The sequence below is a fragment of the Enterobacter sp. SES19 genome (genome assembly GCF_011765665.1).
In the GTDB taxonomy this organism is placed as follows: domain Bacteria; phylum Pseudomonadota; class Gammaproteobacteria; order Enterobacterales; family Enterobacteriaceae; genus Enterobacter; species Enterobacter pseudoroggenkampii.
Genome location: NZ_CP050320.1, coordinates 2,173,317 through 2,401,522, shown reverse-complemented (window position 1 = coordinate 2,401,522; position 228,206 = coordinate 2,173,317). Strand labels below are relative to the sequence as shown.

Annotated in this window: 216 protein-coding genes and 1 pseudogene (2 of these 217 cut by a window edge); 103 read left to right on the top strand and 114 right to left on the bottom strand. The window is 55.8% G+C overall.

All coding sequences use genetic code 11. The features are described from left to right. The 4 genes from GXP72_RS11420 to GXP72_RS11405 form a co-directional block, all read right to left on the bottom strand. Nucleotides 1-519, bottom strand: the 5' portion of a protein-coding gene (locus tag GXP72_RS11420) for an alpha/beta hydrolase (RefSeq protein WP_090416942.1). Its footprint begins 477 nt before the window's first position; only the first 519 of its 996 coding nucleotides appear in the window; it begins with the start codon at nucleotides 517-519; the stop codon falls past the left edge of the window. A 145-nt stretch (nucleotides 520-664) separates the two neighbouring features. Then, the gene (locus tag GXP72_RS11415) at nucleotides 665-1,105 is read right to left on the bottom strand and encodes a GNAT family N-acetyltransferase (RefSeq protein ID WP_148769177.1); all 441 of its coding nucleotides are present in this window, start codon (nucleotides 1,103-1,105) and stop codon (nucleotides 665-667) included. Nucleotides 1,106-1,117: 12 nt separating this feature from the next. Continuing rightward, complete coding sequence (locus tag GXP72_RS11410; RefSeq protein WP_208762876.1) at nucleotides 1,118-1,588, bottom strand: GNAT family N-acetyltransferase; 471 nt, start codon at nucleotides 1,586-1,588, stop codon at nucleotides 1,118-1,120. Nucleotides 1,589-1,599: 11 nt separating this feature from the next. Continuing rightward, complete coding sequence (locus GXP72_RS11405; RefSeq protein WP_024908472.1) at nucleotides 1,600-2,187, bottom strand: hypothetical protein; 588 nt, start codon at nucleotides 2,185-2,187, stop codon at nucleotides 1,600-1,602. Between the two features lie 134 nt (nucleotides 2,188-2,321). On the opposite strand from GXP72_RS11405, the gene GXP72_RS11400 reads away from it, so the two are divergent. Further along, nucleotides 2,322-2,870 (top strand): GNAT family N-acetyltransferase, encoded by a 549-nt coding sequence (locus GXP72_RS11400; RefSeq protein ID WP_048991639.1) that lies wholly within the window; start codon nucleotides 2,322-2,324, stop codon nucleotides 2,868-2,870. Here the strand turns inward: GXP72_RS11400 and GXP72_RS11395 are convergent. The 9 genes from GXP72_RS11395 to sad all read right to left on the bottom strand — a co-directional run bounded on the left by GXP72_RS11395 (nucleotide 2,858) and on the right by sad (nucleotide 13,224). Continuing rightward, nucleotides 2,858-3,772: a bestrophin family protein gene (locus GXP72_RS11395; protein WP_148769174.1), complete on the bottom strand. Its 915-nt coding sequence runs from the start codon at nucleotides 3,770-3,772 to the stop codon at nucleotides 2,858-2,860. The genes GXP72_RS11400 and GXP72_RS11395 overlap by 13 nt on opposite strands. Before the next feature lie 199 nt (nucleotides 3,773-3,971). Continuing rightward, nucleotides 3,972-5,423: a tagaturonate reductase gene (locus GXP72_RS11390; protein WP_208762875.1), complete on the bottom strand. Its 1,452-nt coding sequence runs from the start codon at nucleotides 5,421-5,423 to the stop codon at nucleotides 3,972-3,974. A gap of 118 nt (nucleotides 5,424-5,541) precedes the next feature. Beyond that, nucleotides 5,542-6,069, bottom strand: coding sequence for a GNAT family N-acetyltransferase (locus GXP72_RS11385; RefSeq protein WP_208762874.1), 528 nt, complete (start codon nucleotides 6,067-6,069; stop codon nucleotides 5,542-5,544). 82 nt (nucleotides 6,070-6,151) lie between these two features. After that, entirely contained in the window at nucleotides 6,152-7,117 is a 966-nt protein-coding gene (locus GXP72_RS11380) for a sensor domain-containing diguanylate cyclase (protein ID WP_061715145.1), read from the bottom strand. Between the two features lie 119 nt (nucleotides 7,118-7,236). Beyond that, the gene (locus GXP72_RS11375; RefSeq protein WP_208762873.1) at nucleotides 7,237-8,676 is read right to left on the bottom strand and encodes a GGDEF domain-containing protein; all 1,440 of its coding nucleotides are present in this window, start codon (nucleotides 8,674-8,676) and stop codon (nucleotides 7,237-7,239) included. Between the two features lie 113 nt (nucleotides 8,677-8,789). Next, complete coding sequence (locus GXP72_RS11370; RefSeq protein ID WP_032647208.1) at nucleotides 8,790-9,146, bottom strand: DUF4186 domain-containing protein; 357 nt, start codon at nucleotides 9,144-9,146, stop codon at nucleotides 8,790-8,792. Next, nucleotides 9,146-10,072: a glutaminase B gene (gene glsB / locus GXP72_RS11365; RefSeq protein WP_024908464.1), complete on the bottom strand. Its 927-nt coding sequence runs from the start codon at nucleotides 10,070-10,072 to the stop codon at nucleotides 9,146-9,148. Before glsB ends, GXP72_RS11370 begins: the two co-directional genes overlap by 1 nt. A 62-nt stretch (nucleotides 10,073-10,134) precedes the next feature. Continuing rightward, nucleotides 10,135-11,724: a methyl-accepting chemotaxis protein gene (locus tag GXP72_RS11360; RefSeq protein WP_208762872.1), complete on the bottom strand. Its 1,590-nt coding sequence runs from the start codon at nucleotides 11,722-11,724 to the stop codon at nucleotides 10,135-10,137. 111 nt (nucleotides 11,725-11,835) lie between these two features. Then, nucleotides 11,836-13,224 carry a succinate-semialdehyde dehydrogenase gene (gene sad / locus GXP72_RS11355; RefSeq protein WP_208762871.1) on the bottom strand — a complete coding sequence of 463 codons (1,389 nt, stop codon included), beginning with the start codon at nucleotides 13,222-13,224 and terminating at the stop codon, nucleotides 11,836-11,838. Between the two features lie 98 nt (nucleotides 13,225-13,322). Between sad and GXP72_RS11350 the strand changes: the two genes are divergently transcribed. Continuing rightward, nucleotides 13,323-14,201 carry a LysR family transcriptional regulator gene (locus tag GXP72_RS11350; RefSeq protein ID WP_208762870.1) on the top strand — a complete coding sequence of 293 codons (879 nt, stop codon included), beginning with the start codon at nucleotides 13,323-13,325 and terminating at the stop codon, nucleotides 14,199-14,201. Here the strand turns inward: GXP72_RS11350 and GXP72_RS11345 are convergent. The 3 genes from GXP72_RS11345 to GXP72_RS11335 form a co-directional block, all read right to left on the bottom strand. Beyond that, nucleotides 14,155-14,637, bottom strand: coding sequence for a GNAT family N-acetyltransferase (locus tag GXP72_RS11345; RefSeq protein WP_032647199.1), 483 nt, complete (start codon nucleotides 14,635-14,637; stop codon nucleotides 14,155-14,157). The genes GXP72_RS11350 and GXP72_RS11345 overlap by 47 nt on opposite strands. Before the next feature lie 92 nt (nucleotides 14,638-14,729). Beyond that, nucleotides 14,730-15,521, bottom strand: coding sequence for a PhzF family phenazine biosynthesis protein (locus GXP72_RS11340; RefSeq protein ID WP_090416956.1), 792 nt, complete (start codon nucleotides 15,519-15,521; stop codon nucleotides 14,730-14,732). A 27-nt stretch (nucleotides 15,522-15,548) separates the two neighbouring features. After that, a complete protein-coding gene (locus GXP72_RS11335) occupies nucleotides 15,549-16,337 on the bottom strand; it encodes a PhzF family phenazine biosynthesis protein (protein WP_208762869.1) in 789 nt (262 codons plus the stop codon). Nucleotides 16,338-16,514: 177 nt separating this feature from the next. Between GXP72_RS11335 and GXP72_RS11330 the strand changes: the two genes are divergently transcribed. Next, a complete protein-coding gene (locus GXP72_RS11330; RefSeq protein ID WP_061715152.1) occupies nucleotides 16,515-17,711 on the top strand; it encodes a sugar transporter in 1,197 nt (398 codons plus the stop codon). A gap of 84 nt (nucleotides 17,712-17,795) precedes the next feature. On the opposite strand, the gene GXP72_RS11325 is transcribed toward GXP72_RS11330, so the two are convergent. Beyond that, nucleotides 17,796-18,461, bottom strand: a complete 666-nt coding sequence (locus tag GXP72_RS11325; protein WP_024908448.1) for a MarC family NAAT transporter — start codon at nucleotides 18,459-18,461, stop codon at nucleotides 17,796-17,798. Nucleotides 18,462-18,716: 255 nt separating this feature from the next. Between GXP72_RS11325 and marR the strand changes: the two genes are divergently transcribed. Genes marR through marB form a run of 3 tightly spaced genes read left to right on the top strand, consistent with a single transcriptional unit; the run spans nucleotide 18,717 to nucleotide 19,805 of the window. Then, a complete protein-coding gene (marR, locus tag GXP72_RS11320) occupies nucleotides 18,717-19,151 on the top strand; it encodes a multiple antibiotic resistance transcriptional regulator MarR (RefSeq protein ID WP_032647191.1) in 435 nt (144 codons plus the stop codon). Between the two features lie 21 nt (nucleotides 19,152-19,172). Continuing rightward, nucleotides 19,173-19,553 carry an MDR efflux pump AcrAB transcriptional activator MarA gene (gene marA / locus GXP72_RS11315; protein WP_008502237.1) on the top strand — a complete coding sequence of 127 codons (381 nt, stop codon included), beginning with the start codon at nucleotides 19,173-19,175 and terminating at the stop codon, nucleotides 19,551-19,553. A gap of 33 nt (nucleotides 19,554-19,586) precedes the next feature. Further along, a complete protein-coding gene (marB, locus tag GXP72_RS11310; RefSeq protein WP_023335698.1) occupies nucleotides 19,587-19,805 on the top strand; it encodes a multiple antibiotic resistance protein MarB in 219 nt (72 codons plus the stop codon). A 32-nt stretch (nucleotides 19,806-19,837) separates the two neighbouring features. Here marB and eamA read toward each other — a convergent pair whose 3' ends face one another. After that, a complete protein-coding gene (gene eamA / locus GXP72_RS11305) occupies nucleotides 19,838-20,743 on the bottom strand; it encodes an O-acetylserine/cysteine exporter (RefSeq protein ID WP_208762868.1) in 906 nt (301 codons plus the stop codon). Nucleotides 20,744-20,937: 194 nt separating this feature from the next. Between eamA and ydeE the strand changes: the two genes are divergently transcribed. Next, nucleotides 20,938-22,131, top strand: coding sequence for an efflux MFS transporter YdeE (gene ydeE, locus GXP72_RS11300; RefSeq protein WP_024908445.1), 1,194 nt, complete (start codon nucleotides 20,938-20,940; stop codon nucleotides 22,129-22,131). A gap of 46 nt (nucleotides 22,132-22,177) precedes the next feature. Here the strand turns inward: ydeE and zinT are convergent, their stop codons facing one another. The 8 genes from zinT to GXP72_RS11260 form a co-directional block, all read right to left on the bottom strand. Then, nucleotides 22,178-22,819: a metal-binding protein ZinT gene (zinT, locus tag GXP72_RS11295; protein WP_090418182.1), complete on the bottom strand. Its 642-nt coding sequence runs from the start codon at nucleotides 22,817-22,819 to the stop codon at nucleotides 22,178-22,180. 52 nt (nucleotides 22,820-22,871) lie between these two features. Further along, on the bottom strand, nucleotides 22,872-23,570 hold the full coding sequence (urtE, locus tag GXP72_RS11290) for an urea ABC transporter ATP-binding subunit UrtE (protein ID WP_208762867.1): 699 nt from the start codon (nucleotides 23,568-23,570) through the stop codon (nucleotides 22,872-22,874). Nucleotides 23,571-23,579: 9 nt separating this feature from the next. Further along, on the bottom strand, nucleotides 23,580-24,377 hold the full coding sequence (gene urtD, locus GXP72_RS11285; RefSeq protein ID WP_032647183.1) for an urea ABC transporter ATP-binding protein UrtD: 798 nt from the start codon (nucleotides 24,375-24,377) through the stop codon (nucleotides 23,580-23,582). Then, a complete protein-coding gene (gene urtC, locus GXP72_RS11280) occupies nucleotides 24,377-25,450 on the bottom strand; it encodes an urea ABC transporter permease subunit UrtC (RefSeq protein WP_090416968.1) in 1,074 nt (357 codons plus the stop codon). The genes urtD and urtC overlap by 1 nt, the downstream gene beginning before the upstream one ends. Beyond that, nucleotides 25,450-27,024: an urea ABC transporter permease subunit UrtB gene (urtB, locus tag GXP72_RS11275; protein ID WP_090416970.1), complete on the bottom strand. Its 1,575-nt coding sequence runs from the start codon at nucleotides 27,022-27,024 to the stop codon at nucleotides 25,450-25,452. Before urtB ends, urtC begins: the two co-directional genes overlap by 1 nt. 24 nt (nucleotides 27,025-27,048) lie before the next feature. Beyond that, nucleotides 27,049-28,320: an urea ABC transporter substrate-binding protein gene (gene urtA / locus GXP72_RS11270; RefSeq protein WP_090416972.1), complete on the bottom strand. Its 1,272-nt coding sequence runs from the start codon at nucleotides 28,318-28,320 to the stop codon at nucleotides 27,049-27,051. A gap of 203 nt (nucleotides 28,321-28,523) precedes the next feature. Beyond that, nucleotides 28,524-29,627, bottom strand: coding sequence for a cobalamin-independent methionine synthase II family protein (locus GXP72_RS11265; protein ID WP_024908438.1), 1,104 nt, complete (start codon nucleotides 29,625-29,627; stop codon nucleotides 28,524-28,526). A 156-nt stretch (nucleotides 29,628-29,783) separates the two neighbouring features. Continuing rightward, nucleotides 29,784-30,197 carry a rhodanese-like domain-containing protein gene (locus tag GXP72_RS11260; RefSeq protein WP_061715159.1) on the bottom strand — a complete coding sequence of 138 codons (414 nt, stop codon included), beginning with the start codon at nucleotides 30,195-30,197 and terminating at the stop codon, nucleotides 29,784-29,786. Between the two features lie 73 nt (nucleotides 30,198-30,270). On the opposite strand from GXP72_RS11260, the gene ftrA reads away from it, so the two are divergent. Both ftrA and GXP72_RS11250 read left to right on the top strand, forming a co-directional pair. Further along, nucleotides 30,271-31,278 (top strand): transcriptional regulator FtrA, encoded by a 1,008-nt coding sequence (gene ftrA, locus GXP72_RS11255; protein WP_208762866.1) that lies wholly within the window; start codon nucleotides 30,271-30,273, stop codon nucleotides 31,276-31,278. 33 nt (nucleotides 31,279-31,311) lie between these two features. Then, nucleotides 31,312-31,848 (top strand): dihydrofolate reductase family protein, encoded by a 537-nt coding sequence (locus tag GXP72_RS11250; protein ID WP_208762865.1) that lies wholly within the window; start codon nucleotides 31,312-31,314, stop codon nucleotides 31,846-31,848. Between the two features lie 161 nt (nucleotides 31,849-32,009). Here the strand turns inward: GXP72_RS11250 and GXP72_RS11245 are convergent, their stop codons facing one another. After that, the gene (locus GXP72_RS11245) at nucleotides 32,010-32,372 is read right to left on the bottom strand and encodes a hypothetical protein (protein WP_024908434.1); all 363 of its coding nucleotides are present in this window, start codon (nucleotides 32,370-32,372) and stop codon (nucleotides 32,010-32,012) included. Nucleotides 32,373-32,616: 244 nt separating this feature from the next. Between GXP72_RS11245 and GXP72_RS11240 the strand changes: the two genes are divergently transcribed. After that, on the top strand, nucleotides 32,617-32,847 hold the full coding sequence (locus GXP72_RS11240) for a DUF2554 family protein (protein ID WP_024908433.1): 231 nt from the start codon (nucleotides 32,617-32,619) through the stop codon (nucleotides 32,845-32,847). On the opposite strand, the gene GXP72_RS11235 is transcribed toward GXP72_RS11240, so the two are convergent. After that, complete coding sequence (locus GXP72_RS11235; RefSeq protein ID WP_061715162.1) at nucleotides 32,848-34,812, bottom strand: U32 family peptidase; 1,965 nt, start codon at nucleotides 34,810-34,812, stop codon at nucleotides 32,848-32,850. It lies immediately after the preceding gene. Between the two features lie 80 nt (nucleotides 34,813-34,892). Further along, nucleotides 34,893-35,420 (bottom strand): XRE family transcriptional regulator, encoded by a 528-nt coding sequence (locus tag GXP72_RS11230; protein ID WP_048991135.1) that lies wholly within the window; start codon nucleotides 35,418-35,420, stop codon nucleotides 34,893-34,895. A 71-nt stretch (nucleotides 35,421-35,491) separates the two neighbouring features. Between GXP72_RS11230 and GXP72_RS11225 the strand changes: the two genes are divergently transcribed. Then, entirely contained in the window at nucleotides 35,492-36,679 is a 1,188-nt protein-coding gene (locus tag GXP72_RS11225; RefSeq protein WP_280115405.1) for a benzoate/H(+) symporter BenE family transporter, read from the top strand. Here GXP72_RS11225 and GXP72_RS11220 read toward each other — a convergent pair. Beyond that, nucleotides 36,659-37,531 carry a helix-turn-helix domain-containing protein gene (locus GXP72_RS11220; protein ID WP_090416982.1) on the bottom strand — a complete coding sequence of 291 codons (873 nt, stop codon included), beginning with the start codon at nucleotides 37,529-37,531 and terminating at the stop codon, nucleotides 36,659-36,661. The genes GXP72_RS11225 and GXP72_RS11220 overlap by 21 nt on opposite strands. A gap of 172 nt (nucleotides 37,532-37,703) precedes the next feature. Here GXP72_RS11220 and GXP72_RS11215 point away from each other — a divergent pair, with 172 nt between their 5' ends. Then, nucleotides 37,704-38,600 (top strand): EamA family transporter, encoded by an 897-nt coding sequence (locus tag GXP72_RS11215; RefSeq protein WP_090416984.1) that lies wholly within the window; start codon nucleotides 37,704-37,706, stop codon nucleotides 38,598-38,600. Nucleotides 38,601-38,634: 34 nt separating this feature from the next. Here GXP72_RS11215 and GXP72_RS11210 read toward each other — a convergent pair whose 3' ends face one another. Beyond that, entirely contained in the window at nucleotides 38,635-39,309 is a 675-nt protein-coding gene (locus GXP72_RS11210) for a DUF3313 domain-containing protein (protein WP_032647158.1), read from the bottom strand. Nucleotides 39,310-39,444: 135 nt separating this feature from the next. Then, entirely contained in the window at nucleotides 39,445-41,040 is a 1,596-nt protein-coding gene (locus GXP72_RS11205; RefSeq protein WP_061715166.1) for an ABC transporter substrate-binding protein, read from the bottom strand. Nucleotides 41,041-41,151: 111 nt separating this feature from the next. Here GXP72_RS11205 and pepT point away from each other — a divergent pair, with 111 nt between their 5' ends. After that, complete coding sequence (pepT, locus tag GXP72_RS11200) at nucleotides 41,152-42,381, top strand: peptidase T (protein WP_208762863.1); 1,230 nt, start codon at nucleotides 41,152-41,154, stop codon at nucleotides 42,379-42,381. Here pepT and tehB read toward each other — a convergent pair. After that, entirely contained in the window at nucleotides 42,378-42,971 is a 594-nt protein-coding gene (gene tehB, locus GXP72_RS11195) for a tellurite resistance methyltransferase TehB (RefSeq protein ID WP_208762862.1), read from the bottom strand. The genes pepT and tehB overlap by 4 nt on opposite strands. 134 nt (nucleotides 42,972-43,105) lie before the next feature. On the opposite strand from tehB, the gene ydcK reads away from it, so the two are divergent. Further along, nucleotides 43,106-44,086, top strand: coding sequence for a YdcK family protein (gene ydcK, locus GXP72_RS11190; RefSeq protein WP_208762861.1), 981 nt, complete (start codon nucleotides 43,106-43,108; stop codon nucleotides 44,084-44,086). On the opposite strand, the gene rimL is transcribed toward ydcK, so the two are convergent. The 4 genes from rimL to GXP72_RS11170 all read right to left on the bottom strand — a co-directional run bounded on the left by rimL (nucleotide 44,081) and on the right by GXP72_RS11170 (nucleotide 48,567). After that, a complete protein-coding gene (gene rimL, locus GXP72_RS11185; RefSeq protein ID WP_208762860.1) occupies nucleotides 44,081-44,620 on the bottom strand; it encodes a 50S ribosomal protein L7/L12-serine acetyltransferase in 540 nt (179 codons plus the stop codon). The genes ydcK and rimL overlap by 6 nt on opposite strands. Before the next feature lie 95 nt (nucleotides 44,621-44,715). Next, nucleotides 44,716-46,371, bottom strand: coding sequence for a glucan biosynthesis protein (locus GXP72_RS11180; RefSeq protein ID WP_090416997.1), 1,656 nt, complete (start codon nucleotides 46,369-46,371; stop codon nucleotides 44,716-44,718). A 242-nt stretch (nucleotides 46,372-46,613) separates the two neighbouring features. Further along, nucleotides 46,614-47,387: a transporter substrate-binding domain-containing protein gene (locus GXP72_RS11175; protein ID WP_021242531.1), complete on the bottom strand. Its 774-nt coding sequence runs from the start codon at nucleotides 47,385-47,387 to the stop codon at nucleotides 46,614-46,616. A gap of 10 nt (nucleotides 47,388-47,397) precedes the next feature. After that, nucleotides 47,398-48,567, bottom strand: a complete 1,170-nt coding sequence (locus tag GXP72_RS11170) for a pyridoxal phosphate-dependent aminotransferase (RefSeq protein ID WP_208763891.1) — start codon at nucleotides 48,565-48,567, stop codon at nucleotides 47,398-47,400. A 114-nt stretch (nucleotides 48,568-48,681) separates the two neighbouring features. Here GXP72_RS11170 and GXP72_RS11165 point away from each other — a divergent pair, with 114 nt between their 5' ends. Further along, nucleotides 48,682-49,524, top strand: a complete 843-nt coding sequence (locus GXP72_RS11165) for a LysR family transcriptional regulator (protein ID WP_208763890.1) — start codon at nucleotides 48,682-48,684, stop codon at nucleotides 49,522-49,524. On the opposite strand, the gene GXP72_RS11160 is transcribed toward GXP72_RS11165, so the two are convergent. Both GXP72_RS11160 and GXP72_RS11155 read right to left on the bottom strand, forming a co-directional pair. Then, nucleotides 49,511-51,016, bottom strand: coding sequence for a carboxylesterase/lipase family protein (locus GXP72_RS11160; protein WP_208763889.1), 1,506 nt, complete (start codon nucleotides 51,014-51,016; stop codon nucleotides 49,511-49,513). The two genes, GXP72_RS11165 and GXP72_RS11160, sit on opposite strands and share 14 nt — an antisense overlap. Nucleotides 51,017-51,059: 43 nt before the next feature. Continuing rightward, nucleotides 51,060-52,403: a VOC family protein gene (locus tag GXP72_RS11155; RefSeq protein WP_032647139.1), complete on the bottom strand. Its 1,344-nt coding sequence runs from the start codon at nucleotides 52,401-52,403 to the stop codon at nucleotides 51,060-51,062. 519 nt (nucleotides 52,404-52,922) lie between these two features. Between GXP72_RS11155 and GXP72_RS11150 the strand changes: the two genes are divergently transcribed. From GXP72_RS11150 to GXP72_RS11115, 8 genes are all read left to right on the top strand, one after another. Next, nucleotides 52,923-53,108 carry a general stress protein gene (locus GXP72_RS11150; RefSeq protein ID WP_004150795.1) on the top strand — a complete coding sequence of 62 codons (186 nt, stop codon included), beginning with the start codon at nucleotides 52,923-52,925 and terminating at the stop codon, nucleotides 53,106-53,108. A 94-nt stretch (nucleotides 53,109-53,202) separates the two neighbouring features. Next, nucleotides 53,203-53,697, top strand: a complete 495-nt coding sequence (locus GXP72_RS11145; RefSeq protein WP_023311678.1) for a ferritin-like domain-containing protein — start codon at nucleotides 53,203-53,205, stop codon at nucleotides 53,695-53,697. Between the two features lie 23 nt (nucleotides 53,698-53,720). Further along, nucleotides 53,721-53,924, top strand: a complete 204-nt coding sequence (locus GXP72_RS11140) for a hypothetical protein (protein ID WP_013096662.1) — start codon at nucleotides 53,721-53,723, stop codon at nucleotides 53,922-53,924. A 24-nt stretch (nucleotides 53,925-53,948) separates the two neighbouring features. Further along, entirely contained in the window at nucleotides 53,949-54,455 is a 507-nt protein-coding gene (locus tag GXP72_RS11135) for a ferritin-like domain-containing protein (RefSeq protein WP_014883791.1), read from the top strand. A gap of 17 nt (nucleotides 54,456-54,472) precedes the next feature. After that, nucleotides 54,473-55,345 (top strand): manganese catalase family protein, encoded by an 873-nt coding sequence (locus tag GXP72_RS11130; RefSeq protein WP_008502274.1) that lies wholly within the window; start codon nucleotides 54,473-54,475, stop codon nucleotides 55,343-55,345. A 68-nt stretch (nucleotides 55,346-55,413) separates the two neighbouring features. Continuing rightward, a complete protein-coding gene (locus GXP72_RS11125; protein ID WP_208763888.1) occupies nucleotides 55,414-56,817 on the top strand; it encodes a cytochrome ubiquinol oxidase subunit I in 1,404 nt (467 codons plus the stop codon). Continuing rightward, nucleotides 56,817-57,827 (top strand): cytochrome d ubiquinol oxidase subunit II, encoded by a 1,011-nt coding sequence (cydB, locus tag GXP72_RS11120; RefSeq protein ID WP_208763887.1) that lies wholly within the window; start codon nucleotides 56,817-56,819, stop codon nucleotides 57,825-57,827. Before GXP72_RS11125 ends, cydB begins: the two co-directional genes overlap by 1 nt. A gap of 8 nt (nucleotides 57,828-57,835) precedes the next feature. Next, nucleotides 57,836-59,461, top strand: coding sequence for an alpha-amylase family protein (locus GXP72_RS11115; protein ID WP_208763886.1), 1,626 nt, complete (start codon nucleotides 57,836-57,838; stop codon nucleotides 59,459-59,461). Here GXP72_RS11115 and GXP72_RS11110 read toward each other — a convergent pair whose 3' ends face one another. The 4 genes from GXP72_RS11110 to GXP72_RS11095 are packed head-to-tail and all read right to left on the bottom strand — an operon-like array spanning nucleotide 59,462 to nucleotide 61,955. Next, nucleotides 59,462-60,448 carry an SDR family oxidoreductase gene (locus tag GXP72_RS11110; RefSeq protein WP_061715179.1) on the bottom strand — a complete coding sequence of 329 codons (987 nt, stop codon included), beginning with the start codon at nucleotides 60,446-60,448 and terminating at the stop codon, nucleotides 59,462-59,464. 17 nt (nucleotides 60,449-60,465) lie between these two features. Then, nucleotides 60,466-60,984 (bottom strand): 2-oxo-tetronate isomerase, encoded by a 519-nt coding sequence (locus GXP72_RS11105; RefSeq protein WP_061715180.1) that lies wholly within the window; start codon nucleotides 60,982-60,984, stop codon nucleotides 60,466-60,468. Nucleotides 60,985-60,995: 11 nt separating this feature from the next. Further along, nucleotides 60,996-61,442 carry a YetF domain-containing protein gene (locus GXP72_RS11100; RefSeq protein ID WP_023335661.1) on the bottom strand — a complete coding sequence of 149 codons (447 nt, stop codon included), beginning with the start codon at nucleotides 61,440-61,442 and terminating at the stop codon, nucleotides 60,996-60,998. 9 nt (nucleotides 61,443-61,451) lie between these two features. Then, nucleotides 61,452-61,955, bottom strand: coding sequence for a hypothetical protein (locus GXP72_RS11095; RefSeq protein ID WP_032647825.1), 504 nt, complete (start codon nucleotides 61,953-61,955; stop codon nucleotides 61,452-61,454). Nucleotides 61,956-62,093: 138 nt separating this feature from the next. Between GXP72_RS11095 and GXP72_RS11090 the strand changes: the two genes are divergently transcribed. The 4 genes from GXP72_RS11090 to GXP72_RS11075 all read left to right on the top strand — a co-directional run bounded on the left by GXP72_RS11090 (nucleotide 62,094) and on the right by GXP72_RS11075 (nucleotide 67,175). After that, complete coding sequence (locus tag GXP72_RS11090) at nucleotides 62,094-62,483, top strand: YdeI family stress tolerance OB fold protein (protein WP_024908408.1); 390 nt, start codon at nucleotides 62,094-62,096, stop codon at nucleotides 62,481-62,483. A 64-nt stretch (nucleotides 62,484-62,547) separates the two neighbouring features. Further along, entirely contained in the window at nucleotides 62,548-63,432 is an 885-nt protein-coding gene (locus GXP72_RS11085) for an SDR family oxidoreductase (RefSeq protein ID WP_048991107.1), read from the top strand. 181 nt (nucleotides 63,433-63,613) lie between these two features. Continuing rightward, on the top strand, nucleotides 63,614-64,537 hold the full coding sequence (locus GXP72_RS11080) for a LysR substrate-binding domain-containing protein (protein WP_024908406.1): 924 nt from the start codon (nucleotides 63,614-63,616) through the stop codon (nucleotides 64,535-64,537). A gap of 256 nt (nucleotides 64,538-64,793) precedes the next feature. Then, nucleotides 64,794-67,175 carry a glucose/quinate/shikimate family membrane-bound PQQ-dependent dehydrogenase gene (locus GXP72_RS11075; protein WP_208763885.1) on the top strand — a complete coding sequence of 794 codons (2,382 nt, stop codon included), beginning with the start codon at nucleotides 64,794-64,796 and terminating at the stop codon, nucleotides 67,173-67,175. A gap of 91 nt (nucleotides 67,176-67,266) precedes the next feature. Here the strand turns inward: GXP72_RS11075 and GXP72_RS11070 are convergent, their stop codons facing one another. The 3 genes from GXP72_RS11070 to GXP72_RS11060 form a co-directional block, all read right to left on the bottom strand. Beyond that, nucleotides 67,267-68,958 carry a methyl-accepting chemotaxis protein gene (locus GXP72_RS11070; RefSeq protein WP_208763884.1) on the bottom strand — a complete coding sequence of 564 codons (1,692 nt, stop codon included), beginning with the start codon at nucleotides 68,956-68,958 and terminating at the stop codon, nucleotides 67,267-67,269. A gap of 160 nt (nucleotides 68,959-69,118) precedes the next feature. Next, on the bottom strand, nucleotides 69,119-70,237 hold the full coding sequence (locus GXP72_RS11065) for an S-(hydroxymethyl)glutathione dehydrogenase/class III alcohol dehydrogenase (protein WP_021242543.1): 1,119 nt from the start codon (nucleotides 70,235-70,237) through the stop codon (nucleotides 69,119-69,121). 31 nt (nucleotides 70,238-70,268) lie between these two features. Beyond that, nucleotides 70,269-70,544: a metal/formaldehyde-sensitive transcriptional repressor gene (locus GXP72_RS11060; protein ID WP_021242544.1), complete on the bottom strand. Its 276-nt coding sequence runs from the start codon at nucleotides 70,542-70,544 to the stop codon at nucleotides 70,269-70,271. Nucleotides 70,545-70,774: 230 nt separating this feature from the next. On the opposite strand from GXP72_RS11060, the gene GXP72_RS11055 reads away from it, so the two are divergent. The 4 genes from GXP72_RS11055 (at nucleotide 70,775) to GXP72_RS11040 (ending at nucleotide 73,476) form a co-directional block, all read left to right on the top strand. After that, complete coding sequence (locus tag GXP72_RS11055) at nucleotides 70,775-71,143, top strand: NlpC/P60 family protein (protein WP_157189152.1); 369 nt, start codon at nucleotides 70,775-70,777, stop codon at nucleotides 71,141-71,143. Next, the gene (locus tag GXP72_RS11050) at nucleotides 71,143-71,646 is read left to right on the top strand and encodes a YbjP/YqhG family protein (protein ID WP_208763883.1); all 504 of its coding nucleotides are present in this window, start codon (nucleotides 71,143-71,145) and stop codon (nucleotides 71,644-71,646) included. The genes GXP72_RS11055 and GXP72_RS11050 overlap by 1 nt, the downstream gene beginning before the upstream one ends. A 63-nt stretch (nucleotides 71,647-71,709) precedes the next feature. After that, nucleotides 71,710-72,576, top strand: coding sequence for an AraC family transcriptional regulator (locus GXP72_RS11045; protein WP_208763882.1), 867 nt, complete (start codon nucleotides 71,710-71,712; stop codon nucleotides 72,574-72,576). A gap of 309 nt (nucleotides 72,577-72,885) precedes the next feature. Then, the gene (locus tag GXP72_RS11040) at nucleotides 72,886-73,476 is read left to right on the top strand and encodes a LysE family translocator (RefSeq protein ID WP_208763881.1); all 591 of its coding nucleotides are present in this window, start codon (nucleotides 72,886-72,888) and stop codon (nucleotides 73,474-73,476) included. A 5-nt stretch (nucleotides 73,477-73,481) separates the two neighbouring features. Here GXP72_RS11040 and GXP72_RS11035 read toward each other — a convergent pair whose 3' ends face one another. Next, nucleotides 73,482-74,375 carry a LysR family transcriptional regulator gene (locus tag GXP72_RS11035; RefSeq protein WP_208763880.1) on the bottom strand — a complete coding sequence of 298 codons (894 nt, stop codon included), beginning with the start codon at nucleotides 74,373-74,375 and terminating at the stop codon, nucleotides 73,482-73,484. 214 nt (nucleotides 74,376-74,589) lie between these two features. On the opposite strand from GXP72_RS11035, the gene GXP72_RS11030 reads away from it, so the two are divergent. The 6 genes from GXP72_RS11030 to GXP72_RS11005 all read left to right on the top strand — a co-directional run bounded on the left by GXP72_RS11030 (nucleotide 74,590) and on the right by GXP72_RS11005 (nucleotide 78,048). Next, a complete protein-coding gene (locus GXP72_RS11030; RefSeq protein ID WP_208763879.1) occupies nucleotides 74,590-75,396 on the top strand; it encodes a MipA/OmpV family protein in 807 nt (268 codons plus the stop codon). A gap of 10 nt (nucleotides 75,397-75,406) precedes the next feature. Beyond that, nucleotides 75,407-76,522: a serine hydrolase domain-containing protein gene (locus GXP72_RS11025; protein WP_090417034.1), complete on the top strand. Its 1,116-nt coding sequence runs from the start codon at nucleotides 75,407-75,409 to the stop codon at nucleotides 76,520-76,522. Beyond that, nucleotides 76,509-76,856: a hypothetical protein gene (locus GXP72_RS11020; protein WP_090417036.1), complete on the top strand. Its 348-nt coding sequence runs from the start codon at nucleotides 76,509-76,511 to the stop codon at nucleotides 76,854-76,856. Before GXP72_RS11025 ends, GXP72_RS11020 begins: the two co-directional genes overlap by 14 nt. 1 nt (nucleotide 76,857) lies before the next feature. Next, nucleotides 76,858-77,415, top strand: a complete 558-nt coding sequence (locus GXP72_RS11015) for a DUF2975 domain-containing protein (protein ID WP_032645327.1) — start codon at nucleotides 76,858-76,860, stop codon at nucleotides 77,413-77,415. 2 nt (nucleotides 77,416-77,417) lie between these two features. After that, a complete protein-coding gene (locus GXP72_RS11010; protein WP_024908393.1) occupies nucleotides 77,418-77,633 on the top strand; it encodes a helix-turn-helix transcriptional regulator in 216 nt (71 codons plus the stop codon). Nucleotides 77,634-77,775: 142 nt separating this feature from the next. Continuing rightward, nucleotides 77,776-78,048 (top strand): CsbD family protein, encoded by a 273-nt coding sequence (locus tag GXP72_RS11005; RefSeq protein WP_024908392.1) that lies wholly within the window; start codon nucleotides 77,776-77,778, stop codon nucleotides 78,046-78,048. Between the two features lie 29 nt (nucleotides 78,049-78,077). On the opposite strand, the gene GXP72_RS11000 is transcribed toward GXP72_RS11005, so the two are convergent. Then, nucleotides 78,078-79,541: an EAL domain-containing protein gene (locus tag GXP72_RS11000; RefSeq protein ID WP_208763878.1), complete on the bottom strand. Its 1,464-nt coding sequence runs from the start codon at nucleotides 79,539-79,541 to the stop codon at nucleotides 78,078-78,080. Nucleotides 79,542-79,818: 277 nt separating this feature from the next. Here GXP72_RS11000 and GXP72_RS10995 point away from each other — a divergent pair, with 277 nt between their 5' ends. Beyond that, nucleotides 79,819-80,703: a hypothetical protein gene (locus GXP72_RS10995; RefSeq protein ID WP_024908390.1), complete on the top strand. Its 885-nt coding sequence runs from the start codon at nucleotides 79,819-79,821 to the stop codon at nucleotides 80,701-80,703. Nucleotides 80,704-80,738: 35 nt separating this feature from the next. Here the strand turns inward: GXP72_RS10995 and GXP72_RS10990 are convergent, their stop codons facing one another. From GXP72_RS10990 to GXP72_RS10975, 4 genes are all read right to left on the bottom strand, one after another. Beyond that, nucleotides 80,739-81,914: an HlyD family type I secretion periplasmic adaptor subunit gene (locus GXP72_RS10990; RefSeq protein ID WP_208763877.1), complete on the bottom strand. Its 1,176-nt coding sequence runs from the start codon at nucleotides 81,912-81,914 to the stop codon at nucleotides 80,739-80,741. Further along, the gene (locus GXP72_RS10985; protein ID WP_208763876.1) at nucleotides 81,911-84,091 is read right to left on the bottom strand and encodes a type I secretion system permease/ATPase; all 2,181 of its coding nucleotides are present in this window, start codon (nucleotides 84,089-84,091) and stop codon (nucleotides 81,911-81,913) included. The genes GXP72_RS10990 and GXP72_RS10985 overlap by 4 nt, the downstream gene beginning before the upstream one ends. A gap of 72 nt (nucleotides 84,092-84,163) precedes the next feature. Next, complete coding sequence (locus tag GXP72_RS10980; protein ID WP_208763875.1) at nucleotides 84,164-102,169, bottom strand: Ig-like domain-containing protein; 18,006 nt, start codon at nucleotides 102,167-102,169, stop codon at nucleotides 84,164-84,166. A 121-nt stretch (nucleotides 102,170-102,290) separates the two neighbouring features. Beyond that, the gene (locus GXP72_RS10975; RefSeq protein WP_024908386.1) at nucleotides 102,291-103,628 is read right to left on the bottom strand and encodes a TolC family outer membrane protein; all 1,338 of its coding nucleotides are present in this window, start codon (nucleotides 103,626-103,628) and stop codon (nucleotides 102,291-102,293) included. A gap of 739 nt (nucleotides 103,629-104,367) precedes the next feature. Here GXP72_RS10975 and GXP72_RS10970 point away from each other — a divergent pair. Beyond that, nucleotides 104,368-105,111 carry a DeoR/GlpR family DNA-binding transcription regulator gene (locus GXP72_RS10970; protein ID WP_208763874.1) on the top strand — a complete coding sequence of 248 codons (744 nt, stop codon included), beginning with the start codon at nucleotides 104,368-104,370 and terminating at the stop codon, nucleotides 105,109-105,111. A 13-nt stretch (nucleotides 105,112-105,124) separates the two neighbouring features. Beyond that, nucleotides 105,125-106,192: an oxidoreductase gene (locus GXP72_RS10965; protein ID WP_208763873.1), complete on the top strand. Its 1,068-nt coding sequence runs from the start codon at nucleotides 105,125-105,127 to the stop codon at nucleotides 106,190-106,192. 84 nt (nucleotides 106,193-106,276) lie between these two features. Here the strand turns inward: GXP72_RS10965 and cybB are convergent, their stop codons facing one another. Next, on the bottom strand, nucleotides 106,277-106,807 hold the full coding sequence (gene cybB / locus GXP72_RS10960; RefSeq protein WP_032647085.1) for a cytochrome b561: 531 nt from the start codon (nucleotides 106,805-106,807) through the stop codon (nucleotides 106,277-106,279). Between the two features lie 189 nt (nucleotides 106,808-106,996). Here cybB and gap point away from each other — a divergent pair, with 189 nt between their 5' ends. Continuing rightward, nucleotides 106,997-107,998 (top strand): type I glyceraldehyde-3-phosphate dehydrogenase, encoded by a 1,002-nt coding sequence (gene gap, locus GXP72_RS10955; protein WP_208763872.1) that lies wholly within the window; start codon nucleotides 106,997-106,999, stop codon nucleotides 107,996-107,998. A gap of 62 nt (nucleotides 107,999-108,060) precedes the next feature. Here gap and GXP72_RS10950 read toward each other — a convergent pair whose 3' ends face one another. Then, nucleotides 108,061-108,855, bottom strand: a complete 795-nt coding sequence (locus tag GXP72_RS10950; protein WP_090417049.1) for a YdcF family protein — start codon at nucleotides 108,853-108,855, stop codon at nucleotides 108,061-108,063. Nucleotides 108,856-109,182: 327 nt separating this feature from the next. Here GXP72_RS10950 and GXP72_RS10945 point away from each other — a divergent pair, with 327 nt between their 5' ends. The 5 genes from GXP72_RS10945 to GXP72_RS10925 all read left to right on the top strand — a co-directional run bounded on the left by GXP72_RS10945 (nucleotide 109,183) and on the right by GXP72_RS10925 (nucleotide 115,538). Further along, complete coding sequence (locus GXP72_RS10945) at nucleotides 109,183-110,502, top strand: MFS transporter (RefSeq protein WP_090418188.1); 1,320 nt, start codon at nucleotides 109,183-109,185, stop codon at nucleotides 110,500-110,502. Nucleotides 110,503-110,660: 158 nt separating this feature from the next. Next, entirely contained in the window at nucleotides 110,661-112,313 is a 1,653-nt protein-coding gene (locus GXP72_RS10940; RefSeq protein ID WP_045910485.1) for an MFS transporter, read from the top strand. A 22-nt stretch (nucleotides 112,314-112,335) separates the two neighbouring features. Continuing rightward, complete coding sequence (locus GXP72_RS10935) at nucleotides 112,336-113,415, top strand: HlyD family secretion protein (protein ID WP_048223106.1); 1,080 nt, start codon at nucleotides 112,336-112,338, stop codon at nucleotides 113,413-113,415. Then, nucleotides 113,415-114,794, top strand: a complete 1,380-nt coding sequence (locus GXP72_RS10930; RefSeq protein WP_208763871.1) for an efflux transporter outer membrane subunit — start codon at nucleotides 113,415-113,417, stop codon at nucleotides 114,792-114,794. The genes GXP72_RS10935 and GXP72_RS10930 overlap by 1 nt, the downstream gene beginning before the upstream one ends. An 84-nt stretch (nucleotides 114,795-114,878) precedes the next feature. Continuing rightward, nucleotides 114,879-115,538, top strand: coding sequence for an O-methyltransferase (locus GXP72_RS10925; RefSeq protein ID WP_061715210.1), 660 nt, complete (start codon nucleotides 114,879-114,881; stop codon nucleotides 115,536-115,538). Nucleotides 115,539-115,608: 70 nt separating this feature from the next. Here the strand turns inward: GXP72_RS10925 and hrpA are convergent, their stop codons facing one another. Next, the gene (gene hrpA / locus GXP72_RS10920) at nucleotides 115,609-119,511 is read right to left on the bottom strand and encodes an ATP-dependent RNA helicase HrpA (protein WP_061715211.1); all 3,903 of its coding nucleotides are present in this window, start codon (nucleotides 119,509-119,511) and stop codon (nucleotides 115,609-115,611) included. A gap of 205 nt (nucleotides 119,512-119,716) precedes the next feature. On the opposite strand from hrpA, the gene azoR reads away from it, so the two are divergent. Continuing rightward, nucleotides 119,717-120,322: an FMN-dependent NADH-azoreductase gene (azoR, locus tag GXP72_RS10915; RefSeq protein WP_008502313.1), complete on the top strand. Its 606-nt coding sequence runs from the start codon at nucleotides 119,717-119,719 to the stop codon at nucleotides 120,320-120,322. Between the two features lie 89 nt (nucleotides 120,323-120,411). Continuing rightward, nucleotides 120,412-121,098, top strand: a complete 687-nt coding sequence (locus tag GXP72_RS10910) for an RluA family pseudouridine synthase (RefSeq protein WP_048990896.1) — start codon at nucleotides 120,412-120,414, stop codon at nucleotides 121,096-121,098. Between the two features lie 7 nt (nucleotides 121,099-121,105). Here the strand turns inward: GXP72_RS10910 and GXP72_RS10905 are convergent, their stop codons facing one another. Further along, on the bottom strand, nucleotides 121,106-121,645 hold the full coding sequence (locus GXP72_RS10905) for a DUF2058 domain-containing protein (RefSeq protein WP_008502315.1): 540 nt from the start codon (nucleotides 121,643-121,645) through the stop codon (nucleotides 121,106-121,108). A 243-nt stretch (nucleotides 121,646-121,888) separates the two neighbouring features. On the opposite strand from GXP72_RS10905, the gene GXP72_RS10900 reads away from it, so the two are divergent. Both GXP72_RS10900 and GXP72_RS10895 read left to right on the top strand, forming a co-directional pair. After that, a complete protein-coding gene (locus GXP72_RS10900; RefSeq protein WP_048990895.1) occupies nucleotides 121,889-122,863 on the top strand; it encodes a DUF1852 domain-containing protein in 975 nt (324 codons plus the stop codon). A 23-nt stretch (nucleotides 122,864-122,886) separates the two neighbouring features. Continuing rightward, complete coding sequence (locus GXP72_RS10895; RefSeq protein ID WP_208763870.1) at nucleotides 122,887-123,915, top strand: methionine synthase; 1,029 nt, start codon at nucleotides 122,887-122,889, stop codon at nucleotides 123,913-123,915. A gap of 5 nt (nucleotides 123,916-123,920) precedes the next feature. Here GXP72_RS10895 and GXP72_RS10890 read toward each other — a convergent pair whose 3' ends face one another. Next, nucleotides 123,921-124,853 carry a LysR family transcriptional regulator gene (locus GXP72_RS10890; protein WP_208763869.1) on the bottom strand — a complete coding sequence of 311 codons (933 nt, stop codon included), beginning with the start codon at nucleotides 124,851-124,853 and terminating at the stop codon, nucleotides 123,921-123,923. 95 nt (nucleotides 124,854-124,948) lie between these two features. On the opposite strand from GXP72_RS10890, the gene GXP72_RS10885 reads away from it, so the two are divergent. Continuing rightward, on the top strand, nucleotides 124,949-125,383 hold the full coding sequence (locus tag GXP72_RS10885; RefSeq protein ID WP_208763868.1) for a DMT family transporter: 435 nt from the start codon (nucleotides 124,949-124,951) through the stop codon (nucleotides 125,381-125,383). Between the two features lie 3 nt (nucleotides 125,384-125,386). Further along, a complete protein-coding gene (locus tag GXP72_RS10880) occupies nucleotides 125,387-125,845 on the top strand; it encodes a DMT family transporter (RefSeq protein ID WP_024908370.1) in 459 nt (152 codons plus the stop codon). A gap of 424 nt (nucleotides 125,846-126,269) precedes the next feature. Here GXP72_RS10880 and GXP72_RS10875 read toward each other — a convergent pair whose 3' ends face one another. From GXP72_RS10875 to GXP72_RS10840, 8 genes are read right to left on the bottom strand one after another with little or no spacing between them, the layout of a single operon-like run. Next, on the bottom strand, nucleotides 126,270-126,794 hold the full coding sequence (locus tag GXP72_RS10875) for a DUF3833 domain-containing protein (RefSeq protein ID WP_061715215.1): 525 nt from the start codon (nucleotides 126,792-126,794) through the stop codon (nucleotides 126,270-126,272). Then, nucleotides 126,791-127,312, bottom strand: a complete 522-nt coding sequence (locus GXP72_RS10870) for a hypothetical protein (RefSeq protein WP_061715216.1) — start codon at nucleotides 127,310-127,312, stop codon at nucleotides 126,791-126,793. Before GXP72_RS10870 ends, GXP72_RS10875 begins: the two co-directional genes overlap by 4 nt. Further along, nucleotides 127,309-127,794, bottom strand: a complete 486-nt coding sequence (locus GXP72_RS10865) for a DUF2878 domain-containing protein (protein WP_208763867.1) — start codon at nucleotides 127,792-127,794, stop codon at nucleotides 127,309-127,311. Before GXP72_RS10865 ends, GXP72_RS10870 begins: the two co-directional genes overlap by 4 nt. Further along, nucleotides 127,791-129,011: a cyclopropane-fatty-acyl-phospholipid synthase family protein gene (locus GXP72_RS10860; protein ID WP_208763866.1), complete on the bottom strand. Its 1,221-nt coding sequence runs from the start codon at nucleotides 129,009-129,011 to the stop codon at nucleotides 127,791-127,793. Before GXP72_RS10860 ends, GXP72_RS10865 begins: the two co-directional genes overlap by 4 nt. Then, nucleotides 129,008-129,730, bottom strand: coding sequence for a DUF1365 domain-containing protein (locus GXP72_RS10855; protein WP_157189123.1), 723 nt, complete (start codon nucleotides 129,728-129,730; stop codon nucleotides 129,008-129,010). The genes GXP72_RS10860 and GXP72_RS10855 overlap by 4 nt, the downstream gene beginning before the upstream one ends. A gap of 1 nt (nucleotide 129,731) precedes the next feature. Continuing rightward, nucleotides 129,732-130,991 carry an FAD-dependent oxidoreductase gene (locus tag GXP72_RS10850; protein WP_208763865.1) on the bottom strand — a complete coding sequence of 420 codons (1,260 nt, stop codon included), beginning with the start codon at nucleotides 130,989-130,991 and terminating at the stop codon, nucleotides 129,732-129,734. Next, a complete protein-coding gene (locus GXP72_RS10845) occupies nucleotides 130,988-131,707 on the bottom strand; it encodes an SDR family NAD(P)-dependent oxidoreductase (protein ID WP_032647042.1) in 720 nt (239 codons plus the stop codon). The genes GXP72_RS10850 and GXP72_RS10845 overlap by 4 nt, the downstream gene beginning before the upstream one ends. Next, nucleotides 131,704-132,138: a nuclear transport factor 2 family protein gene (locus tag GXP72_RS10840; protein WP_208763864.1), complete on the bottom strand. Its 435-nt coding sequence runs from the start codon at nucleotides 132,136-132,138 to the stop codon at nucleotides 131,704-131,706. The genes GXP72_RS10845 and GXP72_RS10840 overlap by 4 nt, the downstream gene beginning before the upstream one ends. 256 nt (nucleotides 132,139-132,394) lie before the next feature. On the opposite strand from GXP72_RS10840, the gene GXP72_RS10835 reads away from it, so the two are divergent. Then, nucleotides 132,395-132,592 carry a hypothetical protein gene (locus tag GXP72_RS10835; protein WP_024908361.1) on the top strand — a complete coding sequence of 66 codons (198 nt, stop codon included), beginning with the start codon at nucleotides 132,395-132,397 and terminating at the stop codon, nucleotides 132,590-132,592. A gap of 1 nt (nucleotide 132,593) precedes the next feature. Next, entirely contained in the window at nucleotides 132,594-133,376 is a 783-nt protein-coding gene (locus GXP72_RS10830; RefSeq protein ID WP_208763863.1) for a hypothetical protein, read from the top strand. Here the strand turns inward: GXP72_RS10830 and GXP72_RS10825 are convergent. Then, nucleotides 133,357-133,869 (bottom strand): GNAT family N-acetyltransferase, encoded by a 513-nt coding sequence (locus GXP72_RS10825; protein ID WP_208763862.1) that lies wholly within the window; start codon nucleotides 133,867-133,869, stop codon nucleotides 133,357-133,359. The genes GXP72_RS10830 and GXP72_RS10825 overlap by 20 nt on opposite strands. A 239-nt stretch (nucleotides 133,870-134,108) precedes the next feature. Between GXP72_RS10825 and GXP72_RS10820 the strand changes: the two genes are divergently transcribed. After that, nucleotides 134,109-134,651 (top strand): phosphoglycerate mutase family protein, encoded by a 543-nt coding sequence (locus GXP72_RS10820; protein ID WP_090418191.1) that lies wholly within the window; start codon nucleotides 134,109-134,111, stop codon nucleotides 134,649-134,651. Between the two features lie 45 nt (nucleotides 134,652-134,696). Here the strand turns inward: GXP72_RS10820 and GXP72_RS10815 are convergent. The 3 genes and pseudogenes from GXP72_RS10815 to GXP72_RS10805 all read right to left on the bottom strand — a co-directional run bounded on the left by GXP72_RS10815 (nucleotide 134,697) and on the right by GXP72_RS10805 (nucleotide 137,181). Beyond that, nucleotides 134,697-135,527 (bottom strand): annotated as a pseudogene (locus tag GXP72_RS10815) (oxidoreductase). A gap of 116 nt (nucleotides 135,528-135,643) precedes the next feature. Beyond that, a complete protein-coding gene (locus tag GXP72_RS10810) occupies nucleotides 135,644-136,651 on the bottom strand; it encodes an AraC family transcriptional regulator (RefSeq protein ID WP_090417063.1) in 1,008 nt (335 codons plus the stop codon). A gap of 38 nt (nucleotides 136,652-136,689) precedes the next feature. After that, nucleotides 136,690-137,181, bottom strand: a complete 492-nt coding sequence (locus GXP72_RS10805) for an OsmC family protein (protein ID WP_048989728.1) — start codon at nucleotides 137,179-137,181, stop codon at nucleotides 136,690-136,692. Between the two features lie 120 nt (nucleotides 137,182-137,301). On the opposite strand from GXP72_RS10805, the gene GXP72_RS10800 reads away from it, so the two are divergent. Further along, on the top strand, nucleotides 137,302-137,952 hold the full coding sequence (locus GXP72_RS10800; RefSeq protein WP_208763861.1) for a GntR family transcriptional regulator: 651 nt from the start codon (nucleotides 137,302-137,304) through the stop codon (nucleotides 137,950-137,952). On the opposite strand, the gene GXP72_RS10795 is transcribed toward GXP72_RS10800, so the two are convergent. Further along, nucleotides 137,930-138,532 (bottom strand): TetR/AcrR family transcriptional regulator, encoded by a 603-nt coding sequence (locus GXP72_RS10795; protein ID WP_208763860.1) that lies wholly within the window; start codon nucleotides 138,530-138,532, stop codon nucleotides 137,930-137,932. The two genes, GXP72_RS10800 and GXP72_RS10795, sit on opposite strands and share 23 nt — an antisense overlap. Before the next feature lie 103 nt (nucleotides 138,533-138,635). Here GXP72_RS10795 and GXP72_RS10790 point away from each other — a divergent pair, with 103 nt between their 5' ends. Then, the gene (locus tag GXP72_RS10790) at nucleotides 138,636-139,103 is read left to right on the top strand and encodes a nuclear transport factor 2 family protein (RefSeq protein WP_032645324.1); all 468 of its coding nucleotides are present in this window, start codon (nucleotides 138,636-138,638) and stop codon (nucleotides 139,101-139,103) included. A gap of 39 nt (nucleotides 139,104-139,142) precedes the next feature. Here GXP72_RS10790 and GXP72_RS10785 read toward each other — a convergent pair whose 3' ends face one another. The 3 genes from GXP72_RS10785 to GXP72_RS10775 form a co-directional block, all read right to left on the bottom strand. After that, entirely contained in the window at nucleotides 139,143-139,682 is a 540-nt protein-coding gene (locus GXP72_RS10785) for an ester cyclase (protein WP_032647031.1), read from the bottom strand. Nucleotides 139,683-139,746: 64 nt separating this feature from the next. Then, a complete protein-coding gene (locus GXP72_RS10780) occupies nucleotides 139,747-140,466 on the bottom strand; it encodes an SDR family oxidoreductase (RefSeq protein ID WP_090417067.1) in 720 nt (239 codons plus the stop codon). Beyond that, entirely contained in the window at nucleotides 140,463-141,578 is a 1,116-nt protein-coding gene (locus GXP72_RS10775) for an alkene reductase (RefSeq protein ID WP_090417068.1), read from the bottom strand. The genes GXP72_RS10780 and GXP72_RS10775 overlap by 4 nt, the downstream gene beginning before the upstream one ends. Nucleotides 141,579-141,677: 99 nt before the next feature. Here GXP72_RS10775 and GXP72_RS10770 point away from each other — a divergent pair, with 99 nt between their 5' ends. The 3 genes from GXP72_RS10770 (at nucleotide 141,678) to GXP72_RS10760 (ending at nucleotide 143,663) form a co-directional block, all read left to right on the top strand. Further along, on the top strand, nucleotides 141,678-142,589 hold the full coding sequence (locus GXP72_RS10770; RefSeq protein WP_090417070.1) for a LysR family transcriptional regulator: 912 nt from the start codon (nucleotides 141,678-141,680) through the stop codon (nucleotides 142,587-142,589). 57 nt (nucleotides 142,590-142,646) lie between these two features. Then, nucleotides 142,647-143,246 carry an HAD-IB family phosphatase gene (locus GXP72_RS10765; protein WP_032647022.1) on the top strand — a complete coding sequence of 200 codons (600 nt, stop codon included), beginning with the start codon at nucleotides 142,647-142,649 and terminating at the stop codon, nucleotides 143,244-143,246. Nucleotides 143,247-143,348: 102 nt separating this feature from the next. Continuing rightward, nucleotides 143,349-143,663: a PTS cellobiose transporter subunit IIB gene (locus GXP72_RS10760; RefSeq protein WP_024908011.1), complete on the top strand. Its 315-nt coding sequence runs from the start codon at nucleotides 143,349-143,351 to the stop codon at nucleotides 143,661-143,663. A gap of 33 nt (nucleotides 143,664-143,696) precedes the next feature. Here GXP72_RS10760 and GXP72_RS10755 read toward each other — a convergent pair whose 3' ends face one another. Then, nucleotides 143,697-144,065 carry a MerR family transcriptional regulator gene (locus tag GXP72_RS10755; protein WP_024908012.1) on the bottom strand — a complete coding sequence of 123 codons (369 nt, stop codon included), beginning with the start codon at nucleotides 144,063-144,065 and terminating at the stop codon, nucleotides 143,697-143,699. Between the two features lie 96 nt (nucleotides 144,066-144,161). Between GXP72_RS10755 and GXP72_RS10750 the strand changes: the two genes are divergently transcribed. The 7 genes from GXP72_RS10750 to GXP72_RS10720 all read left to right on the top strand — a co-directional run bounded on the left by GXP72_RS10750 (nucleotide 144,162) and on the right by GXP72_RS10720 (nucleotide 152,178). Continuing rightward, the gene (locus GXP72_RS10750; RefSeq protein ID WP_208763859.1) at nucleotides 144,162-144,956 is read left to right on the top strand and encodes an SDR family oxidoreductase; all 795 of its coding nucleotides are present in this window, start codon (nucleotides 144,162-144,164) and stop codon (nucleotides 144,954-144,956) included. Between the two features lie 208 nt (nucleotides 144,957-145,164). Further along, the gene (locus GXP72_RS10745) at nucleotides 145,165-145,779 is read left to right on the top strand and encodes a TetR/AcrR family transcriptional regulator (RefSeq protein ID WP_024908014.1); all 615 of its coding nucleotides are present in this window, start codon (nucleotides 145,165-145,167) and stop codon (nucleotides 145,777-145,779) included. A 74-nt stretch (nucleotides 145,780-145,853) separates the two neighbouring features. After that, complete coding sequence (locus tag GXP72_RS10740) at nucleotides 145,854-146,963, top strand: efflux RND transporter periplasmic adaptor subunit (protein ID WP_208763858.1); 1,110 nt, start codon at nucleotides 145,854-145,856, stop codon at nucleotides 146,961-146,963. Then, nucleotides 146,960-150,049: an efflux RND transporter permease subunit gene (locus GXP72_RS10735; RefSeq protein WP_208763857.1), complete on the top strand. Its 3,090-nt coding sequence runs from the start codon at nucleotides 146,960-146,962 to the stop codon at nucleotides 150,047-150,049. The genes GXP72_RS10740 and GXP72_RS10735 overlap by 4 nt, the downstream gene beginning before the upstream one ends. Before the next feature lie 34 nt (nucleotides 150,050-150,083). Beyond that, nucleotides 150,084-150,677 (top strand): TetR/AcrR family transcriptional regulator, encoded by a 594-nt coding sequence (locus tag GXP72_RS10730; RefSeq protein ID WP_024908017.1) that lies wholly within the window; start codon nucleotides 150,084-150,086, stop codon nucleotides 150,675-150,677. Between the two features lie 74 nt (nucleotides 150,678-150,751). Further along, the gene (locus GXP72_RS10725; protein ID WP_208763856.1) at nucleotides 150,752-151,351 is read left to right on the top strand and encodes an NAD(P)H-dependent oxidoreductase; all 600 of its coding nucleotides are present in this window, start codon (nucleotides 150,752-150,754) and stop codon (nucleotides 151,349-151,351) included. A gap of 284 nt (nucleotides 151,352-151,635) precedes the next feature. Then, nucleotides 151,636-152,178: a cysteine hydrolase family protein gene (locus GXP72_RS10720; RefSeq protein WP_208763855.1), complete on the top strand. Its 543-nt coding sequence runs from the start codon at nucleotides 151,636-151,638 to the stop codon at nucleotides 152,176-152,178. Nucleotides 152,179-152,241: 63 nt separating this feature from the next. Here the strand turns inward: GXP72_RS10720 and GXP72_RS10715 are convergent, their stop codons facing one another. Next, the gene (locus GXP72_RS10715) at nucleotides 152,242-152,718 is read right to left on the bottom strand and encodes a WbuC family cupin fold metalloprotein (protein ID WP_157189111.1); all 477 of its coding nucleotides are present in this window, start codon (nucleotides 152,716-152,718) and stop codon (nucleotides 152,242-152,244) included. Nucleotides 152,719-152,860: 142 nt separating this feature from the next. Continuing rightward, nucleotides 152,861-153,586, bottom strand: a complete 726-nt coding sequence (locus GXP72_RS10710) for a DUF1963 domain-containing protein (RefSeq protein ID WP_244319948.1) — start codon at nucleotides 153,584-153,586, stop codon at nucleotides 152,861-152,863. Between the two features lie 173 nt (nucleotides 153,587-153,759). Between GXP72_RS10710 and GXP72_RS10705 the strand changes: the two genes are divergently transcribed. Then, a complete protein-coding gene (locus tag GXP72_RS10705; protein ID WP_024908022.1) occupies nucleotides 153,760-154,230 on the top strand; it encodes a hypothetical protein in 471 nt (156 codons plus the stop codon). A gap of 47 nt (nucleotides 154,231-154,277) precedes the next feature. On the opposite strand, the gene GXP72_RS10700 is transcribed toward GXP72_RS10705, so the two are convergent. Then, entirely contained in the window at nucleotides 154,278-155,201 is a 924-nt protein-coding gene (locus GXP72_RS10700; RefSeq protein ID WP_208763854.1) for a LysR substrate-binding domain-containing protein, read from the bottom strand. A 24-nt stretch (nucleotides 155,202-155,225) separates the two neighbouring features. Further along, entirely contained in the window at nucleotides 155,226-155,762 is a 537-nt protein-coding gene (locus tag GXP72_RS10695; protein ID WP_048993110.1) for a MarR family transcriptional regulator, read from the bottom strand. 132 nt (nucleotides 155,763-155,894) lie between these two features. Between GXP72_RS10695 and GXP72_RS10690 the strand changes: the two genes are divergently transcribed. The 7 genes from GXP72_RS10690 to GXP72_RS10660 all read left to right on the top strand — a co-directional run bounded on the left by GXP72_RS10690 (nucleotide 155,895) and on the right by GXP72_RS10660 (nucleotide 163,055). Beyond that, a complete protein-coding gene (locus tag GXP72_RS10690) occupies nucleotides 155,895-157,052 on the top strand; it encodes an MFS transporter (protein ID WP_208763853.1) in 1,158 nt (385 codons plus the stop codon). An 82-nt stretch (nucleotides 157,053-157,134) separates the two neighbouring features. Further along, nucleotides 157,135-157,572, top strand: a complete 438-nt coding sequence (locus GXP72_RS10685; RefSeq protein WP_148769415.1) for a VOC family protein — start codon at nucleotides 157,135-157,137, stop codon at nucleotides 157,570-157,572. 652 nt (nucleotides 157,573-158,224) lie between these two features. Next, nucleotides 158,225-159,241 carry a 3-oxoacyl-[acyl-carrier-protein] synthase III C-terminal domain-containing protein gene (locus GXP72_RS10680; protein WP_208763852.1) on the top strand — a complete coding sequence of 339 codons (1,017 nt, stop codon included), beginning with the start codon at nucleotides 158,225-158,227 and terminating at the stop codon, nucleotides 159,239-159,241. A gap of 1 nt (nucleotide 159,242) precedes the next feature. Continuing rightward, the gene (locus tag GXP72_RS10675) at nucleotides 159,243-160,970 is read left to right on the top strand and encodes an HAD-IIIC family phosphatase (protein ID WP_208763851.1); all 1,728 of its coding nucleotides are present in this window, start codon (nucleotides 159,243-159,245) and stop codon (nucleotides 160,968-160,970) included. 1 nt (nucleotide 160,971) lies between these two features. Then, nucleotides 160,972-161,208 carry a hypothetical protein gene (locus tag GXP72_RS10670; protein WP_090417092.1) on the top strand — a complete coding sequence of 79 codons (237 nt, stop codon included), beginning with the start codon at nucleotides 160,972-160,974 and terminating at the stop codon, nucleotides 161,206-161,208. Continuing rightward, the gene (locus GXP72_RS10665; RefSeq protein ID WP_208763850.1) at nucleotides 161,186-161,926 is read left to right on the top strand and encodes a hypothetical protein; all 741 of its coding nucleotides are present in this window, start codon (nucleotides 161,186-161,188) and stop codon (nucleotides 161,924-161,926) included. Before GXP72_RS10670 ends, GXP72_RS10665 begins: the two co-directional genes overlap by 23 nt. Continuing rightward, nucleotides 161,910-163,055, top strand: coding sequence for an alpha/beta hydrolase (locus GXP72_RS10660; RefSeq protein WP_208763849.1), 1,146 nt, complete (start codon nucleotides 161,910-161,912; stop codon nucleotides 163,053-163,055). Before GXP72_RS10665 ends, GXP72_RS10660 begins: the two co-directional genes overlap by 17 nt. Before the next feature lie 317 nt (nucleotides 163,056-163,372). Here GXP72_RS10660 and GXP72_RS10655 read toward each other — a convergent pair whose 3' ends face one another. Further along, complete coding sequence (locus GXP72_RS10655; protein ID WP_090417098.1) at nucleotides 163,373-163,855, bottom strand: glutathione peroxidase; 483 nt, start codon at nucleotides 163,853-163,855, stop codon at nucleotides 163,373-163,375. Between the two features lie 135 nt (nucleotides 163,856-163,990). Here GXP72_RS10655 and GXP72_RS10650 point away from each other — a divergent pair, with 135 nt between their 5' ends. Next, nucleotides 163,991-165,262: a serine hydrolase domain-containing protein gene (locus tag GXP72_RS10650; RefSeq protein WP_208763848.1), complete on the top strand. Its 1,272-nt coding sequence runs from the start codon at nucleotides 163,991-163,993 to the stop codon at nucleotides 165,260-165,262. Here GXP72_RS10650 and paaY read toward each other — a convergent pair. From paaY to paaA, 13 genes are all read right to left on the bottom strand, one after another. Continuing rightward, nucleotides 165,171-165,767 carry a phenylacetic acid degradation protein PaaY gene (gene paaY / locus GXP72_RS10645; protein ID WP_208763847.1) on the bottom strand — a complete coding sequence of 199 codons (597 nt, stop codon included), beginning with the start codon at nucleotides 165,765-165,767 and terminating at the stop codon, nucleotides 165,171-165,173. The two genes, GXP72_RS10650 and paaY, sit on opposite strands and share 92 nt — an antisense overlap. 9 nt (nucleotides 165,768-165,776) lie before the next feature. Continuing rightward, nucleotides 165,777-166,712: a phenylacetic acid degradation operon negative regulatory protein PaaX gene (gene paaX / locus GXP72_RS10640; RefSeq protein ID WP_208763846.1), complete on the bottom strand. Its 936-nt coding sequence runs from the start codon at nucleotides 166,710-166,712 to the stop codon at nucleotides 165,777-165,779. 90 nt (nucleotides 166,713-166,802) lie between these two features. After that, on the bottom strand, nucleotides 166,803-168,119 hold the full coding sequence (paaK, locus tag GXP72_RS10635) for a phenylacetate--CoA ligase PaaK (RefSeq protein WP_024908034.1): 1,317 nt from the start codon (nucleotides 168,117-168,119) through the stop codon (nucleotides 166,803-166,805). Nucleotides 168,120-168,145: 26 nt separating this feature from the next. After that, the gene (gene pcaF / locus GXP72_RS10630) at nucleotides 168,146-169,351 is read right to left on the bottom strand and encodes a 3-oxoadipyl-CoA thiolase (RefSeq protein ID WP_208763845.1); all 1,206 of its coding nucleotides are present in this window, start codon (nucleotides 169,349-169,351) and stop codon (nucleotides 168,146-168,148) included. Continuing rightward, nucleotides 169,344-169,772, bottom strand: coding sequence for a hydroxyphenylacetyl-CoA thioesterase PaaI (gene paaI / locus GXP72_RS10625; protein WP_032651181.1), 429 nt, complete (start codon nucleotides 169,770-169,772; stop codon nucleotides 169,344-169,346). Before paaI ends, pcaF begins: the two co-directional genes overlap by 8 nt. Beyond that, nucleotides 169,762-171,186 (bottom strand): 3-hydroxyacyl-CoA dehydrogenase PaaH, encoded by a 1,425-nt coding sequence (gene paaH, locus GXP72_RS10620; protein ID WP_208763844.1) that lies wholly within the window; start codon nucleotides 171,184-171,186, stop codon nucleotides 169,762-169,764. Before paaH ends, paaI begins: the two co-directional genes overlap by 11 nt. Before the next feature lies 1 nt (nucleotide 171,187). After that, nucleotides 171,188-171,976 carry a 2-(1,2-epoxy-1,2-dihydrophenyl)acetyl-CoA isomerase PaaG gene (gene paaG, locus GXP72_RS10615; protein ID WP_090417101.1) on the bottom strand — a complete coding sequence of 263 codons (789 nt, stop codon included), beginning with the start codon at nucleotides 171,974-171,976 and terminating at the stop codon, nucleotides 171,188-171,190. After that, the gene (gene paaF, locus GXP72_RS10610; RefSeq protein WP_208763843.1) at nucleotides 171,976-172,743 is read right to left on the bottom strand and encodes a 2,3-dehydroadipyl-CoA hydratase PaaF; all 768 of its coding nucleotides are present in this window, start codon (nucleotides 172,741-172,743) and stop codon (nucleotides 171,976-171,978) included. Before paaF ends, paaG begins: the two co-directional genes overlap by 1 nt. Further along, a complete protein-coding gene (paaE, locus tag GXP72_RS10605; protein ID WP_208763842.1) occupies nucleotides 172,740-173,810 on the bottom strand; it encodes a 1,2-phenylacetyl-CoA epoxidase subunit PaaE in 1,071 nt (356 codons plus the stop codon). Before paaE ends, paaF begins: the two co-directional genes overlap by 4 nt. A gap of 7 nt (nucleotides 173,811-173,817) precedes the next feature. Beyond that, nucleotides 173,818-174,315 (bottom strand): 1,2-phenylacetyl-CoA epoxidase subunit PaaD, encoded by a 498-nt coding sequence (paaD, locus tag GXP72_RS10600; RefSeq protein ID WP_024908041.1) that lies wholly within the window; start codon nucleotides 174,313-174,315, stop codon nucleotides 173,818-173,820. 11 nt (nucleotides 174,316-174,326) lie between these two features. Further along, nucleotides 174,327-175,073 carry a 1,2-phenylacetyl-CoA epoxidase subunit PaaC gene (paaC, locus tag GXP72_RS10595; RefSeq protein ID WP_208763841.1) on the bottom strand — a complete coding sequence of 249 codons (747 nt, stop codon included), beginning with the start codon at nucleotides 175,071-175,073 and terminating at the stop codon, nucleotides 174,327-174,329. 8 nt (nucleotides 175,074-175,081) lie between these two features. Continuing rightward, nucleotides 175,082-175,369 carry a 1,2-phenylacetyl-CoA epoxidase subunit PaaB gene (gene paaB / locus GXP72_RS10590; RefSeq protein ID WP_208763840.1) on the bottom strand — a complete coding sequence of 96 codons (288 nt, stop codon included), beginning with the start codon at nucleotides 175,367-175,369 and terminating at the stop codon, nucleotides 175,082-175,084. Nucleotides 175,370-175,380: 11 nt separating this feature from the next. Beyond that, complete coding sequence (gene paaA / locus GXP72_RS10585) at nucleotides 175,381-176,310, bottom strand: 1,2-phenylacetyl-CoA epoxidase subunit PaaA (protein WP_024908043.1); 930 nt, start codon at nucleotides 176,308-176,310, stop codon at nucleotides 175,381-175,383. Between the two features lie 284 nt (nucleotides 176,311-176,594). Here paaA and paaZ point away from each other — a divergent pair, with 284 nt between their 5' ends. The 3 genes from paaZ (at nucleotide 176,595) to GXP72_RS10570 (ending at nucleotide 182,757) form a co-directional block, all read left to right on the top strand. Continuing rightward, entirely contained in the window at nucleotides 176,595-178,637 is a 2,043-nt protein-coding gene (paaZ, locus tag GXP72_RS10580; RefSeq protein WP_208763839.1) for a phenylacetic acid degradation bifunctional protein PaaZ, read from the top strand. Nucleotides 178,638-179,258: 621 nt separating this feature from the next. Next, nucleotides 179,259-181,532, top strand: coding sequence for a primary-amine oxidase (gene tynA / locus GXP72_RS10575; protein ID WP_208763838.1), 2,274 nt, complete (start codon nucleotides 179,259-179,261; stop codon nucleotides 181,530-181,532). Nucleotides 181,533-181,650: 118 nt separating this feature from the next. After that, nucleotides 181,651-182,757, top strand: coding sequence for a GGDEF domain-containing protein (locus GXP72_RS10570; protein ID WP_208763837.1), 1,107 nt, complete (start codon nucleotides 181,651-181,653; stop codon nucleotides 182,755-182,757). Between the two features lie 9 nt (nucleotides 182,758-182,766). On the opposite strand, the gene GXP72_RS10565 is transcribed toward GXP72_RS10570, so the two are convergent. Continuing rightward, complete coding sequence (locus GXP72_RS10565; RefSeq protein WP_208763836.1) at nucleotides 182,767-183,753, bottom strand: helix-turn-helix domain-containing protein; 987 nt, start codon at nucleotides 183,751-183,753, stop codon at nucleotides 182,767-182,769. Nucleotides 183,754-183,916: 163 nt separating this feature from the next. Between GXP72_RS10565 and GXP72_RS10560 the strand changes: the two genes are divergently transcribed. Together GXP72_RS10560 and GXP72_RS10555 are read left to right on the top strand one after the other, a co-directional pair. Then, nucleotides 183,917-184,639: an alpha/beta hydrolase gene (locus tag GXP72_RS10560; RefSeq protein ID WP_244319949.1), complete on the top strand. Its 723-nt coding sequence runs from the start codon at nucleotides 183,917-183,919 to the stop codon at nucleotides 184,637-184,639. Then, the gene (locus GXP72_RS10555; RefSeq protein ID WP_090417119.1) at nucleotides 184,636-185,250 is read left to right on the top strand and encodes an NAD(P)H-dependent oxidoreductase; all 615 of its coding nucleotides are present in this window, start codon (nucleotides 184,636-184,638) and stop codon (nucleotides 185,248-185,250) included. The genes GXP72_RS10560 and GXP72_RS10555 overlap by 4 nt, the downstream gene beginning before the upstream one ends. Before the next feature lie 50 nt (nucleotides 185,251-185,300). On the opposite strand, the gene GXP72_RS10550 is transcribed toward GXP72_RS10555, so the two are convergent. After that, nucleotides 185,301-186,800 (bottom strand): aldehyde dehydrogenase family protein, encoded by a 1,500-nt coding sequence (locus GXP72_RS10550; RefSeq protein WP_208763834.1) that lies wholly within the window; start codon nucleotides 186,798-186,800, stop codon nucleotides 185,301-185,303. A gap of 241 nt (nucleotides 186,801-187,041) precedes the next feature. Between GXP72_RS10550 and feaR the strand changes: the two genes are divergently transcribed. Beyond that, complete coding sequence (gene feaR / locus GXP72_RS10545) at nucleotides 187,042-187,950, top strand: transcriptional regulator FeaR (protein WP_208763833.1); 909 nt, start codon at nucleotides 187,042-187,044, stop codon at nucleotides 187,948-187,950. Here feaR and GXP72_RS10540 read toward each other — a convergent pair whose 3' ends face one another. From GXP72_RS10540 to GXP72_RS10525, 4 genes are all read right to left on the bottom strand, one after another. Further along, nucleotides 187,951-188,268, bottom strand: a complete 318-nt coding sequence (locus GXP72_RS10540) for a YdbL family protein (protein WP_024909488.1) — start codon at nucleotides 188,266-188,268, stop codon at nucleotides 187,951-187,953. A 7-nt stretch (nucleotides 188,269-188,275) separates the two neighbouring features. Beyond that, nucleotides 188,276-188,467, bottom strand: coding sequence for a YnbE family lipoprotein (locus tag GXP72_RS10535; protein WP_032651162.1), 192 nt, complete (start codon nucleotides 188,465-188,467; stop codon nucleotides 188,276-188,278). Then, a complete protein-coding gene (locus GXP72_RS10530) occupies nucleotides 188,464-191,103 on the bottom strand; it encodes a YdbH family protein (RefSeq protein ID WP_208763832.1) in 2,640 nt (879 codons plus the stop codon). The genes GXP72_RS10535 and GXP72_RS10530 overlap by 4 nt, the downstream gene beginning before the upstream one ends. A gap of 127 nt (nucleotides 191,104-191,230) precedes the next feature. Beyond that, on the bottom strand, nucleotides 191,231-191,554 hold the full coding sequence (locus tag GXP72_RS10525) for a hypothetical protein (protein ID WP_208763831.1): 324 nt from the start codon (nucleotides 191,552-191,554) through the stop codon (nucleotides 191,231-191,233). Nucleotides 191,555-191,880: 326 nt separating this feature from the next. Here GXP72_RS10525 and GXP72_RS10520 point away from each other — a divergent pair, with 326 nt between their 5' ends. Next, nucleotides 191,881-192,870 (top strand): 2-hydroxyacid dehydrogenase, encoded by a 990-nt coding sequence (locus tag GXP72_RS10520; RefSeq protein WP_024909491.1) that lies wholly within the window; start codon nucleotides 191,881-191,883, stop codon nucleotides 192,868-192,870. Between the two features lie 19 nt (nucleotides 192,871-192,889). Here the strand turns inward: GXP72_RS10520 and GXP72_RS10515 are convergent, their stop codons facing one another. After that, complete coding sequence (locus GXP72_RS10515; protein WP_208763830.1) at nucleotides 192,890-194,095, bottom strand: MFS transporter; 1,206 nt, start codon at nucleotides 194,093-194,095, stop codon at nucleotides 192,890-192,892. 457 nt (nucleotides 194,096-194,552) lie between these two features. Here GXP72_RS10515 and GXP72_RS10510 point away from each other — a divergent pair, with 457 nt between their 5' ends. Next, entirely contained in the window at nucleotides 194,553-195,224 is a 672-nt protein-coding gene (locus GXP72_RS10510; protein ID WP_024909493.1) for an MgtC family protein, read from the top strand. A 72-nt stretch (nucleotides 195,225-195,296) separates the two neighbouring features. On the opposite strand, the gene GXP72_RS10505 is transcribed toward GXP72_RS10510, so the two are convergent. Beyond that, a complete protein-coding gene (locus GXP72_RS10505; protein ID WP_244319947.1) occupies nucleotides 195,297-195,752 on the bottom strand; it encodes a MarR family winged helix-turn-helix transcriptional regulator in 456 nt (151 codons plus the stop codon). Between the two features lie 68 nt (nucleotides 195,753-195,820). Between GXP72_RS10505 and GXP72_RS10500 the strand changes: the two genes are divergently transcribed. Next, the gene (locus GXP72_RS10500) at nucleotides 195,821-196,111 is read left to right on the top strand and encodes a DUF1330 domain-containing protein (protein ID WP_048989534.1); all 291 of its coding nucleotides are present in this window, start codon (nucleotides 195,821-195,823) and stop codon (nucleotides 196,109-196,111) included. 125 nt (nucleotides 196,112-196,236) lie between these two features. Further along, entirely contained in the window at nucleotides 196,237-196,671 is a 435-nt protein-coding gene (uspF, locus tag GXP72_RS10495) for a universal stress protein UspF (RefSeq protein ID WP_023335555.1), read from the top strand. A gap of 57 nt (nucleotides 196,672-196,728) precedes the next feature. Here the strand turns inward: uspF and GXP72_RS10490 are convergent, their stop codons facing one another. Both GXP72_RS10490 and dcp read right to left on the bottom strand, forming a co-directional pair. Next, entirely contained in the window at nucleotides 196,729-199,311 is a 2,583-nt protein-coding gene (locus tag GXP72_RS10490) for an EAL domain-containing protein (RefSeq protein ID WP_208763829.1), read from the bottom strand. Nucleotides 199,312-199,635: 324 nt separating this feature from the next. After that, nucleotides 199,636-201,669 carry a peptidyl-dipeptidase Dcp gene (dcp, locus tag GXP72_RS10485; protein WP_208763828.1) on the bottom strand — a complete coding sequence of 678 codons (2,034 nt, stop codon included), beginning with the start codon at nucleotides 201,667-201,669 and terminating at the stop codon, nucleotides 199,636-199,638. A gap of 142 nt (nucleotides 201,670-201,811) precedes the next feature. Between dcp and ydfG the strand changes: the two genes are divergently transcribed. Both ydfG and GXP72_RS10475 read left to right on the top strand, forming a co-directional pair. Continuing rightward, nucleotides 201,812-202,558 (top strand): bifunctional NADP-dependent 3-hydroxy acid dehydrogenase/3-hydroxypropionate dehydrogenase YdfG, encoded by a 747-nt coding sequence (gene ydfG / locus GXP72_RS10480; RefSeq protein ID WP_023292548.1) that lies wholly within the window; start codon nucleotides 201,812-201,814, stop codon nucleotides 202,556-202,558. A 91-nt stretch (nucleotides 202,559-202,649) separates the two neighbouring features. After that, a complete protein-coding gene (locus tag GXP72_RS10475; RefSeq protein WP_090417139.1) occupies nucleotides 202,650-203,336 on the top strand; it encodes a GntR family transcriptional regulator in 687 nt (228 codons plus the stop codon). Between the two features lie 33 nt (nucleotides 203,337-203,369). On the opposite strand, the gene GXP72_RS10470 is transcribed toward GXP72_RS10475, so the two are convergent. Next, a complete protein-coding gene (locus GXP72_RS10470; RefSeq protein ID WP_208763827.1) occupies nucleotides 203,370-203,801 on the bottom strand; it encodes a universal stress protein in 432 nt (143 codons plus the stop codon). Nucleotides 203,802-204,088: 287 nt separating this feature from the next. Between GXP72_RS10470 and ydfZ the strand changes: the two genes are divergently transcribed. Continuing rightward, nucleotides 204,089-204,292 carry a putative selenium delivery protein YdfZ gene (ydfZ, locus tag GXP72_RS10465; protein ID WP_014883679.1) on the top strand — a complete coding sequence of 68 codons (204 nt, stop codon included), beginning with the start codon at nucleotides 204,089-204,091 and terminating at the stop codon, nucleotides 204,290-204,292. 43 nt (nucleotides 204,293-204,335) lie between these two features. On the opposite strand, the gene GXP72_RS10460 is transcribed toward ydfZ, so the two are convergent. The 5 genes from GXP72_RS10460 to GXP72_RS10440 form a co-directional block, all read right to left on the bottom strand. Then, nucleotides 204,336-205,799, bottom strand: coding sequence for a mannitol dehydrogenase family protein (locus tag GXP72_RS10460; RefSeq protein ID WP_208763826.1), 1,464 nt, complete (start codon nucleotides 205,797-205,799; stop codon nucleotides 204,336-204,338). 219 nt (nucleotides 205,800-206,018) lie between these two features. Continuing rightward, entirely contained in the window at nucleotides 206,019-207,386 is a 1,368-nt protein-coding gene (locus GXP72_RS10455) for an MFS transporter (RefSeq protein WP_208763825.1), read from the bottom strand. Between the two features lie 73 nt (nucleotides 207,387-207,459). Beyond that, on the bottom strand, nucleotides 207,460-208,479 hold the full coding sequence (locus GXP72_RS10450) for a Zn-dependent oxidoreductase (RefSeq protein ID WP_208763824.1): 1,020 nt from the start codon (nucleotides 208,477-208,479) through the stop codon (nucleotides 207,460-207,462). Between the two features lie 12 nt (nucleotides 208,480-208,491). Beyond that, nucleotides 208,492-209,706, bottom strand: a complete 1,215-nt coding sequence (manD, locus tag GXP72_RS10445; protein ID WP_023292552.1) for a D-mannonate dehydratase ManD — start codon at nucleotides 209,704-209,706, stop codon at nucleotides 208,492-208,494. Between the two features lie 111 nt (nucleotides 209,707-209,817). Further along, complete coding sequence (locus GXP72_RS10440) at nucleotides 209,818-210,144, bottom strand: YnfA family protein (protein WP_048989542.1); 327 nt, start codon at nucleotides 210,142-210,144, stop codon at nucleotides 209,818-209,820. Between the two features lie 152 nt (nucleotides 210,145-210,296). Between GXP72_RS10440 and GXP72_RS10435 the strand changes: the two genes are divergently transcribed. Beyond that, nucleotides 210,297-210,635, top strand: coding sequence for a DUF1283 family protein (locus GXP72_RS10435; protein ID WP_028017573.1), 339 nt, complete (start codon nucleotides 210,297-210,299; stop codon nucleotides 210,633-210,635). Next, nucleotides 210,635-211,195, top strand: a complete 561-nt coding sequence (gene speG / locus GXP72_RS10430; RefSeq protein ID WP_024909098.1) for a spermidine N1-acetyltransferase — start codon at nucleotides 210,635-210,637, stop codon at nucleotides 211,193-211,195. Before GXP72_RS10435 ends, speG begins: the two co-directional genes overlap by 1 nt. A 17-nt stretch (nucleotides 211,196-211,212) precedes the next feature. On the opposite strand, the gene GXP72_RS10425 is transcribed toward speG, so the two are convergent. Next, nucleotides 211,213-211,923, bottom strand: coding sequence for a YnfC family lipoprotein (locus GXP72_RS10425; RefSeq protein WP_048989545.1), 711 nt, complete (start codon nucleotides 211,921-211,923; stop codon nucleotides 211,213-211,215). Nucleotides 211,924-212,027: 104 nt separating this feature from the next. Between GXP72_RS10425 and GXP72_RS10420 the strand changes: the two genes are divergently transcribed. The 5 genes from GXP72_RS10420 (at nucleotide 212,028) to GXP72_RS22620 (ending at nucleotide 216,774) form a co-directional block, all read left to right on the top strand. Continuing rightward, nucleotides 212,028-212,297, top strand: a complete 270-nt coding sequence (locus GXP72_RS10420) for a DUF1161 domain-containing protein (protein ID WP_024909100.1) — start codon at nucleotides 212,028-212,030, stop codon at nucleotides 212,295-212,297. A 131-nt stretch (nucleotides 212,298-212,428) separates the two neighbouring features. After that, on the top strand, nucleotides 212,429-214,867 hold the full coding sequence (gene ynfE / locus GXP72_RS10415; protein ID WP_061715343.1) for a selenate/tellurate reductase subunit YnfE: 2,439 nt from the start codon (nucleotides 212,429-212,431) through the stop codon (nucleotides 214,865-214,867). A 93-nt stretch (nucleotides 214,868-214,960) separates the two neighbouring features. Continuing rightward, nucleotides 214,961-215,575 (top strand): Tat proofreading chaperone DmsD, encoded by a 615-nt coding sequence (gene dmsD / locus GXP72_RS10410; RefSeq protein WP_032651140.1) that lies wholly within the window; start codon nucleotides 214,961-214,963, stop codon nucleotides 215,573-215,575. 156 nt (nucleotides 215,576-215,731) lie between these two features. Next, entirely contained in the window at nucleotides 215,732-216,301 is a 570-nt protein-coding gene (locus GXP72_RS10405; RefSeq protein WP_073961563.1) for a hypothetical protein, read from the top strand. 248 nt (nucleotides 216,302-216,549) lie between these two features. Further along, on the top strand, nucleotides 216,550-216,774 hold the full coding sequence (locus tag GXP72_RS22620) for a hypothetical protein (RefSeq protein WP_024909104.1): 225 nt from the start codon (nucleotides 216,550-216,552) through the stop codon (nucleotides 216,772-216,774). Between the two features lie 134 nt (nucleotides 216,775-216,908). Here the strand turns inward: GXP72_RS22620 and GXP72_RS10400 are convergent, their stop codons facing one another. Further along, a complete protein-coding gene (locus tag GXP72_RS10400; RefSeq protein WP_024909105.1) occupies nucleotides 216,909-218,630 on the bottom strand; it encodes a SulP family inorganic anion transporter in 1,722 nt (573 codons plus the stop codon). Nucleotides 218,631-218,928: 298 nt separating this feature from the next. Here GXP72_RS10400 and GXP72_RS10395 point away from each other — a divergent pair, with 298 nt between their 5' ends. Together GXP72_RS10395 and GXP72_RS10390 are read left to right on the top strand one after the other, a co-directional pair. Continuing rightward, complete coding sequence (locus tag GXP72_RS10395; protein ID WP_090417150.1) at nucleotides 218,929-219,330, top strand: cell envelope integrity TolA C-terminal domain-containing protein; 402 nt, start codon at nucleotides 218,929-218,931, stop codon at nucleotides 219,328-219,330. 360 nt (nucleotides 219,331-219,690) lie between these two features. Continuing rightward, the gene (locus GXP72_RS10390) at nucleotides 219,691-220,074 is read left to right on the top strand and encodes an Insecticidal toxin complex protein tccz (RefSeq protein ID WP_208763823.1); all 384 of its coding nucleotides are present in this window, start codon (nucleotides 219,691-219,693) and stop codon (nucleotides 220,072-220,074) included. 146 nt (nucleotides 220,075-220,220) lie between these two features. Here GXP72_RS10390 and GXP72_RS10385 read toward each other — a convergent pair whose 3' ends face one another. Both GXP72_RS10385 and GXP72_RS10380 read right to left on the bottom strand, forming a co-directional pair. Then, the gene (locus GXP72_RS10385) at nucleotides 220,221-220,508 is read right to left on the bottom strand and encodes a hypothetical protein (protein ID WP_061715346.1); all 288 of its coding nucleotides are present in this window, start codon (nucleotides 220,506-220,508) and stop codon (nucleotides 220,221-220,223) included. Nucleotides 220,509-220,748: 240 nt separating this feature from the next. Next, complete coding sequence (locus GXP72_RS10380; RefSeq protein ID WP_048989552.1) at nucleotides 220,749-221,609, bottom strand: LysR family transcriptional regulator; 861 nt, start codon at nucleotides 221,607-221,609, stop codon at nucleotides 220,749-220,751. Nucleotides 221,610-221,784: 175 nt separating this feature from the next. On the opposite strand from GXP72_RS10380, the gene GXP72_RS10375 reads away from it, so the two are divergent. Together GXP72_RS10375 and GXP72_RS10370 are read left to right on the top strand one after the other, a co-directional pair. Further along, on the top strand, nucleotides 221,785-223,323 hold the full coding sequence (locus GXP72_RS10375; protein WP_208763910.1) for an MFS transporter: 1,539 nt from the start codon (nucleotides 221,785-221,787) through the stop codon (nucleotides 223,321-223,323). Next, nucleotides 223,320-223,613 (top strand): hypothetical protein, encoded by a 294-nt coding sequence (locus GXP72_RS10370; protein ID WP_048989553.1) that lies wholly within the window; start codon nucleotides 223,320-223,322, stop codon nucleotides 223,611-223,613. Before GXP72_RS10375 ends, GXP72_RS10370 begins: the two co-directional genes overlap by 4 nt. Before the next feature lie 271 nt (nucleotides 223,614-223,884). On the opposite strand, the gene GXP72_RS10365 is transcribed toward GXP72_RS10370, so the two are convergent. Both GXP72_RS10365 and GXP72_RS10360 read right to left on the bottom strand, forming a co-directional pair. After that, on the bottom strand, nucleotides 223,885-224,310 hold the full coding sequence (locus tag GXP72_RS10365; protein ID WP_208763822.1) for a VOC family protein: 426 nt from the start codon (nucleotides 224,308-224,310) through the stop codon (nucleotides 223,885-223,887). A gap of 298 nt (nucleotides 224,311-224,608) precedes the next feature. Then, complete coding sequence (locus GXP72_RS10360) at nucleotides 224,609-225,445, bottom strand: MipA/OmpV family protein (protein WP_208763821.1); 837 nt, start codon at nucleotides 225,443-225,445, stop codon at nucleotides 224,609-224,611. 203 nt (nucleotides 225,446-225,648) lie between these two features. On the opposite strand from GXP72_RS10360, the gene GXP72_RS10355 reads away from it, so the two are divergent. From GXP72_RS10355 to GXP72_RS10345, 3 genes are all read left to right on the top strand, one after another. Then, a complete protein-coding gene (locus GXP72_RS10355; RefSeq protein ID WP_048989556.1) occupies nucleotides 225,649-226,326 on the top strand; it encodes a response regulator transcription factor in 678 nt (225 codons plus the stop codon). Then, nucleotides 226,326-227,714: an ATP-binding protein gene (locus tag GXP72_RS10350; protein WP_208763820.1), complete on the top strand. Its 1,389-nt coding sequence runs from the start codon at nucleotides 226,326-226,328 to the stop codon at nucleotides 227,712-227,714. Before GXP72_RS10355 ends, GXP72_RS10350 begins: the two co-directional genes overlap by 1 nt. 137 nt (nucleotides 227,715-227,851) lie before the next feature. Beyond that, on the top strand, nucleotides 227,852-228,206 hold the 5' portion of the coding sequence (locus GXP72_RS10345; RefSeq protein WP_008502426.1) for an Rrf2 family transcriptional regulator. Its footprint extends 125 nt past the window's final position; the window shows 355 of its 480 coding nt (coding positions 1-355); the start codon lies at nucleotides 227,852-227,854; its stop codon lies beyond the right edge, outside the window.

Sequence of the window (228,206 nt, the reverse complement as noted above, 5' to 3'; positions counted from 1 at the left end):
CTGTTTGCCAATCTGCTGGCTGCTGATGAGATACCCGCTCACTGAAACGAGTGACTTCACGCGCTCGGGCCACAGCGCCGCAACGATATCCGCCGTCCGGGCACCCCAGTCATATCCTGCAAACACCGCCTGCCGGATATTCAGGGCATCCATCAGGTTGACGATGTCTTTCGCCATCGCCGAAGGCTGGCCGTTGCGCAGCGTTTTTGCTGACAGGAAACGCGTGGTGCCGTAACCGCGCAGAGACGGCACAATGACCCGGTACCCTTTTGCCGCCAGTGCGGGTGCAACCTCGGCATAGCTGTGAATATCGTACGGCCAGCCGTGCAGTAAAATAACCGGCTGACCGTCTTTCGGACCAATGTCGACATAGCCGACATTCAGATCGCCGGCATTGATTTGCTGGGGATGGTCAAATGCTGCGGCGACGTTTGTGCCGGTGACTTCGGCCTGACAGGACATCACGGTGCCAAGTGAAACGGTCAGTGCGAGGGTTGAGTAAGCAAGTTTGCTGAACATGTTGGTATCTCCGGTTGAGTACAATTCACGGGGATATAACAACACTGCAATGTATAGCGGATATGTGCGAAAGCGGGTTTATTGCAAGCCTGTGTATGTATCCGGGACGCTGATACAGTGTGATACAAACACAGGCGTTGTCGCCTTAAAGGGAGAGTCGGTAGCGGACGTAATCGTCAGCTTCGCCATATTTGTCATAGAGTTTACGCGCCGGGTTGTTCTCCCGGGTGACCCAGTACAGTTTCGACCACCCTTCGCGCTTGCCTTCCTCAATCAGAGCATCAATAAGCGCCTTACCTGCACCCGCTCCGCGTTCGTCGGCATCAACAAACAGATCTTCCAGGTAGCAGATGGGGGCCGTTGACCAGGTTCCTTCGTGCAGAATGCACATCGCGAAACCGATGACCTTTTGGTCCTTCTCTACCACCCGGCAGAACATCTGGGAATGCGCTGATAGCGCCCTTTCCCACGTCGCTGCGGTGACGGATTCCTCGAGGTAGCAATCATAAAAATGGGTGTAACCATCCCACAGCGGTCGCCATTGGGAATAGTCGTCTGCGCGTAGAGGTCTTACCGTGACAGCCATGTGTTCCTCACATTACAAATTGATCGCCATTTCGAAACAGCGTAAATCGACACCCGCCATACGCGAGTGATGATAGCTTTCGCTCAGCGTAACAAACCCCTGCTTCTGATAAAACGACTGGGCGTTAGGCGTCGCATCGAGCGTCAGGCGGGTTATCCCCCGGCTACGGGCTTCCTGTTTTAGCGCCTCAATAATCCGGGTCGCCATGCCTTTACCGAAGGCTGCAGGCAAGGTGAAAATCGCCTCCAGGCAATGTGTGTCAAGATCCAGATAGCCGGTTGCCGCAACATCGCCCTTTTCATCTTCCACCACATAAAAAGGGTATTCAATGATCATCTTCCGAAAGCGTTCGGGCATGAGATCTGGCGTCCAGCGCGCAATGACCTCTGCGTCGTAACTGGTTTTACAGCCGTGACGAATCGCCTGATTGCGAATATTCCAGAGCGTTTCGGCTTCCTGTGGCCTGGCTTTTCGTAATGTCATAACCTCCTCCTTTAACGGCTTTTTAGCCACATTTCCCGTGCCGACCTGGCAAGACGCTGAGTACGACAATAGAGCGTAAACAGCACAAAGCCGCTGCTGTTCATCACCACCCGACAAAGTAATAGCGCGAATGATGCGATGACCAGCGGCCAAAGACCTCCGTCATGCGAAAGCAGGAAATGTAAAACCTGAATGAGGGTTGTTATCAGCAGGATGATGAACAACGCCATAAAGCCCGACAATCCCGACGTCTTACCACGTGCCAGGAGTACGCTTGTCACAATGAGCGCGCCTGTCATCGTCAATGATGGTAAGAAAAAGCTCAATGCATGATGCAAAGGTGACAAACCCTGCAACGTGCTGAGAAAAGGCAGAAGGTTTAACGCAAACGCCACTAAAAACAGAGGTAACAGCATAGCTACCGGATAAGGATTTTGACGCGGAAGCTCGCTGAGTGGACGCGAAAAATACCGTTCTAGCTCGGGCGTGGAATGATTCAAGAGACGGATATCACGATGAGCAATAGCCTCCTCTATCTCTTTGCCATGCTGCAGGAGATCCTGGAAAACCCGTCCGGTTAAAAGAGACAAAAAGCTCATCAAAATTTCGCCATTAAAGAAATGATGCCCATTTCTGGTAGGGAATGAACCCAGCACGCCTCAACTAAATGTGATAGAGATGAAAATACCAGAACGCAAACAAAAGCATAACGCCTAAAAAGGGAGATCCGCGGATGACCATACCGACGCTCATGACAGAACGCTTACTGCTAAAACCGCTGGTTGCCGAAGATGCGGCCCAGATACAAAAGCTTTATCCGCGCTGGGAGATTGTCCGCTATATGGTCTCTTCCGTGCCATGGCCCTACCCGGATAACGGCGCGGAAAACTATGTCAATAACGTGGCGCTGCCGGATGTGGCGAAAGGGATTGCCTGGTTCTGGAGCATCCGGCGACGTGAGGTGCCGGATGAATTGATGGGCATTATTTGCCTGTACGACGTCGAGGATAACAACCGCGGGTTCTGGCTCGCGCCGGAGTTTCAGGGCCAGGGATACATGCGCGAGGCCAGCATTGCCGCGACGGATTACTGGTTCAATACGCTAAACAAACCTGTATTACGCGCCCCGAAAGCCGCTGCCAACAGCCGCTCCCGGCGTATTTCGGACAGTAGCGGCATGCGGCTTATCAGGACGGAGAAGAAAGCCTACGTTAGCGGGATGCTGGACTCCGAGCTGTGGGAGATCACCCGCGACGAGTGGAACGCCCGTCAGGTGAGCTGATAGTGCTTATCCGGCATCAGCCTTTCCGGAATCTTCTCTTCATCGTTCATCTGCAGCAGATCGCGTTCCATCATGTTGCAGATGGCGTCCAGCGGCAGATCGTTATTCTCAGTGCCGAACGGGTCTTCCAGCTCTTCCGCCAGGGTGTCCAGCGAGATAAAGGTGTATGAGATCAGCGCTGAGACAAAGGGCGTCATGTAGTGCAGGTCCACGACCAGTGCGAACGGCAGCATGATGCAGAACAGATACACCGTGCGGTGCAAAATCAGCGTATAGGCAAACGGTACCGGCGTGGTCGCAATGCGTTCACATCCGGACAGGACGATGGACATATCGTTCAGACGGTTGTTCAGGCTGTGGAACAGAATGTCTGAGAGTTGCCCGTTACGCCGCCGCACGGCCAGCCACTCCCCCATGATCAGTAAAATACGGTTCGCCGGTGAGTTGGCTTTCATCACCTGACGTAAATCATCCGGAGCAAGATAGCGAGAGAGTTGCTCAGCGTTCAGCTCCCGGCGCAGGGTCATGCGCAGGCAGTTAGCAAAAGCAATCTGCAGACGGACAAATTCGCCCAGATGCTTATCGTCAGGCAAGGTGTTTTTTACCTCGCGAAACAGCGAGCGCGCCGCTATCATCAACTGCCCCCAGAGCAGGCGAGCCTCAACGTAGCGTGAATAACAGGCGTTGTTTCTGAAACCGAGAAAGATTGCGATCGCCACGCCGAGAATGCTGAATGGCGCCACGGTAAATTTGATGCCCAGTGAGGTATACCACGGCAGCATCAGGATAACGGCAATAGAAAGCAGGAAGTTGAGCAGCAGTCGGGTATAGATCTTAGGCAGTACCGAACCGTGCCAGACAAAAATCAGTTGTAGCCAGTGCTGTTTAGGACGAACGATCATAGTGAGTTTCAGGAAAGAAAAGAGCGAGGCTATTAAACGTGATCCCCGTCACCGTTGCAAGTTTGTTAACTGGACATTGCATTTTCTCCCCTGATTAGCGAAATCGGCACAGTGCTGCATGTGTTTTTTAAAAACAAAGTACATAGTATGTTGTAACTAAAATGAAGTATGTTTAAACCCGGCCGCAGCCGGGTGAACGTTAGCAAAGCGGTTTAACCGCAGCGCGCATTCCCTTCAGCAGAATGGCATCAAGGTCCAGCGTGACCTGGTCGACAAGACCGCTTACCTGCGTCAAGTCCTGTTCCCAGTGTTCGCGTGCGCTGAGCACCGACTGCACCAGCTCACGGGTGCTCAACTGCCGATCGCGGTGCTGCGCCCAGAGCTGCTGATAACGTTCCAGCCAGCATGCATCATCCTGCACCGGAGAGCTCTCCCCGTTACGCTCTGCGCGGTAGAACGCGATTAACGCGGCTAAGGCAAACGTCAGACGTGCCGGTAATTGCCCTGTTGCCTTCTGCCCTGCCAGTAGCTGTGGCAGGATGCGGGTGCGGTATTTGGTCATGCCGTTGAGCGCAATGGAAAGCAACTGGTGTCGGATATAGGGATTGCGAAAACGCCCTGTTACCGCACTGGCGAAAGATTCCAGCTCGTTACGCGGCAAATCGAGGACCGGAACGATCTCCTGATAAATTGCTTTTTCGACGAACGCGCAGATCTCCGCATCATTCATCGCCTCGCCCACCGTATCCAGCCCGGCCTGGAAGGCGACCGGCACCAGCGCCGTATGCGCCCCGTTCAGAATGGCAACCTTGCGTTCTTTGTAGGGCCTGATGTCGTCGACAATCAGTACATTTAACGGGTACTTATCCAGACGGAGTTCCTGAGCAAGGGATGCCGGCCCCTGGATAACGAACAGATAGAAATGTTCAGCCGTGTCAAGAAACCCATCGTGATAACCCAGCTCAGCTTCAAGTACAGCCGCTTCGTCGCGCGGGTAACCGGTCACGATACGGTCAACCAGCGTCGAGCAGAAGCTGTTTGCGTCGTTTAGCCACCGGATAAAGGCCGCAGGCAGCGACCACTCCTGGGCATAGCGCAGGACGAGTTCACGCAGTGCATCACCGTTGTAGTCAATCAGTTCGCACGGAATGATGATCCAGCCTTTATCCGGTGCACCGTTGAAATGGCTAAAGCGCTCAAACAGCAGGCGCGTCAGCTTTGCCGGGTAGCTCACCGCAGGGGCATCGTCGAATCGGTCACCCGCGCGGTAGCTAATACCCGCTTCGGTGGTGTTCGAGAAAACAAAACGCATATCCGGGTTGTGTGCCAGTTTCAGAAAGGCGTCATAGTCGTCGTAGACGCTGATTTCACGGTTAACCGAGCGGATAAGACGGCTCTCACTCACCGCGTCACCCTGCTCGTTCAGGCCGCGAATGATAGTGGTATACAAACCATCCTGAGTGCTCAGCGACGGCGGGAAGTCACTCTGAATAGGACGGACGATAACCACTCCGGCATTAAGATCGGTATGTTCATTTAACAGGTCAATTTGCCAGTCGACGAACGCACGCAGGAAATTGCCTTCACCAAACTGAATGATGCGTTCTGGGTATTGAGCACCGGGAAAATCACGACGGTTGAGCGTGTTCACAAGGGGGTTCCTTTTATGATTAGTCATACAGCCTGATAAGATTGGTACGATAACTTATCAAAACTTAACGACCGGGACCCCTGTTTTGATCAATACGTCGCGTAGTTGTACAAAATAATCATAAGAACTTATAGAACACGGACGTGGCCGTCATGGCGCCGTCCGGCATAAGGGCATAGCGCGGGATCTCCCCCACCTTTTGCCATCCGGCGCGTTGGTAGAACGTCTCGGCGCCGCTGCCGGTGGAGGTATCAAGTACCAGAACCGAAATGTTCCTGGCCCGAGCCTCAGCTTCAAGCGCTTCCATCAATGCCATCGCGGCACCTTTCCTGCGCGCTTTCTCGTGAACCAGCAGCTTCGCCACATCGGCGCGATGCGGCTGGTTTTCCGGCTGGTCTGTGATTAACTGCACCGTTCCGATGACGCCGTACTGCGGGTCGACACAGGCCAGCACGAGGCGCTCATTGCGCCCTACGCTTTCAGCAATTCCGCGCCAGAAAGAGCGGGCCTTCTCCAGGCTAAAGGGAAGCATAAAGCTGACGGATGCCCCGCCGTTCACACAGTTTTCGAGGATCCCGGCCAGCGCATCAAGGTGGGTGAGAATTTCGTCTCGGGTGAGGTTTTTGATTTGCAGTGAGGTATTCATTGTTTTTCCTTACGTTGAATACCCTCACTGTGCATTTAACATCTTCTTAACGCAAACGGATCGGACATAGGCTTTTGTTATGTCACCGGGCGCGCTGGCGCTGCTGCTTCATGGCATACATCTTTTCATCGGCATCTTTTAACCACTGCTGCAGGTCGTTGCCGTTATGATCGAATTCACTTAGCCCCCATGAAAAGTGAAGCGACCAGGGGTGTAACCTGCGGGCGTTATAGTTTTCTACCTGCTCGACGAGATACTGCATGGCAATCCAGGCGCCCTGCTCATCCGTATCCGCGAACAGCACGGCGAACTCGTCCCCGCCAAAACGAACCAGCAGATCCGCTTCGCGGAAAGAGGCACGCATCAGTTGCGCCATGGCATTCAGCGCCTTATCCCCCTCTTCATGCCCGAAGCGATCGTTAATTTCCTTAAAGCGATCCAAATCCAGCCAGCCGAGCGTCAGCGGCTCTGCCCGGCGCCGGGCAACGGAAAGCGTGAAGCGCACGAGTTGATTAAAACCCCGACGGTTGAATAGCCCGGTTAATTCATCCGTGGTCGCCGCGCTGATGGCAGCAAATTCATCTTCCGCCAGCGCGCCAAGATCTCCCAGGACGGCGAGGTCGGCGGCAGAAAACTCCCGGGGAGCGTAATCAATCAGGCACAGCGAGCCAACGCTTGCGCCGTCACGCAGGCGCAGCGGGAAGCCCGCGTAAAACCGCACGCGAGGTTCACCGGCCACCAGCGGGTTATCCGCAAAACGATCGTCCTGAAGCATATCCCCTACCACCAGCGGCGCTTCGGTGAGGATCGTATGCCCACAAAATGAGATGTTACGCGGAACGGAGCCAGGTGCCTGACCATCAGCGGACTTAACGATTAGCGAATGCTCATCAATGAGATTGACCATCGCCAGCGGCACCTGGAAGAAGCGTTTTGCCAGACGCGTTAACCGGTCAAACGCCGGGGAACTGTCGATCTCAAGCAGACCGGATTCTCGTAGCGAGTTGAGTCTGTCTGTTTCATTTTCAGGGGTTGCAGGTGCTTTCATAATGTCTCCTGACGTAAAGCGTTACTAAAAGCGTAGCTTAAACAGAGGCATTGTCAGCGTTCTGACAGCCTGTTAAGTCGCTTACTATTCACGTCAATGCCTTATGACGATTAACGCAGCTATGTTTCACTCCCGGTGGGCGCGGCAATTTGCTCGTCCGCCACCCGGGCGCTGGTACGGTTTCGACCCGCTTTTTTTGAACGATAGAGATGATCGTCCGCTTCGGCCATGAGCTTGTTGAAGACTTCGGTCAACTGCCATGACTCAGCCTTTCCACTGCCGAGGCCAATACTGACCGTCAGAAAGAGCGTCTGGTGACGCCATGTAAAAGGATGGCTGGCAACGGTGGAACGGATACGCTCAGCCAGTTCAAAACCGTGCTGCGCGTCGCCTGAATGAACCACCACAGCGAACTCTTCCCCGCCCATGCGCGCCACCATACCGTCTTCGCCGACGACCTGCTGAACCTGTCGGGCAAACGACGCCAGCACGCGATCTCCACACTCGTGGCCGTAGTTATCATTAATGCTTTTGAAATAATCAATATCCAGCAGCATGACGGTCAAAAAACGGGTATGCCGGTACGTCTCTTCATGCTTTAACGCCTCATAAAGCCCGGAACGCGAGTAGACGTGTGTTAAAAAGTCATAATCCGCCCTCAGTGAAACCTGGCGGATCAGGGAATTAATCGCCGCCATGCTGACGGAGACCATCACCGGGCAGATCGCCATCGTGGCGATACCCAGCCGGGCTGAAAACATCATTGGCGTCGTAAACGGCGTCGCCACGGCAATATTAATAATCGAGTTGGCGACCAAAATGATTTCAGTGGCACCCGTGATAAACGTCAGCAGACAGGTCGCAGGCAATGAGTAACGAACCGCACACCAGATAAGCGCTGGCAGAGGAAACGAGAGGCTCCCCGCTCCGCCAATCACCACCGACGCGACCACCGAGACGATCAGCGCCATCACCGGCAGCAGCTGCTCCAGACGTAACCTGAGATCACGCCCGGGCATACGTAACGTGAGCATACAGGGCACAACAAGCACGCCGGTTGAGAACTGCTCGCTAAACCAGTCGGCAAACAGCGGCCAGAAGGTGTGACTGTCAATCCCGACCGACCCCGTCGCGCCGAGCAAGGCACAAAGCAGCGCGGCAATCAGACAGTAGTTAAACAGGCGTAGCGCGTTAAGCGGATCGGGGGTTTTCTTCATCAGCCGCTTGTCGCGCTGAACCAGTACGGCGACGACAACAATAAAGATCATGTTAGACAGGTTGATTACCGCTGAGGCTATACCCCAGTTGGTCTTCACCGCGTCGTACAACAGCATCGCGACATAGCATACCGCATAGTAATGCAGGCGATTCAGGTAGACATAGCGGGCGAAGATCCCTGCCATGACGCCATTCAGCGGCCAGAACAGCGACAGGGCCTCAACGAGCCGTAATTCCGCGCCCACAAAATAGAACAAGGTGGTGAGGATGAAGATCGTCGATGCATTTCGCAGCGGCGTGTCAGGCTGGAACGGCCTGAAAGCGGTAAGAGCAGAACGCATTAAATATCATTCCATATGAAAGCTTATGGCAATTATTGCGGTCGTCAGCATGATCGGGACTAACTTAGGATGCATCTATAACACAAATACCACTGGAGCATAACTCGTCAAATTTAGGCGTTCATCTGCAGCACCAGCCAGTGATGGATAACGCTGACGATATAATTTTGTTGCGGCGCGGTGAGCGTTACACCCTGTGGAATGTTATGCCATTTTGCCAGGCAGCCCCGACAACAGGTGGCGGTGGCATGCTGGGCGATAAACACCGGGTGACCGCGCATAGGCGTCTGTTTACCGTCATTTGCGGGTTGTGCAGGCGCAAGGCGCTTTTCGACAAAATCCGCGGCATGCTGGTCAATGGTTTCGGGGCCTTTGTCCCAGCAGTACTGTCGTTCTTTATCGCCTAAACGAAAGCGCGAGCGAAATGTCGATCGCGCCAGACGGGAAAAGAGAGGATCCAGATCGGGCATCAGTATACTGAACGTCCCAGGCGCTGGGTCAGTTTCTCCAGAACCGCCACGCCGGCAAGCGAATTTCCCGTTTCATCCAGCTCCGGGCTCCAGACGGCTATCGCCATTTCATGCGGCACAATCGCCACGACCCCGCCGCCAACGCCCGATTTAGCCGGAAGCCCAACGCGCCAGGCAAACTCGCCGGCGTTTTGATACATCCCGCTGGTGGCCATTAGCGCGTTAACCTGACGAGCCTGAAGCGGCGAAACGACTTCCTGATCGAGATGCGGCGCGTGCCCCTGGTGCGCAAGGAACAGGAACGTCTGAGCCAGCTCAACGCAGCTCATTTTCAGGGCGCAGTAATGGAAGTAGTTTTGCAGGACGGTCGCCACGTCGTTGTGGAAATTACCGAAGGATTTCATCAGCCAGGCGATGGCCGCGTTACGGGCAGAGTGTTCAAACTCCGAGCGTGCCACAACCGTATCATAGGTAATGTCATCAACGCCCGAGAGCTGACGCACAATCTCAAGCATTCGCTGACGTGGTGCGCTGAGGCGGCTTTGCAGCATATCGCAGACCACCAGCGCCCCGGCGTTGATAAAGGGATTTCGCGGTTTACCCTGTTCTATCTCGAGCTGAAGCAGCGAGTTAAAAGGCTGGCCGGACGGATCTTTGCCCACCCGCTGCCAGATCTCGTCTTCTTCATACTGGCGCATCGCCGCAACCAGACTGAGCACTTTCGAAATGGACTGAATGGAAAAACGTTCTGTTGCATCCCCTGCCTGGTATCGCTGTCCGTCGATAGTACAGATAGCAATGCCCAGCTTATTCCCGCTGACCGAGGCAAGGGCCGGAATATAGTCGGCAACCTTCCCCTTTCCAATTAACGGACGAACCTGCGCCAGAATCTCGTCCAACATCTCATTATGGATGACCGCAGCCACACTTTGCTCCTTGCCCTCAGGCTAAAACGGGCTGCGAGTATAACAGAGGCTTATGTATTGCGTCAGGCGCTTAGACGAAAACGCGAAACGGCCTGCAATAAAAGATCGGATTGCTTTTGCAGACGTTCAGAAGCATCTGAGGCGTCAGAGACCAGCAGGTCCGTCTGACGGGAGACCTGGTTCAGCGCCTGAAGCTGGCGGGTCATCTGGTGAATACTCTCTCCCTGGCTGAGGGTGGCGGTGGAGATCTCATTCAGCAAACTGCTTAAATTGCCCACCAGACCGGTGACCTGCTGCAGATTCTCTTCCATCAGGGTGACGGCACGGGAACCGTCTTCAATGCCCTGAACCGAGCGGTTGATCAGCTCCTGAATGGTCTGCGTCGAGTGGCTGCTCTTTCTGGCCAGCAATCCAACCTCCCGGGCGACGACGGCAAAGCCGCGCCCCTGGTTTCCGGCATGGGCCGCCTCGATGGCCGCATTCAGCGCCAGGATATTGGTCTGAAACGCCACGCTGTCGATCATCGCCACGATCCCGCGCATCTCGGACGATCGGTCGACGATCGCCTGCATGGACGCGTTTACGGTCGACATCATCTGGTCTCCCCCCGCGGCGGCCTGACGCGCTTCATCCGCCCGCGAGCTGGCGAGTCTGGCATAGCCGGTATTCCCTTCCACATGGTTTTCCAGCGCCGCGATATGCGCCGTCACATCCTCAAGCTCTTTCGCCTGACGCGCCGACTGCTGATACAGCTTCTGGTTACCCTGCGCCAGTGAGCCAATGTTCTCCACCATGGTCACCGTGGCATGGCTGACCTGCGTGACCAGCTGCTGCAGACCGTGCTGCATCGTAGCAATACTGTCGCTAAGCTGCCCTATCTCCCGGTTGAAGCGCATGACGTCCGGCGGCGTGCCGGAGAGATCCCCTGCCGCCAGCCGGTTGATATGCGCAATCAACCGACGCAGCGGCGTGATCACCCATCTGGACATGCCGAACCAGACGACAGCGGCGATGGCGAGCAACAGCACCGGCGCAAACAGGAATAACGTTTGCAGACCGGAGAGCTGTGCCATTAAGCTCTGACGCCCCTGCATGGCCTGCTTCTCGCTTGCCTGCTGATAGCGCGCATAGTTGTCGTTAAAATCCGTCTGAAACGCCTGCGCCGGGACGGCAAAAAAAGCGTCGATGGTGTTGTCTTTTACCAGACCTTCAGCCTGCTCGTTGATCGCGCCGTAGAAAAGCTGATAGCTGTTCACCAGCGCGTCATCTTTCGGCGGATTCAGCGCCAGCCAGGCCTTCCACGCCTGCTGAGAAACCGTCAGCGCCTTTTGCGCATCGTCCATCAGGCTATGCCAGCTTCCGTCGGATCCGGTCTCTTTATCCTGCATAAACCAGACGCCGGACCGGTTAAGCAGATCGCTTGCCGCCAGTAGGGAAACACGGGCCAGATCCAGCTTGCTCTGCTGCTGCCAGGCCAGCAGGTTTTGCTGCTCGTTACGCTGGGCGTTGTTCAGGGAGGCGTTAAGCAGGAGTGACGAGGAGAGCTGCAGCGCGGAGAAAAGGCCAATAATGCAAAAGATACCCGTCAGCAGGCCAAAGTGACGAGGGGTGAGACGCTGCGCAATACGGCGAAAAATTTGCGTTAGGTTCATAATTAGCTTCATTTACAAGGCGTTAGACGCGTGCGAGTCTACGAAATGAAAATGACAGAACCATGGCAGAATAATGACAACGGCCCTCACGACGAGGGCCGAAATTAAGGATTACACGCGATCCTTCCACACCGTCTGCACGTTACAGAACTCGTGCAAGCCAAAGTGGGAAAGCTCGCGGCCGAAACCGCTTTTCTTCACGCCACCAAAAGCCACGCGCGCATCGCTGGCGCTAAAGCCGTTGATAAACACGCCGCCGCACTCCAGCTCGCGGGAGAATTTATCCGCAAGCGCTGCGTCAGCGGTAAAGACGGTGGCGGACAGGCCAAAGTCGCTGTCGTTGGCAAGCATCAGGGCATGCTCCGCGTCTTTCGCGACGGTAATGGCCGCGACCGGACCAAACAGCTCCTGGCGGAACGCCGTCATCGACGGGGTGACATTCGCCAGCACGGTTGGCGCATAGTAATTCCCCTCGCCGCTGATTTTCTCACCGCCCAGCAGCAGCGTTGCACCTTCTGCCAGCGTCGCCTGCACCTGCTGATGCAGTTCATCGCGCAGATCGAAACGCGCCATCGGGCCCAGGTAGTTTTCTTCCTGGTCCGGAGCGCCCAGCTTCAGGGCAGCAACCGCATCGACAAAGCGTTGGGTAAAGGTATCCGCAATACCCTCTTCCACAATGAAGCGTTTTGCCGCCGCGCACACCTGCCCGGTATTCTGGTAGCGACCCGCTACCGCCGCCTTCACGGCGAGATCCAGGTCGGCATCGTTGAGAACGATGAACGGGTCTGAGCCGCCCAGTTCAAGAACGCATTTTTTCAGCGCGGCTGCTGCCTGAGCCCCAATGGCTGCCCCGGCACGCACGCTGCCGGTGACGGTCACCGCCGCAATACGACGATCGTTAATCGCCTGGCTGACGCCGTCATTGGTGGCGTTCACCCAGCCGAACACGCCTTCAGGGAAACCCGCATCCGCAAAGATCTGCCCTATAAGATCCGCAGAGCCGAGCACGTTGGGCGCATGTTTGAGCAGATAGCTGTTACCGGCCAGCAGAATCGGCACCGCGCCGCGCAGCACCTGCCAGAGCGGGAAGTTCCATGGCATCACCGCGAGAATCGGCCCCAGCGGACGGTATTCAATGACCGCGTTCTGGTTTTCCACCAGCGTCGGCTCCGCACGCAGCATCGCCGGGCCGTGCTCGGCATACCAGTCACATAGACCGGCGGACTTTGCCACTTCCGCTCGCGCCTGCAGGATGGGCTTGCCCATTTCACGGGAGATAATCTGCGCCATCTCTTCCGCGCGGTTTCGCAGCGCGGCGCCGAGATCCCGCAGCTTCTGCGCCCGGTGGGACACGCTTTCGCGTCGCCACTGGCGATAGCCCGCGTCGGACTGAGAAATCGCGCGTTCAACCTCTTCCGGCGTCGCCCAGGGATACGCAGCGAGGGTTTCACCCGTTGCCGGGTTAACAGAGAGGGCATGTGTAGCAGATGAATATTTCATGATGTTCTCCACGCATTTCGGTTGATTGATTGTGGCTCACTCTGCTATTTCTTAAAAATGAATAATACTAACCACCTTATTCACGAAACGAGAATGCTATGGACTTAACCCAGCTTGAAATGTTTAACGCCGTCGCGCTGACGGGCAGCATCACCCAGGCGGCGCAGAAGGTGCATCGCGTGCCGTCTAACCTGACGACCCGCATCCGCCAGCTGGAGGCCGATCTGGGCGTTGAGCTGTTTATTCGTGAGAACCAGCGTTTGCGCTTATCCCCGGCTGGCCATAACTTCCTGCGCTACAGCAGGCAGATCCTCGCCCTGGTGGATGAAGCGCGCATGGTTGTCGCGGGGGATGAGCCGCAGGGGTTATTTGCCCTCGGCGCGCTGGAAAGCACCGCCGCCGTGCGCATTCCTGAAACGCTGGCGCAGTTTAACCAGCGCTATCCGCGTATTCAGTTTGCCCTTTCTACCGGGCCTTCCGGGACGATGATTGATGGCGTACTGGAGGGAACCCTAAGCGCCGCCTTCGTCGACGGTCCGCTTTCGCACCCGGAGCTGGAAGGCATGCCGGTCTACCGGGAAGAGATGATGCTGGTCACGCCTGCCGGGCATGTGGAGGTGACGCGCGCCTCGCAGGTCAGCGGCAGCGACGTCTATGCCTTTCGCGCCAACTGCTCGTATCGCCGACACCTGGAGAGCTGGTTTCACGCTGACCGCGCCACGCCCGGCCGCATTCATGAGATGGAGTCCTATCACGGCATGCTCGCCTGCGTCATTGCGGGCGCGGGCATCGCACTGATGCCGCGCTCGATGCTGGAGAGTATGCCGGGACATCATCAGGTTGAAGCCTGGCCGCTGGCGGAAAACTGGCGCTGGCTCACCACCTGGCTGGTGTGGCGACGCGGGGCGATGACCCGCCAGCTGGAAGCTTTTATAGCGCTGCTAAACGAACGTCTTCAACCAGCGCCTTCTCCATAAACAGGCTGAGCGGGTCGTCAACGTACGGGGCAAACGCCGGGCGCAAATCGTATCCGCACTGTTCATAAAGACGCACCGCGGCATGCTGCTTGATGCCCGTCTCCAGCCGTACCGTATGGCAATGACGGCTCAGAGCCTCATCTTCCAGGGCGGCCAGCAGCGTTTCGCCGAGATGCTGCCCGCGATGTGCCGGGTCAATATAGACCCGCTTCATCTCCCCCGTTCCGTCACCGTTGAGCACGATAGCGCCACAGCCCACGGCGTGCAGCTGCTGGTCGCGAATGATCATCAGGATCAGCGAGGCTTCCGGCAGCGCAGCCAGATCGAGCAGATGATTACTTTCGGCGGGATAGAGTTCGCTCTGATAGCGGTCAAGCGCCGCGATCAGAGCGAGAATGTCCGGATGACGTGCAGATTCAGAGGTAATGGAATACATGGCAGGCTCCTTGCTTTTTTTATGAGGCTAAATTTCAACATAGCGCAGGCCTGCCAGGGTGCTACATAGTATTAACTTATCGCTCCGCCCTGTTAGCGCAAAAAGACACGCCCTTTCAGATACAGGGTGGCCTGACCGCCGATCAGCACGCGGTCGCCCTTAAGCTCACAGCGCAGATCCCCGCCACGGTGCGACACCTGGCGGGCATTGAGCGACGTTTTGCCCAGCTTTTCACTCCAGTACGGGATCAGCATGCTGTGGGCAGATCCGGTAACCGGATCTTCCGGCACCCCTTCGCCCGGGCAGAAGAAGCGGCTGACGAAGTCATATTCTTCGCCCGGCGCCGTCACGCAGACCATCTTATCCAGCGGAAGCATGGCACCGATATCCGGCGTTAACGCCTCCACCTGCTGCTGGCTCTCCAGCACCACCATGTAATCCCGACCCTCGCGCACCTCTTTTGCCGCCGTGATGCCCAGGGCGCTAAACAGCACCTCGGGAGGATTATCCACAACCTCCGTCGACCACGCGGGGAAGTTCAGCGTCAGCCAGTCGCCGCTGCGTTTTACCGTCAGCTCGCCCACGAAGCGGGTGGTGAAGGTGATTTCGGTATGCGGGTAATCAAGGTATTCGAAAATGACGTGCGATGCGGCAAGCGTAGCGTGTCCGCAGAGGTTAATTTCATCCAGCGTGGTAAACCAGCGCAGCTCAAACCCACCGTCGGTGCGCACGAAAAAGGCGGTCTCAGACTGGTTATGCTGCTGCGCCATTTTGAGCAGCGTCTCGTCCGGCAGCCACTCTTCCAGAGGACATACCGCTGCGGCGTTGCCACCAAAGGTTTTGTCGCTGAAGGCATCCACCAGATAAAAATCAATTTCCTGCATTGTCTCTTCCTCTCTTGTTATGGCTATTTAGCGCAGAAAAACTGTGCCTTTCAGATAAAGTGTGGCCTGTCCGCTCATCAGCACCCGCGAGCCTTTGAGCTCACAGCGCACATCGCCACCGCGCGCTGAAACCTGACGGGCAAACATCGTCGTTTTACCCATCTTTTCGCTCCAGTACGGGATCAGCATGGTGTGCGCGGAGCCGGTGACCGGGTCCTCTGGGACGGAAACGCCGGGGGAGAAAAAGCGGCTGACAAAATCGTATTCCCCCTCACCGCGCGCCGTCACGCTCACCTTATGCTCGCCCGGCGTCATCGCCGAGAAGCGTGGCGCAAGCGCTTCAACCTGCTGGCGATTATCCAGAACGATCAGCCAGGCGCGTCCTTTACGGGCTTCAACGTAGCGTCTGATACCCAGCGCCGAAAGCATCTCAGGCGGGGGCGTCTCTTCATGGGTTGGACATGCCGGGAAGTCCAGCGTCATCCACTCCCCCTCCCGGCTGACCGTCAGGCGGCCAGAGGCGGTTTCAAAGTGGATCCGCGAATCCGGGTAATCCAGCTCGGTAAACAGCACGTGCGCGGCCGCCAGCGTAGCGTGGCCGCAGAGATTGACTTCGGTGAGCGTGGTAAACCAGCGGAGCTCAATGCCCCCTTTACTGCAGACGAAAAAAGCCGTTTCCGACTGATTATGCTGCTGCGCCATTTTCAGTAAGGTCTCATCGGGCAACCACGCTTTCAGCGGGCAAACGGCTGCCGGGTTGCCGCCGAACGAGGTATCGCTGAACGCATCGACCAGATAAAAATCAATCTCCTGCATTGTCTTACCGCCTGTTTTTATTATGTTGTTCTTTTATATTCGATGAAAACAGCGTTCCCGGCTACCGCTTTTATAAGGTAAATATTGAGATCTGCATCACATAATGGTTGAGTTTTCGCCGTTTGACGTTTTAAGATCGTCTCCTCTTCTTTTCAGCAACGAATCTCCGACATCCCTATGACAACGAACACAGTTTCCCGCAGGGTTGCGTGGCTACGCGTGGTCACGCTGGCCATTGCCGCGTTTATTTTTAATACCACAGAATTTGTTCCGGTTGGGCTGTTGTCTGACATCGCTGAAAGTTTCCAGATGGAAACGGCTCAGGTGGGCATTATGTTGACCATCTACGCCTGGGTAGTGGCGCTGATGTCCCTGCCGTTTATGCTGCTGACCAGCCAGATGGAGCGGCGCAGGCTGCTGATCGGTCTGTTTGTCTTGTTCATTGCGAGCCACGTGCTGTCATTTATGGCGTGGAATTTTACGGTGCTGGTCATGAGCCGCATCGGCATCGCCTTTGCCCATGCGGTGTTCTGGTCGATCACCGCGTCGCTGGCGATTCGCCTGGCGCCGGCTGGGAAACGCGCGCAGGCGCTGAGCCTGATTGCTACCGGTACCGCACTGGCGATGGTGCTGGGTCTGCCGATTGGCCGCATCGTGGGGCAATACTTCGGCTGGCGTACGACCTTCTTCGCCATCGGTATGGGTGCGCTGGTTACGCTGGTATGCCTGATTAAACTGCTGCCCGCGCTGCCGAGCGAACATTCCGGCTCGCTGAAAAGCCTGCCGCTGCTGATGCGTCGCCCGGCGCTGCTGAGTATCTACCTGCTGACCGTCATTGTGGTGACGGCCCATTACACGGCGTATAGCTACATTGAACCGTTTGTGCAGGTGGTGGCGGGCTTTAGCGCCAACTTTGCCACCGTCTTACTGTTGATCCTCGGCGGCGCGGGCATTATTGGCAGCGTGCTGTTTGGCAAGCTGGGTAACCGGCACGCCTCCTTACTGGTGAGCAGCGCCATCGGCCTGCTGCTGGCCTGCCTGCTGCTGCTGATGCCCGCCGCGGGCAGTGAGAGCCATCTGGCGATCCTCAGCCTGTTCTGGGGCGTGGCGATCATGATTATTGGTCTGGGCATGCAGGTGAAAGTGCTGGCCCTGGCGCCGGATGCAACTGACGTTGCCATGTCGCTATTCTCCGGGATTTTCAATCTGGGGATTGGCGCGGGCGCGCTGGTGGGAAATCAGGTCATACTGCACGTGTCGATGTCGGCGATTGGCTATCTGGGGGCTATTCCGGCCCTGGTGGCGCTTGTCTGGTCGGTGCTCATCTTCCGTAAATGGCCGGTGGCGCTGGAGGAACAGGGGCAGCACGGGTGAGCCTTCTTGCCGGGTGGCGGCTTCGCCTTACCCGGCCTACAAAACCTGTAGGCCCGTGCAAGCGAAGCGCCGCCGGGCAAGACATCAATGATAGGTCTTAATAATTTCCAGCACGCCGTTAATAATAAACTGCACGCCCATACAGACCAGTAAGAAGCCCATCAGGCGGGAAATCGCCTCGATACCGCCCTTTCCTACCCAGCGCATAATGGCGCCAGAGCTGCGCAGCGACACCCACACGATAAGACCGATAATCGCAAAAATCAGCGGTGGCGCAACCGTCAGCACCCAGTCCGGGAAGGTTGCGCTGTCACGCACCGTCGACGCGGAGCTGATGATCATCGCAATGGTACCCGGCCCCGCCGTGCTCGGCATGGCAATCGGCACAAAGGCGATATTGGCACTCGGTTCGGTTTCCAGCTCTTCCGATTTGCTGGCCGCTTCCGGCGACTCATGCGCTTTTTGCGCCGGAAACAGCATGCGGAAACCAATAAAGGCCACAATCAGCCCCCCGGCAATACGCAGGCCCGGGATGGAAATCCCGAAGGTATTCATCACCACCTGTCCGGCGTAATAAGCCACCATCATGATGGCAAACACATACACCGAGGCCATCATCGACTGATGGTTGCGCTCGGCGCTATTCATATTCCCTGCCAGCCCGAGGAACAGCGCCACCGTCGTTAACGGGTTAGCCAACGGCAGCAAGACCACCAGCCCAAGGCTGATTGCTTTAATTAAATCCAACATAGTGCGTTGTCGTCCTTATCCATATTTAACACAGCAATTATAGGGGGAAAGTGTGACATTCAGCCATGGGGGCAACGTAACGATTATTTTCCTTCAGAAAAGATAACTGTCAGTTATCTCTATGATTTGAAAGTCCTCAAAAAAAGTTCATGAAACGTTTTAGCAATTCGTGGCATCGGCTGATTCATTCAGTTGACTTATACTTGCCTGAGCAATAATATCTGCCGTGACTAACTACTTGCCAGGGCAACCATTGTGAAAAGCACCAGTGATATCTTTAACGACGTTGTTCCGCTGGGTCGTCTTATTCATATGGTCAATCAGAAAAAAGATCGCCTGCTCAATGACTACCTGTCACCGCTGGATATCACCGCAACACAGTTCAAAGTGCTGTGTTCCATTCGCTGCGAAGTGTGTATCACGCCGGTTGAGCTGAAAAAGGTGCTCTCTGTCGATCTGGGTGCGTTAACCCGCATGCTCGATCGTCTCGTCTGCAAAGGATGGATAGAACGAAGCCCTAACCCGAATGACAAACGCGGCGTACTGGTAAAGCTAACCAGCGATGGCGCGGACATGTGCGAGCAATGTCATCAATTAGTAGGACAAACACTGCATCAGGAACTAACAAAAAACTTAACGGCAGATGAAGTGGCAACCCTTGAGCTTTTGCTGAAGAAAATCCTGCCGTAAACAGAAAAAAGAGGTATGACGATGTCCAGACGCAATACTGACGCTATTACCATTCATAGCATTTTGGACTGGATCGAAGATAACCTGGAATCGCCGCTCTCCCTTGAAAAAGTGTCAGAGCGTTCGGGTTACTCCAAATGGCACCTGCAACGGATGTTCAAAAAAGAGACCGGTCATTCATTAGGTCAATATATTCGCAGCCGCAAGCTGACGGAAATTGCCCAGAAACTGAAAGAAAGCAATGAGCCGATCCTTTATCTGGCGGAGCGTTACGGATTTGAATCGCAACAAACCCTGACGCGTACGTTCAAGAACTATTTTGACGTGCCGCCTCATAAGTACCGAATCACCAGCGTGCCGGGCGAATCCCGATACCTGTATCCGTTAAAACACTGTAGTTAATCATCGCCTGTAACAGACGTAACCGAGGAAATCATGAAAGTTATCGCCTCCGCCGCCCTCGCCTTGCTGGTGCTGTTCTCCAGCCAGACCTTCGCGGAGCAAACCCCTCGTGCAACGCAGCAAAATAATCCTGATACGATGATTTTGCCGTCAGCACATGACCAGTCGCCTTATGATTTCAACCATATGGGTGCTGGTAGCGACAAATCCGACGAATTAGGCGTGCCTTATTATAATCAGCACGGCCTCTGATTCGTTTTTGCCCCGCAGACGCGGGGCTTTTTTTATGCCTTTTCGCTTACCCGCGTCGTCCGACGAACCCGCAGACCAAACACGTTAATGTACAGTCCGGCCATGATCAGCACGGCGCCAAACAGCTGCAGCGCGCTTAGCGTTTCATCCAGTAAGAGTGCCGCACTGGCAAGCCCTACCACCGGTACCAGAAGGGATAACGGCGCGACGCGCCAGGTTTCATACCGTCCCAGCAGCGATCCCCAGATCCCGTAGCCCACAATGGTGGCGACAAAGGCCAGATAGACGAGAGACAGGATCGTGGTCATATCGATGTCGACCAGACTGTTCAGCATCACCGCCGGACCGTCCAGAATACTCGACGCCAGCAGAAACGGGATCACCGGGATCAGTGCGCTCCACACCACCAGCGACATCACCGCCGGGCGCGCCTCGTGCTGCATAATCAGCTTGTTGAAGATATTCCCGCAGGCCCAGCTCAGCCCTGCCGCCAGCGTCAACACAAACCCGAGCAGCGCCACATGCTGACCATTCAGGCTGGCCTCGATCAGCACCAGCACGCCGAACACCGCCAGGGTGATCCCCGCCAGCTGTTTGCCCTGCAGACGCTCGCCAAACACGAACGCCCCGAGAATAATGGTAAAGAACGCCTGCGCCTGTAACACCAGCGAGGCAAGACCCGCCGGCATACCGAACTTGATGGCGCAGAAGAGAAACGCGAACTGGCCAAAGCTAATGGTCAGACCGTAGCCCAGCAGCAGTTTCAATGGGATCTTCGGGCGGGCGACAAAGAAGATGGCCGGAAAAGCGACCAGCATAAAGCGTAAACCGGCCAGCATCAGCGGCGGCATGTTGTGCAGCCCCAGCTTAATGACCACAAAGTTGAGCCCCCATACTACGACCACCAGCAACGCCAGCAGCCCGTCTTTCCGCGTCATACCCAGCCCCTGAATTATTAATAATTTGTTAACACTTCAAGGTAACAGAAAAAAGTGCGCCGAGAGAAGATCATTATTTCTGGCAGGCAGCTGAAGCACTTAGGGATAAATCAGGTGCTATACAAGCCCCTTATGTCATGGTAATCCTGTTAACACACATCTAATAAAAGCATAAGCAACTGTCGGGCAGGAATATGAAACCATCTCTCAGGCGCTCAACCGCAGCGCTGCTGGCATCGTCATTGTTGTTAACCATTGGTCGAGGGGCAACGCTGCCGTTTATGACCATCTATCTCACGCGCGTCTACAGCATGAGCGTCGAGAATATTGGTTATGCCCTGACGATTGCGCTGACTATCGGCGTGGTGTTCAGCCTGGGATTTGGCATTCTTGCCGATAAGTTTGATAAAAAACGCTACATGCTGATCGCCATCGTGGCCTTTATCGCCGGCTTTGTCGCGATCCCGCTGGTCGATAACGTCACGCTGGTGGTGCTGTTCTTTGCGCTGATCAACTGCGCCTATTCCGTCTTTTCGACGGTGCTGAAGGCCTGGTTCTCCGACGTGCTCACCGCGAGCCAGAAAGCGCGCGTCTTCTCGCTGAACTACAGCTTCCTGAACATTGGCTGGACGATCGGACCACCAATTGGCACCCTGCTGGTGATGTACAGCCTGCAGCTGCCGTTCTGGCTGGCGGCCTTCTGCGCCGCGCTGCCGCTGGGCTTTATCCATTTCTTTGTGCAAAAAAGCGTGGCGCTCGATACTACCGAGGAGAAGACGCCCTGGCAGCCGTCGGTATTACTGAAAGACCGCGCGCTGTTCTGGTACACGCTCTCTGGCCTGCTGGCGTCCTACGTGGGCGGGTCGTTCGCGAGCTGTATTTCGCAATACGTTCTGGCCGCGCATGCGGACAGTGATTTCGCCGAAAAGGTGGTGGCCGTGGTGCTCCCGGTCAACGCCGCCGTGGTGGTGACGCTGCAATATGCGCTGGGCCGCAAAATCTCAGCCAGCAATATCCGCCCGCTGATGACCCTCGCCACCCTGTTTTTTATCGTGGGGCTGGGCGGCTTTATGCTCTCCGGAGAGAACCTGGTTTACTGGGGCATTGCTGCCGCCATCTTTACCCTGGGTGAGATTATCTATGCGCCGGGCGAATACATGCTGATCGACAACATTGCGCCACCGGGAATGAAGGCGAGCTATTTCTCCGCGCAGGCGCTGGGCTGGCTCGGCGCTGCGGCAAACCCGATGATCACCGGTATCATCCTGACCAACCTGCCGCACTGGTCGTTGTTTGTCATAATGATGGTCGCCATTGTTGTCGCATGGCTGATGATTTTGCGCGGGATGAGCGTGAAGGCGTGGTGCGAGTCGCCCAAAGCGGCGTAGCAAATGCAGGCCGGGTAAGGCGCAGCCGCCACCCGGCAATAAAGCATCAGTGGTGCAACATCTCCTCCACCACCTGCTCTTTATACATCTCGTTCGGGTAATAGGTCGGCCAGTTATCCATCTCTTTTAGCAGCACCTCGTGGGAGGTATTGCCCATGAAAATATGGAAGTGCGAAGAGGCCTTCGGTCCGATGGTATGGTCGCTGAACTGCACGAACTTCGGCGCCTTGCTAGCGGCATCCTTACACTCAAACAGATAGCGAACGCCTTTCTTACCTGACGCGTAGGTCAGAATTTTGTAACCGCTGTAATCATAATGACAGCGGCTGACCGCTTTACCCTGATGGAACTCCATCACGTTATTTTCGATGCCGATGGCATCCACGTCCGTCGCATAACCCGTTCGGTAGTAGGCTTTCACCTCGTCAAAGGTTTTACTTTTGTCTTTCTGCGCTTTCTGTTTAAAGACCGGATCGAGCGAACCATCAAGCAGGAACGGATAGACCGACTGCCAGGTCCCGTCCCAGTCAGACAGCGCTCTGTCCTTCACGTCTTTATCCTCAAACACGCCGTTCGCCGCTTTCTGTTCCGCTTCAGTCATCTGATGGCCGTGCGAGTGAGCAAACAGCTGGCCGCTGACCAGCAGCGCCCCCAGAGTCATAGCAAATTTTCCAATATGTGCAGTCAACATAACACCCTCATTCCGTTTGATAAGAACGAGGATGTTATATTATAACATTTCAGATCGCAACCAGGCCGCGCACGCCCTCCTGCTCCATGTTCTCACCCCGTCCGCGCTGAATAATGGTGCCGCGCGACATGAGCAGATAGCCGTCTGCCAGCTCGGCGGCAAAGTCGTAAAATTGTTCAACCAGCAGGATCGCCATATCCCCCCGGTCAGCCAGGGTGCGGATCACCTGACCAATCTCTTTAATCACCGACGGCTGTATGCCTTCGGTCGGCTCATCCAGGATCAGCAGCTGCGGACGGCTCGCCAGCGCGCGCCCAATCGCCAGCTGCTGCTGTTGCCCGCCGGAGAGATCGCCCCCGCGACGATGCTTCATCTCTTTAAGCACCGGGAACAGCTGCCAGATCTCTTCCGGCACCTGCTTCGCCTCGCGGGCGGAAAATCGCGACAGCCCCAGCAGAAGGTTCTCTTCCACGGTCAGGCGCGAGAAAATCTCGCGACCCTGCGGAACGTACGCCACGCCAGACTGCACCCGCTGGTGCGGCTTGCTGTGGGTGATCTTTTTACCCTGCCAGATGACCTCCCCGGTTTTCGCCGGGATCAGCCCCATCAGACACTTCAGCAGCGTGGTTTTCCCGACGCCGTTGCGCCCCAGCAGGCAGGTGACTTCGCCGGTGACGGCCTCAAAGCTCACGCCGCGCAGGATATGGCTGCCGCCGTAATACTGATTCAGTTCGTTGACCTGTAACATTCCCTCTCCTTAACGTCCCAGATAGACCTCAATCACCTGCTCGTTGGCCTGAACTTCGCGAAGCGACCCTTCCGCCAGCACCCGCCCCTGGTGCAGCACCGTCACGTGGTCGGCGATGGTTTCAACAAAGCCCATATCGTGCTCCACCACCATCAGGGAGTGTTTGCCCGCCAGCGTTTTGAACAGCTCTGCGGTGTATTCCGTCTCTGCGTCGGTCATCCCGGCGGCGGGTTCATCCAGCAGCAGCAGATGCGGGTCCTGCACCAGCAGCATGCCGATCTCCAGAAACTGCTTTTGCCCGTGGGAAAGCAGCCCGGCGCGGCGGTCGCGCTCGCTGCTAAGGCGCAGCAAAACCAGCATCTCATCAATGCGGTCGCGCTGTTCACCGTTGAGCGTTGCCCGCAGGCTCGCCCAGACGGACTTATCGGTTTTCATGGCGATCTCCAGGTTTTCCCACACCGTCAGCGCTTCAAAAACGGTGGGTTTCTGGAATTTACGCCCGATCCCCTGGCGGGCAATGGCCGCAGGCTCCAGCGCGGTCAGATCGATGGACTGATCGTAAATCGCCCTGCCGCTCTCTGGACGCGTTTTGCCGGTGATGACGTCCATCAGCGTGGTTTTACCGGCTCCGTTGGGGCCGATCACGCAGCGCAGCTCGCCCACGCCGATATTCAGCGAGAGATCGGTCAGGGCCTGAAAGCCATCAAAATTGACGTTAATCGCCTCAAGCTGAAGCACCGGGTCGGTCTGCTCGCGGTAACGATCGCCGGGCAACTGGCGGGTAAATAACCCTTCGGCTGGCTGCATTATTTATCTCCCTTTCGAAACAGACCGTAGACGCCGCGCGGTAAAAACAGCGTGACGGCGATAAAAATCAACCCCAGAAACAGCTGCCAGTATTCCGGCATCGCGACGGTGAAAAAACTTTTCGCCCCGTTCACCAGCGCCGCGCCAATCACCGGCCCCACCAGCGTGCCGCGCCCGCCCAGCGCAACCCAGATGGCCGCTTCTATCGAGTTTGTCGGCGACATTTCGCCAGGGTTGATAATGCCCACCTGCGGCACGTACAGCGCCCCCGCCAGACCGCACAGCACGGCAGAGAGCGTCCATACCAGCAGCTTGAAGCCGCGCGGATCGTAGCCGCAAAACGTCAGCCGATTTTCGGCATCGCGAACAGCGGTCAGGATGCGGCCAAACTTGCTCTTCGCCAGCGCAAATCCGGTGCCTAACGCCAGGAGCAGCAACAGCACGGTGGCCAGAAACAGCGCGATACGGGTGGTCGTTTCCGTTACTGAAAACCCGAGCAGCGTGGTGAAGCCGGTAAAGCCGTTATTGCCGCCAAAACCGGTTTCGTTGCGAAAGAACAGCAGCATCCCGGCATAGGTCAGCGCCTGGGTCATAATCGAGAAGTAGACCCCTTTGATCTTTGAGCGGAAGGCAAACCAGCCAAACACCAGCGCCAGCAGGCCCGGCACCATCACAATCAGCACCAGCGCCCAGGCAAAATGCTGGGTTCCCCACCAGAACCACGGCAGCTCGCTCCAGGAGAGGAACGACATAAACGCGGGCAGACCGTCGCCCGCGGCCTGGCGCATCAGGTACATCCCCATCGCGTATCCGCCCAGCGCGAAGAAGATCCCGTGCCCAAGCGACAGCATCCCGGCATAGCCCCACACCAGATCCAGCGCTACCGCAACGATGGCGTAGCAGAGGATCTTGCCAATCAGGGTCAGCATCCAGGTCGACAGCGCCAGCGGATGCGTCGCAGGCAGTAAGGCGAAAAACGGCAATATCAGCAGACACACCACCAGCAGGCTGCCTGCAAGTTGCGTTGTGCGTGGCGCTTTGCGCGCCAGCATTAAGGTCAGCGGCTGGCTCATCAGTCAATCACCCTCCCTTTCAGCGCAAACAGCCCCTGGGGGCGTTTCTGAATAAACAGCACGATCGCCACCAGAATCACGATCTTGCCCAGCACCGCACCCATCTGCGGTTCAAGAATTTTATTGAATATCCCCAGACCAAACGCCGCGGCCACGCTGCCTGCCAGCTGGCCTACGCCTCCCAGCACCACCACAAGGAAGGAGTCGATGATATAGCCCTGGCCCAACTCCGGCCCGACGTTACCAAGCTGCGATAGCGCCACGCCGCCTAACCCCGCAATCCCGGAGCCAAGCCCGAACGCCAGCATATCGACGCGCCCTGTCGGTACCCCACAGCAGGCGGCCATGCTGCGGTTTTGCGTCACCGCCCGCACGTTGAGCCCCAGACGGGTTTTGTTCAGAATGAGCCAGGTGAAGAACAGCACCAGCAGCACGAAGCCCAGCACCACAATGCGGTTCCACGGCAGCGTCAGGTTGGCAAAAACCTGCACCCCACCGGAGAGCCATGCCGGGTTCGCCACCTCGAGGTTCTGGGCGCCAAAGGTCATGCGCACCAGTTGGATAAGCATCAGGCTGATGCCCCACGTCGCCAGCAGCGTTTCCAGCGGACGACCGTACAAATGGCGAATCACGGTGCGCTCCAGCACCATCCCGATGCCCGCCGTCAGGCAGAACGCGACCGGCAGCGCGATAACGGGATAGAGCGCCAACCACTGGGGCGCAAGCCCGGCCATCGCCTGCTGCACCATCCACGTGGCATACGCGCCCAGCATCAGCATTTCGCCGTGCGCCATATTGATGACCCCCAGCAGGCCGTAGGTGATGGCAAGCCCCAGCGCCGCCAGCAGCAGCACCGACCCCAGAGAAAGCCCCATAAACGCCTGGCCCAGCAGATCGCCCCACATCAGCCGATGCTGGATCTGGCTAAGACTCTCCTGCGCGGCGGCGCGAACCCCGGTATCCGGCTCTGTCTGTGCCTGGGTAAACGGGGTAAGTCTTGACTCCACGTCCGGATCGTCAGACTGCCCTAATAATTCAACAGCCTTGCGGCGCACCTCGGCCAGCGGGCTGGCTAGCTGGAGATTTGCCACCGCCAGCAGCAGCGCCTGACGCGCCACCGCGTCCGTTTCTTCGTTTACCCGCTTTTCCAGAAAAACGAGCATCCCGGGCTGGGCATCCCGCTGAAGCTGGCGTGCCGCCGATCGCCTTTCGGTGACGCTGTCACTCACCAGCTGATGCGTCGCGATGGCCGTGGCGGCCAGTACGCGCAGCCGGTTGGTCAGACGAACGGCTTTGGTTGGCCCTTCGGCCGCCTTTGCGTCACCGAGCGAGATCATTTGACCATTGCGCTGCGCAAAGGCGTGCTTTTGGCTGTCGGTATACAAATTTTCCTTTTGCAGCGCCTGCAGCAGCGGCAGCCTAACCGCGTCCGGCGCGGCGGCCCACTGCGTCAACAAATCCGCCTGCTGGCTACGGCTGGCGGCAACAAAACGATCGGCATCCGATGCCTGCGCCATCCCTGGCAGCAGTCCGGAAAGCCATACAAGAGCGATGAACAGGCGCATGGCGTTCATGACGTTTCTCCCTGCAGTGATGGCTTAGTTGCTGGCGGTTTTCATCGGCTGGTCGGGCTTTTTGTCATTCCCGGCGATGAACGGGCTCCACGGCTGGGCGCGTACCGGCTGTTCGGTTTGCCACACCACGTTGAACTGACCGTTGCCTTCGATTTCACCGATCATGACCGGCTTATGCAGATGGTGGTTGGTGGCATCCATGGTGAGCGTAAAGCCTGACGGCGCCTTAAAGGACTGACCGGCCATCGCCGCACGCACTTTATCCACGTCGGTAGTGCCCGCTTTTTCCACCGCCTGCGCCCACATATGAATCCCTACGTAAGTCGCTTCCATCGGATCGTTGGTCACCACGGTATCGGCGTTCGGCAGCTTATGCGCTTTGGCATAGGCTTTGTAATCCGCCACGAAGGCCTCGTTTGTCGGATTATCCACGGATTCAAAGTAGTTCCATGCCGCCAGGTTGCCCACCAGCGGTTTGGTGTCGATCCCGCGCAGCTCTTCTTCACCCACGGAGAACGCCACCACCGGCACGTCCGTCGCCTTCAGTCCCTGGTTAGCCAGCTCTTTGTAGAATGGCACGTTGGAATCGCCGTTGATGGTCGACACCACGGCGGTTTTGCCGCCCGCTGAGAATTTTTTGATATTGGCGACGATGGTCTGGTAGTCGCTATGGCCAAACGGGGTGTAAACCTCTTCGATGTCCTTATCCTCCACCCCTTTCGAATGCAGGAACGCGCGCAGGATCTTGTTGGTGGTGCGCGGATAGACGTAATCGGTTCCCAGCAGGAAGAAGCGTTTCGCCGCGCCGCCGTCTTCGCTCATCAGGTATTCCACCGCCGGGATCGCCTGCTGGTTCGGCGCCGCGCCGGTATAGAAGACGTTTGGCGACATCTCTTCGCCTTCATACTGCACCGGATAGAACAGCAGGCCGTTCAGCTCCTCAAAGACCGGCAGAACGGATTTGCGCGAAACAGACGTCCAGCAGCCGAATACCACCGCCACTTTATCCTGGCTCAGCAGCTGACGGGCCTTCTCGGCAAACAGCGGCCAGTTTGAGGCCGGGTCCACCACCACCGGCTCCAGTTTCTTACCCAGCACGCCGCCTTTGGCGTTGATTTCATCAATCGTCATCAGGGCGACATCCTTCAGCGGAGTCTCGGAGATGGCCATCGTGCCGGAAAGAGAATGCATGATCCCCACTTTGATGGTATCGGCCGCCTGCGCGCCAAAACTCATTCCCATCGCCACGACGGACGCGGATAACGCAAAGGCTTTTAATAAGGTACGACGCTGCATATTTTCACTCCTGAAAAAGAACGCTGTGCGAAAACGTCCGTTACGGCGTGGACGCGGAAATAAAAGTGTCAGCGAAGCAGGAGCAAAAAGGATGCCAGAATGGAGATAGCGCTATTTCTGGGAGGGGAACGCCGGATGTAAAGAGAACGTCTCAGAATGGCACAGCGCTGCACTTTTATAATGCAGCGCTGAGGAGGAAGGTTTTACCAGACTTCGCTGGCGATCTGCGTGACCAGACGGACTTTGTCCCACTGCTGGGTTTCACTCAGGCTGTTGCCCTCTTCGGTAGAGGCAAAGCCACACTGCGGGCTGAGGCAGATCTGCTCTTTCGCCACGTATTTCGCCGCTTCTTCCAGACGAGCTTTAATTCCTTCCGGGTTCTCCAGCTCGCCGTTTTTCGTGGTAATCAGCCCCAGCACCACCTGCTGCTTGCCCGGTCGAACAAAGCGCAATGGCGCGAAATCCCCGCTGCGGTCGTTATCATATTCAAGGAAGAACGCGTCAACGTTGACCGTCCCGAACAGCACTTCCGCCACCGGCTCATAGCCGCCTTCGGAGATCCAGGTAGAACGGAAGTTACCGCGACAAACGTGCAGCCCGATGGTCAGATCGTCCGGCTTGCCTTCCAGCGCCTTGTTCAGAACGCGGGCATAGATGCGCGCCAGCTCATCGGCATCATCGCCTCGCTCGCGGATCTGACGGCGCTGATCGTCCGAACAGAGATAGGCCCAGACGGTGTCATCCAGCTGCAGATAACGGCAGCCCGCGTCATAGAAAGCGCGAATGGCATCACGCCAGGTGGTGGCCAGATCGTCGAAATAGACGTTCAGGTCCGGATAGACGGTCGCATCAATGTCTTTGCGACCGCCGCGGAAATGGAGCACGCTCGGGCTGGGAATGGTCATTTTCGGCTGGGCGTTCCCACTGATGCTTTTCAGATAGCGAAAGTCTTCCAGCATCGGATGCTCGCCAAAGCCCAGCTTTCCGGTGACGCGCACGCCGTGGGCTTTGGTTTGCACCCCGTTAAACTGGATGCCCTGCTGCGAATCGTAACGTTCAACGCCCTGCAGTCCGTCGAAGAAGTCGAAGTGCCACCAGGCACGACGAAACTCGCCGTCGGTGACCACGTGCAGGCCGCACGCACACTGCTGCTCAACGACGTGGCGAATGGCCTCATCCTCTACCGCGCGAAGCTGTCCGGCATCGATTTCGCCGCTGGCGAACTTCAGGCGCGCCTGTTTGATGGCATCCGGGCGTAAAAAACTGCCGACTACATCGGCGCGGTACGGGGCGTGGTGTCGTTGCATGGAAATCTCCTCAGTCTGCCGACGGTAATTGCCAGCAGTGATAATTCATCATTTGAAGTTTTAGACTTCTGGATGTCTAAATGTCCAAAAACAATGTCATACCTCACCGGCGTCGGCAAACGAGAAAATTTCACGGGCATTGAAAAAAATTCATCTTCACAGCGCGGCGGCGGTTTCGCTGCTGGCAAAGGCGAACTTTTCATCTTCCCAGCCGGCGATCCCCCCGAGCATGATTTTGACCGGCAGCCCGAGGCGCGCCAGCTTGAGCGCGGCTCTGTCCGCGCCGTTACAGTGCGGCCCTGCGCAGTAGACAACGAACAGCGTGCCTTCAGGCCATTGAGCCATGCGCTCAGCGGTAATCTGGCTCCGCGGCAGATGCAATGCGCCAGGTACGTGACGACGGGCAAACTGCTCCGGGCTCCCCACCACATGCAGCAAAACAAAGTCCTGCTCATTATTGGCGATGGCATGATGCACATCGGCACAGTCGGTTTCGACGCTCAGGCGACGCAGAAAATGGGTAACAGCTTCCTGCGGCTCGGCAGCCGGAAATTCAGTAACATAGCTCATGATCCTTCCTCATCTTTGGCGTTTGTGTTAACACTACTCTATCCACAAATTCAGCCCGTGAATGCGCTCGCTTATGCCAGAAAACAGCAAAAAGATGACAAACTTAAGACAACTTGCCCGCCCGAAGGTGGTCGTGCTGGCGTATGACGGTCTGTGTACCTTTGAGTTTGGGGTGGCGGTGGAAATATTCGGCCTGCCTCGCCCCGAGCTGGGCGACGAATGGTATCGTTTTGCCGTGGCGGGCGTGGACAGCGGTGAACTTCGGGCGACGGGCGGGATCCGCATCATTACCGATGGCGATATCTCTCTGCTTGAGTCCGCCGATCTGATTGTGGTTCCGGGCTGGCGGGGGCTGGACTCACCGGTTCCGGATGCGCTCTGCGGCGCATTGCGTCAGGCCAGTGCGCGCGGGTGTCAGCTACTCTCCATCTGCTCGGGTGTGTTTGTCCTGGCCGCTACGGGGCTGTTGAATGGACGTAAAGCCACGACGCACTGGCGCTACATTGATACGCTAAAAGCCCGTTACCCTGACATCGACGTGGTTGAGGATGTGCTCTACCAGGATGAGGGCGATATACTGACCTCCGCGGGCAGCGCGGCGGGGATCGATCTCTGCCTGCACGTTGTGCGTCGGGATTATGGCATGGAAACCGCCAACAGCGTGGCGCGTCGGCTGGTCATTCCCCCTCACAGGGATGGATCTCAGCCGCAGCAGCTGAGCCGCCCGGTGGCGCAGCTGCGGGAGAGTCAACGTCTCGGCCAGCTGTTTGATTTTCTGCACACGCATCTTATCGACGCGCATAGCGTCGACTCGCTGGCGCGTCGGGTCGGAATGAGCCAGCGCACCTTTCTTCGCCGCTTCGAGGCGGCAACGGGAATGACGCCCGCACGCTGGTTGATCAATGAGCGCCTGCTGCGAGCGAAAGATTATCTGGAAAGCAGCCGGTTAAGCATCGACAGCATCGCGGAACAGACCGGATTTGGTCAGGCGTCGACATTACGTCATCATTTTCGCCAGCAGTTCGCGCTCTCCCCGGCTCAGTATCGCAAACAATTTTCACGTACTGGTACCGCCCGCTGAGGCGTTAGTTTTATGGTTAATACGGAGCACCTGATGGTCACCACACACGTTTTCATCGCGGTCAGTCTTGATGGCTACATCGCCCGACAGAATGACGATATCGAGTGGCTGCTGCAGCGCGATGACCCGACTGAGGATCATGGCTATGCGGCGTTCATCGCGGACAAAGAGTGGATCGTGATGGGCCGGGGGAGCTATGAGAAGGTGCTGACTTTTGACACATGGCCGTATGATCGGCCCGTGCTGGTGCTTTCCCGACAGCTGGCCGATACGCCCGTGCCCGACGCATTGAGGGGTAAAGTACAGTTTTCCGGCCGCACGCCAAAGGAGGTGCTCGACGATCTGGCGATGCAGAACGTCCATCGCGTCTATCTCGATGGTGGACAGGTGATCCAGTCGTTCCTGCGCGAAGGACTGGTAGCGGATATGGTGATCACGACCGTTCCTGTTCTGCTCGGATCGGGAAAGTCGCTGTTCGGCGCCCTGTCCGGAGATATCGATTTGACGCTGGTATCAAGCCGCAGCTTCCCTTCTGGCCTGGTGCAGTCACACTATCGACTGAAGCCATAAAACCAGGGTAAACACTGAGCAAAAAAAACCGCCAAAAATGGCGGTAAATGCTTGCATGGATAGATTTGTATTTTGGTCTCTACGTCCCGACACTCCATGGCCGGGCTGCGGATCCCATACAACCTAACACCCGTTGTCTTAACGAAGGTTAAACAGTCTTATTAACCTGCATGGGTATTGATCTGCAAATAACGCATAAGCCCCTGTTCAGCGCTCTGTTTTGCGTCATCGTTAATGGCTTCAAGATAAAAGGAGCGTGCGACACCATAAGGTGCTTTTTCAGAGGGATACACCGCGAACTGGAATGTTTTTCCTCTTGCCTGATGAGTGCAATCTAATTCCCAACGCTGATCGTTCACTTTTTTGCTGGTGCAGGCAACGCCACCATAGTCGCTGGTTAAATAGGAACCCACGCGAATTTCTGCAGATTGAATATATTCTGGTTCGTCATTACCTGCATAACGAACCCCTGCAACGGCTACAACAGCCGCCGCCAGAAGCGCAAGCGCTACTATTTTTTTCATTTATAAATGACCTGTTCCTTAGCCCAAGATAACTATTATATAAGATTAATCCTTAATGCAAACATCCAATTGTGGTCCAGAAATGGAGCTTTACAAAGATTAGGATGAATTTTAGGAAACATCCTAATCGCCATTCCGAACCCACATTATTTGACATTTTCTTTTCGCTAATTTTAATTTTTAAATAATAACACCAGGAAATAATCGACATGATTATCCGGCATTGTTTTGCAGCGAGGAATCCATGATTAAAAAAGGGTTATCTTTCATAATGCTTATTTGTGCGCTGTTTTCAGGCCAGCTTATGGCCGGGCACAAAGGACATGAATATTTATGGGTAAAGAACGTGGCGCATCAGCTTCGTCATGAAGCCGACAGCGATGAGTTGCGAAGCGCTGCGGAAGAGTCGGCGGAGGGTTTGCGCGAACACCACCTGTGGCAGAAGTCGCGCAAACCGGACACGCACGTCAGGTAATTAACTGCCCTTGCGTTTTGGCAGGGTTTTCATCAGGTCGTCCGGACTGACGGACGCCACGATACTGCCGGGCTGCGGCATTTTGAAGATGTGGTTTTTCATCTTGCCAATCACATGCATTTCGCAAGGACGGCAGTCGAACTTAAGGGTCAGAACTTCGTCACCGTTTACCAGCTGCATTGGGGTGGCCTTCCAGCTCTTAATGTTCCCTTTCGCCTGCTTAGGACACAGGTTAAACGCAAAGCGGAGGCAGTGCTTGGTGATCATCACCGGCACATCGCCCTTCTCTTCATGCGCTTCATAGGCCGCGTCGATCAGCTGCACGCCGTGGCGATGATAGAATTCACGTGCTTTATGGTTGTAAACGTTGGCGAGGAAGGACAAATGGGTGTCCGGGTATACTGGCGCAGGGACGGCTTCGGCTTTACGGCTACCGCGCGGATATTGTGCCAGGCGCGCGGCATCCAGCATCTCTGCCGTTTCGCGGCGGAACTGGTTCAGCAGGCTGTTCGGCACGAACAGCGCGTCCGGCAGATTCACGTCGATAGCTCGGGCGTAGTAAATCGTCTGGCCCAGCTTCGCCACGCCATCCTTCAGGCTGTTAAGCGCTTTTTCCGCGTTGTTTGCCACCTCGAAAAGACCATCGAGCGTATGCGTCACGCTGATACCGTCTTCACAGGTCATGGTCAGAATCAGCTGCTCTTCCCAGCCGCCCAGCTCAATATCCACGGCGATACGGCGTTCGCTGGAGGTTTTCAGCAGCGCCTGCTGCCAGTTATGATCGAGGTTACGGTTAAGCGCCGCGTTCGGTCGCGCCTTGTAGAGATCGGCCGGCATTTCATTCGGCCATACGCGGTAGCGGTTCTCGCCGGTTTTCTCGACCGTATTCGCACGGAAGCCCACGACTTCGCGCTTAATCATCACGTTAAGGCCATCGCCGTTCGCCAGCGGCTCCGTCACTGCAACATCAAGGTGATCTTTCGCCACTTTCAGCACTTCGCCGACCGGTAACCCGATAAACTTCGGTGAGTCAAACGCGCCGATATCCCCTTTACGGGCATTCACGAAATAGTCCGTGCTGCCGCGGTGGAACGTTTTGTCCGTCGACGGAATAAAGAAATGCTCGGTGCGGCCGGCCGACGCGCGCGCCAGGTCACCGCGATCCTCAATAATGGCGTCCAGCATCTGGCGATAGTGCGCGGTGATGTTCTTCACGTAGCTCATATCTTTATAGCGCCCTTCAATCTTGAAGGAACGCACGCCCGCGTCGATCAGCGCGCCCAGGTTGGCAGTCTGATCGTTATCCTTCATAGAGAGCAGGTGTTTTTCGAACGCCACGACGCGGCCCTGATCGTCTTTCAGGGTATACGGCAGACGGCAGGCCTGAGAGCAGTCGCCGCGGTTGGCGCTGCGGCCCGTCTGGGCGTGGGAAATATTGCACTGACCGGAATAGGCCACGCACAGCGCGCCGTGGATAAAGAACTCGATCGTCGCGTCTGTCGCCTGATGAATATCGCGGATCTGATTCAGATTCAGCTCGCGCGCGAGGACGATCTGTGAAAAGCCGACGTCGGAGAGAAATTTCGCCTTCTCGACCGTACGGATATCACACTGGGTACTGGCATGCAGTTCAATGGGCGGAATATCCAACTCAAGCACGCCCATATCCTGAACAATCAGGGCGTCCACCCCGGACTGGTAGAGATCGGTAATCAGACGTTGCGCAGGCTCCAGCTCATCATCATGAAGAATGGTGTTCAGGGTCACGAACACTTTCGCCCCGAAACGGTGGGCGAACGGCACCAGTTCAGCAATATCGCTCAGGCTGTTGCTGGCGTTATGGCGGGCACCGAAGCCAGGGCCGCCAATGTAGACGGCGTCAGCGCCATGAAGGATCGCTTCACGGGCTATGGCGGCGTCGCGGGCCGGGCTTAAAAGTTCAAGATGATGGGATTGCAGGCGCATACTTCGTCGTTATCCGTTATGGTCAAAATGGCGGCTATTGTAGTCAGAAGTATGCGTCAGCGAAACAGTTTTGCGTAGCCTCAGCGGGGATAATGAATCAGGGAGTGAAAATGCACCGTCCGGTCGCTGCTGTTGCGGTAGGCGTGCGGTTTATCGCCGGCAAAACGGACGCCCGAATCGGCAGAAATCGTCTGCCACTTGCCGTCAAGCTTCATCTCCAGCTCGCCGCTGACCACCACCACATGTTCAATCACTCCGGCCTCATGCGGCGTGGATTCACTCAGCGCACCGGGTGCCAGGGTAATGGAGAAATAATCAAATCTGAGCGTCTCGTCCCACGGAAATAGCGGCTTGACGACCATCGCCTGCTGCTGGGGGTCAAATACCGCCTGCTGGTCCGCCTCCGGCGTGATGAAGGCGGAAAACGGAACGTTCAGTCCCGTGGCAATTTTCCACAGCGTCGACACCGTCGGGCTGGATTCATTGCGCTCGATTTGCCCGAGCATGGCCTTTGACACGCCGGTCTCGTCTGCGAGCTTCGACAAACTCCAGCCGCGCGCCTGGCGCAGCGTTTTCAATGTGGTTGCAAGATGTCGTGTGATGTCCATGTTCCCTCCTGGTGACGACCAGCATACCACTTGTACGCTATAGCGCACAGTGCTACCTTATCCCGGACGCTATAACGCACAACGGAGTTTTCATGCGCCCTTCCTCTCACCTTGTTCCAGTCGCACTAGCTGGATTTGTCGCCGTGCTGGTCGGTTACGCCAGCTCGGCCGCCATCATCTGGCAGGCTGCCGCTGCGGCAGGCGCCAGCGCACAGCAGATTGCGGGCTGGATGACCGCGCTGGGAATTGGGATGGGCGTCAGCACGCTGGCGCTTTCCTGGTGGTACAAGGCGCCGGTCCTGACCGCCTGGTCGACGCCCGGCGCGGCGCTGCTCGCCACCAGCCTGCACGGCGTCACGCTGGCGGAAACCATCGGCGTGTTCATCTTTGCGAACGCGCTTATTTTGCTCTGCGGCATTACCGGGCTCTTCGCCCGTCTGATGAAGCTGATCCCCCATTCGCTTGCTGCCGCCATGCTGGCGGGGGTATTGCTGCAGTTTGGCCTGCACGCGTTTGCGCATCTCGAAGGGCACTTTCTGCTGTGCGGCAGCATGATTGCGGCGTGGCTGATCGCAAAAGCGCTGGCTCCGCGCTATGCCATCGTCGTTACGCTGCTGGTCGGCGGTATTGTGGCCTGGGCGGGAGGTGACGTTGTCACCGATAGGCTCACGCTTTCTCTGGTGATGCCTGAGTTTATTGCGCCCGCCTTCACCTTCACCAGCCTGGTGAGTATTGGCGTGCCCTTCTTCCTGGTGACCATGGCCTCGCAAAACACGCCGGGGTTCGCCACGATGAAGGCCTCCGGTTACCCGCTGGCGGTCTCACCGCTCATCATCGTCACGGGTGGACTGGCGCTGCTGTTTTCTCCGTTTGGCGTCTTTTCTATCTGCATTGCGGCCATTACTGCCGCTATTTGTCAAAGCCCGGATGCGCACCCGGATGCCGATAAACGCTGGCTGGCGGCCATCGCAGCCGGAGGGTTTTATCTGCTGGCGGGGATTTTCGGCGGCTCCATTACCGGGCTGATGGCCGCGCTGCCGCTTAGCTGGATCCAGACGCTCGCCGGTCTGGCGCTGCTGGGCACCATCAGCGGGAGTTTATATCAGGCATTAAGTCACGAAGCGGAGCGCGATGCGGCCATCGTTACATTCCTGATGACCGCGAGCGGCGTTACGATCCTGGGCATCGGTTCGGCATTCTGGGGGCTGGTCTTGGGCGGGGTGTGCTACGCCCTGTTTTCACGCGCTCGCCGCGCGTAGCTGCGAAGGCGTCATGCCCGTTGCGCTGCGAAAGCGGTTGCTGAAGTGGCTGGCGGAGTTAAACCCGCAGGCAAGTGCGATCTCCGTCAGCGGCGTCGCCGTGTGCTGGACGAGGGATTTCGCTTTGTCCATTCGCCTCTGCATCACGTACTGATGCGGCGCCAGCCCCGTCGACTGGCGGAACATGCGTGCAAAATGGTATTCGCTGAGGGCAGCCTGCGCCGCCAGTTCGGCCAGCGTCAGGGGCTGCCCGAGATTCTCTTCGATAAAGGCAAGGACGTTGCGCAGCACAAACGGCGACAACCCTCCCGTGACAACCGGCAGCTTCCACTGCACGTTTGAGTAGTTTTGCAGCAGATGGGTCAGCAGCAGCGTGGAGGCCGTGCTCAGAGTGAGCTGGTTGGCGTGCTGCTGCCAGTCGCAGCCCAGTAAAAACTGGCGATACAGCGTGGTAATCTTCGGGTCGCTACCAAAAATGCGCTCGTCCAGGGTCAGCGATAGCGGGCGCTTGTCCCAGATTTTTTCCCCTACGTCGCGCAGGTGTTCATCGGTGCAGTAGAGATGCACAAACGACAGGTCATCACGGATATCCCACGTCGATTCGCTCTCTTTGGGCATCAAACAGAAACGGTCCGGACCCCCGCCGTTCTTCCAGCCGCCCGGCGTTTTTTGATAGCTTTCGTAGCCGTCAGCCACGTACAGGCTGAGGGTATGATGGTTGCTTTTTACCGTTATCGTATCGTGCTTGTTGTACCACGCTGCCAGCTGAATACCCGAATTCAGCGAGACGGTTTCCCGCAGGACCGCATTCTGTTGGCAAAGCGTTTCAAAGGTATCGTAAGCGTGAGACATAACCGTTAGCGCGTGATTGACCGGAATCTCAGTCTAAGAAGAGTTGTCTCCCGTTGCCAGCCCCCGCGGAAGAAAAAGCGCAAGATTTTGCAAGTCACCCGCAAGCCGGTGAAAGCCCGTTACGCATCTCAGCGCCATACTGCGTGCTTTCGGGGTTTGAGAAGAGAAAAATATGAACGCATTACTCTATGGACTGGTGGTGATCATCTGGGGAACCACCTGGATTGCCATTTTTCTGCAGCAGGGTCCCGTGGCGGCGCCCGTCTCTATTTTCTGGCGTTTCGCCGTCGCCAGCCTCACGATGATGATGGTGTTAATCGCCCTGCGACGCCTGCGCACGCTGGCGCTGCGGGATCACCTATATTGCATACTCCAGGGATGCTGCGTTTTCTGCTTTAACTTCTGGTGTTTTTACACCGCAGCCTCGCACATTAACACCGGGCTGGAGTCGGTGATCTTCTCCATGGCGGTACTCTATAACGCCATTAACAGTTTTATTTTCTTCGGGCAGCGCCCGCCCGCGCGTTTCTGGACGGCGGCGGCACTGGGGCTGGTTGGGATCATCACCCTCTTCTGGGACGATCTGCTGGCCAGCGGCTGGAGCGCGTCACTCCTGACCGGGATTGGGCTTTCCGCACTCGGTACCTACGGCTTCTCGCTGGGCAATATGATCAGCATGCGCCATCAGCGCAGAGGACTGGAAACCATGACCACCAACGCCTGGGCGATGCTCTATGGCACGCTGGTGATGGGCTGCATTGCCCTGTTCAGAGGCGATAGCTTTGTGCCGGAATGGACGGTGAGCTATCTCGGTGCGCTGGTGTATCTGGCTCTGTTTGGCTCGGTGATTGCTTTTGGTGCCTACTTCACGCTGGTGGGACGCATTGGTCCAGGCAAAGCGGCCTATAGCACGCTGCTCTTCCCGCTGGTGGCGCTCTCCATCTCCACGGTGTATGAAGGGTACGTCTGGCATATCAACGGTATCGTGGGGTTAGTGCTGATTCTGGGAGGTAATATGGTGATGTTTACCAAACCGGAAACCTGGTTCAGGCGCTTACGGATGGCATAAATAAAAAGGCCTGCATTACGCAGGCCGTTTTATTTTATTTTGCAGTCTTTTTCACATCAAACATGGTGGCATCCGTCGCCATGTCATCAACAACCTGCTTCAGCGTTGCAAAGGTCATTGGTGTGCTTTCGTTATTCAGCTCTTTACCTTCGCCTTTACGAACCACTTTAATGACCGGCTTGCCGGTTTTCGCATCAATTAACTCACCTTCAAAGTACAGGTGGGTATCCATTGTACGGTGACCCGTCGCCATTTGCGTACCCGCTACAACCAGCGCAACAGGCACCACTTCATAGAATTGCAGACCTTCTTTCTTCGAGCTTACCCCGGTAATCGCACCGCGGAAGATCAGGCTGCGCGGCCCTGGCGTAGTGACGATAGGTTTACGCTGGCCAACCGCGGTTTTCATTTTGTTATTGGTATAACTCAGCAACTCATCCAGCGTTTTTTGACCAATCTGCGTAGTTGGTTTTGGAACGGGATAATACGTAATCGGATTCCAGACGATACTGTCATAATTGGCTTCGTTATATGACGGGTCAACCCAACGCAATGTTGGTTTGCCCGTTGCTGACGTGGTTTCCTTCAAGCCAGAATAGTTTTTTAAATAGCCTGAGTATTGTTCCGGGGCGGCGACTTTTGAAGAACAGCCCGCTAACGCCAACAGACCAGTAAGCACTGCAACTTTAAAAAAAGTTTGAGTACGCATGATAGTTTTCCATGTTATCTGCAAGTATGCATTTGAAGTTATAGCAAAAGACTGGCGGGTTTGTTGTGACAAAAAATGATGCGGTGAGCACAAATTGCAAAAAGACTGCCCGGAGGCGCACCGGGCAGTGAAAAATTACTGATTTATATCCAGTTGCCAGAACAGATGTTTGCCAAACGGGTCGATTTCATAGCCCGTCACCTCCTTGCGCACCGGTTCGAAAATGGTTGAATGCGCAATCATCACCGCGGGCATCTGGTCATGCATAATCTGCTGAGCCTCTTTATACAGCGCCACGCGTTTATCGCGATCGGTCGTTGATTTTGCTTCCGCAATAATTTTATCAAAGGGCTTATAGCACCATTTCGCCGAATTTGAGCCGCCGTTTGCCGAGGTACAGGTAAACAGCGGACCAAAGAAGTTATCGGGATCGCCCGTTGCGGTCGTCCAGCCCATCAGCGCGGCCTGATGTTCGCCGCCCTTCACGCGCTTAAGGTATTCACCCCATTCGTAGGTGACGATTTTGGTCTGTACGCCGATTTTCGCCCAGTCGGCCTGAATCATCTCCGCCATGCGTTTCGCATTCGGATTGTAAGGACGCTGTACCGGCATCGCCCACAGGTCGACGCTCACACCACTGGCAAAACCGGCCTCTTTCAGCAGCGCTTTCGCCTTTTCGGGATCGTAATCATAATCCTTAAGCTCGCTGTCGGCGCTCCAGACGCCCGGCGGCAGCAGATTCTTCGCCACGGTGCCGGTACCGTGGAACACCGCATCAATAATCGCCGTTTTGTTGATGGCCATCGCCAGCGCCTGACGGACCTTCACGTTATCCAGCGGCGGCTTCTGCGTGTTGAACGCCAGGAAGCCGGTATTTAGCCCCGCCTTACTCATCAGATTGATGTCTTTGTTGGCCTTCATGCGCGGCAGATCGGCCGGATTCGGGAACGGCATCACCTGACATTCGTTCTTCTCAATTTTGGCAAAACGCACAGAGGCATCCGGGGTGATGCTGAACACCAGCCTGTCCAGCTTCGATTTCCCCTGCCAATAGTCGGCAAACGCCGTGTACAGGATCCGGGAATCCTTCTGATACTGCGCCAGCTTAAACGGCCCGGTGCCGATGGGCTCCATATCCACCTTCTCCGGCGTGCCCGCTTTCAGCATCGCGTCGGCATACTCCGCTGAAAGGATTGAGGCAAAATACCAGGCCAGATCGGCGACAAACGGCGCTTCCGGGTGCGCCAGGGTAAAACGCACGGTATGGTCATCGACTTTATCAATGCTGGTTATCAGGCTGCCAAACTCCAGGCTTTCGAAGTTGGAGTAGCTGCCGTTAGAGACGTTGTGGTAGGGATGGTTCACGTCTTTCTGCCGCATAAACGAGAAAATCACGTCGTCGGCGTTAAAGTCGCGGGTCGGCGTAAAGGATTTATTGCTCTGGAACTTCACGCCTTTACGCAGATGGAAGGTATAAACCTTGCCGTCGTCGCTCACCTCCCAGCGCTCCGCCAGGCTCGGCACCAGCTCCGTGGTACCGGGTTTGAAATCGACCAGCCGGTTATAGACCGGCACGGCGCTGGCGTCCACGCTGGTTCCCGAGGTGTATAATTGAGGATTAAAGTTTTCCGGCGATCCTTCGGAGCAATACACCAGCGTTTTCGCGGCAACGGCGGAACTGACCGTGAGTGCAGCGAGTGCCAGCGCTATAGTTGTGAGTTTGCTTTTCATCATTTATTCCTGTCTTTTTAATTCGACGGCTAATTAATTCTTTTGCCATTTCATAAATAACATTAAAGTGATGTGGCAAACACCTGAAAAATAAATAAGGAATAAATCACTATGGGCTCGCCGCTTTCCAGACAATTAACGCACCGTTTTTTCCGCTATCTCGCTATCACCAGCCAGAGCGACCCTAAAGTCAAAACCCTGCCCTCAACGCCGGGCCAGCACGACATGGCGCGGGAGCTGGCGCAGGAGCTGGCACAGCTGGGGTTAGACGATATTGTGATTGATGAATTCGCCACGGTGACGGCGGTTAAAAAAGGCAACGTGCCCGGTGCGCCGCGCATCGGCTTTATTACCCATATTGATACCGTCGACGTGGGACTTTCACCGGATATTCATCCACAAATATTAACCTTTACCGGTGAAGATCTCTGTCTGAATAAAGAGAAAGACATCTGGCTACGGGTAGAGGAGCATCCGGAAATTCTGGCTTATCCGAATGAGGAGATTATTTTCAGCGACGGAACCAGCGTATTGGGCGCGGATAATAAATCGGCGGTCACGGTGGTCATGACGGTGCTGGAAAACCTGACGGCGGAGCATCGGCATGGGGATATCGTCGTGGCGTTTGTGCCTGACGAAGAGATCGGCCTGAACGGTGCCAAGGCGCTGGATCTTACGCGCTTTGACGTCGACTTTGCCTGGACCATCGACTGCTGCGAGCTGGGGGAAATTGTCTACGAGAATTTTAATGCGGCGGCCGCGGAGATCCGTTTTACCGGCGTGACGGCGCACCCGATGTCCGCCAAAGGCGTACTGGTGAATCCCCTGCTGATGGCGACTGACTACATTAACCATTTTGACCGCCAGCAAACGCCGGAGTGCACCGAGGGGCGTGAAGGCTATATCTGGTTTAACGGTATTCAGGCCGGTCAGAACGAGGCCGTGCTTAAGGCCAATATCCGCGACTTTGACAAGGACAGCTTTGCCGTCCGCAAGCAGCAGATTGCCGACGTTGCCGCGCTGATTGCCGCCCAACATCCAACGGCCAGGGTGGACTATCGCATTGAAGATACCTACAGCAATATCAGCAATGCGATTGGCGAAGACCGGCGCGCTATCGATCTGATGTTCGAGGCGATGGAATCGCTCGGCATTACGCCGAAACCAACGCCGATGCGCGGCGGCACCGACGGCGCGGCGCTCTCGGCAAAAGGTCTGCTCACCCCGAACTTCTTCACCGGCGCGCATAACTTCCACTCGAAGTTTGAATTCCTGCCGCTGTCGTCGTTCGAGGCGTCTTACAAGACTGCGCTGCAGATCTGCCTGCTGGCCGCCCGTTAAGCGGGCTTGCGCGCCAGCATTGTGGCAAAGCGCAGCTTGATGCGGTTGCCGTTTTCATCGGTACGGTGCAGTTCGCCAACGTCTTCGTTGTATTTGAGCAACTCCCAGCCTTCGTAGTAGTTGCTCAGCTCACCGCTTTTAAACGCAAACGGGAAGCCGACGGTGCACGGGTAATCCGCCGTATCCATGGCGGCAACGATCAGGTTGTAACCACCCGGCGTCGTGCAGCGCTGCATGTTGGCAATAAGGCCCGGGATGGTTTTTGACTCAAGGAACATCAGCACCACGGTGGAGAGAATAAAATCGTACTCGCCGTCAAAGCTCAGGCTGTTCAAATCATTAATCGCGGTATGCAGATTAGCGATCCCTTCTTCCGCTTTGATGCGCTCGATATTGTCGATGCTCATCGGGTTCTTGTCCCATGCGGTCACGTCGTACCCGTTGGCCGCGAGGTACAGGCTGTTACGGCCGTTGCCGCAGCCCAGATCGAGCGTTTTACCGGGCTTCACAATCTCCGCGCTGTACAGCACCTCTGAATGGGTACGGGTTAAGCCATATTTCTCTGTGAAGTAATTCTCATCGACGGTCATTGTTTTTCCTGCGTTCGCATAAAGTGAAATTGCATTTTACATGCCATTTTAAGGCGTTTACCGTCTGGTTGCCAACCGCTCTAAAAGCGAAAACTTTGCTACGTTTAGTGAAGACGCATACCAGAGATCAAACGATGAAAAAATACCGGCTCAGCGATGAAACCCGCCTCTGGCAATGGAAAAACGGCGAAACCACCCACTCTGCGACGTTGCGGCAGATCGTCGCGACGGCGGACTTTAACGACGTGACGGCCGGCACGAAAGGCGGCTGGATTGACGATGAGCGCGCCCTCGCGCAGGACGGCGACTGCTGGATCTACGACGAAAACAGCGTAGTGTTCGCGGGTGCAACCGTGTCCGGCAACGCGCGCCTTACCCTTCCATGCATCATCAGCCATGACGCGCATATCGGCGACAGCTGCTGGCTGGACGGCGCGGAGGTCAGCCACGGGGCGCGTATAAGTGACAGCGTCACCATTCAGCATTCCTGCGTACGGGGCGAGTGTCATATCTACGGCGAAGCGCGCGTGCTGCATCACAGCGTGGTGATTGCTGCCAAAGGGTTAACGCCGGACCATGAACAGATCCTACAAATCTACGATAAGGCGACGGTCAGCCAGTCGCGCATTGTGCACCAGGCGCAAATCTACGGTGAGGCAATGGTTAATTTTGCCTTTGTTGAGCACCGGGCCGAAGTCTTCGACAACGCGATCCTCGAGGGTAACGACCTGAATAACGTCTGGGTGTGCGACTGCGCAAAGGTCTATGGTAACGCCCGCGTGATTGCCGGCTTTGACGACGATGCCATTCCTACGGTGCGCTACAGCTCGCAGATTGCGGAGAATGCCGTGGTGGAAGGAAACTGCATCATCAAGCACCACGTCCTGATTGGCGGTCAGGCCTGGCTGCGCGGCGGGCCGATCATGCTGGATGACAAAGTGGTGATCCAGGGACGCGCGCGCATCAGCGGTGATGTGCTTATCGAGCATCGGGTCGAAATCACCGATAACGCGGTCATTGAAGCCTTTGCCGGCGAGAGCATTCACCTGCGCGGCGAAAAGGTAATTAACGGCGACCAGCGCATCACCCGCACGCCGCTGCTGGGGGCGTTATAGGGTACAGATCCTGCCGTAGATATTCACATCGTCAAAGCGACCGTTCAGGTATTCCGCTTCCCGCAGGCACCCTTCCAGCGTAAAACCGTTGCGCACGGCAACGCTGTTGCTGTGCTGATTCGCCACCCGACACTTGATCACAAAACGGCGGATCTCACCGCGTTCGACGTAGTAGCGCATAAACGCCTGCAAAGACCGGGAGAGAATGCCCTGCCCCTGGTGGGCTTCATCCAGCCAGTAGCCGATGTAGCCAGTTTTGTTGGTCGGTTCAATCGTGTTAAACGACAGCACGCCAACCAGCGCGCCATCCTTGAAGATCATAAACATTTTGGCGTAGCCGCGCTGGTGCAGCATCTCATTACTCTGCACGTTACGGCGGGTATCCTCTTCGCTGCCCACGTGCTGCGCCCAGTCAAAGGCGGTTTGCAGAAAGGTTTTGTTTTTGACGACGAGATTGTGCAGGTCGGTGGCGTAATGTTCTTCGACGGAACGCAGTTCGATGTGTTGTGAAACGGGAATGATTTCTGAAGACATGGTGCCTCTCAATTGCCGGGTGGCGCTAGCGCTTACCCGGCCTACAGTATCGAAACACAGGCCGGGTAAGGCGAAGCCGCCACCCGGCACAAGGGTTAACGCATTACCCTGTCATCAACATACTGACGTTTATCCGGCGCCGGCGGGAAATACTGGTACAGCCAGGTTTCGCTGATGGCGTCGCCCTGGCAGCGCAGGAACAGGCGCATATCCACCGGCTCCGTCGAATCCGACGTTGGGTACCAGTCAAACAGAATGCGATAGCCGTCAAACGGCTCAACGTAGAGGATCTCCACCTGCTTCGCCTCACCGCTGGAGAGCGTGATCACCGGCTCGATGCCTTTTGGCGCAGCGGCCTTCAGGTCGCCGCCGACAAAATCAATCGCAAAGCGACGGGCCCACACTTTCGGGTAGTTTTCGCCCGGTGCCCAGCCTTCCGGGAATCCACCCATACCGGTACGGGTGGCGAAGACGTTGGCCAGCGGAGAACGCACCGGCGGCATGGCGCTCCAGTACAGACGATATTTAAAGTCCAGCTCGTCGCCCGCTTTGACAGCTTTTTCCGGCTGCCAGAAGCAGACCACGTTATCCAGCGTTTCACCGGTGGTCGGGATCTCCATCAGGCCAACCGCGCCTTTACCCCAGTCGTTACGCGGTTCAACCCACAGGCTCGGGCGTTTGTTATACCAGCCCATCACGTCCTGATAGTGCGAGAAATCGCGATCGAGCTGCAGCAGGCCGAACCCTTTCGGGTTTTTGTCCATATAGGCGTTGAACTGCAGCTTCTGCGGGTTGTTCAGCGGACGACAAATCCACTCCCCGTTGCCGCGCCACATCGCCAGGCGGTCGGAGTCATGAATTTGCGGATGAATGGTGTCGCACATGCGGCGTTCGTTATTGCCGCAGCTGAACATGCTGGTCATCGGTGCGATACCAAGCTGCTTGATATCCTTCCGCGCGTAGAGGTGGTTTTCCACCTCCATGATCACCTGGCTCTTCTCGCAGTGGATCACGAACTTATAGGCGCCGGTGATGCTTGGGCTATCCAGCAGCGTATAGACGGTAAAGGTCGTGTCGCCGGGCTTAACGGTTTCAAACCAGAAGGAGGTAAAGTCCGGGAACTCTTCCGGCGTGTCGGTAAAGGTGTCTACCGCCAGACCGCGGGCAGAAAGGCCGTACTGGTAAGTGTCATCCACTGCGCGGAAATAGCTCGCGCCCAGGAAAGAGACGATATCGCGACGCGCCAGCTCCGGCGCCTTAAACGCGCGGAAGCCCGCAAAGCCGAGATCGCTTTGCCCTTCCAGCTGTTTGGTATCCACACCCGTTTCGCCGTAGCTGAACAGCTCCGGACGGAAGTGGATCTCGCGCGCCATAGAGGTGGACTGGTCCAGCGAGAACATCCGCACGCGACGGCGGAACCCCATTCCCATATGGAAGAACTGCACGTCCAGCTGACGCCCTTCAATGTTGTTCCACAGTGACTGTTTTTCATCGTAGCGGATGGCATTGTACGCCTGCGGCGTCATAGTCGCCAGCGTCTCCGGCAGCGGACGCGGTGCGCCACCCCACGGGGTTTTCGCCAGGTCATGCGCCATGGATTGCAGTACGGAGAAGTCAAAACGACGGCTCTGGCCGTCAGCAATGTCAGAGTCGGCAGCGTATGCCGCTTTGGAAAACAGGGAAGCAAGGCCGGATGTGCCGCTCAGGGCTGCCACTGCCAGCGAGCCTTTTAGAAAACGTCTGCGATTCATGCCTGGAAAAACGTCCTTATGGTCGTGTGAATGTGTTCCGCGCTCGGCGAAATGACGGCAAGAAAGAACGCACAGCCTAAACAAAAATGGTTAAGAATCCAATTGTTGGCAGGTGATTATCTGAACAAAGTGAGAAATATTTTCTGTCGACCAGAACGGCCCGAAAGTGGTGTAAAGAAAGCCTGGAAAATGTGTATAAAAATGCCCCGGCGCGACATCGTTCGCCGGGGCCAATGAGGCGGTTATTTTACGCTGACATCGATACCCGGGAAGTACTTATCAGCGAGTTTAGCGATAGTGCCGTCGGCACGTACCTTATCAATTGCGGCATCAAGCTGCTTTTTGGTAGCCTCGTCACCCTTACGCAACCCAAAACCGATCCCACTGCCGAGGATAGTGTCGTCAGACACCGGTTTGCCGATGAAGCCAAACCCTTTCCCCTGCGGCTTGCTGAGGAAACCTGCCTGCCCGGCCGCGGACATGACCAGCGAGGCGTCGATACGGCCATTCAGCAGATCGCCCCAGGCCATATTCTGATCTTTATAAGACACCACGGTGACACCCTGCTTTTCCCAGTGCTCTTTGGCATAGGTTTCCTGAATGGAACCCTGCAGCACGCCGATGGTTTTACCCTTCAGCCCTTCAGGCGTCGCCTCAACCGCCGTACCGGCCTTGCCAACCAGCTGTGACGGAATACGGTAGATTGGCTGGGTAAAATCAATGCTCTTGCGGCGCTGCTCGGTAATGTTCATCGCCGAGTTGATGGCGTCGAATTTCTTCGCCACCAGCCCCGGGATCAGCGCATCAAATGAGGTTTCCACCCAGCTGCACTTCAGCGCTGCCGCTTTGCAGATGGCATTCCCCAGCTCAACGTCAAACCCTTCCAGCTCGCCTGCCGCATTGCGGCTTTCAAACGGCGGATACTCTGCTTCCAGACCGTAACGCAGCTCGGACGCCGCGAAGGAGGAAAAGGTACACAGCAATCCCATGCCGACAACTAGCGCGCGTAATTTCATCTCAAACTCCTTAGCGTGGTTTAACCCGACACAGGGCCTGGGCACCTGCCCGTAACGTCGCCTCATCTTTCGCAAAAGAGAGACGAATCAATTTATTATCCGTACCGTCCGCATAAAACGCCGACAGCGGAATGGTGGCAACACCGTACTCGACGATCAGCCGTTTCACCAGCTCGCTGTCGCGCTCGTCGCTGAACTGGCTGTAGTCCGCCAGCATGAAGAACGATCCGGCGCTCGGCAGCAGCGTAAACGGCGAATCGGCCAGCAGGCTGTGCAGCAGATCGCGCTTGCGCTGGTAAAACGCCGACAGCGACAGCCAGGTTTGCGGGTCGACCATATGCTCAGCAAACGCGTGCTGCATTGGCGTATCGGCAGAAAACATTAAAAATTGATGGACTTTACAAATCTCGTCCATCAGTACCGCCGGGGCAACACAGTAACCCACGCGCCACCCGGTGACGTGATAGGTTTTTCCGAAAGAGGAAATAATCACGCTACGCTCCGCCAGCTGCGGGTGCGTGGCCATCCCGTGGTGCGGTTCACCATCAAAAACGACGTGTTCGTACACTTCGTCAGACAAAATAATGATGTCGGTATTGCGCGTCAGGGCCGCCAGCTGCTGCAGGTCACTGGCGGAGAAGACCTGACCGCTCGGGTTGTGCGGCGTATTGATGATAATCATGCGCGTGCGCGGGGTGATCGCGGCACGGACCTCATCCCAGTTGACGGCAAAATCCGGCACGGTGAGCTTGATGGCAATCGGCGTTGCCCCCTGCAGACGGACAATCGGCGCGTAGCTGTCAAATGACGGCTCAAAGTAGATCACCTCATCACCCGGATGCACCAGCCCGCTTATTGCCGAATAGAGCCCTTCGCTGGCGCTGGCGGTTACCAGCACCTCGCTGGCAGGGTCATACCGCGTGCCGTAGAGCGTGGCAATTTTATCGGCAATACGTTCTTTTAGCGGCTGCAGGCCGGTCATTGACGCATACTGGTTGTGCCCCGCCTCCATTGCACGGGTGACGCCCGCAATCAGCTTCGGGTCGCAGGAAAAATTCGGTGCGCCCTGAGAAAGGTTAATCGCGTTATGCTGCGCCGAGAGCTGGCCGATAACGGTAAAAATGGTGGTGCCCACATCGGGCAGTTTGGAGCGCGTTTGCACAGGCGTTCGTAAAGTCATCCTCTTTCCCTTCTCATGGACATTGCATAACTATTCAAACAACATCTGTGCTGTCGGGACAATCGAATTGTTGTCATAATAGCCATGAGAAAAATGCATAGCTGAGGATTTTCCATGTCGCGCCGTTCGCTCCCGCTTAACGCCATCGACGCATTTTTAGTCACCGCGCGTCACCTGAATCTGACCCATGCCGCCGCAGAACTGTGTCTGACACAGGGGGCCGTGAGCCGCAAGATTGCCTCCCTTGAGGCGTGGTTTGGCTTTCCGCTTTTTGAACGCCACGCGCGCGGGCTGCGCCTCTCACCGCAGGGCAGCGCTCTGCTTCCGGAGCTGCAGTCCGCTTTCGAGCAGCTGCTGTCCGTGGCCGACCAGGCCCGCAGCCAGCACACCGTGATCCGGCTCAAGGCCCCCACCTGCGCCATGCGCTGGCTGGTGCCGCGCCTGCTGGAGGTGGAGCGCGAGCATCCGGATCTGCAAATTGCGCTGACCACCACCACCGATCACAACGTCAATTTCAAAACCGAATCTTACGACGCGGCCATCGTGTTCGGCACGCACATGAGTGCAGGCGATCTGCTGTTCGAGGAGGCGCTCACCCCGGTGATAAGCCCGGTGCGGGCAGGAGCAGCGCTGGGCTCGCTGACGTTCCTGCACCCCACAAGGGATAAGACAGACTGGTCGCTGTGGCTGACGAAACAGGAAGGTCCGGGCTTTGTCATGTACAAAAATCAACACTTCGACACGATGGATCTCGCCATTACGGCCGCCATTCAGGGGCTGGGTGTTGCCATCGCCGACGAAACGCTGGTGGAAGAAGATGTCCGCGCGGGAAGGCTGCTACGGCCCTATGGAACCAGCATAAAAACCGGCGCAAGCTACCGGCTGGTGCTGCGCGAAACGCCAGGCGAGGAAAATGGACTGGCGGCGTTTCGCGCCTGTTTGCTTAATCGAGGCTGACGTGGTGCTTCATCACCCGTTTGAAGAGGCTCATGCGGGCGCGCATAAAGCGGTTTTCAAGCCTGAAAGCTGCATGTTTATTCACACCAATGCGTAACAGAACGTCCCGCCCTTTGCGACACGCAGGCCAGTGCGTCGGCCCGGGCAGGGTGTCGCGAAGCCCTGCGTATCGCGCGAAGCTCACCCAGTAATCCGCCACCTGGGCTGCAAACTGCAGATCCCGTTCGTTGACATACTGGCGTGAAGGCTCCACCTGGCCGAGGGTATCGAAGACGTAGGGCACTTCGTTGCCGTGCCAGGCGCCGTTGATATACGTGCCATGTTCCGCCTCGGCGACATAGTCAAACCAGTAACGCCAGCACAATCCACCCACGCGCTGCTGAGCCTGCATCACCACATAGCCCATCGTGGTGAACGCCATGTCGCGGCACACCTGTCTGCCCAGCTCTTCATCGCCTTTCACGCCCGGATAGAGCAGCTTAATCAGCCCCAGCCCGAAGCGACGCTCCCGGCGAAGCTTCTGAATTTGCCCCGCGAGATCGATGCCAAACACCGCCATCACGCTGGCTTCATCGCTGTTGGAGCCAATCATCACCGGCACGGGATGCTGACGGGCGGCAAAAAAGACGTCCAGCATGGCTTCGGGCAGAACGCAATCCCCGACGATGGGTGCCGGGGCGACGTTCAGCGGTGCGGTGAGCGGCCAGAACGCCTCCGGCGGAATGGCGCGCAGTTGCTCAGCAGTCGCCTTCTCCAGGCCAAAATGGGCGGCCAGCGCCTCCCCTTTTTGCAGCGCCTGTTCACGCGGCGTGTCCGGCAAGGTGTATCCGCTTTGCACTATCGCCTTATGGAATAATCCTGCTGCCAGCGGCGAGGCCAGCAGAGAGAGCACGCTGCGCGCGCCGGCGGATTCACCAAACAGGGTCACATTGTCTGGATCGCCACCAAACCCGGCGATGTTCTCCCGCACCCATTCGAGGGCGGCGATTTGATCCAGCAGGGCAAAATTATGCACCACGCGCCCTTCCTCGCCTTCCAGCGCGGGATGGGCGAAAAAGCCGAGATGACCGAGACGGTAGTTGATCGTCACGACAACCACGCCGCGCGTGGCCAGCGCTTTGCCGTTATACGGCGGCAGGCCTCCGGCACCAATCGTAAACCCGCCCCCGTGCAGCCAGACCATAACCGGAAGCGTCCCGGTGCGCTCTTTGGGGGACCAGACGTTAAGGTAGAGACAATCTTCGGAAAACTGGCCCGGATCGCCCCCGCCTAACTCCTGACAATACTCGCTGCTTTGCCAGCTTGAGGGCGAGATAGCCGTAGCCTCGCGCAGGCCATCCCAGCGTTCAGGGGGCCGAGGTGAGCGCCAGCGCCACTCCCCCACGGGCGGTGCGGCGTAGGGAATACCGCACCAGACGTGGACATTTTCATCGGTTAAACCAGACAGTGCGCCCTGGCGCGTTTCAACCACAGGGGCGGAAGGATTTTGCATAACGACCTTATTTTTTCCATCACACCCCAGCAGAGTAACGATTTCAGAGCAAACCGCAACGCTGTTTGCTGCGGGTTTCAGCCTCCTGATAGAGCGCAAACTCGTCATACACCGGACAGCCCAGCGCGTCTTCAAACGCATCGCGGCTGGCGTTACCGTGGCTGCGGGCCTGGGTTTCGTTCCCGAGATTGGACTGGAAAATCCCCGCAGCGCTGACCGGGAGGAAATCTTCGTAGGTGATCGGCTGGGCAACCACCCATCCGCGCTCAATCAGCGGCTGCGGATCGTCTCCCGGCCGGAACGCATGGCGATGCGCTTCACCTGCAGGCGTCAGACGATAGCGGAAATAGGCCAGCTCCTGACGGCGCATTAACAGCTCGCTGTCCGGGAAAGCGCCAAAGATCTCCCGCAAATGCAGCTGGTGCGTGAGGTTATCTTTACCGGTACCGGCCTGGGCGAGAAGGCTATCGTACAGTTCCCGGCCTTTCGGCGTCAGCGCCACGCCGCGCTGCTCAATCTCACCGAAGCGCGCGGTGTGGGTACCCTTATGTTCCCCGGCAAACAGCACCGGCTCTTCCAGCGCCTTAAAGCTGGTTTGACGCAATAAGACGGGCACCTCGCGACGCGGCGGGCCTTCGATCAGTATTTTTGGCTCAATACCGTACTTCGGCATCAGCTCCTGCACCCGGTCAATATCCAGCGTGCGCGGCGTGAGGTGGTTAATATGGCAGCCCGGGAAGCAGACCACGTCGGCAATCAGCCGATGCTCGTTGCTCAGGGCCAGATAGGTCTCCTGATCGACCGTCGCATGGCGGTGCCAGCGGAAGGTTTCCAACGCTTCCTGTACAAACTCGTGGGCCTGTGCGTCAGTAAAGTGCCCTTCCGACTCGTGGAGGTCGATCAGTTCCAGACAGCGGGGGGTAAAGATGTTCCGGTGAGAGAGGATCTCTGCGGCACGTTCGCGCAGCGCGACGTTTTCAATCAGCTCAAGGCGCAGCAGCGAGGTAAAGATACGAAACGGATTTCGACACAGCGCCGCATCATCGATCGGGCGAAACGCCGTTGAGTGGACCGGTACCCCCGCCTGAGAGAGATCGTAATAGCTGACCGGGTACATGCCCATAATGGCAAACATACGGCGCAGGGTTGAAAGTTCCTGTGCCGTGCCGACGCGGATCGCCCCGTGACGCTCAACGTTCAGGCGCGCAAGCTCATCGGCGTTAGCCAGTTGTTCATGTAATAGTGGATTATTTTCCAGAACCGCCAGGTTTACGTCCGCAACCAGTTCGAGCAAGGTGCCGTACTGCGGAACTTCCTGCTGGTACATCGCCGACATAGCCTGCGAAAAGTGTTCCCGAATGTCATCAGCCGTGATGGTGTTCGCCATGATGTCATGCCTCCAGTGAATATTACCTGGAGTGTAGAGAAACCCGTTCCTTCCGGGGGGAAGAATTTCTGATTTGTGATCTTAAGACGACAGTGGTCAAACCGTGTGCTACTGGCCCCCGAACGGAACCGCCCTTTCGACCTGAACGCTTTTATCCAGGATTTTCCTTATAATTATTTAGGGTTCCGCTTTCTAGCTATAAAGGAGTATTTTTTCTTTTTCTCCTGACTGCAAATTAATCAATTTGAGCACGCCATTATTTTTATCCTCACCTTTCAAATTTTTAGCTCGAAGTTAGGATTAATCCGAATGGTTGTTTACAAGTCCTTCCTGCCTATCCATATTTCCATTTTAAGCGAAGCGCAAATTTACAAATACTTAAAAATAACGCAACCGCAAATAGCAAAACGCATTTGACGGATGACGCACAGCGACTAGAGTTATTACTCGAACGACGAGTGATACGGAAATATTTTCGTATCGTACTGACATAACCAATATATGACTATGAGGTTTAATATGGCAGAGCATCGTGGTGGTTCCGGTAATTTCGCTGAAGACCGTGAAAAAGCATCAGAAGCTGGACGTAAAGGTGGCCAGCACAGCGGTGGTAATTTTAAAAACGATCCGCAACGCGCATCTGAAGCGGGTAAGAAAGGGGGACAGAACAGTCACGGCGGAGGCCGTAAGTCTGATAACTCCTGATCTTATTTAGTACTCTTTTAATAAAACCAGAGAGCATGCTGCGGGCTGAAAAGCTCGCAGTACCCTTTCTTTATTTTACCGGAGCGTAATTATTATGAATATGAAAAGTGTTGAGGATGTATTTATTCATCTTCTGTCGGATACCTACAGCGCAGAAAAGCAGCTTACCCGCGCGCTGAGCAAGCTCGCCCGCGCCGCATCCAGCGAGAAGCTGAGCGCCGCCTTTACCGCACACCTGGAAGAGACGCAGGGCCAGATCGAACGTATTGACCAGATCGTCGAGCAGGAAGACGGTATTAAGATCAAACGCATGAAGTGCGTGGCGATGGAAGGCTTAATTGAAGAAGCCAACGAAGTTATCGAGAGCACGGAAAAAAATGAGGTGCGTGATGCCGCATTAATTGCCGCGGCACAAAAAGTTGAGCATTACGAAATAGCCAGCTACGGTACCCTTGCCACATTAGCAGAACAACTGGGCTATAAAAAAGCCGTTAAACTTCTTGCCGAAACCCTGGAAGAAGAAAAAGAGACCGACCTTAAACTCACCGACCTGGCCGTTGGAAATATTAACCAAAAAGCGCAGAAATGACGCAATAATACAGGTTAAATAAAATGAGCATCAGTCCCAGGACAATTAAACGGTGCCATTTAACGGCAGCCATAATATGGTTCATTCTCGCCATCCCTTCCGTAATATGGTGGAAGAACAGCGTGCTGTGGGTCATTATTATCAGTATTTACGCCAATATTGTCGGCCATTTATCTGGCTACAGTGCCGCGCGTGCCGATCAGGCTGCTGAAAGTGAGACCAAATAAGCGAACCCTAATGAGGATACAATGATGAATCACGTAGAACACTACCATGACTGGCTACGCGATGCCCATGCGATGGAAAAGCAAGCCGAATCTATGCTGGAATCCATGGCCAGCCGTATCGATAATTATCCTGATGTTCGCGCCAGAATTGAACAGCATATTAATGAGACAAAACGGCAAATCACATTGCTGGAGGAAATCCTCGACCGTAATGATATTTCTCGTTCGGTCTTAAAAGACTCGATGAGCAAAATGGCGGCGCTGGGGCAATCTATCGGCGGCATGTTCCCTTCAGACGAAATCGTGAAGGGCTCGATCAGCGGATATGTTTTCGAACAGTTTGAAATCGCCTGCTATACCTCCCTGCTGGCAGCGGCCAAAAAAGCCGGGGACACCGCTTCGATACCCGCTATTGAGACGATCCTCGCAGAAGAGCGCGAAATGGCCGACTGGCTGATTCGCCATATCCCGCAAACGACGGAACAGTTCCTGCTGCGCTCAGACGCATCGGGTGTCGAAGCGAAAAAATAATCCACAGGAGAGTGCCTATGTTTCGACACGTCAAACAGCTGCAATACACGGTTCGCGTCGCCGAACCCAACCCCGGCCTTGCCAACCTTTTACTGGAACAGTTTGGCGGGCCGCAGGGCGAACTGGCCGCCGCCTGCCGCTACTTTACGCAAGGGTTGAGCGATGACGATCCGGGCCGCAAGGATATGCTGATGGATATCGCCACCGAGGAGTTAAGCCACCTCGAAATCATCGGTACCCTGGTCGGAATGCTGAATAAAGGTGCCAAGGGCGCGCTGGCGGAAGGGGTGGAAAATGAGGCCGAGCTGTATCGCTCCATGACCGAAAACGGGAATGACAGCCACATCACCTCCCTGCTCTATGGCGGCGGTACCCCGCTCACTAACTCTGCAGGCGTACCCTGGACCGCGGCCTACGTCGATACCATCGGGGAGCCTACGGCGGACCTGCGCTCAAACGTGGCAGCGGAAGCCAGAGCGAAAATCATCTATGAACGGCTGATCAACGTGACCGACGATCCCGGCGTAAAGGACGCGCTGGCGTTTCTGATGACGCGTGAGGCGGCGCATCAGCTCTCCTTTGAGAAGGCGCTTCAGTCCATCCGTAATAACTTCCCACCGGGGAAACTGCCGCCAATCGAGGAATTCACCAACAAGTACTACAATATGTCTGAAGGTGGAGAGGTTCGCGGAAGCTGGAACAGCGATAAACACTTCGATTACGTTGAGTCCCCCCAGCCTGCGGTGGATGGCGGCGATGGCAGTGCCAGCGTCACGCTCACAACCGAGCAGGCAACCCTGGTCAAGGCGATGTCTGCCCGCACGAAATCCGATCCACATTCCGACCCGCTGACCGGTGCCGAGCTGGGTGCCGGTAAGACTAAACCGTAATCGGTTTTGCCGGGCAGCCATAAACTGCCTGGCAATTCACGTGCCCCATCGTTTCAGAGGTACGGACCATGTTCGAACTCGATGCATTTCATCTGGCCAGAATTCAGTTCGCTTTTACCGTCTCGTTCCACATCCTGTTTCCCGCGATCACCATCGGTCTCGCCAGCTATCTGGTGGTGCTGGAGGGCATGTGGCTGCGCACCAAAAACGACGTCTGGCGTTCGCTATACCATTTCTGGCTTAAGATATTTGCCGTTAACTTCGGCATGGGCGTCGTTTCCGGGCTGGTGATGGCGTACCAGTTTGGCACCAACTGGAGCGGGTTCTCGCAGTTCGCGGGCAGTATTACCGGCCCGCTTCTGACCTATGAGGTCTTAACCGCCTTCTTCCTGGAGGCCGGTTTCCTCGGCGTCATGATGTTCGGCTGGAATAAGGTCGGTCCCGGCCTGCACTTCTTTTCAACCTGCATGGTAGCGCTCGGCACGCTGATGTCGACCTTCTGGATACTCGCCTCAAACAGCTGGATGCATACGCCGCAGGGCTTCACCATTGAGAACGGCCAGGTTATCCCGCAGGACTGGCTGGCCATCATCTTTAACCCCTCCTTCCCTTACCGCCTTATCCATAAGGCTATCGCCGCGTTTCTCAGCAGCGCGCTGTTTGTCGGGGCATCGGGGGCATGGCATCTGCTGCGCGGTAACGATACGCCTGCCGTCCGCACCATGTTTTCGATGGCGATGTGGATGGCGCTACTGGTCGCACCCATTCAGGCGGTGGTGGGCGATATGCACGGCCTGAACACGCTTGAGCATCAGCCGGCAAAAATTGCCGCCATTGAGGGCCACTGGGAAAATCCGCCCGGCGAGGCCACCCCGCTGCTGCTGTTTGGCCTGCCGGATATGGAGGAGGAGCGCACCAAATACGGACTGGAGATCCCCGCGCTCGGCAGCCTTATCCTGACGCACAGTCTGGACAAGCAGGTCCCCGCGCTGAAAGACTTTCCAAAAGAGGATCGGCCAAATTCAACCATCGTTTTCTGGTCATTCCGCGTGATGGTCGGAATGGGGCTGCTGATGATAACTCTCGGCCTGTTTAGCGTCTGGCTACGCTATCGTCATCGGCTTTACCATTCGCGCCCGTTCCACTGGTTTGCCCTCTGCATGGGGCCTGCCGGGCTGCTGGCGCTGCTCGCCGGCTGGGTGACCACCGAAGTGGGCCGACAGCCGTGGGTGGTCTATGGTTATCTGCGCACCATCGACGCGGTATCGCTGCACAGCACCCTACAGATGAGCATCAGCCTGCTGGCGTTCTTCGTTGTCTATTCTTCCGTGTTTGGCGTGGGCTATGTTTACCTCATCCGGCTGATTAAGAAAGGTCCACAGCCTGTCGATACGATGACCTCAAACACCTCGGGCACGCCTGCCCGTCCGCTGTCTGCCGCTGAGTCTGTTCCGGAAGAGGAGAGAATCTGATGGGCGTCGATATCTCTGTTATCTGGTTTGCCATCATCGTCTTTGCCACGCTGATGTACATCATCATGGATGGCTTTGATTTGGGCATCGGTCTGCTGTTTAACTTTGTGGGCGATGCGAAAGAGCGCGATGTGATGGTCAACAGCGTCGCGCCCGTCTGGGACGGCAACGAGACCTGGCTGGTACTCGGCGGCGCGGGGCTGTTCGGCGCGTTTCCGCTGGCCTATGCGGTCATTATTGATGCGCTGACGATCCCCCTCACCGCGATGCTGATCGGTCTCATCTTTCGCGGCGTCGCCTTCGAGTTCCGCTTCAAAGCCACGCCGTCGCACCGCAAATTCTGGGACTACTCCTTTGCCGGCGGCTCCCTGCTTGCCACCTTCAGCCAGGGCGTGGTGGTGGGGGCCGTGATCAACGGCTTTGACGTGGAGGGCCGACGTTTTGTCGGCTCTGCGCTGGACTGGCTCACCCCCTTCAACCTCTTCTGCGGCATCGGACTGGTCGTCGCCTACACGCTGCTGGGCACCACCTGGCTCATTATGAAAAGCGAAGGCGCGCTGCAGGTCCGCATGCGCGAGCTGACCCGCCACGTGCTGCTGGCCCTGATGGTGATTATCGCGGTAGTCAGCATCTGGACGCCGCTCGGCTGGCAGTACGTGGCCGACCGCTGGTTTACCTTGCCCAACTTCTTCTGGTTCCTGCCTGTTCCTCTGCTGGTCGGGCTTTTCAGCGTGCTGATCTGGCGCCTGACCCGCAATCCGGACAGCCACTCTCGCCCTTTCCTGCTGACGCTGGGGCTTATTTTCCTCGGGTTTAGCGGGCTGGGCATCAGCCTCTGGCCGAACATTATTCCGCCGAGCATCACCCTGTGGGAAGCCGCAGCCCCGCCTGCCAGCCAGCTGTTTATGCTGATAGGAACATTACTGATTATTCCGGTGATCCTGGTGTACACCGCCTGGAGCTACTACGTCTTTCGGGGAAAAGTTTCGGATACTGAAGGCTATCACTGAGGAACGCTATGACGGACTGGCATACACGAGCCATTATTTATCAGATTGATACCGCGCTATTTTATGATTTGAACGGCGATGGCTGCGGGGACATCGCCGGGATCGCGGCCAAGCTGCGCTACATTCGCCGGATGGGGGCGACGGTCATCTGGATCACCCCGTTTTACCTGACCCCTTTTCTCGATGAAGGCTATGACGTCAGCGACCATCTTCAGGTGGACCCCCGCTTCGGAAAGCTGGCCGATATCATCGCCTTTATCGAACAGGCCCGCGAGCTGGGCATGCAGGTCATTATCGAGCTGCTGATCCAGCACACGTCGGACGCACATCCCTGGTTCCAGCAGGCGCGCCGCAACCCGGCGTCACCCTATCGTGATTATTACCTCTGGTCGGATAACGACGAGGACGATACGCCCCCCATGTTCCCCGGCGTGGAGAAGAGCATCTGGAGCTGGGACGACGAGGCGGGACAGTATTACCGGCACATGTTTTATCACCACGAGCCGGATCTGAACCTCACCTCGCCCGCGGTGCTGAAAGAGATTGAGAATATCATCCTCTTCTGGCTCAAGCTGGGCGTGTCGGGATTTCGTCTCGATGCCGCCTCCCACCTGACCACGCAGGCGGGAAACGGTGATGAAAAAAAGGGCCTGTGGATCCTCGAGCATATGCGCCGTCTTATCGAACAGCGGAATCCGGACGCAATCCTGCTGGGTGAGGTGGACGTCGAGGTAGAGGCCTATCAGGACTACTTTGGCAATAATGACCGCCTGAATCTGGTGCTGAATTTCTGGCTCAACAAGTATTTCTACGTCAGCCTGGCCCGCAAAAGCGCCCGCCCGCTGCGCAACGCGGTGAAGAAGATGATCGTCCCGCCTGACGCCTGCTGTTTTGCCAACTGGCTGCGCAATCACGACGAACTGGATCTGGAAGGCATCAGCCAGAAAGACAAACAGTTTGTCCTCGATACCTTCGCCCCTGATGAGGAGATGAACGTCTATCAGCGCGGGATCCGCCGCCGCCTGGCGCCGATGCTTAATGGCGATCGGAAGCGGCTGGCGTTCTGTCACGCGGTGCTGTTTTCCCTGCCGGGTGTCCCGGTGATGCGCTACGGCGACGAGATAGGTATGGGTGACGACCTGGAGCTGGAGGAGCGCTACGCCGTTCGCACCCCGATGCAGTGGGCGGGGTCACAAGGGGGCGGTTTCTCCGCGGCCGACCCTGAAAAATTTATCGCCCCGATTATCGACCATGGCCCTTACCGCTATCAGAAAGTCAACGTCGCCGATTCACTGCTTCACCACAACTCGCTCCTGCACCGGATAATCGATATTGCCAATACCCGCTCGGAGTTCCCCGAAATTGCCGTTGCGCCTTTTCGACTTATCACAATCGATGATGACGCGGTGCTGGGGATCTATTACGAGACCGACGAGCGCAGCATCCTGACCTTCGTCAACTTTAGCGACCAGCCGGTGCAGTTCACCGCAAAAGGGATCCGCAACGCCACCTGGACCGCCTGTCTCGAGGACAAGCGCTACGATGACGCGTTGGTTTGCGGTAAAACCGTTGAGCTCAGCCTTGGCGGCTACGGCTATCGCTGGTTCTGGACGCACCGTAGCGCGCTGCGCTGATTACGGTTTCCGGCGGGTTATCAGACGCGTCAGCACTATCCCTGCCACCGCGAGGGCGCCCAGCGCCACTTTACCCGGCATGCCGGAGGTAACGGACGGCGCGCGGGTTTTCGCCTCGTCAGTAAAGCGGCCATGGATTTTATGCAGATCGTTAACCGGCTGGTCGAGGTAGTCCCGGCGATCCGGCGCGTTCAGATCGTCGGTCATCTGGCCTTCCCAGGCTTTCCTGACCATCAGCCGGTCCAGAAAACCCGGGAAGAGAAACTGCCCGACAATCGACTGGATGGTGCTGCTGCCTACCCACAGCTCGCGAACCGGTTTTTGCGCTACCCTGAAGATAGCGCTGGCGGCCACCTCAGGCTCAAAGACCGGCGGCACCGGCCGCATCGCCCAGGCGAACTTATTCCTCGCCCATTCGAACTGCGGGGTATTGAGCCCCGGCATCTGCACCATCGAAAGCTGAACCCGGCTGTTCTCATGCATCAGTTCCGTACGCACCGCATCGGTAAACCCGCGGATCGCCGCTTTGGCACCACAGTAGGCTGACTGCAATGGAATGGAACGGTAGGCCAGCGCGGACCCCACCTGGATAATCACGCCCCTGTCGCGCGGAACCATCAGTTCGAGAGCGGCGCGGGTACCGTTCACGTAGCCGAGGTACGTCACCTCAGTCACGCGACGAAACTCGTCCGGCGTAAGGGTGCGAAACGGTGCCAGCACGGCCCCCATGGCATTGTTGACCCAGACATCAATCGCGCCGAGGCGATACTCAATTTCGTTAGCCGCATCCACCATCGCCTGACTGTCGGCGACGTCAGCCTGCACGGCGTGCGCATTCACGCCGAAGCGGCGCAACTCTTCCTGGGTGGAGTGCAGGCTTGCCTCATCGCGGGCGATGAGGCCAACATCGTAACCTGCCTTTGCAAAGTGCAGCGCCGTGGCTTTTCCCACGCCCGCCGTCCCACCGGTAATCACTACGACCGCCATAGAACCTCCTCGTGAAATCAACCGTTATGCCCGTCCGACAATGCTGCCAGCAGCTCGGCCAGCGAGAAATGCACCGCTTTTTCCACCACGTCCTGACAGTCACCGGAGAAAAGCACGGTGCGAGTCTTCGTCTCGCCGCGGATGTTCCACGCAAAACAGACCGTCCCCGCCGCCGTGCCGTCGTCGCCCCCTTCCGGGCCTGCGTAGCCGCTGATGGCGATGCTGATATCCGCCTGGGCGATGTCGCGAATACTGGCAGCCATCCCGGTCACCGTCTGTTCACTGACGGCGGTATAGCGCGCGAGCGTTTCAGGGCGCACGCCGAGGATCCGCGTTTTGGCTTCATCGCTGAACACGACCAGGCCGACGTCATAAAATTCGGCGGTGTTTTCCTCTGCGCAAAGCGCCACCGAGAGCTTGCCGCCCGTGCAGGATTCCGCAGTGGTTAAGCGAAGTCCGAGATCGGTTAATTTGCTTGCCAGCTTTTTTGTTAGTTCACCCACGGTATAATTGTTGTCGTGAAAAAGATTGCTCATCTTTCCGCCTCTTATTTCTCGAAAGGAATGATCGAAATATGCCCATTGCGTTCAAGTATGGCATATTTAATATCGCTTATTTCCGTGATGCCATTATTTTGCCGGGCTGACACCAGAATATCATCGCAGGAGACATCCACTTTTTTCAGTTTGTCGGCTAACGGCACGCCGTTCTCAACCAGAATCACGGGAGTGCCATCCAGAATATTCTCAACCGGGGAAAAATATTTCTTCATCAGTCCGAATATAATATCTACCACCACCAGCGTGGTAATGGTAATCATCGCGCCGGTGACGGAGAAATCTTGTCCGAGAAGCGCCTGCTGAGTCGCTTCACTAATTATCAGGAGCAGAATGAGATCAAAGCTGGTCATCTGCAACAGCGCGCGACGTCCGGCCACTTTAAATACCACCATGAGGAACAGATAAATCGCCAGCGCGCGAAAGACCATATCCATATCAGCCTCCTACGGGTAAATGAATTGCCAGATGTTAATCTCCGGCTCGCTGTTGACGCGGATGACTGTGTTCCATTTACCGGCTCTGGAAGGCGTGGTGAAGAGTAACACAGAAAAGCTGTCTGACTTTTTCAGATTGTTATAGACAAAATAGAGGGTCTTCCCTCGGCTGAACATGCTGTCAGGCTGCGGCCAGACGCTGCCAGGCTCGTAAACCTCGCTGCTCTCGCTGGTCATGCTGAGGACATACTTTCCCTCTGTCTGCACCGGGAACGCCAGCTCCATTCGCGTTTCTGTCTCCCGCCGTCCAAAGCGTTCATAGTTTATGGTCAGTGATTTAGCGGAATTCATTTTGACCGTGTCGCTGACCATTCCGCTGGAAAACAGACCGGCAATCGCCGCGACGATAATAGCCAACAGAACAATAAAACCGACCTGACGAAACGCGTATTCAAACGTCAGCAAACGATAACGCTCATCTATCCCGGGTAACTTTTCATTTTCACGCTTCATGGTCATCGTCACCGTTTCGCTTATTATCCGATAAGTTTGATTTTTCACGCGAATGTTTTTAGGACTTATCACATTTGCCACATAAAGGAATAGCAACAATACTTAATAAGTCAAGACACCCAAAATGAAGGATATAGGATGAAATTATCACTTATTTCCGCTTTATTGATATTTCTGGTTCCAACCGCATGGGCTGATAATAACGGCGGGTTACAAAAAGGTGAAGCCCCGCCGCCACCGCACGCGCTTGATAGCGGATATCGCGGAACCGACGATGCGCGTATTATGACCATCGATCAGGCAAAACAAATGCACGACGGTGCGACAATTTCATTACGCGGTAATCTTATTGATGGTAGCGGCGATAAGTTTGTATTTCAGGATAAAACCGGAAAAATCGACGTTATTATTCCCCAGGCAGTTTTCGACGGCAGAACGGTAAAACCCGACCAGATGATCAGTATCAACGGTTCGCTTGATAAAAAATCATCTCCTGCCGTCGTCCGTGTTGATCGTTTGCAGAAATAATTCAGCGAAGCGTTAACGCTGCAGTTATCCATCAAATCTCACCCCTTGGCTTAAGGAGTCAGCTATGAGTGATACCAAACAACGTACGAACGCTTACCCGCAGCCCCCGTTCCCGGAACAGCCGCAAACGCCGCCGGGACTGGCATCCGAAATGCAGCCTGTACCCGACCACGGGGAAAAAAGCTATAAAGGACATGGCCGCCTTGCCGGCAAAAAAGCGCTGATTACCGGCGGAGACTCCGGTATTGGTCGCGCGGTGGCTATCGCCTATGCCCGTGAAGGCGCTGACGTTGCCATCAACTATCTGCCTGAAGAAGAAAAAGATGCCTCTGAGGTCATCGACCTGATCGAAGCGGAAGGTCGCAAGGCCGTCGCGCTGCCTGGGGATGTCCGGGACGAAACCTTCTGTCAGAATCTGGTCGAAGAAGCCGTGTCGAAACTGGGCGGGCTGGACATTCTGGTCAATAACGCGGGGCGTCAGCAGTTCCGTGAATCGCTTGAAGACCTGACCACCGAGGATTTTGACGCGACGTTTAAAACCAACGTCTATGCCCCTTTCTGGATCACCAAAGCGGCCCTGCGCCACCTGAAAGCCTCCTCCGTTATCATTAATACCTCCTCCGTTCAGGCGGTGAAGCCCAGCCCCGTTTTGCTGGACTACGCCCAGACGAAAGCCTGTCTGGCGGTATTTACCAAATCCTTAGCCAAACAGCTGGGTCCAAAAGGCATTCGCGTCAACGCGGTTGCCCCTGGGCCTTACTGGACGGTACTGCAGTCCAGCGGCGGGCAGCCGATGGAAAAAGTGAAGGAGTTTGGCGGAGATACACCGCTGGGGCGTCCAGGTCAGCCCGTCGAGATTGCCCCGCTGTACGTCACGCTGGCCTCGGATGAATGTTCATTTACGTCCGGCCAGGTGTGGTGTTCTGACGGCGGTGACGGCGTGATCTAACCGCTTAACCCTTCCCCCTCAGTAAAGAGCAATAAATGAACAAGGACGTTCACTCTTATTCCCCTGCCGAAAAACATGTTGTAACTCAAACAGATCAAATGTTAAAAATATTTTGCTATCAGGTTATCAAAATTAAACAACTTAACTTGTCACCCGCATCGCTCTGTTTTTAACATCGCCTATGGAAAAAAATGGTCTGTTCAGTCAGCGCATACGCTTGCGCCATTTGCATACATTTGTAGCCGTCGCTCAACAGGGAACGCTGGGGCGTGCGGCTGAAACTCTTAACCTGAGCCAGCCTGCGCTCTCGAAAACCCTCAACGAGCTGGAACAGCTGACCGGTGCCCGTCTTTTTGACCGCGGGCGGCTGGGCGCACAGCTTACCATCGTGGGCGAACAGTTCCTTACGCACGCCGTAAAAGTGCTGGATGCGCTCAATACCGCGGGCCAGTCCCTGCATCGAAAAGAAGCGCAATCCAGTGAGGTGGTACGCGTGGGCGCCTTGCCTACCGCAGCGCTGGGTATTCTTCCGCCGGTTATCGGCCAGTTCCACAAGCAGCAGCGGCATACCACAATTCAGGTTGCCACCATGAATAACACCATGCTGCTCGCGGGGCTGAAATCGGGCGAGCTGGATATCGGTATCGGTCGCATGTCCGACCCAGAACTGATGGGCGGTCTCAATTACGAACTGTTATTCCTGGAGTCCCTGAAGCTGGTGGTTCGTCCCAATCATCCCCTGCTGCAGGACACGGTGACGCTAAGCCGCGTTATGGAGTGGCCGGTAGTGGTATGCCCGAAAGGGACCGTCCCCCGCCAGACCGCCGAATCCTTGCTGCAGATGCAGGGATGTACGCTCCCTTCAGGGTGTATCGAAACGCTGTCGGCCTCGCTTTCACGCCAGCTCACCCTGGATTATGACTACGTCTGGTTCGTTCCCTCCGGCGCGGTAAAAGATGATTTACGCCAGGGAACTCTGATCGCCCTGCCGATTACCTCCCCAGGTGCCGGCGAACCCATCGGCATTTTGACCCGGGTGGATACCCCCCTTTCCACGGGCGCACAGACGCTGCTGAGCGCTATCCGTAAATCAATGCCGGTATAACACCTTTTTCACCCCTCACCCTAACCCTCTCCCCTTAGGGAGAGGGGACTAGCCCGTGCGTTAATCAATTAATGCGGAATAATTCATTAACAATTGCGTAAAACAATTTAACAGTTTTATCATAACGGTGAATTCACCAAATGGTTCGCAAATCATTTTATAAAACCGAATTCACTCGTATTAATCATTATTCCTCCCGCAATTATTACCCAACTGGTACATGCCCGACGCTGCGGGGGATAGAAAGGAGAAAGACATGGCATTTGGCAGCGCGCCGCGCGGGATACCTCGTATTCTGCAGTGGCTTCTTGCCGGACTGATGATGCTCATCGGTCTGGCCGTCGGCGGGTTGGGCTTAAAGCTCGCCACCGTAGGCGGAAGTGGATACTTCCTGATCATGGGCGTGGTGATGGTGATTGCCGCGATCCTGATTTTCCTCAACCGCACCAGCGGGATCGTGCTTTACAGCATCGCATTTATTGCCTCGCTGTTCTGGGCGGTAAGCGATGCGGGCTGGGATTTCTGGCCGCTGTTCTCTCGCCTGTTTACCTTTGCCGTTCTGGCCTTCCTCTGCGCCATCGTCTGGCCTTTCCTGCGTGCTGCGAACCGCAGCGCCGCGAACAAGGCGCCCGCTTTTGGCGTCGCGGCCGTGCTCGCGCTGGCCATGCTGATCAGCCTGGGCTGGATGTTTAAGCCGCAAACCCTCGTGGCAGCGAACGAGCCCGTGCCGGTGAAACCCGTCGCACCCGGCGAGCAGCAAAAGAACTGGGAGCACTGGGGCAACACAACCCACGGCGACCGTTTCGCCGCGCTGGACCAGATTAACAAGCAAAACGTCAGCTCGCTGAAGGTCGCGTGGGTTGCGCACACCGGCGATATTCCGCAGAGCAACGGCTCGGGCGCGGAGGATCAGAACACGCCTCTGCAGATTGGCGACACGCTGTATGTCTGTACCCCATACAGCAAAGTGCTGGCGCTGGACGTGGATTCCGGTAAAGAAAAATGGCGTTATGATTCCAAAGCCACCGCACCGAACTGGCAGCGCTGCCGCGGTCTGGGCTACTTTGAAGATCATGCAAACGTGACAGCGTCACAGACAGGGACATCACCAGCGACATGCCCTCGCCGCCTGTTCCTGCCCACCACCGATGCCCGTCTGATTGCCATCAATGCGGAAAACGGCAAGGTCTGCGAAGACTTTGGCGACCATGGCACCGTGGATCTGAGCGTCGGCATGGGCGAGATCAAGCCCGGGTATTATCAGCAGACCTCCACGCCGCTGGTTGCCGGGAACGTTGTTGTGGTCGGCGGTCGCGTCGCGGATAACTACTCTACCGGCGAACCGCCGGGAGTGGTGCGCGCCTACGACGTCCACACCGGTAAGCTGGCCTGGGCGTGGGATCCGGGTAATCCGAACCTGACCGGCCTGCCGCCGGAAGGCCAGACCTACACCCGTGGCACGCCGAACGTCTGGTCTGCGATGTCTTACGACGCCAAACTGAACCTGATCTACCTGCCAACCGGCAACGCCACCCCGGATTTCTGGGCGGGTGAGCGTACCGCGCTGGACGATAAGTACAGCTCCTCCATCGTCGCCGTCGACGCGGCCACCGGCCAGGTCCGCTGGCATTTCCAGACCACCCACCACGATCTCTGGGACTTCGACCTGCCTTCCCAGCCGCTGCTGTACGATCTGCCAGACGGTAAAGGCGGCACCACGCCTGTGCTGGTGCAGACCAGCAAGCAGGGCATGATCTTCATGCTTAACCGCGAAACCGGCAAGCCGGTGGCTAAGGTAGAGGAACGCCCCGTTCCGGCGGGTAACGTTGAGGGTGAACGCTACTCTCCGACCCAGCCGTATTCCGTTGGCATGCCGTTGATTGGCAACCAGACGCTGACCGAATCCGACATGTGGGGCGCGACGCCTGTTGACCTGCTGCTGTGCCGCATTCAGTTTAAAGAGATGCGTCATCAGGGCGTCTTCACCCCTCCGGGTCTCGACCGTTCCCTGCAGTTCCCTGGCTCACTCGGCGGGATGAACTGGGGCAGCGTTTCCGTTGACCCGAACAACAGCCTGATGTTCGTCAACGATATGCGCCTGGGCCTGGCAAACTATATGGTGCCGCGCGCGAACGTGGCGAAAAACGCCAGCGGCATCGAGATGGGGATTGTCCCAATGGACGGCACGCCGTTCGGCGCGATGCGTGAACGCTTCCTGTCACCGCTGGGCATTCCTTGCCAGAAGCCGCCGTTTGGCACCATGTCAGCCGTTGACCTGAAAACCGGCAAGCTGGTGTGGCAGGTCCCTGTCGGCACGGTGGAAGATACCGGCCCGCTGGGCATTCGCATGCGCATGCCGATCCCAATCGGTATGCCGACCCTGGGCGCGTCGCTCTCTACCCAGTCCGGTCTGCTGTTCTTTGCCGGTACCCAGGATTTCTACCTGCGCGCGTTTGATACCGCCACCGGGAAAGAGATCTGGAAAGACCGTCTGCCTGTCGGCAGCCAGTCCGGCCCGATGACCTACGTGTCGCCGAAAACCGGTAAGCAGTACATCATCATTAACGCCGGTGGCGCCCGCCAGTCGCCGGATCGCGGTGATTACGTTATCGCGTACGCGTTACCCGATAAGAAATAAGATGTGAAAAAGGGACCGAAAGGTCCCTTTTTTGTAGGTCAGATTTTGTAGGTCGGGTAAGGCGAAGCCGCCACCCGACACAACACGCCACTCAGAACGTCTCCCAGTTATCCCCGGAAACCGTCGCCGCCGGGCGCAGCGGTGCGTTCTTCGCCACTGGTGCAGCCGTCACCGCGCGGCCCGACTTTGCACCGTTCAACCTAAACGCACCGACCGCCTCGGTCAGACGCGCGCCCTGTTCTTCCAGAGACGCCGCCGCCGCGGAGGCTTCTTCCACCAGCGAGGCGTTCTGCTGGGTCACTTTATCCATCTCGGAAATCGCCTGGCTCACCTGGACGATACCGCGGCTCTGCTCATCGGACGCCGCGGCGATCTCCAGCATGATGTCGGTAACGCGTTTCACCGCGTCGACGATTTCATTCATGGTGTTACCGGCGGCAACAACCTCGCCGGAGCCCTGGTCGATCAGCGATACCGATTCGTTGATCAGGCTTTCGATCTCTTTTGCGGCGTTCGCACTGCGGCTTGCCAGGGTGCGCACTTCACTTGCCACCACGGCAAATCCGCGTCCCTGTTCACCCGCACGTGCCGCTTCTACCGCCGCGTTAAGCGCCAGGATATTGGTCTGGAAGGCAATGCTGTTAATCACGGCGGTAATCTCAGAGATCTTCTTCGAGCTGCTGGAGATATTGCCCATGGTTTTGACCACGCCGGAGACCATCTGGCCACCGCGGCTGGCTTTACCGGAGGCATCTTCCGCCAGCTTGCTGGCATGATGGGCGTTATCGGCGTTCTGTTTCACCGTCGCGGTCAGCTGTTCCATGCTCGCGGCGGTCTGCTCAATGGCCGCAGCCTGCTGCTCAGTGCGCGAAGAGAGATCGGTGTTACCGGCTGAAATCTCGCTGGTGCCGCGGTAGATCTCCTCCGCCCCCTGACGTACGGTGCCCACGGTGTTTTCAAGCGAGTGCTGCATGGTTTGCAGATCGCGCGTCAGGCGTCCAATTTCGCTGCGCCCCGCCACGTCGTCCGGCATCGTCAGGTCGCCCTTAGCGATATTCTCGATACGTTTCGCTGCACGCTGCAGTGGATTGATTACCGTGCGGCGCAGCACGACAAAGGTCATCGCCGTCAGCACCAGCGCCAGCGCAAACGCGCCTACCATAAACATCAGGCCCAGCTGCGTGCGGCTGTGCGCCTGCGCCGTCAGCGCATTGGCACGGTCGGTACGAATCTTAATCGCCTTCAGCAGTACGGCGTTGTAAGCGTCATCCAGCGGGCGCGCCGTTTCGTTTTCGTGGTTGATGATCGCTTCAAACATGCCGTTTTTGGCAAATTTCACCATCGGCTGCATGCCCGCGATATAGGCGTCGTACCGCGCCTTGAGATCCGCTTCCAGCGCTTCACCCTCAGCGGTGCGCACGGCACGATTCATATAGGCGGTAAAGCTCTCCTGGGACTGCTTAATGCGCGTTTCTGCCTCGCTGATGTTCTGCTTCATGGCATCCATCTCCGCGATACGGCTTGCCGCACCGGCGTGGATCAGGTTGATACGCGCGGTTCGCAGATGGTTTGAGCTGTTCGACAGCCCCATACGCACCTGAATTTCGGATGTGACATCCTGCTGATCGCGATCGGCCTGCAGCAGGAAATAACCCGCCAGACCCGAGCTCAAGGCAAACAGAAGAATAATGCCACCGAGAATGGAGGAAAACAGCGGAACCAGCCTGATGTGATGCAAGAAGCTCAGCTTGCGCTGCGCCAGCATCGAAGTAGTGTTGTCCATGACCGTCGACTCTCTTGTAGGTAAGATGCGTAAAAACACGCCTGTTAAATAGTCATCGGCACGGCACAGATTAAGATTACGGCTAAAAACGCCGCACTGGTCACACTTTAGAGAAGATTATTAAAGAAACGCCAGCGGCGAAAAACCGCTGGCAGAAGAGTTACTTGTCGCCAAAATGGATAACGGTACGGATGGATTTTCCTTCGTGCATCAGATCGAACGCCTCGTTGATCTGCTCCAGCGGTAAACGGTGGGTAATGAACGGATCGAGCTGAATCTTGCCGACCATGGCATCTTCAACCATACCCGGAAGCTGGGTACGCCCCTTCACGCCGCCAAACGCGGAACCGCGCCATACGCGCCCGGTGACCAGCTGGAATGGACGGGTTTTAATCTCCTGACCCGCTCCGGCCACGCCAATGATGATGCTCTCGCCCCAGCCTTTGTGGCAGCACTCCAGCGCGGAACGCATCACGTTCACGTTGCCGATACACTCGAAGCTGAAGTCCACGCCGCCGTCGGTCATCTCAACGATGACGTCCTGAATCGGTTTTTCGTGATCTTTCGGGTTCACGAAATCGGTCGCGCCCATTTCACCCGCCAGCCTGAATTTCTCCGGGTTGGTGTCGACCGCGATGATACGACCGGCCTTCGCCTGCACCGCGCCCTGAATCACCGCCAGACCAATGCCGCCGAGACCGAACACCGCCACGGTATCGCCCTCTTTGACCTTTGCCGTGTTATGCACCGCGCCAATACCGGTGGTCACGCCGCAGCCCAGCAGGCAGACTTTATCCAGCGGCGCCTGCGGGTTTACCTTCGCCAGCGAGATCTCCGCGCAAACGGTGTATTCGCTGAAGGTGCTGGTACCCATGTAGTGATAAACAGGCTCGCCGTTATAAGAGAAACGGGTAGTGCCGTCCGGCATCAGCCCTTTCCCCTGGGTGGCGCGAACCGCCTGGCAGAGGTTGGTTTTACCGGATTTACAGAACTTACACTCGCCGCATTCCGCCGTGTACAGCGGGATCACATGGTCCCCCGGCTTCAGGCTGGTCACGCCCTCACCCACTTCCACCACAATCCCGCCGCCTTCATGGCCGAGTACCGCCGGGAAGACGCCTTCAGGATCGTCCCCCGACAGCGTAAACGCATCGGTATGGCACACGCCGGTATGGGTGATTTTGATCAGCACTTCGCCTTTCTTCGGCGGTGCCACGTCAATTTCAACGATTTTAAGCGGCTGGCCGGGGCCAAATGCAACTGCAGCGCGAGATTTCATCATGTCTTCCCTTCTTGTCAGGTATGTGGATTTATTTTAGATAAGAGCGCAGTAAATGGCCGACTTCCGCCATGCGAACGGCACGCTGATCCGGCGTGGTTTCCCCCGCTACCAGCTCGTCTTTGAGGTGAATTTCAACCATTTCGCCCATCAGGCCATTGGCAGCCCCGCGCACGGCAGCGATTTGCTGCAGGATGGCCAGACAGGGGTCACCCGACTCCAGCGCGCGTTCAAGGGCATCAACCTGGCCCCGAATGCGACGGACGCGGGTAAGAATACGTTTTTTATCTTCGGGTGAATGCGGCATACGCCCTCCTGATACTATAGGGGGGTATGGTATTTAACTTTCCTGATGATGTAAACCTTCTGTTTTCGTTGCAACAGCAGCGTATCTACTGCATATCATCAACCAGGCAAATGAAACATCAAAAAGATATAAGACACTGAAATATATAATTTTTTAATGACATTATTTGCCTAACCGGATTGTAGCTTCCGTTGTTTAGTGACGATTTCATATACAACAGGAGTTAACACATGGCATGGAACAAACACGCAGCAGCCCTGCACGCACGCCAGAATGCGGGAACTTCATCGCAAAGACGCTGTGGAGAATTTACGCGTAAGGCAATACGTGCAGGTGGCGTGGATATTGGCAATGCACCTAACGCAAAGGACTATGGCAGTAACCTTGAACGAGCAGGTTTTCGAGTTTTAGGGCAAGGTGAAACATTACAGGAAGGCGATGTGGTAGTTACTCAGCCCTATGATGGCGGTAATCCTGCGGGTCACATGGCAATTTATGACGGCACTACCTGGTACTCTGACTTCAGACAAAGAGATATGTGGGGTGGCCCCGGATATCGCTCCGCACGCCCCGCTTACAAAATTTACAGGAAAAGCTGATGCGTTACGTTCTCTTGATATGCCTGTTACTGACAGGATGTTCAACACAAATGGATGCGCCGGAAAAACGTACTCATGACTTTTACAAGTTTTACCTCACTGCTTTCGTTACAGACAGCAAAGAAGATAATCTCGATTCACCAAAAATGCGTGACTATATTGCGCAAGACACACTCTCCCGACTGCAGAAAATTTCCTCTCTCTATGAACAAGAAATTATCGGTTCCGACTATTTTACCTATACGCAGGACTATGCGGCTGAGTGGATCCCTGACCTAAGCGTAAGCAATGCGATTAACTCTGCGTCCGGGAAAGTTGTTAACGTTCAGTTGGGTGTGGGTAATGAGCGGAAACTGCAGCTAAAAGTGTATCTGCGCATAGAAGACGGTAAATGGAAAATTTATCGCGTCACCGATGCAAGCCATCATTTCGAACAGTATATTTTTGACGACAGGGCGATTGCTGCCGCACAACGGTATGCGGCCAGTATAACTTCTCCATAATTAGCAAGATCGGTCAGGATTCTGGCCGTTCGGTGAGGCAAAGTGGGTCATCAGGAGGATGCAATGAACGATGCAATCAAAACGGCTTACCGCGAGCGCTTCACGATGGTGTGCGACTATATCGCCCGCCATCTCGATGAACCGCTCACGCTGGAGAAGCTCAGCGCGTTAGCCTGCTGTTCGCCTTATCATTTTCACCGGCAGTTTCTGGCATTTAGCGGTCAGCCTCTGTATCGCTATATCCAGTGGCTACGCCTGCGTCATGCTTCCTGGCGACTGGCGTTTAATCCTCAGGATAAGGTGATTGATATTGCGCTCGATGCCGGGTTCCAGAGCCCTGAATCGTTCAGTCGCGCCTTCAGAAATGCGTTTGGAAAAAGCCCGCGTCAGTTTCGGCAACAGCCGGACTGGCTGAACTGGCACCAGCGCGTACCGAAAATGACCTTTCAGGAGCAAAAAACGATGGAAGTTAAGATTGTCGATTTCCCACAGACCCGAGTGGCAATGCTGCAGCACCGTGGCAGCCCGGATAGGGTTAATGACAGCGCGGCGACATTTATCGCCTGGCGTAAAACCACGGGCTTATCGCCAGTGCACGAAAGCAGCACGTTTGGCATTGCCTGGGATGACCCGGCAACCACGCCAGCAGACGCCTTTCGCTTCGATATCTGCGGCAGTATCGCTGAAGCGATACCAGAAAATGAATTTGGGGTTTCCAATGGTGAAATCGACGGCGGACGTTACGCCGTGGGGCGTCACACGGGTTCTCTGGATACCATTTCCGCCACGGTGTGGGCGATGTTTCGCGACTGGCTGCCGGCCAGCGGCGAAACGCTGCGCGATGCCCCGGTATTTTTCCACTACCTCAACTTTATTCACGAGATGCCTGAACATGCGCTGCAAACGGATATCTACCTGCCGTTAAATTGACTATCCCTTGTTTACCACCTTATTTCCGTTTTCTCACAAGCGCTGTTATATGCCTGACACAGGAACCGCACGCATTATATAAATTATATTAGGATCTGTTACTTATGGGCCACCCGCGCCTGCCGATTGCTTGCGGCAGGCGCTACCCCGCCGCTGCGCGATCTGTGCAAAAAATCAAACACACCTTTAGATAAATGCCACTTACTCTGACGTATGTTCACAGCTAGTATTCAGAATACATGACGAATAAAGTCGCGACTTAATCGTCGCAGCACCTCTAATACAGATAAGCCAACACGCGGAGATAAAATGCTGTTCATTTTCACAATGTTTATATTTTCACTGACGCTTTCATTTTCTCCTGGCCCCGTTAATATGGTAATTATATCGTCTGGGGCCGCTCACGGTTTTAGAAAGACCTTCTCATTTGTCTCCGGTGCAACGATAGGGTTTACGTTATTACTTATCTTTATTTGTTTCGGTTTTTACGCTGCAATCGAAAAATATCCTGTGTTTTTTCGGTATCTTAATATTGTCGGCTCTTTATTTATTATGTATTTGGGCTATAAGATAGCGTCTTCCCGGCCCGATATGTCATTAACAAAAACGGATGCACCCGGTTTTGTTCAGGGTTTTGTTATGCAATGGATTAACCCCAAAGCATGGACCGCGTGCGCCTCAGGGGCAGCGATGTTTTCCGAACCCTCAAACCCTGCGGCAGCATTCATCTTTATAGCGGTCTATTTTTTAGTCTGTTATGTGTCGCTTTCTGCCTGGGCAATGATGGGAGAAAAAGTGTCGGTGCTGCTCAGGAGTACGCAGCAGATCCGTACGTTTAACGTGTTGATGGGCGGACTGTTGCTTATTACGGCGTGTTACATGCTCTCTTTAGCATTTTAAACTCGTTATAACGTATGGGACTCAATCGCGTTATAAATATCATTAATCAATTTGTAGGCAATACTGCTGGTCGACATATTAGAAGGCCATACGGCATAGACTTTCAGCGGTTCTAATGACCAGTCAGGGAGTATTTCCTGCATGTCTCCACGCTTAACGTCCTCTTCGCTTAAATAACGGGGAGGTGCTGCGAGACCAATTTGTTGCCTGGCAAGCGCATAAGCGGCTTCGACATTATCTACATACACGCCAGGCGTATACGTTACGACCGCCACTTCCCCATTTTTATGGCGAAATTCCCGGCTATTCTGCCGCATATTGAGTCCAATCCATGGCAGTTGCGCCAGGTCATCAGGATGCGTAATCGTCGGGTAATGGCTGAGCAAATCACGGGAAGCAACGACCTGGCGCGGCAGCACAAAAAGATGGCGTGCTTTCAGTGAACTGTCCGGAAGTTCGCCGATTCGAAATGCAACATCAATACCGTCAGCAATAATATCTCTGCGCGTATCACTGTAAGAGATATTCAGTAAAATGCCCGGATGACGTTTTATAAAATCGGCCAGATGCCGGGTAAATGCACTCTTCAAAAAAACGGCAGGAAGTGAAACAGTAAGCTTATTCGCCGTTGATATCGAACGCTGCTTGAATTCAATGACCCCCTGCTCATACAGCGCCAGCATCGATTTAGCTGTTTCCAGCAAATTTGCGCCATCGTGAGTCAGAGAAAGTTTGCGGGTGTTTCTGTAGAGCAGCGCGCAGCCAAGATTTTTTTCCAGCTTTGATAAATGCGTGCTTGCCGTTGCGGTTGTAAGCCCTAACGCTTCTGCCCCACCTGAAATGGATCCAGCTTCAGCAATCTTTGCAAACACTATCAGATAACGGATGTCATCAATCATTTATCGTCCTGTTGCGACGGCGTTCCTGCGAACTCCTCATTCAATCATAGAGTTACGATATCGTACTTTCCTCCACGGCCGCATCTCTTTTTGTAGTGAGAGCTTTAGCGCCCTACCAATTTTAGTGTAAAACAATAAATGTTTATTGTTAAACGATAAACTCCAGGCTAGCCTGCACGCACTTCAACTTACTTTTTGCCTGGAGAGGCATCGAATGAAAAGAAGTCTGCTGTATGGCGTTTTGCTCGCGGGGATCGTGCTTTGCGCCCCCTTACACGGTGCGGAGCTGTCCGGTTACGCGGGTCTGGGCGTCGCGGTCAGTCCCGTTTATTCGGGATCGCGGCATTACGCACCCGGACCGCTACTGAAGGGCGGCCTGAGTCTGAAGAGTAAAGACTGGGGGCAATGGGATCTCTCAACGCAGGGGCTGGCATGGACATATCACCCCGACGCCCCGTTTGCCGTGAGCCTGCTGCTGGCCTCTGATGAGGGGCGAAAAGAGACGGTTAACTATCCCTTCTCCGCTCGAAAAAACCGTGATCTCCAGGGAATGGGTGATATGGCCGACATGCTGATGGCGGGCACGGAAATGCGTTATCAACGCGAGGACTGGATGATATGGCTGCGCGCGTTAAGTGCAACGCAAAAACACCGGTACGGTGGCGAGACGCAGCAGCTGGCGAGGACCGTGAACAGCGGCGTAAAGTCCACCCTCTGGCGCGGGCAGGACGTCGAATTTTCGGTCGCAGGTGACATCACCTGGGCGAACAGCGGCTATCAGCAGCGCCATTATGGCGTCACCGCGAACCAGTCTCAGCGCACCGGGTTTGAGGCGTATTCCCCATCTTCGGGTTTACAGGAAGCTGGAGTCGATAGCGAACTGGTCTGGCACATCAGTGAAAATCTGGCGGCTGGGGTGACCGGTCGCGCAGCCTGCCTGCTTGATGAAGCGGGTAAAAGCCCGCTGGTTAACAGCCGCATGCAGTACACCCTGTCATCAATGATCCAGTACGAGTTCTGAGGCGCAGACCATGAATAAACAGTATGTATACAGCCGCAGGCGAGTGTTAGCCGCAGGGGTGGTTTTTGTGTCGCTGATTGCCGCAGGCATCTACCTGCAGCCGGGCGTCAGCACGCCGTCCCCGCGCCAGACGGGTGATGCAACCATCGTCTCGTTCCTGACGCCACTCCTCAGCGGGGCGCGTGGCAGCGTTGCCGTCGCACTTATCACGCCAAAAGGCGTGCAGTACGCCCTGTGGGACAGCGATTTTACAAAACAGTATGAAATCGCCAGCCTGACCAAAACCATGACCAGCAGCCTGTTGATTGAGGCGCAGCGACGCGGCGAGGCGACTCCGCAAACCCGCGTCGGTGAACTTATTCCGGAGATCGCAGGCCCGGCGAGCGATATTACCCTGGCGCAGCTGGCTTCGCATCGCTCCGGCCTGCCGCCGCTGGCGACGTCGTTACCCGAGAAAGTTCAGGTTATTAAGTCCATCATCCTGCGAGACAATTTCTGGGACTTCGATGAGGAGACATTAATAGACATGGTGAATAAAGCCAGCGTCGAACGCCCGACCGGATTTGACTATTCCAACACCGGCTATGCGCTGCTGGGACTGGCGCTGGCGCGTGCATCGCATCAATCTTTTGCTGACCTCCTGCAAACGCGCGTATTCGCTCAGGCGCACATGACAGGTTCTGTCGTCGCCAGTGATACAACGCCCGCCTCTTCCACGTTCAGCCGGGGTCGATCCGCTTCCGGCCTGAGCGAAGCGCCGTGGAAAATGCATGCATTTACCCCCGCCGGAGGCGTGCGTTCAACCATTGTCGACATGGCCCATTACGCTCAGTCGCTGCTGGCAGGACCGCTCGCATGGCGCGACGCAATGACGCCGCAGTTTGCAACTGACGATCCCGATTCACGCGTGGGCTATGGCTGGTTCACCACACGCATTCAGGGGCGCGATATCACCTGGCATGATGGTGAATCGTCGGGGTTCGCTTCCGCTATCGCCTTCGACCGACAGCGTAAAAGCGCCGTGGTGATCCTCTCCGACACCGCGTGGCCGGTGGTTGTCCCGGCCATGCGGCTGCTATTAACCCCGCCATCTCATACAGCAGAGGCGCATCATGAACTGGATTGATATTCTCTGGGCGATACTGACCTTCGTCTCGGCCCTGCTGTTTGGGTGCGGAACGTGGGCCGCGCAGTATAAACTTCGGCTGATGAACACAATGCTGACCGTTGGGCTCATTCTTTATTGCATGGAAATGATGCAGACCATCACCCATCTGAGCAGTTCAGGCTACCTGTTCAGAATGCTCACCTGGGTGATTCAGGCGTCTTATCTCGCCTTTTGCGTCTATCATGTGTGGCCAAAACCCTGGATGAAACGCGCCGCTAACTGGCTGAACGGCGGTAAGATTGCCATCGCGCTAATGCTTATGTCATGCTTGTGCGTGCTGGTCTTAAAATAATATGAAACACTCAGGAAGGTTCGATGTGAATGGTGCGAGGGGTAAACTCAGTCTGGTGTTCATCGCAGGGGTGCTGCCGCTATTTCTCATCCTGGCATTAATCACCCCTTTGTGGATTTATTTCACCGGCGAGTCGTTTTTTATTTCCACTCTGCTAAAGCTCGCCGAGGTTCAGAAAGACGATCTGGCTGTTGCAACGGTTTCGTCGCTGCGCCAGATACTCCTGCTGGCGATCCTTTATCTTCCGGCGGGGCTGTTTGCCTTTGCTGTCTGGCAGGGAATGAGCGTCACGCGTCAGGTTCGTCAAAAACAGATCCTCTCTCGGGCTCTGGCAAACAGCGTTCGCAAGATTGCCATCGCGATGTTAAGCCTTGGGATCGCACTGCCGGTCTGTCGCTTTTTGATCCCGCTGACGATCGCGTGGCCGGGACATTACTACCAGGTCACCCTTTTGCTTGGGGATTTTGTTCTGCTATTAACAGGCGGTTTGCTGCTGGTAACCTTTCACTCCCTGGTCGAAGGGATCAAAGCGGAAGAAGAAAATAAGGAGTTCATCTAATTATGGCTGTCGTGGTTCATCTGGACAAAATGCTGGTAGAGAAGAAAATGACGTCCAGAGCACTGGCAGCCTTTGTGGGGATCACTGAGCAAAACCTGTCGCTGCTCAAGTCCGGCAAGGTGAAAGGGATACGTTTTGATACGCTGGCGAAAATATGCGAGGCACTGCAGTGTCAACCGGGCGATATCCTCTCCTGGGAGCCGGACAGCCCGGAATGACGCGCCAACCCCCACTCTCTGTGGGAGTCCCCCGCACAGAGATATATCCGAAAACCACCCTGTTGGGTGCTGAAATTAACCTTTCGTCTCTCACATCCGCAAAGAACGGCTATCCTTTAATTATCAACAAAAGGAGGCAAAAATGTCTGATATCGGTACTGATAAAAACACCCAGTTTGCTGAAGACAAAGCAAAAAATAAACTTGATGAACTTGCAGGTTCGGCCCAGCAGCAGTTTGGTGAGTTCGTTGATTCACCAAAGCATCAGGTAAAAGGTGCGGCAAAAAAATATGCCGCGCAGGCCAGCGATGCTGTTTCCGATGTTACTGAAGCGGTCAGAAATAATCCCCTCACCGGCCTCGTCGCAGCGGGTGCGGTCGGTATTGTTCTCGGCCTGTTGCTGGGTCGAAAATAATAAAAGGCCCTTCGGGGCTTTATTTTTTGTTAACTGAACAACCTGACCATGCGGTCTAACTCTTCCTCTTTCACAGCACGCGATAAATAATAACCCTGAAAGTTTTTGACGCCCAGCGCGACTAATTTTTCGAATTTCTCTTCACTATCAACCCCCTCTGCAATGCAGTCTGCCCCGGTCATGTCGCTATAAATCTGTATCGCTTTAATCAAGTTATAGTCATTGTCGTTTGCCACAAAATGCTCGACGATGTCCCGATCCAGTTTGAGTCCGTCAAAATGGACCTGGCGCACCGGGAACATGGTTTGGTGGTTAGAGAAACAGTCATCCAGAAACAATCGACACCCCGTATTGCGTAAATGCCGCATGGTTTCAGGGATCCTTTTGTCCTTCGTCACGTCAATATCTTCTGCAAATTCAAAGACCAGCTTTTCGGCCCACTGCGGTTTGAGCAGCATGCCGATGGCTTTTCTCGCCATATCTGGCAAGGCATTGCCGGAAGCCAGACGAGGCGGGATATTCACTGAAAAATAGTATTTCCCGTTATACTTATTAATTCCTGATACGGCGGCATGGATGACTAGCGCCGTTATTTTTAGCCATATTTCATAACTGGAAATATCCGTAAGAAAACTGGTTGGTTTGACAATCTTACCATTCTTATTCCAGCGAATGAGTATCTCAAACCCTACACCTTTTTTATCACGATCGGTAATGATCTGATAGGCAGGAAATATCTCTTTGTTATGCAACGCATTGAAGATTTCTGCTTCCTTATCCGTAAATTCCGTTTTTTTACTTCGCCGTTTAATACTTCCCTCCGCTTTTAAATTGTGCGGATCGTGTAGCCATTGCTTAATTAACCTTAATTTCAGCACACCTTCCTTGCGGTGGGTGTAAACCGTTTTATTAGAGAGCCCCATTCTATCGCACATTTCTTTTACGGACATGCCGCGGTAGAAATTTAACAATACATCAATCTCTCTTTTTGTAAGCCATTTAATATTTTCATGCGGAGAAATATCCGTACTGCGTTCGCGTAATAAACGTGAGCGGTCCTTAAACCCGTTATGGTGGGTGTGAAAACAGGTTATTACATCTGAAACATGGGCTATACGAATTAATGACAATTGATAGCGGTTATTTAAAAGACTGCTAAGGGTGCGATACAACCAGCCATCCGGTATGTCACCATACAGGGTGACGCGTCGAATAACGGGGAGTGCATTGAGAACGGATGCCAGTCGCTTCAGGCTCTCCAGAAGATCGACAATACCTTTGCCGAGAAAAGCTACAATATGAGTATTCTGATTTATAAGGATATTTTGCAGTTCCTGTTGAGAGACCTCATCCCCCTCAAAGTGAATATGCGTGGCCTGTACTCCGTACCTGCTAAGGATCTCGCGATATCCCTGGAATGTGAACGCGCAGGCTGAAACGACAAATTTATGTTCATCGCACGCCCCATTTCTGAGAGAAACTTTGTGGATCATAACCTGCTCCTGGGCACCAAAAGCGCCGTTTCCATTTGTGAATAAATTAAATTTATTGCACACGTTGAGAACAGTAATTTTATCCTGGAGCCTCAGGGTAAGATACAGTTATCAGCCTGATTCACTGGAACATCTTTGCGTTAATCACCAGTTCGCAAATATACTTTTCTTTGCAAATAACAACGGCAAACATCTCATTCTCAGGGTATAATGAGAATTCCGAAAAAGAAGACTGAACACTTCATCTATCGGCTCATTAAAATACGAGAAAAATGCTATGGATAATCACATCTCATCCAGGGCCTTGCTACATCGAAGGGATGTTATAAAGAACAATCCGCGATTCGGTGAGGCAATATTAGAGCACTACACAATTAATGACACCATCTATAAAAAACAACCTCTTTTCTACAAGACAATGCTGCAGGAATCACGATTTAACATTATCCTCTCTATGTGTTGTTTTATTTTTGGAAATCAGGCGGAGTCAGTTTCAGAGATTAAAGATTTATGTTCTCGCTATAAGATAGCCAGCCCCAACAGCGTTATTGCGATCATTACGATACTGAGAACCACCGGGCGTATCAAGACCTGGCGCTGCACGGAAGACCGACGCAAAACGAGAATAGCGCCAACTGAAAAAGGCCTGAATGAACTTAAGCGTTATATGTCCGGCGCTTTTTTGCCCGTCAGCATTCTTTACCCGACATTCAATATTAACGTGAACCTGCTGGACAATGATATTTTGAGAAATAACTTCTTCCGCCGCGCGGCAGAGTATCTTTTTCGGGGATTAACGTTCAGGAAGGTGTTGCCTGAAGTGGGATTATTTATCGATAAAGATGGCGGACGTATGATTATGCTTTATCTTTACCTGCAGGCTATGAAAAATAAATCTGCCCATGGTGCCGTCATCGACTATTCAGCCAGCACGCTCGCAAAAGAATTTTTCGTTTCGCGTATCCACGTCAACCGGATTATCAAATCGGCTCAGGAGGCAGGCTACCTGAAAGATCGGGGTGATGGTCGGCTATCGATATACCCGGCGTTTATCGAACTCGTCGAAAATTATGCCGGGTTATATTTTGCCTATGTTACGCATTACATCAACGTAGTACCCAAAGAGCGACGCCACGCTAACAACGCGACGTCAACCGTATAATTCTCCAGGCGTTCGGTCTCCCGAACGCCCTTCACCTATCGTTCCCGCAGCGCCTCTTTTGCCTTGTTCAGCGGTTTCAACAGATAATCCAGAATGGTTTTGCTGCCGGTTTTAATATCAACGGTAGCAATCATGCCCGGAAAGACCGGAAATTCCTGCCCTTGCTTATTGGTCAGATGGTTACTGTCGGTACGAATATAGACGCGATAGTAGTAGACATCTCTTTTCACCTCATCCTGCAGGGTGTCCGGGGAAATCATGGTCACTTCCCCTTCCAGCCCACCGTAAATGGAGTAGTCATAGGCCGTCACTTTCACCAGCGCCTTCTGACCGGGATGGATAAACGCCACATCGCGCGGCGATATTTTCGCTTCGACCACCATCTGATCGTCAAGCGGGACCAGGCTCATCAGCTTGCCGTTCGGCGGGATAACGCCTCCCACGGTCGTGACGTCAATGTCCTTCACGATCCCACGAACCGGCGCATTGAAGGTCAGCCGGGTCAGGGAGTCCTCACGCCCTTTCATCACCGAACGCTGGGCTTCAATCTCCGCGTTGGCTTTCGCCAGCTCTTCACGGGCGCGAACGTAATACTGGTTTTTCATCTCGGTGATTTTATTCTCAAGCTCATTCTTTTGACGCTCAAGACGCAACACCTCAACCTTGCTGGCCGCCCCCTGGGTCACCAGCGGCCGGGTTAACGACAGCTCGCGCTGCACCAGCTCGGCACCCTGACGCAACCCGGCCAGCCCTTTTTCGAGGCTTTCACGACGGGACTGGTAGAGTGCCGTTTCCTGCTTGACCAGTTCAACGTCGTCATCCAGCTCACCCGGAAACGCCAGTTCCGTGTCGTTCACCTCGGCCTTCAGGCGCGCAGCCGTGGCCAGCGCTGCATTAAGACGCGACTCACTCTCCAGCACGCTCGACTCGGTTTTTGTCCGGTCTAGCTGCGCAAGCTGCTGGCCGCGTTCCACAATGTCGCCTTCGCGCACCATCAGGCTGTGGATAATGCCGCCTTCCAGGGACTGGATGACCTGCTCATGCGAAGACGGTATCACCTTGCCGCTGCCGGTCGTCACCTCATCAAGATGGAACAGGCTCGCCCAGGCGATAAACGCCGCCAGCAGGGCGAACAGGGACCATGCCACCAGGGTAGAGCGCGGCAGGCGTGGCTCCTTCAGTCGGCTATTGAAACGGGAGAAATCATTCATGCCGCGCCCTCCTCGGCAACCGCCGCCGGCTTCATGGTCACGGTGCGCTGCGCTGTCTTTTGCGGCGCCATTCCGTGCTGGTGCAGGATGGCGTCGCGCGGGCCGTCCATCACCACCTTGCCGTTTTCCAGCACGATGATGCGGTCGACCAGGTCCAGGATCGGCAGGCGATGCGTCGCCACCACCAGCGTCCGGCGTTTACCCAGCCATGTGTGAAGATGCTGAATAAACTGCTTCTCGCTCATTTCGTCCAGCCAGGCCGTTGGCTCGTCCAGCAGCAGGATAGTCGGCGAGGTGATCAGGGCACGCGCCAGCAGCAGCGCCTGACGCTGTCCGCCGGAGAGGCCAGCCCCGCCCTCGTTGATGATATAATTCAGCCCCATTTTCTGTTTGCGCACAAACTCCAGCGCGCCGCTGTTAACCAGCGCCTGATGAATTTCGTCATCGGTCGCCAGCGGGTTCCCCATCAGGATGTTGTCCCGCACGGAGCCAAAGAACAGACGGGCCTGCTGGCTCAGCAGCTGCATGTCGCGACGCACGTCGGCCGGGTCGAGGTGATTGAGGGCAATATCATCCAGCAGAATGCTGCCCTGCTGCGGCTCCTGCATGCCCGCCAGAAGCTGTAACAGCGTGCTTTTACCGGAGCCATTACGTCCGAGCACCGCCACGCGCTCTCCGGCGCGGATCTGCAGCTTGCTGATGTTAAGTACGGTAAGTTTCTCTTCCTCGTCGTAATAAAACCCGACGTCCTCAAGCGCGTAGTCGCCGCGCAGGTGGGCCTTGTGCACCTTTTTGCCGTGCTGCGGATCGTCAATCGGCCGCTGCATCAGATCGTCCAGCCCCTTGCGGGCCACTTTTGCCGACTGCCAGCGCGAGAGCACGCCTGAGATCTGCGACAGCGGCGCAATGGTCCGTGACGCCAGAATCGAGGTACCCACCAGCGCACCGGTGGTCATGTCACCGCTGATGACCAGGTAACAGCCCACCAGCAGTACCACCGCATAGACGATAGACTGCACCTCCTGGGTCCAGGTGAGCAGCAGGCCCGTCAGCCAGCGCTGCTTCATGCCGACGCTGGCGGCGACGTCGTTGGTGTTATTCCACTGGTTCTGGAAACGCTGCTCGGCGCGCATCAGCTTGATGTCTTCAATGCCCTGCACCGCTTCCACCAGCGTGGCGTTACGGATGGCGGATTCACGCATCCCTTCGCTGGAGAGTTTCCCCAGCGGGCGCTGCACCAGCAGGCCCGGAATAAGCAGCAGCGGAACCGCGAGCAGAACCACCAGCACCAGCGGGCCGCCAATCATCCACAGAATAAAGACGAACAGCAGGAAGAACGGCAGATCGGAGATAGCCGCAATCGTGGTGGAGGTGATGAGCTCCCGCACCGACTCCAGCTCGCGGATCTGGGCGATAAACGATCCGGTTGATTTTGATCGCGCGCCGTTTTTAATCCGCAGCGCGTGGGCAAACACGCGTTCAGAGATACGCAGATCGGCGCGTTTGCCCACCACGTCAGAAATATGCACGCGCAGCATGCGCATGATGAATTCGAACACGATGGCAATCATCACGCCGCCAAACAGCACCCACAGCGTGGCTTCCGACTGCGACGGGACCACTCTGTCGTATACCTGCATGGAGAAGACCATGCCGGAAAGCGCCAGCACGTTGGCGACCAGCGCCACCAGCATAATGTCGCTGTAGCGTCGCCAGTCCTTCAGCGCCAGCTGCCAGAACCAGTTTTTCTCATACGGTTTGATGTAGTCGTCCACGCGGGCATCCGGCGTGGATTCGAGCGGGCGCAACACCATCAGCCCCTTTAGCCGCGCCCCGAGCTCGTCACGCGTCAGCGTCGTCTCCAGCCCCGCGTCGCCGCTGAACTGCAGGCTGACGTTGCCTTCGCTGTCCATGCGATTAATGACCGCGATTTGTCCGCCGGTGAATTCCGCCAGCAGCGGCAGGCGCCACGGATCGAGGGATACCGCTTCAGCCACCACCATACGCATCCCCAGCCCAAGCTGGCGCGCCATCTCCTCCAGCACCAGCTGGCGCGGAGACTGGCTTTCATGGTTAATCGTGACCCGAACATGCTCCGCTGAGAAATCCAGTCGGTAGTGTTTCGCGATGATGAGCATGCCCTGCAGCCAGGGTTCGTACTGTGGATGTGTCTTCATAATCTCCGGGTTAACGCAATTCGTGTAAAGAAAAGCCAAAAGGCCGCGGGGATCGCTCCCCGCGGCGCTGGTTTACGCAATTAACAGCTGATGGTTCGCCAGCAGCGTCGCCAGATCCGTCTGCACGCCGTTCAGGGTCACCAGAGTGGTTGGCGAGAACTGACCGCCTGTACCGTCCAGGTCAACCTGGATCTCGGTATTGCTGCCGTTCTGCACCACGCGGATGTAATCGCTGATATTGCCCGCGCTGCTGTCCAGCGTGGCCACGCCGTTCACGTAGCTCGCCGAACCCGTGCCGGTATAGCCGCTGCCGGAGAGCAGATCGCGCAGGTCAATACGATCCGTGTCCGCGGTCCCTTCCCAGGTGCCGACCGTAAAGCCGTTCACCACGTCGTGACCGTTACCGCCCGTGGCATCCGAGGCGTTGATCAGCTTGTAGAGCAACGTATCGTGACCGCCGCTGCCGATGTTGAAGGTGTCGTTCCCGCCCCGGCCTTCGAACTGGTTATCACCGCTGTTGCCGGTAATGACGTCGTCGAAGTTCGAGCCGTTGATCCCCTCAATGTTCAGCAGTCGTGACGTACCGAATCCGGTGTTCTGCGCGGTAGAGAGGCGCAAATCCACGGTTACGCCGGAGGTCGCATTGCGGTAATCCACCACGTCCATCCCACCGGTGTTGCTCCAGGTGTCATGGTCGGAATGGGTAGTCCAGCCGCCGGAACCGTTGTAGGTATAGGTGCCATCCTCTGCGATAAAGGTGTCGTTATACCCGGTTCCGGTAATGGTTCCGCTGTGGCCGCCGGTGGCCGCTTCGGCCGTCAGGACGTAGCCCTCTTTGCCGTTGCCCGCCTCCAGGCCGCTCCAGGTGACGTTATCCGACACGCCGTTGGTGATCTTCAGGATCTCGGCCGAGTAGGTTTCATTCGGATCCAGCCCGTAGAAGCTCACCAGCGCAGAGGTATCGTTCGAACCGATACCGGACTGGGCGTTGATGATCTGCGAGGCCACCAGTACGCCCGCGGCGTTGTACAGATTGACCGTATTGCCGTAGTAGGCGTTGATGCCCTCGCTGTCGACAATGTGCAGGTGCATCGCGGTGCCGTCAGCAATAGTTTTGCTGTTTTGTACCAGCACCACCTTGCCGTTCTGCTGAGAGACCAGCAGATCCTGCGCGCCGTCCCAGTTGTAGTCCACTGCCGCCACGCCGGTGACGTTCGCTAGTCCGGAAGCCAGCTGGCTTGCAGTCCAGGTCGAGCCGTAACCGTTGTTGGTGAACAGCGTCGCCGTCTGCGAGCCGCCATAGCTGCTGAGCTTGACGATGTCCATCTGCCCGTCACCGTTCCAGTCCACCGCCACCGACAAATACCCCGCCGTGGCGTTAGAGGCCTCGACCGCGCTCTTGGTAGTTGAGAGCTTCCCGGTACCGTCGTTGTAGTAGATCACCCCGCCGTTGTTGTTGTAGCTGCTGCCCAGGTACAGATCCATGTAGCCATCGCCGTTGAAGTCCGCCCACGTCATGGACGCCGCCGTGGTGGTATTCGAGGCGTTGGCCACAAACACGTTCGTCAGGTTCTGACCGATAGAGAGCGTGCCGTTGCCGTTGTTGTTGATCACGGTTAACGAGTACGCGCCGCTGCGGTTGGTGTGCTGAACCACATCCACGGTGCCGTCATTGTTAATATCGACGCCGGAGATTTCACGCATGGTGGTGAACTGTCCCCAGAACCCCGCGCCGCCGTAAGTGCCGTCAGGCGAGAGTACCCCGTTGTTGTTGATCAGATAGGTAATGGAGTCCGCGCCGGAGTCGCCGTACGCCAGATCCAGATAACCATCCCCGGTTTTGTCGTACGCAATCACGCCGCCGTACCAGATGGTGGTCCCCATCGCCAGCTGGCTGGCGTTATAGGTGCTGCCATCGTAGGTCCACATCACCTGCGTGGATCCTGAGTAGGTGGTCTCCGTGGCGAAAATATCCTGCGTGCCGTTGCGGTCAAAGTCGGCGGCGGTCTGACTCACCACGTAATAGCCGCGGGTGTTGGTCAGGGTATTCCCGGCGTAGGTCGAGCTATCGCTGCTGGAGTATGACTGGCCGTTAGCAATGATGTTCCACAGACCGCTGCTGTTCATGCCGAGGGTCATGGTGGAGTTGTTGCTGTTCCCCGCCGTGGTCGCCCAGTCGGTATTCACCGAAGTGGTGTCAATCACCAGGCTGCCGGTTGCCGTACCGGTGGTATTGCCGTTACCCGCGCTGCTCTTCACCTGCGCCGTCACGCTGTAGCTCGCCACGCTCAGCGCATCGCCGTCCGGGATCTGCAGATACCAGGTGTTGTGATCCGGATCGACCACCACCGCGCCGCCGGTCTGGGAGGTGTAGGTTTTGCCGTTCACCGTCACCACCAGGTATTCACCGTTCACCAGGTCAGCGGAGACGGTGCCGGTGACGATCGGCGTGGTGTCCGACGTGGTCTGCGCGGTTATCGCCGCCGTGGTGGTCGGGATGCTGGTATCAACGTTAAGCACAAAGCCGTCAGACTCGGTGTAGTTACCGGCCCTGTCGGTGACGCGCACAATGTAGGTGTGGTTGCCGTCGCTCAGGCCGTTGTCCTGGAAGGACCAGCTTGCGCTGCCGTTCATGGTCACCTGGCCGAGCAGGACCCCGTCACGATAGAGCTGTACAATTTCACCGTCGTCCGGAGCGCGGTTAAGCGTCCCGTTGATCAGCGGCGAGTTATCGTCCGTTGCCACCGCGCTGCCAAAGGTGCCCTGACGCTCGCCTTCACCGTCGGTATAGCTCACGACCGTACCCACCGTGGTCGGCGGCGTGGTGTCTACCGTGACGACCTGAGAGGCCGTGGAGCCGACGTTGCCCGCCTGGTCGATAATCCGCACCTGGTAGGTGTAGTCTCCGTCAGGCAGATCGCGGGTATCGGTGTAGCTCCAGCGCTGGTTTGTGACCGTGGTATCGAGCCAGGTGTTCCCGCCGTCCAGGCTTATCTGTACGCGCTCGTCGCTTGCCAGCGCGCTGCCCAGCGAACCGTTGATGGTCAGCGTGGTGTCCATGGTGATGAAATCACTCCCGGACTGGCCGGTGTCTTCGCTGATGCTGTCGATGGTGACGCCGTACTGCGGCGCCTGCGTATCCACCGTCACCGCCTGCGAGGTGGTTGCCCCAACGTTACCCGCCAGATCAACGACCCGCACCTGGTAGTTATGGCTGCCGTCGGTCAGGGTACGCGTGTCACTGTAGCTCCACTTCGTCCCGCTTACGGTGGCGTATACCCAGGTCGTGCCGCCGTCCATGCTCACCTGCACGAATTCACCCGCGCCGAGTTCTGCGCCGAGCGTTCCGTGCAGCGTGTACGAGGTCGAACTGGTCAGGAAGTCGTTATTGTCGAAGCCGGTATCGACGGTGATGTTATCCACGGTCACCGTAATCGCCGCATCCGGGGCGACCGTATCGACGGTCACCTGCTGATGGGCGCTGGCCCCCACGTTACCGGCGGCGTCCACCACGCGGACGTAGTAGTCATAGGTCTGGTTACCCAGCGTGCGGCTATCGACGTAGTACCAGCTGTTGCCGGTGACGATCACGTTCTGCCAGGTGACGCCGCCGTCGATGCTGATCTGGGCGTATTCGCCGTCGGCCAGCGTCGCGCCGAGCGAGCCGTGCAACGTCAGGGACGTGTCGCGAGTGATAAAGTCGCTGCTGCTCAGGCCGGTATCGTCACTGATGCTGTCGATGGCGATGGTTTTGCTGGCGTCCGGCGCAACCGTATCAATGGTCACCACCTGGCTGGCGGTGGCGCTGATATTGCCCGCGTCGTCAATCACGCGCAGCTGGTAGTTGTAATCCCCGTCGGCCAGCGTGCGGCCATCAACATACGTCCAGCTCAGGCCGCTGACGCTGACGTCGGTCCAGGTGACGCCCCCGTCAAGGCTGATCTGCGCGTGGTCGCCGCTGCCCAGCGCCGCGCCGAGCGTCCCTTTCAGGCTGATCTGGTTGTCGCTGGTGATAAAGTCGCTGCCGGACAGGCCGGTATCCTGCGTAATGGAATCCACGGTAATGGTGGTTGCCGCAGGCTTCGTCAGGTCAATCATCACGTCCTGGCTGTCCGTGGCCCCCACGTTGCCCGCGTTATCGATCACGCGCACCTGGTACTGATACGTACCGTCCGTCAGGGTGCGGCCATCGGCGTAGCGCCAGGTGGTGCCGGTCACGGTCAGGTCGATCCAGGTGACGCCGCCGTCGAGGCTGATCTGCGCCTTCTCGTTATTGCCGAGCTGCGCGGTCAGCGAGCCGTTGACGACGACCTGACTGTCGTTGGTGATGAAATCCGTTGCGCTCAGGCCGGTGTCGTTTTGCAGCGAATCAATAGCGATCCCCATCGACGGCGCGGTGAGATCCACCGTGACGGTATGGTTATCGCTGGCGCTGTTGCCGATGGTATTGCTGACCTGCGCGTTAATCACGTACGAGCCGCCGTCTGCCAGCGCGGTCACGTCAGCGCTTCCCACCGTGTAGCTCCAGGTACCGTCATTCTGCACGGTCGCCGTATAGGTTTTACCGTTCAGCGTGATGGTCACCGTCTGGCCTACAGGCGCGTCGGTGGTGCCGCTGATGACCAGCGGCGTACCGTGCTCGGCGGCGTTGACGATATCGTCCTGCGCAAAGGTGTTAATGGTGATGGTTGGGACATCGCCGTTCAGCGTCACGTCGTGCGTTGCGCTACCCGGGTTGCCCGCCCTGTCGCTTACCGAAGCGGTGATGGTGTACTCCCCGTCGCTCAGGCCGAGGAAATCACGGCCCGGCACGAAGACCGACCACGATCCGTCTGCCCCGACGGTCGCCTGATAGCTGTGCCCGTTGAAGGAGACGGTCACCGTCTGGCCCTGTTCCGCCGTGGTCGTGCCGCGGATGGTCTGGCCCGCCAGCTGCTCCGCGTTGTTGACGATATCGTCATCGGCCACAGTGCTGATGGTTACGGTTGGCGCAACGGTATCCACTGTTAAGGTGTGCGTGGTCTGGCCGTTATTACCCGCTTTATCGTTGACCGAGGCAGTGACCGTCAGCGCGCCCTGGTTCAGGGCGGCCAGGTCGGCTGCCGGCACGTCGAGCGTCCAGGTGCCGTCGCTGCCGACAAGCGCAGTGTAGGTTTTGCCGCCCAGCGTCACGGTAACGGCCTGACCCGCCTCCGCGCTGGAAGATCCGTGCACGGTCAGCGGTAGCTGGGCTTCCGCGGCGTTCAGCATGTCGTCAACCGACAGCGTCCCAATGCTCACCACTGGCGCAGTGGTATCCACGCTGATGCCGTGCGTTGCCGACGCGCTGTTGCCCGCGCTGTCCTGTGCCGATACGGACACCTGATAGCGTGCACCATCGGCCAGGGCGCCCACGTCGGCGGCCGGTACGGTTGTCGTCCAGGTGCCGTCGTTCTGAATCGTGGCGGTATAGTTCTTGCCGTTCAGGGTCACGGTGACCTGGGTCCCGCTGGCGAACTGCGCGCTGGAGCCGTTAATCACCAGTGACGAACCGGCTTCAGCCGCGTTGATGACGTCGTCACCGCTAACGGTGTTCACCGTCAGCGCCACGGAGGCGGTGTTGACCACCACGTCATGGGTCTGGGTGCTGCTGTTACCCGCGCTGTCGGTAATGGTCGCGCTGAGGGTCACGGTGCCGTCGGTCAGGGCGGAAATCACGCTGGCCGGAACGCCCACGCTCCAGTTGCCGCTGGCGTCAACGGTGGTGGTGTACTGGTGCGAACCGAGGGTGATAACCACTTTATCACCGACGTTCGCGCCGGTTGCCGACCCGCTGACGATCTGCGCCTGGCCGTGCTCCACGCTGTTAATCACGTCATCGCCCGCCACCACGTTAAAGCTGACGGTCGGCGGCGTGGTATCAAGCGTAATCGTCTTACCCGCGCTGCCCGGATTACCCGCCGCGTCGCTCACGCTGACCTGCACGGTGTAGCCGTTATCCGCCAGTGCGGACAGGTCGGTGCCCGGCACGTTCACGCTCCAGACGCCGCCCTGCTGCACCTGGGCGGTATAGCTCTTACCGCCCAGCGTCACGGTGACCGTCTGCCCGACTTCCGCCGTGGTGGTGCCGGAAATGGCCACGCCCGCAGACGCTTCGCTGGCGTTAATCACGTTATCGCCAGCGACCGTATCAATGCTCACGGTTGGCGCAGTCGCGTCCACGCTGTACTCGCGGCCCGCCGAGGCGCTGTTGCCGTGCGCGTTGGTGACGCTCACTTGCACGCTGGCGTCACCGTCTTTCAGGCCCGCGAGATCCGCGGACGGCACGGTGGCCGTCCAGTTACCGTCAGCATCCACCTTCGCGGTATACGTCTTGCCGCCGAAGGTAATGGTAACGGTCTGGTTTTCCTCCACGTTCGAGGTGCTGCCGGAGAGCACCAGATCCGCGCCTTTCTCCGCCGTGTTAATCACGTCGTCGGTGGCAATCGCATCGATGCTGACGGCAACGACAGACAAATCGACCGTTACGTCATGGCTGATGGTCACCGGGTTGCCCGCCGCGCTCTGGCCCGCAACGGTGACGGTGACCGTACCTGCTGCGAAGGCCCCGACGTCTGCCGCCGGGATCGCCGCGCTCCAGGAACCGTCTGCCAGCACGGAGGCCGCATAGGTTTTGCCATTGACGGTCACGGTGAGCGTTGTACCTGCCGCCAGCCCGTCGCTGGAGCCGGAGACGATCAGGTTTTGAGTATGTTCGATGCTGTTGATCACATCGTCGCCCGCCACGGTATCGACGCGCAGGCCCGGCAGGCTGGCGTCTATAACGATTTCGCGCTCGCCCGCTCCCGTGTTGCCGTGGCCGTTGGTGACGGTTGCCGATACGGTCAAATCCCCATTGCCCAGCGCCGTCAGGACAGACTCCGGCACGCTCACGGACCAGGTCAGATCGCTCTGTACCGTTGCGGTGTAGGTATTGCCGCCAATGGTCACGGTGACGGTATTGCCCGCTTCCGCGTTCGTTACCTTGCCGCTGAGGGTCTGGCCCGCGGCCACTTCCGCCGCGTTAATGACGTTATCGCCCGCCACGGTGTTGATGGTGACGCCCGGCAGCGCGGTGTCCACCAGCAGGTTCGCGGTGTTGCTGACGCTGTTGCCCACGCCGTTAGTCGCGGTCGCGCTCAGGGTGTAGTTGGCTTCGCCCAGGCTCGCCAGATCCGCCCCCGGGACCGTCAGGCTCCAGCTTCCGTCTGCCGCGGTCGTCGCCGTGTAGTTTTTGCCGTTCAGGGTCACGGTCACCACGGTGCCTTCCGCCAGGTTGGCGCTGGTGCCGCTGACGCTCAGATCCTGACCTTTTTCCACCGCGTTCAGCACGTTATCGTCGCTGATGGCGTTGAAGTTGACCGATGGCAGACCGGTATCGACGGTCACGTTATGGCTGCCGGTGCCGGTGTTGCCCGCCGCGTCGGTGACGGACGCAGTCACGGTCACGGTGCCGTCGCTGAGGTCGGAAATCACGCTCGCCGGGACGCCCACGCTCCAGTTCCCCGCCGCGTCCAGCACGGTGGTGTACGACTGGCCGCCGATGGTGACGGTGACCTTATCACCCGCGGCTGCGCCGGTGGCGGTGCCGCTGATGATGTGCGCCTGGCTGTGTTCTGCGAGGTTAATGACATCGTCGCCCGCCACGGTATTGATGGTCACCGCAGGAACGGTCGCATCTACCGTCAGGTTGTGATCAACCGATGCCGGGTTGCCCGCCTTGTCGCTTACCGATGCGGTCACGGTCACACTGCCGTCCGTCAGGGCCGCAACATCGGCCGCCGGGACGTTCAGCGTCCAGCTGCCGTCCGCGCTGACGGTGGTGGTGTAGTCTTTGCCGTTCAGCGATACGGTCACCGTCTGGCCCGCTTCGGCAGAGCTGCTGCCGGACACGGTCAGTTCGCTCTTCGCTTCGGCGGCATTGAGAATGTCGTCCGTCGCCAGGGTGTTGATGGTCACGCTCGGCGCGGTCGCATCTACGCTGTACTCGCGGCCCGCCGAGGCGCTGTTGCCGTTCACGTTGGTGACGCTCACCTGCACGCTGGCGTCGCCGTCCTTCAGGCCAGCCAGATCCGCAGACGGTACGGTCCAGGTCCAGTTGCCGCTGTCGTCCACTGTCGCACTATATATTTTGCCGTTCAGGCTGATGGTCACGGTCTGCCCGGCTTCCACGTTGATGGTCGCACCGGACAGCACCAGATCCGCGCCCTTCTCCGCCGCGTTAATCACGTCGTCGATGGCAATGGAGTTGATGCTGATGGCAACGGTCGCCAGATCTACCGTCACATCGTGGCTGATGGTAATCGGATTGCCCGCAGCGCTGTCGCCGGTGACGCTGATTTTGACGCTGCCTTCCGGCCACGCGCTCACGTCGGTAGACGGCACAGCCGCGCTCCAGCTGCCGTCCGCCAGCACCGTGGCCGCATAGTCTTTGCCGTTGATGGTGACGGTCAGCGCCGTGCCTGGCGCCAGCCCGTCGCTGGAGCCGGTAACAATGAGGTTCTGCGCATGCTCAATGCTGTTGACCACGTTGTCGCCCGCGACGGTATCGACGCGCAGGCCCGGCAGGTTAGCGTCGATCGCGATCTCGCGCTCGCCGGTGCCGGTGTTGCCGTGGCCGTTGGTAACGGTCGCCGTCACGCTCAGGCTGCCGTTGCCCAGCGCGGTCAGCACGTCAGACGGCACGTTGACGGACCAGGTCAGGTCGTTCTGCACCGTTGCGGTGTAGCTGTTGCCACCAATGGTCACGGTCACGGTATTGCCCGCTTCGGCATTCGACACGGTGCCGCTCAGGGTCTGGCCTGCGGCCACTTCCGCCGCATTAATGACGTTATCGCCCGCCACGGTGTTGATGTTGACCGTTGGCAGCGCGGTGTCCACCAGCAGGTTCGCGGTGTTGCTCACGCTGTTGCCCACGTCGTTGGTGGCGGTTGCGTTCAGGGTGTAGTTGGCCTGACCGAGACCGGCCAGATCTGCTGCCAGAACCGTCAGGCTCCAGGTGCCGTCTGCGGCGGTCGTCGCCGTGTAGTTTTTGCCGTTCAGGGTCACGGTCACCACGGTGCCTTCCGCGAGGTTGGCGCTGGTGCCGCTGACGCTCAGATCCTGACCTTTTTCCACCGCGTTCAGCACGTTGTCGCCGCTGATGGCGTTGAAGGCCACGGACGGCAGGCCGGTATCGACGGTCACGTTATGCGTGCCGGTGCCGGTGTTGCCCGCCGCGTCGGTGACCGACGCCGTGACGGTCACGGTGCCGTCGCTGAGGCCTGAAATCACGCTGGCCGGGACGCCGACGCTCCAGTTGCCCGCCGCGTCCAGCACGGTGGTGTACGTCTGGCCGCCGATGGTGACGGTGACCTTATCGCCCGCTGCTGCGCCAGTGGCGGTGCCGCTGATGATTTGCGCCTGGCCGTGTTCTGCAATGTTAATGACGTCGTCGCCCGCAACGGTATTGATAGTCACCGCAGGCGCGGTGATGTCTACCGCCAGGTTGTGATCCACGGACGCCGGGTTACCCGCTTTATCGCTGACCGATGCGGTGACGGTCACGCTGCCGTCGGTTAATCCAGCCAGATCCGCCGCTGGAACGTTCAGCGTCCAGCTGCCGTCTGCGCTGACGGTTGTGGTGTAGTCTTTACCGTTCAGCGATACGGTGACCGTCTGGCCCGCTTCGGCGGTGCTGGTGCCGGAAACGGTCAGATCGCTCTTCGCTTCGGTGGCATTCAGAATGTCGTCCGTCGCCAGCGTGTTGATGGTCACCGACGGTGCGGTCGCATCCACGCTGTACTCGCGGCCTGCCGAGGCGCTGTTGCCGTTGACGTTGGTGACGCTCACCTGCACGCTGGCGTCGCCGTCTTTCAGACCCGCCAGGTCGGCGGCTGGCACCGTGGCCGTCCATTTGCCATCGGCGCCTACGGTCGCGGTGTAGCTTTTGCCGCCGAAGGTGATGGTAACGGTCTGGTTTTCCTCAACGTTCGAGGTCGCCCCGGAGAGCACCAGATCCGCGCCCTTCTCGGCGGCATTAATCACGTCGTCGGTAGCAATCGCATCGATGCTGATGGCAACGGTCGCCAGATCCACCGTCACATCATGGCTGATGGAAACCGGGTTACCGGCGCTGCTCTGGCCCGCAACGGTCACGGTAACCGTGCCTGCACTCAGTGCGCCGACGTCCGCCGCCGGGATCGCCGCGCGCCAGGTGCCGTCCGCCAGCACGTTCGCCGGATAGGTTTTGCCGTTGACGGTCACGGTCAGCGCCGCGCCCGCCGCCAGCCCGTCGCTGGTGCCGGTAATAATCAGGTTCTGCCCGTGTTCGATACTGTTGATCACGTCGTCGCCCGCCACGGTATCCACGCGCAGGCCCGGCAGGTTAGCGTCTATCACGATTTCGCGCTCAGCGGATCCGCTGTTGCCGACGCCGTTGGTCACGCTGGCTGACACGGTCAAATCGCCGTTGCCCAGCGCGGTCAGCACGTCGGACGGCACGTTAACGGACCAGGTCAGATCGCTCTGCACCGTTGCGGTGTAGCTGTTGCCGCCAATCGTCACGGTCACGGTGTTGCCCGCTTCGGCATTCACCACCTTACCGCTGATGGTCTGGCCGGCTGCCAGCTCCGCCGCGTTAATGACGTCGTCGCCCGCAATGGTGTTGACGATCACGCCCGGCAGAACGGACTCCACGTTTACGGTGTGCGACGCGCTGGTGCTGTTGCCGACGCTGTCCGTTGCCGAGGCGGTGACGGTATAAAGCGCCTCGCCCAACTGACCGACTTCGCTCGCCGGAACGGTGGTGGTCCATTTTCCGTTATCGTCCACCTGCGCGCTGTACGCTTTGCCGTTCAGCATCACGGTCACCACCGCGCCTGCCGCCAGGCCGGAAGCCGTACCGGAGAGGGTCAGATCCTGGGTTTTCTCGGTGTTGTTGATCACATCGTCACCGGAAACGGTGTCAATGGTCAGCCCCGGCGCGGTCAGGTTCACCGCCACGCCGTGCGTGGCGCTGTTGCTGTTGCCCGCTTTATCGGTCAGCGCCGCGGTAATGGTGTAATCCCCGGCGGCCAGCGCGGTGACGTCCGCCGCAGGCACGCCCACGCTCCAGTTGCCGGAGGCGTCCAGGGTGGCGGTGTACGATTTGCCGTTGAGGGTGACCGTGACCACGTCGCCCGCCGCCGCGCCCGTCACGGAACCGGTGACAATCAGGGCCTGCGCATGCTCGGCGCTGTTGATCACGTCGTCGTCGGATACGGTGTTAATGGTCAGCTGTGGAACGGTGGTATCCACCAGCACGTCGCGATCCGCGGAGGCCGGGTTGCCCGCTTTGTCCGATACGGCGGCGCTGACGGTGTAGTTCCCGTCGGTAATACCGCTCAGATCCGCGGACGGTACGGTCACGCTCCAGCTGCCGTTGGCCTGAACGGTGGTGGTGTAGTCCACGCCGTTCAGCGTCACGGTGACGGTCTGGCCCGCTTCGGCGTTGGTCACGCCGTTAATCACCAGATCCTGCTGCGCTTCGGCCGCATTGATGATGTTGTTGTCGCTGACAATTTCAATAGACACCGTCGGCGCGGTCGCGTCCACGCTGTACTCGCGGCCTGCCGACGCGCTGTTGCCGTTCACGTTGGTGACGCTCACCTGCACGCTGGCATCGCCGTCCTTCAGGCTGCCCAAATCGGCGGACGGTACGGTCGCCGTCCAGTTGCCGCTGGCATCCACCGTCGCGGTGTACGACTTGCCGCCGAAGGTGATGGTAACGGTCTGGTTTTCTTCCACGTTGGTGGTGGAGCCGGACAGCACCAGGTCCACGCCTTTCTCCGCCGCGTTAATCACGTCGTCCGAAGCAATCGGGTCAATGCTGATGGCGACTGCCGCCAGATCGACCTTCACGTCATGGCTGATGGAAACCGGGTTGCCCGCCGCGCTCTGGCCTTCCACGGTCACGGTAACCGTGCCCGCATTCAGCGCGCTGACGTCTGCCGCCGGAATGGCCGCCGTCCAGGTGCCGTCCACCAGTACGGTTGCCGCGTAGGTTTTGCCGTTGACGGTCACCGTCAGCGCCGCGCCCGCTGCCAGGCCTTCGCTTGAGCCGGTGATAATCAGGTTCTGAGCGTGTTCGATGCTATTGATCACATCATCGCCTGCCACGGTATCGACGCGCAGGCCCGGCAGGTTTGCGTCGATGCTGATGTCGCGCTCGCCGGTGCCGGTGTTGCCGTGGCCGTTGGTGACGCTGGCTGACACTGTCAGATCGCCGTTACCGATGGCGGTTAAGACCGAGGACGGCACGTTGACCGACCAGCTCAGATCGTCCTGAACCGTCGCGGTCCAGGTATTGCCACCGACTGAAACAGTGACAGTGTCACCGCTCGCTGCGCCGCTCACTTTTCCGCTGAGGGTCTGCCCGCTAGCCACTTCCGCCGCGTTAATGACATCGTCCGTGGCGACGGGGTTGATGGTGACCTGCGGCAGCGCGCTGTCGACCAGCACGCTGTGGCCGGTGCTCGCGCTGTTCCCCGCGCTGTCGGTCACGCTCGCCGTCACGGCGTAGCTCGCTTCGCCCAGCGCAGAGACGTTTGCCGCCGGAACGGTCACGCTCCAGTTCCCGCTCGCGTCGGCGGTGGCCGTATAGCTGATGCCGTTCAGGGTCACCGTAATGGTGGTTCCGTCCGGCTGGTTGCTGGTGCCGGACACCTGCAGATCCTGGCCTTTCTCAGTCGCGTTGATCACGTCGTCAACCGCCAGGGTATTAATGGCAATGACCGGCGCGGTCAGGGAGACGTCAAACTCGTGCGTCGCGGTGGTGCTGTTACCGGCTTTGTCGGTGAGGGTCGCAGAGATCGTCTGCTCGCCGTTTGCCAGCGCGCCCACGTCCGCCGCAGGAACGCCCACGCTCCAGCTGCCGGACGCGTCCAGCATAGCGGTGTAGTCTTTGCCGTTCAGGGTCACGGTAATCACGTCGCCCGCCTGCGCGCCCGTCACCTTACCGGAGACGATCAGCGCCTGGCCGTGCTCGGCAATATTCACGATGTCGTCGCCCGCAACGATGTTGAACGAAATCTGCGGCACGGTGGTGTCGACCAGCACCGAGGAACCTGCGCTGGCCGGGTTACCTGCCTTATCGGACACGGTCGCCGTGACCGCCGCGCTGCCGTCGGTGATGCCCGCCAGATCCGCCGCCGGAACGTCGAGCGTCCAGCTGCCGTCCGCCTGCACCTGCGCGGTGTACTGATTGCCGTTGAAGGTCACGGTGACCGTCTGGCCCGCTTCGGCAGTAGACGTCCCGCTCAGGGTCAGATCCTGCGCCGCCTCTGCCGCGTTCAGCATATTGTCATTGCTGATGGTGTTGATGGTCACCGTCGGCGCGGTGGTGTCGACGCTGAATGCCTGCACCGAAGACGCCGCGTTACCGTTCACGTTGGTGACGCTGACCTGCACGCTGGCGCCACCGTCCTTCAGGGCACTCAGATCGGCAGCCGGAACGGTCCAGGTCCAGTCGCCGTTGCCATCCACCGTCGTGGTGTACGTTTTCCCTGCAATGATGATGGTGACGGTCTGGCCCGCTTCCACGTTGGCGGTGGTGCCGGACAGCACCAGGTCCTGGCCTTTTTCCGCCGCGTTGAGCACGTTGTCGTCGGTCACGCTGCTGATGGTGATGGCGACCGGCGCGAGATCGACGTCCACGACGGTGCCGATGGTCACCGGGTTACCGGAGGCATCCTGCGCGCTTGCCTTGATATCCAGCGAGCCATCCGCCCACTGGGACACGTCCGCCGCCGGTACCGCGGCCTGCCAGGTGCCGTCGGCCAGCACCGTTGCGGAATACGCTTTGCCGTTAATGGTCACGGTGACGGCGCTGCCCGCCGCCAGATCGGTGCTGGTGCCGGAGACAATCAGATTCTGGGCGTGTTCGATGACGTTAATCACGTCGTCACCTGCGACCGTATCAATACGCAGTCCCGGAAGCTGGGCGTCGATGCTGAAGTCGAGAGAAGAAGAACCGGTATTACCGTGCGCGTTGGTCACGCTGGCGGATACGGTGAGGTCGCCATTGCCGAGCGCGGTTAACTGGCTTTCGCTTAACGGCAGGCTCCAGGTGAGATCGTCCTGCACGGTAGCCGTGTAAGTCTGACCGCCGAGGATAATCGTGACAGTGTCACCTACCGCCGCGTTCGTCACCTTACCGGACAGGGTTTGCCCTGCCGCCACTTCCGCCGCGTTAACGATATTGTCGCCCGCCAGCGTGCCGATCGTCACCACCGGCAGCGAGCTGTCCACCAGCACATCGTGTGAGGTTGAGGCGCTGTTGCCTACGCTATCCGTGACGCTCGCCGTCACGGTGTAATGAGCTTCTCCCAGGATGCTTACGGCCGAGGCCGGTACGGTCACGCTCCAGTTGCCGCTGGCGTCAGTGGTGGCGGTGTAGTTGATGCCGTTCAGGTTAACGGTGACGCGCGTGCCTTCCGGCTGGTTGCTGGTGCCGGAGAGCAGCAGATCTTCGCCCTTCTCGGTCGCATTGATTACGTCGTCCGCCGCCAGCGTGCTGATACCAATAACAGGCGTCACGGTATTCACCACCACATCCAGTGAACTGCTTCCGGTGTTGCCGGATCGGTCGGTCACGGAGACGTCAATGGTCCATGTGCCGTCCGTCAGCCCCTGAACGACGGACGCCGGCAGGCCGAGGCTCCAGTTGCCCGCCGCATCCACCACGGTGGTGTAATCCACGCTGTTAATGGTAATGGTCACAAGGTCGCCCGCTGCCGCACCGGTGACGGAGCCGCTCAGGATCTGCGCCTGTGAATGGGCGAGCTGGTTAACGGTGTTAGTGTCGGTGACAAAGTCATTAATGGTCACCTGCGGTACGGTCGCATCCACCAGACCCACGCGATCGGCGCTGCTGCTGTTGCCCGCCACGTCGCTCACGGTTGCCGTCACGGTAACGATGCCGTCCGTCAGGGCGCCGACGTCAGCCGCCGGGACGCTCAGCTGCCAACTACCGTCCGTCTGGACCGTGGTCTGATACGTTTTGCCGTTCAGCGTCACGGTGACAGTCTGGCCGGGTTCCGCACTGCTGCTGCCGCTTAACAGTAAATCCTGCTGCGCTTCTGCCGCATTAATGATGTTGTCGGCGGTCAGGTTATCGAGCGTAATCGCCGGTGGCTGCGTATCCACCGTGACAACGCGCGAGGCGTCCGCGCTGTTGCCGCTGACGTTAGTGACGCTGACGCTCACCTGCGCGCGCCCGTCGGTCAGGGTTTCCATGGCGCTGGCGGGTACGGTCAGGCTCCAGGAGCCATCCTGCTGCACCTGTGCGGTAAAGGTCTGGTCAGCGAATTTCACCACCACGGTCTGCCCCGCTTCCACGCCCTGCGTCTGGCCGGAAAGGGTTAAATCACCGCCTTTTTCTGCCGCATTCAGCAGGTCGTCGCCGGAGACGGTATCAATGGTGACCGCCACGGCGTTCAGATCGAGTTCAATCGGGTGTTCAGCCGCAACGGGATTGCCCCAGGCATCTACCGCGCTGACGCTCACCGTCATGCCGCCCGCCGTCCAGGCCTGCAGGTCTGCCGCCGGAACGCCGATCTGCCAGTTGCCGCTGGCGTTAACCGCGGTGACGTACTCAACGTTGTTGATGGTGACGACAATCTGCGTGCCCGGGGCCAGATGGGTACTGGAGCCGGTGACGCTCAGATCCTGCTGCTGCTCAATGGCGTTGATCACGTCATCGCCGGAAATGGTGTTCACGCGCAGACCCGGCAGCTCCGCGTTGATATTGATATCACGCTCGCCGGTGCCGGTATTGCCGTGCCCGTTGGTCACCGACGCGGTGAAGGTTAAATCGCCGTCGCCGAACGCCTGAAGATCCGCTGACGGGATCTTCACGCTCCAGGTCAGATCGCTGCCAACCGTTGCGGTGTAGCTCTTGCCGCCTGCGGTGATGGAGACGGTATCACCCGCCGCCGCGCCGGTAACGCGACCGCTGAGGGTTTGATCGACGCCCGCTTCGGCGTTATTGACCAGGTTGTCGCCCGCAAACGTATTGATGATGACCTGCGGAAGGACGGTATCCACCAGCAGATTCGCTTCGGCAGAACCGCTGTTACCCACGCTGTCGGTGCCGCTGACGCTGACGGTGTAAAGCGTGTTCGCCAGATTCAGGACGTCGGACACCGGCACCTGGACCGCCCAGATACCGTTTTCGACGGTGGCCTGATAGCTGACGTTGTTCAGCGTCACGGTGACGGTGGTGCCGTCCGGCAGGTTGCTGGTGCCGGTCAGGCTCAGCGGCTGCATCGCCTCCTGGGCATTCAGGACGTTATCCTGGCTGATGGCGTCAATCGTAAATTCTGGCGGATGTCCACTCAGCGTAATGCCGTGCGTGGCGCTGCCGGTGTTGCCTGCCGCGTCGGTCACGGAAACTGAAAGCGTATGGTTGCCTTCACCCAGCGCGCCCAGCACGGACGCCGGAACGCCCACGCTCCAGCTGCCGTCCGCCAGCACCACGCCGGTGAAGGTCTGACCGCCAAGGGTTACGGTGACCACATCGCCCGCGGCGGCACCGCTCGCCTGGCCGGAAATGATGTGCGCCTGACCCTGCTCGCTGATATTGAGAATATCGTCGCCCGCCACGGTATGGATGGTGACGACCGGCGCGACGGTATCCACCGTGAAATCTGCCGTCACGGACGAGCCGTTGCCCGCTTTGTCGCTAACGTTCACCGTCAGGGTGTGATTGCCCTCGCTGAGCGCCTGCACGTCGCCCACCTCCAGCGTGACGGACCAGGTGCCGTCGCTGCCCACCGTGGCGTTATAATTTTTACCGTTCAGGGTGACCGTGACGATCTGACCGGCTTCCGCATTCGTTTTACCGGTTAGCGTCAGCGGCTGATTATGCTCAGCCGCATTAATGATGTTGTCCTGTGCGAGGGTATCGACAGAGAGGGTTGGCGCGGTGGTATCCACGCCAATCGTCTGGCTTCCGCTGACGGTGTTACCCGCCGCGTCTTTGCCGCTGACGTTGACCGTCCAGGTGCCATCGCCCAGCGCCTGCGCGTCGGCCGCGGGTACGTTAACGCTCCACGCGCCGTCTGCCCCGACTTCAGCCGCGTAGGTTTTGCCGTTCAGCGTCACGGTGAGTTCGGTACCCTGCGCCAGATTTTTGCTGGCGCCGGAGAGCGTAAAGCCCGCAGATTGCTCGCTGGCGTTCAGCACGTTATCGCCCGCCGTGGTGGCAAGCGTAATGGCGGCCTCGGCGGTCGAGACCGTTACGGTGATGTTGCCCGCATCGGTGGTTTTACTGCCGTCGATCTGCACGACCGACCAGGTGTGCTCCCCGTCCGTCTGGGTCGGTAATATTACCGTCCACGTGCCGTCTTTACCGACCATGGTGCTGGCAATGGTGCTGCCGCTGCTGTCTTTGATCTGAATGGTCGCGCCTGGCTGACCGGTGCCGCTAAAGGTTGGGTTGCTGTCGTCCGTGATCTCGTTTGCACTCAGCACGCCCTGCTTGTCACCCGCTTTATCCGACAGCAAGAAGGTCGGCGTGGCGCTTTCAACTTCTTTGGTATTATCAATGACTTTTGTTTTAGTCTCGCCGTCACCGCCGTTTGCCAGCAGTGCCCCGATGGCACCGCCGCCTAACGCAGCTCCCGCAATCCAGCCCCACGGCGCGTCGCTTAAAACACTTTCCTGCTCGAGGAAAGGTTGAATGCTGCTAATCGGTGTGGCCTGCGCGGTTAACTCGGTCACCGCAACGCCTGACGCTTCCCCGGCATCGGCAAAAGAAATATGTGTCAGTTCCTGACGGTCGTTGAATACCAGTTCTGACTGGTTATGCGTCTCAGGATCTTCAATAAAATAGTTATTGCAGCGAATCACGCTGCCATCTTTCATATAAATGAGGAGGTCTTTCCCCTGGCGGACATAACGCGCCACATCCTGAGCAGAACCCTGGATTTCAATCACGCTCGGCGATGAAATAGAGACCGACAGATTTCCTTCGCCGGTTAATTTCGTTTTCTCCGCCGTTTTGCGAATGATGACATCAACAACTTTTACGTTACTCATTTCTTCTCCTTGCAGGTGTGCGGATTCCTGTGGATATGTCCACCAGACGGATGTAGCTATCCCTGGGAAAAAACACCCATTATTTTCAGACTTATTTTTGCGCAACACTGCGCGTCTTTTTTTAACTCAAGTCAGGTAATTTTGCGGCAGCGTTTTTCTCTATTCCAATAAGCGGCATTAAATTATCAACCGCGGAAGCATAATTAATTGCCGAACTCCAGCCATCATACTCAGCGATTATTTTCGCTGATGTGGCCTGCCAGACATCCTGCTCAACGCTAAGCAGATCGTTAATGCTCCGCTTGCTCAGGGTGTATTCATTTTTGTAAACATCGCGGGCGCGCAGCGCATTTTCCAGCTGTTGCTTTCCGGCCTCCATTCTTCCCCGTGCGCCGGTCCAGTCAGCCTGCGCGACGGAGGCTTTTTGCAGAACATCGAAACGTGCCTGATCGACCTGAGAGGAGGCCATGGCCCGTGCGCCTTCCGCCTGCCGAACGCGAGCGGAAACCGCGCCCCCCTGATACAGCGGAGCATCGATATTGAGCTGTATCTGGTCGTCCCAGTATGAACGGTTGTCCGATTCATAACGGGTGCGCCCCCCTTTCAGGCTTAACGTCGGCCAGTGCTGGGACTTCGCCGTTTCCACGCCATACTGAGCCGAACGTTCCATGTTCTGCGCGGCCATCACAGCCGGTATTAACGAATAATCAATACGGTTGAGCGAATCTGGCTCAACCGCGAGGTTCGCAGGCACTGGCGAAAAGTTATCTGCCTGCATGCCGGTTAATACCGCAAGCCTTGCCCGGGCGCTGTTTAAGGCGGCGTGATACTGCGCGACCGTAGCCTGCATGCCGGCAATACGCGTGCGGGTCTGGAGCTCATCGGAGGTCGAACTCACGCCCGCGTCGGCGCGCAGCTTTGCCAACTGCTCAACGTTTTTGAGTGCCAGAACGTTCTCCTTTGCCGCCTGCAGCAGATCGGAATAGCGTTTGACCTCTACATAGCTCAGCGCCGTTTTTTCCGCCACGTCCGAAAGCGTTCCCATCAGCTGATAGCGGTAGCTATCGCGCTGGGCGGAAGACTGGCTAATGCTGTTGTTGGTCTTGCCAAAATCGTACAGCAACTGCGTCAGGCTCAGCCCCCAGGCGGCGGAATTCTTCAGCGACCCGCTGGAATCGGTGGTCTGGCTGTGCCCTGTACTCCCGTTCAGCGATATTTGTGGCATCCAGCCGCTGCGCGCTTCATCTATTTGTGCCTGGCCAATACCTAATTGCGCGGCCTGCTGACTAATTGATGGATCGCGATCGATAGCAAAAAGAATACTTTCTTTTAAGGTTGTGGTTGCCACCGGGGCAATTCCCACCTGACTACTATTGGCGTACGCCGTATTTATGGCTAATGAAATGAATGCCAGTGCTGCTGTAAATCGGCGTAACATAGGCTTTCGTAATATCGTCATGTTATCTCCCTGACTCTGAGTGATACTCAAGCAAATACCCAAAAAGAGGTACAGATAATTAGACAAATATCTTATTAAGCTACCATGCTGAATTTTAGGTAATAATCCCCATACCCATTTCCATTGGAGATGAGATCTGCCTGCGTCTTATTTCAATTAAGAATTTACTTATTTCTTAAACTGGTTAGCAGCATAACAAAATGTGGTATAGCCCACTACACCCACAATGTTAATGTGGTGTTACAAGTAAGAAAAAACATGGGGTTTCTGGACAAAACTCTAAAAGTCTCCTTTCAGATGAAACATATAAACCTCCTGTTATCTAAGGAAAATTCTTAATTCTTTCTGTGCACATTTTTGCGTTAATTTCATAGCGGGTCAGACACAAAGATTTTCAAAGAAATGTCAATTTAAGTAACCAAAGGGGTATATTTAAAATTAAAAGCTTTTAAAAAACTAATTAAAGCAATTAAAAACTGCATTATTTTAATTTAACAGCATTTAAAACCACACAATGACAATACGTTGGTTACATAGCCCAAATCGTTAAATAAAACATAACAATAACATTGTGATTAACATTCAAAACGGCTTCCTTATACCTGCTTAATAAAATTTTAATAATCACCTATCTGAATCATCACACCGCTGTACATCGTCATGACCACAATCCTCTTCTCTCTGCGTCAAAATGCTGTATTATGCAAACTATTGCGACATTTTGCAGGAATGTACTCACATGCACAAAACCGCTCGTCAACGCTACGTCCTGTATATCCTCAGCGAGCATGGCCAGGCCAGCATCACCGACCTGGCCGAAAAGCTGCAGGTTTCAGCCGATACTATCCGTCGGGATCTGACCGACCTGGAAAACCAGGGCCTTGCGCAGAAAAACCACGGCGGAGCCATCGCGCTCAACCTCTCCGCCATGAACCGTCAGGGCCGCAATACGCTGCTGCCAGAGACCAAACAGCGCCTGGGTAAACAGGTCGCACAGCGGGTTCCACCGGGTTCCACCCTGTTTCTGGATGCCGGAAGCACGGTGATGGCCGTCGCCACCTTTCTTCAGGGGCCGCTCACCGTCATTACCACATCGCTGGATATCGCCCAGCACTTTAGCGACCGGGAAGACGTTGAGCTGATCCTGCTCGGTGGAAAATGGGACCACAAGCAGCGCCTGTTTGCCGGCAGCGCCACGCTGTCTTTACTGTCCCGCTATCGGGCAGATATCGCCATCCTCGGGGCATGCGCCATTCATGCCGAACTGGGGTTGAGCGCCGGTAAAGAAGCGGATGCCGAGGTGAAACGCGCGATGCTCGACGCCAGCCATGCGCACTGGATTGTCGCGGATCACCTGAAAATTAACCGCTGCGAGCCGTATCTGGTATCCGGGTTATCCAGCATTCAACAACTCTTTTTAGATCGTCCCTGGCCTGAGCTTGGGGACCATAGCGCACTGCAGGTCACGGTGTGCGCGAATTAACGTGGAGAAGGTCATGAGTAACGTTCAAACAATCAACATTGCGCTGATCGGGTATGGATTTGTCGGTAAAACCTTCCATGCCCCGCTGATCCAGTCTGTGGACGGGATTAAGCTGGCAGTTGTCTCTTCTCGTGATGAAGAGAAGGTTAAACGCGATCTGCCGGACGTACAGGTGGTGGCGACACCGGAAGAGGCCATTCAGCATCCTGATATCGATCTGGTGGTGATTGCCTCCCCAAATGCCACGCACGCCCCGCTGGCGACGCTGGCCCTGAACTCGGGTAAACACGTGGTCGTGGATAAGCCTTTCACCCTCGACATGCAGGAAGCCCGCGACCTGATTGCGCTGGCGGACGAAAAGCAGCTGCTGCTCTCCGTCTTCCATAACCGCCGCTGGGACAGCGATTTCCTCGGCATTAAGCAGATTATTGAGCAAGGCACGCTCGGCAAGGTTAAACACCTGGAGTCGCATATTGACCGCTTCCGCCCGGAAGTGCGCGTGCGCTGGCGCGAGCAGAACGTCCCCGGGAGCGGCCTGTGGTTTGACCTGGGCCCACATCTTATCGACCAGACGCTACAGCTCTTTGGCCTGCCGCAGTCGGTTCAGGGGAATATCGCGACGCTGCGCGACGGCGCAGAAATTAACGACTGGGCGCACGTGGTCTTAAACTACCCGGAGCATAAGGTGATTCTGCACGCCAGCATGCTGGTGGCTGGCGGTACGGCGCGCTTTACCGCCCACGGGGACAAAGGCAGCGTGGTGAAGGCCAGAATCGATCAGCAGGAAGCGCAGCTGCTCTCAGGGGTGATCCCAGGCAGTGAAACCTGGGGCGAAGACAGCGACAGTATGGTGTTCTTTGGGGCTGACGGTGCACCACAGACGATCCCTACCCCGAAAGGCGATCAGCGCCAGTATTACATCAACGTACGTGATGCGTTACGCGGGAAAATCACCAACCCTGTCCACCCTGTTGAGGCACTGGCGGTCATGGCCGTGCTGGAAGCGGCGGTGAAGTCGTCGGAGACGGGGTCAACGCAGGCGCTGGCGTTAACGGCTGAAGAGCGTGCTCTGCTGGGTTAAAAACAAGCCGGGTGGCGCTGCGCTTATCCGGCCTACGATTCAGAGCGTAGGCCCGCGTAAGCGAAGCGCCGCCGGGCGAGAAGACTACGAACGCTTTTTCGGCATCATGCGCAGAAGAGTATTATCTTTCCAGAAATAGTGATGCATCAGCGCCGCCGCCGCGTGCAGGCCAATCACAAAATAGCCCAGGTTTGCCAGCGTCTCGTGCCACGCCTTCAGCGTATCCACCAGATCAAAATTGGACTCCGCCGCATGCGGCATCGCCAGGCCAAAGGCAAACCAGTCGCTGCCCCGGTTGTACATCATCACAATCCCGATCAGCGGCAGCGCAATAAACAGCAGATACACCACCAGGTGCCCCAGATGAGACATCCCCGTCACCATCGCTTTTGGCTTCGGCTGAATCGGGGGCGCACGGAATTTCAGGCGAACCAGCAGACGCGTCACCATCAGCACCAGAATACCGATCCCGCATGACACGTGGATCATATTGATCGCCGGACGCGCGGTGCGCGGGAAGAAACCTTTGAACTCCATGGCGCAGTAGGCGACGATGATTAACAGAAACACCAGCCAGTGGATGCCGATTTGCAGGCTTGTATATTTAGTGCGCATGTGATTTCTCGATTATAAACAGTTACCGCGCCAACATAATCCCCTTTCCTTAAAAATTCATTAACTTTTCTGTATGGATTTTCAAATACTTCCCCCCGCATGAAGCATCTTCAATTGCCGCCCTGCCCGTGATGGTCTAAGCCTGGATGAGTTCAAACTGTCGCATCGACACGTTTACAGGAGAACACCATGAGTAAAATTGGCATTAACGGCTTTGGACGCATTGGGCGCCTTGTCCTGCGTCGCCTTCTTGAAACCCAGGACAGTAATACCGTCGTCGCCATCAACGACCTCACCTCACCGAAAGTACTGGCCTACCTGCTCAGGCATGATTCCAACTACGGTGGCTTCCCGTGGAGCGTAGATTTCACCGAGGATGCGCTGATTGTTGACGGTAAAACCATTGCGGTGTACGCCGAAAAAGAGGCGAAGCACATTCCGTGGAAATCCGCCGGTGTGGATATCGTCGTGGAGTGCACCGGCTTTTATACCTCTGAAGAGAAATCACGGGCGCACCTGGACGCCGGCGCGAAGAAAGTGCTGATCTCTGCCCCTGCGGGTGACATGAAAACCATCGTCTACAGCGTGAACGACGACACCATTGACGCCGGTGATACCATCATCTCCGTCGCCTCCTGCACCACCAACTGCCTCGCCCCGCTGGCCAAAGCCCTGAACGATGCGTTTGAAATAAAAGTGGGCACCATGACCACCATTCACGCTTATACCGGCACGCAGGCGCTGGTGGATGGCCCGCGCGGGAAAGATCTTCGCGCCTCGCGGGCGGCGGCAGAGAATATCATTCCGCATACCACCGGCGCCGCCAAAGCCATTGGTCTGGTGATCCCTGCGCTCAGCGGCAAACTGAAAGGCCACGCGCAGCGCGTGCCGGTTAAAACGGGCTCCGTTACCGAACTGGTGGCCATTCTGGGCAAGAAAGTGACCGTTGAGGAGATCAACGCCGCGCTGAAAAAGGCGACGCAGGGCAATAAATCGTTCGGGTATACCGATGAAGAGATCGTGTCGTCAGATGTGATTGGTTCACATTATGGTTCAGTGTTTGACGCCACGCAGACGGAGGTGTCAGAAGCGGGAGACCTTCAACTGGTGAAAGCCGTTGCCTGGTATGACAACGAGTATGGGTTTGTGACGCAGCTGGTGCGGACGCTGGATAAGTTTGCGGCGCTGTGATTTTTCCCACCCACCCCTCACCCTAACCCTCTCCCCAAAGGGGCGAGGGGATTGTTCCGTGCCTAAATTATTTTACGTGCGCCCTTCAGGACAGGATCCTGCTGCAGCTGTTTCCATGCGGCGGTGACGGCCTCGGGGAATTCAACGTGAGCAATATAATCCCGCCCGGCCGGGCCATAGCCGTTGGCGTTATCATACAGGCGCGGCAGTTCCCCCATAACCAGTGAAAGGTAACGGTCAACGGGCCACAGGCCGGTGTTGCCCTCGCTGAATTCCACGCCCTCGTTTCCGTTTTGCAGTGTCGGCGTAAACCCCGGATGGCTGAGCCACTGCGGTGAAACGGGCTCATCCCGACAAACGCGGGCAAATGTCGCCATCGTGCGGCGCTGCATCGTCGGATCCTGCACCACCAGCACCCGCCCGGTCGTTCGATGATGCTGTTTCAGCATGTTCCAGCTAAAGCGCGCGTTTTCACCGCAGTTGGTGGAGCGATCCTCAACCCACAGCTGCGCCTCGGGGATCTGCCAGAACGCCCGCGCAATGTCGGCAAGAATGCTCGCTTCAGCCCGCCCGGTGACCGGTACGGTGTGGTAACACGGATGATTGCCAATCGCGGTATATAAAAAGCTAGTCGAATGCCCGATGCCGCCGCTAATCAGAAGCGGCACGTCTTGCTGAGAGGCCATCCGGCAGGCCGCGTCAATGGTTGGGATCACCGCGTTTCCTGCCAGAATCACCGCATCGACTTCCGGGAGCGGACGCGTCGCGCTCAGGTCATCCTGCGCCAGCCATTCACCGACAGTATTGATGGCCGCCAGCGTGGCATTCGCCAGAACGGGAAAATGGGGCTGAACCATGGTGAACTCCTCACGTTGTTGAAGCACCGAATTTATCATTTTTCTGAAATAACCAGAAACATCCAAAAATCATCGGGTTGCACCTGCCTATTATGCTTTTGATTTCCAGCCTTACAAAACATTGTATTGTACAGGCGTCATGAAAAAGCACCCAGCGCTGCTTATTTCACCGTGATCTGACCAGTTTTATCCCCCCTGCGCTTGCCAAACGCAACATCCAACCCTAAGTTGCTTAACAATTTCACAACCTTTTTCATCATCACAGGTTGCACCTGAAGCGCGCCAGGTGACACCTCTCTCATCATCAACGTGGCGGGGTTTCTGGTCATGACAGAACATGAAAGTACGACGACGGTATTACGAAAAAATAAAAAGGTGTTAATCGCCAGCCTTACCGGGAGCGCCATTGAATGGTTTGACTATTTTCTCTACGGTACGGCGGCCGCGCTGGTCTTCAATAAGATCTTTTTCCCGATGGTCGATCCGGTGATCGGACTCATTCTCTCTTATCTCTCTTTCTCCTTAACCTTCTTTATTCGCCCCATTGGTGGGGTACTTTTCGCCCACATTGGCGACCGCATCGGACGTAAAAAAACCCTCGTGTTGACCCTCTCTTTGATGGGAGGTGCAACCGTCATGATTGGCCTGCTGCCCACGTATGAGATGATTGGCCTGTGGGCGCCCGCTCTGCTGATCCTGATGCGTATCATTCAGGGGATGGGCATTGGCGGTGAATGGGGCGGCGCGCTACTGCTGGCCTATGAATATGCGCCAGAAAAACGTAAAGGCTTCTTCGGCAGTATTCCGCAGGCGGGCGTCACCATCGGTATGCTGATGGCAACTTTTATCGTTTCGCTGATGACCCTGTTCAGCGAGGCGGATTTCCTCTCCTGGGGCTGGCGCATCCCGTTCCTGCTAAGCTCGGTTCTGGTGTTGCTCGGCCTGTGGATCCGCAAAGATATTGATGAAACGCCCGATTTTAAGCGAGTCAAAGCGTCCGGTCAGGTGGCTAAGGCCCCGCTGCGCGATACGCTGAAGCATCACTGGCGTGAAGTGTTGATTGCCGCCGGTCTGAAGGTGGTTGAAACCGCCCCCTTCTACATCTTCTCGACCTTCGTGGTGAGCTATGCCACCAGCACGCTGACGTATCAGAAATCGCAGGCGCTGGAAGCCGTGACGCTGGGTGCGCTGGTGGCGACCATTATGATCCCGCTAATGGGGCTGCTCTCCGATAAGGTAGGCCGTCAGCGCATGTACGCGATCAGCGTCTTCGTGCTGGGCCTGTTTATCGTACCGTGGTTTATGCTGCTCAATACCGGCACCACATGGGGTATCGTGCTCGCGACGATCATCGCCTTTGGCGTGCTGTGGGCCCCTGTCACCGCGGTACTGGGCACGCTGTGCTCTGAAATCTTTAGTGCAAACGTGCGCTACACCGGCATTACTCTAGGCTATCAGCTGGGTGCCGCGCTGGCAGGCGGTACCGCGCCGCTGATTGCGACCGGACTGCTGGCAAAATACGACGGCGACTGGGTGCCGGTGGCCTGGTATCTTGCCGTCACGGTGACCATTTCTTTAATCGCGATTTTCTGCGCCAGCCGCGTTAAGCGCGCCACTCTCATCCAGGCGCAGCCCGAACGTCTCTGACCCTTCCCGGCCCGTCCTGCGGGCCGCTCTTTTTCCTTAAATTTCCCTTCACCATTTGATTAACATGCGTAAATCATATTCACTTGAATTATCATTTGCGGGAGTCGTAGAATCGCTAGCCCGCTAATTATTCAATCATTTCTAAGGTAAACGACGTTATGCGCCTGCCCGAACGCGACCCTTATGCTCCTCGCGAGTGGCAGCCACATGAGAAACCCGCCCTGCTGGGTTCGCCCTCCACGCCCGAACACAGTACGCCAAAACGCATTGCCTACGGCGTCGTGGGCCTGCTGGTCTGCCTGACGGGGGCGCTGGGGAATGCGGTGGTGACCGCCAACCTGCAAAATTTGCAGGGAACCTTCGGCGCCTGGTCAACCGAAATCGCCTGGCTGCCCGCGGTCTATGTGATGACCAACATCTCCATCAACCTGCTGCTGGTGAAATTCCGCCAGCAGTACGGTTTGCGCGCCTTTACGGAAGGTTTTCTGGTGCTGTACGTGCTGGTCACCTTCTTCCATCTTTTCGTAAACGATCTCAGCTCGGCGCTGATGGTTCGCGCCGCGCACGGCATGGTGGCCGCCGCGCTCAGCTCACTGGGGATTTACTATCAAATCCAGGCCTGGCCTGCGAAGCACCGCCTGAAGGCGCTGACCATCGGCATCACCGGATCGTCGCTCGCCATCCCGCTGGCCCGCCTGTTTTCGACCGAGCTGCTGCAGCTGGACGAGTGGCGCGGGCTCTATTTCTTCGAACTGGGGCTGGCGCTAATCTCCCTGGCCTGCGTAATCGCCTTAAAACTGCCGCCGGGCGACCGGCGCAAGGTCTTCGAGAAAAAAGACTTTATCACCTTCTTTTTAATGGCCCCCGGGATGGCCCTCCTCTGCGCCGTGCTCTCTTTAGGCCGCCTTGACTGGTGGTTCGAAGCGCCTTGGATCGGCTGGTCGCTGGCCCTATCGCTGGTGCTGATTGTCGCAGCCATCGTCTTTGAACATAACCGCAGCAACCCGCTGCTGAACACCCGCTGGCTGTCGAGCGGCAGCATCGTCCGTCTGGGGCTGATTATGCTGCTGATCCGTATCGTGCTGGCCGAGCAAAACACCGGCGTCATCGGCTGGCTGCAGTACGTGGGCTTACAGAACGAGCAGATGACGCACCTGGCGTGGTCTATTTTCGCCGGGATCGTCTGCGGGATTGTCACCAGCTGTCTCACCATCAAGCCAACGAAACTGGCGTGGCCAATCATCACGTCTCTGGCGCTGATGATTGTTGCCTCGCTGCTGGACAGCCAGTCCAACAACCTGACCCGTCCGGATCAGCTGATGGTAAGCCAGTTCCTGCTGGGCTTCGGCAGCGCCTTCTTCCTGGCGCCCGCTATGCTGGCCGCCATTGGCGGGGTGATCGCCGACCCGCGTAACCTGGTCAGCTTCTCGGTGATGTTTGGCATGAGCCAGAACCTCGGTGGCCTGCTGGGCTCCGCGATCCTCGGCACCTTCCAGACCTGGCGCGAGAAGTACCACTCCAGCCTGCTGGCGGACCAGCTCACCACGCTCAACCCGCTGGTCAACGAGCGAATTCAGCTTTATACCCAAATGTACAAAAGCCTGATTGGCGACAGCGCGCTGCTGGGCACCCAGGCGATAACGCAGCTGCAAACGGTGACCGCGCTGGAGGCGAATATTCTGGCCTACAACGATACTTATCTGCTGACGGCGAGCATCGCTGCCGCCACGCTGGTCTGGATTTTATGGCGCTTGCTGCGCCTGCGCATCACTGCCCGTCTGGCGCTGAAGAACGCCACCGGCAACAAATAATTGAAAGAGTTCTGGAGAGTTTATGAGTCAGCAGGATGCCGCCAAAGAGCAGGCCAACACCCGCAAAAATGTGCGCATTGTTTCCGTTTTCACCGCCGCAGCCATCGGTATCGTCGGCGTACTGGTGATCCTTTATGCGTGGCAACTGCCGCCGTTCACCCGTCACGCGCAGTTTACCGATAACGCCTACGTGCGCGGCCAGACGACGTTTATCAGCCCGCAGGTGAACGGCTATATCACCGAGGTGAAGGTTCAGGACTTTGTGCAGGTCAAAAAAGGTGACCTGCTGCTGCAGATTGATGACCGTATCTACCGTCAGCGCGTGCACCAGGCCGAGGCGCAGCTGGCGATGAAAATTGCCGCCCTGAATAACAACCTGCAGCAGCGTAAAAGCGCCGAAGCAACGATCGCCAAAAATGACGCCGCGCTGAAAAATGCCCGCGCGCAGAGCCTGAAAAGCCAGGCGGATTTAAAGCGGGTGAAAGAGCTGACGTCTGACGGCTCGCTTTCCATTCGCGAACGCGACGCGGCGCTGGCCAGTGCCGCTCAGGGCAGTGCCGACATTGACCAGGCGAAAGCCGCGCTTGAGATGTCGCGTCAGGATCTGCAGACGGTGATTGTCAATCGCGGTGCGCTGGAGGCGGATGTTGAAAACGCCAAAGCCGCTCTGGAGCTGGCACAGATTGACCTGCAAAACACCCGCATTGTGGCACCGCGTGACGGTCAGCTCGGCCAGATCGCCGTGCGTCTCGGGGCCTACGTGACCGCCGGGACGCACCTCACCACCCTGGTGCCGCCGCAGCACTGGGTCATTGCCAATATTAAAGAGACCCAGCTCGCGGAGCTGCGCGTCGGTCAGCCGGTGAAATTCACCGTTGATGCCCTGAACAACAAAGCGTATCAGGGACGCGTGGAGAGCATCTCTCCGGCAACCGGCGTGGAGTTCAGCGCCATCACGCCGGACAACGCCACCGGCAACTTTGTCAAAATTGCCCAGCGTATTCCGGTGCGCATTGAGGTGCTCGGTAAGCCAGAAGATTCCGCGCTACTGCGTCCGGGTATGTCGGTACAGGTGACCATTGATACGCGGGAGGCGAAGTAATGATCCTTCGCCCGATAGCCGTGCTGGTGGCGGCGGTCATGCTGGCCGGATGCCAGTCCGTTGACGTCAAGCCGGCGCAGCCGACGCTGCACATCCCCACCCAGTGGCGCACCGTCTCCGGCCCTGCCAGCCCGACGGAGCAGCTCTGGTGGCGCAATTTCCATGACAACCATCTCAACCGCTATGTGGACCAGGCGCTGCAGAATAACAGCGACGTGCTGATCGCCCGCGAACGGATAAACGAGTATCAGGCGCGGGTCTATGCGGCCGACGGTAGCCTGTTTCCCTCGCTTGATGCAGGCGTAACCGGGACGCGCGCCCGTTCACAATCCGCCGCGACCGGGCTGCCGGTTTACGGCACGCTGTACAGAGGGAGCCTGACGGCGAGCTATGACGTGGATATCTGGGGCGTCAACCGCAGCACCTCTCGCGCTGCCGAAGCCTCGCTGGCAGCGCAAAAAACCGCCGCCGCGGCCGCGGATTTGACCGTTGCCTCGTCCGTTGCATCCGGCTACGTCACCCTGCTCTCGCTTGACGAACAGCTGCGCGTGACCGAATCCACGCTGAAATCGCGCGAAGAGGCGTTTAATCTTGCGAAGCGTCAGTTTGAGACGGGCTACAGCTCGCGCCTGGAGCTGATGCAGTCGGATTCCGAGCTTCGCTCAACACGGGCGCAGGTGCCCGTGCTGCAGCACCAGATTGCACAGCAGGAGAATGCCCTGAGCCTGCTGCTGGGAAGCAACCCCGGCGACGTGGCGCGCAGCGCAAGCTTCGCGGCACTGACGCCGCTGACGCTGCCGTCGCAGCTGCCTTCTGCGCTCCTGAACCGCCGCCCGGATATCGTCCAGGCCGAACGCCAGCTGGTGGCGGCTGACGCCTCGCTCGCGGCGTCGCGCGCCAGCCTGCTGCCGTCGATCAACCTGACCGCCAGCGGATCGGTTCAGGATCGCACCCTATCCGGCCTGCTGGACAACCCGCTTCAGCTCTGGAGCGTCGGGGGCAGTATTCTCGCCCCGCTGCTGAACCGCCAGGCGCTGAATGCGCAGGTAGACATTTCGCAGTCCCAGCGTAACCAGGCGCTGTACGCCTATGAAAAAACCGTGCGTAACGCGTTTGCCGAAGTCAACAACAGCCTTGATGCGATAAGTCGCTATCAGGAACAGCTGACGGAGCTGCTTGCCCAGCAGGATGTGGCGCAGGAGACGCTGCGCATTGCGCAGAATCGCTATCGCAACGGTTATTCCTCCTATCTTGACGTGCTGGACGCGCAGCGCACGCTGTACTCGGTTCAGACCAGCGTGGTGCAGGTGAAAAATAACCTGCTGCTGGCGCAGATTGATTTGTATAAAGCGCTGGGCGGCGGCTGGGTCAATGTCTGAAGGCGCTTAACGGGCCTGGATTTCGTCACGTAGGCCGGGTAAGGCGCAGCCGCCACCCGGCGATTCCCCCTCAGGAGACAATCTATGCAACAACAGTGGTCTGCAGTTGATAATTTCATGATTTCTTCGCTTATTCCTGACGATGACGTACTGAGCCAGGTTCTGGAAAACAACAAGCGCGCCGGGCTACCCGAACACGATGTCGCCGCCAATCAGGGGCAGCTGCTGGCACTGTTCGTGCGCATGACGCAGGCAAGACGCATTCTTGAGATTGGGACGCTGGGTGCCTACAGCTCAATCTGGATGGCGCGTGCGCTGCCGCCGGACGGTAAGCTGATTACGCTTGAGGCCAATCCGACGCATGCCGGGGTTGCCCGCCAGAATATTCACCTCGCGGGGCTAGACGAACGTATTGAATTAATTGAAGGCCCGGCCCTGAGTTCGCTGGAGAATTTCGGTGAGGTTCCGTCGTTCGACCTGATCTTTATCGATGCCGATAAGCCAAACAATCCCGGCTATCTGGAGTGGGCGCTGCACTATTCCCGTCCCGGCACGGTAATCATTGGCGATAACGTGGTGCGCGACGGCGAGGTCATTAACGGGCAAAGCGACGACGCGCGCGTGCTGGGCGTGCGGCGGTTTATCGAGATGATTGGGGATAACCCGCGCTTAACCGCCACCGCGCTGCAAACGGTGGGGGTTAAGGGATGGGATGGGTTTACGCTGGCAATGGTGAACGGGTGATAATTGTGCGGGCTGATGCCCTCATCCCGGCCCTCTCCCACAGGGAGAGGGCGAAAACCGGGCAAGGGTTTTAACCGGAAATCTGCTCCATCGCCTGCAGAATACGCTTGTCCGAAATCGGATACGGCGTACCGAGCTGCTGGGCAAAGAAGCTGACGCGCAGCTCCTCAATCATCCAGCGGATCGCATGCACGTCTTCATCGTCGCGGCGCGCTGGCGGCAGCTTGTTGAGCCACTGCTGCCACGCCTGCTGCACGCTTTCCACTTTCAGCATCTGCGCGCGATCGCGGTGCGGGTCGATAGCCATTTTTTCCAGACGTTTTTCAATCGCCTGCAGATAGCGCAGCGTATCGCCCAGGCGCTTAAAGCCGTTGCCGGTGACAAAGCCGCGATAGACCAGCCCCGCCATCTGCGCCTTCACGTCCGAGAGCCCCAGCGCCATGGTCATATCCACGCGCCCCTTCAGGCGCTTGTTGATATTGAACACGGCGGTGAGGATCTGCTCGACCTGTTTGGCAATCTCCACCACGGTGTCGTTCAGCTCCGCGCGCACCTTTTCATGAAGCTGTGCAAAGCCCTCTTCCGTCCAGACCGGGCCGCCCGCCTCATGGATCAGCTTGTCCACGCCGCAGGAGATGCAGTCGTCAATCAGATCCAGCACCTTGCCGTACGGGTTAAAGTACAGCCCCAGCTTGGCTTTGTTCGGCAGCTTCTCGTGCAGATACTTGATCGGCGACGGGATGTTGAGCAGCAGCAGACGACGCAGCCCGCGCCACATCATCTGCTGCTGTTCCTGCGGGTTATCAAACAGTTTGATCGCCACGCTGTCGCGCTCGTCCACCAGCGCAGGCCAGGCTTTCACCTTATAGTTGCCGCGCTTCTGCTCGTAGCTTTCCGGAAGCTGACCAAAGCTCCAGATGTGCAGCCCGCTCTGCTCGATGCCGTCGTCCGCCACCGCAGAGAGCGTCTCCTGGACTTTGCCTTTCAGCGCCTCTTTCAGCTCGCTCAGGGAACGCCCTTCCAGCAGCTTTTTATTTTTATCGTCCACCACGCGGAAGCTGATTTTCAGGTGATCGGGCACCTGATCCCAGTTCCAGTCGTCGCGGTCGATGGTCGTTCCGGTCATACGGCGGAACTCACGCTCCAGCGCGTCCAGCAGCGGCAGCTCCAGCGGCGTGACGCGGCCCAAAAACGCTTCCGCGTAGTTTGGCGCAGGCACAAAGTTGCGGCGCACCGGTTTCGGCAGGGATTTGATCAGCGCAATCACCAGCTCGCGGCGCAGGCCGGGGATTTGCCACTCGAACCCGCTCTCATCCACCTGGTTTAACAGCGGCAGCGGAATGTGGACGGTCACGCCGTCCGCGTCTGCCCCCGGCTCAAACTGATAGGTCAGACGCAGCTTGAGGTTGCCCTGATGCCAGAAGTTCGGGTAGTCGAGTTTGCTGACCGACTCCGCGCCCTCTTTAATCAGCATGCTCTTTTCAAAGTTGAGCAGGTCCGGCGTCTCTTTGCTGGCCTTCTTCCACCAGCTGTCGAAGTGGCGGGCGGAAATCACATCGTGGCTGATGCGCTGGTCGTAAAACTCAAACAGCGCCTCATCGTCCACCAGAATGTCACGGCGGCGGGACTTGTGCTCCAGCTCCTCCACTTCGGCGCGCAGCTTCAGGTTTTCACGGAAGAAGGCGTGGCGCGTCTGCCAGTCGCCCTCCACCAGCGCGTGGCGGATAAACAGCTCGCGACTGAGCGCCGGATCGATCTGGCTGTAGTTGACCTTACGCGCGGCGACCACCGGCAGGCCGTAAACGGTCACTTTCTCGGTCGCCATCACCGCGCCCTGCGCGCGCTCCCAGTGCGGTTCACTGTACGAGCGCTTCAGCAGATGCTGCGCCACCGGCTCCACCCATTCCGGATCGATACGCGCGGCAATGCGTCCCCACAGGCGGCTGGTTTCCACCAGCTCCGCGACCATGGTCCATTTCGGCGGCTTCCTGAACAAGCCGGAACCGGGGAAGATTGAGAAACGGGCGTTACGCGCGCCGGTATACTCCTGCTTCTCGGCGTCCTTCATCCCAATGTGGGACAGCAGGCCGGTCAGCAGCGCGATATGAACTTCGCGGTACTCCGCCGGTTCGCTGTTGACCGGAATACCCAGCTCTTTCACCACCTGGCGCAGCTGGGTGTAGATATCCTGCCACTCGCGCACGCGCAGGTAGTTGAGGAAATCTACGCGGCACTGGCGGCGGAACTGATTCGAGGAGAGCGCCTTCTGCTGCTCGCCGAGGTAGTTCCACAGGTTCACAAAGGCGAGGAAATCGGACTCTTTGTCGTGGAAGCGGCGGTGCTTTTCGTCTGACGCCTGCTGTTTGTCCATCGGACGCTCGCGCGGATCCTGAATGGAGAGCGCCGAGGTAATGATCATCGCCTCGCGCACGCAGCCGTGCTTTTGCGCTTCCAGCACCATGCGTGCCAGACGCGGGTCGACCGGCAGCTGGCTGAGCTGGCGGCCCAGCGGTGTCAGCTTGTAGACCGTCGCCTGCTCGTCGGTGGTGATCGCCCCGAGCTCTTCCAGCAGACGCACGCCGTCCTGGATGTTGCGTTTATCCGGCGCTTCGACGAACGGAAACGCCGCGATGTCGCCCAGCCCCAGGGCGGTCATCTGCAGGATAACGGACGCCAGGTTGGTGCGCAGAATTTCCGGGTCGGTAAATTCCGGACGCGACAGGAAATCGTCTTCGGAATAGAGACGAATACAGATCCCTTCCGACACGCGGCCACAGCGGCCCTTACGCTGGTTAGCAGACGCCTGCGAAACGGGCTCAATCGGCAGCCGCTGAACCTTGGTACGGTAGCTGTAGCGGCTGATGCGCGCCGTACCCGGATCGATCACATATTTAATGCCCGGTACGGTCAGCGAGGTTTCCGCCACGTTGGTCGCCAGGACGATGCGGCGTCCGCTGTGCGGCTGGAATACGCGGTTCTGTTCGCTATTGGACAGGCGGGCATACAGCGGCAGGATCTCGGTGTGGCGCAGGTCGCGCTTGCTGAGCGCATCGGCGGTATCGCGAATTTCACGCTCGCCGCTCATGAAGATCAGAATGTCGCCCGCGCTTTCGTTACCCAGCTCGTCGACGGCATCGAAGATGGCCTGCAGCTGGTCGCGCTCGGTATCGTCCGCCTCTTCCACAATCGGGCGATAGCGCACCTCGACCGGATAGGTACGACCAGAGACTTCGATAATCGGCGCATTGTTGAAGTGCTTCGAGAAGCGCTCCGGGTCGATGGTCGCGGAGGTGATGATAACTTTCAGATCCGGGCGACGCGGCAGCAGCTCTTTCAGGTAGCCGAGCAGGAAATCAATGTTCAGGCTACGCTCGTGCGCTTCGTCAATGATGATGGTGTCGTACTGCATCAGCAGGCGATCCTGCTGGATTTCCGCCAGCAGAATACCGTCGGTCATCAGCTTGACCATGGTGTTATCGCTAACGTGGTCGCTGAAGCGCACCTTGTAGCCGATGCAGCCGCCCGGCTCCGTCTGCAGCTCTTCGGCAATACGGTTGGCAACGGTGCGCGCCGCCAGACGACGCGGCTGGGTGTGGCCAATCAGGCCTTTGATCCCGCGGCCCAGCTCCATACAGATTTTCGGCAGCTGGGTGGTTTTCCCCGAACCGGTTTCCCCCGCGACAATCACCACCTGGTGGTCGCGTACGGCCTCGAGAATGTCCTGTTTCTTCTGGCTGACGGGCAGGTTTTCCGGGTAGGTAATCGCCGGACGTGCGGCTTCGCGCAGCACAACTTTCCCTGCAGCCTGTTCAATCTCTTTCGCCATCTCCTGGTAAATGGCCTGTTGTGCATCAGGATTTTTAACCTTCTTGACGCCGTGCAGACGGCGGGCGAAGCGCTGTTTGTCGCGCAGCGTCAGAGAATCGAGCTGTTGCAGGAGCATCGGGAAGGTGAATTTTTGTTGTTCTGTCATAGCGTTAAAGGGCAGTACACGCCCTGATAAACTCTCTTTTTCATGATTGCTATAGAGTACCACACTGACGCCTTTGGCGCCTTATTCAAAAAATTCGAACATAGGCTTCGATATATTGCGCTATCTCTGTGGCAGGATTGTGAATAGAGTGTCAACAAGCAACGGGGCAACCCCCTTCAATCAAATGCAACAACAGGAATCACCCATGAGCAAAGTATTAGTTTTGAAATCCAGTATTCTGGCAGGGTACTCTCAGTCTGGTCAGCTGTCTGATTACTTCGTTGAACAGTGGCGTGAACAGCATTCTGCTGACGAAATCACCGTGCGTGACCTGGCTGCAAACCCAATTCCTGTGCTGGATGGCGAGCTGGTTGGCGCGCTGCGCCCAAGCGATGCACCGCTGTCTCCACGCCAGCAGGAAGCCCTGGCCCTGTCCGACGAGCTGATTGCTGAGCTGCAGGCGCATGACGTTATCGTCATCAACGCCCCAATGTACAACTTCAACATCCCAACCCAGCTGAAGAACTACTTCGACCTGGTGGCGCGCGCTGGCGTAACCTTCCGTTACACCGAGAACGGCCCGGAAGGTCTGGTGAAAGGCAAGCGTGCGATCGTACTGACCAGCCGTGGCGGTATCCATAAAGACACCCCAACCGACCTGGTTGCGCCGTACCTGAGCCTGTTCCTGGGCTTCATCGGCATCACTGACGTGAACTTCGTGTTCGCGGAAGGTATCGCTTACGGTCCGGAAGTGGCGACCAAAGCGCAAACCGACGCGAAAGCCGCCATCGACAGCCTGGTTGCAGCGTAAGACTTCACCCTCTCACCGCCCGGTGGGAGGGTTTTTCTTTTCCCCGCTTTTCGTTATCATCCGCTCCCACTCTCCAGCCGGGCGGCCTGATGTCTGTAATCGTCGATAACTTTATTGCCCCACCTTGTCTCGATGAGATCGAAATTCTCTGGCAGGACGAGCATCTGCTGCTGATCGATAAGCCTTCCGGCCTGCTCAGCCTGTCGGGCAAAAATCCGCAAAACCTTGATTCCGTCCATTATCGTCTGGTTCAGACGTTCCCCGGCTGCACGCTGGTGCACCGTCTGGATTTTGGCACGTCCGGGCTGATGGTGGTTGCGCGCAATAAAGCCATCAACGCGGCGCTGTGCCAGCAGTTCAGCCAGCGCAGCGTGGAGAAAGCCTACAGCGCCCTGCTTTGCGGACATGTGGAAAATGACGAAGGTGTAATCGATGCGCCGATTGCCAAAGACCCGGCGCTGTTCCCGCTGATGTCGATCTGCGCCATCACCGGTAAACCCGCCCGCTCCCGCTATCGGGTTGTGGAACGGTTTTATCAGGGGACGGGGCTGCCGTTAACGCGGGTGAAACTGATCCCGGAGACCGGGCGAACCCATCAGCTGCGTATTCACTGCCAGCAGTTGGGGCACCCTATTCTGGGCTGCGATCTGTATGGCGGTCTTGACGTGCCGGGCGCTGAAGAAACGCCCCGGCTGATGCTGCATGCCAGCGAGCTGAATTTTATTCATCCCGTGAGCGGCGAGCCGGTTAACGCCCGTCACGCCGCCCCGTTCTGAATGCGGTTTACCACATCAAATCGTCAGGGATTTTGAAGTCCGCGTACGGATCGTCTTCGTCCTGCTCTTCCTGGCTGAGCGCGCTGTTTAACACGATGCTGTCGGCATCGCGCTGGGCAATTTTATCGGCCACCACTGCCGGAATGATCGCGTAGTCGCAGTCACCGTTAGCATTTAGCACCAGACGCGCAATCGCCAGACGGCCGTTGATCAGCTGGGTCTGCGTTTGCTTATCGACTTCAATCTTTTTAATCAGCGTACCGTCGGTAAAGTTAAAGGTGATGTTGCCTTTCGCCACGGTGATGCGGTTCATCTCAATCAGCTGCTTCACCTGCGCCTTAAACTCTTTCGCCAGCACGGCCTGCTTCTGCTGCTCGCTCAGCAGCTTGTCACGCTCGATCTGCGCCTTCTTGTTCTCTTCGACCGCTTCACGGGCCTCACGCGCCTGAACGCGTGATTTCTTTGCCGTACGCTGCACTTTCGCCGCTTTCTTGCTGCTGACAAGGCCCGCTTTCAGCATCTGCTCTTGTAAGGTGAGTTTTGTCATGATTGTTTCTAAACCGGTTGGAAATTTTGGGGATTATAGCGGGAATTGAGGAAAGAGTGCGACATTAGCAGAATCGTAGGTCGGGTCCACCCGGCAAGAAGGCAGCGAAACCTCGCGGACTACCCTTCATGAAGTTCGCTCATGTTGCAGTGAAATTAAGTCACTTCCCCTGCGCCGCGGGGTCAGGCATAAATTATGCATTGGTAACTTCTTAGCAACATGAACTTAGGATGCATAACCACAATGAGCAAAGCTTTCACATATAACCTTAAGCGCAGTTGCTTCGATGAGAATTACAACCCGTCAGAAAATACGCGTACGACCACTAACTTTGCCAACCTGGCCCGCGGGGAAAAACGTCAGGAGAACCTGCGCAATACGCTGGTGATGATCAACAACCGCTTCAACGCCTTAGCGCGCTGGGATAACCCAACCGCCGATCGCTACGCGGTAGAGCTTGAAATCATCTCTGTCGATTTGAACATTGGCGCGGAAAAACCGTTCCCGGCCATTGAGATATTGCAAACGTATATTGTCGACAAGAAAAACAACCAGCGTCTCCCTGGCATCGTCGGGAATAACTTCTCGTCTTACGTGCGGGATTATGATTTCAGCGTCCTGCTGCTGGAGCATAACAAGAACCAGCAGCACTTCAGCATTCCGGAAAAGTTTGGCGAGCTGCACGGCAATATCTTCCACCACTTTGTGAACTCACCGGAATACAAAGAGAACTTTAGAAAGGGACCGGTGATCTGCCTGAGCGTCTCCAGCAAAGATACCTATCGCCGCACCGGTAATCAGCACCCCGTGCTGGGCGTTGAGTATCAGCCGGATGGCGAATCGCTCACGGAGCAGTACTTCGCGAAGATGGGCCTGAGCGTGCGCTACTTCATGCCGGAACACAGCGTGGCGCCTTTCGCGTTCTTCTTTACCGGCGATTTGCTGAGCGACTACACCGATCTGGAACTGATTGCCACCATCAGCACGATGGAGACGTTCCAGAAGATCTATCGCCCGGAAATTTATAACGCCAACTCGGCGGCCGGACTGTGCTACCGACCGGATCTGAACCAGCAGGATCACTCCTTAACCAAAATTGTGTATGACCGGGAAGAGCGAAGCCGTCTGGCGATTGAACAGGGTCGATTTACCGAAGAGTACTTCATTAAGCCTTACAAACACATTCTTGAGCAGTGGTCTGATAACTACACGCTTTAATACATCAAAAAAGGTCTTTTATTATGAAAACATTGCTCCCGACTTCAACGGCTGGCAGCCTGCCTAAGCCGACCTGGCTTGCGCAACCTGAAACGCTGTGGTCACCCTGGAAATTGCAGGATCAGGAACTGCTGGCGGGCAAGCAGGATGCGCTGCGCCTGTCTCTGGATGAGCAGATCCGCGCGGGAATCGATATCGTCAGCGACGGGGAACAGACCCGCCAGCACTTCGTCACTACCTTTATTGAACACCTGAGCGGCGTCGATTTTGAGAACCGCCAGACGGTGCGCATTCGTAACCGCTATGACGCGAGCGTGCCGACCGTGGTCTCCGCCGTCGCGCGGCAGAAACCGGTCTTCGTGGACGATGCTAAATATCTACGTAAGCTTACGGACAAGCCGATCAAATGGGCTCTGCCGGGGCCAATGACCATGATCGACACCCTTTACGACGCGCACTATAAAAGCCGCGAAAAGCTGGCCTGGGAATTCGCCAAAATCCTCAATCAGGAAGCGCGAGAGCTAGAGGCCGCAGGCGTGGATATTATCCAGTTTGATGAACCGGCGTTTAACGTCTTTTTTGATGAGGTCAACGACTGGGGTATCGCCGCGCTGGAGCGCGCCATTGAAGGGCTGAAGTGCGAGACCGCGGTACACATCTGCTACGGCTACGGTATCAAGGCCAATACCGACTGGAAAAAGACGCTCGGATCCGAGTGGCGCCAGTACGAAGAGGCCTTCCCTAAGCTGCAGACCTCTAACATCGACATCATCTCTCTGGAGTGCCACAACTCCCGCGTGCCGATGGATCTGCTGGAGCTGATCCGCGGCAAGAAAGTGATGGTTGGCGCGATTGACGTGGCAACCAACACGGTTGAAACGCCGGAGGAAGTGGCCGATACGCTGCGTAAAGCGCTGCAGTTTGTCGATGCCGACAAGCTGTATCCGTCAACCAACTGCGGTATGGCTCCCCTCTCCCGTGAGGTCGCTAACGGCAAGCTGAAAGCACTTAGCGCTGGCGCAGAGATTATCCGCAAAGAGCTTGGCGCGTAATCCCCTTACCTTTGCCAGTAAAGCGGCGTACCAAAGCGCTCGACGTAATAATCAATTACCGCCCTGACGTTCAGGGGCGGATGTCGGGCATCAGGATAGATCGCCGCAATAGCCTGCTGTTCCGTATTGATGGCACACTCCAGCGCGGGCAGGAGCGAAATCAGCTCACCGCGCTGGAGCTGTTCACTCACCAGCCAGTCCGGGAACAGCACGATCCCCATTCCACCCAGCGCCGCAGCGAGTAACGCCTCCGCATTATTGGAGGTCATCAATGGCGTCACGGGATAGTGTATCCACGCCTCGCCCTTCCTGCGAAAGAGCCAGCGGTTTGGCCCTGACGATCCGCGATAGACAAGACAGTGATGACGGTTCAGATCGTCCGGTCCTTCAGGTGCACCATGTTTACGCACGTAGTCCGGCGACGCGGCCAGATGATAAACCTGCTGCCCGAACACTCGCGCATGAAACGAGGAGTCCGTCAGTACACCAATGCGGAAGATAAGGTCTGCCGCATCCCGGTGGGGATCGATAAAATCATCGGTCAGCGTCAGCTCTACGCTCAGGCGAGGATAGCGTTCCGACAGGCCGGGAAGTCCTGGGGCTATGTGCTTCTGGCCGAAAAACACCGGTCCGTTAATGCGGATCGCACCGGACGGTTCCACCGCACGCGCGTCCAGTTCCCGGCGCGCCTCTTCCAGATTTTCCGCCATCGACCGGGCGTAGCGAACAAACAGATGACCGCTTTCCGTGGGAATGACGGCCCGCGTATTGCGATAGAAAAGCTGCTGCCCGAGCGCGTCCTCAAGCTGGTGGATCACGCGCGATATCTGCGAGGCCGATATCCCCTGCCGCCGCGCCACGACGGAGAAGTTCTGCGCTTCATACACATCGATAAAGATCAGCAGCGCGCGGATGTTGATGTTGCTGGCGTCAACCATTAATGCATTTCTCGCAAAGGTGTTTCCAGCATTATGGCATTTTTCTCATTGAACAACCCACGTAATCTTCTCCGCCTGAAAACGGAGGAAGAAGAATGCAGTTTGTTTTGATTTTACTGGTGATTGCCGGCGGGATGGGCCTCTCCGTCGAGGCGGGACTGCTGGGACCGCTGGGGGGAAAGGTCGGGGATTTGTGGGCGACGTTCAGCATTTTTGGCGTTGGCGCCGCGCTAACGTTTCTGCTGATGCTGTTTTTCAGCCCGCGCAACAGCCCGTCATTTTTCGCACAGCCCGGCTGGCAGCTGCTCGGCGGCGTGCTCGGGCCGGTGTACGTGGTCATCCTGACCGTGGCGACACCCACCATCGGCATCGCCATGACCATGATTGGCATTCTGGCCGGGCAGGTCTTTAAAAGCCTGATCATTGACCATTATGGTCTGCTGGGTTCGCCACACAGGAAGATAAACGCGAAGCGCATTATTGCACTGGTTTTCATCATTGCGGCACTGGTTCTGGTCGCACAGGGGTAACGTATGACACTGATTATGATCCTTCTGGCCGTGTGCGGCGGCGCGACGCTGAGCATTCAGGCCGCCATTAACGGACAGCTCGGCAGCAGCGTGGGCGTTTTTAAAAGCGCGTTTCTGACGTTTTCCGTCGGCGCGCTGGTGACCGCCCTGCTCATTTTCTTCTTTGAACCGAAGCAGGCAGTCACGCTGCTGGACGTGCCAAAATGGCAGCTTCTCGGGGCAATGTTCGGCGTGCCCTATATCGTGATTATGGTACTCGCCGTACAGCGCATCGGCACCGCCGTCGCCACGGTGGCGGTCATCTTTGGCCAGCTCGCCATGAGCATGCTGATTGATCACTTTGGCTGGCTGGGTAATCCCGCCATTTCCTTTTCAACGAGTCGTCTGGGGGCGGTAGTCTGCCTGGGGATTGCGCTTGTCTTTATTTACTCGGGTAGTAAAACCCGTTCTGCCGGGGCATGACATCACACCTTGCGGACACAGCGTAGACACGAAACAGTTCCCTCGCCCCTTTGGGGAGAGGGTTAGGGTGAGGGGGAACATACGGCTGTAGTGGTCATTCCGTTCACTTTATGTTCCTTGCTACTCTGTAACGACATGACCTGTGAACGTGCCAGGGTGGCTCAATCGCCACCACCCTGGCGACCCGGGCTCCCGGCGGTAAATCGCCGCTTCGCGGTCCCTTCGGCTTATTCCTTCCGGCTTATCTGGGACGGGCGGAGGTAACATCCCTGTAAAGCCCGCCCTCTCGGCGCATCCCTGCGCCTCGCCCCGGCCTGCAGGAAACGCCTCAGCGATTTACAGCCGGACCAGGTCATCGCTGCAAAATAATCATGTCATTTAAAAAATCCGAATCGCTTCTGGTTACAAATTGAGTGGGGATCCCTTATCCCTTGGTGAAAAACAGCGTCACCGTGGCGACGGTGACGCCCAGTTTCTTCATCTCGGTTTTATTAAACAGATGGTTCTCATCCTGCAGGTACATCCAGTCGTCAAAGTTCAGTAGCCAGGTGCTGCCGTTGGCCTTCACGCTCATGCTGTAATGCCAGTTGAACGCGTTGCCTGCGGCCTGCCCCGTCGCTACCCCTTCGATATCCCCCGCCGTGCCCTCATAGCGATCGGTCCCCAGGCGCCGGATATGCCAGACCCGCTGCTGCTTCTCACCGTCGTCGTAAACAAAATGTTCGTTGAGCGTCAGCGTATCGCCGATAACGTCTCCGGCAATCTCCACGTGAAAACGTCGGATCTGCTTGCCGCTGCGATCCTGCACCATCCCCCACGCTTCGGTTTTTCCCTGGAAGTAATGGAAAATATCAAGCCGCGGCTGCTGCTGGCGGTATTCGGTCACCTCTGTGCTACAGCCCGCCAGCAGCATCGTTAATGCCAGCACCATCATCAGAAAACGTTTCATTTTTGGCCTCCGATTAACTGCTGACGCAGCTCAGGATATTGCGTACGGGGAGCCAGCCAGATGGCCAGAAAGCGGGTACTGAACGCTTCTGACTGGCGTGGTCCCAGGGGAATAAAGGTTTTCTGAAGGGCCGGATCGCGGTACCAGAACTGCCCCTGCTGGTCATCAAGGACAAACGCCAGCTGTGAGCCCGGTCGAACATCCGGCCACAGCGTCCGGAGCATCCGCAGCCAGGCTTCGCTTTGCGGTTCCTGCGCCAGGATCCCCTGCGCCTGCCACTGGTCGCGGGTCGCCTCGACCAGCTCATCGCGATCGATGTCGCGCGCATAGGTAATTATCAGCGCCTGATCCTGGTTCTCCCGACCGTAACGCCCGTCCGGCGTGCGCAGCTGGGAGGTATAGACGGTGAACGGCCCCCAGGTAAGCGTGGCATCGCCCACCTTACGCCACGCCAGCCAGTCGGCGGCCTGGGCCGCGGGCATGGCGATGAGCCAAAGCAGCAAAATCGCAGCTCTCATTTTTGTCTCCCCATCAGCAGGTGGAAAAACAGCATCAGCACCAGCCAACCCGGCGCCATCCAGCTGACGACGATAAAGGTCGGTTCCAGAAATGTGATGGCACCCAGCCGCTCGCCAATCAGGTACGCCACCGGGCCTCCTACGGCCGCCAGCAGTGTCAGCAGCCAGCCGGGCAACGTGGTGGTGCGCGTAAGCTGCGTCCAGACGGTGGCAAACATCAGCCACAGTGCCACCATCCATAGCGGCATCAGAGACTCGCCCGTGAAGGCTATCAGTCCCGTCATCGCCCAGAGCGTATCCAGCAAACTGCCCGCCGCGGCCAGCCCAATGGCGTAAAAACGGTATACAGACGGCAAAAGCAGGCATGCCAGGATCGCCAGCGCGAGCCAGACAGTCAGGCCTTGTTCGCGAAAGAGCACCACCAGCGCCCAGTAAAGATCGAACGCGACGGCCAGCAGAAAGACCTGAAGATATCGTTTCATACTCGCTCGGCGGTCAGCTGCACCACGCTGATGGTGCGGGCGTTAAACCCGGCTTCGCAGTAGCCAAAGTAGTACAGCCACATGCGGCGAAACCGCTCGTCAAAGCCGAGCTTTTCAATCTCCTGCCAGGCGTGGACAAAGCGCTGCCGCCAGTGGGCCAGCGTGCGGGCGTAGTCGGGACCCATGTCGAACAGATTGCGCACCACGAAATCGGTGTGGCGCGTCATCAACTCGTTCATCGCCGTAATGCTCGGCAGGAAGCCGCCGGGGAAAATATAGCGCTGGATAAAATCGACGCTTTTGCTGTAGTCGCGATAGCGCTGATCCTGAATAGTGATGGCCTGAATTGCCATGCGTCCTCCGGGGCGCAGCCGAGCCTGGCAGGTACGGAAGAACGTGGGCAGATAGCGCTGCCCGACGGCTTCGATCATCTCTATCGAGACCAGCTTGTCGTACTGTCCGGTGAGGTCGCGATAGTCGCAGAGCAGCACCTCGACCCGATCCTGCAGTCCGGCGCGGGCGATCCGCTCGGTCGCCCAGACGTATTGCTCCTGCGATAACGTGGTGGTGGTCACCCGACAGCCATAATGACGGGCCGCGTATTCCGCCATCGCGCCCCAGCCGGTGCCAATTTCCAGCAGATGGTCACCCGGGTTTAGCGCCAGCTGTTCACACAGGCGCGCCATTTTGGCCTGCTGAGCCGCAGTGAGATCCTGCTCGTCAGCGGTAAACAGCGCGCTGGAATAGAGCAGCTCCTTATCCAGAAAATGGGCATAGAAGGTGTTACCCAGATCGTAATGGGCGGCAATATTTTCACGCGCCTGCGCGCGGGAGTTTCGTCGCGTCCAGTGGCGTAGCCGCTCCAGCGGCCTGCCGAACAGACGGAACCCGTTTTCGAGACGACCAAGCACCTCGCCGTTGAGCGCCAGAAGTTCCAGTAGTGGCGTGAGGTGCGCGGTTTCCCATTCGCCGTCCATCCAGGCTTCTGCCGCGGCAAGGCTCCCGCCCGTTAAGACGCGCCAGTAAACGCCGGGCGTAAGGATCTGCACGTCGGCATGCAGCGCGGAGGATGTCTCGCCAAAATGAAAGGTCTGTGCCCCTTCACGCAGCGTGAGCGAGCCGCCGCGAATGCCGCTTAACAGACGAAAAAGCAGCCAGCGCGCAAGGCGCACGTTGCGCGGGATATCGGGTTCTAACGCAAAGACGGGATCGGTCATGAGCGTTCACTCCTGCTGACGGGATGGTTATACAGCGGCACGCGCTTGAGCCACAGGCGCAGCGCCTGCCAGTAAATGGCGAAAACGGTTTTCAGGGTCATAAGCGGGATACGCAGGAGCAGCGAACGCAGCGCGGGGCGCGTCAGAGGCTCCCGGCGCAGCGCAAGCGTGGCGTCGAACACCTTCGCCTCCTGATGATTTTCAATGTGCATATGCAGCGTGTTATCCGGGTCGTTGAAGCGCCAGTGGTAGATCATGTCCATCGGGTTGAAGGGAGAAACGTGAAACGCTTTTTCCGTGGGCTGGGCATGTTGCCCGTCGACCGCGTAATAATGACGCTCGTTCCACGGCGTGTTGCGGACCTCCGCCAGCACCCAGCGCAGGGTACCCTTCCCGTCATAGCAGTAGTAAAAGTTGACCGGATTAAAATGGAACCCGAAATAGCGCAACTGCGTCAGGAGCATGACCCGCCCATCCGGACGTTCCCCGGTCAGGCTCTCCAGCCTGCTCAGCACGTTCTCTTTAAGCGGCGTGCCGAGCGGATAGTCCGCGTCATGGAATGAGGCGGCAGCAAAGCCATTGCGCCGCACGCCGACGGACGTCAGCAGCGGCAGTTCATCGAGATCCAGCCAGGCCATAAACACGCTGTAGCGAAACTCATGGGTTTTCGGCTGCAGGCGGCGGTGGCGTAATACGCCGTGGTAAAGGCAGCTGTTCATCTCAGTTCCCCTCCCCGGCCGCTATCGCATTGACCACGTCCAGCGCGCTGCGCACCCCGTCCTCATGAAAACCGTTGTACCAGTAGGCTCCGCAGAACCAGCTCCGCCGGTGGCCGTTGATCTCGCCGCGCCGCGCCTGCGCCTGCCAGCTTTGCGGGTTAAACAGTGGATGTTCATAAACGAAGCGTTGCAGAACGAAGCGTTCATCCACCGGTGCGTCCGGGTTCAGGGTGACGCAGAACAGCGGGCTGCCCGCAGGCAGCCCCTGCAGGATGTTCATGTTGTAGGTGACGCAGGCGCTGGCCTGCGCCTGCTCGCTCAGGCGGTAGTTCCAGCTGGCCCAGGCGCGCGGCCGCACCGGCAGCCAGCGCGGGTCGCTGTGCAACACAACCTCGTTGCGCTGCCAGCCGATATCGCCCAGCACTTCGCGCTCGGCGGGCGTCGGGTCATCAAGCATCGCCAGAGCACTGGCGGAGTGGCAGGCAAAGATCACCTGGTCGAAGGTATGGCTGGCGTCGTCGAGCTGGAGGGTGACGCCATCCGCATGGCGTTTCACACGCTGCACCGGCGCGTTCAGGTGCAGCGTCAGCCGGTCGCCCAGCTTATCCAGCATGGCGCGGATATACTCCCGCGAGCCGCCCGGCACTACGTACCACTGCGGACGATGGGTGATATCCAGCAGGCCGTGGTGGTGAAAGAAACGCAGGAAGAGCGGCAGCGGGAAACGCGTCATCTCCTGCAGCGACGATGACCAGATGGCGGCCCCCATCGGCAGAATGTAGTGTCGCGCAAAAAACGGCGTGAAGCCGTGCTGCTGCAAAAACGTCTGCAGCGTGGCGTTCGGGTCCACCTCCCCGTCCAGCGCCGCTTTCGCCAGGCGATTAAAGCGAACGATCTCGCCCAGCAGCCGCCAGAATGCCGGATTCACCAGGTTTCGACGCTGGGCAAACAGCGATGTCAGGGTGTGTCCGTTGTACTCAAACCCCGTAGCGGGATTGTGCACCGAAAAGCTCATCTGCGTTTTTTGCCCGCTGATGCCCAGCTCGCTGAGCAGACCCATAAAACGCGGATAGGTGCGATCGTTATAGACGATAAACCCGGTATCGATCGCGTATGTGCCCTGTGGCGTTGTCACGTCAACCGTTGCGGTATGGCCGCCCGGCGTGGCGCCTGCTTCAAACAGGGTCACCTGATGGTGCCCGGCCAGCCGCCAGGCGCAGGTCAGCCCGGCAATGCCGCTGCCGATAATCGCAATGTTCATGAACGCACCATCCTGCGCAGCAGCGCGCGCTGAAGAAACGCAGGCAGCCCGGAGAGCAGCCGCAAAATGAAGCCAAACCCGTCAGGAAACGCAATATGCATTTTCCCAGCCGCCAGTCCGATACGGATCGCCTTGACCGCCTCGTCGACGGTCACCCTGCCCGGCATGGCAAAATCGTTTTTTTGCGTCAGGGGCGTATCGACAAAGCCCGGAGAGACAACCGTGACGGCAATCCCTTTTGGCTCCCAGTCCAGGCGCAGACTCTCGGCAAACCAGCTCAACGCCGCTTTGGACGCGCCGTAGGCCTCTGCCCGTGGGAAAGGCAGCCAGTGGGCCATCGAGCTCACCAGCACCACGCGATTACCTGCCACCAGCTGCGGCTGGAGCGCTTCAAGGCAGTTCACCGGGCCGAGGAAATTGGTTGCCATCACCCGCTCCACCAGCGCCGCATCCACTACTCCACCGTCGAGGTATTCGCAGGTACCGGCGCAGAGAATAATCAGGTCGGCGTAGCTGCCGGTCAGCGCCTGGCGACAGGCGTCCCTGTCCGTCATATCGAACAGGCGAACGGTGAGATTAGGACAGGTCTGATGCAGCGCTTCCAGACGCGCCGGATCTCGCCCGCAGGCAATCACATGGTAGCCGTCAGCGGAAAAGGATTTTGCCAGCCCGGCGCCAATCCCCGAGCTTGCGCCGGTAATCAGCACCGTCTTCATGATTTGACCCTCCGCTTCACGCCGCGAACCGCCCAGCCAAGCAGAGGAAGATGTTCGTAGATCATCTCTCCCGCATCGTAGTAGTCGCGCTGGTGCGTGATGAGATCGTTTTCCGTCTGCACCACTGAACATCCGGGCAGGTCGAGCGGTTCGCCTCCGGCAATGCGCGGGTGCGACCAGTGCATCACCCAGGTGACAACAAACCGGTTCCCGCTGCACAGCGGCGCATCGATAGAAAAACGGCAGTTCTCGACGTTGGCCAGCAGATGGGTGAAATAGCGCTGAAGCGCAAAAATACCGTTGTGCTCACCAAACGGATCGATAAGCGTGGCATTCGAATGATAAAGCCCCGCCAGCGCGGACGGCGGCTGGCTATCCAGTGCGGCGTAGTAATCGACAAACCGACTCACGACAGAGGGCAAAGTGCTCATGGGTCACATCCTGGCTGTAAACAACGTGGCGTAATCGCATAATTAAAACTTACACAATTAACGTTATTTGTCCAAGTTTGTGCAGATTTATTTTTTATTACCTATCAATATCAACAACTTGATAACTCAATCGTTTGACGGTTTTGTAGGCCGGGTAAGGCGTAGCCGCCACCCGGCTTTCACTTTCAGGATATCCTTAAGGCAAATTCGTCGGTCTTCTTCCAGGCTTATCCTTTTTATTCAAAAGGATGCCCGTATGAAACGTTTCTTCCTCTCCCTTTTCTCAAGCCCGGAATCCTTACTGCAGGTGATGAGCCAGCAGGAAATCATTGAAGCCGTGGAAGATGGCGATCGCATCATTATCGACCAGGACGGGAACGCCTCGGTGAACTACAAGAGCAACGAGGTGAGGCAGGATTTTCTGCGTCACGTCAACACGCTGAAGAGGGCCTGATATGGGAACGGCGATATTTATGGTGCTGATGGTCTGCGGGTACTGGTACACAAGCCGCGACCTGTCGACCCGCTTTAAAATCAAGCGTTCCTTCGGCTGGGATGTCTATTTTCTCGTTGCGCTTTACGGCTGTATTTTCGTTCTGCAGGGCGTGATTGCCACGGGGCTGCTCTGGCTGCTGCTGCTCGCCCTTTCCGCCGCCAACAACGCTTTTCACTTTGCCTCCCCGAAATACACCGACTGGCAAATCGACTTTATGAACTGGAGCTTTTTAGGCATTCAGGCGCCGGTGATCGTAATGCTGGCGTTTGCCATCCTGTTTTGCCTCTACCGCTCTAACTGGGCGGGCAGCGCCAGGCTGGACGGCGAGAGTCGGAAAAAGCTCTACAAACGGCTTGCGCAGGCGAGCGGGATCGAACAGCTGCTGTACCAGTGTATGGAGCAAGGCGAGCTGGCGCAGGTCACGCTGCGCTCGAGGCGGATTTACGTGGGTATGATCCACACCGCGACGCTGGAATATGAAAAAACGGCCAACATCGTGCTGATCCCAATGTTGAGCGGGTACAGAGACGCGAAGACGATGAACTTCCGCATCGAGAATAATTACAGCCGGTGGTATGCGGAGCATGACATTACGCTCGACTCGGAACCCCGCAGCGCCATGTCATTCCGCAAAGTGATTTTACTCAATCAAATTGAGAGCATCTCGCTGTTCGATCCCGCCAGCGCCAGCGCGCTGTCGCTGGCACAGCATGACTCGCTTTCTAAAGAGGCATCCCCATAATCCTGAGTATGCTCTGCTGTGAGGCGGTTTCGAAAAGGACGTTCTTAACGCAGAGCATGCCCTGCTTCTGGTAGAACCGGTACGCTCCCGCGTTCTGCTCAAGCACCTCCAGCCAGAGATAGTCTTTCCCCCTGCTCCGGGCCATGTCTGTGATGTTGTTGAACATCACCTGACCATAGTTCTTGCCGGTTGCGGCGGGATCAAGGTAGAGCTTATTGAGGAGAACACCCTTCTTGTCCGTTTCTGGAAGAATGGCTTCCCAGGTCACTTTCATGAATCCCACTGGCCGATCGGTCTCTGCAACATACCAGGAAACAGCGTTATCTTTCAGGCTCTGTTCAACTACAGAACGCGCGTACTCTCCGTGCAGAAAATCCTTCATCTCTGCCTCTGACACCCACAGATGCTGAAAATGGGCGGGATAGATGCGATATCCCAGCTCGCTTAACAGCGTTGAATCGGCCCCGGTGGCCTGTCGAATTCGAAGAGACATGGAGGGTATCCTTACTAACCGCTTTAGGTGTGATGCCGTGCGAAACGAGAAAGACAAAAACAGTTACATTCTTGCCGCATATATTATTGCGGTGAACGACGTTAAGTACAGCCCGCGTGTTATGGATCTCGCCCGACACACCAAAACGGGTGGGTGAAAACCCTCACCAGATCGCGCTAGTCTGCCAGTGTTGAATGGATGACTAGGACTAGCGATTAGAACGTATGGAAATTATTTTGATGCGGCATGGAGAACCCCATTATAGGGGGGCGCCAAGGGTCTCGTGCAGGGAAATGACCGAATGGATCGACAGCTATAACCTCTCTTCGACGGGCAGCGACAGGCCGCCTGAAAGGGCTCAAATTCAGGCGTACCGCGCGCTCACGTTTCTCAGCAGCCCTCTCCCGCGAGCCCTTTCATCGTTGAAAACGCTGGGGTGTGAACCGGGCTTAATTGATGAGGTTTTTCGGGAAGCAGAGCTGCCGGTGTTCCGTATTCCAGGGTTACGACTATCGCCTTTTTACTGGGCAGCGCTGTTTCGCGTTCTTTGGCTCTGCGGCCTGTCTGGCGAGGCAGAGTGCGTGAGCGTCGCAAAAGAACGTGCCGTTAAGGCGGCAGAAATCCTGGTGAATGTCGCGAAGGACTCTGACGGCCCCGTCTTGCTCATGGGGCACGGAATGATCAATCGGTTTATTGCGAAGGAACTGATCGCATCAGGCTGGAAAGAACAGACTTCCCCGGGTACCGGTTACTGGGGAGCGGGGGTTTACAGCCTTGCGTAAGGGCACATACTGACACCGAGGATTTTTTCATCCTCGGTGCCTGGGTCATAGCGTCTGGCCAAGAATAACGCGATCGAACAGACGGTCTCCCAGCCAGAGACGCATGCGGATGAGCATCTTTGCATACTTGCCGGCTGCATAGCGTGTATGCGGATGAGGGCTTTTAACGGCGCGGGCAACCACGTCCGCAATCACCTTCGGGTCGCTGCCTCTGCCATTCCCATATGCATTTTTGACCGATTTAGCCACCTTCTCCACGAGGCGAGCGTAAGGGCCATTTGCTCAACGTTTAACTATATTGCCGCTGACCACATCACCAAAGCCTGTCTCGATTAAACCCGGTTCAACAATCACAACCTTAATGCCAAATTCAGCCACTTCAAGACGCAGACAGTCAGACCATCCCTCAAGCGCATGTTTCGTTGCGTGATACCAGGCTCCCAGAAGGGTGTAAATCTTACCCCCCATAGAGGTGATATTAATAATGTAACCGCTGCGTCTGGCACGCATGGCCGGGATCAGCAGTTGCGTAAGGCGGGCCGCACCAAACACGTTAACTTCAAACTGATAGCGAGCTTCTTCAATACCGATCTCTTCTACCGGTCCATAGAGCCCAAAACCCGCGTTGTTGACCAGTACGTCAACCCCACCTGTCTGCGACATGATGGTATTCACTGCAGCCAAAATGTCTTCATCACGTGAGATATCCATCCGCAGAGGGTACGCGCCAAGCTGGGCGAGATCGTGCATTTTCTCAACGCTACGGGCAGCAGCGTAAACCTGATAGCCATCCTGAATGAGACGACGGGCGATGGCTTTGCCCATACCTGACGATGCACCGGTGACCAGCGCAGTTTTTTTGTCCTGAGTAAACATAGATACCTCGGTGAGTAGACTGTGGCTAGTTTGCTCTCCTTCGACCTCATGTTAACTAGCGTATCGCGCCATGTGACTCGCAAACTGCGCCATCAGAGCGATACATACGCACGTGTTTACTCAAGACGCATGGCTGTCCTGGCCGCTTCAGGAGTCTGGCCCGTCCAGGTCATAAATGCGCGATAGAATGAGTTAGGATCTTCGAAACCCAGCAAAAACGCGATCTCATACCCGGAAAGACGCGTATTGCGAAGATAATGGCGGGCCAGGTGTTCACGACACGCGTTGACAAGGTTGCGAAAGTTTTCCCCTTCCTGCTCAAGCCTGCGCTGCAGCGTGCGTTTGCTCATTCCCAGACGCTCCGCCGCTTTTTCAATAGTCGCTTCGTTACCGGGAATAAGCTCCAGGAGTACCGCTCGTACACGATCGGCGGTTGAAGCCCGTTCATTTAACTGACCGAGACGACGCTGCAGTTCCGGTTCAAACACCTGCCACATCCCCTCATTGACCGTTAAAAAGGGTCGAAGCGCATCGGCTGCGGAAAAGCTGATGGCGGGCTGTTCTCCGTATTGCACGTCAGTACCAAAGAAACGCGAAAAGTGGCTGTTCTGAACCGATGACGGTAGCGCAGAAACGCAGATCCGTAAGGGGTTAACCGGCTCGCGAGTTCCCAGACGCAGAAGCTTGAGCAGGAAGCCCAGCTCTGCCACCTGGAGAAACGGCGGAATAGTTGTCGCAAAAAGCCAACACGGTGAGACGGTAAGGTTGCCGTTTTGGTCGACCGTTGTCTCCAGAACCATGGGAGCAATAAGCTGTTTATATCTGGCCAGACGCTGGACAGCCTGCATCATATTGCTGCTACACAGTGCGGCAAAAAGGGGCGGATCAAACACATCCGCAGAGATCAACTCAATGAGCGGGACGGGAAAGGCAGGATCGTTCGTTTCAGCCTCCAGCGCGTTCCAGAAGCGAATGTATTCACTCGTATCGAGTCCGCGCGCTTTTTGCAAAAAGAGATCGTCAGGTAATCCTGCCCTGCGTAGAATGCGTTCTGGCTCAAGCCCCGCGTCTTTCAGCAGCGTTTTCCAGCTTATATCGAGAGCGAAAGTACGGTTAGAAGCCATTTACTCATTCCCGGTTGAAGGTTATGCAACGCTTAGCGTTATTGTTCATCGACGGATGAACGGGCGCTATGCAGTATGGTTGGCTGGCAGGTCACCGGGAAATTCAGTGAGTTAGCAATAAAGCAGAGCTCATGCGCGCGGTGATGAAGTGCCACAGCGCGATCGATATCATCCCCTGGGCGAAGCGTGATTTGAGGCTTCAGGACAATAGAGGTGAAACACCCCTTTTCTCCTTCGCGCATCGTTCCTTCCGCCCGGTCAATATAGGTATAAACGCTTATCCCCGCTTCCGCGCAAAGATGCAAATACCATAATTTGTGACAGGCAGAGGCTGACGCGACAAGAAGATCTTCAGGATTCCAGCATGATGCATCCCCCAGAAATGCAGGGTCTGATGAACCTGAAATCGGAGATTTATCACCCGCCGTGATGTCATAAAGACGATCGTAGGCTTTATAGGATTCCGTCCCCCGACCTTTGTTCCCTTTCCACTCGACCTTAACCTGATAATGATGCTCACGATGGCTCATCTTGATGCTCCCGATAATGATATCCGATGGATTTTGCTGGCGATGTTTGTTCGCAATCACCTGTCTCGACGTAAGCTATCAGATGGTATACCATTATTCCATCTTTTCAGGAGAAACAGTATGCAACTTAACGCCCTTTCGACCCCGGACGTGCTCGCCAGTGAATTAAGAAAGATGATAAACAGCGGTCGTCTGCGTGATGGAGAGAGGCTTGTTGAAAGGGATCTTGCCAGTCATTTTTCTGTCAGCCGAATCCCAATGAGAGAAGCAATCAGGCAGCTTGAACGCGATGGGCTGGTGGAAATTTTCAGGAACCGCGGCGCTGTTGTCAGAACGCTTTCTGTTGATGATCTGGATGAGATTTACTCCCTGCGTGCCTTACTGGAAGGGGAAGCCGTCTTTCAAAGCGTGAAAAACCTGAGCTCTGATACGCTGGCGAGGGCCGAACTGACGCATACGCTTCTCGCCAGAACGACTGAATTTGACATGCAGGGCACACTTAACCGGGAGTACCACGATCTTGTCTACAGTGGGTGCAAAAACCAACGCCTGCTGAGGCTGATTAATGATACCCGCAATCAGATAGAGCGGTATGAATACCTTCAGCGAAAGCTCCTTTCAGCAACACCGGTTTTTCAGGATGACCATGCAGGTATCCTTACAGCCTGCAGGGAACGGGATGCCGGGAATGCACGAGCTGAAGTCGTGCGACATATTCTTAGTGCCGGAGAAATGCTTAAAACGTTTATCAGCCGTCGCGACGAGGGTTAAGGGGAAATCCCGTTAACCCGGCTAATGCCCGCTTCAACGGAGTGATGACATCATCCGTCTCCATGCCCATTTGCGCATGAATAATGGCACCGTCAATGAGCAGCATGATTTCATTGACGACGCGCTCATCCGCGATCTTCGTCAGCGACGCAATAATATTCTTTGTTTCGATTTTATGATCGCGGCATATCTCTTTTATTTCGCTTTCAATATCTTCCGATTTTGCCTCAGCGCTGGCATTAATAAATGCGCAGCCGTGGAACTCAGGCGAAATAAACCATTCGTAAAGCGTTGCCGATATCGCATCAGAAGGTATTTCACCTTCATCAAGATGTCGACGCAGCGTGGATTCAAACCAGCCAATCCATATTTCATGCCGATAGTGCAAATAGGCGAGAATAAGTAAACTTTTACTCGGAAAATGGCGATAAAACGTCACCTTCGTCACTTTAGCCTCTTTAATAAGCGTATCCACGCCCGTCGCCCTGAAGCCTGTAGAATAAAACAGATCGTGCGCCGTAAGTAATATCTTATCTCTGACGCTGATTTTGGTATCGTTGCCTGCGGATTCTGTTTTCACTTTTGGGTAGCCTCAAAACGGATGTTGACAGCGTTATTTTACAGGCATAGATTACCGCATGTAGACAGACCTGTCTACATTATATAACACTGAGGTAATCGCCATGAACACACGTCCTCCTTTACCGCCCTTCACGCGTGAAAGCGCCATCGAAAAAGTCAGACTGGCAGAAGATGGCTGGAACAGCCGCGACCCGGCGAAGGTCGCGCTGGCCTATACGCTGGATACCCAATGGCGCAACCGCGCGGAGTTCGCCACTAACCGTGAAGAAGCCCGGGCGTTTCTGGAGCGGAAATGGAAAAAAGAGCTGGACTATCGTCTGATTAAAGAGCTCTGGGCATTTACGGATAACCGCATCGCGGTGCGCTATGCCTATGAATGGCATGATGATTCCGGCAACTGGTTCCGCTCTTACGGCAATGAAAACTGGGAGTTTGAGCCGGACGGGTTGATGAAGCGACGCTTTGCCTGCGTAAACGATATGCCGATAAAAGAATCCGAGCGGCTGTTCCATTGGCCGCTGGGCAGACGCCCGGACGATCACCCTTCGCTGAGCGATCTTGGCTTATAGGATTTTCGCATCACTCCGGGCCGTCCCGGAGTGGTGAATTTACAATGCGCCCAGCTGTTTCATCAGCGTCAGGTTGTCCTCAATATGCCAGTTAGCCGCAATCTTGCCGTCAGCGATCTCATAAATATCCGTGGCGATAAAATCTATTTTCTGCCCCTTTCCCTTCAGCTTGCCAAATGTCCCGGTGAAGGTGCCGTGAAAATGTAAATGCGAGACCACGCGATTGCCTGAAATAATCATTTGCTCAACGTCGCAGCGTAAATCAGGCACGGCTGTACGAAACGCACGGGAGGCTAAAATAGCGCCTTCGGGACCTTGCTTACGACCTTCCGGAGGCGTTTTATCGATGAAATTCACCGCCAGCGCATCACGCGCCAGGGACTCTTCTCCCGTATTCCAGAACGTTGCATATTCTCTGGCAACGGCTTCATTCGCCCTTAATTGCGCCTGGGGCAGGCTCTTATCAACAATAAGCTGTTTCGGTGGAAGCCATTCCAGCTGCGCCGAAAATGCGGTGCCGGACAGACCGGCAAGAATAAGCATCGCCACAGCTGGACGAAAACACGTCGTATATTTCATGATATTTCTCAATAGAGTATTACATTACCCGCAGTCGATTTCCTGCGGTTCAAATCCGCGAGGGTCAGTTAATTAACGCCCCGCCCTCAATATCAATGATCGACCCCGTGACAAAGGGATTATCAATGGCGAAAAGATACCCTTGCGCGATGTCCTCCGCCCTTCCCCAGGCTTTGGCTGGCAGGGTTTCTGCCGCACCGGCGAGCATTTTTTCCCGCGCGGCGGAGTCCATGCCCGCGTACGCTTCCGTGTCGGTCAGCCCCGGACTCACGACGTTGACGCGCAGCGGTGAAAGCTCTTTCGCCAGCGCTTTTGTCGCGGCCTCAATCGCGGCATTCATCGTCGTTTTAACAATGGCGCCCGCCACGGTGCGACGCGCCACGAACCCGCTGGTGAACGTCAGCGTACCGCGGGGAGCGATGTTCCCGCTGAGATAGCGGGCGACATTGATGCTTCCCCAGAATTTTGTATCAAAGGCCAGCCTTGCAGCGCGGAGATCAAGCCCGGAAAGAAGCCCTCCCGGAGCCTGTGAACCTGCGGTAACGACGATATTATTGACCTCACCCAGCGTTTCACCGAGCGCGACAAGCTCTGCCTCACGGCTGATATCCAGCACGAGGGTGTGAACAGAGGCGGCGTGGGTGCTCAGCCGTTGCCGCGCAGCGTTCAGCTTCGCGCCGTCGCGGCCCGCAAGAATAATTTCCTCGCCTCGCCCGGCAAGCAGGCTGCCCACGGCGAAACCGATGCCGGACGCGCCGCCGATAATTAAGGTTTTACGGGTCATAACGTTTCCTCCTGCAGGATGTAAATGGGGTAATCGGTATAGCCCGTCGCGGTGCCGCCAAACAGCGTGGCGGGGTCGCGCACCTGGGCCAGAGGCAGCTGGTGCGCCAGCCGGTGCGGTAAATCCGGGTTGGCAATAAACGGTCGTCCGAAGGCAATCAAATCGGCATAGCCGGCAGCAAGGATCTTTTCCGCTTTTTCAAGGTCATAGTTACCCGCAACGATAAGGGTTCCGCTAAACGTCTCGCGAAGCGATCGACGGAACTGTTCAGGTACCTGCGGCGCATCGTCCCAATCGGCTTCCGCCAGGTGGATGAAAGCAATGCCTTTTTGCTCACACCAGGCCGCGAGCGCGAGTATGGCTTCCGTCACCTGCGGATCGTTCATCCCGCGCTGGGTAATAAACGGGGAAAGGCGAATGCCCGTACGCTCGCGGCCAATGGCCTCAGCAATGGCGCTTAACACCTCCTGAGCAAAGCGGATCCGGTTCGCCAGCGTGCCGCCGTACTCATCCGTGCGTTTATTGGATGTCTGACGCAGAAACTGGTCGATCAGATAGCCGTTTCCGCCGTGGATCTCCACGCCATCAAACCCGGCCTGGACGGCATTCAGTGCCGCCTGACGATAGTCCGCAACGATGCTGTGAATCTCCTTGCGCGAGAGCGTTCTCGGCTGCGGGCAGTCAACCATCTGGCCTTCCCCCTGTTCATTCACCACCCACACCTGCGCGTCCGGCGCCAGTGCTGACGGCGCAACGGGCTGACCATCCTGATGAAAACGGGCGTGCGACATTCGCCCCACGTGCCAGAGCTGAGAGAAAATAACCCCGCCCGCCTGATGCACGGCACCCGTCGTGAGCTGCCATCCTGAAACCTGCTCCGGCGAATGGATGCCGGGTGTCCATGAGTATCCCTGGCCCTGAGGCGAGATCTGCGTGGCTTCCGTGATGATTAATCCGGCGCCGGCCCGCTGCCGGTAATACTCTTCCATCAGCGGGGAGGGAATATTGCCCGGTTGAAGGGAGCGTGCGCGGGTCATCGGCGCCATGACGATACGGTTTTTCAGGTCTTGCTGCCCCAGCCTGTAGCGTTCAAAAAGTGAGGTACGTTGCATGTTTTCATCCCTTATGGTTTGGACGAAATCACTTTACAGACGGCATCTTGTTTTGATAATTACGCTAAAAGCAGATGCACTTTTCGGAAAACATGAATAATGGGCAAACTCGAAGACATGGCATTACTGGTTGAAGTGGCCGAGGCTGGCGGTCTTTCTGCCGCAGGACGACGCCTGTCGCTTTCCCCCGCCACCATGACGGCCAGGCTGAAGGCGATTGAGGAGCGTTACCAGACCCGTCTGTTTCACCGCTCAACGCGGTCCATCACGCTGACCCGCGCCGGGGAAGAGTTTTACCATGCCGCGCTTCGCGTGCTGGAGGAGATGCATCACGCCGAGTCGTTACTGACGCAAAAAGAAGGCGTGCTCAGCGGCAACATTCGCCTTTCTGCCCCCTCGGACTTTGGCAGACAGTATCTTAGCCCCGCCGTCGTGGAATTCTCCCGACGCCATCCTGACGTTAAATTTTTCATCTCGTTAAAAGAACACGTTGAGGACCTGGTCGCTAACCGGCTGGATATGAGCGTGCGTTTCGGCAACCTGCCGGACAGCAGCCTTGTCGTCAGAAACATCCGCCCGAACCATCGGGTACTGGTCGCCTCCGGGGGGTACCTTAACGAACGCGGCATCCCCGCCACGTTTGCAGATTTGGCTCAGCATCGGTGCCTGGCACTTGAGTCTCAGGGTGTGGTGATGAACGAATGGCGCTTTGAAACCAATGGCGAAGAAAGCATTGTACGCGTAGAGCCTGCCATGGTGTGCGACGACGGAGCATTGCTTCGCCAGTGGGCGCTCAGCGGGGCTGGCATCGCGGGGAAATCGTGGTGGGATGTAAAAGACGATGTTGATACAGGCAGACTCACGGTACTGTTTGCCGACAGCTTCACCGGTTTTAGTCGGTACGATCGCAAAGATGTCGGGCTGCAGTTTGTTTACCCGCAGCGCAAGCTGCAGCCGCTTCAGGTCACGGCGTTTAGCCAGTTTTTTCTCGACTGGCTAAAAAAACAATAACGCAATAAACAGTGATACACTCGCCCGATATAACTCATTATCCCGTCCTAACGGCTTATGACTACAAATATTGCTTTTTTCGACTTCGATGGAACGATAACGTTTTCCGACACCTTCACCCCGTTTATTTATCGCTCTGTTGATGAAAAAACGCTACGGCGTGGAAAGCTGCGCCTTCTTCCCTACATCCTCGCCTATAAAATCGGTGCGTTGTCGGGGTCGGTTTTACGAAAAAAAGTGGTAAGAATAGCGTTAGCTGGCAAATCAGAAGCTGAATTAAAAAAGGCCGGGCTTTTCTACAGTAAAACCGAAATTCCTGCCCTGTTGCGGGAGGATGCCATGAAGAAAATCAGCTGGCATAAGTCTCAAGGGGATACGGTGGTAGTGGTCTCAGCCTCGCTTGATTTATACCTTAAGCCGTGGTGCGAGCAGAATGGTCTGGAACTCTTATGCAGTGAAGTGGCATTTTCAGGTGGAAAAGCAACCGGAAAATACAAAAAGGGTGATTGCAGCGCCCGCTTAAAAAAAACGAAGATCATTGATCATTATGATTTATCTTCCTACAACGTCATCTATGCCTATGGCGATACGAAGGAAGATTTGGACATGCTCTCGCTTGCCTCGAAAAAATTTTATCAGTGGAAAGAGATGGCCTGACCCCGCCATGACATATTAATAAAACATCAAAATAAGAGATAGCGCGCATTTCGGTGACAACCTCAGGACTACTCTGGGAGCGGTTTTCAGGAGGTACAAAACATGAAAAAGCTTCTGATATGTTGTTTGTTTGGTAATACCGCAAACTCTCTCGCCAAAAAGATGCAGTCTCTGGCAGAACGTGAAGGCTATCCGCTGATGATTAGCGCTGTTGGGCTGGATAACTTCGCCAGTGTCGCTCCCGCTTTCGATGGTTTCCTCGTCGCACCGCACATTCAGTACAAACTTGATGAGATAAAAGAGACGGTGGGTAATACGCGTTCAATCGCCATTATTGAGAGCCTGCCCTATGCGTCCCTGGACGCGAAGAGGGTGTTGAATTTCGTGAAGGAACAGATGCCTGAACTGGCTGCGTGATAGATAAGGCCGCATCGGTTTTGCGGCCTCCGCTCAAAACTCGTCGATACAAGGTTGACCAACCTTATTAATCGCATTGATTATCCTGGCTCTGAGTTCAATTAACGCCGCTTCTTTCTCTTCCAGCTGCTGCAGCTTGCGGCGCAGGGACGCTTGTTTTTGCTCAGCGGTAAATTTGTCGTCAATCCAGACAGCTAAAACCTCTGAGATTTCGGCTAAGGTAAAACCCAGCATTTTGGCATGCTTGATCATGTTTAAACGCTGTAAATCAACGGCGGAATAGACTTTGTAGTTATTGCTGCGATTAGGTTGCGGGATATTCTCTAATAGCCCTTGCCGCTCATAGTAACGCACCGTCTCTTTCGATAATCCCGTTTTCGCACACAGTTCACCAATTCGCATCGCGCCGCCCTCACCTTGTAAAAATCACGCTTGACCGTGTACCTAAGTGCACGGTTTATCCTGTGCGGCATACATTAGGGAAACGGGATTAAAAATATGAATTCTTTTGATTATACAGGAAAAACAGCGCTGGTTACCGGAGCGTCTTCGGGCATAGGTCGTGATTTTGCCAGGCAGCTCGCGGCCCGCGGCGTGGCCTTGATCCTGATCGCCCGCTCCGAACCAAAGCTGCAGGCGCTTGCCGCAAAGTTAGTCAGAAAGCATGGCGTATCCATCACGATTATTGTGCAGGATTTAGTGAAACCGGAGGCCATTCCCCACATTGTGGAACGGCTTGAAACCTTAAGGCGTTGCCCCGACATTCTGATCAATTGCGCCGGGTTCGCCACCTATGGGCCATTCGAAAAGCTCTCTATCGACAGGCAGCGTGATGAGATAAACGTGAACTGCCTGGCCCCTGTGGAGCTGACGCACGCCATGCTGCCGGGAATGCTCCAGAAAGGCTCGGGGATGATTATTAACGTGGCCTCAACGGCCGCGATGCAGCCGGATCCCTATATGGCGATTTATGGCGCAACTAAAGCCTTCCTGCTCTCGTTTTCGAATGCGCTGTGGGGTGAGTATCGCTCAAAGGGCATCCGCGTTCTGGCGCTTTGCCCCGGCGCAACGGATACGGCCTTTTTTGATGTGGTGAATGCGGAGGAAGCCTCGGTAGGTAAAAGAATGCCCGCAGACAAGGTGGTCGCCCTGGCGCTAAAGGCCGTGGAGAGTAACCGTAGCACCCTGATTACCGGATGCGGTAACTGGCTTCTGGGGCAGCTACACCGGTTCGTGACGCGAAAGCGTCTGGTGCTCATCGTTGAAAAAATATTGCGTCCACGCTCGGCTTAAGCAAAAACGGCTCTGTTCAGTGCAAGGGAGTTGCGCTGAAATCCTCGCTTATCGCAGACAGATAGATGCCATAGTGCGCGAAAAACAGTGATACACTTACCCCACCTGGTTGATCGTCCCGTCTGAAGGGCGCATGATGAATGACGGTAACCAAAGTACGAAATGGTCACTCGTTGTTAATCGTAGCCTGTCACGCTAAGCTTAAATAATGACTAAAAATATGAACCCCCCATCAGCACGTGGTCCACTTGACCACGCTGTCAGAGAGCAAATCGTCGAAGCCGCTTTTGAGCACTTCGGTCACTACGGCTATGAAAAAACCACCGTCGCCGAGCTGGCTAAATCCATCGGTTTTTCTAAGTCCTACATTTATAAGTTTTTCGATTCCAAACAGGCTATCGGCGAGGTGATCTGCGCTAACCGCCTGGAGTTGATCATGGCGGCGGTGCTTTCCGCCATCAAGGATGCGCCGTCAGCAAGCGAAAAATTACGCCGTCTTTTCAAAGCGCTCACCGAAGCGGGAAGCGAGCTGTTTTTCCACGACCGTAAGCTGTACGACATTGCCGCCGTCGCCGCACGCGAGCAGTGGCCGTCGACAGAACGGTATGCAGAAAGCCTGATGAAGCTAATTGAGAGCATCATTATCGAAGGCAGGCAGGCCGGAGAGTTTGAGAGAAAAACGCCGCTGGACGAGGTCACACAGGCTATCCACATGGTGATGTGTCCTTTTATCAATCCCATCCAGCTACAGTACAACCTCGAAATGGCCCCCACCGCGGCGGTGCTTCTCTCTTCACTGATTTTAAGAAGCCTGGCCCCCTAAATTGTGACCATTGACATTTCTGGTCACTAGTCAGAGAATGCGGATACCGTCCTGTTACGTCAAAAAGGTTTCCCATGCTCAGGCTCACTTCAGCCCGCGTTGCCGTTTGTCTCCTGCCGTTTGCCCTGGTGGCATGCGGCGATATTTCCGCGAGTGACGATCCGCGCACAAAGCCACCGCTCGTCAGATCCGCTTCCGTCGAGCTTGCGAACAATACCGCCCGCGCCTTCACGGGCGTTGTGGTCGCAAGAACGCAAAGCGATTTGGGTTTCAGGGTTCAGGGAAAAATCCTTGAGCGACTGGTTGATACGGGGCAGACCGTCAAACAGGGCCAGCCCTTACTGCGCCTGGATCCCGTTGACCTGAAATTACAGGCTCAGGCGCAGCAGCGCGCGGTAGATGCTGCCCAGGCGCGCACGCGAAAAGCCTCCAGCGATGAAGCGCGCTATCGCGGCCTTGTGGCATCCGGCGCCGTATCTGCCTCGGAATATGACCAGATCAAAGCGGCGGCCGATACGGCCAGGGCCGATCTCAGCGCCGCCCGGGCACAGGCCAACGTGGCGCAAAACGCCACGGGCTATGCCGTACTGCTGGCGGATTCAGACGGCGTGGTCATGGAGACGCTCGCCGAGCCGGGTCAGGTCGTCAGTGCCGGACAGGTGGTGATCAGGCTCGCCAGAGCGGGACAACGCGAAGCGCTCGTGCAGCTTCCGGAAACGCTGCGCCCTGCCGTCGGCAGCGAGGCGCAGGCCACCCTTTATGGAAAAGAAGAAAACCCGGTCACCGCAACGCTGCGCCTGCTGTCTGACTCTGCCGATGCCGCGACCCGCACGTATGAAGCCCGCTACGTGCTGGATGGCCTGCTGGCAAACGCGCCGCTGGGGGCGACCGTCACGCTGAACATTCAGGACAATAAAGCGGAAGGTCAGGTCATGCAGGTTCCGCTGGCTTCACTCTATGATGCAGGAAAAGGTCCCGGCGTCTGGCGTATTTCCGCCCAGCCGGCAAAAGTCGCATGGACGCCCGTCAAGGTACTGAGCGTGGGTGAAGATGCGGTGCAGGTCACGGGCGGCGTGAAGCCCGGTGAGAAAATTGTTGCGTTAGGCGCCCATCTTCTGCACGAAGGTGAGGTCGTCAGGCTTGCTAAACAACGCAATGCCGCCCTGACGGAGAACACGCCATGAGCGGAAGCCGCTTCAACCTGTCAGCGCTGGCCGTCCGCGAACGTTCCATCACGCTGTTTCTGATCGTTCTGGTCACCATTGCCGGAATTTACGCCTTCTTTGGGCTCGGACGCGCGGAAGATCCGCCCTTCACGGTAAAGCAAATGACGGTGATAACCGTCTGGCCTGGCGCCACCGCGCAGGAGATCCAGGATCAGGTCGCCGAACCGCTGGAAAAGCGCCTGCAGGAGCTCAAATGGTATGACCGTACCGAAACCTATACCCGTCCCGGCATGGCGTTTATCACGTTGTCATTGCAGGACAAGACCCCGCCTGCCGAAGTGCAGGAGGAGTTCTATCAGGCGCGTAAGAAGCTTGGAGATGAAACTCAACGTCTTCCGGCGGGCGTCATCGGCCCGATGATCAATGACGAATTCTCGGATGTCACCTTTGCCCTATTTGCCCTGAAAGCGAAAGGCGAACCGCAGCGACAGCTGGTACGTGATGCCGAAGGCCTGCGCCAGCAGCTTCTGCACGTTCCCGGCGTGAAGAAAGTGAACATTATCGGCGAACAGGCCGAGCGGATTTATATCTCCTTCTCCCATGACCGTCTGGCGACGATAGGGCTCTCACCCCAGGATATTTTCAATGCGCTCAACAGCCAGAACGCGTTAACCGCGGCGGGTTCCATTGAGACCCGTGGCGCGCAAATTTTTATCCGCCTGGACGGCGCGTTCGATGAACTGCAGAAAATCCGCGATACGCCTTTTGTTGCTCAGGGCAAAACGCTCAAGCTGTCCGACGTGGCAACGGTTGAGCGAGGCTACGAAGATCCCCCGACGATGCTGATACGTAATCAGCATGAACCCGCCCTTCTGCTGGGCATCGTGATGCGCGAAGGCTGGAACGGTCTGGCGCTGGGTAAAGCGCTGGATGCGGAAACGGCAAAAATCAATGATAGCCTGCCGCTTGGCATGTCCCTGACCAAAGTTACCGACCAGTCCGTGAATATTCGCTCGTCGGTCGATGAGTTCATGATTAAATTCTTCGTCGCCCTGCTTGTGGTCATGGTGGTGTGTTTTGTCAGCATGGGCTGGCGCGTGGGGGTGGTGGTTGCGGCGGCGGTCCCGCTGACGCTGGCGGTCGTCTTCGTGGTGATGGAAGCCGCGGGAATAAACTTTGACCGCGTGACATTGGGCTCCCTGATCCTCGCCCTCGGCCTGCTGGTTGACGATGCGATTATCGCTATCGAAATGATGGTGGTAAAAATGGAGGAAGGTTACGACAGAATCAAAGCCTCGGCCTTCGCCTGGAGCCATACCGCCGCGCCCATGCTGGCCGGAACCCTGGTGACGGCCATTGGCTTTATGCCGAATGGTTTTGCCCAGTCGACCGCCGGGGAATACACCAGCAATATGTTCTGGATTGTCGGCCTCGCCCTGATTGCATCGTGGTTTGTCGCGGTGGTGTTCACGCCCTATCTTGGGGTGAAGATCCTGCCGGCGATCCCCAAAGTAGAAGGCGGTCATGCCGCCATCTATAACACGCCTCGCTATAACCGTTTTCGCCAGCTGCTTGGCCGCGTTATCGCCAGGAAATGGCGGGTGGCCGGCGCTGTGGTCGCCATATTCATCCTGGCCGTGCTCGGCATGGGGCTGGTAAAAAAACAATTTTTCCCGACCTCCGATCGCCCGGAAGTGCTGGTTGAAGTGCAGATGCCCTACGGCACCTCGATAGCGCAAACCAGCGCCGCAACGGCAAAAATAGAAGCGTGGCTGGGCCAGCAGCCTGAAGCCAGAATTGTTACTGCCTATATTGGTCAGGGTTCGCCCCGCTTTTATCTGGCGATGGCGCCTGAACTGCCCGATCCGTCTTTTGCGAAAATCGTGATCCTGACGGACAGCGAGACGTCACGCGAGGCGCTCAAGCTCCGGCTGAGAGAAGCGGTCGCCAACGGCCTTGCGCCTGAAGCGCGCGTGCGGGTGACCCAGCTGGTGTTTGGCCCGTACTCGCCCTTCCCGGTTGCCTGGCGCGTGACGGGTCCGGATGTCGAACAGGTGCATGACATCGCTGATAAGGTGAAAGCCGTGCTCCAGGCAAGCCCGATGATGAGAACCGTCAACACCGACTGGGGGTCACGCGTTCCCGTATTGCATTTCACCCTCGATCAAAACCGCCTGCAGGCGACCGGCTTAACCTCCAGTGCCGTTGCCGAGCAGCTTCAGTTCCTGCTGTCAGGTGTGCCCGTCACCTCCGTGCGGGAAGATATTCGCTCGGTAGAGGTGATTGGCCGCGCGGCGGGAGATATCCGTCTTGACCCGGCAAAAATCGAGGGCTTTACCCTTGTCGGCAATGCGGGACAGCGCGTTCCGCTGTCTCAAATCGGCAAGATTGAGATTGGTATGGAAGATCCGATCCTGCGTCGTCGCGATCGCACCCCGACGATAACCGTGCGGGGGGATATCGCTAACAATCTTCAGCCACCGGATGTGTCGGTCGCCATCATGAAGCAGCTCCAGCCGATTGTTAATGGGCTGCCGGCCGGATACCGTATCGACATGGCGGGTTCGATTGAGGAATCGGGCAAAGCCACGCAGGCCATGTTGCCGCTGTTCCCGATCATGATTGCCCTGACGCTGCTGATCATCATTTTGCAGGTGCGCTCAATCTCAGCGATGGTGATGGTGTTCTTAACCGCTCCGCTGGGGCTGATTGGCGTGGTGCCTGTACTGTTGATTTTCAATCAGCCGTTTGGCATCAACGCGCTGGTCGGTTTGATCGCTCTTTCCGGCATTCTAATGCGCAATACGCTGATCCTGATCGGTCAAATCGATCATAACCAGAAGGACGGTCTCGAGCCGTTCCATGCGGTGGTTGAAGCGACGGTCCAGCGCGCCCGCCCGGTCCTGCTGACCGCCATGGCAGCCGTGCTGGCGTTCATTCCCCTGACGCATTCGGTGTTCTGGGGCACGCTGGCTTACACGCTAATCGGCGGAACGCTGGGCGGGACGATCATCACGCTCGTCTTCCTGCCCGCGATGTATGCGATATGGTTCCGGATCCGCCCTGTGGAACAACGCGTGCAGCGCCCCGCAGAAAGCGTGTAAACTACCATGAGTAGATAACAGTTTTGAGGAAAGTATGGTTGTTAAGCGCTTAAGAAAAGAGGACCGCCGCGTGCAGCTGCTCGAGGTTGCACGCGGAATCGTTCGCCAGCAAGGCACGGAGGCCTTGACGCTTGGCTACCTGGCCGAGCGGGCCAACGTGACCAAGCCTATCCCCTATGACCACTTTGGCGATCGTGAAGGGTTGCTGATGGCGCTGTACCAGGATTATAGCGATCGGCAGCTGGCGAAATTCCGTGAGACGCTGGCGGTCGACAGCAAAACGCTGGAAAAGACGATCCGCTTTTTCAGCGCCGCCTATATCGACTGCGCCATTACTGCCGGGCCTGAAACCGGGCCAATCGCGGCTGCGCTGTCCGGTTCCCACGCGTTGCAGACGTTTCGTGAGGCATGCGTGGCCGAATGTGCCGACTGCCTGCGTACCGCGCTTTCCCCTTTTATCGTCTTAAAAGGCGTTCAGGGGGAAGCGGTACTGACGGCCATCATTGGCGCGGCGGACGCGCTCAGCACCGCGGCGGGCAACGGCGTACTCGCCCGAAATATTGCGGAAGATATGCTCAGCGGCGCCATGACCGGCGTGCTGGAGACCTACGCGAATAGCACAAAATGATCGTCGGGGGCGGATTGACACCTAAGTTACCAATAGTAATATTGGTATCACTTCTCCCCCATTCTGAGGTCGCTATGTCTGCTATACCAGCCATTAATAACGCACTGATCGTGACGGCTCACCCTGTCGACAATTCATTATCCCATTCGCTGGCAACCCATATTGCCGGAAAATTACGCGAGCAAGGTACGCAGGTTGAAATCGCCGATCTGCATGCTGAAGGGTTTAATCCGGCCATGTCTCGCGCCGACCTTGATTTGTATCACGGCGATCCGAAAGCCCTTCCCGACGATATTCTGCGCGAGCAGCAGCGCGTCGAGCGAGCGGATATGCTGGTGTTTGTCTTCCCCGTGTACTGGTGGTCGGTCCCCGCGCTGTTGAAAGGCTGGTTCGATCGCGTATTAACCCTGAACTGGGCGTATAAGGTGGCCGACAACGGACGGATTGTGGGCAACTTACGGGATGTTCCCGTCCGCCTGATTGCCACTGGCGGCAGCGATCTCACCGGATTTGATAAACACGGCTATTCGACGGCGATTCAGACGCAGATTATCGAAGGCGTATTTGGCTTCTGCGGGTTGAAGAACGTTAAGCTCGATATCCTTTACCAGGCAGATACGGCGACGCCTGAGCAGGTTGAGGAATTCCTGAAAGGGCTCGGCAGTATTCAATAATATCATCCCGGCGCAACGCTAACGTTGCACCTACTGATGTTGGTGTATTGAAGAGAATCTCTCACCAGAGCTATAACTGTACGCGATAGTTACGCTAACAGCGAAATAAACAAAGGTCATTGCATGTATCAGTCAGTTCAGCCAACAACCACGCTCACCACCACCGGAACCTTCGGCGGCGTGAGTGTATCTGTAGCAAACGACTGACAAACAGAACCTCAATCCCCGCCACTCTGGACGGGGAAATATCTCTCCGTTCACCACCCTCTGAATGGAGAAATAAAATGGTTTCGTCTGACAATGCACTTCTGGTTATCGACATGCAGCAGGGCCTCTTCCGGGGCCCGGTTTCCCCCTGTTCCGCCGATGCCGTTCTGGAAAATATCCGTTTGTTAATCACCCACGCGCGACGCGCGCAGGTGCCCATCTTTTTTGCCCGCCATATTGGACCAGACGACTCCCCGCTCTCAGAGAAGGGCCCGTTAACACAGCTGATACCCGAGCTGGGCGTGAAGGAGCAGGATGTTGTTTTCACCAAGCGCTATCCCAGCTGTTTTAGGGATACGGTATTGCTGCGAGAACTTAATCAGCGAGGTGTCAAACAGCTGGTTATTGCCGGGATGAAAACAGAATTTTGCGTTGATACGACCTGTCGGGCCGCACCGGAGCTGGGTTTCAGGACGGTATTGATTTCTGATGCGCATACCACAATGGATAATGACTATTTATCCGCCAGCGACATTATTGCCCATCACAACAGCACCCTGGCAGGTCCGTTCGTGACGCTGTCGACTGCCCGCGACTGGCATTTTAATAGGGCGAGTTGAGCTGGCGGGTTCGTCTCTCTCTTCCCCGGTGCGCCTTTGCGCGCCGGGGACATGAGTGCACAATTACAGGGAAAAACCACCGTCACCCACCTGCGCCTGAGCGTACCATTTCATCAGCTCCGCGCTACCGGGTGCGTTCTCAGCCGGTGACCATGAGGCGGTATCGTGCTCAGGAACAGGCTGGTAGCCACCGTGTTTTACCTCAAAAATAACGCCGCCTTTATCCAGCGACAGCACGGCATGCCAGGTACCGGCATCCATCTCCAGCACTTTGCAGTCTTCACCTAACACCACGCGCTGGGTCACGTTACCGCTGTCATCAAAATTCAACACCAGAAAGCGACCGCTCAGCGCCGTCAGCAGTTCAAACGTGTGCGGGTGGCGATGGGGGCGAACATAGGTACCGGGTTCCATCGCGATGGCCAGGCGCTGCACCGGGTCGCTCAGCTCAGGGTGTAAATTGCGATGGGCGCGTAAGCGAGGAGAATTTGCGGCCTGCTCGCTTTGTTGCTGCAGGTCACTGAAAGTAATTTGTTTCATATACACCTTTGTGAATGGGGTCATCTGACGGCAACCCGATTGCCGCAAGACGTTATACCATCCTGAACGGTTGATGGGCGATGGCATTTGTGAAACAAATCGCTGCATGGATAAGCTTTCATATCTCCCGGCAGGAGGATCATCAGTAGAACTGACATGAAAATCGCCATTCCCCTTCTGATGACCGGTGAAAGTAACCGATACCATTATCCGCCCACATCCAGTTTACTTTTTCTTCCGACCCAACCTGAAAAACAAAATCGTCGATTCCCACACCGTGTTGTATCTCAGCCGGAAATCCCCCGACCTTGGTTCCCCTGTAGCGATTAAAGTCCTCAAAAAAACTATCACAGGCCTGCTCATCATCATTTAGGCAAGAGAGATCAATAATGTCCCAGGCATCTTCCCATCCAGGTGCATCGTCAATGACACTCAGCCATTGAACAGGAAACGCGCGATACGGAGTGTCCAATTCAGGCAATAACTGAAGCCCTTCAAGGGTGGCATACTCGCGGATTAACCATCCTTCACCGTGCGGTTCGTCAAAGGGATGTTGTTCCAAATTGTGGAATAACACCAGAAGGGCTATCCCCTTTAACTGGTCGGGAATAACAGGAAGCTCGTCGACCCGAATCTGAAGAAGCGGAAACATCGGCTTGCCCTTCCAGGTGGGTAATCCTTCATCTGCAAGAGAAACGCCCTTTAGAAACCAGGATGTCATGGGATCTTCAGACGGCCGGAACCCACCTACCTGCACGACCGATGCGGGTCTTAGTTTGGTCCGGAGTTCTTCTAAAACTGATGCACTCTCGAATTTCATGTTTGCTCGCTTTGTAGACTCTTTCTGCGTAGAAGTTTTACCACTCATTGTAAGGTAATCATCAGGCTCTAAGAAACGCATAGGATATTAAACCCTATGTTGAGTAAAACTCACATTGATTCCCACTATTTATCGTTTTTCAAAAGTGACGCCCCTGAAATACCATCCATTCATCCCTGGGATAGAAAAAATAAATAATACCAAGCCTGTATGGAGCACCTATGACACTCGATGTTTTATTCCATGTAATGAACATTATCTCGCCTCATAAATTTAGCGCCCAAGCAAATGTGCATGAGTTGATAACGTTACTTTCAACAGAAAAAGAAAGCTCAGAAGCGCTTTCACCTTTCATCCACCGACTGCACCTCCTCTCTTTCGCCCAAAGCAATCCGGGCAACGCCGAAGAGTTGCTCTCAGCGCATTTACCAAAAGAGGATGGGATCCTTCCGCTGCTTGACTTTGCGCAGTGGCCAAAGGTGCATTACGCCGCGTCAGGCGAAGCTCAGACGCGTGAATCCGAGGAGTATTTCCGTGCCATGACCTCGGCTGCCAATCTGTTACGCACTGCGCTGATCGATGCTGAACGTGCAAAAGGGACGCCTGCGCTTTATATTCTCGATAAATTACTTAACCTGAACAGCGCCCTGCCGGAAAGATATAAAAAGATGGCGAATATTCCCTACGCATAAATACGCTCAATAAGAGGAATATCCCATAATAAATATTCCGCTATTTATTAAACCCGCTTTTCATTGTAATCAAGACAGACGATATCCAAAGAAGGCACCACCGGCGCGTTAAGGTTAAGCCACGCCAGCAGCCGTTCAATACTCTGGCCTCTGAGCGAATTTTTGGGCCAGACAAGGTAGTAACCGTCCCCTGTTGCTATCGCCTCCCTGAAAGGCAGCGCGAGCAGGCCGCTTTTCAGCGCGTCGAGCGTGAGCCGGAGGTCGGCCATCGCCACGCCGTGTCCGTGCATGGCCGCAAGGCTTCCCTGCTCCAGGGTGTCGAACACGATTCCACCGCTCATGTCGAGGCCGGGGAATAAGCCCGTCCTTCTCAGCCAGCGCTTCCAGTCCCGTCTGTCCGGTGACGGATGAATAAGATCGCAATCTGGAAGCGTATGCCGGGCAGACTCCAGCAAAGACGGAGTACAAACGGGAATAAGCCATTCGCTGAAGAGCAGTCGACTCTCAGTTGACTCGCCGAAATAGCCGTTACCGAGGAGGATCGCACAATCGTAAGGCTCACGACTGAAATCAACCGTGTCGAAGTCCATCCAGACGCTGGCAATTTCGATTTTCGGCTTCGCGTGGTTCTCGCGGAAGGATTTAAGCACATCCAGAAGCCATCGCATCGTCAGCGAGCTGGGCGATTTAAGGCGCAGAAGGTGGTTTTCACTTTTGAATGCACGACAGGCCCACTCAATATTCGTGAAACTTTCGCTAAGCTGCCCGGCCAGAATACGTCCGGCATCGCTGACCTCCACTCTCGGCCCCTGTCGTTTAAACAGCTCGCAGTCGAACCACATTTCCAGCGTCTGGACATGCCTGCTGACCGCCCCCGGCGTGATATGGAGTGTTTCAGCGGCTTTGCTGAAGGAGTTCAACCGCGCAGCAACTTCAAAGGCGCGCAGGGCATACAGTGGCGGTAAAGACATACATTCCCTTTCTGTGAGGTTTAACTATGCAGTTTTTGTATTATCGGCACTCGGTGACTTGTCGCCCAGGTCCTCGGACGGAAACGTCAGCAGCAGCTCCCTCAGCAGGGACTCAAGCTGCGCGCGCTGCGCGTCAGACAAGTTGCTCAGCAGCGCATTTTGCGTCTGTGTGTGCACGATCAGCGCCTGTTCGATACGCTCCTGCCCGTGTGCCGTCAGGCTTACGAGGGTACTGCGCTTGTCATCCGGATCGGCAATTCGCCTGATAAGCCCTTGCTTTTCGAGATGGCTGAGCCGGTTCGTCATCGCCCCTGAGGTGATCAACAGCGATTTATACAGCTGTGTGGGGGAAAGGCAGTACGGTTCACCGGCGCGGCGCAGCGTGGCGAGCACGTCAAACTCGCCCTCGCGAAAACCAAACTGCGCCATCGCCTCCGCCCATTCTTTTCCCAGATGCTTCATCAGCCGGAGCATTCGGCCAAAAATTTTCATCGATGAGGCGTCCAGTTCCGGCATAGCACGGTTCCACTGGCCGACAACGAAGTCTACATGGTCTTTCATTTTCACCCCTGATGGCGTGGGTATTTATCCTGTTGTGCGGTACATCTTACGCAAAAACACATTTTATCTTAACGTTAAGATAAATGCTTGTGGCAATTTGCCCGGCCATTCACAACCGAAAAGGATCTCCTGTTGAAACGCACATCGCCTTTACTCTTCGCCGTTATCGCTTTTATCGTCGGGCTGAACCTGCGCCCCATTCTGGCCTCTGTCGGACCGTTGTTTTCCGTGCTGCAGCGCGAAGCGGGGCTAACGGCTACGCAATTTAGCCTGCTGACCACCCTGCCGGTCGCGATGATGGGACTGGCTGCCCTGTGTGGCCCCTGGCTTTTAGCCAGAGTCGGTGCCGTACGGGGAATTATGCTCGGGCTCTTCATCCTGCTTATGGCCTGTTTATTACGCGGTTTTAGCGCCTCACCGGAGAGTCTGATGGGCACCGCGTTACTGGGCGGGGCCAGTATCGGCATGATCCAGGCCTTAATGCCTGCCCTGATAAAAAAGGAATATACGCAAACGGCCAGCACGGTAATGTCGCTATTCAGCACGGGCATTATGGCCGGTGCGGCAGTCGCCGCCGCCAGCGCCGAGCCGTTGTTTTCATGGCTGACGCTGAAGCCCGCGCTGGCAATGGCCGGGCTGTTAGCGCTGCTGGCGCTGATACTGTGGTTAACCCTGGTTAAGCATCCTCAGGGGGAAAAAACAGCACCCGAAACCGTTACGCTCTCCTCCTCCCGTACGGCACTGCTGTTGCTCTTTTTCGGCGTGGGAACGGGAGCCTATACGCTGGTATTGGCCTGGCTGCCCCCGCTTTATATTCAGGCGGGATGGTCCGCACGCAGCAGCGGCTACATGCTGGCCTGGCTGACGTTAACCGAGGTTGTCGCAGGGTTTGCCGTCTCCGCGCTGATCGGTAAATTCCCCGACCGTCGCGTGCCGCTGATCGCCGTATTGTTGCTGCTGCTGGCGGGACTCCTGTGTCTGGTCTTTTCGCCGGGTACAACGCCGGTATTATCCACGCTACTGCTTGGCATCGGGATCGGCGCCCTCTTCCCGCTGTCGCTCATCGTTACGTTCGATCATGCGCGAACGCCCGCGCAGGCCGGGAAGTTACTGTCAAAAGTTCAGGGAGGTGGATACATGATCGCCGCGCTTATGCCGTTAATTGCGGGGATCGTTCGCGACAGTTCGGTCTCGCTGACCAGCGCATGGCTGATCATGAGTGCGGGAGTCGTGCTGCTGATCGTCATCGCGTTGAATTTTAAACCCGTCGTGGGCGTGCAGGCACGATGAATGCGATACCAGAATTGAGAGTCGTATTTCAACCAGTCGTAATATAAATTCAGGGTGAATTTCACCTCACGCAGGAGTAGATATGTCGCAGACGTTAGCGGGAATGGATGTCTTGTTTGTCGCCGGGTTCGGGCCAATTTCTCGGGATACGGAGTCCAGCACCGCGTTTTATGTCCAGACACTCGGCCTTCCGCTGAAGCCGATGGAGGGGAATACCGATTATCTGCTCACTGAAGAGGGCCAGCTGGCAGGCGTGAAGCATTTTGCCGTCTGGCCGCTCGCACAGGCGGCTATGTCATGTTTTGGCGAAGAACAGTGGCCTGCAGAGCACCCGATACCGCAGGGATGGGTTGAATACGAAGTACAGGATCTCGATTCTGCTACCCGTATTCTGAGTGAAAAAGGCTATCGGTTACTGGTGGCTAACCGTATGGAACCGTGGGGGCAAACCGTCACTCGCCTGCTCAGCCCGGAAGGCTTGCTTACCGGGCTGACGATTACGCCGTGGTTGCGGGGATAATGTCTTATAGCGCGAAGCAGACTTGCATAAGGGCAATGTCTGCTTTGAGCGCGCGTGGACCAGGCAATGAACCGCTAAATATAGCGGTTTTTTCTTAATATTAAATAAGCTCTCACCTGTTTTCGAACCATCCGGATTATCTATAAAAATTTAGGAATTGACTCTTATTGTTCAATCCGCGCGGAGATCGTTCGGGTTTAATATTGTATTGCTGATGTTAAATCTATCGTAACTACATTTGTTAGTTATAACGCTAACTCACCCTCTGCTTATAAAAAGCTTGCACCTCGCAATCGCTAAAGCCTGTTAAAAAGTTAACATCTGGTGTTGCAATCATTTCCGACAAATTGTTTTTATAACTCATTCAACCGGCAAGTTTCTGCCCTCTTTCAACAAGATGTTAAAGCTAAATATAACACAGTAAGATGTGTGATGAATTACATTACTAACTAACTATTTAATAGCGGAAGTTTTTCTTAATTGAGCACGAGCAGGAAATCTGTCGCCACATATAATTAACAATTCCTTTTCATTTCATTATATAAGTTTCACAATGGAATATTTAGTTAGCTAAATATAAATTTTTTTAATGCTTTACATTTTTTTTAATCAAGAGTATTACTTTTTAACGCCATATATAGATGAGGAATGGATGATGCATATATCGTATATTGATACGTACTTACCAGGATGTAATATCAACAATGAAGAGCTTGGGAGTAGATTAAACTTCAAACCTCAGTTAATAGAAAAATTATTTGGGAACTATGGGCGTCACTTCTCAACCAATCTAAAAACGGGAGAGAACACAGCATCGTGCACTGATTTAATACACTTAATGATGCAAAAGCTTATTTCGTTAAATGATAATGGAATGAGGGACATTGATTTTGTTCTGGTATCAACAGCTACTCCTGACTTGCTTTTACCCACAAGCATCAATGAAGCGTGTAACATGATAGGGTTCAAAAATATTGAGACCTACCAAATCATTGGTGGTTGCTCTGGTGCCGTACAAGCATTAAAGATGGCTGATTATATGCTCAAAAGTGGCCTGCACCATAAAGGGTTAGTAATTGGCGTCGAATGTTCAAACAAGTTCCTCAATCTATTTGATGAAACCAAGACTAAAGTTGAACCGAAAGAAATGGTTAACTACTGTCTGTTTGGTGATGGCGTTGGTGGTTGTATTGTTAGCTCTGAAAGAACTTCGGGTTCTGTCTATGTGAAGGGTATTGATTACAAATACAATGGATTGCAGGAAAAAATTGGCCAACTGGCTAACTGGAGCGGCTCAAGGAAAGATTTTGATGATGGGCAACCTATGCTTAAAGAGGAATATAAATTAATTGAATGTTTAGTCCCTAAATTAACAAATGAGACATATACTGAGTTAAAAAACAAATACTCATCCAAACGAGACATCAGATGGTTTATGCCTCCTCAGCTGTCCGGACGTATGGTTAATAATATTTGTAATGGCATGAACATTCATGAGAGTAAAATCCTTTCGCTTGTTCATGAGATCGGTAATTGCGCAAATGCAGCTTTGTATTTTCAACTGAAAGAGTTTTTTGATCTATCAGATGAAGGCGATGAAGGGATTGCCATATCAATCGAATCATCACGGTGGTTATCTTCTGGTTTATATTTAAAAAAGGAATATTAAAATGAACCTCGACTTATTGAAAAAAATAAGAGAAGAGAAAACAAAAAACTATAATGGAATGAAAAAAATAAATAGTCTTTTCTTATGTAACCTCAGTCACAAAGCTGGGCTTTCTCTCATGAAGCATGGCGCTTCAGCGCTTGGTGTATTTCTTGATTTTATAGATATTGAATACAGTGATTTCTTTACCCTTCTAAATTTCAAAAAGGAAGATCTAAAGAGTTACAACCTTCAGAATATATATATTCTTTTGGATGAAAACTACTATCTTGATGAGTTTGGTCATTGCGAGGACATTGCATTAGCCAGACAGAACCTTTCAAAATTAAAAGATGAAATTAACGCCTCTCTGAAGATACTAGAGGAGTTGACTTGCAATAAAATAGACATTGTAATTTCAACTCTTTATTTAAACAGTGAGTGCATAAATGAATATATAAGTTTAGATGAAAGGAACGCACTGTCCGATTTGGTTTTTGACTTCAATATGTTTCTTGCTAAAAAGAGGGATGAAAGCAAGCACAGCATACACCTCGTAAGCATGGCAGGGTTTAGAGGTAAAAGCATTGAGAATATATATTCTGAACACAACACAGTAGCCAGTTTAGATTACCTCAATTTCTTTAGTGAAAAATCAATAAGTTACCTTCGTTTAAGCGAAGGTAAATCATTAAAGTGCATAATCACAGACCTGGATAACACTGTTTGGGGAGGTGTAGCTGCTGAGGGAGAGTATGAGAATAATGACTTGTACAACCAGGGAGCTTACAGGAAATACCAAAAGTGGTTGAAATGCATGCACAGACAAGGTGTTATCCTCTCAATATCCAGTAAAAATGATTTTCATGTAATAAAAGACTTTTTCTCAGAAAAGACACACGCGCTGGAAATTCAGTGGTCGGACTTTTCGTTCCCTGAGATAAACTGGGATAATAAAAGTGATAATATTTTAAAAATATGCAAAAACCTTAACTTAAGCCCTGAGCATGTTCTTTTTGTAGATGATAGTGATTTTGAGTTAGAGGAAGTAACCAACGCCATACCTAACATTAATACATTCCACTTTTCTAAAAATATAGATGAAAACATATTCAAGTTAGTTAATAGCGATTTTTTTATTAAAGGTTCAATCACTTTAGAAGACCGCCTCAGGAATGAAAGCTTTGCCAATAACATTAAAAGAGATGAGTTTTATAAGAGCAATAATTCCAAAGACGATTTTTTAAAAAACATATCCATGGAATTATCTGTCAGTAATTGTACCCCAGAGAATCACCCCAGAACTTCCGATCTAACTATGCGTACCAATCAGTTTAACCTGACAACCATGCGAATGGATACCACAGATGTTCAAAATTACGTGTCGGAATATTCAGGACAAATATTGCTTTTCAGATTCAGTGATAGATTTGGTAGTTATGGGATCATTGGCGCCTCATTTATAAAAATTGAAGCAGACGCATGTTTGATCGAAAACATTGTCTTGAGTTGCAGAGCATTTGAACGAGGGGTGGAGTTTGCAATCATAAAATCCATAGGTTCTTTTGCTTCAGCAGAAGGTTGTTCTAAACTAATCGGCAGCTTCATTGAAACGATTAAAAATAAAAAATTCAAGAATTTTTATACTGAATGTGGCTTTGGAAAAATTAGCAATAATATATTTAGCATAGACATTGATGATCTTGATGTTTCTGAAAAATGTAAAAATATCACTATACTAAGGAGTTAAAATGGAACCCAATGAATTTATTGATTTTCTTAATCAAAAAACTGGCATGAATTTGAAGCATGACCAGGTTGACACCGATTTGACTCAAATCGCTGAGTGGGATTCATTGACCTTTGTATATACAATAATGGAACTGGAATTCAGAAATAGCATCACCTTAAATGTTGAAAAAATATTAAAATGCAACACCTTGCGTAAGATATTAAAGGTTGTAAATGATGAAATACAAAAAAATTGATAGCAACAGAAAGCAAACTCTTATTTTCCTGGAACTGGCTAAAGCCATCAGAGGTGTTGCATTAATAGATGAAATAAAATCCCATCGACAATACACAAAATATGCCACATCACTCCTTATTAAGTCGATTAGTGACGCTCTTGATGAGGAACGACATCTAAATTGCATGATTAAATACGGAAGCGACAATAAACTGATCGAATTACAAGATATATCTGCGAGATTGACCGTATCATACGAAAACGATGGTCTATCGACTGGAGTCTACTCTTCTGTTATCACCAACACAAATAATATGTCTACGTTAGAAGTATACAGAGCCATATCTGATTTGAAAAGCAAAGGAATAAGCAGTTTTGATGACTCAAAACGAATTAGGATGTTACAGAGATTGCCATATTTTTTTGCAAAATGGGTTTCGAAGTTGATTTTTTACTTTCGTCCTGCCGTTCAACGTGATTTTTTCAGGAGCTTTACTGTCACCTCTTTAGGGAAAAAAAGTTTAAAATTATGCATCCCTATATCAGGCTCAACATTTACATTTCAATTAGGATCCCCAAAAATTTTAGATGCAGATGAGTGCTTGTTTAATATTGTCATGATCTACGATCATCGAGTTATTGATGGCATTCAAGCTTCAAATCTGCTGGACAAGATAAAAACCTTTTATTCTAAACATTTAAATGATTTAGGGCAAACAGATGTATTCGTTGAATGAATGTAAGAAATTTGTCTCTTTGCATGCTAAGACATTAAACCTCGGGAAGGATTTTACTAATTCATTATCCCTAATCACTACGCTATCCGACGACTCACCCCATGGTTGGGCAAGAGTGTTTTCAGAGGAGGCTGACAAACAATTAAAGAAAAATCAAACGGAGAAAGCTTTAGGTTACTTAAATATTGCACGATTCCCGTATGCAGATACTCCAGTCCAAAAAGAAGCATATAAACGCTATCTTTCACTATTCCATAAAGAATACGTAGAAACAGGCTTTCTGGAATCGAAGAAGACAGATAATGGAAAATCAAGCTTCTATTACAAAAAGGGAAAGTCAAAAGTCACAGTTATCATTTGCGGAGGAATAATCTCTCTTAAAGAACAATGGATTCGGGCATTAAAAACCTTCAATAAGTTGGGGTGTTCAGTAGTGCTGTATGAAATGCCCGGCGTAGGTGAAAATCGCGAAGCCTACGATAATAAATCACTTAATCTATTCTCGCACATCATTGATTCGATAGGTTTTTCTGATGATGAAATATGCCATGTTGTAGGAATAAGCTTTAGTGGTTATTTTGCATTAAAAGATACCTGCACTGACGCAAGAATTAAATCAATAACTATGACAGGAACACCGCTTGTGGATTTTTTCCACGACCGTCAGTCTTTTGACAGGTCACCGGAAATTACTAAAGATATACTTGCATATTTGATTTCCCAAAAACACCCCTTAAAATATTCGCAAAACTCGCTTTATAACTTCCTGGACGAGCACTTCCCAAGAATTAACATTATTAGAAATGATATAGCCATTTACTACTCGCAAAGTAAATTTGATGAGGTTATTTCTGCCAATGAAGTGCAGGCATTAGTCAAAGGTTTTGATGATATTTATTTACTTTTGTTACCTGATGAGCATGGCTCACCAAAATTTTACAAAGTTGTCTTTATGTTCGTTTTATGGAGTATATCAAAAACCATCAATGCCAATTGGTTTGTACCTCAAATGCTAAGAGCGGGGATACATTTACTATATGTTATCCTTTTAATAAAAAATGCTTTCCCTTGCAAACATAAAGAGTCTGCGGGCACAGAGATACCGTCAGTTCAGGGGGAAAATATATAAAGAGTCAGTGGTATTTTGCAACGATCATGAACGGGAATGCGCTGGCTTCTGCTTACTCTCCCATGGCACGTAGCGGACCGCCTGAAGTGCCGAGCGGTCTGCGATGAGCGAGAAGCAAACATCAGTAATAGTCATACGGTCAGTCACCTGACATACACAGGCTTGAGGGCGTATGCAAAACGATATGAAAATCATAATAAATATGGCTGAAGAAGACTTTGTTATCTCTTTCTCCAGGCTGGTTTATAATTGACTGCTTACCCGAAGCCAAAACGAGGGTAATATGACGCGGTAAGATAGTTCCAGGCACCAAACTATCACCTCCTCAGTGCCTCAACAATTGCCCCCTCCATTTTCTCGGGCGTAGTCATCGGTGCAAAACGCTTGAGCGGTTTACCGTCGCGTCCGATTAGAAACTTAGTAAAGTTCCACTTAATCCGCTCGCCCAGCACGCCGGGCAGTTCGTTTTTCAGATAACGAAACAGCGGATGCGCTGCGTTACCGTTAACCTCGACTTTCTCAAACATCGGGAAGCTCACGCCGTAGTTGATGTAACAGGTTTTCGAGATTTCGTCGGCGCCGCCGGGTTCCTGTTTGCCGAACTGGTTGCAGGGAAAGCCCAGCACGACTAATCCTTCATCGGCGTATTTCTTGTATAGCGTTTCAAGGCCACCGTACTGTGGCGTGAAGCCGCACTGGCTGGCGGTATTAACGACCAAAACCACCTTTCCTGCATAGTCGGCCATAGAGATAAGCTGCCCATCCATACGGGTGGCGGTAAGTTGATAAAAGCGAGTCATACTGAAATCCTCAAAGCAGGCCGAAAAGTCACGGTAACCATCAACGAGCCGCCACCGTGTAGAAAGTTTACATTCACGCAGGCTATTTGTGATACATTCCTGGCGCGCCAATGACCACCACACTCGCTACCAGGTATGCAGAACATAACAAAAAAAATTATCTGGCTTCTGCTTACTCTCCCACTCCTCAGCGGTTGTGGCACGCTCTCGCAAATGTCCTCCCCGGAAGGTACTCAGGAACTTCTCACCCATGATTCACTGGATGGCGACGTTGACAGCGTGGTGCGTCACTACATGGCGCAAAAATCCGTTCCCGGGATGACGGTCGCGGTGATCCATAATCACGGCTCACCGCAGTTTTACACCTGGGGCGTAACCGATGCGGTCAATCGCTATCCGGTCAGGCCCGATACCCTGTTTGCGCTTGGCTCGCTCAGCAAAGGGATCACGGCGGAAGTGGTGGCTTGTCTGGTGAATGAAGGGCAACTGAACTGGAACGATAACCTGGCGACATTGCTTCCGCCGGGGACGCCGCTTAGCTCGGATGCACAAAAAATCACCCTGCTTGAACTGGTAACCCACACCTCCGGCCTGCCGCGTCAGAATATGGATGTTCCGATGCTTGGTAAATTCATCAGCTACTTAAGCACGGGCGATAATTTCTACGGTGAGCTGGATAGCGATAACGTGCTGCGCTACCTCGCCGACTGGCGAGCGCCAAAGAATAAAGTGCCGCAATACTCCAATACCGGCTACGCCCTGATCGGCTATATCCTGAAACACAAAACCGGCGAAGATATCCAGAGTTTAGCCTCGCGCTATATTTTCCATCCGCTGCAAATGGCTAACAGCAGCTTTACGCCCCGGCAGCTAAAAGGGTATCCACAGCGGGCGCTTGGCCACGCGGGCGATCAGCCGAAGTTTATCCCGCGCGGGCAGCTCACCCCGGACTGGCATTTTTCCAACAACATGGTGGCGGCAGCGAGCTTATACAGTAACGCCGAAGATCTGGCGACCTATGCCCGCTATCACGTCTCAACAACCCACAATCCCCTGCTGGACAGCGTCTTTGCCGAAGTGAGAAATACCGATATTCAACGTCCCGACGGGGTACAGGGTATTGCCTGGACCACCGACTTTATCGGTCTGGAAAAAATCACCTATCAGGTCGGCTATATCGGCGGCTACTCCAGCTTTATCGGCTATGACAAAGAAAAAGGCAATGCGGTGGTGGTGCTGCAAAATACCTTTAACTGGAGTAATTACATTGGCATCGCGCTATTGATGGATATGGCGAAAAAAGACGGTCTTACCCCTACACCGCCGACTTCGGCCTTAAATTCTCATCAAAGGTCAGCCGTTTCCGTTCAGGCTCAACCTCGCGCAGCGGCTCCACCTGGTGCATAGTGAGCTTGCAGCGTTCCACCAAAACCTGATACTCCCGCGTCCCCTGCTGCTTCCATGCCAGCTCCTGCTCGCTCAGCGCGCGAATCGCTTTGGCCGGGCTACCGATAATCAAATGGTTGGCGGGCATCTCCGCTTTCGCCTTCACGAACGCCGCCGCGCCGACGATGCTGTTTTCGCCGATGACCGCCCCGTCCATCACCACCGCGTTCATGCCCACCAGCGCATTGCGGCGGATCACGCAGCCGTGAAGAATGGCGCTGTGGCCGATATGCCCATCCTCTTCCACCACCGTGTCCTGCTCCGGGAAGCCGTGCATCACGCAGTTATCCTGAATGTTTGCACCGTCTTTCACCACGATACGGCCAAAATCACCGCGCAGGCTGGCGTTAGGACCAACATAGACGCCTTTGCCCAGAATCACGTCGCCAATCAGCACTGCCGTTGCGTGAACGTAGCTCTCGTCAGGTACCACCGGCGTCAGACCATCAATTTGATAAACAGGCATCTTCACTCCTTATACGCTTGTAAGACCACCAAAGCGTTGATAGTAGAGCGTGCCGGGCACGGGCAGTTCGCCCACGGAGGTTTCGCCCTTCTCGCTGACAAACGCCAGCGCCCCCGGCGCGACACGCTGATAGATATTAATGCAGAGCTGTCGGGCGCTTTGTCCCGCCCAGTGCGCGGGCAGCAACTCTTCCGGCAGCAGCGGGTCTTTCAGCACCACGCGACGATAAAAATGAATCAGCAGCAGCTGGATCTGGAAACAGCGCTCCGGCGTCAGCTCCTCCGGCGCGGCCTCTTTCAGCAGCGGCAGCAGCGGCCGGAACGAGCTGATAAACGACTCGTACATCGCGTTTTGCTCGGTTAACTGCCAGCACTCTTCTACGCGTGAACGCAGCGCGGCGCGGGAGAGCGCCAGCGGCGAGTGGGCTTCAAAGAAAATCACGTTTTCCGCCACCCCGGCATCGTGAAGCAGAGACTGCACGTCCGCCAGATGCTGCGACGGCGAGGCCATCAGGCTCGGTGCCAGCGTGCCGAACCCCTGCCAGATTAGCTGTTTTTTGACGTCGGCGAGGGTGGTTTTGTCCAGCCCCTCTGAGAGCAGCAATAGCCATTTTCCGTCCCAGGCGGGCAGTTCCGCACGGTAGATCTTATTCTCCGCACGGCGCGTCAGGCGCAGCCCCTTATCGCTCAGGCGGTAAAAACTGCGACGCCCGATGCGGGAAACATCCAGCCAGCCCTCTTTGTTAAGGCGAAACAGCGCGGTGCGTACAAAGCGCTCTCCAAATCCCATCCCTTCCAGTAACGCGGCCAGGCTGCCGAGCCAAATCTCTCCGCCGCGATGGGACAGCGCGTCACCGTATAACGAGGAGATAAGCGAGGTCCCGCTGACGGGAACGGAACTGACCGCGTGCTGGATAAAGGCGTCGAGTTTATTCATGTGATTCATTCTGTTGTTATTTTTGTCCTGGATGAATCATAGCACAGGACCCTTACCCTAACCCTCTCCCAAAGGGAGAGGGCCGGGGTGAGGGAAAACTTAACCGTTGGCCGCCGCTTTACGCAGGTCAAACACCCGGCAGGCTTTCCCCTCCGAGCGCGGAATGCTGCCGCAGTTCACGATCGTCACGTCGGTGGAAATCCCCACCATCGACTTAATGCGGTGGCGCAGCTGGTGACACACCTGGCAACGCTGCTCGTGCGTCAGCGTGAGGCTGCTCTCTTTCAGCTCCACCTTCACGGAAAGTGAATCAAGATGCCCGCGACGGTTCACCTCCAGCTGGTAGTGCGGCGAAAGATGTTCGAACTTCACAATCTCCTCTTCCAGCTGCGACGGGAAGACGTTGACGCCGCGAATGATCAGCATATCGTCGCTGCGGCCGCTGATGCGGTCCATACGGCGCATGCTGCGCGCGGTTGCCGGGAGCAGACGCGTCAGGTCGCGGGTGCGGTAGCGGATCACCGGCAGCGCCTCTTTGGTCAGCGTGGTGAACAGCAGTTCGCCCTGCTGACCGTCATCCAGCGGCGTGCCGTCGTTCGGGTTGACGATCTCCGGATAAAAATGATCTTCCCAGATGGTCGGGCCGTCGACGGTTTCGATACACTCCATCGCCACGCCCGGCCCCATCACTTCGGAGAGGCCATAGATGTCCAGGGCGGTAATGCCTAAGCGTTTTTCAATTTCGCGACGCATGGCCTGCGTCCACGGCTCGGCGCCGAAGACGCCCACGCGCAGGGAACAGGTGCTGGCATCGCCGCCCATCTGACGCTCCAGTTCCTCAATCAGGTTGAGGCAGTAGGATGGCGTCACCATGATCATGTCCGGCTGGAAATCGCGGATCAGCTGCGCCTGTTTCTCCGTCTGGCCGCCGGACATCGGGATCACCGTCGCGCCTAAACGCTCGGCGCCGTAGTGCGCCCCCAGCCCGCCGGTAAAGAGGCCATAGCCATACGCCACGTGAATTTTGTCCTTCGCGCTGCCGCCCGCGGCGCGCAGGGAGCGCGCCACCAGGTTGGCCCAGTTGTCGATGTCACCCTGGGTGTAGCCGACAACCGTCGGTTTGCCGGTGGTGCCGGATGAGGCGTGAATACGCACCACCTGCTCCATCGGCACGGCGAAGGTATCGAACGGATAATTATCCCGCAGGTCCTGCTTGGTTGTGCACGGGAACTTACGGATATCCGCCAGCTCTTTGAAATCGTCAGGATGAACGCCCGCGGCGTCAAACTTGCGTTTGTACATCGGCACGTTGCTGTAGGCGTGATGCAGCGTCCACTTCAGACGTTCGGTCTGCAGCGCCTGTAACTCGTCAAGGGAGGCCGTTTCAATCGGATCAAGCTTTGTTGTATTTGTCATTGTAGGGTACTCACATTGTTTTATGCTCAAACACGCTCAAGGATCATGGCAATGCCCTGACCCACACCGATGCACATCGTACACAGCGCGTAGCGCCCGCCGCGTCGGTGCAGTTCGTTACTCGCGGCCAGCGCCAGTCTGGCACCGCTCATGCCCAGCGGGTGGCCCAGCGCAATCGCGCCACCGTTCGGGTTGACGTGCGCGGCATCATCCGGCAGGCCCAGCTGACGCAGCACGCCCAGCGCCTGCGCGGCGAAAGCTTCGTTAAGCTCGATCACGTCCATATCGTTAATACTGAGTCCGGCGCGCTCCAGCACCCTGCGAGTGGCCGGTACCGGGCCGAGCCCCATCAGACGTGGCTCCACGCCCGCCGTCGCCATCGCCACGATCCGCGTGCGCGGGACTAACCCCTGTGCCAGCGCCATCTTCTCGCTGGCGACGATCAGCGCCGCAGCGCCGTCGTTGACGCCGGAGGCATTTCCCGCCGTAACCACTCCGTTCTTACGGAACGGCGTTTTCAGACCGGCAAGCTGCTCGAGCGTGGTGTCCGCGCGCGGATGTTCATCCACGCTGAACGCTGTGACTGCCCCTTTTTTGCCCGGCACCAGCACCGGCACAATCTCCTGCGCCAGAATGCCGTTCTGCTGCGCCTGCGCGGTACGCTGCTGGCTGCGCAGCGCGAACGCATCCTGATCGGCACGGCTGATATTTAACAATTCAGCTACATTCTCTGCCGTTTCCGGCATACTGTCAGTTCCGAATTGCTGATGCATGAGCGGATTCACAAATCGCCAGCCGATGGTGGTATCGAAGATCTCCGCCTGACGCTGAAACGCGGCGGTAGCTTTGCCCATCACAAACGGCGCGCGGGACATCGACTCCACGCCGCCCGCGATCAGCAGGTCGCCGTCGCCCGCCTTAATGGTGCGCGCGGCAAAACCAATCGCGTCCAGCCCGGAACCGCACAGGCGGTTAAGGGTGGTCCCGGACACCATCTGCGGCAGCCCGGCCAGCAGGGACGACATGCGCCCCACGTTGCGGTTATCTTCCCCCGCCTGGTTGGCGCAGCCGAAAATCACGTCGTCAATCCGCTCCAGATCGAGCTGCGGGTAGCGGGCCAGCAGCGCGCGCAGCGGCACGGCACCGAGATCGTCGGTTCGGACTGCGGCAAGCGCGCCGCCGTAGCGCCCCACCGGGGTTCGAACGCCATCACAAATAAATGCGTCACGCATCTGCCTCTCCTGTCACGCTGCCGCCGATGCGGTGAGATTTTCCGCGAAAAAGGGCGACGGTTTTCTGTTGTTGGTTCTGGATTTCAATGTCGTACACGCCGGTCAGCTTGCCCTGATGCTTCACCCGCGCGGTGGCGGTGAGCGTGTCCCCGGCAAAGCCCGGACGCAGAAAATCAATCGAGCAGCCGGAGGCTACCGCCGCCAGCCCCTGGCTGTTGCAGGCGTAGGCAAAGGCGGTGTCCGCCAGCGAAAAAAGCTGGCCGCCGTGGCAGGTTTTATGGCCATTCAGCATCTGCGGGGTGATGGTCATGGTCACCACCGCGTAGCCCTCGTCCATCTCGACAATGTCCATCCCCATCGCCTGCGCGCAGGCGTCCCGTTCGTACATCGCGCGGGCGTTATGCCAGGCGTTATGACTCATAGCTACTCTCCAGAAGCGCGCGCTGGCGCAGCAGTGAACAGGGGCGATAGCGCTCTTCGCCGTAATGACGCTGCAGGTTCTCCAGCAGCGTCAGCAGGCGCTGCCAGCCCAGGCGCTCGCCCCAGGCGATCGGCCCGCTCGGGTAGTTCACGCCGAGGCGCATAGCGGTATCGATGTCCTTCTCGCTGGCGACCCCTTTTTGCAGGGCATCCAGCGCCTCGTTGGCAATCATCGCCAGCGTCCGCCAGATCAGCAGGCCGGGATAATCGGCAATTTGCACCACCCGATGCCCCTGCTGTTGCAGGTAGCGGATGGCTTTTTGCGTCGCGGTGTGCGGGTTGCTGGCCGCGGCGGCAATGACCGCCACGTCACGCTCAATGCGGTCCACCACCACCACCGGGCCGTTGAGCCGCAGCGCCAGCGCCTGCGCGGTCTCTCCCTGCGTTTCAACCAGATAGACGTCATCTATTTCCGTGACACCGTCACGTCTTTTTTCCACGCGCATCGGGCTATAGCTGTCGTTCACCGACTCAACCCACTGCACGTCAGGTTTGTCACCCTGCCAGTCGTAAACGCCCTTCCCGCTCTTTTTGCCCAGCCTTCCCGCCAGCACCAGCTCCTGCTGCATCAGCGAAGGCAGAAAACGACGCTCCTGCCAGAAGGCGTTAAATACCGAGCAGGTCACCGCAAAGTTCACGTCCTGACCAATCATGTCGGTCAACTCCAGCGGCCCCATCGGGAAGCCGCCGCCTTCCCGCAGGGCGGCGTCAATCACCTCCGGCGGGGCAACCTGCTCTTCCAGCGCGCGCCAGGCTTCGGAATAGAACGGACGGGCGACGCGGTTGACGATGAATCCCGGCGTTGACTGGCAGCGAACGGGCTGTTTGCCCCAGTTCAGCGCCAGCTCGCACAGCGCGTCGGCCACTTCCGCAGAGGTCGCCAGCCCGCTGACCACCTCCACCAGCTTCATCACCGGCGCCGGGTTAAAGAAGTGCAGCCCTGCGACCCGCTCCGGGTGGTGGACGTCCGCCGCAATCGCCGTGACGGAGATGGAAGAGGTATTGCTGGTCAGCACCGTCTGCGGCGGGCAGATCTCAGCCAGTTGAGCAAACAGCGCCTTTTTCACCTCCAGACGCTCTGAGGCCGCTTCTATGACCAGATCGGCCGCGGAGAGCGCGTCGATATCCGTAACGGGAACCAGCCGGGCCAGGATCTGGCTCCCGGCATCGGCGGAGAGTTTTCCGCGCGTTACCCGGGAGGCCAGACGCTGGCGGATCCCGTCGATGGCGCGCGATATCGCATCGCTGGAGATGTCGTAGATCAGCACCTGATGACCGTGGCTGGCGGCGACTTCGGCAATCCCTGCGCCCATCGTGCCGCTGCCGATCACGGCGACAGTCCGTATATTGAGCATCTTATTTCCCCGTAAAGTTCGGCGCGCGCTTCGCCAGGAAGGCGCTGACGCCCTCGCGGTAATCGTCGCTGCGCCCGGCCAGGCGCTGATAGTCGCGCTCCAGATCGAGCTGGTCGTCCAGGGTGTTGGTTTCTGCAGCGTTGATCGCCTGCTTGATCAGCCCCAGCCCGAAGGTCGGCTGCGACGCAAAATGCAGCGCCATCTGCTGGGCCGTGGTGGAGAGCTGCTCGTCATCCACCACCTGCCAGATCATCCCCCACGCCTGCGCCTGTTCGGCGCTGAGTTTGTCCCCGAGCAGCGCCAGCCCCATGGCGCGGGCGCGTCCCGCCACGCGCGGCAGCAGCCAGGTACCGCCGCAGTCCGGCACCAGGCCGAGCTTGCTGAAGGCCATCACGAAGTTGGCGGAACGGGCCGCAATCACCATGTCGCACCCCAGCGCCAGCGTGGCCCCCGCACCTGCCGCCACGCCGTTAACGGCACAGATGACCGGTTTCGGCAGCTTTGCCAGGCGGCGAACCAGCGGGTTATAGAAGGTTTCAACGGACATCCCCAGATCCGGCGCCGGGCCGTTGGGGTCGACGTTGCGGTCGTTCAGATCCTGACCAGCACAGAAGCCGCGCCCTGCCCCGGTGATCAGCAGGCAGCGCACGGTGTCATCACGCTCGGCCTGTTTCAGGCACTCGGCCAGCTGCTGGTGCATCACGTCGTTGAAGCTGTTCAGACGCTCCGGACGGTTCAGCGTAATGGTCATCACGCCCTGTTCTACATGACTGAGAATAAATTCCACAATTAGCGTCCTTTAAAGTCGGGGGTGCGTTTTTGTAAGAAGGCGTCGATGCCCTCCCGGCGGTCTTCGGTGGCGGAAAGCAGCGTAAACAGCTGGCGCTCCTGCGCGAGCCCGGCCTGGAGCGGTACCTCCTGAGACTGGCGCAGCGCCTGTTTCGCCGCCTGCAGCGCCAGCGGCGAGTGGCGCGCCATCAGGGCCGCCTGCTTCAGGGCATACTCCAGCGTCAGCGCTGCCGGGAAAACATCGCTCACCAGCCCGGCGCTCAGCGCCTGTTGTGCAGTTATGCTCTCGCCCGTCAGCACCATTTTGCTGGCCAGGGATTTCCCGACGCTGCGAATCAGACGCTGGGTGCCGCCCGCGCCGGGCATAATGCCGAGCGTGATTTCCGGCAGGCCGAAACGGGCGTTGTCACCGGCAATCACCACGTCGCACAGCAGCGCCAGCTCGCAGCCCGCGCCCAGCGCGAAGCCGTTCACGGCGGCGATCAGCGGTTTGCTGAAAGCGTTAATGCGTGCCCACAGCTGTGGGCGAATATCGTTCAGGGTGGCAGACAGGTCTTTCTCCGCCATTTCGTTGAGATCGGCCCCGGCGGCAAAGCAGCGCTCGCTGCCGTAAATCACGCAGACGGCAATGTCGGCATCCACGGCGGTGGCCTCAAGCTGTTCCGCAAGCTGGGTTAACAGCGCGTTGTTGAGGGCGTTGCGCGCCGCCGGACGGTTGAGCGTCAGCTGCAGCACGCGGCCATGACGGGTAGCAATAAGTTCGCTCATGCCATCCCCTTCGCGTCGAAGTCGACAATCACGTCGGCGGTTAACGGCAGCGACTGGCAGCTCAGCACATACCCGGCGGCCAGCTCGTCCGGCTCCAGGCTGTAGTTGGTTGCCATGTCCACCTTCCCACGCAGCACTTTGCATTTGCAGGTGGCGCAGACGCCGCCCTTGCAGGCATACGGCAGATCCGCCCCCTGACGCAGGGCGGCATCGAGGATGCTTTCATCGTCCGCCGTCAGGGTAATTTCACGGTCGCGCCCGTCCTGGCGAACGGTCACTTTCTGGCCTTCCGCCTGTACATGCACCGCGCGCTTAACGGTGATTCCGGAGGTGTTAAAACGCTCAAGGTGAATGGATTTGTCCGGCATCCCCAGCGCCTTCAGCGTGGCTTCGGCGTCGTCCATCATCGCCGACGGACCGCAGATAAAGGCCTCGTCATACTGGCGGAAGTTGATCAGGGTTTTCGCCAGCGCCTGCAGTTTTTCCCCGTCGATGCGGCCAAAGAGCAGATCGCTGTCCAGCCGCTCCTGACTGAAGATGGAGACCAGCTGCAGCCGCTGCGGGTATTTGTCCTTCAGGTCCGCCAGCGCCTGGCGGAACATCATGCTCTGGCTGCTGCGGTTGCCGTAGATAAGGGTGAAATGGCTGTTGGGCTCGGTCGCCAGCGTGGCGGAGATAATCGCCAGCATCGGGGTGATCCCCGAGCCTGCCGCAATCGCCAGGTAGTGGCCTTCGCGTTCGGCCTGCGGCTGGTAGCCAAACTGCCCCTGAGGAACCATCACCTCCAGGGCCATACCCGCTTTGATCTCATCCCGGGCATAGCGGGAAAAGCGCCCGCCGTCGATGGCTTTGACCGCCACGCTGATCTCGCCCGGGGCGGTACTCCGGCAGATGGAGTAGCAGCGGCGCAGCTCGTCCCCGCCAAGCGTCGTTTTTAACGTCAGGTGCTGGCCGGGACGGAAGCGGTAGGCGTCCTGCAGCGCCTGCGGCACCGCGAACGTGATGGTCACCGCGTCGCGGGTTTCGGGTTCCACTTTTGCCACTGTTAATGAATGAAACGTTGTCATGGCAGCCTCAAATACATTTGAAATAGTCGAAGGGCTCACGGCAGCTATTGCAGCGGTAGAGCGCTTTGCAGGCCGTTGAGCCAAATTCACTGATAAGCGAGGTGTCGGTGCTGGCGCAGCGCGGGCAGCTCACCTCAACCGGGGCGTGCGCGTGACAGCTATGCCCCACCGGTGGACTGATGCCGTACGCCCGCAGGCGCTCGCGCGCGTCGGGGGTCATCCAGTCGGTGGTCCAGGCGGGTTCAAGCTGGAGCACAATGTGCACCGGGGTAAAGCCGTGCTCGGTCATCGCCTCGCGGATCGCCCCCAGCAGGTGTTCCGTCGCCGGACAGCCCGAGTAGGTCGGCGTAAAGCCGATAACCCAACCTTCCCCCTGCGCCTTCACGCTGCGCACCATGCCTAAATCGGTGATGGTTAACACCGGCACTTCCGGGTCCGGGATCTGGCTTAACAGCGCCCAGATCTGCGGGATTTGCGCGGGCGCGATGTCGACGAGGCGTTGCATAGCGTTCTCCTTTACCACTGCTGACCGGGATACGCGCGCTGGAGATACTGCATTTCCGCCAGCATCGGGCCCAGATGTTCGGTATGCAGCCCCTGCTTGCCCCCGGTGCGGTACGCCACCTCTGCGGGCACCTGCAGGCAGGCTTCATTCAGACCGGCATACACTTCGCTTTCCCACGGCTGACGCAGGAGGCGCGGGTCAACCGCCACGCCGGACTGAATCAATTCCAGCTCAACGTCATCGGCCTCAAACAGCTCGGCCGTAAAACGCCACAGGCTGTCGATGGCCTGCTGCATTTTTTGCGCGGACGTTTCGGTCCCGTCGCCCAGACGCACCAGCCAGCCGCGGCTGAAGCGCAGGTGGTAGCGCGCCTCTTTAATCGCTTTGGCGGCAATGGCGGCAAGCTGGCCGTCGCGGCTTTGGGTCAGGCGTTCGTACAGCGCCACGTTCCAGGCATCCATCAGGTACTGGCGGGCAATCGTGTCGGCGAAGCTGCCGTTCGGCTGCTCCACCAGCAGGAGATTGCGGAACTGGCGCTCGTCGCGGCCAAACGCCAGCGTGTCTTCATCGCCCTGGCCTTCCCGCTCCGCGGCATAGGTCAGGAAATTGCGCGCCTGGCCCAGCAGGTCGAGACCGATATTGGCGAGCGCGAGGTCGATCTCCAGCTCCGGCGCGTGGCCGCACCAGGCGCCGAGACGCTGGGAGAGCACCAGACCGTTGTCGCCCAGACGCAGGGCATAGGCAGTCACTGAATTCATTCTTTGCCTCACATATGCTCGATGCCGTCAGGGATGGTGTAGAACGTCGGATGGCGGTAAACCTTGCTTTCCGCCGGGTCGAAGAACTCGCCGCGCTCTTCCGGCTGGGAGGCGACAATCTCGCTCGCCTTAACCACCCAGATAGAACAGCCTTCGCTGCGGCGGGTGTAGGCATCACGCGCATTTTCCAGCGCCATGCGATCGTCGGCGGCATGCAGACTGCCCACGTGACGGTGGGATAACCCTTGTTTGCTGCGTACGAACACTTCGTACAGCGGCCAGTAGACATTGTTCATCGTGATTCCTCTTAAGCCACTTTGCGGGCGTGTTGTTTTTCCGCGTGCGCCAGTGCGGCTTCCCGCACCCACGCCCCCTCTTCCCAGGCTTTGCGTTTGGCGGCCAGGCGTTCGTGGTTGCAGATGCCGCGCCCGTTAATGACCTCGTCAAACTCCTGCCAGTCGATCTCGCCGAAGCGATAATGACCGCTCTCTTCATCCAAACGCAGGTCGGGATCGGGCACCGTCATGCCCAGCATCTCCACCTGCGGCACCGTGTTGTCGACAAAGCGCTGGCGCAGCTCGTCGTTGCCGAAGCGTTTGATTTTCCACGCCAGGCTGCGGGCGCTGTTCGGCGAATTGTCGTCGTTCGGCCCGAACATCATCAGCGCCGGCCACCAGAAGCGGTTGATGGCGTCCTGCAGCATCTGGCGCTGGGCCTCGCTCCCCTGCGCCAGCGCCATGCAGGCTTCAAAGCCCTGACGCTGGTGGAAGCTCTCTTCTTTACAAATTTTCACCATCGCCCGGGCATAGGGACCGTAGGAGGTTCGGCACAGCGCCACCTGGTTGACGATGGCCGCGCCGTCCACCAGCCAGCCGATCACGCCGATATCGGCCCAGCTCAGGGTCGGATAGTTAAAGATGGAGGAGTACTTCATTTTGCCGTCGAGCATCTTCTGGTAGATGTCTTCCCGCGCGCAGCCCAGCGTTTCCGCCGCGCTGTAGAGGTAGAGCCCGTGTCCGGCTTCGTCCTGCACCTTCGCCAGCAGGATCGCTTTTCGACGCAGCGTCGGGGCGCGGGTGATCCAGTTTCCTTCCGGGAGCATGCCGACAATTTCGGAGTGCGCATGCTGACCAATCTGGCGGATCAACGTCTTACGGTAGGCGTCAGGCATCCAGTCCTGAGGCTCAATCGCCGTCTCCTGCGCTATGCGCTGCTCAAACCGTTGTTCTTGCGTCACGTCATCACCTTTATGATTCGTTAGTTTGCAAATTAAAGCGTAATGTTGAATCACTTTGTTTTTTAAAAGTTACACAAAGGTTAAATATAACCCCAAGAATTGTTTCCTTGTTTTGTGATATCGCTCGCAAGGCTTTTACTGCAGGCGTACTGAAAAGCGTCCTCGCACGCCGTGTTTCATCAGAGCGGATCACAATGTTAACAATTCATTAAAACTCAGCTTGATTTTTATGATTCATGATCAAACTATTAATGGGTAAATTACGTAACATTTGGAGATAAGCGATGCAGCAGTTAGCCAGCTTCTTATCCGGTACCTGGCAGTCTGGCCGGGGCCGCGAACGCACTATTCATCACGCCATCAGTGGCGAAGCGCTGTGGAGCGTGACCAGCGAAGGGCTGGACATGACGGCCGCCCGTCGCTATGCGATTGAGCGCGGCGGCGAAGCGCTTCACGCGATGACCTTTATCGAACGCGCGGCCATGCTGAAGGCGGTGGCAAAGCACCTGCTTAGCGAGAAAGAGACGTTTTATGCCCTGTCCGCCCAGACCGGAGCGACGAAGGCGGACAGCTGGGTCGATATCGAAGGCGGGATCGGCACCCTCTTCACTTACGCAAGCCTGGGCAGCCGCGAGCTGCCGGATGACACCGTGTGGCCGGAAGACGAGCTGATCCCGCTATCAAAAGAAGGCGGCTTTGCGGCGCGCCACGTCCTGACCTCCAAATCCGGCGTGGCGGTGCACATCAATGCCTTTAACTTCCCCTGCTGGGGGATGCTGGAAAAGCTGGCTCCAACCTGGCTTGCCGGCATGCCCGCCATCATCAAACCCGCTACCGCTACCGCGCAGGTGACGCAGGCGATGGTGAAATCCATCGTCGACAGCGGGCTGGTGCCGGACGGCGCCATCAGCCTGATCTGCGGCGGCGCCGGGGATCTGCTCGACCAGCTCGACAGCCAGGACGTGGTGACCTTTACCGGCTCCGCCAGCACCGGGCAAAGTCTGCGCGTGCACCCGAATATTGTGGCGAATTCCATTCCGTTCACCATGGAAGCCGACTCCCTGAACTGCTGCGTGCTGGGGGAAGACGTCACGCCGGAGCAGCCGGAATTTGCCCTGTTCATTCGGGAAGTGGTGCGCGAGATGACCGCCAAAGCCGGGCAGAAATGTACGGCCATTCGCCGCATTATCGTCCCGCAAAACCAGATTGACGCCGTGAGCCAGGCGCTGGTTGCCCGGCTGGAAAAGGTGGTTGTAGGTGACCCGGCGCAGGAAGGGGTAAAAATGGGCGCACTGGTCAACGCCGAACAGCGTGCGGACGTGCAGGAGAAAGTGGAGCAACTGATCGCCGCAGGCTGCCAGATCCGTCTGGGTGGCAAAGCGGATTTGCAGGCCGCGGGCGCGTTCTACCCGCCGACCCTGCTGTTCTGCCCGCAACCGGATGAAACTCCGGCAGTGCACTCCACCGAAGCTTTTGGCCCGGTTGCGACGCTGATGCCGTATCGCAACGCCCGCCACGCGATGCAGCTTGCCCGCGCGGGCGGCGGCAGCCTGGCGGGCACGCTGGTCACCGCTGACCAGGACACTGCCCGCCAGTTTATTCTCGGCGCGGCGCGCGCCCACGGGCGTATTCAGATCCTCAACGAGGAAGCCTCGAAAGAGTCCACCGGCCACGGCTCCCCGCTGCCTCAGCTGGTGCACGGCGGCCCGGGCCGCGCGGGCGGTGGCGAAGAGCTGGGCGGCCTGCGTGCGGTGAAGCACTACCTGCAGCGCACCGCGATTCAGGGCAGTCCGACCATGCTGGCCGCCATCGGCAAACAGTGGGTGCGTGGCGCAACGGTGCAGGAAGATCGCGTGCATCCGTTCCGCAAATACTTTGAGGAGCTACAGCCGGGCGACAGCCTGCTGACGCCGCGTCGCACCCTGACGGAAGCGGACATCGTGAACTTTGCCTGCCTGAGCGGCGACCACTTCTACGCCCATATGGACAAGATCGGCGCGGCAGAGTCGATCTTTGGCGAGCGCGTGGTGCACGGCTACTTCCTGATTTCCGCCGCGGCGGGACTGTTCGTTGATGCGGGCGTCGGGCCGGTGATTGCCAACTACGGCATGGAAAACCTGCGCTTTATCGAGCCGGTTAAACCGGGCGATACCATTCAGGTGCGTCTGACCTGCAAACGTAAAACGCTGAAGAAACAGCGTACCGCGGAGGAAAAACCGACGGGCGTGGTGGAGTGGGCGGTTGAGATCTTCAACCAGCACCAGCAGGCCGTGGCGCTCTACTCCATTCTGACGCTGGTGGCGCGCCAGCAGGGTGATTTCAGCTAAGTTCCCTGCTCCTCATCCTCTCCACAATGGCTGAGCGCTCTCAAGTAATGTGCAAGCAGAAGCAATAACGCTGCTTTTAGAATGGCTGAGGGCCTTCAGCGATGCCCTGGTCCGGCTGTAAATCGCTGAGGCGTTTGCCTTCCGGCCGGGGCGAGGCGCAGGGATGCGCCGAGAGGGCGGGCTTTACAGGGATGTTACCTCCGCCCGTACCCGATAAGCCGGAAGGAATAAGCCGAAGGTACCGCGCAGCGGCGATTTACCGCCGGGAGCCCGGGTCGCCAGGGTGGTGGCGACTGAGCCACCCTGGCACGTTCACAGGCCATGTCGTTACAGAGTAGCAAGGAACATAAAGTGAACGGAATGACCACCAGTGCCGTATGTTCCCCCTCACCCCAGCCCTCTCCCTCAAGGGAGAGGGGGCCGTCTGTGCTGACATCATTTGTGGGGTTCCCTCAGCCTCAATGGGGAGGGGAAATGGCCCGGCATGTGATTTACCCCCGCTCTTTTTTTAACCTGGCAAGGCTGACAAATAATCTGGCAGATGCAGGCAAACGCTTTTCTCAGGCGCCTGTCAGGATAAGGCTGTCACAACACAATAAACACAACAAGATGAGGTCTACGATGGGAAGCAATTCTTCTTTTTCTGCCCGTAGAACGGCGCTGGCTATGGCCGTTGCGCTGTGTTGCGCCTGGCAATCCCCTGCTTTCGCCCACGGCAGTGAGGCGCATATGGTCCCGATGGACAAAACGCTGCAGGACTTTGGCGCCGACGTTCAGTGGGATGATTACGCACAGATGTTCACCATTGCGAAAGACGGTGCCTTTGTGAAGGTCAAACCGGGCGCTAAAACCGCCATCGTCAACGGGAAAACCCTCAAGCTCGAGGTGCCGGTGGTGATGAAAGGCAAAAAAGCCTTTATCTCTGACAGCTTCATCAACGATGTTTTCCAGTCCGGTCTTGACCAGACTTTCCAGGTTGAAAAACGCCCTCACCCGTTAAACGCGCTGACGGCGGACGAAATTAAGCAAGCCGTTGAGATTGTGAAAGCCTCGGCGGATTTTAAACCGAATACCCGCTTTACCCAGATTGCCCTTGCTGAGCCAGAGAAAGCCAAAGTGTGGGACTTTGTGCTTAACGGTACGGCGGTGGATGCCCCGCGTCAGGCGAACATCGTGATGCTCGACGGAAAGCACGTTATCGAAAGCCTGGTGGATCTGAAGGATAAAAAAATCCTGCGCTGGGAGCCTGTGAAAGACGCGCACGGCATGGTGCTGCTGGATGATTTCACCGCGGTTCAGCAAATCATCAACGACAGCACGGAGTTTGCCGAGGTGCTTAAAAAACACGGCATCACCGACCCGAAAAAAGTGATTACCACGCCGCTGACCGTCGGCTATTTCGACGGTAAAGATGGCCTGAAGCAGGAAGATCGCCTGCTGAAGGTAGTGAGCTATCTGGACGTTGGCGACGGCAACTACTGGGCGCACCCGATTGAAAACCTGGTGGCCGTGGTCGATCTTGAGCAGAAGAAAATCCAGAAGATTGAGGAAGGCGCCGTTGTTCCGGTTCCGATGACACCGCGCCCCTACGATGGCCGCGACCGTATAGAGATGCCGAAAAAACCGCTCGACATCATTGAGCCGGAAGGCAAGAACTACACCATCACCGGCGATATGGTGCACTGGCAGAACTGGGATTTCCACCTGAGCCTGGACTCCCGCGTCGGCCCGATGATCTCAACCGTCACCTATAACGACAACGGCAAAAAACGCCAGATTATGTATCAGGGGTCGCTCGGCGGCATGATCGTTCCTTACGGCGATCCGGACGTGGGCTGGTACTTTAAAGCCTATCTCGACTCCGGCGACTATGGTATGGGCACCCTGACCTCGCCGCTGGTGCGCGGCAAAGACGTGCCGTCCAACGCGGTGATGCTCAATGAAACCATCCCGGATTACACCGGCGCGCCGATGGAGATCCCGCGCGCGATCGCCATTTTCGAACGCTACGCGGGGCCGGAATACAAGCATCAGGAGATGGGCCAGCCTAACGTCAGCACCGAGCGCCGCGAGCTGGTGGTGCGCTGGGTGAGTACCGTGGGCAATTACGATTACATCTTCGACTGGGTGTTCCATGAAAATGGCACCATCGGCATTGACGCCGGCGCGACGGGTATCGAAGCGGTGAAAGGCGTACAGGCGAAAACCATGCACGACGCCACCGCCAAAGACGATACAAAATACGGCACGCTGATCGACCATAACATCGTGGGCACCACGCACCAGCACATCTACAACTTCCGTCTTGATATGGACGTGGACGGCATCAACAACAAGCTGGTGGCCATGGATCCGGAAGTGAAGCCGAATACCGCCGGTGGCCCGCGCACCAGCACCATGCAGATCAATCAGTACGATATTGATACCGAGCAGCAGGCGGCGCAGAAGTTCGACCCGGGAACCATTCGCCTGCTGAGCAACACCCGTAAAGAGAACCGCATGGGCAACCCGGTCTCGTACCAGATTATCCCTTACGCGGGCGGTACGCACCCGGTGGCGACCGGCGCGAAATTTGCCCCGGACGAGTGGATCTACCATCGCCTGAGCTTTATGGACAAACAGCTGTGGGTGACCCGTTACCACCCGGATGAACTTTACCCGGAAGGAAAATTCCCGAACCGCTCCGTGCACGACACCGGCCTGGGTCAGTACAGCAAAGATAACGAGTCGCTCAACGATCAGGACGATGTTGTCTGGATGACCACCGGCACCACCCACGTGGCACGCGCGGAGGAGTGGCCGATCATGCCGACGGAATGGGTGCATACCCTGCTTAAACCGTGGAACTTCTTCGACGAGACGCCAACGCTCGGGAAGAAAAAAGACGAAAAATAACCATCCGCCGGGCAAATGCCCGGTTTTTTTTGCCCTGGCGTTTGAGGATCGCCCTGGCTTGCTTATAGTTACTGATATCTCACCTGCATGATTTATCCCCCGGACGGGAAAGGGCTTTATGGAAAAAAGAAAAAAACCGACACTTGAACGGGCAACCTGGCCGACGCGCCATGCCATGGTCATGCACGGGCTGGCGATGAACCTGCCGTGGCTGGCCTTCGTCAATATCAGCTTCGCGGTGATGATCCTGCTGCGACACGTTCTGCTTAACGCCAGCGATCCCCTTTATCCCCACTCGCCGCAGCTGACGAGAATGGTCGATGCCTCCATGCTCGGCATCATTATTCTCTCAGCCGCGCTGATCCTGATGGCCTGGCGGCGAATCGCCGGAATCAGCGTGGTGTTGTTTATCTGTAGCGCCATCTGGTCGGTCTCCTGCTTCTGGTTTATTACCCAGCTGCTGCTGCCTCACGTCTGGCCGCTGTGCGTCATTTTATTACTCGCCGGCTTAACGGCGCTCTATTTTTATCCTGAAGGGCTGCTCGCCTTTGTGCTCCCGCTCTGGATCACCCTGCCGATAGCAAGCTGGATACGGAACGATGGCCTCAACCTTCACTTCGTCGTCATCTGGAGCGTCTTTACGCTGATCCTGATCTGCGGGCGTTTCATTCTGTTGAGCTGGTTTGACGAGGCCTGGCGCCGTAATCAGCAAAATCAGCTGCTGATCTCCAGACTGGATGCGCTGGCGCATCAGGATCCGTTAACCAAAACCGCCAATCGCCGGAAAATGGAGGTGGTGCTGGAAAACGCGGTTGAGCAGAAGAAAACCTTCTCGGTGATTATGCTGGATATCGACTATTTCAAGCTCTACAACGACACGTACGGGCACCAGGCAGGCGACGACTGTCTGACCCGCGTGGCGCGGGTGCTGAAGCAGTCGGTGCGCACACCTGACGATGTGGTGTCGCGCTACGGCGGCGAGGAGTTCGTGGTCATCCTCTTCAATTGCCCGGAAAACATCGCGGAAAAGGTTGCCTTACGCATTCAGGACGGCCTGCGCGCGGAAGCCATACCACACAGCGCGTCAACCGTTAGCGACCATGTCACCGTGAGCATGGGGATTGCGAGCATGGCGGAAGGGTTAGCGGGCACCGAGATCATCGCCCGCGCCGATGCGGCGCTGTATCGGGCGAAGGAGGCCGGGCGGGATAGAGTATGCCGGTGAGAACGGCGGCTATTCCGCATGACGCTCGGCGATCCATTTGCGGTATTGACCGGGCAACATTCCCGTCACCCCCGTGAATGCGCGCCTGAATGCCGTGTCGTCAGCGTAACCGCAAGCGCTGGCAATCTCCGCTATTACGTACCCCGGTTGCTCCAGGAGACGCATTGCCTTTTCAATGCGCATGCGCGTCAAAAAGTTTTTAGGGCTTTCATTCATCTCCTCCGCCATTTTTCGGTGAAGGGTACGAGTGGTCATATTCAGCGCCCGGGCAAGCTGTTCTACGGTGATCTCCGGATTTTCATACCGGACGATATGTTCCGCTTTCATTATCATCGGATGGACTGAATTTAAAAAACCTGCTGGCGCGTAAACCTGCTGAGACAACGGCTGGCTGTCAGCCACGGCCATATCGGCCGTCAGACGCGCCAGCTTCTGCCCCGCGTGCAGACGGATGATATGCAGCGCCAGGTCAACCCAAGAGAGCGGGCCACCGGATGTGATAACCCGTGCATCCTGCACCAGCGCTTTACCCCAGACAGGTTTGCTCAGCGGATATCGCTGGCGGAAAGTATGGTAAAGCCACCAGGTCGTCGTGCATGCCCGGCCATTGAGGATCCCCGCCTCGGCGAGAACCAACCCACCGGCACAGGCTCCCGCAAGCATCGCGCCTTTATCATACTGGCCGCGCAGCCATGCGCCAGCCTCAAGGACGGCCGCTGGCGAGACCGGGCATTTCTGCTCGTCAAGCTTCATCCCGCAGGCAATCACGAGATCGAAGGTTCCTCCGGTAACAAAGCTCGCTTCGGCCTCGATCGGCCGCCCCTGCGCGTCCGGGACCGGCTTTCCTTCCGCCGTGATGATGACCGCCTCAAAAGGCGAAATGCCCTCGCCGTCCGGCTGCTGGGCAATCACCTCGTTAGCCAGCCAGAACATGTCGCAGAGCCCAGCCACGGCGGATTTCATGCTTCCGGGTAACGCTAAAATGGCAATTCTCATGATTCAGGCCTGAGTAAAATGTCTGATTTCGTATGTTAACAGTCATTTCAGACACTACAAGCCTCTTTGCGTCTCTCGTTACACTGTGATTCAACGTCTCTCAGGAAATTACGTCACGCTTATGAAACCGACACGCTTGCCCGTTCTTCTTTCTTTGCTTTGCATGGCTGCATCGCAGTCTGTGCAGGCGCGGATTAATAACATCATCCTCGTGCATGGTGCCTTTACCGATGGTTCCGTCTGGCAGGAAGTGATAGGCCGTTTGCAGACCCGGGGCTACCACGTCACGGCAGTGCAAAATCCTCTGACCTCGCTGGAAGAGGACGTCGCCGCCACAGAGCGTGTCATCGACCGTCAGCAAGGGGACGTAGTGCTTGTTGGCCACTCCTGGGCCGGCGCGGTCATCGCTCAGGCAGGCAATAACCCGAAGGTGAAAAAACTGGTTTTTCTCTCCGCCCTTGCCCCCGACAGCGGTGAATCGGTTACCTCTCTTCTTACCCGCCTCAACGCCCCTATGGCCGACATGCGCCCGGATAAAAAAGGGTTAATCTGGCTGGACGATCCCGATGCCTATAAGCGCACGATGGCCAACGATCTGCCCCTCAAACGCGTAAAACTGCTGACGGCAACGCAGCAGCCTATCGCGGCAAGCGCCTTCAGCGAGAAGGTAGAACATGCAGCATGGCGTGAAAAACCCTCATGGTATCTGATAACCGAAGAGGATCGCGCCCTTTCTCCCGGTATCCAGCAGCAGCTCGCCGGCACCATGAACGCCACCGTCCTGCGTATTAAGAGCAGCCATATGTCGATGATTTCCCACCCGCACGCCGTGAGTCAATTTATCGAACAAGCAACCCAAACCGACGCAAAGGAAACAGAGAAATGAATATCCTGCATATAGATTCAAGCATTAACGGCGAGTTCTCACTTTCACGTCAGCTGACGGCAGAGGTGGTTCGCCAGATCGCGTCAGAGAAGGTGGTCTATCGCGACGTCGTTAAAACCCCCATCGCCCATCTCACCGGCACCGTTGCCGCTGGGTTCCGGCCGCTGCGGATAGCCACCGATGCGACGGCTGAAGATGTCCGCGAACACGCGCTGTCCGGGGAACTTGTGAACGAATTTCTCAATAGCGACCTCATCGTGATAGGTGCGCCTATGTATAACTTCTCCGTCTCAACTCAGCTTAAAGCCTGGTTAGATCGACTCGCCCAGCCGGGAAAAACCTTTAGCTATACCCCGACGGGCCCGGTGGGGCATGCGACCGGCAAGAGGGTTATTGTCGTTTCAACCCGCGGCGGGATATATCACGGTACGCCAATCGAAGACATGGATTTTCAGGAGAGGTACCTGCAGCGATTCTTTGGTTTTCTGGGTATCGACAGAGTGGAATTTGTCCGTGCTGAAGGGGCTACGCGCAGTGAAGAAGTCAGGACTAAAGGCGTTGCGCAGGCGTTTGACGCTATTCCATCGGTCATTGCCGCAGCATTGAAATAGCCACCGGGTTAAAGCCTGCCGGGTAACCGCAGCGTTACCCGGCAATGTTTTTAATACCGCACGCACACCGACTTAGTTTCACACCAGCCGTCCAGCCAGTCCGGACCAAAGTCACGCCCGGTACCGGACTGTTTCATGCCGCCGAACGGCAGGTTGGCGTCGATCAGCGTATGGCTGTTTACCCAGACGGTGCCCGCCTGCAGCCGGTCGGTATACTCCAGCGCCTTGCTGATATTTTGCGTCCAGACGCTGGCCGTCAGGCCATAGTCGCTGTCGTTTGCCAGCTGAAGCGCCTCTTCACCGTCGGCGACGCGCACCACGTTGACCACCGGGCCAAACACCTCTTCGCGGGTCAGGCGCAGCGAGGCATCCGGGTTCACCACCAGCGTAGGCGCAACGTAATAGCCTTTGCCTTCCGGCCCCCGGTTACCGACGATTAGCTCCGCGTTGCGCGACTTCGCCTCATCAAGGAAGGTCTGCACCTTGTCACAGTGGGCGCGCGACACCAGCGGGTTGATAAACGCCTCCGGCGACATGCCCGGCCCGACGCTCAGGGATTTCACCGCCTGCTCAAACCCGCTGACCAGCGTGTCAAACAGCGGCGCTTCAATATAGATGCGCGAGCTCGCCGCGCACACCTGCCCCTGGTTCAGGAAGCTGCCGGTCATCAGGCCTTCGATCACCCACGCCGGGTCGGCGTCTTTCAGTACAATAGCCGGGTTTTTCCCGCCCAGCTCCAGGGTCACGCCGGTTAGCGTGTCCGCCGCCGCACGGGCAATTTGCTTACCCGTCGCCGTTGAGCCGGTGAAGCTCACCTTTGCAATATGCGGATGCGAGGTCAGCGCTGCGCCACACACCGCGCCGCTCCCGGTCACCACGTTGAACACCCCGTCCGGGATGCCCGCTTCGCTGGCCAGTTCCGCTACGCGCAGCATGGTCAGCGGCGTGGTTTCTGACGGCTTGATGACGATAGAGCAGCCCGCGGCCAGCGCAGGCATCACTTTCCACATCCCGATCATCAGCGGGAAGTTCCAGGGCACAATCCCGGCCACCACGCCAACCGGCTCTTTACGCGTCCACGCCTGATAGCGGGCGCCCTGCGGCAGCGGGATGGAAAGGTCGAGGGTCTTACCCGTAATTTTGGTGGTCAGCCCGGCGGTATAGCGCATCCAGTTCAGGGTGCAGCTGACTTCAAACATGCGGGAAATGTTAATGGATTTCCCCTGCTCCAGCGTTTCAAGCTGGGCCAGCTCTTCGCTGTGCTGTTCCACCAGATCGGCGAAATGTAGCAGGATCCGCTCGCGCTCCGCCGGGAGTTTTCCGGCCCAGCTGCGGGCGACAAACGCGCGCCAGCCGGACATGACGGCACGGTCAACGTCGTCGACGCTGGCATCGGCAGTCGAGGCAATGACTTCGCCCGTGGCCGGGTTGTAGACGTTCAGCCGCTTTTCACTGTCCGACGCGGCCTGACGCCCTTCAATCCACAGGCCATGCTGTCGGTCTACAAATTGTTGTACGGCAGGCTGAATGGCCACCTGTGATTCAGACATAGGATACTCCTTCGTTATTCTTCGCAGGGTGTCCATCCAGTCTAAGTGGGGTTTTGCATTCTCGCTTTTGTCTCTGTGACATTCGCTTTGCCACCTGTGACAGGCTCCGCAAATCGCGATAATTGCCGCTTATATCGCTGTTACCGGTGAGTGTTCTTTCCTATAGTCAGCCTCATAGCTCTGACAAAATGCAACACAAATGTAACAATGCGAAAACGTTGACGGTGCAGTGAGAGAAACGATGGCGTGTGCAAGCGAGCAGGAACAGTATCAGCAGTGGCTGGCGCAAATTAACCAGGTTTGCGGGCGTTTTAACGCGCAGCCCACCGAGGGAAAATTCTACGGCGAGCTGGAGACCAGCTATGCGCGCAGCCTGAAGCTCAGTACCGTGACCGCAGGCGGCGTTAATCTGTTCCGCTCCCGTCAGGAAATTACACAGAGTAACGATGCCTGGTTCTATACCGTGTTCCAGCTAGAAGGCAGCGCGGAAATTGAACAGGATGACCGTCGCGCGCTACTCAGGACCGGTGATATCACGCTGATTGACGCGTCGCGTCCCTGCTCGATCAACTGGCGGGAAAAATCCCGCCAGATTTCGCTGCTGGTTCCCCGTCAGATTATTGAGCAGCAGTGTCGTTTCCAGGAGATAAGCTGCGCGACCGCCCTTTCCCGCACCTTGCCCACGGTACAGCTGAGCCATCGACTGCTGATGGAGAGCATGAGCAATGCCGACCTGAGTGACCGCGAAAGTGAAGCGGCGCTTGAGGCGATGATCTGTCTGCTTCGTCCCGCTTTCCAGCAGCGTGAAATCATTCAGCCGCGCAAGGAGCGCCAGTTCCAGCATGTGGTGGCGCTGATTGACGACCATATTCAGTCTGAATCGCTGCGCCCGGAATGGATTGCCGCCGAGAGCGGTATGTCCGTGCGCAGCCTCTACCGCATGTTTGCCGAGAAAGGGCTGGTGGTGGCGCAGTACATCAAAAACCGTCGTCTGGATCTCTGTGCGCAGGTCCTGCGCGCTGCCGGTGATGATGAAAAGCTGGCGGGCATTGGCTACAGCTGGGGGTTCACCGACCATAGCCATTTTTCAACGGCGTTTAAGCAGCGTTTTGGCGTCTCGCCGGGGGAATACCGCAGGCGCTACCGCTAGCTACTTTTTGAGCCATTTTCCGTTAATGCCCTTCACGTATTCGCCCGGCTGCGCGCGGGCAACCAGTTTTTGCCCTGCCATTTTGGCCACTTCATCGACCGGCAAATTATTGCTGTCAGCCAGCTTCTGGTAGTTTTCCGTGCGCGCCGCGTTGATGCGATTAACCAGCGCCAGCGTTTCCGCGTCCTGTTGAACCGGGGCAAGATAACCGCTGAGTGTTTCCCCCACGCGCCCCTGGGCCCGGGCATCGTTTAAGGTCAGCGCAGCCGCCTGCACGTTCATCCCCAGCGCCAGTAAAATCAGAGCTACTCGTTTCATGGCGTCCTCAGAACAGATCGCTGCGCGACTTCAGCAGGGTTTCAACGTCTTTATCGACCTTGATGTGGATCTCATGTTCGATTTTGACATTCATATTGATGGTAATCGGCTCCTTTGGCGCAGCGACTTCAATTCGCGGCGTACAGCCGGTCAGTAGCGCGGCAACGGCAACGGTGAGCGCACCAGCCATCTTATTCATTGTTGTTCCTCACTTTCCTTGCCAGTCGAACTGCGGGGAGCAGGTATCGCCGCATGTTGCTCAAACCAGGTTTGCAGGTTGTCCCCAAAACGCAGGCTGCGCCAGAGGGTAAAGACATTCTCGTCGTGGGTATAGTTCAGATTGACGGAGCTGCTTTTACCATCGACCCGGCTGGTCCCCTTGATGGTCGCCTGCATGGTTAATTCACCCAGGTTATCTAAATTGATTCTCGTCCACGAACGCGAAATTTCCATATAGCGGAGCCAGTTAATCGCGGCACCCGCAACCATATTATCTTTCACGATGGCGTCGGCCGTATCTTTGTCGATGCGTAGCGTCATGGGCCCCGGGTTGGTCAGCCAGCCATCTTTAATGATCCATTTTTCGTTGTCCAGCCAGAACGGCAGCGCCCCGCTCACCGGCCCTGACATAGCAAACTGCTTCGGATTGACGGCGCTAATCAGCTCGCTCGAAGAGATATTGTCCACCCGCAGCAGGGCCGGATCGTGCTGCGGCATCCGCAGCTGCTGCATGGTGATCTTCCCGCCGAGGGTTTCCACCTTCACGTTGGTGAGCAGCAGCGGATTGTCCTCCGTCCAGGGATAATCCCCCTGTAAATCCGCGGTAATGTTGCGCGCGGTCACCAGGTTTTCCACTTCGCCGATGCGTAGCGTGACCGGACCGCGCGTGCCGAGGGACCAGGTTCCCTCGCTGAAGCGGAACGGCAGCACAAAGTCGACGCCGTTAATCTGGTTATCCGGCATCCAGGCGCTACCGGATTTCAGCACGCCGTGCCCGCCCGCTTCAAAGCCCTGATCGGCCGCCGCCGAGAAGGCGACCTGCGCATAAAGCTCCCCGTCGCGCAGCGTCATTTTCCAGTCCGGCGGGATCAACGGCTGGAATACGGTGAGCGACTGTTTCGGCCACCAGGCCTGCCCACGAAGGCGCACGCCATCCCAACGACCGTTCACCTGTACCGGACCGATTTTGTCCGCATGGAGGTCGCCCTTAAACTGAAAAATTGTCGGGTCGGTGCCGTCGACGCTGAAGGTCAGGACCGAGGGCGGCAACACGCTGCCGCCGGAGAACCGGGTTTGCCCGGCATTGAGCGACAGCGCGCCGCTGAAGCCCGGTTTTTCGGCATCGCGCAACCAGCGTACCGGCTGATCCAGCACCAGACGCGGCTTGCTGACCTCCATCGTGCCGTACTGGAGCTTGTCAAAACCGGTGGAGAGCGCCGTCAGCTCAATAAGGTTGTCGCGCCACTCGCCTTTCCCGGCGACATCCCAGCGGGCATGCATCGGCGTAAAACCGCCTTTTCCCCAGTAGCGCCACTGCCACAGGCCGTTATCAGGTAAAAAGTCATTAGCCTGGCCGTCCAGGTGGAGTTCAAAATCACCCATCTCGTTTTCATGGGCGCGCAGAATCGCCTGTAAACGGCCGTCCACGCCCTTCTGCGTCAGCTTCACGCCCGCCAGCGGCCAGCGGATTTCATCGATATCGAGCGAATTGATGATGCGCCCGCGCGAGCGGAGCAACGCGCCCGGCTCAAAGGCCAGCTGCGGTTCATACAGGCTGCCGGTCAGCGTGGCGGGCAATTTGGCGTAAAGAATGAGATCGTTTTGCTTCGCCTCGCCGCTCAGATGCAGGGGCATGTCGCTGTTTTCCATACTGAGCCTGCCGGGCCCAATATTCAGTACCGCGTTGCCTTTCCCCGCATCGCCGTGCGTCAGCACATTCAGTCGTCCGGTCAGGGTGGTTTTCTCCAGCCCCTGCTGCCAGTTGTCTGCACGAAGGGACACCCGCCCGCTCAGCGGCATACCCGAGAGATCCCAGTTCCAGCGCCCGTCGCTGATGTTCAGTTGCTCCGCCGTGATCTGCCACGGCAGGTCGAGCAGCGGATCGGGGTTGTCCCGCGCCATCACCACCAGCTGTCCCTGATTCTCTTCCCAGTCCAGATCGGCGTCGACCAGGGACGTTAACTGTGGCACGTTAAAGGTCGCCACCGCGTGGCCTTTCACCGGCACGCCGTCCGGAACCAGCGGCAAGGTAAACTCGCCCACCAGCTTAATCGGCTGCGGCTGGTCCGGGAGCTGTACATCAAACTGGCTGACCGAGAGCGTTTGGCCGCGAAGCGTGCCTTTAATGCTGACCTGCTCGCCTTTATAGGCGATCTCCTGGCTGGACGGGGTCAGCGACGCATTAAGCTCACCCTGCCACTGCTGCCAGGGCGACAGCGTCAGGCGGTGAACCGTAAGCCAGGTATTGGGCAATACCGCCTGCCACTGGGCCAGCGTTTTGGGAGCAACCGTTGACGGCGCGGACTGGGGAATTTTGCTGAGGCAGACGGAGTTTAAATCGAGCGTGCCGATATCCAGCTTCCAGCGGCTGGGATGTGACAGCGTCACGTTATCGATGCGGGCAATTTCGCAGTCTTCAACCAGATAGCGAAGATCGGGGATCACCAGCGCGTGGCGAGTCAGTTTCGGACTCTCTTCGAAAGCGATGCGCGTCCCGACGGGCAGCCAGATCCCGGCGAGCGTCGGTACCCACTGGGCGAGCGTCATCAGCAGCGTCAGCGGCAACAATATGAACAGCAGTAAAAGCGCAAGAGCGGCTTTGTATTTACCCTTCATGGGCAGTTAATATCCTGATTTAGCAAAAGAATTAAGCCGGCAGTGCCGATCATTGTCGCATGTTTAGCTGGTCAGTTGAAGTCAAAGCCAGGTTTAAGAATAGATGCTGTAACGTTAAGTTGCGAAACTAGGGCCTGTTCCGAGGCAACGCCAGAAGGTAAAGCATGGCGAATATCAACGACCCCCAATACACCGAGTTGTACCGCCAGGGATCAAAATCAATAAGTAAAAATGCGCTAACAAACTCATAGCCGTTGGCAAAAACGTTAATTTGAATGGCAGCAATGGCTATCACAAACAGCGTATAAGCAATGAACAGTGGATATTTCCGGAGCCGGTTAACTTTCATTTTCCCGAAGTACAATAAGAAGAAAATCACAATAGAAACAATAAAGTAGCACAAAGCAGGCAGCATCGGCGGAGATAAGGACAACTCCAATTGTTGAGACATGCATCATTCTCCCTCTTTATCAGAAACTCACCCAGTTTCTGATATCGTCCCATCACATCAGGAAGGATTGCAGTTTTCGCACCCTCTTGCCATTCTTTAACGTAATTCAGACAGGCGTTTCTCGCATCCTCTACCCACTTCATTTTCCGCTACATGTCCCGATCAGATCCGCGCCGAAGATTTCTCGTAGTAAGAATATCATGGAGTTAGGGTGCACATATGCTCTAGAATAATTGATAGAACTCATTGAATTCAATAATATTTTAGAAATTGTAAGATAATTTTAATCATGCTAACGTGAATGCAAAATCACTGGAGAAAGTCTTATGAAACTCGCGGTATACAGCACAAAGCAGTACGACAAAAAGTATCTGCAACATGTTAACGAGGCTTACGGGTTTGAGCTTGAATTTTTCGACTTTCTGCTGTCCGAAAAAACCGCCAAAACGGCGCACGGCTGTGAAGGCGTCTGCATTTTCGTAAACGATGACGGCAGTCGTCCGGTGCTGGAAGAGTTGAAAAAACAGGGGGTGAAGTACATCGCCCTGCGCTGTGCGGGCTTTAACAACGTGGATCTCGATGCGGCAAAAGAGCTGGGTCTGAAGGTGGTTCGCGTTCCGGCGTACTCCCCGGAAGCGGTCGCGGAACATGCGATTGGCATGATGATGTCCCTTAACCGTCGTATTCACCGCGCTTATCAGCGCACCCGTGACGCCAACTTCTCGCTGGAAGGGCTGACCGGCTTTACCATGTACGGCAAAACCGCTGGCGTGATCGGTACCGGTAAAATTGGCGTGGCTACCCTGCGCATTCTGAAAGGCTTTGGCATGCGTCTGCTGGCATTCGATCCGTACCCAAGCGCCGCAGCGCTGGATCTGGGCGTGGAGTACGTTGACCTGCCGACGCTGTTCTCGCAGTCCGACGTGATCTCCCTGCACTGTCCGCTGACGCCGGAAAACTACCACCTGCTCAATCAGGCGGCGTTTGACCAGATGAAAGATGGCGTGATGATCATCAACACCAGCCGCGGCGGACTGGTTGACTCTCAGGCCGCAATCGAAGCGCTGAAAACCCAGAAAATTGGCGCGCTGGGGATGGACGTGTATGAGAACGAACGCGATCTGTTCTTTGAAGATAAGTCTAATGATGTCATCCAGGACGACGTGTTCCGTCGCCTCTCTGCCTGCCATAACGTCCTGTTTACCGGACATCAGGCGTTTCTGACTGCCGAAGCCCTGATCAGCATTTCGGAAACCACGCTGGGCAATCTTCAGCAGTTAGAAAAGGGTGAGCCGTGCCCTAACGAACTGGCTTAAGTGCTACGCCGGGTTGTGGCTAAGCCTCACCCGGCACGTTTGTTTCCCAGCTGCGGTGCGCAACGCGCCACCAGATCAGAACGGCGGCCACCGCAATCGCGCTCAGGACAATGAATGCCGTCGCAAACGAGTAATGACCGGCGATCGTCCCGGTTAACGCCGGGCTCATGGATGCCCCAACCCCCTGCATCAGCATCACCACACTCTGCCCGGCATTGACGTGCCCGCTTCCGCGCAGCAGCACCACAATAAACGATGGTACGACGACACCGAGGATCCCGGCGGCCAGGCCGTCGAGAATTTGTACCGGGATCATCATGAACGGCGCGTCCGTGGATGCCGCCAGCGCCGCGCGTACCGGCATGACCAGCAGCGCCAGCATAATTAAGCGCCAGTAGCCAAAATGTTCGATCCGGCGCGAAGCCCAGATGGCGACAGGGATCATCACGGCCTGCGAGATGATGACGGTACCCGCCGCGTACAAACCGGGGTTGATCGTGGCGGGTGCCGCAGCCACCCTCATGCTCAGCATCGGTAATAGCGCGGCGTTTGCCAGGTGGAACAGCAGCAGCGTCAGCCCGGTAACAAACAGCGCCCGGTTTTTCATCAGCATCGCAAAACCGGGGACCGGCAGGCTCGCTGAAGAGGACAGCCCGCGCGCCGCGTCGTTATCGATATCGCTGTTGCGAATGGCAAGCAGCGCACACAGCGTTAGCAGCGTGGTACAGGTCATCAGCAGGAAAATCCCGCCCACGCCCCAGTACCAGGCAATGCCGCCTGCAATCAGAGCGGTCATGAAATTGCCGCCGTGATTGAACGCCTCGTTTCTGCCCATCTGCGCGCTGAAGCCACCCTGCCCGGTCAACCCCAGCGTAATCCCGGCGATCAACGGCCCGACAAATGCCGCACAGATACCGGTGACGATTTGCGACACGGCGACCACGGCGCTCTGCTGGCTAAACCAGAGCAGAAGCGTGCTTAGCGTGATCAGAATGCACAGCAGCGCGAGCACAGCGCGTTTGTTGCGGGAGGTGTCGGTGATGAATCCCGCCGGCAGCGTGGCCAGTAATCCCGCCAGCCCGCCGGCCGTCATCAGGATGCCGATATCATCAGGGGTCCAGTGGCGTTCGGTCAGAAAAATACCGAGAAAAGGCCCCAGGCCATCGCGGACATCCGCAATGAAAAAACTTGTCAGGCATAACGCCCGCAGCGAACGAAGAGACATACATCCTGCCTTTGTCTGTTATCGCCTGTAAAAAAGAAAATGTAGTATACCGGGTATTTTTGAAAATCAGATGACGTCTTAAAAAATATGCCTTCCGAACTTAAACAATTCATAACGGACGTTGTTTTTTCACTTTACTCATTATCGACCCTGACTATACTGGCAATAAATTTTCACAGGAGTCCTTCGTTGGAAAGTTATTTTATCGTCGATACGAAGGTAAGCTGACGCGATTTTCTCGCTGCTTACCTTTACGGTGGGCAGCAATCCTCTTTACGTGATTGCATCCCAATACATTAAGAACGACCAAATTTGTGGGGCATCACGATGTTCATGTTTAACCATTCACTCTTTCCGCCACCCTCCCGCTGACATGCTTTGCGTTTTAACGGCGTCATTCTGTGCTTTGTGAAGCACTGACGCTTATCGTTTAATCATGTTAACAGGCGACAGGCTGATGTTCCCTTATATCTCTCATCTGCTCGCAGCGATGCTGCTGGGCGCAATTATCGGCGCGGAAAGACAATGGCGCCAGCGTATGGCCGGGCTTCGTACCAATGCACTGGTTGCGACGGGCGCTGCCGTGTTTATTTTAAGTTCCATCTCGACGTCACCCGATAGCCCGGGACGCATTGCAGCGCAGATCGTCTCCGGAATAGGTTTCCTTGGCGCTGGCGTCATTATGCGTGAAGGAATGAATATTCGTGGTCTAAATACCGCCGCAACGCTATGGTGTTCGGCCGGAATTGGTGTGCTGTGCGGCTTAGGGCAATTCTGGAATGCCGGTATGGCCAGCGTGATTATTCTTTGTGCCAACATATTGCTTCGCGAAGCTGCGCAACGGATTAATCAACTGCCCGCGCTCCATGAAGGCGAAAAATGCTATGTCCTGAAAATCACCTGCAATGATGAGCATGAAGATGCGGTCCGACAGAGCGTGGTAAACATGGCGAAAGAGTTGACCTTAAGCCTGAAATCCATTTATTGCGCAACGGCGCAATCAGAAGGTAAAACTGAAATTCGGGCCGAGGTGATGACCCGGGAGGAATACCGGAAATTACTCGATCTGATTATGGGTAATATCGGCGGGAATAAAATTATCGCGTCCGTCAGCTGTCACGCAATTTAAGTCTATTACCGGGCATTACGCCCGGTACAACCTTTCCGTTTTGCATAGTCTCTGACAATAACGCGGAGAGCTTCATAAGGCAGCACTGATTTTAGCCAGACGTTTCATCATCTCCGTCGTCAGGCTAAGCTGCTCGCTGCCCATAAGATGGGACAACTCCTGCTTAGCGGATTGCCATACCGGCATGACCTCTTCAAGCAGACGCCAGCCTTCAGCTGTCAGCGTGAGTCGTTTTCCGGCACGTCCACGGCCTCCAGCCGAGTCAATAATGCCCCGGGATTCCAGACTACGGATATTACGACTCAGTGTTGTCGCATCCACCCCTGCTCTGGCGGCGAGTTCCGCAACGGTTTCATTAGGAGAACCCCCGATGCCAACCATCAGACTGAACTGCTCAGCGGTCAGATCAAACGGTCTGAAGCAGGCGTTGTAATAGCGCGTAATAGCCCGAGCGGTAGCGCGCGCCTGAAACGCCGGACAGACCTCCGGAATGGTCTCCAACAGCGCCACATCAATGTTGTTCATCATTTCATCTCGACAAGCAATGCTAAAGTTAATACTGTATATACACTATTTATACTGCTTGAGGAACCATTATGCCTGCCTTTGTTCATATCAACTTACGAGTCATTGACCCTGCCAGACAGGCCAGCCTGGCCCCTCGCTTCACGTCGGCATTAGAGGAAGCAGGCGGAAAAATTGTCCATTTTGGAGCTGTCGCACAGGTACTGGAAGGGGAAGTAGCGCCGTTACCCTATGCAGGCATTTTTGAATTCCCGACGTTGGATCAGGCCATTGCCTTCTATCATTCGGAAAAATATGCGCCGATTAAGGCTGAACGCCAGCTCGCCCAGGAAGCAAGAATGTTCATTGTCACGACGGAATGACAGGCAGGTTCAACTGTACCTAAATCACAGAACCGAAATTTGTCCCCGTTATGAAAGCCTGCTCTCTGTTTTGCTGGAAATAACGGTTTAACCTGAGCTGTGCAAAAAACACTCAGGAGGAACACATGTACAATTCAATTTTGGTTCCCATTGATATCTCCGAGGATAGCCTGACGCACATGGTTATCCCCTTCGTTCAGGCACATACAGCACTTAACACAGCTAAAGTTCACTTTCTTACTGTTATTCCATCTCTTCCTTATTACTCATCATTAGGTTTGGCCTACTCCGTAGAAATGCCGAAGATGAAAGAGTTCCAGCACGCTGCTTTAGCTAAACTGGATGAAATTGTTAAGCAATTCAAAATCCCTGCAGATAAGATTCAGACTCACGCCGTGACGGGATCCCCTAAGGATCAAATCCTTAAGCTCGCTGACACGATCGGCGCCGACCTGATTATCATCGCCTCCCATAAGCCTGACATATCGACCTATCTGTTGGGTTCAAACGCTGCGGCAGTGGTGCGGCATGCGAAATGCCCTGTGCTGGTTGTAAGATAAAAAAACCGGGCGACATGCCCGGTTTTTCATTTACGTTTCCCTGAATGAAAGCACGCTTTAGAGATTGACTCTGTTTGCGTTTAAATTTAAGTCCGTAATAGCGGCCGGTTTTCCAAGCAAGTAGCCCTGAACTTCATCACATTTATTTTTTTTAAGAAAAGAGAGTTGTTCGGCAGTCTCCACCCCTTCTGCGGTTACCGCCATCGAATAGGCTTTACCCAGATCGATAATTTTCTCTACGACTGATTGATTCTGCGGTGAATCGCCCAGGGTAAAAATAAAACTCTTGTCGAGCTTGAGCCCGTCAAACTGAAACTTCCGGAGATAGCTCAGGGATGCATAGCCGGTACCGAAGTCGTCGATCAGAATGCGGACACCCATTTTTTTGAGAGACTTCATGGTCTGCAAGGTTTTTTCTGGATCGGAAAGCGTGACATTTTCAGTCACTTCTATTTCCAGACGGTTAGGCTCAAGCCCTGTTTCATGAAGTATCTCTTTTATCCTTTCGGCAAGATCGCTTGCCTGAAATTCGATAGCAGAAATATTTACGGATACCGATAACCCCGGCAATTTATCTTTTGTTTCCGCACACGCTGTGCGTATGACCCAGTTGCTGAGGTTAATAATCAGGCCTGTTTCTTCCGCCAGGGTGATGAACTGATCGGGCATCATAGTCCCTCTCTGCGGGTGCTTCCAACGTACCAGCGCTTCGACGGCGTCTATTTTCGAGTATCGGAGGTTATAACGCGGCTGGTAAACCAGATAGAGTTGCTCTTCGCGAATCGCTGTCTTCAGTTCTAATTCCAGTTTTCTCCGTTCGGTCAATTTTTCCGACATATCCGGGCGATAATAGACCCATCTGTTTCTGCCGGATTGTTTCGCCTGGTAAAGCGCAATATCCGCATAGCGTAAAAGATCGTTTGCGCTGCTGCTATCCTGGGGAGCCAGCGCAATACCCATGCTTACGCCTATCGCCACATCATTGCCCTCAATGGAGAAAGGACGGTTAAGTTCTTGCACGATGCGGTGACACACCTCCTCAATGTGCTCTTTTTGGCTGCTGTTGCCGAGGAGCAGCATAAATTCATCCCCTCCCTGCCTTGCGACAAAATCACCTCGACGAACGCAGTTTTTAAGCCGTAAAGCGACCTCGCCAAGCAGAGCATCGCCCGCGGAATGCCCAAAAATATCATTGACGGGTTTAAACTTGTCTAAATCGAGGCAAATCATGGCAAAGGGATAATGATTGACGCCTTCTTTAGCGAACTGGCCTGCAAGAAACTCCTTAATATGATACCGGTTCGGCAGACCGGTTAATTCATCATGGCGTGACAGGAACTCCACACGTTTTGTTGCTTCAACTTCCTGAGAGACGTCGGTTGCCGCGCCCCGCAACACCACCGTTCCGTCAGGCTGAGCAGAAAACTTTGCCAGAAGCGTGCAATAGGACGTGGATTGTTGCGCGTGAGTATAAGGGCAGTTCTTAAATTCCAAGCGTTCAGTTAACTCGCGGCGGCTGACACAGCCATGTAATAATCCAGCTGTCGAGGGAAAGAGTTCATCCAACCTGCGGCCTATCCATTCGCTATTTTCATATCCCGTCACCGTAGAAAAACGACCTGAAAGCCACGTTATCTTTAACGATAAATCTGTTTCCCAGAACCAGTCGCTGGTTGTTTCACTGACGTCCCGGAATCGTTTTTCACTCGTGATGAGATTCAACCGTGCCTGCTCAAGGAGAAAGGTATTTTCGTCAAGCATTCTCGCCTTCTGCATAATATGACGCATGAGAATAACCATCATCGATACCGTCAGAATGACTGAAAGGATGAGTAAGGGTAAAAAATAAATAATCAACGCCTGGCCTGGGTTTTCGCTGTCCCAGATAATTTGCACATCACCATTCTGAGCACTTAAGGTAAATTCAGTCTGGTTGTTTATTTGAGAAGTGACTGGTTCAGGTGAAGTACGAACATTTTTGACGCCGGCATCCTGCCCAATCGTGAGGAGTTTTTTAGCCGTTAGCTTGTCTATAAACACCATTGTCGAAGCTTTCCCCGGTAAGGACTTCACGCTCGTATCATCGCCCGTCGTTATCCATTCCGCAGAAACAATGGCCGGAACGGAATCGATAAGCGTTAGCATAGAAACCGGCAATCCATTTTTTAGGCTCACCTCACGGAGTAAACGGTCTTTGGTGGATTTATCTAACCAGCGATCCAGATCCTGAAGCTTCAGTTTCCCGTCAACCACGCTGTACCGCGTTCTCCCTTCCGGGGAGAGAACAAACACCCCTTCGTAGCCAAAGTTGTCATAGAGGGACTTACCCAGGTTTTGCTTATCCCATGCCCAGTGAACGTCAGTGTTCAGATGAAGATATTTGTAGGCATCTCCCCACTCTGCATTGTCTTTCAAATGACTTCGCATGCTTTCCTGGCGGGTATCCAGCGCTTTCCTTAACAAAAATTCATCATGCTTGTCGCTGATTTCATTAACATTATCTTTTATTATTAGCAGAGATATTATTGCGGCGATGAAAATACTTATCAACAACGTAACAATATAGGTAAAGGTTTTATTTATCAGGCCTTTAGAAGGCTCGGTATCCGTGAAAGCCGGATTGTTCAGAGGTAGGGTCATCTTTCGCCTTCTTAACTGCTATTACGTCAATATTTATGCCACCTTCATTTATCGGCAAAAAATAATAAAATTTTATAGCAAAAAATCTGAAGCTAAAGAATATGTGGTTTTTACAACCCAGATCAAATTATTAATCATTAACTCTTTTGCAGCCTAAATTCGGTATAATTAAATATACCGGTCAAAGTAACTTATCACCTCAGCGGTTGTATTTACACAGAATGGATATTAAGACTATTTTTTGCTGTAGCGGTCACAGGAACGATGAAACGTATAAAAAAACCGGGCGTAACGCCCGGTTCTTTTTTTCTGATGAGACTGACTCTATTCGCTCAGCCCGCGATTCTCCAGCATCGGCTCAATCTTCGGATCGTGCCCGCGCCAGTTGCGATACAGTTCGGCTAAATCCGTGCTGTTACCACGGGACAAAATCGCCTCGCGGAATTTTTGCCCGTTTTCACGGGTCAGGCCGCCCTGTTCAACAAACCACTGATAGCCATCATCAGCGAGCATCTGCGTCCACAGGTAGGCGTAATATCCCGCCGCGTAGCCGCCGCCGAAGATATGGGCAAAATAGCTGCTGCGATAGCGCGGCGGTACGGCGGGCAGATCCAGCCCCTCTTTTTTCAGGGCTGCCGCTTCAAATGCGTCTACGCTCGAAACGGCCTCGCCGATGCCGTGCCAGTTCATGTCCAGCAGCGCGGCACTCAGCAGCTCCGTCATGTCATAACCCTTGTTGAAATGGGTCGCGTTGAGCATGCTTTCCCGCAGCGCGTCCGGCATCGGCTCACCGGTTTCGTAATGGCGCGCATAATGGGTAAACACCTGTGGATGGCTGGCCCAGTGCTCGTTGATTTGCGACGGGAACTCAACAAAATCACGCGGCGTATTGGTGCCGGAAAGCGTGGCGAACCGCTGGCTGGCAAAGAGACCGTGCAGCGTATGGCCAAACTCGTGGAACAGGGTTATCACGTCATCCCAGGAGAGAAGCGCGACACCGCCATTCGCCGGTTTTTGGTAGTTACAGACGTTGTAGATCACCGGACGGGCAGCAAACTCGAAGGATTGCTCGACGAAATTCCCCATCCATGCCCCGCCCTGCTTGGAATCACGGGCAAAGAAGTCACCGTAAAACAGCGCCATGCCCTCACCGGTGTGGTCGAAAATTTCCCATACGCGGACGTCCGGGTGATACACCGGGATATCGAAGCGTTCGACGAAGCGAATGCCAAACAGCTGGCTGGCTGCCCAGAATACGCCATCCTGCAGCACGGTATTGAGCGCAAAGTAGGGCCTGATCTGCGATTCATCGAGGGCATATTTTGCCTGGCGCACGCGCTCCGCATAAAAGGCCCAGTCCCAGGCCTGCACGGTGAAACCGCCCTGCTCGTCGTCGATGACTTTCTGAATATCGGCCTGCTCGCGTTCCGCGCGGGCGCGGGCGGCAGGCACAATGCCGCGCATAAATTCCAGCGCGGCGGCTGGGGTTTTCGCCATCTGATCGGCAATGCTCCAGCTGGCGTAATCCTCAAAGCCCAGCAGGCGGGCCTGTCGCGCACGTAGCGCCGTCAGACGCAGGATCAGCGCGCGAGTATCGTTTTCATCCCCTTTCTGGGTACGCGTCCAGCCTGCGTTGAACAGGTTTTCGCGCGTCTGACGATTGCGCAGCGCGGAAAGCGCGGGCTGCTGGGTGGTGTTCAAAAGCGGGATCAGCCAGCGATCGTTTAGCCCTCGCTCCGCGGCAGCCTGCGCCGCGTCAGCGATCTCACCGGCGCTGAGCCCGTCAAGCTGGTGCGCGTAGTCCACCACCAGCCCACCCGTTTTATCGGCAGCCAGCAGACGCTGGTTAAACTGGCTGGTCAGGGAGGCCGCCTCGGTATTCAACGCCTTTAGCTCGGCCTTTTCTGTCTCATTCAGACGCGCGCCGGCCAGAATAAACCGCTGATACGTCTCTTCGACCAGACGACGGGATTCGGCGTCCAGCGCGGCACGGTCCTGCCAGACGCTCTCCACGCGGGCGAACAGCACGTCATTCAGCCAGATATCGTTTGCCAGCGCGGCAAGCTCGGTGGAGAACTGTTCCTCGAGCTCCTGTAAATACGGATTGGTGTGCGCGGAAGTCATGGCGAAGAACACGCTGCTGACGCGCGCGAGCAAAGCGCCGCTTTTCTCCAGCGCCAGCACGGTGTTAGCGAAGTCAGGCGCAGCGGCCTGAGCGACAATCGCGTCAATATCCGCCCGCTTCTGGCGAAGGGCTTCATCGAAGGCCGGACGATAGTGGCTGTCGTTGATCTCATCAAAATGGGGGGCCTGGTAAGGCAGCAGACTGATGTTAAAAAAGGGATTCGTGGCCGTCATCTTTCGCTCCTGAGTACGGGTATCCTCCCAGAGTAGGCCAGGCCGCCATCCCCTGCAACGCTGTCATACAAATGTTGCCTTAACGCACCCTCTGCGGCCGTGCTATGTTAGTACAACACAAAAAGCGTTGAGGAACAGTGAGATGATTATTTTAGTTACCGGGGCAACGGCAGGTTTTGGTGAAAGCATCACGCGTCGCTTCGTCGCCAACGGGCACAAGGTTATCGCGACCGGCCGCCGTCAGGAGCGTTTACAGGAGCTCAAAGACGAACTAGGCGACAGCATCCTGACCGCGCAGCTGGACGTGCGTAACCGCGCAGCGATCGAAGAGATGATTGCGAATCTGCCAGCAGAATGGCGCGCCATCGACGTGCTGGTCAACAATGCCGGTCTGGCGCTGGGCATGGAGCCTGCCCACAAAGCCAGCGTGGAAGACTGGGAAAACATGATCGACACCAACAACAAAGGGCTGGTCTATATGACCCGCGCGGTGCTGCCGGGCATGGTCGAGCGCAACCGCGGTCACATTATCAATATCGGTTCCACCGCCGGGAGCTGGCCTTACGCGGGCGGCAACGTCTATGGCGCGACGAAAGCGTTTGTGCGCCAGTTCAGCCTTAACCTGCGGACCGATCTGCACGGCACCGCCATTCGCGTCACCGACATCGAGCCGGGCCTGGTGGGTGGCACCGAGTTTTCCAACGTGCGTTTCAAAGGCGATGACGCGAAAGCGGACAAAACCTATGAAAACGCGAACGCCCTGACGCCGGAAGATGTCACCGAAACGGTCTGGTGGGTGGCGACGCTGCCAAAACACGTCAACATCAATACCGTAGAAATGATGCCAGTCAGCCAGAGTTTTGCCGGACTTAGCGTCCATCGTGGCTAAATCGACCCTTCCCGGCCTGCGGGCCGGGTCTGTTTCGGATTATAAAAGAATGGTAGTATGTTCGGGCTAACTCTCTGAGAAATGACAACTCATGGCCGCTGAATCGCAACTCAATCCCACCCAGCCCGTAAACCAGCAAATCTATCGCATTTTGCGACGTGATATTGTCCATTGTCTGATCCCACCGGGAACGCCGCTTTCAGAAAAAGAGGTCTCCGTGCGGTTTGACGTTTCCCGGCAGCCGGTGCGTGAAGCGTTTATTAAGCTTGCGGAAAACGGTCTAATTCAGATCCGCCCGCAGCGCGGCAGCTACGTCAACAAAATCTCCCTCTCTCAGGTGCGCAACGGCTGTTTCGTTCGCCAGGCCATTGAATGCGCGGTGGCGCGGCGTGCCGCAACGCTCATCAACGACAACCAGTGTTACCTGCTGGAGCAGAACCTGCATCAGCAGCGGATTGCGATTGACCGTAAGCAGCTGAATGACTTCTTCCAGCTTGATGATGAATTCCACCAGAAACTGGCGCAGATTGCCGATTGCCAGCTTGCATGGGACACCATCGAGAACATCAAGGCCACCATCGACCGCGTGCGCTACATGAGCCTCGATCACGTCTCCCCGCCGGAAATGCTGCTCCGACAGCATCATGATATTTTCAGCGCGCTGGAAAAACGCGATGCGGACGCTGTGGAAAAAGCGATGACGCTGCATCTGCAGGAAATTAGCGAGTCCGTGCAGCTTATTCGTCAGGAAAATAGCGAGTGGTTTAGCGAAGAGTGATATTCGCCGCCCCTTTCGGGTGCGGCGATGGGTTTAGCGAACGACTAATACCGGAATTGTGGCGTAGCGCAGGATAGATTCCGCATTTGATCCCAGAAGATGGGTAGTGATGCCCGGATTTTTCGACCCGATGACAATCACGTCATATTCCCCTTCCTTGCTCAGCCTGATAATTTCATCGCGGACGTTGCCAAAGCGAACGAGGGTGTCAATTTTCTCCGGCGAGATATCGAACAGTCTTTTTAACGCGTTCATTTTCTTCCCGGATTCTTCAGTCATATATTCTTCGAACTTTTTAATATCGGCGTTAAATCCGCGCAGCAGGGACCGACTGCTGGCCGGCAGAATATTGACCAGGGTAATCGAGGCGCCCTCTGCCTTTGCAAGGTTTGCCGCGTGGCGAACCGCTTTGTCGCTCGAATCCATTTCAAACACATCAACAGGCATCAAAATCTTCTTATACATAAGCCTGACTCCTTATTCCGATGAAAGGGTTATTTCCTGTACCCAGAATGGCACCGGGAATATAAACCAACCCTCAACGCTTCCCTGTCGAAACTATCAATTAATGAAAATAACGGTCTGCTTTGTAAATTGCTGTCGTGAATCGTCAGCACCCAACACAATAAAGAAAAAAGTGTGAGTTTGATCAAAAACAAAAACATGTGATGCAGACAGGCGTATTTATATGCTCCGTGAACGGCAACCCTGAAATAGCGCCGTAACGAACAGGTTAGAGAGGAGAAAATACCATGATGACATACGACCGTAACCGCAATGCAATCACCACCGGCAGCCGCGTCATGATTAGCGGCACGGGCAAAACTGGCGTGATTAAAGCGATCCACAGCGACGGGCTGGATGCCGCGCAGGTGCGCCGCAGCAAAACGGTTGAAGTGGAGGGATGCGAAGGTAAGTTCGAGCCGATTGAGCTGATTCGCCTGGGGATGCACTAAGCTGTGCGTAGACATGCCGCCGCGAACGGCGGCATGTGCTGAATTACCGTTGAGAGACGTACTGGGCCACGGTCGCTTTCGCACCCTTTTGCAGCAGCGTCTGGTACGCCTTCATCACCGCATCAACAAAGACGGCTTCACGCGGTAACTCTTTGCCGAAGATGGCCTCGATACCGAGCAGCGCCTTGACCCGGCTTTCCCCTTCCGCACTGCCCTTCACCGCCGCCTGAATCACCGCCAGCTGCGGATCGCTCACGTCAATAGCGTTACCCTGCTCGTCCACGCCGCCAACATAGCGCATCCACCCTGCCACGCCCAGCGCCAGAAGTGGGAAAGGTTTCTGATGCACAAGATGCCAGCGCACGGAGTCCAGCATACGCTGCGGGAGCTTCTGGCTGCCGTCCATCGCAATTTGCCATGTCCGATGGCGCAGAGCCGGGTTGCTGTAGCGGGCAATCAGGAGATCGGCATAACGACCTAAATCAACGCCTTTGACCTTCAGCGTAGGCGCCTGCTCGTCAAGCATCAGCGCGTGCGCGGCGAGGCGGTAGTTCTCATCTTCCATACAGTCGTTGATATGCTGGTAACCGGCCAGATAGCCCAGATACGCCAGGAACGAGTGGCTGCCGTTGAGCATGCGCAGCTTCATCTCTTCAAACGGGATCACGTCCGACACCAGCTCGGCACCAGCTTTTTCCCATTCCGGACGGCCCGCAACAAAGTTATCTTCGATCACCCACTGACGGAACGGTTCACAGGCTACTGCCGCCGGATCGCGCACGCCGGTCAGCCGTTCGATTTTATCCAGCGTGTCGGGGGTGACCGCGGGCACGATGCGATCCACCATGGTTGACGGGAAGGTGACGTTAGCCTCGATCCAGTCCGCCAGCTCACCGTCTACCGCCCGGGCATACGCGCAGGTGACATTGCGCATCACGTGACCGTTCTCCGGCATGTTGTCACAGGACATCACGCTAAACGCCGGCAGACCCGCCGCTTTGCGACGCGCCAGCGCTTCCACGATTACACCCGGCGCAGATTTCGGCTGGTGTGGGTTTTGCAGGTCGGCGACGATAAACGGATGATCGAGCATCAGTTGCCCGGTCGCCGGTGAGTGGCAGTAGCCTTTCTCGGTGATGGTCAGCGAGACAATCGCCACCTGCGGTTCACACAGCGCTGCCAGCACCGTCTCCAGCCCGTCTACCTGCGCATGGAGGGCCTTTTTGACCACGCCCACCACGCGGGAGGTCCACGCATCGGCAGACATCTCCGCCACGGTATAGAGATTATCCTGCGCGTTCAGATCGGCAATCTGCTGCTCGCCGCCAATCAGGTTAACCTCACAGTAACCCCAGTCGCTGCCGTGCTCAGCGGCGAGGATATCGGCATACACTGCCTGATGCGCCCGGTGAAATGCGCCAAAGCCTAAATGAACGATGCGTGCTTTAAGACTGTCGCGATCGTACTGAGGCAGCGTCGCGTTGGCCTGTAATAAGGTATTTTCCATGATTAAGACTCGTTAATTAGAAAGCTGTGGATCGCTGCCGCTCCTTCTGAAGCGGCAGCGCATGCTGACTACACCAACTAGAATGGCAGTTGGGGTAAAAAATAACTGCCATCAACCATACTGATACTGACGTTTGAGATTTTGATTTATATTAACTTTTGCTCATGTGGTGTGACATAAACATAAAGTTGTGTGATAAATCACTCAAGATATAAACCATCAGCGCCGCGAGGAGATTGCGCCGTAACCCACACGCTCTTCTGGTGAGGACTCCGCTGCGTCTTGCGCCGCGCTCAAATCACGGTCGCGCACTTCCGGCATCAGGATCGCCGAGAGCAGCCCAATCACGGAATAGGCCACCAGCATGGCAACAATCGGCCACCAGGAGCCGGTCATATTGCAGAAGATCCCCGCCAGTACCGGACCAAAGCCCACAGCTACCAGACCGCCCGCCTCTTTCGAGATGGCCATACGGGTAAAGCGATTTCGCGAGCCAAACATCTCCGCCATGGTGATATTTTCCAGCGCGAACAGACCCAGAACGGCGAAGTTATGGATAACGATGATAGAGAGCATGATCGTCCCCGGCGCATAGCTCTTATCGACAATGATCGACAGCATCGGGTAGGCGAGCAGAATGGCGGAGATATTGAGGATAATGTACGGCAGACGGCGCCCCACTTTATCGGAAAGCCAGCCCAGCAGCGGGATGGAGATAAACCCGAGAATGGAGCTGATCATCAGCGCATCGGTAGGGATGGCCTTATCGAACAGCAGCGTCTGGACCAGATAGCCCGCGAGGAACGTCTGGATCAGACCCGAGTTGCCCGCCTGGCTGAAACGCAGGCCAGTCGCCAGCCAGAAGGATTTGCTTTTCACCATTGAACCGAGCGATGTGTCCGGCTGAACGGTTTGTGCATCGTTCACTTTCTCAAAGACCGGGCTCTCCTTGAGGTTCATCCGCAGCCAGATGGCAAAGATCATCACCACGACGCTGGCGAGGAACGGCACGCGCCAGCCCCAGGCGAGCAGCTCTTCACGGTCAAGGACAAAGAACATGATGGCCCAGATCGCCGTGGCGCTTAGCGTCCCGCAGTTAGTGCCCATCGCCACCAGCGAGGAGATGATGCCGCGCTTTCCTTTCGGCGCGTACTCCGCCAGCATGGTCCCGGCTCCGGAAATCTCAGCCCCGGCCCCGAGCCCCTGAATAATGCGCAGCGTCACCAGCAGAACCGGGGCAAAAATCCCGATCTGCGCATAGGTCGGCAGGACGCCAATCAGCGTGGTGCAGATCCCCATCATGGTGATGGTGATGAACAGCACCTTCTTACGGCCAATGCTGTCGCCCATTCTGCCAAAGATAAAGGCGCCGACAATGCGCGCAATATAGCCTGCGCCGTAGGTCCCCATCGCCAGGATCAGCGCCATCGCGGCAGACTGTTCGGGGAAGAAGATCTCATGGAAGACCAGGGCAGCCCCCAGCGAGTAAAGCTGAAAGTCCATAAACTCCAGAGCGGTGCCGAGCCAGCCTGAAACGGCGGCTTTCACCAGATCGGCAGTGGATCGTTGCGGTTGTGCTTGTGTCATGATGGCTATCTCTGAAAGGTAAGATGCGAACCACATAGAGCCTGTCTGCGCAGGCCCTTAATCGCGTAAATGATTATTGGCCGAACGTGAGCAAGACTTTGCAGCACTGCCGCTGATCTTTCTCAAACAGTTCGATGGCGTCTGTTACGTGGTGATAGTCAAAAGTATGGGTGATCAGTTTTTCCGGGTCGATCAGCCCCCTCTTCAGCCAGTCGATGACGACCGGGAATTTGTTGGCATTGAGGCGCGAGGAGAAGATCGCCAGCTCTTTGCCGGTAATGCCCTGCTGAACAATCTGGCTCGGCTCGCTGGAGAAGCCCATCAGCACGATGCGCGCCGCCGGAGAGGCCAGGGTTATCGCTTCCTGCAAAATAGATGGATGGCAGGCGGCATCAATGATTAACGTCGGTTTGATGCCTTTTTCCTCCAGCGCGTCCTGCAGCGACTGCTCGCCGTTATTCAACACCCAATCCGCGCCGCTGCGCCGGGCCATCTCAAGGCGCTCGTCTATGCGGTCTACCACGATAACCTGCTTGACCTTATAGACGCCTTTCAGCGCCTGCACGGTGACCAGCCCCATAGGGCCAGCGCCGTAAATCAGCGCGACGTCCTGTTCCGTCGGTTTCGCCTGCCCCGTTACGTTGGCGGCAATGGTAAAGGGCTCAACCATGACGGCGTGTCGGTCGGGAATGTCATCCGGGATAGGCCAGGCATTTTTAGCGGGCACTGCCGCATATTCGCTGAAGCCGCCGTCACGGTGAACCCCCAGCACCACCAGCGAGGTGCAGACGTTCGGTTTTCCGACGGAGCACGGATAGCAATGCCCGCAGCTGATCACCGGGTCAACCGAGACGCGCTGGCCCAGGCGGGCACTGTCTACGCCCTCGCCCACGGCGTCAATCACGCCAAAAAATTCGTGGCCGATGACGCGTGGATACTTCGCAAACGGATTATGGCCGCGATAGATGTGGCTGTCCGAACCGCAGATCCCCGCCAGCGTGATTTTGACGCGGACTTCGCCTGCGCCTGGCTCCGGGCGTGGCCGCTCTTCAATCACCAGTTCGTTCGGCTGTTGAATCACTACGCTTTTCATCGTTCGCCCCGTTTACCAGTTCCACAGCGTGCCGTCTTCAAGACGGGCTACCGGCAGATAGGCCGGATCGTAGGGGTATTTCGCTGCCAGTTTTTCATCAAACTCGATGCCCAGCCCCGGCTTGTCGCCCGGGTGCATATAGCCGTTATCAAAGCGCCAGCTGTGCGGGAAGACCTCCAGCATCTGTTCGGAGTAGCCCATATATTCCTGCACGCCAAAGTTTGGCACCCACAGGTCGAAATGCAGCGCGGCGGCGTGGCAAACGGGCGAGAGATCCGACGGGCCGTGCGAGCCGGTGCGCACCTGATAAAGCGAGGCGAAGTCGGCGATGCGACGCATCCCGGTAATGCCGCCCGCGTGGGTAATGGTGGTGCGAATATAGTCGATAAGCTGCTCTTCGATGAGCTGCTTGCAGTCCCAGATGCTGTTAAACACTTCCCCCACCGCAATGGGCGTAACGGTATGCTGGCGGATCAGGCGGAAGCAGGCCTGGTTTTCCGCAGGCGTTGGGTCTTCCATCCAGAACATGCGGAATGCTTCGATGCTCTTGCCGAAGCGCGCCGCTTCGATTGGCGTCAGGCGGTGGTGCATGTCGTGCAGAAGATGTTCATTAAAGCCGAATTTACTGCGCACCGCGTCGAACAGCTTCGGCGTGAAATCGAGGTATTTTTCGGTGGACCACAGCTGCTCTTCCGGCCAGTCACCTTTGGTCGCAGGCTCGTAGGCCAGCCCCTTCCCTTTGGCCATGCCGTAGGTGGTTTTCATGCCCGGCACGCCGCACTGCACGCGGATCGCCTTAAAGCCCATTTCTTTATGACGGGCGTAGTCTTCCAGCACGTCGTCAATGGTGTGCCCGGTGGTGTGGCAGTAGACCATCACCCCTTCCCGGGAGGCGCCGCCCAGCAGCTGGTAGAGCGGCATGTTGGCCGCCTTGGCTTTGATGTCCCACAGCGCCATGTCCACGGCGGAGATGGCCGACATGGTGACCGGTCCGCGACGCCAGTAGGCGCCCTTATAGAAAAATTGCCAGATGTCTTCGATGCGGTGCGCATCGCGGCCAATCAGCTGGGGGCAAAGGTGATCCTTCAGGTACGAGGCAACGGAGAGCTCGCGCCCGTTCAGCGTAGCGTCACCGAGGCCGACAATCCCCTCATCGGTGGTGATTTTAAGGGTGACAAAGTTCCGCCCCGGGCAGGTAACAAACACGTCAGCCGCGACAATCTTCATAATTCCTTTCCTTACATCGTTCATTGTGATGCTGGAAATTTACCCATCAACCCTACTACCATACAAGTATAATGATCATAAAATCAGCTAACGATCACAAAACCCGGGGGGTCACGCGCGCCCCCATCCCGCCACAATAATCAGCATACCGCACAGGGCAATCAGCGCCCCGGCCCAGTCGTATGCGCTGAGCTTGACGCCGTCCACCACGCGTAACCACAGCAGCGCAGTACACACATAAACACCACCGTAAGCGGCGTAGACGCGCCCACTGGCCGCCGGATGCAGCGTTAACAGCCAGACAAACAGGGCCAGCGCGACGCTTGCCGGGATGAGCAACAATACGGTTCCTCCCTTCTTCAGCCAGAGCCAGGGCAGGAAGCAACCGATGATTTCGCATAGCGCGGTGGCAAAAAAAAGCAGCGTCGTTTTAAGCATATTTCACGTCAGGTGAGGATTTATTTAACCATCATACCTGATGATGCCCTTTACTTTTCCATACTTGCTCCGCGGGTATGCCGTCATTTCGCTTTAGTGTAGAATCTGTACGGGGTAACTTGATTATCTGCACCCATTTAAAAGGAAACGCTATGACCACATTAAGCAAACGCCTTTGTCTGACAGCCCTGCTGGCGCTGTCATCGTTCGCCTTTGCCGCCTCTGCGACAGCGGAAACCAGCAAGCTCGTTATTGAGTCTGGTGACAGCGCGCAAAGCCGCCAGAACGCCGCCATGGACAAAGAACAATGGAATGACACCCGTAACCTTCGTCAGAAGGTCAACAAACGTGCTGAAAAAGAGTGGGACAAAGAAGATGTCGCTTTTGACGCGCGCGATAAGTGTCAGCAAAGTGCAAACGTCAATGCCTACTGGGAGCCTAACACTCTGCGCTGCCTGGATCGCCGCACTGGCCGCACGGTAGCCCCGTAATGTCTGGATCCTGCGACGTTAAACTCCGTCCGCTGGAGCGTGAAGACCTTCGTTTCGTCCACCAGCTCGATAATAATGCCAGCGTGATGCGCTACTGGTTCGAAGAGCCTTACGAGGCGTTTGTCGAGCTATCCGATCTCTACGATAAGCACATTCACGATCAGAGTGAACGTCGGTTTGTGGTGGAGTGTGAAGGCGAAAAAGCCGGTCTTGTTGAGCTGGTTGAAATCAACCACGTTCACCGTCGGGCGGAGTTCCAGATCATCATCTCCCCTGAGCATCAGGGAAAAGGCCTTGCCTCACGGGCAGCGAAGCTGGCAATGGATTACGGATTCAACGTTCTGAATCTCTACAAGCTTTACCTGATTGTGGACAAAGAGAACGAGAAAGCGATCCATATCTACCGCAAGCTGGGCTTTATGGTGGAAGGCGAGCTGATTCACGAGTTCTTTATCAACGGTGAATACCGCAATACCATTCGCATGTGCATCTTCCAGCATCAGCATCTGGCCGGGCACAAACCGTCAGGCGCCAGCCTGCTGAAACCAACCGCGCAGTAACCTGCGCGGCTTTATTCTCAGTAATAATCAATCGTGTTCTTAATGGTGTACTTGCGCTCAACGGCGGGTTTGACGCTGTCGTCGGTGATCGTCAGATCGCAGCTCACCGGGTTATTGTGGCGGTCGTAATCGCAGCTCTGCTTGACGTTACCCAGCGGCTTGTCATTCAACATGCTCACCGCCGAGTAATCCATTCTTTTGCGAACATCTTTAGACGGCGTCGACTGGACGGACAGGTGCTGATCGCCGGAGACGGTGGTTTTGCCCAGCGGATAGCCATCCGCATCGTAGCGATACTTCACCTCCATCTCTTTGCCGTGCGCCGCCACCACAAAACCATTGTCGTCGGTATCCCACGTCACCCCGGCTGACGGCAGTTCGGCCAGTTGGCATTTCCCCTGGAGCTTCACTTTTCGCTGCTGGGTTTCTGCGTCAAGATAGTAATTGGCATCCAGCACCAGCGCCACGCCGGTGTTGGCCTCCAGGTCGTGCAGCTCCAGCGTATCGAAACACCCTTCTGTCGAGACGGTGCCGGTGACCCGTTTGGACACTTCGCCCTTCTCGTTGAACAGCGTCTGAGTAAAGTCTTTGACCGGGCCGCGCAGCGGATCAAAATCAAATTCGTTCGAAAAACTCGCCATCTCGGGCGTAAACGACAGCGGCGCGGAGCTGTTGTCGCACCCCACCAGTGTTGCTGCCAGTAGCGTTATCGCTGCGTATTTCTTCACATTTATTACCGTACAGGGAGATTATTCCCAATCATATTAGCAAATACAGTTGTTTACACGAAGCCTGCTAAAATTAATCTCTACACAGAGAAAAGGAGCTACAGATGAAACGGTTACCCTGGATTACCGCCCTGCTGTTAATGAGTGCCTCAACGGCCGCGCTGGCGGCACCGGATTCCTGCGAGCGCGTGAAAAGCGACATTCAGCAGAAAATTATCAATAACGGCGTGCCTGAATCAGGCTTTACGCTGAGCATTGTGCCTAACGACCAGGCCGATCAGGCGGGCACGCAGGTGGTGGGCCACTGCGCGAACGACACCTTTAAAATTTTGTACACCCGCACAGGCAGTGGTGCGGCAGCTGAACCTCAGTAATTGACCCTCAATCCCCTTTGATTTGATGAGGATTAATATTTAGTCCCCCCAAATCAGTAACACTCACCCCATCATTAGCCCGGATATCATTTCGGGAAAAATAATACGCAATTATAATGATGGGGTGAGCCATGTCCGATATTGAACATCACGGCGGAATTAGCCGTCGAACTCTCGTGAAATCTACGGCGATAGGTTCTCTGGCGCTTGCCGCTGGCGGGATCTCGCTTCCGTTTGGTTTAAAAAGCGCCGCCGCCGCGGTGAAGAACGCCGTCCAGCCGCCTGAAGATACCGTGGTGTGGGGCGCCTGCTCGGTCAACTGCGGCAGTCGCTGTGCGCTGCGTCTGCACGTGCGTGACAATGAAGTGTACTGGGTCGAAACGGACAACACCGGCGAGGATATTTACGGTAACCATCAGGTGCGCGCCTGCCTGCGCGGACGTTCAATTCGCCGTCGTATCAATCACCCTGACCGTCTGAACTACCCGATGAAGCGCGTGGGCAAACGCGGTGAAGGCAAGTTCGAGCGCATAACATGGGATGAGGCACTGAACGCCATCACCGCCAGCCTGAAAGACGTGGTGGCCAAATACGGTAACGAAGCGGTGTACATTAACTATTCCTCCGGCATTGTCGGCGGCAATATCACCCGCTCCTCCCCTTACGCTTCGCTGGTGGCGCGCCTGATGAACTGCTACGGCGGTTTTCTGAGCCACTACGGCACCTACAGCACGGCGCAAATCGCCTGCGCGATGCCCTATACCTACGGCAGCAACGACGGTAACAGCACGTCCGACATCGAAAACACCAAACTGGTGGTCATGTTCGGCAATAACCCGGCGGAAACGCGCATGAGCGGCGGCGGGATTACGTACTATCTGGAACAGGCTCGCGAGCGCTCCAACGCGCGCATGATCGTCATCGACCCGCGCTATACCGATACGGCAGCCGGGCGCGAAGATGAATGGATCCCGATCCGTCCGGGTACCGATGCCGCCCTGGTGGCGGGTATTGCCTGGGTGTTAATCGACGAAAACCTGGTCGACCAGCCGTTTCTGGATAAATACTGCGTCGGCTATGATGAAAAAACGCTGCCGGAAGGCGCGCCCGCTAACGGTCACTACAAAGCGTATATTCTCGGCCAGGGTGATGACCACACGGCGAAAACGCCAGAGTGGGCCTCACGCATCACCGGCATTCCGGCGGATCGTATCGTTAAGCTTGCCCGCGAAATCGGCTCCGCGAAGCCGGCCTACATCTGTCAGGGCTGGGGACCACAGCGCCAGGCAAACGGCGAGCTGACGTCCCGCGCCATCGCCATGCTGCCTATTCTGACTGGGAACGTGGGGATCAACGGCGGTAACAGCGGCGCGCGTGAGTCAACCTACACCATCACCATTGAACGTATGCCGCTGCCGGACAACCCGGTCAAAACGCAAATCTCCTGCTTCAGCTGGACGGACGCCATCGCCCGCGGGCCGGAGATGACCGCCCTGCGCGATGGCGTGCGCGGGAAAGATAAGCTGGACGTGCCGATTAAGTTCATCTGGAACTACGCGGGCAACACCATCATCAACCAGCACTCCGATATCAATAAAACCCACGAAATCCTGCAGGATGAAAGCAAGTGCGAGATGATCGTGGTCATCGATAACTTCATGACTTCGTCAGCCAAGTACGCCGATATCGTGCTGCCGGATCTGATGACCGTCGAGCAGGAAGACATCATTCCGAACGATTATGCTGGCAATATGGGCTATCTGATTTTCCTCCAGCCCGTGACCGCGCCGAAGTTTGAACGCAAGCCGATCTACTGGATCATGAGCGAAGTGGCGAAACGCCTCGGACCGGATATCCATCAGAAATTTACCGAAGGACGCACACAGGAACAGTGGCTGCAGTACCTGTATGCCAAAATGCTCGAAAAAGACCCTCAACTGCCGTCCTATGACGAGCTGAAAAAAATGGGTATTTACAAGCGTAAAGATCCAAACGGACACTTCGTGGCCTATAAAAAATTCCGCGAGAACCCGGAAGCCAATCCGCTGAAAACACCATCGGGCAAGATTGAAATATACTCCAGTAAGCTGGCGGAGATTGCGGCCACCTGGGAGCTGGAAAAAGATGAAACCATCAGCCCGCTGCCCGTCTACGCATCAACCTTCGACGGCTGGGACGCGCCCGAGCGTGCGCAGTTTCCGCTGCAGCTGTTTGGCTTCCACTTTAAGGCCCGTACCCACTCGAGCTACGGTAACGTCGACGTGCTGAAAGCGGCCTGCCGTCAGGAGGTCTGGCTTAATCCCGTCGATGCCGAAAAGCGCGGCATCAAGAACGGCGATACGGTGCGCGTCTTTAATCGTCGCGGCGAGGTGAGAATTGAAGCAAAAGTGACGCCGCGCATCATGCCCGGCGTGAGCGCCATGGGCCAGGGCGCCTGGCACGACGCCAATATGAGTGGCGATCGTATCGACTACGGCTCATGCATCAACACCCTGACCACGCACCGCCCTTCACCACTGGCGAAAGGCAACCCGCAGCACACCAATCTGGTACAGATCGAGAAGGTGTAGCGGGTGAATGGCTTGACCGTAGTTTATTCTATGGTTTGTATGATCGTTTAACACCGTCGCGCGGACACCCTCCGCGCGAACAAGGAAGATGTAATGAAAGACGTCTCACATCGTGAATCGTTCGCGTTCAGCGCCCGGGTGTTGGGTGCGCTGTTTTATTTCGCACCAGACAGCGAGCAGGCCGCGCCGCTGGTGCAGGCCCTCACTGCGGGCGAATGGGTTCAGGACTGGCCCCTGCCTTCGGAAACGCTGCGACCCGTAGCCGATACCTTTGCCGCTTCTGCCGACGAACCGCTGACGGACGCCTGGCAACGACTGTTTATTGGCCCTTACGCCCTGCCCGCTCCACCGTGGGGCTCCGTCTGGCTGGACCGCGAATCCGTGCTGTTTGGCGACTCGACCCTCGCGCTGCGCCAGTGGATGCGGGAGAACAATATCGCATTTGAAATGCAGCAGAATGAACCGGAAGATCACTTCGGGACATTACTGCTGCTGGCGGCATGGCTGGCCGAGAACGGCCGCGAGGCGGAGTGCGCTCAGCTTCTGGCGTGGCACCTGCTGCCGTGGAGCACCCGTTTCCTGACGGTGTTTGTCGAGAACGCCAACCATCCGTTTTATATCGCGCTGGGTAAGCTTGCGCAGCTGACGCTTGCGGACTGGCGATCCGGGCTGCTTATTCCGGTTGCGGAAAAGACGCTGTATCGCTAAGGGGTGTGGCTTGCTCGCGGTTGGCGGGCAAGCTACGGTCAAAAGAGGAGGCTTAAAAAATTTAACTCGAAACAGGAGGCATATTGAATTTAATAATATAAAATAGCTTTTCCTGGTAAGGTCAACACTTTCGTTTGATACATACAAAACAAAACCATGACTAAAAATTATTCCTTCGAAGATAAACGCAAGAAATTATTTGTTACAGCCGTGATATTCATCGTTTTAGGTGGATGGCTCTGGTATATGTCATGGGCATCTGGCATCTCCCATAATACTATATTAAAAAAATCCGTTCCTGAATGGATGACATATATTTCACTTGGCGTTTTGATTGGAACAATTTTTGTTATGCGCGCTTTTTATCTGCGCACTTTTAACAAAACATTAGAATATATTGCCAATGCTTTTTTTAGCGGCTTTTGCCTTGGTTTTGTATTGAGCTTAAATTGTTATGATATTTATGTCTATCTCTTTCCGGACAAAACAATTGGCTATGAATCTGAATATGAGGTTGTCTTTCCGGGGCCTTCGAGAGGTAAGTATGGCCATTGTGAAGCGGGTCTCTGGTTAAAAGATCAGAACACCAACAGATGGATACAGCTTTGTACAAACAAAGAATATTTGCACAGCCACCGTAAGCAGGGAATGACTGGGGTATGGGTAACGGCTCGTGTGAATAATATTGGAAGTTATATTGTGAATTATGAGTTTATTTATTTGTAGGCACTACCCTATCTATTTTTGTTCCGGTGAATATGAATGGCGCTCAAGGTCCGCTCCTTGCTTGTAGTCGTCAGCCTGATACGTCGCACCACAGATTGCGCATTCACAGCGGAGAAACCGGCTATGGGCAGGGTCATCTCAAAATCGAATCAGGGTAAATTTCATTCATACCCCCACATTTAGTGGTAGATACGTGACGACTGTTCATCTATTCTGCTTTTTCAGCGAGCAAGCCGGATTCATTTTTAGTGGATAATCCCATATTTCAGAAAACCATCATTATCTTTATTCTCATCCTGTGGGTAATAGACGAAGTCAGGAGAAAGAAAAAAAAGCGTTATGACTCCGCTATAGCAGAGGCTAATGCCAGAGAACGCTATGAATGGCGCTATCTCAGATGGGGTTGGCAGGCAATACGAGTGGCGGCGGCAGTGTATATCTTTGTTCAGCTGATTCAGTTTTTACTGAGATAGATGGCAGAAGAAAGTAAGACAGGCAAGGAACATCTCACTGTCCAGGCCAACAGTAGCTGAGCCTCGGTGGTAGAAATTGTGAGGGTTCCCTGCCTGCCAGTAGCATGCGTTACAAGCCTTTAACCAGTATTTGGTTATGTATCACCGACTGATTCCCCCTCACTCGCACTCTCTTTACTTTGAATGAACCGAAGTGCCAGGTAGAGGTCTGGCGCCAGAATCATGTCATCGTCATTCATCGTTGGCCGACTGTCTTTAAACCAGCGTGTTAATTCCGTTTTCCTGCCCGCGAGGATTAATTTAATCTGTCGACCTTTCAGGTCACGCTTTAACTCATTAATGGTTGCCAGGACACTGATGTCTGAATAGGTGAAGCAGGCAACGGCATCAATCACCACCCATTTAGGCTGTAAAGCGGCACCATCAACCAGGTTCAATACCCGGCGTTTAAAATAAGCCACATTAAAATAGGTCAACGGTGAGTTAAATCGATACATCAGTACGCCCGGAACCATTTTAATATCGGTGGTATTCCCTAACGAGTGAATCATTCCATCTTCATCAGTGCCCAGCAGGTGCTCAGAGGGACGAAACACCGTACGAAGGAACTGTAACAGCCCAAGCAACACCGCAAGGCCGATCCCCTGGATAACGCCGATAATTAACACACAGCCAAAGGTGAAGAAAGCCAGGCGAAATGCCTGTTTATTTCTGCGCCTCAGGTTCCATAGCCCTCGTAAATCAATCAATGACCACGATGCATACATTAGAACAATACCTAACGCAGATACCGGAATGTATTGTAATGGTTGAGTGAAAAATACCACGACGATACCGATGAGTAAGGCTGCGACCACGGAAACCAGCTGACTTTTCCCACCAACCGAATCATTAACCGCGGTCCGGGAATCGGCGCCACTGATAGCAAACCCCTGAGATAACCCAGACATAATGTTCGCAATACCCAGAGCCCGGAACTCAGCATCAGCATTAATTTCATAGCCATTTTTTGCGGCGAAACTGCGGGCGGTCAGCATCAGACTGACAAAACTCACCAGGGCCAGGTTCAGCGCCGGGATCACTAAATCACGCATCGGACCGGGCTGGAACGCCCCCCAGTGAACGACGGGTAAACCAGACTGGAAGCCATCCCCACCGATAGTGGCAATACCATACTGTTGCGCAGATGTCCCCCATACCAGTGCCGTTGTTATCACAATGGCAATTAAAGGTGCTGGCCACTGGCTGCGGTACGTTTTGATAACCATTAAAATAATTAACGTTATAAGCGATATCCCTATCGTTAATAAATGGCTGTCCGAAAGTCGGCCTGGCAAGGCCATTATTTTCTCAATAACCTGCGCTTCATCTAGCTTGATCCCAAAAACCTTGCCTAATTGCCCGACAATAATCGTCACGGCTACGCCATTCAGCAAACCCGTAAGAATGGGATGAGAAAGCAGATCGGCAAGTGCCCCCAGGCGAAATTTACTGGCAAGGAGGCACCACCCGCCCATCATCAATGTCATGATGATCGTCAGTTGCCAGTGCAGTTCGGGGTTACCTGCAGAGAGAGGAAACACGACGGCCGCAATCACCGCGCAGGTCGTGGCATCAGGGCCAACAATAAGCTGACGTGAAGAGCCAAACAGTGCATAAGCTATCATCGGTAAAATGCAGGAATACAGCCCTACTATTGCCCCAACCCCCGCCAGCTCAGCATAAGCAATAGCAACGGGTAGCGCGACAGCCGCAACGGATAACCCGGCTTTAACATCATGTTTTAGCCAGCTTTTATCGTAGGCTAACAAATTTTGTAGCCCTGGCATGTAGTTCAACAATAGCTTTCCGACCACGTTATTCTCCGGACATTAATATTACCCACGAGATGTTGGCACACTTTTATGTGAGGTTCTGGCTTTCAAATGCTCCGGACGGAGGCCCCGCCGCTCAGGTCCTGTAAATGCTTAACCATTTTATTATTCTGACTGGTGTTAAACATAGTTCAAAAACGAACGGTTAGTCGGAGGTGGAACCGGCAGCCAGGTCGCCGACGTTGTAACCCGTTATTGGTAGTTGAAAAGAGGCCAGGAATTACGGAAGAATATTTAAACAATACTGAAGCTTAAATGGATTGCGGGGTAAGAAGTGGGAATGTCTCAAGCAGTAAAGAAAATCGCTATGGTAGCTATACTGGTGAACCTGGCCGCGGGATGCGTGCCGCTACACCCTTCCGGTTGCCATAAGACCACGGCTACGGGTAATTGCGGTTCAGGACGCTGGGACGATCGGGATGAATGGGGCGCGCAGGCGCGGGCAATCAGGGCGGCAATAAACGCCGAAATTGAAGAGCCACAAAACTGGAAAGGGAAAAAATGCAGGTTGCATATGGAATTTGCTCAGGATGGCACACCTTTAAGCATCTCAACCAGTAACGGCAATAGAGCCTATTGCGAAGCGATAAAATCAGCCGCCCATAAAGCCAAATTCCCGGCCTTCAGCAATCCAGAAGTTTATAGAGATTTTCAAAAATCCGGCTTCGACATGCGCGGTTAGCATCATGATTATGTTTTGAATGGCGCGCTTTGCTCAACTCCGCCATGCTGCTTCAGGCCATGTACTCTTTATGTCATGAGTGGATTTTTTGATAGTTTCAGTAGGACTGTATTTCAGCATAATGCACCTGTCTGTAAACATATTGGTGAACCTGTCCCCTGGATAGAGTAACTGACAACATTTCTTGGGCTGACATGCGTGCCTCTGACATCAACTATGAGAGCGATTGCATACTTCCGCTCCTCGATCCAAACTGACCTACTATTTCTCCAATGTCAGGTTTGCGCCAGAAGCAGACGTTGATAACGTTGATATAAGTTAATTTATGGGGAGCAGGTCAACGAACAAAAGGAGAAGAAGATGCAAATCAAGTTTGGGGTGTTGTTACTCGCAGTGCTTGTGCCATTGACATCGACTGCAGCAAAAGGGAGTTTGTTTTTTTCGGTCGGTAATGAGAAGACTTCTTTTTCCCCTGGATGTGTAAAGTCAATTGATTATGTAGAGAAGGATGAGACAGGTGCAGAGAATTTAATCTTTAGTTTTTCCGATGAATGTGGCAAAAGGTTGTCGGAAATGACCCGACAGAATATAGGAAAGCATATGGCCATCGCCTACGATCATAATAAAATTACTTCCGCTATAATTTCCTCGCGTCTGAGTACCAGTTTCAGAGTATCCACAAAAGACATACCAAGAATACTGTTGATGCAAATAGTTAATGATTATGATGGTGTTCGTGATTAACCAGAAAAAAGCGGCAAACAATATTTTACTTGGCAATGAAAAGTCATTCATAAATACAATGTCCGCTTTTCGCTCATAGCGAACCTTCACCTCAGTGACCTAGTCCGCTTCGTGCCAGAAGCGGACATTGCTAAGAGTCCCGAGGGTTAATGAAATTGAATTAGATCAATATGCAAAGCTAAAAATTGAAGTACGAAACCCAAAAGCATTAAACTGAGCGCAACGTAGGCGGAAATTTTATAACGAGTTTTTCGCTTACGGATTTTAACATTCCTCTCCCCGACCGTTGTTCCATCTCCCAAAGGCGTACCGTCCCCCAACCCTAAAGACACACCTTCATCATGTGATGGCTGAGGCAGCCCAAAGAAGAAAATTAGAATTACACCCAAAATATTAGAAGTCAGCCCTATTGTATTTAGTAACTCTGGTGTCATGTTATTTGTCCTTTAATTTTTAGTCTTGGAGGAGAAATTATCTCTATTTTCTGTGCCCATTTTCTCTTTCTCATAACACTATCAGCTCAAATGAAATCGTTATACAACACTCAACGGCCTCTGTCTGCTTTTCGCTCACAACAGACCTTCAGCCTAGCCATCTTGTCCGCTTCGTGCCAGGAGGGAACGTAACAAATAACTGTTTGTGTGGAGCAATGGGGAGCAGGCTAATTCAACTCTTTATTCGGAAACGACACCAGCCATCTCATACAGAAGATTTCCAAACTCAATAGCGGAAGGAGTCTTTCCCCTCCTGCTCCAAATGAGAGTGAAGTAAGCGGTCGGCAATTCTGGTAAACCGTATTGTCTGTCAATAACGGTCATCCCCGGCTCCAGGTCACTATGTGGTATGGCCGTAATAGCAAGTCCAGCCAGAACCGCAGCACGCAATCCCTGCTGGCTTGGTGATGTAAAGGCCATACGCCACTTAACGTCGGCTCCGTCCAGGGCTTTAACTCCAATCTGTCGATGAACACAAGGTTCCGGAGCAAATGCCAGAGGTAGTGGCGTGTCACACTTATATTCAAAAGATCGCGCTGCTGCCCAGACAAACTGTGTTTTTCGTAACACCATGCCATCATCGTGCTTACCTGACAAAGACATCACCACTGCCAGGTCCAGCCCGTTAGCATCGACTTCTGACTGCAAGTTCAAGTAAGTATCCACAGTGACATCCAGTCGAACATCCGGAAAAAGATGGGCGAATCTTGACAACAGAGGCGGAAGCCGATTTCCCATGAAGTTTTCGGGCACACCAAACCGCACCACGCCGGAGACTGAGGAACGCTGGAAACGGCGGACCAAAGCATCCTGAGCACGTAAAACCTGGTCGGCGTAACGAACGAAGTCTTCTCCATCTTCTGTCAGAGTCAGACTACGTGTCGTTCGCATCAGCAAAGGCGTGCCCGCCTGCTCTTCAAGGCGACGGATTTGGTGACTGATGGCGGATTGGGTAAGGTTCATTCGCTGAGCCGCCCTCGTGAAACTCCCAGTGTCCTTGACTGCGATAAAAGCCCGTAAAAGATTGGTGTCAAAGTCCATATCTACGATTAATGATGAAATTTAATTAATGAAACGAAATTATATCATTTCCGTCATAGCGTCAATGACGCCAAAATAAGAGCTCAAATATTAATTGCACCTCATGATAATAATGTCCGGCTTGTTTTAAAGCCGGGAATTAATGTTCAGCTATCTCAAGCTACAGGGAACCACCATGACCATCTCCCCCTCAGCCAAAAACGCATTAACTCTTGCGGCTGTCTGTCTGGCTTCGTTGATGTTCGGTCTGGAAATATCAAGCATTCCAGTGATACTACCTACACTTGAAACAGTATTGCTTAGTGATTTCAAAGAATTGCAGTGGATTATGAATGCCTATACGCTCGCCTGCACCGCTATACTGATGGCTATTGGCACTTTGGCTGACCGTTACGGGCGCAAACGCCTTTTTGTTGTCAGCCTGATGTTATTCAGCGTGACGACGTTAGTTTGCGGACTGGCAACAAATACGTCAGTTCTCATTGCCGGTCGCTTTTTGCAGGGTATGGCGGGAGGAGCCATGTTAATTTGCCAGATCGCAGTGTTGTCCAATCAGTTTACTGAAAGTGGGGCACGTGGAAAGGCTTTTGGCTCATGGGGCATTGTTTTTGGCTTGGGGCTGGGTTTTGGTCCGATTATCGGCGCCGCAATTGTCGCTATTTCAAGTTGGGAATGGGTCTTTCTCGTTCATGTTCCGATAGCTATTATCGCGTTAGCACTTGTATTTATGGGGGTTGAGGAATCTCGTGACCCTCAGGAACGCAGTCTTGATGTCAAAGGTATCGTATTCCTGTCACTGTCCGTATTTGGACTTGTCTGGTACATCACTCAGGCACCCACATTAGGCTTCATAAGTCCTGTTGCCATTACTCTCCTCGGTGCAACGCTACTCTGTTTGGTCATCTTTATCATGGCAGAACGGAGTAATAGTGCGCCTATGTTTGACTTCTCGGTGTTTCGTATCCGTCGCTTCTCTGGAGCATTGCTCGGTTCGGTTGGTATGAACTTCAGCTTCTGGCCCTTCATGATATATATCCCACTGTATTTTCAGAATGTTTTAGGTTATAGCAATGTCGCTGCAGGACTCTCACTATTGGCCTATACATTGCCAACATTGGTATTTCCACCAGTGGGCGAAAAGTTGTCCCTACGATACCGTGCAGAGGTTGTCATTCCGGCCGGGCTATTTACTATAGGAGCAGGTTTTCTTCTGATGAAATGGGGCAGTAGCCTGGAGTCTGCAAGTTGGTTAACAATGCTGCCGGGATGTCTGCTGGCGGGTATTGGGCTGGGTATTACCAATACGCCAGTGACGAATACCACAACAGGTTCAGTGGCGAATGAGCGCGCTGGAATGGCTTCTGGCATTGACATCAGCGCACGAATGATCAGCCTTGCCATCAATATTGCACTGATGGGGTTTATTCTTGTCGAAGGGATATCCGACTACCTTCGTTCCACATTATCAGGAGCAACGGATTTCACGCAATTGCGTCAGTTGGCTGAGGGTCTGTCTGCAGGAAATATTACGATGATGGAACAGATCACCCCAGTTATGAACATTTCCAGTACTACTGTCCAGGGAGCGCTATCTCAAGGTTTCGGATGGGTGATGATTTATGGTTCAGTTTCTGTATGGATATTGGCTATATGCAGTTTTCTTATTTTTAAAGAAAATGGCGTTAAGATACCTGTAAGTGGTGGTTGGAAATGAAAAATGAAATAAAGAAAACAGTAATCGAGATCATTAAAATACTATCCTCAAATGAGGAGGATTCATGGGCAAAAACATTTGAAAAACTGGCGATCGAGCTCGATATTGATTTTGAATCATCCATTTATTCATTGAAAAAACTTTACGGCGGGATGGGATCATTTAACGATATTGTTCTTCATAAAAATGGGATGCCTCTAATTCGAGAAAATGACGCATTAGATGATTTGAGATACAAGCTCTACAAGCAACTTGACCATGCAATCGGCTTGTTAAAAGCAGGTGATTGACCATAACGTCGTTACCAGCAACGCCAGTGAGGTACTGGCGACGTTTCCGGTACGGAATACCACGCGGCTCGCCGAAACATGGCCAATCGGCGGACAACACTAAGGTCCGCTTTCCGCTCACTGCGGACCTTAAGCACAGTCAGATCGTCCGCATCGAGCCAGAGGCGGACTGCGCCAGCCGTGTTCTGAATTGAGATTACTCGTAGGGAACGCCCTATTACACGGCTGATTTAGTCACCGCTAAACATCCTAAATTTCATCCATGGAGAAACTATTGTTCCTTTGAATACTCATCTGTCTCCGGAGAATAATGCTGACAAACACATGCCAGCTTATTCCCATCAGGATCGCGCAGGTAGGCAACATAAAAATCGGGACCGTACGCGGTTCGTGTACCCGGCGCGCCTTGATTCTTCCCGCCCGCAAGGAGGCCTGCCGCATGGAATTGTCTGACAAGGTCCGCGTTATCGGCACGGAATGCGAACATTGTCCCGTTTCCCGCCGTTGCGGGATGCCCGTCAAAAGGAGGGCAAATACAGAAGCTGAAACCCTCCTCCGGATTATTCTCATCTCCCCACATTGCCCAACCTTCTGTCCAGGCAGGCACACGTGAATAGCCAAGCACTCTAAAAACAGCGTTATAAAACGCCACGGAGCGCTGAATGTCATTTGTACCTATGGTGATATATGTCAGCATCTTATCACACCCTCTTTGCCGTTTATCTGAGCGGACATTATACCTGGAGGCTGCTCTGCCGATGAAATAAAACTGTACTCAATAAAGAATAGATTTATGTCTTATTTTGGAATGGATGTGGATATTATCATCCCCTCCGTGTTTGTCATTACAGCACAATGGAGCTTTAGATAAATCCGACAACCACGTGTGCAGTGCTGTAACTATCAGCAAGGATAACCGCCCCGCCATCTCAACCGGAGCGGCTTATCTACACTGTTAGTGCGCGCTCAAAACGTTAAGCCACCACAGCCATCCATCAAAAACTGTACGTCACCTTCAAACTCCCCGTAGGGGACGTTTTACGATGCACAATCGGGCTATCGCCCGCATCCCCCGTCAGCTGCGTAACGCCCGCAGAGGCAAGCACGCTCCAGCGCGAGGTGAGCTTGTGGGTCCAGTCAAGGTTCATCGACCAGGCATAAATCCCGGCCCCGGCGTCATGTCGGGCAAATCCCGATGCGGCCGACTGGGCGGCGTTGACCCCGTAATACGTCTGCATATACTTGTCGGATCCCCAACTGCCGGTCAGCGCCAGCGTCACCGCATTTGTTGGTGAGGTGTAGAACGGGCTGGAAATGCCGAAATGTACCGCTTCACCGTTGTCCCTTTCAGAAACCGGTACCTCAGCCTGCAGCTGCAGATGAAGCCAGTCGGTCACCTTGTACTCCAGCCCAGGCACAACGATAGCCGAGCCTTTTATCTCGCCCATCCCCCGCAGCTCGTCGCTGCCGGAGCTGATCGAATCGCTGCTCACGTCTTTATCTTTACGACCAACTCGATAGCTCAGCGCTGCGCTGTAATCCAGGTTACCAATGTTGTTGCCGTAACCGATCCCCCGCGTGGTACCGATAAAAAAACCGTTGGCCATGGCGTAATCCACCACCTGAGCTGCATTGACGCGAGTTTTATCTGAACCCGAGTAGCGTGGCGAGACGTCCACACCGCCCCCCAGGGTTAAGACGTTTTCGTGACTCTGTTCTGCCGCCAGTACGGGCGTGGCCAGGAACGCCAGAACGACGCCCGGCGCGATGTTTTTCAGGCTGCGGCCCGAAAGTAAATGGGGGAACGTATGACGCAGTTCGATGTTTCTCATTACAGAAGCCCTTTTGGATTCAAATGATGACGATGCATGCGGTTAACCGCCAGAACGCCCATTTTGAATACTGACCCTAAGGTTCTGATGAGCCGAAAATGAAGAAACACTGAAGCGCGAGCAGATGCTGTAACCCGGACAGATTTCCTGATACCGTTTTTTTCTTAAGATGTTCTTCATTCACGGTTGATACAGTTACCAGTGTGAAAATTCTACTAATCGAAGACGACCTCGATCTCGGCAATGGCGTACGTATCGCCCTCTCAGATCAAGGATTTGACGTCATATGGGTACGCCGTAAAGAGGATGCGCTGCATCAGCTGGACGTCTGCGTGCCGGAACTTATTTTGCTCGACCTGGGACTGCCTGACGGCGATGGCATGAGCCTGATGACGCGTTTGCGTCAGCAGCTCAAGGGGATCCCGGTCATCATCCTGACGGCGCGAGGCATGTTGCAGGATCGGCTGAGCGGGCTAGATGCCGGTGCAGACGACTATCTCGTCAAACCTTTTATTCTCGCCGAGCTGCTGGCGCGAGTCAGAGCCCTGGCGCGGCGCAGCTACGGTTTCGAGAATGAGGCGATAGAAATTCGAGGCTTATCTCTTCATGTCCCGACGCGTCGCGTGACGGTAAGTGCGCGCCATATCGATCTGACGGCCAGTGAATACGCGCTACTGGAAACGCTGATGCTGCGCGCTGACCGCGTGATTACGCGACGGTTTCTGGAAGAACGGATATTCGGCAACAAAGAGAACCTCAGTAATGCGCTCGACGTGCATATGGGGAATTTGCGGCGAAAGATCGGCGACGGCTATGTGCGAACGGTGCGGGGCGTCGGGTACGTCATTGATACCGTATCCATTCAGAAGGTGACCGGCTGATGCAAAACGTCTGGTATCACCTGAGACGCCCGACGCTGGTACGTCGAATTATCATCGCCCAGATGCTGCTGCTGACCCTGCTGTGGTGTCTTTTTGTCACCTTCATTCTGTGGGAGGACCTGCGCAGCCCTCCCATCCTCACGGGCAGTAAAACGTACGACACCGTTTTTACCCTGGCCGAGCGTATGGACGGACGCCCGCAGGACCGTACCGCCGTGCTGGAAGACTTCAGCCAGGCCCTGCGTGAAGGTTACGGCGGAGGGGAAGATCCCGTGCTGTCGATTAACCTCATCGTTCGCAAAAATAATACCGTTATTTTTGCCTCAGACGGTGCTCCCGCGGGGATAACAAACACCCGGTTCGGCGAACTGGAGCACGTTCAGAGTGGAGATCGTACCTGGACCAGCCGCACCCTCAAATCCCCTCACTCCGATGTGGAGGTTACCCTTTTCACCCCAGCCAGCGGCTGGAACTTCTTTATCTATCTGAACTCACGTGGCTACTACATCCTGCCGCTGCTGGTTTGCTTCCCTTTTCTGCTGTTTCCCGCGTGGCTCTCAATCCGCATTGCGATGCGTCCATGGAATAAGGTGGTCAATGAAATTACGTTACGCACGCCGGACGACCTCTCTCCTTTAAGAGCCGTACCGAAGCACCGGGAGCTTCGACAGATGGTGGACGCGATCAACGACTTCCTTGCCAGGGTGCGTGAAAGCGCGGAAAGGGAGCGAGTTTTCATCGCTGATGCCGCGCACGAGCTGCGTACCCCCCTCGCGGCGATGCGCATCAACGTGGAGGCGCTGCAGTCCTGGGTCATCAGCGAGAGCCAGAAGGAGCTGCTTGCGGGCGTGATTCGCAGCAACAGCCGCGCCGCGCGCCTCGTCAATCAGCTGCTGCTGATGATGCACAGTGAATCGCGCATTGATACGGCGATGGAACCCGTGCCGCTGACAACGCTTATTCAGGAACGAATGGCCGAGCTGGAACCGCTAGCGTCTGCGCGCAAAATTGAGCTGGAATTCTTTGCCGAGGATGGCGTCTGGATCCACGGCGTCAGGGAACGCCTGGTGTCGCTGATTGATAATCTCATTGAGAATGCCGTGAAGTACAGCCCCGAGGGCGGGCGGATTCAGGTCGACGTGAGCGCCTGCGATCGCGTCGTTCAGCTGCGCGTCTCCGATGCGGGCCCGGGTATTCCGGATGAGCTGCAGGAGCGCGTGTTCGACCGCTTTTTCCGCGATCCCAATCAGGTGCAGAGCGGCAGCGGGCTGGGGCTTGCCATCGTCAAAGCGGTGGCGCAGCAGCACAACAGCAGCGTAAACCTGAGTACGTCCTCGGAAGGCGGCCTCCTGGTGACGGTTGACTTCCCGAACCGCACGTTTAGCTAAAGCAGAACAGGGGGTTTGATCGCAAATGCCGCAGATTGCTTCAAAATAATTACCGTATTTGTTATATTGTTGTTTATTGCTTATTCACCTCTGCGGTGCCAAAAAGAACAAGATTCACCGCAACCCAGGACAGAGAAATGTTAGATTACCGCTTCCCGACAGCTTTGCAGATGGTTCTCAGCGTAGCGATGGCGGAGCAATTGGGTGAACGTTCGACAAGCGCGATTCTGGCCTACGGTCTGGAAGCAAACCCGAGTTTCATCCGCAAATTGATGGTTCCGCTGACGCGAGACGGCATTATCGTCTCAACGCTTGGCCGTAACGGCTCCATTCATCTTGGTCGCCCGCCGGAAGAGATCACCCTGCGCGACATCTACCTTTCGGTCATCGAAGATAAAAAACTGTGGGCGTCGCGCCCTGACGTACCGGCCCGCTGCGTGGTCAGCGCTAACGCCTGCTGGTACTTTAAATCGATTTCCGAAGAGGCTGAGC

Coding starts and splice junctions, on each gene's coding strand:
- GXP72_RS11415 (WP_148769177.1), bottom strand. CDS start 1,105: ATGGCTGTCACGGTAAGACCTCTACGCGCAGACGACTATTCCCAATGG.
- GXP72_RS11410 (WP_208762876.1), bottom strand. CDS start 1,588: ATGACATTACGAAAAGCCAGGCCACAGGAAGCCGAAACGCTCTGGAAT.
- GXP72_RS11405 (WP_024908472.1), bottom strand. CDS start 2,187: ATGAGCTTTTTGTCTCTTTTAACCGGACGGGTTTTCCAGGATCTCCTG.
- GXP72_RS11400 (WP_048991639.1), top strand. CDS start 2,322: ATGACCATACCGACGCTCATGACAGAACGCTTACTGCTAAAACCGCTG.
- GXP72_RS11395 (WP_148769174.1), bottom strand. CDS start 3,772: ATGATCGTTCGTCCTAAACAGCACTGGCTACAACTGATTTTTGTCTGG.
- GXP72_RS11385 (WP_208762874.1), bottom strand. CDS start 6,069: ATGAATACCTCACTGCAAATCAAAAACCTCACCCGAGACGAAATTCTC.
- GXP72_RS11380 (WP_061715145.1), bottom strand. CDS start 7,117: ATGAAAGCACCTGCAACCCCTGAAAATGAAACAGACAGACTCAACTCG.
- GXP72_RS11375 (WP_208762873.1), bottom strand. CDS start 8,676: ATGCGTTCTGCTCTTACCGCTTTCAGGCCGTTCCAGCCTGACACGCCG.
- GXP72_RS11370 (WP_032647208.1), bottom strand. CDS start 9,146: ATGCCCGATCTGGATCCTCTCTTTTCCCGTCTGGCGCGATCGACATTT.
- GXP72_RS11360 (WP_208762872.1), bottom strand. CDS start 11,724: ATGAACCTAACGCAAATTTTTCGCCGTATTGCGCAGCGTCTCACCCCT.
- sad (WP_208762871.1), bottom strand. CDS start 13,224: ATGAAATATTCATCTGCTACACATGCCCTCTCTGTTAACCCGGCAACG.
- GXP72_RS11350 (WP_208762870.1), top strand. CDS start 13,323: ATGGACTTAACCCAGCTTGAAATGTTTAACGCCGTCGCGCTGACGGGC.
- GXP72_RS11345 (WP_032647199.1), bottom strand. CDS start 14,637: ATGTATTCCATTACCTCTGAATCTGCACGTCATCCGGACATTCTCGCT.
- GXP72_RS11340 (WP_090416956.1), bottom strand. CDS start 15,521: ATGCAGGAAATTGATTTTTATCTGGTGGATGCCTTCAGCGACAAAACC.
- GXP72_RS11335 (WP_208762869.1), bottom strand. CDS start 16,337: ATGCAGGAGATTGATTTTTATCTGGTCGATGCGTTCAGCGATACCTCG.
- GXP72_RS11330 (WP_061715152.1), top strand. CDS start 16,515: ATGACAACGAACACAGTTTCCCGCAGGGTTGCGTGGCTACGCGTGGTC.
- GXP72_RS11325 (WP_024908448.1), bottom strand. CDS start 18,461: ATGTTGGATTTAATTAAAGCAATCAGCCTTGGGCTGGTGGTCTTGCTG.
- marA (WP_008502237.1), top strand. CDS start 19,173: ATGTCCAGACGCAATACTGACGCTATTACCATTCATAGCATTTTGGAC.
- marB (WP_023335698.1), top strand. CDS start 19,587: ATGAAAGTTATCGCCTCCGCCGCCCTCGCCTTGCTGGTGCTGTTCTCC.
- eamA (WP_208762868.1), bottom strand. CDS start 20,743: ATGACGCGGAAAGACGGGCTGCTGGCGTTGCTGGTGGTCGTAGTATGG.
- ydeE (WP_024908445.1), top strand. CDS start 20,938: ATGAAACCATCTCTCAGGCGCTCAACCGCAGCGCTGCTGGCATCGTCA.
- urtE (WP_208762867.1), bottom strand. CDS start 23,570: ATGTTACAGGTCAACGAACTGAATCAGTATTACGGCGGCAGCCATATC.
- urtD (WP_032647183.1), bottom strand. CDS start 24,377: ATGCAGCCAGCCGAAGGGTTATTTACCCGCCAGTTGCCCGGCGATCGT.
- urtC (WP_090416968.1), bottom strand. CDS start 25,450: ATGAGCCAGCCGCTGACCTTAATGCTGGCGCGCAAAGCGCCACGCACA.
- urtB (WP_090416970.1), bottom strand. CDS start 27,024: ATGAACGCCATGCGCCTGTTCATCGCTCTTGTATGGCTTTCCGGACTG.
- urtA (WP_090416972.1), bottom strand. CDS start 28,320: ATGCAGCGTCGTACCTTATTAAAAGCCTTTGCGTTATCCGCGTCCGTC.
- GXP72_RS11265 (WP_024908438.1), bottom strand. CDS start 29,627: ATGCAACGACACCACGCCCCGTACCGCGCCGATGTAGTCGGCAGTTTT.
- GXP72_RS11260 (WP_061715159.1), bottom strand. CDS start 30,197: ATGAGCTATGTTACTGAATTTCCGGCTGCCGAGCCGCAGGAAGCTGTT.
- ftrA (WP_208762866.1), top strand. CDS start 30,271: ATGCCAGAAAACAGCAAAAAGATGACAAACTTAAGACAACTTGCCCGC.
- GXP72_RS11250 (WP_208762865.1), top strand. CDS start 31,312: ATGGTCACCACACACGTTTTCATCGCGGTCAGTCTTGATGGCTACATC.
- GXP72_RS11245 (WP_024908434.1), bottom strand. CDS start 32,372: ATGAAAAAAATAGTAGCGCTTGCGCTTCTGGCGGCGGCTGTTGTAGCC.
- GXP72_RS11240 (WP_024908433.1), top strand. CDS start 32,617: ATGATTAAAAAAGGGTTATCTTTCATAATGCTTATTTGTGCGCTGTTT.
- GXP72_RS11235 (WP_061715162.1), bottom strand. CDS start 34,812: ATGCGCCTGCAATCCCATCATCTTGAACTTTTAAGCCCGGCCCGCGAC.
- GXP72_RS11230 (WP_048991135.1), bottom strand. CDS start 35,420: ATGGACATCACACGACATCTTGCAACCACATTGAAAACGCTGCGCCAG.
- GXP72_RS11220 (WP_090416982.1), bottom strand. CDS start 37,531: ATGTCTCACGCTTACGATACCTTTGAAACGCTTTGCCAACAGAATGCG.
- GXP72_RS11215 (WP_090416984.1), top strand. CDS start 37,704: ATGAACGCATTACTCTATGGACTGGTGGTGATCATCTGGGGAACCACC.
- GXP72_RS11210 (WP_032647158.1), bottom strand. CDS start 39,309: ATGCGTACTCAAACTTTTTTTAAAGTTGCAGTGCTTACTGGTCTGTTG.
- GXP72_RS11205 (WP_061715166.1), bottom strand. CDS start 41,040: ATGAAAAGCAAACTCACAACTATAGCGCTGGCACTCGCTGCACTCACG.
- pepT (WP_208762863.1), top strand. CDS start 41,152: ATGGGCTCGCCGCTTTCCAGACAATTAACGCACCGTTTTTTCCGCTAT.
- tehB (WP_208762862.1), bottom strand. CDS start 42,971: ATGACCGTCGATGAGAATTACTTCACAGAGAAATATGGCTTAACCCGT.
- ydcK (WP_208762861.1), top strand. CDS start 43,106: ATGAAAAAATACCGGCTCAGCGATGAAACCCGCCTCTGGCAATGGAAA.
- rimL (WP_208762860.1), bottom strand. CDS start 44,620: ATGTCTTCAGAAATCATTCCCGTTTCACAACACATCGAACTGCGTTCC.
- GXP72_RS11180 (WP_090416997.1), bottom strand. CDS start 46,371: ATGAATCGCAGACGTTTTCTAAAAGGCTCGCTGGCAGTGGCAGCCCTG.
- GXP72_RS11175 (WP_021242531.1), bottom strand. CDS start 47,387: ATGAAATTACGCGCGCTAGTTGTCGGCATGGGATTGCTGTGTACCTTT.
- GXP72_RS11170 (WP_208763891.1), bottom strand. CDS start 48,567: ATGACTTTACGAACGCCTGTGCAAACGCGCTCCAAACTGCCCGATGTG.
- GXP72_RS11165 (WP_208763890.1), top strand. CDS start 48,682: ATGTCGCGCCGTTCGCTCCCGCTTAACGCCATCGACGCATTTTTAGTC.
- GXP72_RS11160 (WP_208763889.1), bottom strand. CDS start 51,016: ATGCAAAATCCTTCCGCCCCTGTGGTTGAAACGCGCCAGGGCGCACTG.
- GXP72_RS11155 (WP_032647139.1), bottom strand. CDS start 52,403: ATGGCGAACACCATCACGGCTGATGACATTCGGGAACACTTTTCGCAG.
- GXP72_RS11150 (WP_004150795.1), top strand. CDS start 52,923: ATGGCAGAGCATCGTGGTGGTTCCGGTAATTTCGCTGAAGACCGTGAA.
- GXP72_RS11145 (WP_023311678.1), top strand. CDS start 53,203: ATGAATATGAAAAGTGTTGAGGATGTATTTATTCATCTTCTGTCGGAT.
- GXP72_RS11140 (WP_013096662.1), top strand. CDS start 53,721: ATGAGCATCAGTCCCAGGACAATTAAACGGTGCCATTTAACGGCAGCC.
- GXP72_RS11135 (WP_014883791.1), top strand. CDS start 53,949: ATGAATCACGTAGAACACTACCATGACTGGCTACGCGATGCCCATGCG.
- GXP72_RS11130 (WP_008502274.1), top strand. CDS start 54,473: ATGTTTCGACACGTCAAACAGCTGCAATACACGGTTCGCGTCGCCGAA.
- GXP72_RS11125 (WP_208763888.1), top strand. CDS start 55,414: ATGTTCGAACTCGATGCATTTCATCTGGCCAGAATTCAGTTCGCTTTT.
- cydB (WP_208763887.1), top strand. CDS start 56,817: ATGGGCGTCGATATCTCTGTTATCTGGTTTGCCATCATCGTCTTTGCC.
- GXP72_RS11115 (WP_208763886.1), top strand. CDS start 57,836: ATGACGGACTGGCATACACGAGCCATTATTTATCAGATTGATACCGCG.
- GXP72_RS11110 (WP_061715179.1), bottom strand. CDS start 60,448: ATGGCGGTCGTAGTGATTACCGGTGGGACGGCGGGCGTGGGAAAAGCC.
- GXP72_RS11105 (WP_061715180.1), bottom strand. CDS start 60,984: ATGAGCAATCTTTTTCACGACAACAATTATACCGTGGGTGAACTAACA.
- GXP72_RS11100 (WP_023335661.1), bottom strand. CDS start 61,442: ATGGATATGGTCTTTCGCGCGCTGGCGATTTATCTGTTCCTCATGGTG.
- GXP72_RS11095 (WP_032647825.1), bottom strand. CDS start 61,955: ATGAAGCGTGAAAATGAAAAGTTACCCGGGATAGATGAGCGTTATCGT.
- GXP72_RS11090 (WP_024908408.1), top strand. CDS start 62,094: ATGAAATTATCACTTATTTCCGCTTTATTGATATTTCTGGTTCCAACC.
- GXP72_RS11085 (WP_048991107.1), top strand. CDS start 62,548: ATGAGTGATACCAAACAACGTACGAACGCTTACCCGCAGCCCCCGTTC.
- GXP72_RS11080 (WP_024908406.1), top strand. CDS start 63,614: ATGGAAAAAAATGGTCTGTTCAGTCAGCGCATACGCTTGCGCCATTTG.
- GXP72_RS11075 (WP_208763885.1), top strand. CDS start 64,794: ATGGCATTTGGCAGCGCGCCGCGCGGGATACCTCGTATTCTGCAGTGG.
- GXP72_RS11070 (WP_208763884.1), bottom strand. CDS start 68,958: ATGGACAACACTACTTCGATGCTGGCGCAGCGCAAGCTGAGCTTCTTG.
- GXP72_RS11065 (WP_021242543.1), bottom strand. CDS start 70,237: ATGAAATCTCGCGCTGCAGTTGCATTTGGCCCCGGCCAGCCGCTTAAA.
- GXP72_RS11060 (WP_021242544.1), bottom strand. CDS start 70,544: ATGCCGCATTCACCCGAAGATAAAAAACGTATTCTTACCCGCGTCCGT.
- GXP72_RS11055 (WP_157189152.1), top strand. CDS start 70,775: ATGGCATGGAACAAACACGCAGCAGCCCTGCACGCACGCCAGAATGCG.
- GXP72_RS11050 (WP_208763883.1), top strand. CDS start 71,143: ATGCGTTACGTTCTCTTGATATGCCTGTTACTGACAGGATGTTCAACA.
- GXP72_RS11045 (WP_208763882.1), top strand. CDS start 71,710: ATGAACGATGCAATCAAAACGGCTTACCGCGAGCGCTTCACGATGGTG.
- GXP72_RS11040 (WP_208763881.1), top strand. CDS start 72,886: ATGCTGTTCATTTTCACAATGTTTATATTTTCACTGACGCTTTCATTT.
- GXP72_RS11035 (WP_208763880.1), bottom strand. CDS start 74,375: ATGATTGATGACATCCGTTATCTGATAGTGTTTGCAAAGATTGCTGAA.
- GXP72_RS11030 (WP_208763879.1), top strand. CDS start 74,590: ATGAAAAGAAGTCTGCTGTATGGCGTTTTGCTCGCGGGGATCGTGCTT.
- GXP72_RS11025 (WP_090417034.1), top strand. CDS start 75,407: ATGAATAAACAGTATGTATACAGCCGCAGGCGAGTGTTAGCCGCAGGG.
- GXP72_RS11020 (WP_090417036.1), top strand. CDS start 76,509: ATGAACTGGATTGATATTCTCTGGGCGATACTGACCTTCGTCTCGGCC.
- GXP72_RS11015 (WP_032645327.1), top strand. CDS start 76,858: ATGAAACACTCAGGAAGGTTCGATGTGAATGGTGCGAGGGGTAAACTC.
- GXP72_RS11010 (WP_024908393.1), top strand. CDS start 77,418: ATGGCTGTCGTGGTTCATCTGGACAAAATGCTGGTAGAGAAGAAAATG.
- GXP72_RS11005 (WP_024908392.1), top strand. CDS start 77,776: ATGTCTGATATCGGTACTGATAAAAACACCCAGTTTGCTGAAGACAAA.
- GXP72_RS11000 (WP_208763878.1), bottom strand. CDS start 79,541: ATGATCCACAAAGTTTCTCTCAGAAATGGGGCGTGCGATGAACATAAA.
- GXP72_RS10995 (WP_024908390.1), top strand. CDS start 79,819: ATGGATAATCACATCTCATCCAGGGCCTTGCTACATCGAAGGGATGTT.
- GXP72_RS10990 (WP_208763877.1), bottom strand. CDS start 81,914: ATGAATGATTTCTCCCGTTTCAATAGCCGACTGAAGGAGCCACGCCTG.
- GXP72_RS10985 (WP_208763876.1), bottom strand. CDS start 84,091: ATGAAGACACATCCACAGTACGAACCCTGGCTGCAGGGCATGCTCATC.
- GXP72_RS10980 (WP_208763875.1), bottom strand. CDS start 102,169: ATGAGTAACGTAAAAGTTGTTGATGTCATCATTCGCAAAACGGCGGAG.
- GXP72_RS10975 (WP_024908386.1), bottom strand. CDS start 103,628: ATGACGATATTACGAAAGCCTATGTTACGCCGATTTACAGCAGCACTG.
- GXP72_RS10970 (WP_208763874.1), top strand. CDS start 104,368: ATGCACAAAACCGCTCGTCAACGCTACGTCCTGTATATCCTCAGCGAG.
- GXP72_RS10965 (WP_208763873.1), top strand. CDS start 105,125: ATGAGTAACGTTCAAACAATCAACATTGCGCTGATCGGGTATGGATTT.
- cybB (WP_032647085.1), bottom strand. CDS start 106,807: ATGCGCACTAAATATACAAGCCTGCAAATCGGCATCCACTGGCTGGTG.
- gap (WP_208763872.1), top strand. CDS start 106,997: ATGAGTAAAATTGGCATTAACGGCTTTGGACGCATTGGGCGCCTTGTC.
- GXP72_RS10950 (WP_090417049.1), bottom strand. CDS start 108,855: ATGGTTCAGCCCCATTTTCCCGTTCTGGCGAATGCCACGCTGGCGGCC.
- GXP72_RS10945 (WP_090418188.1), top strand. CDS start 109,183: ATGACAGAACATGAAAGTACGACGACGGTATTACGAAAAAATAAAAAG.
- GXP72_RS10940 (WP_045910485.1), top strand. CDS start 110,661: ATGCGCCTGCCCGAACGCGACCCTTATGCTCCTCGCGAGTGGCAGCCA.
- GXP72_RS10935 (WP_048223106.1), top strand. CDS start 112,336: ATGAGTCAGCAGGATGCCGCCAAAGAGCAGGCCAACACCCGCAAAAAT.
- GXP72_RS10930 (WP_208763871.1), top strand. CDS start 113,415: ATGATCCTTCGCCCGATAGCCGTGCTGGTGGCGGCGGTCATGCTGGCC.
- GXP72_RS10925 (WP_061715210.1), top strand. CDS start 114,879: ATGCAACAACAGTGGTCTGCAGTTGATAATTTCATGATTTCTTCGCTT.
- hrpA (WP_061715211.1), bottom strand. CDS start 119,511: ATGACAGAACAACAAAAATTCACCTTCCCGATGCTCCTGCAACAGCTC.
- azoR (WP_008502313.1), top strand. CDS start 119,717: ATGAGCAAAGTATTAGTTTTGAAATCCAGTATTCTGGCAGGGTACTCT.
- GXP72_RS10910 (WP_048990896.1), top strand. CDS start 120,412: ATGTCTGTAATCGTCGATAACTTTATTGCCCCACCTTGTCTCGATGAG.
- GXP72_RS10905 (WP_008502315.1), bottom strand. CDS start 121,645: ATGACAAAACTCACCTTACAAGAGCAGATGCTGAAAGCGGGCCTTGTC.
- GXP72_RS10900 (WP_048990895.1), top strand. CDS start 121,889: ATGAGCAAAGCTTTCACATATAACCTTAAGCGCAGTTGCTTCGATGAG.
- GXP72_RS10895 (WP_208763870.1), top strand. CDS start 122,887: ATGAAAACATTGCTCCCGACTTCAACGGCTGGCAGCCTGCCTAAGCCG.
- GXP72_RS10890 (WP_208763869.1), bottom strand. CDS start 124,853: ATGGTTGACGCCAGCAACATCAACATCCGCGCGCTGCTGATCTTTATC.
- GXP72_RS10885 (WP_208763868.1), top strand. CDS start 124,949: ATGCAGTTTGTTTTGATTTTACTGGTGATTGCCGGCGGGATGGGCCTC.
- GXP72_RS10880 (WP_024908370.1), top strand. CDS start 125,387: ATGACACTGATTATGATCCTTCTGGCCGTGTGCGGCGGCGCGACGCTG.
- GXP72_RS10875 (WP_061715215.1), bottom strand. CDS start 126,794: ATGAAACGTTTTCTGATGATGGTGCTGGCATTAACGATGCTGCTGGCG.
- GXP72_RS10870 (WP_061715216.1), bottom strand. CDS start 127,312: ATGAGAGCTGCGATTTTGCTGCTTTGGCTCATCGCCATGCCCGCGGCC.
- GXP72_RS10865 (WP_208763867.1), bottom strand. CDS start 127,794: ATGAAACGATATCTTCAGGTCTTTCTGCTGGCCGTCGCGTTCGATCTT.
- GXP72_RS10860 (WP_208763866.1), bottom strand. CDS start 129,011: ATGACCGATCCCGTCTTTGCGTTAGAACCCGATATCCCGCGCAACGTG.
- GXP72_RS10855 (WP_157189123.1), bottom strand. CDS start 129,730: ATGAACAGCTGCCTTTACCACGGCGTATTACGCCACCGCCGCCTGCAG.
- GXP72_RS10850 (WP_208763865.1), bottom strand. CDS start 130,991: ATGAACATTGCGATTATCGGCAGCGGCATTGCCGGGCTGACCTGCGCC.
- GXP72_RS10845 (WP_032647042.1), bottom strand. CDS start 131,707: ATGAAGACGGTGCTGATTACCGGCGCAAGCTCGGGGATTGGCGCCGGG.
- GXP72_RS10840 (WP_208763864.1), bottom strand. CDS start 132,138: ATGAGCACTTTGCCCTCTGTCGTGAGTCGGTTTGTCGATTACTACGCC.
- GXP72_RS10835 (WP_024908361.1), top strand. CDS start 132,395: ATGAAACGTTTCTTCCTCTCCCTTTTCTCAAGCCCGGAATCCTTACTG.
- GXP72_RS10830 (WP_208763863.1), top strand. CDS start 132,594: ATGGGAACGGCGATATTTATGGTGCTGATGGTCTGCGGGTACTGGTAC.
- GXP72_RS10825 (WP_208763862.1), bottom strand. CDS start 133,869: ATGTCTCTTCGAATTCGACAGGCCACCGGGGCCGATTCAACGCTGTTA.
- GXP72_RS10820 (WP_090418191.1), top strand. CDS start 134,109: ATGCGGCATGGAGAACCCCATTATAGGGGGGCGCCAAGGGTCTCGTGC.
- GXP72_RS10810 (WP_090417063.1), bottom strand. CDS start 136,651: ATGGCTTCTAACCGTACTTTCGCTCTCGATATAAGCTGGAAAACGCTG.
- GXP72_RS10805 (WP_048989728.1), bottom strand. CDS start 137,181: ATGAGCCATCGTGAGCATCATTATCAGGTTAAGGTCGAGTGGAAAGGG.
- GXP72_RS10800 (WP_208763861.1), top strand. CDS start 137,302: ATGCAACTTAACGCCCTTTCGACCCCGGACGTGCTCGCCAGTGAATTA.
- GXP72_RS10790 (WP_032645324.1), top strand. CDS start 138,636: ATGAACACACGTCCTCCTTTACCGCCCTTCACGCGTGAAAGCGCCATC.
- GXP72_RS10785 (WP_032647031.1), bottom strand. CDS start 139,682: ATGAAATATACGACGTGTTTTCGTCCAGCTGTGGCGATGCTTATTCTT.
- GXP72_RS10780 (WP_090417067.1), bottom strand. CDS start 140,466: ATGACCCGTAAAACCTTAATTATCGGCGGCGCGTCCGGCATCGGTTTC.
- GXP72_RS10775 (WP_090417068.1), bottom strand. CDS start 141,578: ATGCAACGTACCTCACTTTTTGAACGCTACAGGCTGGGGCAGCAAGAC.
- GXP72_RS10770 (WP_090417070.1), top strand. CDS start 141,678: ATGGGCAAACTCGAAGACATGGCATTACTGGTTGAAGTGGCCGAGGCT.
- GXP72_RS10765 (WP_032647022.1), top strand. CDS start 142,647: ATGACTACAAATATTGCTTTTTTCGACTTCGATGGAACGATAACGTTT.
- GXP72_RS10760 (WP_024908011.1), top strand. CDS start 143,349: ATGAAAAAGCTTCTGATATGTTGTTTGTTTGGTAATACCGCAAACTCT.
- GXP72_RS10755 (WP_024908012.1), bottom strand. CDS start 144,065: ATGCGAATTGGTGAACTGTGTGCGAAAACGGGATTATCGAAAGAGACG.
- GXP72_RS10750 (WP_208763859.1), top strand. CDS start 144,162: ATGAATTCTTTTGATTATACAGGAAAAACAGCGCTGGTTACCGGAGCG.
- GXP72_RS10745 (WP_024908014.1), top strand. CDS start 145,165: ATGACTAAAAATATGAACCCCCCATCAGCACGTGGTCCACTTGACCAC.
- GXP72_RS10740 (WP_208763858.1), top strand. CDS start 145,854: ATGCTCAGGCTCACTTCAGCCCGCGTTGCCGTTTGTCTCCTGCCGTTT.
- GXP72_RS10735 (WP_208763857.1), top strand. CDS start 146,960: ATGAGCGGAAGCCGCTTCAACCTGTCAGCGCTGGCCGTCCGCGAACGT.
- GXP72_RS10730 (WP_024908017.1), top strand. CDS start 150,084: ATGGTTGTTAAGCGCTTAAGAAAAGAGGACCGCCGCGTGCAGCTGCTC.
- GXP72_RS10725 (WP_208763856.1), top strand. CDS start 150,752: ATGTCTGCTATACCAGCCATTAATAACGCACTGATCGTGACGGCTCAC.
- GXP72_RS10720 (WP_208763855.1), top strand. CDS start 151,636: ATGGTTTCGTCTGACAATGCACTTCTGGTTATCGACATGCAGCAGGGC.
- GXP72_RS10715 (WP_157189111.1), bottom strand. CDS start 152,718: ATGAAACAAATTACTTTCAGTGACCTGCAGCAACAAAGCGAGCAGGCC.
- GXP72_RS10710 (WP_244319948.1), bottom strand. CDS start 153,586: ATGAGTGGTAAAACTTCTACGCAGAAAGAGTCTACAAAGCGAGCAAAC.
- GXP72_RS10705 (WP_024908022.1), top strand. CDS start 153,760: ATGACACTCGATGTTTTATTCCATGTAATGAACATTATCTCGCCTCAT.
- GXP72_RS10700 (WP_208763854.1), bottom strand. CDS start 155,201: ATGTCTTTACCGCCACTGTATGCCCTGCGCGCCTTTGAAGTTGCTGCG.
- GXP72_RS10695 (WP_048993110.1), bottom strand. CDS start 155,762: ATGAAAGACCATGTAGACTTCGTTGTCGGCCAGTGGAACCGTGCTATG.
- GXP72_RS10685 (WP_148769415.1), top strand. CDS start 157,135: ATGTCGCAGACGTTAGCGGGAATGGATGTCTTGTTTGTCGCCGGGTTC.
- GXP72_RS10680 (WP_208763852.1), top strand. CDS start 158,225: ATGATGCATATATCGTATATTGATACGTACTTACCAGGATGTAATATC.
- GXP72_RS10675 (WP_208763851.1), top strand. CDS start 159,243: ATGAACCTCGACTTATTGAAAAAAATAAGAGAAGAGAAAACAAAAAAC.
- GXP72_RS10670 (WP_090417092.1), top strand. CDS start 160,972: ATGGAACCCAATGAATTTATTGATTTTCTTAATCAAAAAACTGGCATG.
- GXP72_RS10665 (WP_208763850.1), top strand. CDS start 161,186: ATGATGAAATACAAAAAAATTGATAGCAACAGAAAGCAAACTCTTATT.
- GXP72_RS10660 (WP_208763849.1), top strand. CDS start 161,910: ATGTATTCGTTGAATGAATGTAAGAAATTTGTCTCTTTGCATGCTAAG.
- GXP72_RS10655 (WP_090417098.1), bottom strand. CDS start 163,855: ATGACTCGCTTTTATCAACTTACCGCCACCCGTATGGATGGGCAGCTT.
- GXP72_RS10650 (WP_208763848.1), top strand. CDS start 163,991: ATGCAGAACATAACAAAAAAAATTATCTGGCTTCTGCTTACTCTCCCA.
- paaY (WP_208763847.1), bottom strand. CDS start 165,767: ATGCCTGTTTATCAAATTGATGGTCTGACGCCGGTGGTACCTGACGAG.
- paaX (WP_208763846.1), bottom strand. CDS start 166,712: ATGAATCACATGAATAAACTCGACGCCTTTATCCAGCACGCGGTCAGT.
- paaK (WP_024908034.1), bottom strand. CDS start 168,119: ATGACAAATACAACAAAGCTTGATCCGATTGAAACGGCCTCCCTTGAC.
- pcaF (WP_208763845.1), bottom strand. CDS start 169,351: ATGCGTGACGCATTTATTTGTGATGGCGTTCGAACCCCGGTGGGGCGC.
- paaI (WP_032651181.1), bottom strand. CDS start 169,772: ATGAGTCATAACGCCTGGCATAACGCCCGCGCGATGTACGAACGGGAC.
- paaH (WP_208763844.1), bottom strand. CDS start 171,186: ATGCTCAATATACGGACTGTCGCCGTGATCGGCAGCGGCACGATGGGC.
- paaF (WP_208763843.1), bottom strand. CDS start 172,743: ATGAGCGAACTTATTGCTACCCGTCATGGCCGCGTGCTGCAGCTGACG.
- paaE (WP_208763842.1), bottom strand. CDS start 173,810: ATGACAACGTTTCATTCATTAACAGTGGCAAAAGTGGAACCCGAAACC.
- paaD (WP_024908041.1), bottom strand. CDS start 174,315: ATGCAACGCCTCGTCGACATCGCGCCCGCGCAAATCCCGCAGATCTGG.
- paaC (WP_208763841.1), bottom strand. CDS start 175,073: ATGAATTCAGTGACTGCCTATGCCCTGCGTCTGGGCGACAACGGTCTG.
- paaB (WP_208763840.1), bottom strand. CDS start 175,369: ATGAACAATGTCTACTGGCCGCTGTACGAAGTGTTCGTACGCAGCAAA.
- paaZ (WP_208763839.1), top strand. CDS start 176,595: ATGCAGCAGTTAGCCAGCTTCTTATCCGGTACCTGGCAGTCTGGCCGG.
- tynA (WP_208763838.1), top strand. CDS start 179,259: ATGGGAAGCAATTCTTCTTTTTCTGCCCGTAGAACGGCGCTGGCTATG.
- GXP72_RS10570 (WP_208763837.1), top strand. CDS start 181,651: ATGGAAAAAAGAAAAAAACCGACACTTGAACGGGCAACCTGGCCGACG.
- GXP72_RS10565 (WP_208763836.1), bottom strand. CDS start 183,753: ATGAGAATTGCCATTTTAGCGTTACCCGGAAGCATGAAATCCGCCGTG.
- GXP72_RS10560 (WP_244319949.1), top strand. CDS start 183,917: ATGGCTGCATCGCAGTCTGTGCAGGCGCGGATTAATAACATCATCCTC.
- GXP72_RS10555 (WP_090417119.1), top strand. CDS start 184,636: ATGAATATCCTGCATATAGATTCAAGCATTAACGGCGAGTTCTCACTT.
- GXP72_RS10550 (WP_208763834.1), bottom strand. CDS start 186,800: ATGTCTGAATCACAGGTGGCCATTCAGCCTGCCGTACAACAATTTGTA.
- feaR (WP_208763833.1), top strand. CDS start 187,042: ATGGCGTGTGCAAGCGAGCAGGAACAGTATCAGCAGTGGCTGGCGCAA.
- GXP72_RS10540 (WP_024909488.1), bottom strand. CDS start 188,268: ATGAAACGAGTAGCTCTGATTTTACTGGCGCTGGGGATGAACGTGCAG.
- GXP72_RS10535 (WP_032651162.1), bottom strand. CDS start 188,467: ATGAATAAGATGGCTGGTGCGCTCACCGTTGCCGTTGCCGCGCTACTG.
- GXP72_RS10530 (WP_208763832.1), bottom strand. CDS start 191,103: ATGAAGGGTAAATACAAAGCCGCTCTTGCGCTTTTACTGCTGTTCATA.
- GXP72_RS10525 (WP_208763831.1), bottom strand. CDS start 191,554: ATGTCTCAACAATTGGAGTTGTCCTTATCTCCGCCGATGCTGCCTGCT.
- GXP72_RS10520 (WP_024909491.1), top strand. CDS start 191,881: ATGAAACTCGCGGTATACAGCACAAAGCAGTACGACAAAAAGTATCTG.
- GXP72_RS10515 (WP_208763830.1), bottom strand. CDS start 194,095: ATGTCTCTTCGTTCGCTGCGGGCGTTATGCCTGACAAGTTTTTTCATT.
- GXP72_RS10510 (WP_024909493.1), top strand. CDS start 194,553: ATGTTCCCTTATATCTCTCATCTGCTCGCAGCGATGCTGCTGGGCGCA.
- GXP72_RS10505 (WP_244319947.1), bottom strand. CDS start 195,752: ATGATGAACAACATTGATGTGGCGCTGTTGGAGACCATTCCGGAGGTC.
- GXP72_RS10500 (WP_048989534.1), top strand. CDS start 195,821: ATGCCTGCCTTTGTTCATATCAACTTACGAGTCATTGACCCTGCCAGA.
- uspF (WP_023335555.1), top strand. CDS start 196,237: ATGTACAATTCAATTTTGGTTCCCATTGATATCTCCGAGGATAGCCTG.
- GXP72_RS10490 (WP_208763829.1), bottom strand. CDS start 199,311: ATGACCCTACCTCTGAACAATCCGGCTTTCACGGATACCGAGCCTTCT.
- dcp (WP_208763828.1), bottom strand. CDS start 201,669: ATGACGGCCACGAATCCCTTTTTTAACATCAGTCTGCTGCCTTACCAG.
- ydfG (WP_023292548.1), top strand. CDS start 201,812: ATGATTATTTTAGTTACCGGGGCAACGGCAGGTTTTGGTGAAAGCATC.
- GXP72_RS10475 (WP_090417139.1), top strand. CDS start 202,650: ATGGCCGCTGAATCGCAACTCAATCCCACCCAGCCCGTAAACCAGCAA.
- GXP72_RS10470 (WP_208763827.1), bottom strand. CDS start 203,801: ATGTATAAGAAGATTTTGATGCCTGTTGATGTGTTTGAAATGGATTCG.
- ydfZ (WP_014883679.1), top strand. CDS start 204,089: ATGATGACATACGACCGTAACCGCAATGCAATCACCACCGGCAGCCGC.
- GXP72_RS10460 (WP_208763826.1), bottom strand. CDS start 205,799: ATGGAAAATACCTTATTACAGGCCAACGCGACGCTGCCTCAGTACGAT.
- GXP72_RS10455 (WP_208763825.1), bottom strand. CDS start 207,386: ATGACACAAGCACAACCGCAACGATCCACTGCCGATCTGGTGAAAGCC.
- GXP72_RS10450 (WP_208763824.1), bottom strand. CDS start 208,479: ATGAAAAGCGTAGTGATTCAACAGCCGAACGAACTGGTGATTGAAGAG.
- manD (WP_023292552.1), bottom strand. CDS start 209,706: ATGAAGATTGTCGCGGCTGACGTGTTTGTTACCTGCCCGGGGCGGAAC.
- GXP72_RS10440 (WP_048989542.1), bottom strand. CDS start 210,144: ATGCTTAAAACGACGCTGCTTTTTTTTGCCACCGCGCTATGCGAAATC.
- GXP72_RS10435 (WP_028017573.1), top strand. CDS start 210,297: ATGACCACATTAAGCAAACGCCTTTGTCTGACAGCCCTGCTGGCGCTG.
- speG (WP_024909098.1), top strand. CDS start 210,635: ATGTCTGGATCCTGCGACGTTAAACTCCGTCCGCTGGAGCGTGAAGAC.
- GXP72_RS10420 (WP_024909100.1), top strand. CDS start 212,028: ATGAAACGGTTACCCTGGATTACCGCCCTGCTGTTAATGAGTGCCTCA.
- ynfE (WP_061715343.1), top strand. CDS start 212,429: ATGTCCGATATTGAACATCACGGCGGAATTAGCCGTCGAACTCTCGTG.
- dmsD (WP_032651140.1), top strand. CDS start 214,961: ATGAAAGACGTCTCACATCGTGAATCGTTCGCGTTCAGCGCCCGGGTG.
- GXP72_RS10405 (WP_073961563.1), top strand. CDS start 215,732: ATGACTAAAAATTATTCCTTCGAAGATAAACGCAAGAAATTATTTGTT.
- GXP72_RS10395 (WP_090417150.1), top strand. CDS start 218,929: ATGTCTCAAGCAGTAAAGAAAATCGCTATGGTAGCTATACTGGTGAAC.
- GXP72_RS10390 (WP_208763823.1), top strand. CDS start 219,691: ATGCAAATCAAGTTTGGGGTGTTGTTACTCGCAGTGCTTGTGCCATTG.
- GXP72_RS10385 (WP_061715346.1), bottom strand. CDS start 220,508: ATGACACCAGAGTTACTAAATACAATAGGGCTGACTTCTAATATTTTG.
- GXP72_RS10380 (WP_048989552.1), bottom strand. CDS start 221,609: ATGGACTTTGACACCAATCTTTTACGGGCTTTTATCGCAGTCAAGGAC.
- GXP72_RS10375 (WP_208763910.1), top strand. CDS start 221,785: ATGACCATCTCCCCCTCAGCCAAAAACGCATTAACTCTTGCGGCTGTC.
- GXP72_RS10370 (WP_048989553.1), top strand. CDS start 223,320: ATGAAAAATGAAATAAAGAAAACAGTAATCGAGATCATTAAAATACTA.
- GXP72_RS10365 (WP_208763822.1), bottom strand. CDS start 224,310: ATGCTGACATATATCACCATAGGTACAAATGACATTCAGCGCTCCGTG.
- GXP72_RS10360 (WP_208763821.1), bottom strand. CDS start 225,445: ATGAGAAACATCGAACTGCGTCATACGTTCCCCCATTTACTTTCGGGC.
- GXP72_RS10350 (WP_208763820.1), top strand. CDS start 226,326: ATGCAAAACGTCTGGTATCACCTGAGACGCCCGACGCTGGTACGTCGA.